The organism is Dorea phocaeensis, assembly GCF_900240315.1.
Classification (GTDB): domain Bacteria; phylum Bacillota; class Clostridia; order Lachnospirales; family Lachnospiraceae; genus Dorea_B; species Dorea_B phocaeensis.
Genome location: NZ_OEPZ01000003.1, coordinates 1 through 230,686, shown reverse-complemented (window position 1 = coordinate 230,686; position 230,686 = coordinate 1). Strand labels below are relative to the sequence as shown.

Sequence of the window (230,686 nt, the reverse complement as noted above, 5' to 3'; positions counted from 1 at the left end):
ATTGTTGCGTGAGTCGATTGAAAGTGTTTTGAATCAGACTTATCAGGATTTTGAATTTATTATTGTAGATGATTGTTCGACGGATCACAGTCAGGAAATCATCAAGGAATATGTGGAAAAATATCCGAGAATCAAGGCAATATTGCACGAAAAGAATATTGGCAGAGGTGGATTGGCAGAGGCTCTGGAGGACCTGGAAGGGGATTACGTGGCCATTCTCCATGGTGATGATAAATGGAATGAGAAGAAATTAGAAGCACAAGTAGCAGTGTTGGATTCCAGACCGGAGGTTGCTGCATGCTTTACTGGGGTTACCGTGATAGATGATGATGGAAACGCATATGTGGGGAATCATGCATATGCAAATGTCTTTTCTATGGAAAACAAAAGCAGGTATGAGTGGTTGAGATATTTCTTCGACCGAGGAAATTGTTTGTGTCATCCTAGTTTGCTGATCAGGAAAGAGGTTTATACGAAATATCAATTGTTTGCATCGGGACTTAACAGCCTGCCTGATTTGAGCCAATGGATTAAAGTATGTTTCCATGCAGAAATCTATATTGTTCCGGAAAAGTTAACCTACTTTAGAGTTCATCAAGATGAATCAAATGAAAGCGGGGAGACAGCTGGAAAGCAAAAGAGGCTGTTTTTGGAAGAATATTTCCTGTATAAGGAGTATTTAAAAATCAAGGATGTAGATACACTACTTAAGATCTTCCCGGAAGGGGCTCAATATGTCATAAATGGCCAGTGTACGATAGAATATGCATTGGCACAGCTTTTTATGAAGGGTTCTCGAGATGTTCATAAATTAATTGGTCTGGAACTTATATATGAGATGTTCCAAAGCAAAGAAAAGAAAGCGGAAATAGAAGAACTGTATGGATATGGCAGTAAAGCGTTTGATTTGGACAAGCGAAAGTTTGATATATTTGGACTGATACCGAGAGAAAAATTTTTGACGACAACATTATACTGGGATACAGGAAAAGGCTACAATGAAGAGGAAGCAATCAAAGAAAAAGTGTATGTTCCCAGTACAAGAATGGCACGGATCATTTATCAGACTGAAGGAATTGCAGTGGATATGGGAGGAAAAGAACTTAGGTTTGATCTTGACGAAGGTACCTATCGAAGATGTAAAGTGATATCGGCGAATTGGAGCGATGGATCGGAGGCCCAGATAGAACCAGTTAATGGTATTCGGCAAGATGGCATGGATGTTTTTTATACATTAGATCCACAGTATATGATAAAAATGCCAAGAGAACAGAAAGAATTAAAAATCGTGTTAAATGTGGAAGAAATCCCACTGCTTGAGGTAGAAGAACATTTTAAAAATCTTGAGAGTCAAAAGCAAGAAATGGAAAGATTATTAACAGAGTATCGCTCCTCTTTCATTATTCGAGCAGTTTATCGATTGTTAAACAAAAAAGGAAGAGAAAGAAATGATGATAAATAATAAGCAAGAGATAGAGAAGGAGAAATTTTTTGATTTTATAAAAAAGATCAATTATGATTTCCCGATTCCGGTAAGCGAAAAAGTAGACTTAAATGAATACTGTGAGAAGTTGTGGGAGAAAGCAGAACTAGTTGCAGAGGTTCAGGATGAAGAAATACGGGGGCTTGTCGCAGGATACATGAATGACTTGGAAAATGGCAGCGCATATATTTCTCTGGTAGGCGTTTCTAGGGATTTTAGAAATCAGGGACTGGGAAAGAAGTTAGTTCATCAGTTTGTTTTGCTCTGCAGAGAAAAGCAAATTCGCAGTGTGAATTTATATACGCATAAAACAAATCAGGCGGCCATTAAGATGTATGAAGGTTTGGGATTTGAAATTGACAGTGAAGGAAATCAAAATAGAATGGATGACATTCATTTTATAAAACAGTTATAACGAAAAGAGGAAATAAGTTATGAAAACGGTTTTAGTAACCGCGATTGGCTCATTTGCAGCAGATATCGTCATTAAAAAGATGCAGGAAGAAGAGTATACAGTTATTGGCTGTGATATTTACCAGAAGGAATGGCTGGCAGATGCCTATCATGTTGATTTTTTCTATCAGGCGCCATTGGTAAGTGAGGCAGAAGCGTATCAGAATTTCATTCTGAATCTGTGTCAGGAGCATCGCGTAGAATACATTTTTCCATTGACGGATATCGAAGTGGATTTTTATAACAAAAATCGGGAAGTGTTTGAAAAATCTGGAATAACGGTCTGCATTTCATCGACAGAAGCAATTGATATCTGCAGAAATAAAATGAGATTAAATCAGTACTTGCAGAAGAACAATATCTGCAGTGTGATACCTACCGTTATGCTGCAGGAGGCAAAAATCCAGGAACTAGACTATCCGGCTGTTGTAAAACCAACGAATGGAAGAAGCAGTCAGGGGTTGTTTTATATAGAGTCTGCAGAACAGATGGAGAACTTTGTGAGAAATCAGGATATATCGAATTACATTGTTCAGCCTAAGATCAGCGGTGGTATTATAACGGTGGACGTAGTAAGAAATCAGGAAACTCAAACGACGCAGTGTGTTGCAAGAAAAGAGCTGCTTCGGACATTGAATGGAGCGGGAACGACGGTATATGTTTTCCATGACAGCGTTTTAGAAAAACAGTGTCGGGAGCTTGCGGCAGTATTAGGTGTAAATGGATGTGTGAATTTTGAATTTATTGAGACAGACAGCGGGGAGCATTTCTTTATGGAATGTAATCCAAGATTTTCAGGTGGAGTAGAGTTCTCTTGTATTGCCGGATATGATTGTGTCCGTAATCATCTCAGATGTTTTACAGGAGAAGAGATTGAAGGAAAAGAAGATCTGAAAAATCAATATATTGCTCGGAAATATGAAGAATACGTAACGAAGATAGAATAAAACGAAATAAAACAGAAGGAAAAGAAGCAGGAAAGAAAGTAGGAATGAGAGATGGGGGAAATATTTGTTACACGGTCGTCCATGCCTCCGCTAGAGGAATACATCGATGAGATTAGAGAGTTATGGGAATCTCATTGGCTGACGAATATGGGAGCAAAACATAAGGAACTGGAAAAACAGCTGAGACAATATTTGGAAGTAGAAGGTGTTTCCCTGTTTTCCAATGGTCATATGGCATTGGAAATGGTGATTCAGGCGATGGGATTATCCGGGGAAGTGATTACAACACCGTTCACCTTTGCGTCTACCACACATGCAATTGTCCGAAATGGATTAACACCTGTTTTTTGCGATATTAATCCGGAGAATTTCACAATGGATGTGTCTAAAATGGAAGCGTTGATTACGGAAAAAACGTCCGCCATCGTACCGGTACATGTGTATGGACAAGTGTGTCAGGTGGAGGAGATAGAAGAAATTGCAAAACACCATGACTTGAAAGTTATCTACGACGCAGCCCATGCATTCGGAGTAACCTACAAAAACAGAGGGATTGGTTCTTTTGGGGATGCCTCAATGTTCAGTTTTCACGCAACGAAAGTGTATAATTCTATTGAAGGCGGCTGCGTATGTTTCCAAGATCAGGAGCTGGGACTTGATTTATATCGGCTTAAAAATTTCGGAATCCGAAATGAAGAGGTGGTTGACAGCGTCGGGGCAAACGCAAAAATGAATGAATTTCAGGCGGCAATGGGAATCTGTAATCTTCGGCATGTTGAGGAAGAAATCGAAAAGCGTAAGCGTATTGTTTCCTGCTATCGAGAATGTTTAAAAGATACCCGGGGAATTCGTTTTATGAAAGAACAGGAGAATGTAAAGTCAAATTATGCATATTTTCCGATATTGATCGAAGGGTCAGAATTTGGCATTTCAAGAGACTGTGTCTATGATTTATTGAAGGAGAAAGGGATTTATACGAGAAAATATTTTTATCCGCTAACCAATTCTTTTGCATGTTATAAAGATCAATATGATGTAAAAGAGACGCCGGTTGCATTGGATGTTTCTAAAAAAGTGCTGACGTTACCGTTATATGCAGATCTTACATTAGAGGATGTATACCGAATCTGTGATAATATAAAAGCATTGGGCGGCAAGTAAAAAGGAGAAAGCGTTATGTATGATTGGACAATAGATGGAATGTTAAGAGCTGGATTCAGCAAGAAAATGGCGGATTATCTGCACGGATTGTGGAAGCAGGAAAAGGAAAGCGGTCTGTGGGCGGAAGAAGATTTGGAATGGGCGCATGCAAGAGGATTTTTGGCAGAGAGCGCTGTAGCATATAACTTAAAAGAGGCAGAGCATATAGAAGATTATTTATCGGATTATGAATATTATCGGATTTGGCCCTTGAACAGCTGGGAGAGAATTTGGATCAATGATAAATTAACATTGAAGTATATGCTGGCAGGGACAAAATATGACAGATATATGCCAAAATATTTCTACTATAAGACAGAGGACAGGTTGATGCCGTTGATGGATTGTCCGGAAGACTGCAGACATTCTTCGGCAGATGCGGTGGCACTATTGGTGGAACGGGAAAAGAAGGTTGCATGTAAACCCTGCAATGGAGCTTTGTCAGTCGGCTTTTTTGAATTATCATACGAAAATGAAACATTTTATATCAACGGGGAAGTGTGTGGGAAAGAGGAGTTGAGAAACATCCCAATTACATATATACAGAATACTTTGTCCCATCCACGCAGTTAGGGGAGATCTTCCCTTTGATTCATACCATTCGTGTTTTGGCAATCAAAGATGGGGAGGAGAAATCCAAAATTGCAGGTGGATATTTAAGATTTGGCACCAAAGATTCTGGTCATGCCAACTATATGAACAGCAACTCGGCGACGGTATTTGCCTATGATGTGAAGATTGATACAGAAAGCGGCAGATTCAGTGAAGGAAAAGCAGTGTATATTGACAGAATAGAAGACATGCCATACCATCCAGATACAAACGTGCTGGTGGAAGGAACCATTGACCTGTGGGAGGAAGCAAGGGATATGGTGATCGGAATTACGGAATATCTGGGGCTTTGTGAGTATATGGGCTTTGATATTTGCTTTACCAATAAAGGGGTTAAAATTATGGAGATTAATTCACACAGCGGAATTAAACACTTGCAGATGCGAAAGCCTCTGTTGGAAGAAGAATGGTGCAGAACATATTTTGCGAAAAAGATAGAGGCGTTGGATCGTCTGACATCGGAAGAAATCACAAAAAGAAATCAGCTGATGCGTTAATGATATCCTTGATTAGGAAAAAGAGGAAAAATAAGGAATTCCTTGTTTGAAAAATAGAATTATGCTATAGTTAACTTGATTTAGGGTAAGCAACAAGAAAACAGTTAGTTTTAAGGGGCGTAGAATATGCAGAAATTCAAAAGAAAAGCAGTATCGATTGCACTTAGTCTGGCAATGTTATTCAGTATTCTGCCGGCAAGCGGAGCTTTGGCGGCTGATGAGAACCAGGTGCAGGAAAGTGTATCACAGACAGAGGCTGCTTCGGCAGAACAGCTGGAGGTACAGTCAGAGGCAGAAGGAGGAGAAGTACAGACACAGGAGATGTCCGTACCACAGTTACAGTATCTGTACATAGATACTCCATATCTGATGACACCAGATACACAAAAAATCATGGTGTCTTTCCAGGATGAAGTAGAACTGGAGTCTGTTTCCATGGTATATGAAAATGTGGAGACAGCAGAGCAGTATGAGGTTTGGGCTGGAGAGATTCAGGATGCTACAGCAGTATTTTCTATTGATTATCTGGAAAACAGCACGGCAGGTAGCTATCATTTGTTAAAAGTACGGACGGTAAGCGACGGCGTCACAAATGAAATCGATCTAGGAGAAGCTGGAATTGATTCACGATTTGGTGTAAATCAGGAATGTGATACACAGCCAGATGCGGTCGTAGAAGAAGAGAGTACGTCTTCGAGTGCAAGAACGGTCAATGAACCGGGAAATCCGGTGAACTTCCTTACTTATGATGAAGAAGGAGAATTAGTAGAGAGTGAGTCAGTGGAAGAAGCTGTCGAAGAAGCGAAGACGGATGTCCCGGCAGTGGCTTCAAGAGTGGCCGAGACGTCTGAAAAAGCAGGAAATCTGATTGTCGTAATTGATCCGGGACATGGAGGATATGATCCGGGTGCGGTCGGAGTGAATGGCGCGAAGGAAAAAGACTTGACATTGAAGATCGCAAAGTATTGCAAGGAAGAGTTGGAGAAGTATGGCGGCGTAACGGTATATATGACCAGAACAACAGATACAGGTCTTTCCCCGTCCAATAATTTGTCCGATGATTTGAAAAAGCGTGTAGAATACGCCAAAGGGAAAAAGGCGGACGTACTGGTAAGTATGCATTTGAATTCTACGGGGCTTGGAAAGGCTCATGGAGCGGAAGTTTATTATCCGAATGCCAATTATAATCCAGGAGTTGGAAACGAAGGAAAGAATCTGGCTTCTAAAATTCAAAAGGAACTGGTTGGTCTGGGTCTGACAGACCGTGGAATTAAGATTCGAAACAGTGGAACGAATACCCTTTATCCGGATGGATCCTTGCAGGATTACTATGCGTTGATCTGGCAGAGTAAGCGGGCTGGCTTTCCGGCGATCATTGTAGAGCATGCGTTTATCGATAATATAGATGATTATAATAAGTATCTAAGCTCCGATGCAAAGCTGAAGGCACTTGGAATTGCAGATGCCAAAGGAATTGCGCAAGCGTACGGACTTGGCAAGGGACAGTGGATTCAGAATGATAAGGGCTGGTGGTACCAGTACGCGGACGGAAGCTATGCGAAGAATACCTGGGAGGCAATCAACGGAGCTTGGTATCATTTTGATTCCAATGGGTATATGCAGACCGGATGGTTTACAGAAGGAACCGCGAAGTATTATCTGGATCCGGCAAGCGGAGTTATGTTAACAGGCTGGCAGCAGATCAATAATAAATGGTACTATTTTAACGGCAGTGGAATCATGTTGACTGGCTGGCAGTGGATTGGTACTACCTGTTATTATTTCGATGGTACGGGGGTAATGGCAGCAGATACCTGGATTGGAAATGATTATGTGAATTCCAATGGCGCATGGGTTCCGGGAATGATAAAACCTGGCTGGGTTCAGGATGAAGGTGGCTGGTGGTATCGCCACAAAGATGGGAGTTATACCAGATCTAATTGGGAAAAGATTGAAGGTCAGTGGTATTATTTTAATGCAGCGGGCTATATGGTAACGGGCTGGCAGAATATTGGTGGCAGCTGGTATTATATGGACACATCTGGAAAGATGTTGACAGGCTGGCAGACCATCGGCAGCAGCAAGTATTATCTCAATGGTAGTGGAGTTATGTTAACAGGCTGGCAGTGGATCAACAGTAAATGTTACTATTTTACCGCTTCTGGAGCAATGGCATCCAATACCTGGATTGGGAACGATTATGTGGATGCAAGCGGCGCATGGGTTCCGGGAAAGGTGAAAGAGGAAGCTAAATGGATTTTGGATGGACGCGGCTGGTGGTATCGTCACAGCGATGGAAGTTATACCAAGTCCAACTGGGAAGTAATTGGAGGCCAGTGGTACTACTTTGATGCAGCGGGCTATATGGTGACAGGCTGGCATTGGATAGGTGGAAAATGCTATTACTTTGCATCTTCCGGAGCAATGGCATCCAACACCTGGATCGGAAACGATTATGTGGATGCAAGTGGAGCATGGGTTCCGGGAAAGGTGAAAGAAGAAGCTAAATGGATTTTGGATAGACGCGGCTGGTGGTATCGTCACAGCGATGGAAGTTATACCAAGTCCAACTGGGAAGTAATTGGAGGCCAGCGGTACTACTTTGATGCAGCAGGCTATATGGTGACAGGCTGGCAGAATGTTGGCGGCAGCTGGTATTATATGGATGGCTCAGGGAAAATGGTGACGGGCTGGATCGCGCTTGGGGGTACGCATTACTATCTGAACACCTCCGGTGCAATGCACAAAGGCTGGTTAAAGGATGGTGGTACCTGGTACTACTTAAATCCAACAGCAAATAACTTTGGCGCGGAAGGCGCAATGACTAGAGGGTATCGCCAGATAGATGGAGTCTGGTATTATTTCAATAAAGAAGTTTCACCGGAAGGAGCAATGACTTATGAGGGAGTGACTCCGATTATGGGAGCAACAGCACTTGGAAATAAGACAACTGCAGTGAATAAGATGGTGAAAATGTACATGAATTCTAAGAGAACTTATCCAAGTGGAGCATTATCTAAAGGCGGAGCTTCTAATATTACACAGTTTTGTGAGATTCTGTACGATGAGGCAGTTGTGGAGAATGTGAAGCCGGAAGTTGTATTCGGACAGGCAATGAAAGAGACCGGATACCTTCAGTTTGGTGGAGATGTGAAGGTGGAACAGTTTAATTTTGCCGGCTTAGGTGCAACAGGCGGCGTACCGGGAGAGTCGTTTAAAGACGTTCGTACCGGCATCCGTGCACAGGTTCAGCATCTGAAAGCATATGCATCAAAAGACAGTCCGAAGAATGAAATAGTGGACACCAGATTTGCCTATGTGACGAGAAATTGTGCACCATATGTGGAATGGCTGGGAATCAAAGAAAATCCGGACGGAAAAGGGTGGGCAGCAGCTAGGAAATATGGTATGAGCCTTATGGAATCTTATATCAAGCCGATTTATGGAATGTAGAATTAGATAAAAAAGCTTCAATTTACGACGGAGTGGATGATATCCACTCCGTTTTTTGGTCTAGCCCGTATGCAGAAAATAATATTTTGATTTTAAGAGAGTAGTATTTCTTGCTCCTATGTGTTATCATTCTCTCATAGAATTCCTCTGTGGATATGGAGGAAGAATGAGTAGGAATAAACGATTACAAGACTTAACTATCAAGGACAACTTTATGTTCTGTGCAGTGATGAGCGAGGAAGAGAACTGTACCAGGTTTCTAGAGATGGTGCTGGGATTTCCAATTTCCAGGATTGATGTAAGTTATGAGAGGAACATGGTATACCACCCGGAGTATAAGGGGATTCGGCTGGATGTGTATGCCAAAGACCAGAATAACAAGCGTTATAACGTGGAGATGCAGGTTAAGAGGGATGTGGCGCTGGTAAAGCGCTCAAGATATTATCACAGTCAGATGGATATGGAGCTTCTTGCAGCGGGAACAGGCTATGAAGAGCTTCCGGATACTTTTGTTATCTTTTTGTGTGATTATGATCCCTTTGGCAGAGGATTGTATTGTTATACATGTGGTATGCAGTGTAAAGAAGATTCTTCTGTGGAATGTGATGACGGATGTCAGACCATATATCTAAGTACCAAGGGGAAAAATGCAGAAAAGCTTCCGGAAAGTCTTGTGAGATTCTTGAAATTTGTAGCGGCGGATGTTGAGCAGAGTGAATCAGATTTTGAAGATGAGTTTGTAGGACAATTACAGAAATCTATTCATAATGTGAAGGAAAGCCGTGAGATGGGAGAACGCTATATGATTTTCGAAGAAATGATGAGGGACGAACGAAAGGCTGGACGTGAAGAAGGACGCAAAGAAGGACGTGAAGAAGGTGCCTTGTTGGCCAGGAGAGCGTCTATTTTTGAACTTTTAGAAGAGATGGGAAGGATTTCAGAAGAGCTGGAAGTACGGATTCATGAACTGAGTGATGAAGAACAACTGAAAGTACTTCATAAGCTGGCGGCCAAGGCGGAGTCCATGGAAGATTTTGAAGAAGAAGCAAAGAAAGTGTTAGTGTAGTCTTCGACAGCTGTCAGCTGTCGGTAGCAAATCAATCGTCAGATACCGCGGTATTGCGGTATCTGATTCTACAATATCTTTTCAAAAGGTATTTCAATACCGAATCGGTAATTTATCAATTGTGTTTTGAACAGGGGAATTCTATATCAAAATAAAGGGGGATTCTATTTTGGAAGGAGAGTGTGTGGCAAAATTTGTAGCAAAATTGAAAAGCGGGGGTATCCAGTAGATGAGATTAGTCTAGCCTATATGCAGAAAATAATATTTTGATTTTAAGAGAGTAGTATTTCTTGCTTCTATGTGTTATCATTCTCTCATAGAATTCCTCTGTAGATATGGAGGAAGAATGAGTAGGAATAAACGATTACAAGACTTAACTATCAAGGACAACTTTATGTTCTGTGCAGTGATGAGCGAGGAAGAGAACTGTACCAGGTTTCTAGAGATGGTGCTGGGATTTCCAATTTCCAGGATTGATGTAAGTTATGAGAGGAACATGGTATACCACCCGGAGTATAAGGGGATTCGGCTGGATGTGTATGCCAAAGACCAGAATAACAAGCGTTATAACGTGGAGATGCAGGTTAAGAGGGATGTGGCGCTGGTAAAGCGCTCAAGATATTATCACAGTCAGATGGATATGGAGCTTCTTGCAGCGGGAACAGGCTATGAAGAGCTTCCGGATACTTTTGTTATCTTTTTGTGTGATTATGATCCCTTTGGCAGAGGATTGTATTGTTATACATGTGGTATGCAGTGTAAAGAAGATTCTTCTGTGGAATGTGATGACGGATGTCAGACCATATATCTAAGTACCAAGGGGAAAAATGCAGAAAAGCTTCCGGAAAGTCTTGTGAGATTCTTGAAATTTGTAGCGGCGGATGTTGAGCAGAGTGAATCAGATTTTGAAGATGAGTTTGTAGGACAATTACAGAAATCTATTCATAATGTGAAGGAAAGCCGTGAGATGGGAGAACGCTATATGATTTTCGAAGAAATGATGAGGGATGAACGAAAGGCTGGACGCGAAGAGGGACGTGCAGAAGGACGCAAAGAAGGACGTGAAGAAGGTGCCTTGTTGACCAGGAGAGCGTCTATTTTTGAACTTTTAGAAGAGATGGGAAGGATTTCAGAAGAGCTGGAAGTACGGATTCATGAACTGAGTGATGAAGAACAACTGAAAGTGCTTCATAAGCTGGCGGCCAAGGCGGAGTCCATGGAAGATTTTGAAGAAGAAGCAAAGAAAGTGTTAGCGTAGTTTTCGACAGCTGTCAGCTGTCGGTAGCAAATCAATCGTCAGATACCGCGGTATTGCGGTATCTGATTCTAATAGTATCTTTTCGAGAAGATACTTCAATACCGAATCGGTAATTTATCAATTGTGTTTCGAACAGAGGAATTCTATATCAAAATAAAGGGAGATTCTATTTTGGAAGGAAGTGTGTGGCAAAATTTGTAGTAAAGTGGCTTGACATCAAAAAGTCATAGCCTCCGTAGAAGCTATGACTGATCTGTTTCTTTTCCATCAATAAGATAATCGTAAGAGACGTTGAAAATCTCAGTGAAGGCTTTTAATTCCAGATCTGTAACGTATCGTTTGTTCGTTTCAATTCTGGTAATGACATTCTTATCCATATCATATCCCTTCAATTGCAGTTGGTAGGCTAGAAGTCGCTGGGACATATTATGCTGTTGTCGCAGTTCGATGAGTCGTTTGCTGATTAGATTTTTTTCTCCGGTTTTTGTTTTTGGCTTTGGCATAATTCTCCCCCTCTTGTAAATAGTGTGATCAGAATTGTCTCGTTTTTTGCACCTTTTGGATCATTTTAACTTGAGGAGGAAATATGATCGGTTGCAAAAATGAGACAAACAAGGAGGGGAAAAGAAGTGCTTCGGATTCATCTTTCATTGCCACCTAACGCAATTTATGTTAATATGGAACAAACAAAGAATCTTCTGATGAGAGTGTGAGCATACTAGAATCAGGAGAAGGAAATGTGAGGTGGAGTATATGAAAAAGAAGATATCAAAAGTTCTGATTCTGAGCCTGTGCGTACTTCTTCTCGCCGGATGTCAGAAGAATGCTGAGACGGACAAGGATACCGAAGAGGACAAGAAGACGGAATCTCTGGAGGTCGAAGATACAGAGAAGGAAGATACAGACGAAGAGGATCCGGTAGAAGATCAGAACGGGGACGAACAAGGATCCGCGGATTCATCGGGTGATGTGCAGGGTCCGAAGACAGTTACCGTATTTGCACCAAATGAAAATGCGGACGGTTTCGTAACGGTGAATCTGGAAGCTTCCGCTGTAACGGAAGGATGGGTGACAGAACAGCTGATTGCGAACGGAACACTTCCGGCAGATGTGCAGGCACTTTCCTGTAAGAAGACGGAAGTAGATGGAGTGACTTCTTTGGATCTGGATATGAATCAGGCATTTCAGAAGTTTCTGCAGTCCATGGGGACGGCGGGAGAGTATGTGGTGATGGGAAGTGTGACCAATACCTTTTTAAACGCTTATGACTGCGAGCAGGTAAAGATTACGGTAGAAGGTCAGACACTGGCAACCGGACACGCAGAGTATCCGGGGTATATGACGAAATTTGAGTAAAATGAAAAAATCAGGTTATTATTCTTCCGGTGAATTTGCCCGCATGGCCCACGTGACCTTGCGGACAATTCGCTATTATGACAAACAAAATATATTAAAACCCTCTTTTGTGACAGAAGCCGGTGCAAGATTTTATACAGATGAAGATTTTGCCAGACTTCAGCAGATTCTGCTTCTGAAATATCTTGGGTTTTCGTTGGATGATATTCGGGAAATGACGATCGCGGATTCTGATTATCATTTTATGGTGGATTCACTAAAGCTTCAGCTAAAACTGGTGCAGGATAAGATTGAGCAGATGCAGCTGGTAGAAAAGGCAATCCGTGATACGACGGAAGTGATTCAGGAGGAGCATACAGTGGACTGGAGCCGAATGCTGAACCTGATCCATCTGACGGGAATGGAAAAAAGTCTGAAAAATCAGTATCAGGATGCGTCGAATATTTCTGCCAGGATCAATCTTCACAGCCTGTATGCAAAGAATCAAAAAGGATGGTTTCCTTGGATTTTTGAACAACTTCCGTTTGGAGACAACAGTCGTATTCTGGAGGTTGGATGCGGGGATGGAGCTTTATGGAGAGAGAATGAGAAGGAGCTTCCTGGGAAGATAGAAGTCATTCTTTCGGATGTTTCGGCAGGAATGCTGCGGGACGCAAGGCGTACAATGGGAAGTAAGGACAAGCGGTTTTCTTATCAGAGCTTTGATTGTCATAAGATTCCATACCCAGATCAGAGTTTTGATTTGGTTATTGCAAATCACGTGTTGTTTTATTGTGAAGATATCGAAAAGGTATGCCAAGAGATTTATCGGGTATTGAAGCCCGGCGGTGTGTTTGTGTGCAGTACCTATGGCAGCAGACATATGAAAGAGGTCAGTGATCTGGTACAGGGATTTGACGAACGGATTGTACTATCGGCAGACAAGCTTTATGAACGGTTTGGAAAAGAAAATGGGGCAGATATTCTAGAAAAGTATTTTCAAAGTGTAGAATGGAGAGAATATGAAGACAGTTTGGTGGTACCTGATCCGGAACCGCTTATTTCTTATGTGCTTTCCTGCCATGGGAACCAGGCGCAGTATTTGGTAGAGCGGTACAATGAGTTTCGTGGATATGTGAGAAAAAAGACGGTTGGAGGGTTTCAAATTACGAAAGAAGCCGGCATTTTTCTTTGTGCAAAATAGACAAATTTAATAAATTTGTAACAAAATGTAAAAAAAGACTTGAAGGTGACCTAGCGTCACCTTTTATAATATGAATAACATAACCGAGAAACGATGAACAAACCTATCAATATGATAGACATGAAAGGGAGGTTCCAAATGAAAGGAATTATATTAGCAGGAGGATCTGGCACGCGTCTGTATCCATTGACAATGGTAACATCCAAACAGCTGTTGCCAATTTATGACAAACCGATGATTTATTATCCGATGTCTGTATTGATGAATGCAGGGATCCGCGATATTTTGATTATTTCGACTCCGCAGGATACACCAAGATTCCAGGAGCTCTTAGGAGACGGCCATCAGTTTGGCGTGCAGTTATCTTACGCTGTTCAGCCAAGTCCGGACGGACTGGCTCAGGCATTTATTATCGGAGAGGAATTCATTGGCGACGATACAGTGGCAATGGTTCTGGGCGATAATATTTTTGCAGGTCATGGATTGAAGAAGAGATTAAGAGCGGCAGTTGAAAATGCAGAATCAGGAAAAGGCGCTACTGTGTTTGGCTATTATGTGGATGATCCGGAACGATTTGGAATCGTGGAATTTGACCGTGAAGGAAAAGCAGTTTCTATTGAAGAGAAACCAGAGCGGCCAAAGAGTAATTACTGTGTAACCGGTCTTTACTTCTACGATAATAAGGTGGTAGAGTATGCGAAAGGGCTGAAACCAGGAAAGCGCGGCGAATTAGAGATTACAGATTTGAACCGTATTTACTTGGAAGATAACCAGCTGAATGTAGAACTTTTAGGACAAGGATTCACCTGGCTGGATACCGGAACCCATGAAAGTCTGGTAGATGCGACGAATTTTGTGAAGACGATGGAAACACATCAGCACCGTAAGATTGCATGCCTTGAGGAAATTGCTTACTTAAATGGTTGGATCAGCAAAGAGGAAGTGATGAAGGTATACGAAGTTCTGAAGAAAAATCAGTACGGACAGTATCTGAAAGATGTATTGGACGGCAAATATCAGGAAAACCTGTATTAAAAGGCCGATCAAAAGTATTAATAAATCAAAGATATTTACAAATCAAAGAGAGATGGAGAGAAAAAACATGATGACAATTATTGTAACCGGAGGAGCCGGATTTATTGGAAGTAACTTTGTATTTCATATGTTGAACAAATATCCAGATTATCGGATCGTATGTCTGGACTGCTTAACTTATGCAGGAAATCTGTCTACACTGGCACCGGTAATGGACAACCCGAATTTCCGTTTTGTAAAGGAAAGCATTACAGATCGTGAAGCAGTGTACAAATTGTTTGAGGAAGAAAAACCGGATATGGTGGTAAACTTTGCAGCAGAAAGCCACGTGGATCGTTCTATCGAGAATCCGGAAGTGTTCCTGGATACGAATATCAAGGGAACAGCCGTACTGATGGATGCCTGCAGAAAATATGGAATCAAACGTTACCATCAGGTGTCTACCGATGAAGTATACGGAGATCTGCCATTAGACAGACCAGATCTGTTCTTCACCGAGGAAACACCGATTCATACAAGCAGCCCTTACAGTTCTTCTAAAGCGGCAGCAGACCTTTTGGTACAGGCATATCACAGAACCTATGGACTGCCAGTAACCATCAGCAGATGTTCCAATAACTACGGACCATATCACTTCCCAGAGAAGCTGATTCCGCTGATGATTGCAAATGCACTGAATGATAAGCCGATGCCAGTATATGGAAAGGGTGAAAACGTTCGTGACTGGCTCTATGTGGAAGATCACTGTAAAGCAATTGATCTGATCATTCATAACGGCCGTGTGGGAGAAGTTTATAACATCGGCGGTCACAATGAGATGACCAACATTGATATTGTGAAGATCATCTGTAAAGAATTAGGAAAGCCGGAGAGCCTGATTACGTATGTGGCAGACCGTAAAGGTCACGATATGCGTTATGCAATTGATCCGACAAAGATTCACAATGAACTGGGATGGCTTCCGGAGACAAAGTTTGCAGATGGAATTAAAAAGACTATCAAATGGTATTTAGAGAACAAGGAGTGGTGGGAGACCATTATTTCCGGAGAATACCAGAATTATTATGAGAAAATGTATGCAAATCGCTAATCGTTAGACGTAAGGAGTGTAGATCGTATGAAAATATTAGTGACAGGTGTGGCTGGACAGCTTGGACACGATGTGATGAATGAGCTGGCAAAGCGCGGATATGAAGGAATTGGTTCTGATATTAAAGAAGAATACAGTGGAATTCAGGATGAAACGGCAGTTTGTACGATGCCTTACGTTCAGATGGATATTACGGACGAGGCTTCAGTACGAAGAGTGCTGACGGAGACAGCGCCGGATGTCGTGGTACACTGTGCGGCTTGGACGGCTGTGGATCTGGCAGAAGATGATGACAAGAAAGAACTGGTTCGTGCAATCAATGCGACAGGAACCAGATACATTGCAGAAGAATGCAAGAAACTTGATTGCAAATTGGTTTATATCAGTACGGATTACGTGTTTGACGGTCAGGGAAGCAAGCCATGGGACCCGGACTGCAAGGATTATAAGCCGTTGAATGTCTATGGAGAGACGAAGCTGGAAGGAGAACTGGCAGTGTCTGATCTTCTGGAAAAATATTTTATCGTTCGTATTGCATGGGTATTTGGAAAAAATGGTAAGAACTTTATCAAAACCATGCTGAACGTAGGAAAGACACACGATAAGCTGACCGTAGTAAACGATCAGATTGGAACACCAACCTATACGTACGATCTGGCAAGACTTCTGGTAGATATGCTGGAGACGGATAAGTATGGATATTACCATGCAACCAATGAAGGCGGATATATCAGCTGGTATGATTTTACGAAAGAAATTTTCCGTCAGGCAGTGGAGTTAGGCCATACGGAGTATTCAGAAGAACGGCTAAGCGTAGCGCCGGTAACGACGGCGGAGTACGGAATTTCTAAAGCGGCAAGACCATTTAACAGCCGTCTGGACAGAAGAAAGCTGGTGGAAAATGGATTTACACCACTTCCAACCTGGCAGGATGCTCTGAACCGTTATCTTAGAGAAATTGAATTTTAAATTAAGACAGAAGAAGGAGATAAGATGGGACAGATTAAAGTTGAGAAAAATGTAGGCGGCATTGAAGGACTGTGTGTGATTGAGCCGGCAGTACATGGTGATGCAAGAGGTTACTTTATGGAGACTTACAGCCAGAGAGATATGGAAGAGGCTGGCCTTACCATGAATTTTGTACAGGATAACCAGTCGTGCTCTACGAAAGGTGTATTAAGAGGACTTCATTTTCAGAAGGAATTTCCACAGGGGAAATTAGTCAGAGTCATCAAAGGATCTGTATTTGATGTTGCAGTAGATTTGAGAAGCGACAGCAACACCTATGGGAAATGGTTTGGAATTGAATTGACAGAAGAGAATAAGAAACAGTTCTACATTCCAGAAGGATTTGCACATGGATTTCTGGTATTGAGTGATGTGGCGGAATTTTGTTACAAATGTACGGACTTTTATCATCCAGGAGATGAAGGTGGACTTGCATGGAATGATCCGGAGATTGGAATTGAGTGGCCTCAGTTAGTTGGAGAATATAAGGGAAGCGCGTCAGCAGAAGGATATCATTTAGAAGATGGTGCGGCGCTTAACTTAAGCGACAAGGATCAGAAGTGGGCTGTTCTTAAGGATACGTTCCATTTCTAAAGAAATAAAAAGGGGGATTTTACACCTGCGATTTAAAAATCATGGATGTAAAATCTCCCTTGTTTTTCTTTATTTTTGAAAAAGCTTTCGGCTGAACCAGTCTCTTGCATATCCAAAGGTGTGAAGCAAAAGTTCGACCTCTATTACGATATAGTTTGTAAGGTGCTTAAACTGAAACGGAACTTTCTTCTGTGCTTTCATTGTGGCAAGCCCTTCTTTGACTCCGTCTTTATAATCCTTTCCCCAGCCTTTTTTGAGAAAGAATAAATATTTGACCACATAACCAAGAAACAGCGGCAGGAAGTTTAAGATCAGCTGCAGAAGCGGCATATTCTTATAATTCAGATAGACGCTGTTTCTGGCGGAAAGTTTTACCTTAAAAGAGTTGTATTTGGAACCGCTGGTTCCGCTTCCGACATGATAGACGAGCGCTGTCGGACAGTACATATTTTTGTAACCATAGATTTTGGCCCGGTATCCCACGTCGATATCTTCTAAATAAGCAAAATGATTTTCGTCGAAATATCCGATTTTTTCAAAGGCGGATCTGCGATAGATAGCAGCTCCGGCGCAAGCGGTGAAGATCTCATCCGATTCGTTATAATTGGAGATTGGACGCCCGGTTCCGCGGCAAACACCCCAGCCCATCAGCGTGTACAGATCACCGGCACTGTCAATCAGTTCCGGATGATACATTTGGATCATTTTGCTGCTGACAGAGAAAATGCACGGAGATTTTTCAATGGCTTTTACCATTTCTTCTACATAGTGAGGATCCACAGTGGTATCATTATTCAACAAAATGACGTAAGGTGTTGTACTGTGCTCTATCCCTACGTTTACCGCTTTGCTGAATCCATAATTCTGATCGAGGGCAATCACCTCAATGTCAGGGTATTCAGTTTTCATATATGCGACACTTCCATCAGAAGAAGCATTGTCTACAACGAGAATCTTAAAATCACGGAAAGTCTGTTCCTTTAGAGAAGCAAGACAGGGTTCCATGAAGTGTTTTCCATTATAATTTGGAATAATGATCGTAACTTTCATATAATTGACTCCATTTTTACTAGTAATTTCTGAATTATTATAACAAATTATGGGACTATATGCTATATAAACTTCTGATCTTCTGGTAAATGTTGCGAAAATATTAAGAAATGTTAAGAAAAACTACATGTAATGGGTTGTCGTTTCTGGTAAATTATTGTATTATAAAAGATAATGTAGTGATGGCGATGGCTTTTTTGCGCCTTGACTACAATATCTAGTGAAAAATGGGTGGGAAAATTGATTAAAGATAATCAAAAATTATTGAATAGACTTCATGTTGTAATCGATGCGGCTGTAATGATATTTTCGTATGTGGCTGCATGGTATCTTAGATTTAAAAGTGGGATTTTTGAATTGGATCCATGGTTTCTGTCACTTCAGGAGTATATGAAGATTCTGATCGTGATTGTGCCGATGTATCTGATTCTGTATTATATTTTTCAGATGTATACGCCGAAGCGCGTCCAGGGAAGACGGCTGGAAGCATGGCATATTATTCAGGCGAACGCGATCGGTGTTATGGCGTTTATTCTGTTGTTATATTTGATGAAACAGCCTGACTTTTCCAGAAAGATGATTTTTATTTTCTTCTGTACCAACGTGTTTACGGAAGTGACGGTTCGCAATATTATCCGTGAGGCGCTTCGGAATCTTCGGAAGAACGGATATAACCAGAAGCATATTCTGTTGATTGGCTATAGTCGTGCGGCAGAGCAGTATATCGACCGGATCAAAGCGAATCCGGAATGGGGGTACACGATCCGGGGGATTCTGGCAGATAATGTTCCGCGGGGAACAGAGTATAAGGGAGTGAAGGTGATTGGAAGAACAGAGAATCTTACGATTATCCTTCCGGAGAATTGTCTGGATGAGATTGCGATTACGCTGGGACTTTCGGAGTATCATAAGTTGGAGCATATTGTAAGTATGTGCGAAAAGTCCGGGGTACACACCAAGTTTATTCCGGATTACAACAATATTATTCCGACGAAGCCGTACACAGAAGATCTGCTTGGTCTTCCCGTTGTCAATATCCGTCACGTACCACTTAGCAATGCGTTAAATGCGTTTTCTAAGCGATGTATAGACATTTTTGGCGCCGTGGTGGCGTTGGTGCTGTTTTCACCGGTAATGGCAGTCGTGGCAATGATTATTAAGTTCACTTCACCAGGACCGCTGATTTTTAAACAGGAACGGATTGGATACCAGAATCGACCATTTTATATGTATAAATTCCGCTCTATGGTAGTGCAGGAAGAAGCAAAAGAAAAGAAGGGATGGACAACGAAGAACGATCCGCGGGTAACGCCGATTGGAAAGTTCATCCGAAAGACGAGTATTGATGAACTCCCACAGCTTATCAATGTGTTGAAGGGAGATATGAGTCTGGTAGGGCCGCGTCCAGAGCGTCCGCAGTTTGTGGAGAAGTTCCAGGAAGAGATTCCCCGTTATATGGTGAAGCATCAGGTGCGTCCGGGATTAACCGGATGGGCACAGGTGAATGGATATCGGGGAGATACTTCGATTCGAGGAAGAATTGACCATGATCTTTACTATATTGAGAACTGGACGCTGGGCCTTGACTTTAAAATCTTGTTTTTGACATTTTTTAAAGGATTTATTAATAAGAATGCATACTAGTCTTCGTTAGGAGAGAATGAATGAGCAAGAAGAAAAAGCAACGAATGAAAAGAAGAATGACGCCGGAAGAACGCAGAAAACTTCGCAGAAAGAGAAGAAGGAAAAGAATTGCGCTTCTGACGGTGGAGGTCATTATCCTGCTGGTGCTCTGCGCTACAGCTTATGGAATTTTTAAGCTGGATAAGCTGGATATTAATATCTTAGATAAGGACAAATTGGAGGCTTACCGGGATACCGGACCGTATACGAATATTGCACTCTTTGGACTGGATTCCAGAGAGGGTGAATTGGACGGCGGTGTGCAGAGTGACTGTATTATGATTGCCAGCATCAATAATGAGACGAATGATGTCAAGCTGGTGTCTGTATATCGAGATACTCTGCTGCAGCAGGCAGACGGAACCTATGAAAAGGCCAATTCGGCTTATAACCGGGGAGGTCCGGAAGAGGCGATCAGCCTTCTGAACCGAAATTTTGATCTGGATATCCAGAACTATGTCAGTGTCAATTTTAATGCATTGGTGGATGTGATTGATTCGCTGGGAGGAATTGAACTTGATATGACCCAGGAAGAGGCTTTTTACAGCAATGGATATGCTTTTGAAACCGCACAGGTGGTTGGTCAAGAGATGAAGCCGATCAAGGAAGAAGCCGGGACTCAGCTGTTGGACGGGGTTCATGCGGTGGGTTATGCCAGAATTCGATATACGGATGGAAATGATTTTAAACGAACCGAGCGTCAGAGAGTTGTTCTGCAGAAGGTGGCAGAAAAAGCGAAGAAAGCAAATCTTTTGACATTGAATGAAATTGTAGATAAGGTGTTCCCGCAGATTTCTACCAATCTGACTCTGAAAGATATGATGGGATTTGCAGCGAACATTATGGATTATAATATTGTACAGACGGGAGGATTCCCATATCAGGTAACGACGGATGAGAGTGTGAGAGAACACAACGGATCTTATGTCGTTCCGATCGGTCTTCGCTCCAATGTAGAACAGCTTCATCGGGAATTATTTGGAGAAGAGGCTTATGTTCCGTCGGAGAAGGTACAGCAAATCAATGATGAGATTATTTACCTGACGGATATTACAGAAGAGACAGAGGCTTTGAACACAACATTTGAAGGAGATGTGCATGATGAGGGAACGCAATAAAATTATAATGGAATATGGTACTTATATGCTGGCATACTTTGCCAGTTATATTGCTTCCCTTGCGGGACTGCATCTGTTGTCAGGAGCGCTTTTAATTATAGAAGCGCTCTATCTCTATGTACACTGGGTACGGGAAAGTGGAAGCGTGGTAGAGATGCGGGCGCTGTTTACACTGTCCTGGGTCGGCGGGCAGGGAATTGCCTGTTTAAAGCTTAGTGAACTGCAGACGGACTGGCATTATATTACCTGGCTTTGTTTTGGGCTTATTTATCTGGTGTTTGGAATCGGATATGAGTGGGGTCAGAAGTACGTCAAAGTTAGAGAATTTGAACTGGAAAAAAATGAGACACAAAAGAAGAGGCTGTTTCTTTGTATTATGGGGCTGGCAGTGGTGTCTATCCTGTGCTTTGCATTCGAGGCGGTAAAGGTGGGATTTATTCCGGTATTTTCCGATAAACCACATGCGTACTCCTATTTTCATGTATCGGGAGTTCATTACTTTACCATTAGCTGTATTCTGGTTCCAGCGATTACGGTGCTGTATCGGAAGGTCAGCGGACGGCTTGCAAAAGGAGAATTTTTTGCAATTGCATTTGCAAATGTGACGGCGCTTGCAATTCCTTTTTTATGCGTATCCAGATTCCAGCTTTTATTTGCGGTAGGATTTGCAGTGGTGACATATATTATGGTAAACAAAAGAATCCGCCTTCGTACCATGGTGATTCTGCTGGTGGCGATGATCCCGATCTATGTGATTCTGACTATATTTCGGAACCATGATGTGGCATATTTGAACAGCATCTTCGAGATGAAGTGGGATAAGATGCCAATCTTTATCACTCAGCCATATATTTACGTGGCAAATAATTTTGAGAATTTTAACTGTATGGTTGTGGGTCTGACGGAACACACCTGGGGAATCCGGATGCTGTTTCCGTTGTTTGCACTGACGGGATTAAAGTTTGTATTTCCACAGCTGATATCGTCTCCGCTGTTTTTGACGAAACCGGAGTTGACTACGCTGACCATGTTTTATGATGCGTACTATGATTTCGGAATCATAGGGGTCTGCTTGTTTGCAGCGCTCTTAGGTGGAGTTGCAAAAGTATTGGCAAGTATTGTGAAGAAGAGCCGCAATCCGATTGCATATTTGTTCTATGGGCAGATTGCTATTTATCTTGGACTTTCCTTCTTTACCACCTGGTTTAGTAATCCGACTACCTGGTTCTGGCTGATTCTGACAGGCATGATGTATCTGTTTGTGGGATACGATAAGAATAGAAAAGAAAAAAGTGAGGAAAAAGAAGATGGAAATTAATGTGGATGTTGTGATTCCCACTTATCGACCGGATGAGAAGTTTAATCAGTTGTTAAAGCGTCTGGGAAGGCAGACACGGCGAATTCGTCACATCCATGTGATTAATACAAAGTCGGATCATTTCCCGGAGGAAGTAGAACGGATGCCGGGAGTGATTGTGACACACATTGAACCGGAGGAGTTTGACCATGGAGCAACTCGTGATCTGGGGATGCGCCTTACGGATGCCCCGGTAGTCGTCTACATGACGCAGGATGCAGTTCCGGCAGATGAAGAGCTGATCGAGGAATTGGTTCGTCCGCTTTTACTGGATGAGAAAACAGGTGCAGCCTATGCAAGACAGCTTCCAAATAAGGACTGCGATGTAATTGAGCGTTATACCCGTGCCTTTAATTATCCGGACAGAAGCCGGATAAAAAGGAAAGAGGATTTGGAAGAACTCGGAATCAAAACTTTTTTCTGCTCGGATGTCTGCGCGGCATATCGAAGAGATATCTATGAGAAGATGGGGGGGTTCACCAAGAAAACGATTTTCAATGAGGACATGATTCTGGCGGGGCAGATGATTCTGGCGGGCTATCAGGTGGCGTATGCGGCAGAAGCGAGGGTGATTCATTCGCATACTTATTCCGGAAGGCAGCAGTTTCATCGTAACTTTGATTTGGCGGTATCTCAGACAGACCACCCGGAAGTGTTTGAAGGAATCCGTTCAGAGAGTGAGGGAATCCGGCTGGTGAAAAAGACGGCATCTTATCTGATGAAAATTCGGAAACCGTGGCTGATACCGGTACTGATATACAAAAGTGGTTGTAAGTATTTGGGGTATAAATTAGGGCAGAATTACAGAAAATTACCACTGTGGATAGTAAAGTTCTGTTCAATGAGCACGACATATTGGGGGGGATAGCCGAAAAATCTCTATTTTTAATTGAAGTTTGTCGGAAAATGGGGTAATATAGGGAGAGGTGTTACCAGAAGTACGGTGTGAAGAAAGGATATAAGATAATGGCAAAGAAAAGAAGGCACTATCGGCGGGGGCGCAGATCAAGGAGAAGAGGATTTGCTTCCTGGTCATTAGGAAGGAAGATTGGAGCCATTCTTGGAGGAACGGTTGCGCTGGTGGCGACAGCGGGCGCAGTGATTCTGGCAAGTAAATTATCAAAGATAGAGACAGTAAAGCTGGATCCCGAGGAGCTAAGTGTGTCGGAAGAGGCGAGAGAGCGCGGGACAGGTTATTTGAACGTCGCATTGTTTGGCGTGGATTCCAGGGAAGGCGATATGGAGGAAGATACCAGAAGCGATACCATTATGATCGCAAGTCTGAATCGGGAGACTTTGGAGGTTAAGATTTCCTCTGTTTACCGTGATACGATGCTGGAACAGAAAGACGGAACCTTGAATAAAGCGAATGCAGCCTATGCATTTGGCGGTCCGGAAGATGCGATTGCTATGCTGAACCGGAATCTGGATATGGATATCGAGCATTATGTGACGGTGAATTTTGATGCCCTGATCGATGTGATTGATGCGGTCGGCGGTGTAGAAATTGATGTACAGGAAGAAGAAATTTCCTATATCTGCGGATATGCAATGGAGATTATGGATGTAACCGGCAGAGTATCGCCTGGAGTGACAGAGCCGGGACTGCAGACGTTAAACGGTGTGCAGGCAACTGCTTATTCAAGAATTCGTTATACAGCAGGTGACGATTTTAAGCGTGCGGAGCGGCAAAGAGACGTGCTTACCAAGATTGTCGGGAAACTGCAGAATGCAAGCCTTTCTCAGATTAATAAGATCATTGACAAGGTATTTCCGGAAGTATCTACCAACTTTACATTGGCAGAGATTTTGGAGTATGCCAAGGATGCATTTGATTATCAATTAGGGGAAACCGTAGGATTCCCGTTTGATAAGTCCACAGATACGTTGTCTAATATCGGAAGCGTGGTAATACCGGTGACTTTGGAAGATAACGTAAAGAAGCTTCACGAATTCTTCTATGGGGATACAGAAGGATATACACCGTCCTCTACGGTGACGTCAATCAGCAGTAAGATTGTGTCGAAAGCCGGAGACAGGGAAGCGGATGTTGACGAGAAAACGCAGGGCGTTATGCAGCAGCCACAGGACAGCGAGAGAGGAACTGGCGGTACTGGAAATTCCGGCGGTGGCCAAACAGGAAACACAACGACGGGAAATAACGGCGGAAATACAGGTGGAACCACGGGCGGCACTGGTGGAAATACCGGAGGAACCGGCGGAGGACCAAGCGGCCCAGGAGGCAACACAGGAGGTTCAGGCGGTACTGGCGGTGATACAGGAGGCCCCGGCGGAAATACGGGCGGCACTGGTGGTGATACGGGAACCGGCGGCGGTACGGGCGGAACCGATGGAGGCAGCACGGGCGGCACTGGCAGTGGCACCGTTTAGTAAAAAAGACAGAGACAAGAAGAGTTTCGGAGTATAGAAAAAGAGGTAAGATACATGAAGAGAATGAAGAAAGTATTGGCAGCATTGGTCATGGCGTGTATGTTATGTCCGGCGCTTTCTATGGTGGCGTATGCCGCACCGGCAGAGCTTCGGTTTACAGATCCTTCCACTACGGTTGGAGCGGAAGTTGAAGTGACTGCAAAACTGTCGGCGCAGGCGAATGTACAGTCATTTGAAGCAACGTTGACCTATGATTCCAGTATGCTGAAGTTTCAGAGTGGAGATCAAGCAACTGGCGGAGATGGAACGATTACATTAACTGGAAACGGCAGTGGAAGTTCTATGGAGTTTGTATTGAAATTCCAGGCTTTGGCAGAAGGAACAACCAAGATTGAGGTTTCTAATGTGAAAGGTACGGATACTTCCCCGACTGCAATGCAGATTACCAAGGGAAGTTCAGCAGTTACTATTGGCCCTGGGGATCCGTCTTTGATTGCAGAGGAACCGGCAGAGGGCGAGACACCGGCAGCTTCAGGAGAAGGTCCGCAGGTGGAGGTAGACGGAGTTTCTTATACCATTTCAGGTGGTTTTTCCGATGCATTGATTCCGGAAGGATTTGTGAGAGGTGAGGTTACTTTTGAAGGAACGACCTGTGAAGTGATTACGCAGGAAGCCAGCGGAGAGTCTGCGATGTATCTTGCACCGGCAGCAGGCGGAGATGCGGATTTCTTCATGTATAATAGTGACAAGGGTACATTTGCACCATTTGAAGAGGTGGAGATTGCTCAAGGGCGTTACCTGATTATGCTGCGGGATGACGGCAGTGTGAAGGTGCCAAAAGAGTATCAGGAGACAACGCTGACGCTGAATGGAAAAGAATTTACTGCATGGCAGAATACAGAAAATGCAGATTACTATATGGTCTACGCATTGAATGCAGATGGTAAAAAAGCATTGTATCAGTATGATACGGTAGATAAAACCTATCAGAGATACAATAAGGCTGCAGCATCGGCAAAAACTGCGGAGGAAGACACATCATCTCCGAAGGGAATTTGGGGAAAGGTTCTTGGATTTGTTGAGGACTTTTTGGATATCGTAGTCATTCTGGCTGGAATCGTCCTTCTGGTACTGGTTATTGTTCTGATTGTGGTTGCAGTGAAGCTTCGTCATCGGAACTTGGAACTGGATGATCTGTATGATGAGTATGGAATTGATCTGGAAGAAGAGGAAACACAGGCTCCAAATCAGGGACGTGCAGACAAGAAAGCTGGCGGCGCAAAGGATAAACCGGCGGTTCGTACACCGGTGGAGACGACGAGCATTTCTTTGGACGGTGAAGATGACTTTGAAGCTTTCGACGACTATGATGAAGAGTTTGACGATTACGAAGATGATTTTGATGACTATAATGATTATGAGGCGGAAGGATATGATTATGACGATGAGCCGGAAGATCTGATTGATGATCTAGATGATTTGCTCAGCAGTCAGCCGAACAAGAAACGTGGTCATATGGAAGAGGATGATACCTTTAAGGTGGATTTCATCGATATCGATTAAGCGATAAGACATAGGGAGGGTGCAAAAGTGTACCCTTCTTTTTTTGTGAGTTTTTGCTTTGAAAAGGCAGCGCTTTTTAAAATCTTACTTTACAGATAGAATGAGATTTGCTACAATAAACCGCATAGTGCAAAAAAAATAGCTTTTTGTACAAATAAGAAACTCAAAAACAAGCAAAAGCAAGAAGGAGCAGACTTATGTGTGGAATTGTGGGATATATTGGAAATCAACAGGCGGCGCCGATCCTTTTGGATGGATTATCAAAATTGGAGTATCGAGGATATGATTCAGCAGGTATGGCGATATACAATGGTGAGACGATAGAGATGGTCAAATCAAGAGGACGACTGAAAGTGTTAAATGAGTTGACACATGCTGGTGAGACGCTTCCGGGAATGCTGGGAATCGGTCATACCAGATGGGCGACCCATGGATCACCTTCTGATATCAATGCACATCCTCATTTTAATAAAGCGAAGAATATTGCGGTTGTGCATAATGGAATCATTGAGAATTACTTGAAGTTAAAGAAGAAGCTGGAAAAGAAGGGCTATGAGTTCGTGTCTGAGACGGATACGGAAGTGATAGCTCACCTGTTGGATTATTATTACGATGGGAATCCATTGCAGGCAGTGACGAAGATTATGCATCGGATGGAAGGGTCTTATGCATTAGGAATTATCTTTCAGGATCATCCGGAGGAGCTTTATGCGGTACGAAAAGACAGTCCGCTGATCGTAGGGCATACGGACGGAGGAAGTATTCTGGCATCTGATGTTCCGGCTGTACTGAAATATACCAGGAATGTATACTTTATTGAGAATGAAGAAATTGTACGGATGACGGCTGACTCTATGGAATTCTTTACGGTAGATGAAGAACCGGTGGAAAAGGAGTCTACCTGGATTGAGTGGGATGTAAATGCAGCAGAGAAAGGCGGATATGAGCATTTCATGCTGAAAGAGATGTATGAACAGCCAAAAGCAATTGCGGATACATTTTCACCACGGATTAAGGATGGCAGGATTGTGATTGAAGAACTGGGAATGTCAGAAGAAGAGATTCGAGATATTCAGAAGATTATGATTGTAGCATGCGGATCTGCATCGCATGTAGGATATAGCGGCAAGTATATTCTGGAGGGACTGGCACGGATTCCGGTAGAAGTGGATATGGCATCGGAATTCCGGTACCGTAATCCGATTCTGGATGAGCATACGCTGGTGATTGTTGTCAGTCAGTCCGGAGAGACGGCGGATACCCTGGCGGCTTTAAGAGAGTCGAAAAAGAGAGGGGCAAGGGTGCTGGGAATTGTTAATGTTGTAGGAAGCTCAATCGCAAGAGAAGCGGATAATGTAATGTACACTTGGGCAGGACCGGAGATTGCCGTTGCAACGACGAAGGCCTATTCTGCGCAGCTGATTTCTATGTATCTTCTTGCTATGAAATTTGCGCAGGTAAAAGGACGATTGAGTGAGGAAGAGACAGCGTCTATGCTGGAGGACTTGAAAGCCCTTCCGGCACAGGTAGAAATGCTTTTAAATAACAAGGAAAATATTCAGAAATTTGCCAACCGATATCTGGCAGCGAAAGATGTGTTCTTTATTGGACGCGGTATTGACCATGCGATTTCTATGGAAGGCTCCCTGAAATTAAAGGAGATTTCTTATATTCATTCCGAAGCATATGCGGCAGGAGAATTAAAGCATGGTACGATTTCACTGGTGGAAGAAGGAACACTTGTGGCGGCAGTTCTGACGCAGAAGGAACTTTATAAGAAAATGATCAGCAATATGGAAGAGGTGCGGACCCGTGGGGCATTTGTGATGGCGGTGACCGGCGAAGGGAATACGGAAGTAGAACGTGCGGCAGATTATGTGATCTATATTCCGGAAACCAATCCTTACTTTGCCAACTCCCTGGCTATTATTCCGCTTCAGCTGTTTGCCTACTATATCGCTGTTGGACGCGGATGTGATGTGGATAAACCAAGGAATCTGGCAAAGTCTGTGACGGTAGAATAAAAGTTCTGTTATTCTTTGATCAGATCTTCAAGGGAGCGGAAAGAATATCCCATATCTTCCCATTTGCCAAGTAGTTCATCGAGAATTTCCGCATTGGTGTCAGACGTGTTGTGAAGCAGCACGACAGCACCTGGATGGACGCGGGGTAAGAGCTTGGCGAAGGCTTCCTCTTTCGTTGGCTGATTGTCTTCGTACCAGTCCACATAGGCAAGGCTCCAGAAGAAGGTGCGATAGCCAAGCTCCTTTGCCATTTGAAGATTCCCAGGACTATAGATTCCCTGGGGCGGACGGTAAAAGCGGGTCATCTCTTCCCCGGTGATTTCCTGATAGAGCTTTTCTACATCAGAGAGCTCTTTGGCAAATGCTTCTTTGGTGGAAATTTTTGACATATCCGGGTGATGGAAGGTATGGTTGCCAACGATATGACCGTCTTTTCGCATCTGTCGGATGAGATCGGGGCTGGTTTCCAGAAAGTTTCCGACGACGAAAAAGGTGGCTGGAGCGTGGTGCTTTTTTAACGCTTTGAGGATGGCAGGTGTATTGCCGTTTTCAAATCCACAGTCGAAAGTAAGGTAGAGGACCTTTTCTTTCGGATTCCCAATGTAATAGGCCCAGGAAGCAGAAAGCTCTTCGGGGGTGGCATTTGCCTGAGGAGACGCTCCTTCCTTAGGAAAGCTTAAGCCCCAGTTTTCGGAAGCAGGGGCAGTCCCAGAGCCGGAAAAGGCGGAAGAAGTAGTTTCTTCCGCCTTTTCTTTTGTATATTTGCCCGCATACTGCCCTGCAAGGAAACAGCAGGTGAACAAGAGAAGAACAGAACCAAGTTTACAGAAGAGTCGAAAGGATAGTTTTTCACGCAGCATAAGAACTCCTGAAAGGATGATTGCTTTATTCTATGTACAGTGCCTTGAAATTATGAGAATGAATCTTGAATTCGAAGAGAAGTGAGGGTATAATGGGAAAACGTAGATAAATGGAGGAGCATTTGAATGGAGATTAGTAAGATAGAAGAAAAAATTAGGATAGAAACGTTTGAAGAGATGGAAGAATTGACGCAGACGCTTAGGAAAATTCAGAAAGAATATCCGCAGGAAGAGTACGCACTGGAGCATTTGTATAAAAAGTATCAGACTTTTGTAAAGCCGGGAATGGAACAGAAAGAGAGATTTTCCATGTTGATCCGGGCAGCGGTGGAGCTGACGACGCAGGAGGCACCCAAATGGGAAATGATTGCAGCCAGGCTTCTGATGCTGGAATTTAATCGGGAGCTTGAAGAAAACAGGAAGAAGTGTCAGATTCACAGCTTTTATGAGAACCTTAAGTATCTGACAGAGCAGGGGCTTTATGGGGCGTATATTCTTGAAGCCTACAGCGAGGAAGAAGTGAAACGGTTGTCGGAATTTTTGGATGAGAGTCGGAATGATCTGTTTAACTATTCTGGACTCTCCCTTTTACTTGGAAGATATGTGATTCGTACCGGAAAAGGAGTGCCGATGGAATCACCCCAGGAAATGTTTTTGGGCATTGCCATGCATCTTGCTATGAAGGAGAAGGTTGAACGAGAACGGTGGGTTCGGCGTTTCTATGATATGTTAAGCGAACTGAAGGTGACGATGGCAACCCCGACTTTATCCAATGCAAGAAAACCTTACCATCAGCTTTCATCTTGTTTTATTGACACGGTGCCGGACAGCCTGGATGGGATTTACCGGAGTATCGATAATTTTGCCAAAGTAAGTAAATTTGGTGGCGGTATGGGAATGTATTTTGGAAAAGTGCGGGCAAGCGGCAGTGCGATTCGGGGATTTGAAGGCGCCGCAGGCGGTGTGATCAGGTGGATCAGACTGGCGAACGATACCGCAGTGGCAGTGGATCAGCTGGGGGTGCGCCAGGGAGCAGTTGCTGTTTACCTGGATGCCTGGCATCGGGATCTTCCGGAATTCTTGAATCTGCGTACCAATAATGGAGATGACCGTATGAAAGCTCACGATGTATTTCCGGCCGTCTGTTATCCTGATTACTTCTGGCAGCAGGCCAGGGATCATATTGAAGGGGACTGGTATCTGATGTGTCCACATGAGATCCTGACGGTAAAAGGATATGCATTAGAAGACTGCTTTGGAGAAGAATGGACGGAGAAATACTTAGACTGCGTGCAGGATAAACGGATTCAGAAGCGAGTGATTCCGATCAAGGATGTGATTCGTATGATTATTCGAAGCGCAGTGGAGACAGGAACCCCGTTTACATTTAATCGGGATCTAGTCAATCGAGCAAATCCAAATCGACATAAGGGAATGATTTACTGTAGCAATCTCTGTACAGAAATTGCACAGAACATGAGTGCCATTGATCAGGTGGAGCAGCGGATCGAAACGGTGGACGGCGAGACGGTTGTGGTAACGGTTACAAAGCCGGGAGAGTTCGTGGTCTGCAATCTTGCAAGTCTGTCTTTGGGAAGGCTTAATCTGGAAGATGATGCAGAAGTTCTAGAAGTGACGGAAAGTGTGGTGCGTGCGCTTGATAATGTCATTGATCTGAACTTTTTCCCGGTTCCATATGCGAAGATCAACAATGAAAAGTACCGGCCGGTGGGACTTGGAGTCAGCGGATATCATCATATGCTGGCCAAAAGGGGAATCGCTTGGGAAAGTGAAGAGCATCTTGCATTCGCAGAACGTGTTTTTTCGAAGATTCATTATGCTGCGGTAAAGGCAAGCTGCAAGATCGCGAAGGAAAAAGGATGCTATGCGTATTTCGAGGGAAGTACCTGGCAGACAGGGGATTATTTTAGAGAACGGGGGTTAACGGACGATGCATGGAGAAAGCTTCAGGAGGAAGTGGCAGAATATGGGCTTCGGAATGGCTATCTTATGGCAGTAGCGCCGACCAGCAGTACCAGTATTATTGCAGGAACGACCGCTGGACTGGATCCGGTGATGAACCGTTATTTCCTGGAGGAAAAAAAGAATGGCCTGATGCCGCGAGTGGCACCGGATCTGTCTATGGATACCTATTGGTATTATAAAAATGCGCATCATATTGATCAGACCTGGTCGGTGCGCGCCTGTGGAGTAAGACAGCGTCATATCGATCAGGCACAGAGTATGAATCTTTATATTACCAATGAGTACACGTTCCGTAAGGTGTTGAATCTTTATCTTCTCGCATGGGAAGAAGGTGTGAAGACGATTTATTATATCAGATCCAGAAGTCTGGAGGTTGAAGAATGTGAAGTGTGTTCATCCTAATGAACTTAGCAAACAGGAGGAAGAGAATGTCCAAGTTAACGAAGAAACCATTGTTTAATCCACTGGGAGATACAGAGGTACATAAGCGCCGGATGATCGGCGGAAATTCTACAAATTTGAATGATTTTAACCATATGAAATATGAATGGGTCAGCGATTGGTACCGGCAGGCGATGAATAATTTTTGGGTACCGGAAGAAATCAATCTGGGAGTGGATGTGAAGGATTACCGGAAACTTCCAAAAGCGGAACGAAGAGCCTACGATAAGATATTATCGTTTTTAATTTTCCTGGACAGTATCCAGACGGCGAATCTTCCGAATATCGGGGCATATGTGACAGCCAATGAAATTAATTTGTGCCTGTCTATTCAGGCGTTTCAGGAAGCGGTGCACAGTCAGAGCTACAGTTACATGTTAGATACGATTTGTGAGCCGCAGGAGCGTAACACGGTGTTGTACCAATGGAAGGAAGATGAACATCTGCTTGCCAGAAATGAATTTATCGGTAATCTTTATAATGAGTTTCAAGAGGAGCAAAGTGGGGAAGCGCTGGTGCGCACCCTGATTGCCAACTATATTCTGGAAGGCATTTATTTTTACAGCGGATTTATGTTTTTTTATAACCTGGGACGAAATCATCAGATGCCCGGCTCAGTGCAGGAGATTCGCTATATTAACCGGGATGAGAATACACATCTGTGGCTGTTTCGGAATATTCTGATGGAATTAAAAAAGGAGGAGCCGGAACTTTTCACAGAGGAAAAGGTGGAAGTTTATCGCTCTATGATCCGGGAGGGCTGCGAGCAGGAAATCCGATGGGGACATTATGTGATTGGAGATGAGATTAAGGGGCTGAATCAGGAGATGGTGACAGATTATATTCAGTACTTGGGAAATCTGCGCTGTATGGGACTTGGATTTGCTCCAATCTATGAAGGACATGAAAAAGAGCCGGACAGTATGGCATGGGTGAGTCAGTTTTCCAATGCCAATATGATTAAGACGGATTTCTTTGAGGCGAAAAGCACGGCTTATGCAAAGAGCAGTGCCCTGATAGATGACTTGTAATTTACAGGTGGATTGTGGTATGCTAGTAAGAAGCATACGAGGCTTTTTTTTCGATAGAGAAAAAGAGCCGGAAAAGAGGACAAGATGAGTGAGAGAGAAGTAACAAAGCAGGAATTTTTGAGACAGCTGATGATGTTAAAGGATGCGCCAGAGCTGTATGCGCTGATGTCTATGTATACCAAGATGCCGCAGGTATTCTGCGATCCGGAAACCTATGATGATGAAGTGCTGCTGTTTTTTTCCGAGGAGGATGCCAGACGGGAAGCAGAAAAACTTATGAAAGAGCATTATGCGGTTCAGATTGTAAAGATTGAAAAAGAGCATCGCCTGAACTTTTATACCAGTTTGTACCCAATTGGCGTAAACTGCCTTCTGGCAGGCCGTGGGACAGAACAGGAGTTTTCCGTACAGCTTAGTGATCTGATTAAGAGAACATCAAATCAGGAATTAGAAGAGGGAAAAGAACGGGTAGAAAATCCCCAGATGCACCTGACTGCGCTTTATCTTATGCAGGAGCTTCGTAGGAATCCATCTGCAGGCATGACAGATGAGATGAAGGAATGGAATGAAGAGATGATGGCCGCATTCCAAAAAGGAAGATTTTTGGTAGCTGTAGATCAGGAGAAGGGACTTGGCGCTGTAAAGAATAAGGAAGGGAAGTTATTCCTTCCGGTATTTACGGATATCGAAGAATTCCATAAATTCAACCGAGAAGGAAAGTTCCGCCCATTTGCAGTGGACAGCATTAAAATTCCGGAGATGCTGACGGATGAGATGAACGGTACGGCGGTGAATCCACTCGGTGTCAACGTGGTTTTGAATATTACGAAAAAGCGGGTACAGGATTCGGAAGCCTAAATAAAAGCAAAGGATAAAGGTCAAGATCATAAAAAGTATTGATCGGGAAATGAAAAGACCAGGAAGCAAAATAGCTGCCTGGTCTTTTCATAATCTCATTTCGTGTATTACTTTTAAATATCAAAATCAAACTTCAGTTTATAATATATAAAAGGTACATCTAAATTCCGATTAGTGCTGGGATTAAAGTTTTGTTACGTTGACTGCCTGAGGTCCCTTAGCGCCTTCAGTTACATCGTATTCTACTTCCTGCCCTTCTTCCAGAGACTTGAAGCCTTCCATGTTCAGACCAGAGTAGTGTACGAATACATCGTTGCCTGCTTCATCAGAGATGAAACCGTAGCCTTTTTGGTTGTTAAACCATTTTACTGTACCTTTCATTATGATACCTCCATAAAAATTAGATAATATAAGTGAGACAATCTATAAAATAAATTTATAGATTATACTTCGTCAGATTAGCACATGTTAATAAAAAAGTCAATGCATTCGACATTCTTTTTTCTATATTTCACAAAGATTTTATTAGTACATTTTTACGTATAATAAAGAAAAATATTTAAAAAACGGATTAGGAATTTGCGGACATATATTGAAAACATGGGGAATCGTAATATAATAAAAACACGAGGGGAAAAGTCGATGAAAGGATTCATCCATGATTGAAGGAGCAATGCAGCAAAACGAGCAGGAAAATAGAAACAGGAGGAAACAAAGATGGGAAATATTTATCACAGTGTAGAGGAATTGATTGGAAAGACACCACTTATGGAGGTGGAAGGAATTGAGAAGGAACTGGGACTTGCTGCCAGAATTTATGTGAAACTGGAATTATTCAATCCGGCGGGAAGTGTCAAAGACAGAGTGGCATTATCTATGATTCGGGACGCGGAAGAAAAAGGACTTCTGGCGCCGGGGGCAACGATTATTGAGCCGACCAGTGGAAATACCGGAATCGGGCTTGCTTCTATTGCGGCCGCCAGAGGATACCGGGCAATTTTTACCATGCCGGAGACTATGAGTATAGAAAGAAGAAAGCTGCTGCAAGGATATGGAGCAGAGATTGTTTTGACGGATGGCAAGGCAGGTATGGACGGCGCCATTCGGAAAGCGGAAGAACTGGCGCGTGAGATGGAAAATGCAATGGTGCTGGGTCAATTCGTAAATCCGGCTAATCCAAAGGCACATTACGAGACGACAGGACCGGAAATCTGGGAAGACCTAGAGGGAGCGGTGGATATCTTTGTGGCAGGAGCAGGAACGGGAGGAACCGTGACGGGAACGGGACGCTTCTTAAAAGAGAAGAATCCGAAGGTTCAGGTGGTGGCTGTGGAGCCGGAAGGTTCTCCGGTTCTCTCAGGCGGAGAGAAAGGGCCTCATGGACTTCAGGGAATCGGGGCAGGTTTTGTTCCGGAAATTTTAGATACACAAATCTATGATGAGGTCTTCAAGGTAAAAGAGGAAGAAGCATATGAGGCTGCCCGACTGCTGGCAAGAAAGCAGGGGGTACTGACAGGCATTACTTCAGGAGCAGCGCTTCATGCGGCAATCGCACTTGCAAAGCGTCCGGAAAATGCCGGAAAACACATTGTTGTTATCTTACCGGATACCGGAGAAAGGTACCTGTCAACTCCTCTGTTTGCGTAATCATTTTCCTTGACGAACGAATAGGGAGCGTGTAAAGTATAGTTGTTTAAATGACTTTAAATTTGGAGAAAAATAGAGTAAAGGATAAGTTTGTATGATTACATTAACAGGGAAAAAGGTGTCCGAAGGGATTGCCATTGGAAAGCTGAATTTTTATAAGCGGGATACCAAGGAAGTCCGCCGTATTTATGTAAAGGATGTAGAGAAGGAAGTTATGCGGTTTCAGAAGGCAAGACAAAAGGCTTTGCTGGAGCTTAAGATTCTCTACGACACTGCCGCAAAAGAGGTAGGAGATGCCAATGCGGCAATCTTTGAGATGCAGCAGATGATTCTGGAGGATACAGACTATATTGACCAGATTACCGGTATTATCGTGGAACATAAATTAAATGCCGAGTATGCGATGCAGAAGGCAACAGAAGAGTTCATTGCCACTGCAGCCGAGAAGGAAAAAAATTATGTGCAGGGGCGGGATGTGGACGTCAAAGACGTAGCAACCCGTGTGCTTCGGATTCTTTCCAGAACCTGGAAGGATAAGATGCTGACCGATGAACCCTTCATATTAGCAGCGGGAGAACTATATCCAAGTGAGGCGGTTCAGCTTGACAAGACGCAGGTGTTGGGATTTGTGACTCGTTACGGAACGATCAATTCCCATACAGCAATTCTGGCGCGTACGAAAGGCATTCCATCGGTGATCGGTCTTGGAGAGGCGTTAAAGAAAGATTACGATGGAAAGACAATTATTGTCGATGGATTTGAAGGAAAGGTTTATATTGAACCGGATTATACCACCATCAGTAAGATGAAGCAAAGACAGGAGATCGATCATACCCAGACGGTAAATCTGGAGCGTCTGAAGGGAAAAGAAAATATCACTCAGAGCGGACAGAAAATTGACGTCTGCGCCAATATCGGTACCAGAGAGGATATTGAAAATGTGATCCGAAGTGACGCCGGAGGAATCGGACTGTTCCGAAGTGAATTCCTGTATATGGAGAGCGGAACAAAGCCGCCTACAGAAGAACAGCAGTTCCAGGTGTTCCGATTGGCGGCAGAGGCCATGGGGGAGAAACGGGTTGTAATCCGAACAGCAGATTTAGGAGGAGACAAGCAGGTGAATTGCCTAGATCTTAATGGAGATCCCAATCCGGCTTTGGGATATCGGGGAATCCGTGTCATGCTGGAGAAGGATGAAATTTTCCGCACTCACTTGCGGGCGATTCTGCGGGCATCCATGTATGGCAATATTGCAGTGATGTTCCCGATGATTTCTTCGATTGAGGAACTGCGTCAGGCAAAGCGACAGCTGGAGAAAGCAAAAAAGGAATTAAAAGAGAAGAAGATCTCTTACAATGAAAATATTCAAGTTGGTGTGATGATTGAGACGCCGGCAGCGGTTATGATCAGTGGCGAACTGGCAAGAGAGGCAGATTTTTTCAGCATCGGAACGAATGATTTAAGCCAGTTTACTTTAGGAATGGATCGCTTAAATGAAAGACTGGAGGGACATTACGATGCCCATCATCCGGCACTTTTGAAGATGATCCGTATCATTACAAACAACGTACATTTGGAGGATAAGCGGATTAGTATCTGCGGAGATCTGGCGGCAGACCTGGAGATGACAGAGTACTTTATTTCTTTGGGTATTGACGAACTGTCTGTAGCGCCGGGACAGGTACTGGGACTTCGCAAGAAGATCCGAGAGATTCAGTAAAATTTCATAATATTTAACCATATTCATTGAGAATAAAAACCATCATGGAGTCGAAAGATAAGCATGATGGTTTTTTTATGCATTATGCATAAAAGATAGTGAAATATTTTGGAAGGTATTTTGACTGAAAGTAGTTGACTATGACTGAAAATGATTGTATTATGGATTTGAAGATGAATGATATTGAAAGAAAATGACTGAAAATAAAAAGAGAACAGGGAGAAAAAGGAGGGAGAATATGCTGGCGGAAGAGAGATTTCGGGAAATATTAAAAATTGTAAATGAAAAGAAGACCGTTACCGTTCAGGAACTGACTGCTTTGTTAGAGACTTCTGAATCCACGATCCGCCGAGATCTTACGACATTGCATCAAAGAGGTGCATTGATCAAGGTTCACGGCGGCGCTGCGGCAGCAGAGTCAGAAACAATGACAAGAGATGCAGATCTTTCTTTGAGAAGTACTCTGAATAAAGAAGAAAAGGCTGTGATTGGGAAATACGCAGCAGGTCTGATCCGGGAGGAAGATTTTATATATCTGGATGCAGGAAGCAGTGTGGATGTAATGATTGATTATATTACAGAGACGGGTGCGCTATATGTGACCAACGCTGTAAGCCATGCGCAGAAGCTGCTGAAGAAAGGAATGCGGGTCTTTTTGATCGGCGGAGAGCTGAAGGCGGTTACAGAAGCGATTGTCGGAGCTGAGGCGGTAGAAGGGCTGAAAAAATATCATTTTACAAAGGGCTTCTTTGGAACGAACGGAGCAGACGCAGTTTCCGGATATACAACGCCGGATATTACGGAAGCTCTTGTAAAAGAAAAGGCAATGCAGCAATGCAGGAAGTGCTATGTATTGGCAGATGCATCCAAGATCAGCCAGATATCATCGGTAACTTTTGCTGATTTCCAGTCAGCACAGCTGATCACTACAAAGCTTCAGGATGTTACTTATAGAAAATATGCAAATATAATGGAGGTCTAATCAATGATTTACACAGTTACGTTTAATCCGTCACTGGATTACATTGTCTCTGTGGCAGACTTTAAACTTGGCCTTACCAATCGCACAAGCTCGGAGCTTCTTCTTCCGGGAGGAAAAGGAATCAATGTTTCCATTGTGCTTAAGAATCTGGGCATTGATAACACAGCGCTTGGTTTTGTGGCAGGGTTTACCGGAGAAGAAGTCATAAAACGGTTGGAGAGCCTGGGCGTAAAGAGTGGCTTTCTTGAGATTCCGGAAGGGTTTACACGGATCAATGTGAAGCTAAAATCCATAGACGGAACAGAGATCAACGGTCAGGGACCGTCTATCAGTGAAGATAAGATGGCAAAACTTATGGAAAAACTGGAGGAACTGGGAGAAGGAGATGTGCTCTTCTTGTCTGGAAGTATTCCGGCTTCTATGCCCAGTGATACGTATCAGAGAATTATGGAGCATCTGAAGGATAAGGGAGTTTTGATATCGGTGGATGCCACACGGGATCTGCTTCTTAAGGTGCTTCCGTATCACCCATTTCTGATCAAGCCTAACAACCATGAATTAGGCGAGATCTTTGGTGTGGAATTAAAGACGAGAGAATCGGTTGTTCCATACGGGAAGAAGCTTCAGAAAATGGGTGCAGAGAATGTGCTGATCTCGATGGCAGGAGAAGGGGCAGTTCTGATTGCCGCAGATGGACAGATTTATGACGCACCGGCTCCAAAAGGAGTTTTAAAAAATGGAGTAGGCGCCGGAGATTCTATGGTCGCCGGGTTTATGGCAGGCTGGATGGAAAGAAAGGAATACCGGCATGCGTTCTGCATGGGTGTTGCAGCCGGAAGTGCAAGTGCATTTTCCGAGCAGCTGGCAGTAAAGGAAGAGATTGATCAAGTATATGAACAGGTAATAAAAATTGCAGGAGGGAAAGAAGCATGAGAATTACAGATTTATTGGATGAAAGAAGTATCTCACTGGATACAGCGCCTAAGAGCAAGCAGGAAGCCATTGATGCGGCAGTTGCTCTTATGGTAAAAAGTGGAAAGATTAAGGATGAGGAGGCTTATAAAAAACAAGTTTATGCAAGAGAGGAAGAAAGTACCACCGGAATTGGAGAAGGAATTGCGATTCCACATGGCAAATGTGACGCGGTAGAACGTCCGGGACTTGCCGCAATGGTGATCCGTGAGGGTGTAGATTTCGATTCCTTAGACGGAGCTTTGGTAACATTGTTGTTCTTGATCGCAGCACCAAATACAGAGGATAATGTACATCTGGATGTGCTAAGTAAGTTATCCATGATGTTGATGGATGAGACATTTACGGAAAATCTTCGAAAGGCAGAGTCACCGGAACAATTTCTTGCCATCATTGATCAGGCAGATGAAGAGAAGAAGAGTGTGGACGAACGACTGGCCGATGTGGAAGAGGCAAAAGAAGATCAGGTAAAAATTCTGGCGGTTACGTCCTGCCCGACCGGAATTGCGCATACGTATATGGCGGCAGAAGGAATTGAAAAAGCGGCGAAAGCCAAAAACTGCTTTATAAAAGTAGAGACAAGAGGTTCCGGCGGAGCAAAAAATGTACTGACAGAAGAAGAAATTAAAGCGGCGGACTGCATTATTGTTGCAGCGGATGCGCAGGTTCCTATGGATCGCTTTGATGGAAAAAAAGTGATCGAACGTCAGGTGTCTGACGGAATCAATAAGGCAGATGAATTAGTAGAGCTTGCCATTTCCGGTAATATTCCGGTATACAAAAGCAGCGCCGGCGGAGAGAAGAAACAGGCCGCAAAGAGCGGTGGCAGCGTAGGTCATAAGATTTATACACAGCTGATGAACGGTGTATCGCATATGCTTCCTTTCGTAGTAGGCGGCGGTATTTTGATCGCAATTGCCTTCCTTCTTGACGGTATGTTGGTGGATATCAATTCCTTATCTGTTGCAGAACGTGCAAATTTTGGTACAATCACACCAGTGGCTGCAATGTTCAAAAACATTGGCGGCGTAGCATTTGGTTTTATGCTTCCGGTACTTGCAGGCTTTATTGCAATGGCGATTGGTGACAGACCGGCGTTGGCAGTGGGCTTCGTCGGAGGTATGATGGCTGCAAGTGGAACCTCCGGTTTCTTAGGAGCCCTGGTAGCTGGTTTTGCAGCAGGATATGTAATTCTCGCACTTCGGAAAGTATGCGATAAGCTTCCGCAGGCAATTGAGAAAATCGCTCCGGTACTTATTTACCCGGTTGTCGGTATTCTGATCATGGGACTTGGCATGACCTTTATCGTAGAGCCGGTCATGGGAGGAATTAACACAGCGCTGAACAATGGTTTGACAAGTATGGGAGGTTCCAGTAAGCTGATCTTAGGACTGATCCTTGGCGGTATGATGGCAATTGATATGGGCGGCCCGTTCAACAAAGCTGCCTATGTATTTGGTACAGCAGCGATCGCATCTGGTAATTATGATATCATGGCAGCTGTTATGATCGGCGGTATGGTTCCGCCATGTGCCATTGCGCTGGCAACGCTTCTGTTTAAGAATAAGTTTACAAAAGAAGAAAGAGAGTCAGGACCGATGAACTTCATTATGGGACTTGCATTTATTACAGAAGGAGCAATCCCATATGCGGCGGCGGATCCGCTTCATGTACTTCCATCATGTATTATCGGTTCAGGACTTGCAGGAGCCCTGTCCATGGCATTCGGATGTACGCTGATGGCTCCGCACGGAGGAATCTTCGTCGTACCGGTGATGGGAAATGCAATGATGTATCTGCTTGCCCTTGTGATCGGAACAGTCGTTTCCACAGTTCTGTTAGGTGTTTTAAAGAAAAAAGTTGCAGAATAAATCAGTTGATAACAAGAAGAAAGATAAAATTAAGAAAGAAAATGGAGGAATCAATCATGAAAGAATTTCAGTATGTAATCACAGATCCAGAAGGAATCCACGCAAGACCGGCAGGTCTTCTTGTAAAGAAAGCCAATGAGTTCGCATCAAATGTTACGATTAAAAAGGGTGACAAGAGCGCAGATGCTAAGAGAATTTTTGCAGTTATGGGTCTGGGTGTAAAGAAGGCAGATGAGATTACCGTTTGTGTAGAAGGAGAAGATGAGGCAAAAGCTTCAGAGGCAATGGAGCAGTTCTTCAAAGGAAACCTGTAAGAAGGGAAGAGAGCAATGATTACATTATCAGGGAAAAGTGTATTTGGCGGAATCGCAATTGGAAAGATTTCATTCTATAAGAGAAATGAAATTACGATCAAGAGAAGTCATGTAGAAGATACAGAGGCAGAAATAAAGCGTTTTGAAAAAGCGAAAGAACAGGCGTCAGCAGAGCTTCAGCAATTACATGACAAGGCAATGGATGATGTGGGTGAGACAAATGCCATGATCTTCGAAATCCATCAGATGATGCTGGAGGATCTGGATTATGTGGAGTCTATTGTGAATATGATCACCACGCAAGAAGTCAATGCAGAGTATGCAGTGGGAACGACAGCAGATAATTTTGCTGCGATGTTCGCGGCGATGGATGATGCTTATATGCAGGGAAGAACTGCAGATGTGAAGGATGTGTCTGAACGCCTGATCAAAGTGTTATCTAACAGTGATCACGGAGCAATAGAGATGAAAGAGCCCGTGATCGTTGCAGCAGATGATCTGGTGCCAAGTGAAACGGTACAGCTTGATAAAGAAAAGGTTCTTGCCTTTGTTACGATGTATGGTTCTTCAAACTCTCACACTGCAATTCTTGCGCGGACGATGAACATCCCGGCTGTGATCGGCCTTGGTGAAGATCTGAAGCAGGAATATGACGGAAAGCTTGCAGTTGTAGATGGCATGGACGGAGTGATCTATATTGATCCGGATGCAAGAACGATGGAAGCTATGCAGAAAAAGCAAAGAGAAGATCTGGAGAAAAAGGAACTTCTAGAGCAGTTAAAGGGCAAAGAGAATGTGACAAAGAGTGGTCAGAAAGTGAATGTGTATGCCAATATCGGGAATTTGTCCGATGTAGGAGCTGTTCTGAAAAATGATGCTGGAGGAATCGGCCTGTTCCGGAGTGAATTCCTTTATCTGGAGAGTGAGTCCTTCCCAACAGAAGAGCAGCAGTTCAAGGTGTATAAGCAGGTGGCGGAGAATATGGCAGGGAAACGTGTGATCATCCGCACGCTGGATATCGGAGCCGATAAGCAGGCAGAATATTTTGGTTTGGACAAGGAAGAAAACCCGGCTCTTGGATATCGTGCAATCCGTATCTGCCTTACTAGGCCGGAGATATTTAAGACACAGCTTCGCGCGCTTTATCGTGCCTCTGCTTATGGGCAGATTGCTATTATGTTTCCAATGATCATTTCCGTGGATGAAGTGAAGAAGATCAAGGAAATGATTCAGGTGGTTCAGGAAGAACTGACAGAAGAGGGCGTAGATTTCCGTAAGGATGTGGAGATCGGCGTGATGATTGAGACACCGGCAGCTGTTATGGTGAGCCATGAGCTTGCGAAAGAGGTGGATTTCTTCAGTGTGGGAACCAATGATCTGACGCAGTACACGCTTGCCATTGACAGACAGAACCAGAAGCTGGAACCTTTTTACGACGCTCATCATCCGGCAGTACTGTCCATGATCCGCATAGCGGCAGAAAATGCACACCGGGAAGGAAAATGGATTGGTATCTGCGGAGAACTTGCAGCAGACCTGTCCCTTACCGGAACATTCCTTGAGATGGGAATCGATGAGCTGTCTGTAGCGCCGGGAATGATCCTGCCACTTAGAAAAACAGTTCGTGAATGCGAGTAATACAAAATAGTGATAAATACTCATAATGAGAAGTAATAGATGGAGCCATTTACTTTATGGCTCCATTTTGCTAGAATAGGAATATGTTATCTAAAAATGAGATACGTGAAGGAGGAAATCAAATGTTAGAGAAGTTTTTCAAACTTAAGGAAAACGGTACAGATACTAAGACAGAGATCCTTGCCGGAATCACAACTTTTATGACTATGGCCTATATTCTGGCTGTAAATCCGAGTATTTTATCGGCAGCTGGAATGGATCAGGGTGCTGTGTTCACTGCGACTGCACTGGCTGCACTATTGGGAACGTTGCTTATGGCGCTTTTTGCCAATTATCCGTTTGCGCTTGCGCCGGGAATGGGACTGAATGCGTACTTTGCTTACACCGTGGTTCTTGGTATGGGATATAGCTGGGAACTGGCGCTTACGGCAGTATTTGTAGAAGGTATTATTTTTATCGTATTATCTCTGACCAATGTGCGAGAGGCGATTTTCAACGCAATTCCGACGAATTTAAAGGCTGCAGTCAGCGTGGGAATTGGTCTGTTTATTGCATTTATCGGTCTGCAGAACGCGAAGATCGTAATTGGAGGGTCAACACTTCTCCAGATCTTTTCATTAAAAGAGTACAATACCGTAAATGGCGTATCAGCATCGTTTAATGATGTGGGAATTACAGTATTGCTTGCGATTATCGGTATCATCATTACCGGACTTTTGGTAATTAAGAATGTAAAAGGAAATATTTTGTGGGGAATTCTGATTACATGGGGACTGGGAATTGCCTGTCAGCTTACCGGAATTTACGTACCGAACCCGGAAGTGGGCTTTTTCTCATTGCTGCCGGATTTCAGCAATGGTCTTTCTATTCCAAGCCTTGCACCGGTATTTGGGAAATTGGATTTTTCCGGAATTCTTTCGCTTGATTTTGTAGTTATTGTATTTGCATTTTTATTTGTGGACATGTTCGATACGATCGGAACGCTGATCGGAGTATCTTCTAAAGCAAATATGCTGGATGAAAATGGCAAGCTTCCACGGATTAAAGGAGCATTGATGGCAGATGCAGTAGCAACAACGGCAGGAGCAGTTCTTGGAACCTCTACAACAACAACGTTCGTAGAGAGTGCATCCGGTGTTACAGAAGGGGGAAGAACGGGGCTTACTGCAGTAACGACTGCGGTTCTGTTTGGTCTTGCATTGTTCCTGTCTCCAATCTTCCTTGCGATTCCGTCTTTTGCGACGGCTCCGGCATTAGTAGTTGTTGGATTCTATATGTTGACAAATGTTGTAAATATTGATTTCAATGATGTTTCCGAAGCGCTGCCATGTTATATTTGTATTTTGGCAATGCCATTCTTCTATAGCATTTCTGAAGGTATTTCTATGGGAGTGATTGCTTATGTAGCAATGAATCTTCTGACTGGAAAGGCAAAGGAAAAGAAGATTAGTGTATTGATGTATATATTGGCGGTACTGTTTATTCTGAAGTATATTTTCCTGTAGGAAGAAAAGCAGTATTAAAAAAAGTAAAAGGATTAGAAACGGTATTCCAAAATGATGATATCATGGTTTGGAATGCCGTTTTTTCGTAATGAGGTACGCAATTTTCTGTCAAAGTCCAGATTGCCAGGGGAGTGGAAGAAATGCTATAATCAGCATAGATAGAAAATAGGGTTTTTCGTAAGGAGGAAAGACGATGGAAAGAGAGTATATGAACCTTCCTGTTGTGAGGGAGCTTGCGGAAAAGGAACAGGTAGGATGGAGAAATCCAAAGAAACTTTCCTGGGAGGAAAGTAAGGGAATCCTTCCGGTTACGGCAAGCGAGGTTGAGGATGCTAAGGCCAGACTTGCGAGGTTTGCACCGTTTATTCAGAAATGTTTTCCGGAGACGAAAGAAAGTGGAGGCGTGATTGAATCAGAGCTGGTACCGATTGAAAAGATGAAAGAACTTTTGAATCAGGAGTTTGGCGGAACAATCGAGGGAACGCTGCTTCTTAAGAAGGATAGTCATCTAGCAGTGGCAGGATCAGTAAAGGCGCGTGGAGGAATCTATGAGGTTCTGAAACACACGGAGGATCTTGCACTGGAGGCTGGATTGATTACGGTGGAAGATGATTATTCCAAGCTTGCATCGGACGAGTGCCGTAAATACTTCAGTCAGTATACGATTCAGGTGGGGTCAACGGGAAACTTAGGACTTAGTATCGGAATTGCCAGTGCGGCAGTGGGATACCGGGTGGTTGTACATATGTCTGCAGATGCAAGACAGTGGAAGAAGGATTTGCTTAGAAGTCACGGAGTCACTGTTATAGAGTATGAATCGGATTACAGTGAGGCGGTTAAGCAGGGGCGAAAAGAGTCAGATGCAGATCCGAAGAGTTATTTTGTAGATGATGAAAATTCTAAAAACCTATTTCTGGGATATGCGGTGGCAGCAGGGCGTCTGAAGGATCAGCTTACCGAGCAGGGAATCTGTATTGATGAAGAGCATCCATTGTTCGTGTATATTCCATGTGGCGTTGGTGGAGCGCCAGGCGGGGTTACGTATGGAGCGAAGGAGATTTGGGGAGACAATGTGCATGTATTTTTCGTGGAGCCTGTGGAAGCGCCGTGTATGATTTTGGGAATGGCAACCGGGCTGCATCACGAAATCAGTGTGCAGGAGATCGGCCTTACGGGACAGACGCATGCGGATGGCCTTGCAGTAGGACGCCCGTCAGGGTTTGTGGGGAAAGTGATGGATCCTATTCTTAGCGGAGAGTTTACGGTTCATGACAAATGGCTGTATGAATATATGCGGGCGTTGATAAAGAGTGAGAATATTTTTATCGAACCGAGTTCCTGCGCAGCATTTGAAGGGCCGCTGAAATTGAATCAGTATGAGGAGACTAGGGGGTATCTTCAGGAGCATGGGCTTCTTGAGAAGCTTCCAAATGCTGTGCATATCGCGTGGGCAACCGGTGGAAGACTGGTTCCGGAAGAGATTCGCAGAGAATACCAGAATACTTATCTTGAAGAGTAGGAAAAGGAGAAAAATTATGGCGTATTTTTATGAAGAACCATCTCGTACGTTTAGTGAATATTTATTGATTCCGGGATATTCCTCTGCAGAGTGTATTCCGTCCCGCGTGAGTTTAAAGACACCGCTTGTGAAGTATAGAAAAGGGGAGGAGCCGGCGCTTTCTATTAATATTCCGATGGTTTCTGCAATTATGCAGTCGGTATCAGATGATCGTCTCGCAGTGGCGCTTGCACAAGAAGGAGGTCTCTCCTTTATTTATGGCTCTCAGACGGTGGAGAATCAGACGGAAATGATTCGAAAAGTTAAACGTTACCGGGCGGGGTTTGTAGTCAGTGATTCCAATGTGTCGCCGGATATGACGCTGAAAGATGTGCTGGATATTACAGAGAAGACCGGACATTCCACAGTAGCCGTTACAGAGAATGGGCAGTCCGGCGGGAAGCTTCTTGGCATTGTCACGAACAAGGATTATCGTGTCAGCCGGATGAGTATGGATACAAAGGTGAAAGATTTCATGACAACGCTGGATCATCTGGTCTATGCGGATGAGTCTACGACTTTGAAAGAGGCCAATGACATTATCTGGGAGCACAAGATCAATTGTCTCCCACTGGTAAATAAGAATCAGGAACTGGTGTATCTGGTGTTCCGGAAGGACTACGATACGCATAAAAAGAATGAGAATGAATTGATTGATCAATCCAAACGTTATATGGTTGGTGCAGGGATCAATACCAGAGATTATAAGGAACGGGTTCCGGCTCTTTTGGAAGCTGGAGCAGATGCCCTTTGCATTGACAGCTCTGAAGGATTTTCTGAATGGCAGAAGCTGACGATCGACTATATCCGTGAAAATTACGGGGATCGTGTAAAGGTTGGCGCGGGAAATGTAGTGGATGCAGATGGATTCCGTTTCCTTGCAGAGGCAGGGGCGGATTTTGTTAAGGTAGGCATCGGCGGAGGCGCGATCTGTATTACCAGAGAGCAGAAAGGAATTGGCCGGGGACAGGCAACTGCCTTGATCGAAGTTGCGAAAGCAAGAGATGAATATTATAAAGAGACGGGAATTTATGTCCCGATTTGTTCCGATGGTGGAATTGTACACGATTATCATATTACGCTGGCGCTGGCTATGGGAGCAGATTTTGTGATGCTGGGACGGTATTTCGCAAGATTTGATGAAAGTCCGACTAAGCGAGTGAACGTAGGCGGCAGCTATATGAAAGAATACTGGGGAGAAGGAAGCGCAAGAGCCAGAAACTGGCAGCGCTATGATATGGGAGGAGATAAGAAGCTTTCTTTTGAAGAGGGTGTAGACTCCCTGGTTCCTTATGCGGGAAGCTTGAAAGATAATGTGAATCTGACATTAAGCAAGGTACGCGGAGCCATGTGTAACTGCGGTGCGCTGACGATCCCGGAATTGCAGGAAAAGGCGAAGATTACGTTAGTGTCGGCAACCAGTATTGTGGAAGGCGGCGCCCATGATGTTACGCTTAGAAATAAATAATCCGTAAAAATATTTCAGTATATACACCAGAAGAACAAAGACTGTTGCAGAACCATTTGGGGTTGCAGCAGTCTTGTTTTGCGGGGAAAAGAGAACAGGAAAGAAAAGCAGGAGAGATGAAATGAATACACAGGATTTTGTAACGAAGCCGGTGAGGGGAATCTTTTTTCGGTATTTGATTCCATCCATTTGTGGTACGATGGTAACGTCCATCTACGTATTGGCAGATACCATTATGATTGGAAAAGGGTTGGGAGCTACGGCTATGGCGGCACTCAATATTGCACTGCCGATTTATAATATTTTTTTTGGAATTGGTCTGTTGTTCGGAGTGGGCGGTTCGGTACTGATGTCAGTCTGCCGGGGAAGAGGGGACAAGAAGAAGGCAGATGCCTTCTTTACCCTGTCTTTCATTCTAAATATTGTGATATGGCTTCTTTCTCAGATTGTCTGTGTGGTATGGATGGAAGAGATTGCGTGGGCTTTGGGAGCGACAAAGGAAACGTTCCCCTATGTGATGGACTACATGCGCTGTATTATCTGGGGAATGGGGGCATATTATTTATCTTCCTATCTGCAGACGTTCGTGCGCAATGACGGTGCGCCCAAACTTGCGATGAATGCAGTTATTGCCGGCGGTGTGACCAATATTGTGCTGGATTATCTCTTTGTATTCCCGATGCAGATGGGGATGGCAGGAGCAGCGCTGGCAACGGTACTTGGGTCTACATTGACGGTTGTAATTCTGGTTCTTCATTTCTTCTCTCCAAAGAATCAGTTACGATTTCAAATCCATGGGATGTCCATTTCAGCCGTCCGGGAGATTCTGGTCAATGGAGCCGCCAGCTTTGTGATTGAGATTTCTTCCGGAATTACGATTTATATTTTTAATCTTCAGCTTTTGAAATACGTAGGTAATACGGCGGTAGCAGTATTTGGAATCATCTGCAATGTATCCATTGTAATTATGAGCTTGTGTAAAGGAGTCAATCAGGCGGCACAGCCGATTATCTCCACGAATTTTGGAGCGGGAAAAGGAGAGAGGATTCACCAGGTATTCTGGAGTGCAGTCTGGACATCGTTGGTCATTTGTGCAGTTCCGGTAGTGGTGGGAATCGCGTTCCCGGATCTTTATACTTATATTTTCTTAAATCCGGATCCGCAGATTCTGGCGTTGTCAGCATCGGCAATTCGTATCTATTTTGTCGGCTTTATAGCAATGGCCGTCAATATGGTATTTATCAGTTATTTTCAGGCGGTGGTAAAGCCGGTAGAGTCCCTGATTATCTGTATGCTCAGGGGATGCGTGCTTTTGATTGCGCTGGTTTATCTGCTTCCTTTGTTCCTTGGAGTTATCGGGATTTGGCTGGCATTTCCGGCAGCTGAAGTTCTGACGATGCTGATGGGAATTGGAATGTTCCGAAGGCAGAAGACGAGAAAAGCTATTTGACGCAGCCACAAGGTTATGCGTATAATAAGTACATTATAGACAGCAGAATTAGAAGCAAGATAAGGAAATGAAACATATGAATTTATTGACGATGGAGCATCTGACAAAGTCTTATACGGATCGGATTTTGCTGGATGATGTAGGATTTAGTATTAATGAAAATGAGAAAATCGGTGTCATTGGAGTCAATGGAATGGGGAAATCTACCCTTCTTAAGATTGCAGCGGGAATCGAAGATTATGATGATGGAAAGATCAGTATGGGAAGCCAGGTCAAGATCTGTTACTTGCCTCAGACCCCGGTGTTTGAAGAGGCGGAGACCATTCTTCAGGCAGCGGTAAAGGGCAATCAGGATGAGCTGAATCAGTGGACCATTGAAGCAGATGCAAAGGCAATGTTAAATCAGCTTGGATTTACTGATTTTGATGGCAAGGCATCCCTTTTATCGGGAGGACAGAAGAAACGTGTGGCTCTTGTGAATGCCCTTTTGACGCCGGCAGATATTCTCGTACTGGATGAGCCGACGAACCACTTGGACAATGCCATGTCAGAGTGGCTGGAGGAATATTTGATCCGATTTAAGGGAGCGGTTTTGATGGTGACACATGATCGTTACTTTTTGGATCGCGTAGTCAATCGGATTGTGGAAGTAGACCAGGGAAAACTTTATTCTTATCCGGGGAATTATTCGGAGTTCGTGCGGCTAAAGGAGGCGAGGCAGAATATGGAGCTTGCCACAGAGCGTAAGCGTAAGAGTTTGCTTCGAACAGAGCTTCAGTGGTTAAGCCGCGGCGCGCGTGCCAGAAGCACCAAGCAGAAGGCGCATATTGATCGAATCAAAGCGATGCAGGAGATGCAGGATATCCAGGCGGAAAAGAGAGTGATTATGGATTCTGTAGCATCCCGTATGGGAAATAAGACAATTGAACTTTCCCATTTATCGAAATCTTATGGGGACAAGAAGCTGATAGAGGATTACTCCTACTTATTTTTAAAAAATGACCGAATCGGGATCATTGGTCCAAATGGATGTGGAAAATCAACGCTTCTTAAGATGGTGAACGGACTTGTGACGCCGGATGCGGGGAACATAGAAATTGGACAGACGATTCGAATTGGCTATTTCTCTCAGGAAAATGAAGCGATGGATGACACGATGAAAGTGATTGATTATGTGAAAGAAGTGGGAGAATATATTACTACTTCCGATGGTCGGATCACAGCATCCCAGATGCTGGAGAACTTTCTGTTTGACGGAGCGCTTCAATGGTCAAGGATTGAGAAACTCTCTGGTGGCGAAAAGCGCCGGCTATATCTGATGCGGATTCTGATGAGCGCTCCAAACGTATTGATTTTAGATGAGCCGACGAACGATTTGGACATCCAGACGCTGACCATTTTGGAAGATTATCTGGATCGGTTTGATGGAATTATTATTATCGTATCCCATGACCGCTATTTTCTGGATCGAATGGTAACCCGGATCTTTTCCTTTGAAGGAGAAGGAAGAATCCGGCAGTATGAAGGCGGTTATTCAGATTATCTGATCCGAAAAGAGCTGGAAGGATTGGAGAGCTTAGAAGACAGGAAATTACCGGACAAAGGGAAGGATGAAGAGAAAAAATCCGATTCAAAGGCCACCTGGAAGCGCCGGGAGCAGAAGCTTAAATTTTCTTATAAAGAACAGCGCGAATACGAGACCATTGACGGAGAAATTGCAGATTTGGAAGAACAGGTGGAAAGGCTGGAGGAAGAAATTGCAGCCAATGCCACCAATTCAGCAAAGTTAAATGAACTTTTGACTCAAAAAGAAGAGGTGGAGCAAAAGTTGGAAGAAAAGATGGAGCGCTGGGTCTATCTAAATGATCTGGCGGAGCAGATTGGGAATCAGGAATAGGTGAAGTAAGGAGTAAAGCATGGCGATTAACAAATCCATGAGAAAGGTATTAAAAGCATTATCCTTTGATGGAATCGAGGTGGAGGCGTCCAGGCATCTGGCGAATTTAAAAGCCATTGATCCGATGAAAATTTTTCATCGAACCATTGATGGGAAGATTTATAATGAGGGGTATGAGGTGCCGGTTCGGGTTTATCTGCCCAGAGAGAAAGAGACGGATGGGCTTCCGGTCATGCTGTTCTTTCATGGAGGAGGATGGGTGACAGAGAGTATCGATAATTATGAACGAATCTGTGCCCGAATGGCAGTGGCAACCAATCATATTGTGGTTTCCGTGGGATATCGGCTGGCTCCGGAATATAAATTTCCGGTAGGGCTGGAAGATTGTTATGCGGTGGCGAAGGAACTGTACACAGGGAAGATCGCTGGAATTGATCCGGAACAGATTACGGTGATCGGTGACAGTGCCGGTGGAAATTTAGCGGCAGCTCTGTCCCTTTTGGCAAGGGATCGAGGGGAATTTCTCCCCAAGCGGCAGGTTCTGATTTATCCGGCTCTCTACGGGGATTACAGTGATGCATCTCCGTATCCATCGGTGCGGGAGAATGGCAGTGATTATCTACTAACAGCTGGCAAAATGAGGGATTATATTGAGTTGTATGCATCCAGTGAGAAGGATAAGAAGAATCCATATTTTGCACCGCTTTTGGCGGAAGATTATAAGAATCAGCCGAAAACTTTGATTCTAACGGCAGAATTTGATCCACTTAGGGATGAAGGGGAAGATTATGGACGGAAGCTTTCCGAGGCCGGAAATGAGGTGGAAATTCACCGAATTTCGGATGCTCTTCACGGATATTTTGCATTGGGAATTAAGTATTACCATGTAAAGGAAAGCTTTGAATTGATTAATGAATTTTTAAGGAGGAAATAGCAGTGTTTCAGCAAAAGCGGGCGTATTGGCGAAATCTTGATAATGCGGCAAAAATGTTTTCTGCGACCAGCAGTGCAAAAGATACCCGTGTGTTTCGGTTTTATTGTGAACTTAAGGAAGCAATTCAGCCGGAAGTGCTGCAGAAAGCATTGAATCAGACCATTGAGAAATATCCGGTGTTTTTGTCGGTGATGCGAAAAGGGCTCTTCTGGCATTATCTGGAAAAAAGTGAGCTTCGTCCGGTGGTGAGAGAGGAATACAAGGAACCTTGCAGCTGTCTCTATGTTCGAGATAAGAAGGCTTTATTATTTGAAGTGACGTATTATCGGAATCGGATTAACTTTGAAGTATTTCATGCGTTGACAGACGGAACCGGAGCTACGGAATTCATTCGGGAGCTGGTGAAAAATTATCTGTGTCTTTCCCATAAAGAGGACGGACTGGAGAATGTGGAACTGACGAACGCCCGGGTGACGGTACGAGACCAGGAAGACGACAGCTTCAGTAAATACTATAATCCGGATCTTCCCAAGCGTAAGAAGAAAAAAGTGCATGCTTATCAGATTCATAAGTTCCGCAAGGAGTATGAGGAACTTAAGGTGATGGAAAGCACGGCCTCTGTACAGGAACTTCTGGGAGTGTCAAGAAAATATGGGGTATCGATGTCTGTGCTTTTGACTGCAGCGCTGATCTATGCCATCCATGAGGAAATGACCCGGATGCAGGAGAAGAAGCCGGTTATTCTGATGGTGCCGGTTAACTTAAGGAAATTGTTTCCATCTGATTCCATGCTGAATTTCTTTGGTTATATTGAGCCGGGATATCAGTTTGGACGTTCGGGCAGAGAAGATACCTTTAAGGAAGTTCTAAAAGAAGTAAAAGGATATTTTGAAGAGAATCTTTCAAAAGAAAAAGTAGCTCAGCGAATGAATGAATTGATTGCTTTTGAAAAGAATAAGATTTTAAGATGGGCGCCATTAGAATTAAAAAATCCCTGTATCAAAGCGGGGGCGAAGATGGCAGAGCGGGAAGTAACGGCGGTATTTTCTAATATGAGTGCGGTGCGAATGCCAGAGGAATATGCACCTTATATTGAACGTTTTGGTGTCTATACCAGTACGCCGAGGACAGAACTTTGTGCCTGTTCTTACGGAGATACCATGTCTTTTGCATTTACGTCTAGGTATGACAGTTCGAATATACAGCGCAATTTTTATCAGATACTGGAAGGACTGGGTGTGAAAGTAGAGTTAAAGAAGCCTGATTTTCCGGAACAGGTGAAGCCGAACTATGAAGGGAAAAAGTTTTTTCGAGGATTTTCGTTTGGTTGTATTGCAGCTGCGGTACTTAGTGTTATGTGCAATGCAGTGCTGACGCCGAATCTTCACTGGGCTGTGTGGGCTGTGGCAGGAGCTTTATCCATGTGGCTTGCGTTGGCAGTGGGCTATTTTAAACGGCATAACCTGATGAAAAATGCCATGTGGCAGCTTTTGGTCGTGACGATTGGAGCTGTTGTATGGGATCTGTGTGTAGGCTGGCGAGGCTGGTCGGTGAACTTTGTATTGCCGGCAGTCTGCATTTTAATTCAGATTTCTATGATGGTGATCTCTAAGATACAATCGCATTCGCCGCGAGAATATATGATCTATTTTGTGATGGCAGCAGGGTACAGTGTGGTTCTTCCGCTTCTTCTTTTGGCGTGTCATGTGATTACTGTTTCCGCTCCGGCGGTTCTGTGTGCCGGACTTAGCTTTTTATTCCTGCTTGCTTTGATACTTTTTAAAGGGAAAGAATTTAAAGAGGAGATGTATAAGAAGTTTCATGTTTAGAAAAAAATATATCTTTTTTCTGCTTTTCTATCTTGCACTAATTCTTTTTGTGGCAACGGATGCCTGGCTTTATCAGATACCGGTTGCAAGAATTCAGAAGGTGAGAACGGAAGAAAGTGGTGTTAAGAGTGGTGCAAGAGGGGAAAAAGAACAGTATTACGAACAGACGATGGAGGCAAAACTCTTAAACGGCGACCAAAAAGGCGATAAGATTCTGCTGAAAAATGAATATTCTGCGTCACAGGTGATCAATCAAAAGTACCATAAATGGGATCAGGTGCTGGTCAGTCTGAATGGAGAAGGAAAAACGGCGACGATTAAAACGTTGAAAAGAGATGTGTATCTGGCAGCTTTGTTTGGCCTGATGGTGATTTTGCTTCTTCTGATTACGAAAAAGCAGGGCGTTCTGACGATTGCTACGCTTGTAGTCAATCTAGGGATTTATGGAGCAGGATTTACGTTGTATCTGCAAGGGAAGGATATCTTAAAGATCTGTAATCTGATGGCAATTCTGTTTATGGTAACGACATTGTTGTTCTTAAATGGTTTCAGCAGGAAAACATTTGCTGCTGTGCTGTCATCTTTCTGTGTGCTGGCGTTGATTATGGCGATTTTCTTTGCGGTGATGAACCGGGTGGCGGAGCCGGATTATTCAGCAATGGAATATCTGGGGACGATTGAGAATCCAGAAGATATCTTTGCTGCGGAAGTTATGCTGGCAGGGCTTGGAGCAATTATGGATGTGGCAGTTACGATTTCCGCAGCCTTAAGTGAGCTGTTGGAAAAGAAGCCGGATCTTACGTTTCGTAGTTTGTTTCGTTCCGGACGGGAGATTGGCTACGATATTATGGGAACGATGATCAGTGTATTGTTGTTTACTTTTGGAAGTAGTCTGATACCGTCTTTTTTGATTCGTATGAACAATGAAGTGTCATTTCTTACCATGGTGAGGCTTCATATCCCATTGGAGATTGTGGAATTTTTAATTGAAAGTATAGGGATTGTGGCGGCAATTCCCATTTCTATTCTGATATCATCGTGTCTGCTTAGACGGCGTGGAAGGAGGTCAGAAGCGATATGATCTGGTTTCTTGCATTGATTTTGTTCGTTTTGCTGATTACGGTGGGAGGAGAGCGCGGTGCATCAGCAGTATTGGCATTGTGTGGAAATATCGGTGTGCTTGCATTGACAGTTCTCTTGCTTGCGTCTGGAAAGCCTCCGCTTTTGATCATTCCGGTGGCGGCTGTTTTGATTAGTTATCTGACATTGATGAAGCAGAATGGAAGTAATTTAAAGACGAAAACAGCGTTTTTGACGGTAGCTGTTGTGATGGCTGTATTGTCAGTGGGAATCTGTGTGGGTGTTTGGAAAACAGGAAGTGCAGGGCTTAATGAGATTCAGGCGGTGCAGGAAGACGTACAGTTTTACTATACCACTGATTTGGTTATTTCCATGCAGCAGGTAGCTGTGGGGGTTGTTCTTCTAAGTGCGCTTGGTGCGGTGATGGACACGGCTCTTTCTGTGACGTCGGCAGTTTACGAAGTGGCAGTACACAGAAAAGACCTGGATAGAAGTGCCTATTTCCGGTCTGGAATTGAAGTGGGAAAGGAGATTATCGGAACGACGGTAAATACGCTTGTATTTGCCTATCTGGGCGAGTCTCTGATGTTGTTCGCCTATCTGGAGAAGAATGGGTATTCGCCGGAAATGATGCTGAATTCCAAGGTGTTGTTTCAGAATATTGCTGTGATGCTACTTGGAATTACTGCCTGTCTTTTGAGCGTTCCGGTGGCTGCTTATTTGGTAGCGTGGAAAGTGGGGCAAAAGGGAGAAGAAGATAAGTGATTGACAATAAAATAGATCAATGTTATAATTTCATCAATGTAATACGATAAAGGCTATGACGAAGACGGATTTAACCAGGATTTTTCAGAGAGCCGGGAGATGGTGGAACCCCGGTAAGTTCTTGTTATTGTATCCCATCCCTTCCGAGCCGAGATCCCCAAAGCATTGCAAGTAGGGGTTTCCGTGCAGGCTGCGTTAATGCATAGGGCTTGTTGGAGTCTGAAGAGGTATGGCAAAGAAGAAAACCGTACAATTTGAGTGGTACCGCGGGTATTGTATTTACAAGGCTCGTCTCAGAGTAATTTGAGACGGGTCTTTTTTATGTGGAGTGGAAAAATTTGTTTGACTCCACGGTCAGGAGTAGGGAATTCCTTACTTCATTCTATTTTACAGAAGAGGAGAAATGATTATGAAACTGGAAAAAAAGAAAATGCTGTTGGTAAGCTTTATGCTGTTTTCGCTGTTCTTTGGGGCAGGAAATTTGATTTTCCCGCCATTTTTGGGACAAAATGCAGGAAGTCACACCATTTCAGCTATCATTGGATTTTTGGCAACAGCGGTTGTTCTGCCGGTACTAGGAGTCATTGTAGTTGCCAGATTTGACGGACTGGATCGACTGGCCAACCATGTAGGCGTTAAGTTTTCCGCAGTGTTTACTGTGTTGATTTATTTGTCTATCGGTCCAGGACTTGGAATTCCAAGGGCTGCTTCCGTTCCGTTTGAAATGGCAGTAGCGCCGTATCTTCCGGAAGGGACGAATATGACGGTATGGATGGTAGCATATTCCCTGGTGTTCTTCCTGATTGCTTTGTGGCTTTGTTTTACTCCGGGAAAATTGGTAAAAAGAATTGGAACATTCTTGACACCAAGCCTTCTTATTTTACTGGTCTTTCTGTTTATTAGCTTTCTGATGAAGGGGCAGGTAGATGTTGCAGCTCCGCAGGAAGCCTACAAGGCGGCACCGTTTCTGCAAGGATTTTCTGAAGGATACCAGACGATGGATACGATTGCGGCGTTAAACTTTGGATTGGTGATTGCAACAACACTAAGTTCTTTTGGATTAAAAGAAAAGAAGAGAACCATGCACTATACGGTACTGGCTGGTGTGTTTGCGGGAAGTATTTTAGCTGTAGTATATATGATGCTGACTTATATGGGAATGTGTAGTTCCAATGTTTATCCAATTCAGGAAAATGGAGCGTGGACGCTTCGTTGTATTGTGTCTCAATTGTTTGGACAGCCGGGAGCAATCCTTTTGGCAGCCATTTTTACCTTGGCATGTTTAACCACTTGTGTGGGACTGATTAACTCTATTTCTCAGTTCTTTTCTACACAATTTGGTAAGTTTTCTTACCGTCAGTGGGTACTGATCATTGTTGCATTTTCTTTCCTGGTATGTAATTTGGGATTGAATGCAATTCTTAGCATCTCCATTCCGGTGCTGAATGCGATTTATCCAGTTTCGATTGTGTTAATTGTTCTGGGACTTTCACATCGGCTCTGGGAGAAGAATCGTTACGTGTATCCAATGGTAATTGCCGGTACAGGATGCGTCAGCGTGATTTATGCACTGGATGCTGCTGGATTACCGCTGGGTGTGCTGAGTGATCTTTGCCACAAGTTACCATTGTATTCTATGGGATTTTGCTGGGTTAGTGTAACAGTGGTGATGTTGGTCGTAAGTTTAATTGTAAATAAGGTTGTGAAACCAAAGGAAGCATAGGATAAAAGTGAATTTCTAAACATTACGATATAATAAGAGGAAGGATATCTATGAAAAATGATTCCAAAGAAACCGGATTACGCCTTTTAAAGAAGGGAAAACAAGGGATTTTCTGAATGATTTTCAGTCGATCAGGGCTGATTCTTGTATTGCTTGCCGTACAGGTTTTGTTTCTGTTTAGTATCTTTCATTGGTTTTAAGCTTTTCTGCCGCATATTTATGGTGGAGTTGTAATCTTTACTGTTTTTATGGTGTTATATTGGCTGAACAGTCCGATGAATCCTACGGTTAAAATCACATGGCTGGTAGTGATTATGCTGCTTCCAGTGTTTGGAGCTTTATTATTTCTTTATACACAGGAGAACGTTGGTCACCGTGTCTTGCAAAGAAATTATGCCAGATTAAATGAAGAAACAGAGAAATTCTTAAAGCAAGATCCAGAAACCGAAAAAAAGCTGAAGCAGCCTGATCCTGGGGCGGCGGCATTGACTCGTTATGTGCAAAGAAGTGGATGCTATCCGGTATATGAGAAGATTTCTGTTACTTATTTTCCGCTGGGAGAAGATAAGTTTAAAGAAATGTTGATCCAATTAGAAAAGGCAGAGCATTTTATCTTTTTGGAATACTTTATTGTAGACGAAGGGGAAATGTGGGGACAGATTCTGGAAATCTTGGCACGAAAGGCAAAAGAGGGAGTCGAGGTACGAATGCTTTATGACGGTACTTGTGAATTGTCTACCCTTCCTCACGATTACCCGAAGCGGATTAGGAAACTTGGTATTAAATGTAAAATGTTTGCTCCGATTAAGCCGTTTGTATCTACCCATTACAATTACCGGGATCATTGAAAAATTCTCGTGATTGATGGAAGAGTAGCCTTTAATGGAGGCGTGAACCTGGCAGACGAATATATCAATACTTATGAAAAGTATGGTCACTGGAAAGATACTGCTGTAATGCTGCAGGGCGAAGCGGTTCTTAGGTTTACGAGGATGTTTCTGCATATGTGGTCTTTGGATGAAAAGGAAATGGATTTCGATCGATTCTTGAATGTACCAATTACACCGCAAGCTGAAAATGGATTTGTGCTGCCTTACGGCGACTGTCCTCTTGACAGAGATAAGGTGGGGGAACAGGTCTATATCGATATGTTGAACCGGGCACAGAAGTATGTTCATATTATGACGTCTTATTTAATCCTGGACGGAGAGATGGAGAATGCATTAAAATATGCGGCAGAACGAGGTGTCGATGTGAAAATTATGCTTCCTGGAATTCCGGATAAGTATATTCCATTCGCACTTGCATTGACGCACTATCGATCCCTGATGGAATCGGGGGTAGAAATTTACGAATATACGCCAGGTTTTGTCCATGCAAAAGTTTTTGTATGTGATGGCAGGGAGGCTGTTGTAGGCACAATCAATCTGGATTACCGAAGCCTTTATCATCATTTTGAATGTGCTACTTATATGTGGGGAACAGATTGTATTCCTCAGATCGAAGAAGATTTTGAACTTACACAGGAAAAATGCCGGAAGGTTACTGTTGACATGATTCGAACAGAGCCGTTTAAGCGTCGAGTGCTTGGTTTTGTTGCCAAAACCGTTGCACCGCTGTTGTAACCGACATAGGAGACAGGGAGGTTAGACGATGCTGAAAGTGATTCTATTGATTCTGTATATTGCTACTATTTTGACGGTTATTTTTGTAGAACGAAAGAACCCGACAGAAGCAATGCTCTGGGTGCTTGTCATGGTGTGTCTTCCGTATGCAGGAATGCTGCTTTATCTGGTTTTTGGCAGTACGACTGCGATTAAGCTTACTTCTGTCTTGCGCCGCAAGAGGCTTTCCAAACGATTAGCTGTTGCAGAAGCGCCAAAGAATTTATTAGCCGTCCAGACGCTTTCCGAGGAAGATCTTCAGGTTATGCAGTTTAATGCGAATTATAATAACAGTCCGGTGACCTGCTACGATGATTATCAATTGTTCATTACGGGAGAAGCGCATTACCGTGCGCTGTTTCAGGACATTAAGGAAGCCAAAGAAAGTATTTATGTACTGTTTTATACGATTCACCATGATGTGATGGGAGAAGCACTGGTTAAAGCATTGACAAAGAAGGCAAAAGAAGGCGTTACAGTTCTGGTGATGTGTGACTTTATTGCCAATTTGTCTACACCGGGCAAAATGTTCAAGCCACTGATAAGCGCCGGGGGAAAAGTGATCCGGGTTAAGCCTTATCTGACCCATTACAGAAGCCACCGAAAGATCGTTGCTATCGATCACAAAATCGGGTATATCGGAGGCATGAATATGGGGAAACAGTATGCAAATCTTGCAGAAAAGAAAAATCCTTGGCGCGATACGCAAATTCGGTTGACAGGTGCCTGTGTCGCGACGTTGGATGCATATTTTATGACGGATTTCTTATGTGCGGTTCGACAGAGAGATTGGGAGTATATGGTCGAATATATGAAATCACTCAAACTTCCTCCTCAGCAAACGTCACAGAACCTGTGTCAGTTTGTTGTCAGCGGGGTGGATAATGACAAAGAAGCTGCCAAGATGAATTATCTAAGCATGATTCGCAGTGCCAAAAAGAAGATCCGAATCCAGTCGCCTTATTTTATACCAGATGCTTCAGTTCTTGATGCTCTTAAAACAGCGGCTGCATCCGGTGTGGAAATTGAGCTGATGATCCCGGGGATTAAAGCAAGCTTTTTCCTTGATCCTGTGACAACTTATTATGCAGGACAAATCATGGAATTTGGTGCAAAGATTTATAAATATCATGGATACATTCATGCTAAAACAATGACCATTGACGATGAGATATGCTGTATAGGATCGGTTAATATGGATATGCGGTCTCTGATGGTTGATGACGAAATCTGTGGTATCTTTTATGCCAATGATCTGGCGCAGGAATATATCAGAATTTTTGAGAAGGATATTTCAAACTGCGATCCTTATCTTTATGAGCAGTTCCTGAATCGAGGACAGAAAGAAAAGTTTGCAGAGTGTGTTTTCCTTCCGTTTGCCTCTTTGATGTGAGGACTAAGGAGGGCAGAGAACAAAAAAGTGTGCTTGGCACACTTTTTTTGTTGTTTTGGATTCTGGATAAAAAGGCAGGAACTATGTGCTGAAATAAAGGGGGAAAAGAGTTATAATATAAAGAATGAGAGATTTGGAGGGATTGTATGTATACATATGACGAGTTAAAGGAGTTTGCGGATCATTGTACAAGATGTGAACTATGCAAGACCAGAAATCATCCGGTTATGGGGAAGGGAAATTTAAGTTCTCCTGTCCTTTTTATTGCAGAAGCTCCGGGAAAGAACGAAGATCGAGATGGCATGGATAATGGAACAATAGGAGACAACATGAAAGCAATTAGAGTAGTAGCAGCGATTATTATTGACGGTGGCAAAGTGTTTGCAACTCAGCGTGGATATGGTGAATTCAAAGATGGTTGGGAATTTCCAGGTGGAAAAATTGATGCTGGAGAGACACCGGAAGAGGCACTTGTTAGAGAAATAAAAGAGGAACTGGATACAGAAGTTGAAGTGAAAGAATTGCTGGATACCGTAGAATATGATTATCCGAAGTTTCATTTATCAATGGATTGCTTTATTTGCAAGATTAAAGCAGGTGAGTTAGTGTTAAAAGAGCATGAAGCATCGAAGTGGTTGACGAAAGAGACATTAGATAGTGTAGAATGGTTGCCGGCGGATCAAGGATTGATTGAAAAAATTGAAAATTATTTAAGGGAAGGTTAAAATGTTTAGAATTACAGAAGGTGACTTTAAAAATCAAAAATATGGGGATGAAAGTTATCTATCCAATTGGCCAATGTTGTACATTTTGGAAAATGGAAAGCAAGCTTATATTGGTGAGTCGAATCATGTGAAAAATCGTATGTCTCAACATCATAGTTCGGTGGACAAACGAATTTTTGATAAAGTACATTTCATTTATTCTTCTAAATTTAATCAGTCAGTTACTTTTGATTATGAATCAAAATTGATTCAGTATATTGTGGCTGATGAATTATATGAAGTCCGTAATAAAAATGCGGGTATGGCTGATAAGGAATATTACGGAAAGAAAGAATATGATGAAAAATTTCAGGTTCTATGGCGTAGTTTACAGCGTGAAAAGATAGTGAAGCATTCTTTGGAAGAACTTGAAAATTCCGATTTATTCAAGTATTCGCCATTTAAAGAATTAAATAATGACCAAAGAGTGGCAGTAGAAGAAATTGTTGAGTCTTTAAAACAAGAAGAAAATCAAACGGTTGTTGTGAATGGGATGCCAGGTAGTGGTAAAACAATTGTAGCAATTTTTTTGTTAAAATATTTAAGAGATAGTGAAGAGTTTAAAAATAAAAAAATAGGTTTTGTAGTTCCACAAACGTCCCTGAGAAAAACATTAAAAGGAATTTTTAAAAGTATTTATGGATTAAAAGCATCAGATGTATTAGCTCCTTCTGACGTGACAAAACAGTATTATGATATTTTACTTGTGGATGAAGCGCATAGATTACATCAGTACAAAAATATTTCATATATGGGTGCATTTAAGGCTAGTTGTGAGCGAATTGGTTTGACAACTGATAGCGATGAGTTAGACTGGATACTTCATCAATGTAAGTGTCCTGTGCTTTTTTATGATGAGATGCAGGTTGTTGGTCCGTCCGGAATTGATGTCAAAAGATTTCGGAGTAAAATGAAAATAGAACAAACTAGACGATTGATGACTTATTATAATTTATTAACGCAGATGCGAGTAAAAGGTGGGAACGATTATATTTCCTATGTAAAAGAACTTCTGTCTGGAGAAGTTAAAGAAAAGAAAGAATTCAAGAATTATGATTTAATACTAATGACCGACTTCGCGAAGTTCAATGATTTAATGTATCAGAAAGAACAAGAAATTGGTTTGGTGAGAATGGCAGCAGGATACGCATGGGATTGGATTAGTAAAAAAGATAAAACTCTTTATGACATTGACATTCAGGGGATAAAGAAACAATGGAATCATTGTACAGAAGGATGGGTTCATTCAGAAAATGCAATTAATGAGGTTGGATGCATTCACTCTACACAGGGATATGATTTGAATTACGCTTTCATTATTATGGGGAATGAAATAGGATATGATCTGGATAAGAAGAAAATTGTGGTTTGTGCAGAAAATTACTATGATCAAAATGGGAAAAAGACGACAGGATATGAAGAACTTTTAGAGTATATACAGCATATTTATTATGTTCTTATGACGAGAGGTATTCGAGGAACATATTTATATGTATGTGATCAGAATTTAAGAGAGTATATTTCACAATATGTTGATACTGAATAATGAGAAAAGAGGTATATCTAAATGACACAAGAAACGATAAATGAAGTATTAAAGTTTCGAGACGATAGAAACTGGAAGCAGTTTCATAATCCAAAAGATTTGGCAATTTCTATCAGTTTAGAAGCTTCGGAGTTATTGGAAGTGTTCCAATGGAGTGCTGCAGATGTTGTTTGCGAAAATAAACTGGAGAAGATAAAAGAAGAACTGGCAGATGTTATAAATTATTGTATTTTGATGGCTGATACTTGTGGATTGGATTTGGATGAAATTGTTTCTGAAAAAGTAAAAAGAAACAATGAGAAATATCCGGTTGAGAAAGCCTTTGGAAGTAAAGAAAAGTATACAGAACTAAAGTGATAATATAAAAAACCTTGATTGTAAGACTGTGACGTCAGGAACCAAAGATAGAACAGCTGGCAAGTGATAATGTAAGAATAATGATAAAATCATTTTCATTAAACATGGTGGAATGTGCTCGGAAGTTATTTAAAACAGAATATTTATTAGTTAAGCAGAAATGTCTTGATTAGATGATGGAAACGTTGACTAATCAGGACATTTTTATTTTGTGTATTTTTAACAAGAAAATAAAAAATTAGTGGAAATCATACCGGTGATATATAATAAATTTCATAAGCAAGTATTATGAGGTGTTTTATATCTTATTTCACACGGGACTTCGAATTTCGGGATTTTGCGAACTTACTATTAAGGATATTGATTTAAAGAACTGTATCATTAACATCGACCATCAGCTTCAGCGAATCAGCAGCATGGAGTATCACATTGAATTTACGAAGACAAATGCCGGAACGATAAAGATTCCGATGACAGAGGATGTGTTTCGAATGTTTTAGGCGATTTTTGAAGACTGACCAACCGACCTTCTAGAGGTTATGGGGGATGGTTATGTTGGCTTCCCTTTTAGGGATAAGAGTGGGATGCCGGAAGTTGCAATGCATTGGGAACATCGATTTAAGCATACGGTGAATCGATACAATAGTATCTTTAAAGTGTAGATGCCAAAGGTTATGCCTCACGTCAGTAGACATACATATTGTGGAGATCAAGCGAAGGCAGATATGAATCCAAAGCCCCTGCAATATCTCACGGGTCATTCGGATATATCGCTAACCTTTCATGTGTACACTCACCTCAATTTTGATAATGCTGAAGAAGAACTGAAACGTATGGAAGAGTTCAGAAAGGCGCAGGCAGAGGCGGAAAAGAAAAATGATGCAAAAGCGGTATTACAGAAAATGTTTAAAGTTGTGTAGTATTGCTACGCAGCAGAGACGCTTTGGGTTTCCTGGGGCGTTTTTTATGGAAAAACAACGGATGTGACGATATAATGTATTGGAGTGAATTTAAAATGGAGATGAGATTATGACGGGCTCTGAATTACAGTGTAATAATATTTTGATTGATTATTTCTTTAAAGAATTTGTTTATCGAGATTTATATTTTTATAAGGGAAAGCAAAAACAGGAACTATGTGATGGTTTGGTGGAATTTCAAGATGCATATGTAGTTTTTCAAATCAAAGAAAAGAGGAAAAGTACAGCACAGGATTGGCTACAAAAGAAGGTATATAAAAAGGCGGTACACCAAATAAAAGAAACAATTGCAATGTTACAAGATGGAAATGTAATAGTTGTGAAGGAGGACACTATGAGCAGAGATGAACTATGCTCTATTGGAGTAACGTTTGTAGAAGATGAAAAATATACACTAAGTAGGTATGACGTGTCAGAGCAAGAACTGTTTTTTAAGGCATGGAATGAAACTTTTGAGGATACGCCACTTATAAATGATGAACAATTCAAGAAAAAATCGTGGACGGATATGTTATCAGATGCAAGCAAATTGCAACTTAAGATAATAGACAAATTGACGCAAGAATATGTAGGCGAAGTAGTTCTTATGAAATTTGATACAGAAATGCCAGAGATAGGAATACAATTACTTAAGAAATATCACAGTCAGGGAATTGGCACTCGAGTAGTGAATCTATTTGTTAATCGGTTGAAGTCTATTATGCAAGTGAAATTTTTCACAGTTAGAATTCGCTCAGATAATTATATCAGCCAAAGAATGTTTGAAAAGATGGGAGCAATTAAAGTCGGTGAAGAAGGTAAAGAATATGCAGAATTGATGCTTGAATTGATGCGGAATATGGGTAAAGAAAAGTTTGAAAAAGCAATTGAGAAAGAGTTTGAAAGTACACAAACATATACACTATGTTATAAACTACCAGTGGTATAAAATTCTATTAGCCTTGAAGCGAAAACGTGACGTAACTAATGGTTGCATAAATGCAAGAGTTAGTTGATAGAAATTAAATAGTCAATTTGATATGATTTACTAAAAACGAAAGAGGTGCATATATGATGTTGGCTGAGAATTTACAATTATTAAGAAAAGAGAATGGGTGGTCGCAAGAGGAACTTGCAGAAAAATGTCAAGTATCTCGCCAGGCTATTGCAAAATGGGAAAGTGGAGAAAGTGTACCGGTACTTGAAAAATTGATTTTTTAGCTGGGTTATATGAAGTATCTTTGGATGAATTGGTTGGAAGAATTGTAGTAGATAAGTATGCAAAAGTGAAACAGTACATAAAAGAATTTGCCGCAAAAGATATTCCGGTTGATGAGGATGATGACATATCTGCTATTGTTGTAAGGTATTTACTATTTGCTGAAAGAGAGGGATTGACAGCGGAACAACGAATGGTCGGGTTGGAAGAAATATTTTTATGTGATGCAGAGAAAGACAGAAGGGAAACACCTTAGTAGTAACCGTTCCCTTTTTACTATTATTTCTACTACTAACAGGTAGCCACAACTTGCAATAATATGCTATAATTTGCCTAGTTACCACTGATTAGGCAACAAAACACAAATCCCCGGAAACCTCGCAAAATACGGTATTTCCGGGCAAAAAGGAGCAAAAAATTACTATGATAAAAGTATTATTTATTTGCCACGGCAGGACTCTTGGAATACATGCAATTCGCAATATAATGGGGCAAAATGGGGCATTTCATGGATAGTAGGATAGATTGAGACTACCAAGTGACTACTTTTAAGTCACTTTAAACGGGTAAATGTAAAGTAATCGTTAATGGGGTTATATAGAAAGTTTGTTCCAAATTGTAATCGTTAACAGGGTTCTACTAAGTGACTACTACATTTAATAATTAAAAATGTAAATGTTGAGAATGGTACGCATCTTGCAGCAATTGTGGGGTGCTTTTTTTCAGTTTGGTAATGAAAGTCTGAAACAAGCGTGATATAATGTTATAAATAATCTTTTTTGTGTTAGATTTAACGGTGCAATGGAGAATATATATGGTCAAAAATAACATTGAAGTAGATGTAAAAATAAAATGTATAGAAAATGAAACTACGCAGGCACAACTTGCAGAGGATGTTGGGACAACAGGTCAGTATGTGAATCGCATCATCAAAAAGAATGTCGGGGTTGTAAATAAGACCTTCGTGCAGATGCTTGAGGTTCTTGGATATGATATTGAATTGACCTATGTGAAGAGAGTAACAGATGTAAAAACAGATAGATAATTAGGGGTGGAGGAAACAGTGTGACAGAACGAGAATATAAAAAATTACTGATTGATATGGTTTCGATTGGTGATTATAAAGATAAAGAGGAAATTGTTAATCTGCTTAAAATTTGCAATGTTACGTTTGAAAAGACAGTAGCGTTTGCATATAGTGGGATTTGGGACCAACGCAAAGAATACATTTACTTGAGTATTATTCCTGAGAAATTGGTTCAATTGAAGTCGCATTCGGAGTATGTCAAAAATGTATGCAACGAAATTTATCCTGTAAGTGATGAATATATGTTAGCTGATGTAATTTTTAAACCAGGAGCATTGTTGGATTATGAAGAGGTCAGTCAAGAAGTATTGTTTGAAAATATTCAGAAACAAATTATAGAGGAAATTAGAAATGCAAAATATATGATTTTGGTTGCGATGGCATGGTTTACGGATCCGGTTTTATACCAGGAACTCTTGAAGAAGAAAAGAGAGGGTGTGTTGATTGAAATTGTCCTTGATGATAATGAGAAAAATCGAAATGTTGAATTTGATTTGTCGGAAGAATTTAGTACATACTGGGTTTCCATCGAATCTCTTTATAAAAATATAATGCACGACAAGTTTTGCATTATCGATTTATATACAGTTGTTCACGGAACATTTAATTGGACGAAGGCAGCAAACTATAATAAAGAAACAATTAGCATTGACCGTAATAGAACAACGGCAGAAAGTTTTGCGGATGAATTCATGAAATTAAAAAAACAAGGATGTGTTTCCTTGTTTTAACCATGTGGAGTGCGTCTGTCTGCTGTCAAGAAAAAGAAAATACAAGGCATAAAATCCTTGAAATCAAGGGATTTTGAATATCATCAAAAAATGCTGATTTAGAAAAAAGCTGTTTTCCCTTGATTTTACAATAGTTTTATAGTTTCAATTTACATAGGGTGGAGTTCAAAAACTACTTTTTGAGGTGCTGAGTGAATAGAGCTACTGTCAGTTTCTGTGGAGATTTTGGATGCATTTTTATGCTAAAACAAGATAGGACACTCAAGATAAGGGCAAAGAAATACACGTGATGAGTATCCTATTATTGCAGAGGTGCAAAATGGAAGATAAATTAAAAGTAGAAATTATACCTGCAAAACCAAAACAGAGGGATAAAAAAGTAGCAGTTTATGCAAGGGTGAGTTCTAACAGTAGTGAACAGTTAAAAAGTTTGCAAGCATAGGTATAAGGATTAACACGTCTTGCAACGGTCAAGGCTGATTGGTTATTAGAAGATATTTATATGGATATCGCTACAAGTAAAACTTGTTGAGATGGCAGTATTGTTGACTAAAGTACATAAGAAAAAGTGTGAAAATGCTTAAAAATGAGTCTTTTCAGAAGAATAGTGGCAGGTAATTTTATGGGAATTATTTCTTTACACTACTCCTTAAAACGAAGGCAAATACAAGGTTGACCGTACAAAAATACTGAATGTAGGTTGGTTATACAAAAATATTGAATGGCGGTGATTAATAATGGCTTATGGAAAATCTATAGAATTATTTCTTGTAAATGGAACGGCGGATAGTCTGATTATAGCTGAGTTATCAAATTGGAATGGAAAAGCAATCAAGATTCCACGTATAGAGATTTCTTCTTGTGACCGTGATGATATCACCCAGGCAGGAGTATACTTTTTGTTTTGTAAAGAAGATGATGGATCTGATTCTGTATATATCGGTGAAGCTGAAAATGTAAAAGAAAGACTTGTACAGCATTTAAGAGATTATCAAGCTGAAAAAGAAAAGTATTACTGGAATACTGCAGTTGTATTTATAGGTAGAGACTTAAATAAAGCACTCATTAGATACTTAGAAAATCGATTTGTTGAAATAGCAAGAACTAGTAATAGATTTCTTGTTCTTACAAAGAATACATATCGAAATACGGTTATGAAGGAATCTCAGATAGCTGTTATGGAAGAGTTTGTTGATAATGTTAAGATTCTTATCAATGCACTTGGATATAAGGTTTTGGAACCTTTTGCACAGGCGGTTTCATCGAGTACAACAGGCGATGATGAAATGCTTTATGTTACATCAGGATCTGTGAATGCGACTGGAAAAGTAACTGCTGAAGGTTTTGTTGTATTTGCAGGTGCTACAATTAATGAAAAAACATCAGCTAAATCTTTAAGCTCAGGAATGAAAAAGTTAAGGCAAAAACTTATTAATTCAGATAAAGTAAAGAATTTAATTACAACAGAGGATATATTGTTTTCAAGTTCATCTGCAGCAGCAGATTTTATATTGGGTTATAGTGTAAGTGGGCCACGTACCTGGAAAACAAAAGCGGGAAGGTCTTTAAAAGAAATAGAAAGTAATGAAACTATATAATATAGAGACAGGTGTGTAGTGATTAGTTATGCACACCTATTTTTAGATTGTAAGTATTCCTTAAAAGGTATAGAATAATTTGTGATATTTTCTTGAAGTATATGGAGGTTAATAATGATTTTTTATACTACAACTGAAATGGCTAAAAAATGGAATGTGTCAAGAAGAAGAGTAACGACTTTGTGCATTGAAGGAAGAATCGAAGGCGCATTTCTAAAAGGAAATACATGGATTATCCCGGGTGATGCGAAAAAACCGGAAGATCCAAGACAGTTTCGTAATAACGAGCAGGATATATTTGATAATACAATAAAGAAAAAGAAACAGGTGAAACTATGAGATATTTAGGAAGTAAAGTTAAATTACTTTCAGCAATTGAAAACGTTATTGAAGAAAATAATATTACAGGAGATACTTTTGCTGATTTATTTGGCGGAACAGGATGCGTAGGAGATTATTTTAAAGATAGATACAAAATAATCTCTAATGATTTCTTGTTTTATTCGTATGTGATAAACAGAGCTAAATTGAGCAATGAGCAAATTCCATCATTTAAACAATTCAAGCAACGCTATAAAAGTGATATATTCGAGTGGCTTAATAGTCAAACTTATATACCGGATGATTCATATTTCTTTTATCATAATTATACTCCTGTTGGAGACAGAATGTTTTTTACGGAATCAAATGGTATCAAGATTGATGGGATTAGACAAAAAATTGAATGCCTGAAAGATAACAATATAATAACAGATGATGAATATTATTTTTTACTTGCATCAATGGTAGAAAGTATAACTAAAGTGTCTAATATTTCTGGAACATATGAGGCATTTTTTAAATTTTGGGATTCACGAGCTGAAAAAGAGTTTGAGATTATGCCACTTGAAATTAACGAAGTGAAACTTTATGCGGATAATGTTTTGTATAATGAAGATACTAATAAATTAGTTAGAAAAATAAGCGGTGATATAGCATATATAGACCCTCCATATACAGTCACTCAATATATATCTGCATACCATATGTTTGAGACTTTAGCAAAATACGATTACCCTGCTATTAAGGGCGTTGGAGGTAAAAGAGGTAGAGGAGATAAGAATTCTTTATACGCTCAAAGAACTAAAGCTAAAATGATATTTGAGGATTTGTTTAGACAGATACAATTCAAACATATACTAATTAGCTATAGCAATCAAGGTTTAGTCCCTGTCGAAGAATTGTGTGAGTTAGCTTCTCATTTTGCCAAAAATGGAGTTGTTAAAATTAATCATTTTGATTACAGAGAATACCAAAATCACCGTTCAAGTAACAAAAGAAATGGTAGTAATCTTAATGAAGTAATCATTTATTTTGAAAAAGATATGAGCATAAATAAATCACCATTAAATTATTCTGGAAGTAAAGATACTCTACTTCCGGCAATATTAAGGGAGCTTCCACCTAATATTGACACATTTGTTGATGCAATGGGTGGCGCATTTAATGTTGGGTCAAATGTTTCTGCTATTAAAAAGGTTGTTTACAATGAAATTAACCCATATATTTATGACCTCGTTGATTGGTTGTTAAAAACGGACAGTGAAGATGTAATTAGACAGGTTGAAAGCACTATAAATGAATATGGTTTAGAAAAAGGAGCGAGAGCTCAGTATGAACGACTTAGAGATGATTATAACGAATCACAAAATCCGCTAATGCTATATGTATTGCACATGTATTCTTTTCAAAATATGATCAGATTTAATGGAAAACATAAGTTTAATACACCAATAGGAGTAGCAGGATATAGCGATGATATAAAACAAAGGATTTTGAATTTTTCTGTAAAAGCGCCTGAAATCGAATTGATAAATTCAGACTATACACAGCTTAAATGGGACAATTATCCTGAAGGAACTGTTTTTTACTTTGATCCACCTTATTTTATCACTAGCGCAGCGTATAATGACGGGAGAAGAGGGATGAAAGGTTGGAGCATTAACGAAGAAGTTGAACTACTGAATGTACTTAAACACATTGATGAATTAGGTCACTTCTTTATTCTATCCAATGTGCTTGAACATAAAGGAAAAGAAAACACTTTGTTAAAAGAATGGATAGCAGAAAATAATTATAAAGTTGTAAATATCGGAACTAGTGGCTGGCGATATGCTAAGAATGAAGTTTTAATAATGAATTATTAGGAGGAAAAGATGGAACATAAATTGATCCTATGTCAAACAATAAAAGACACAATCGATAATGCAAATCCCAATGCACTGTCTGCATGGGCCACGAAGGGCTACTCATCACCAGCAGACTTGCTTATAAAAATCAAAGATAGGTTAAACTTATACAACAGTAAATTAAATATTAGTGATATTGAAGTTAGGAGCACTGTAGAAGTATATGGAAGCTCTTGTAATTATTTGGGCTTAATAGAATCAGTTGAGGATAAACCACAAATTAAAGCTTATGTTTTTTTTACACAGCCTGTTGTTGGTTCTAGATCTGCCTTTTTTGAACAACAATTTTTTCCAGTGATTTCATCAGTTATAGAAAATGGGATTTCTTCAAATGAATATCATTTAACGAATCGTCCAGTTTATATTGTAAATATAAATACAGATAACATGACTCCATCAATGGCCTTAAGTGTATATTCGGGTAAAGTTGTTGGATTTCATATTATTGATATGATGGATAATGATGTAAATTCAATATTGTTATCTGTGGGCTATGATACCAATAAACAGTCTATTACTGAATTTGATAAACTAATTACAAATATTAGCGTTTCAAGACCAAAAGCTAATAATTTTTTTGATTTAGATTGTGCTTCAAAGAGAATAACATATAAAGATCAGAAATTCCGAGATAAATCGGGAGCCTTAAAGACCACATTAACTAATGAACCATATTGGTTTATGTTAAGGTCTTTGGCAGCATTATACCTTGTTGATAAAGAAGGATATTCGTTTGATGTATCGAGTTTGACGGTATTAAGCTCAAATAAAAGTTTAGGTGCGTTTGTGAAATACGTTAAAAAAATTGGAGGTTAAATAAATGCAAACTATATATTATGGTGCTCCTGGAACAGGTAAGAGTTTTACAATAGATAATGACATAATTAAAGGGGTACACCACGATTATGTTTATAGAGTAACTTTTTATCCAGATTTTTCCTATAGTGATTTTATAGGTCAGCTTCTTCCAGTTGTAAAGAAATCATCCACTCCTGGCGGGACAAGTTCTATAACATACTCATTTGTAAAGGGGGTATTTACATTGGCTTTGGAAAAAGCTTATGAGGATACTACAAAAGATGTTTATCTTATCATAGAAGAAATGTCCAGAGGAGATTGCGCTGCAATATTTGGAGATATTTTTCAGTTGCTTGATAGAGAAAAAGTTGGTGTGAATAAAGGATATAGTAAATACTTTATTAATAATGAAATGATATCAAAGGATATTGTTGCACTTGCAGGAACACAAGTTAAGCTTCCGCCAAATTTTCATATTTTAGGAACGGTAAATACAAGTGATCAAAATGTTTTTGTGATGGATACAGCCTTTAAAAGAAGATTTGATTGGGAATACATAAGCACAGATGCAGTCAAGGATTCAACTGGAGCATTCATAAACAATCCTAATCTTAAGTATAATAATGGCAGTATTATGGTTTCTATATCGTGGGTAGATTTATATACTAAATTAAATAAGTTTATTTCAGAAGAGCAATATTTAAGTTTAGGCGAAGATAAGCAAATAGGACAATTTTTCATAGAATTTGATTTGAGTGCGACTGATTTAGAGCATAAGAAACAAGTAAAGAATAAATTGTTGCATTATTTATGGAATGATGTGCATAAAGCATCTTACAAAAGTGATATTTCACTGTTTGATAAGAAAATTGGATCTTTTTCTGAATTATACAAAGCTTTTGAAAATGATGAAGCTATTTTTAGTAGTGATTTTATTGCAATATTATGATGATAAGGAAATGAATGAGAAAGGAGGAGCCATATGAAGAAGAGATATTACTACGGCATTGATCGAAGTGTTGTTGACGAAAATGTAATATCTTTGTTCAAGTTATCTACAAAAGAGATTTCCTATTCGAAGAGAAAAAAAGCTGATGTTTATAACTTTGTAGGATTTATTTTTGATAATGATAAGGTTCTTGTGATTTTTCCTAAACATTATGCAGAACAATCATACATTGATATGCTTAATTCCAGCCATGAAGAGAGTTCAAAAGATATTCAATTGCTTTATAATGTAATAAAAAAATATGATGAAACGACAAAAACATCAGCAATAGCTCAAAAGTATATAGGTCCTGATGACTCTTATGATTCAGATTACCCTTTTGCTCCTTTTTATAGTATTTATGAATACTACAAGAGATATGGATTTTATAAAGAAGCTGAAAGTACAGTTGTAAAAGGTTCAAAAGGAAAAGTATCTTGGAAAGATACAATTAAAAAATCACAAAAAGTGGTCAGTGACGATAATTTGTTATTTTTACCTTTATATGTAAAAAAGAAAAACTATAGGAATGTGTTTATTACAGAATGTATGGCATTTGTCATAGATTATACGTTAGAAAGTTTTCAGAGTTTCTTTTCTATGAGAAAAACCGGTATGGTAAAGAATAAGTTTGACTATTTGAAAAACATTGATTATGTGATTTGTGAATTAAGAGATTCAAGTAATTTTGTATTCAAGGATATTCATAAAAAACTAATCAGAGATTTAATAGATTTTTTTGAGCAATATAAATATAAAAATGGAAAAGGCGGCTCAATCCATGTAAAAATAGATTATTTTGATTTGATTTGGCAGGAAATGGTTAATCAATACCTTAATCGACATTTTATAGGAGTTAATGCTGCCGGTGATGACTTGAATTTTGATATTACATTAACAAAATCTGCCGTACCTTTTTCGGTGATGGAATATAAAGATATTGATACTTCCCCACATTGTTTTTCAATCAAAATTGATCATATAGCATTAACCGGATCAGAATTATTCATTTTTGATTCGAAATATTATGACGAGGTATATCAGTTGAACTATAAACAGTTTTCTTATAATGAACTATTAAGATACAGATATCCATCGGTAAAAACCATAATTAATGCATTAATTTTACCTGGAAAAGGTGGAAGTAAGATACATTTTGAAATGGCAGCAAGTTATCAAGGGCCAAGAAAAGATGGAAGTAAAATAATCGAATATTATATTGAACCAAAGAAAATAATGCAGGATTATTTAAAATAACAACTGAACAACTGTAAAGGAAGCTGATGCATATCAGATGAATGTTTATTCATCTAGTATTAAGAATGTAGATTGAGTTATTTTACTGTACCCATATACTGCAAATGCTAGTATAGTAGGTAATTACAGTTTTATTAGTTTTGGTGGTACAAAAAGGAATCTTAATATTAGAAATATTGATTTGATAAAATTTTTGGATTGAAAGATATAATTAAAGGAATTTGATAAAATCTTCGATTAGTTAAGAACATGTTTTAGAAGAAAGGGGACATTGAATATGGCAGCAGGACGTTCGTTTGCTGACTATGTAAAGAGGAAATGTTACAGCGGCCTGTTCAGTGCCGCTGAAGATTATATCCGTGATAATGCGGATAATATGGATTTTAGAACCTCACGTGTACATCGAGTGGGTGTTGTAGAATTACAAGATGCTACAATAGAGAGGGTTTATGTCAGTGATCTTCCTGAAATGAAAGTAGCATTTGATGTAGGGCTGCAATTAGAAGTCTTAATTAAAGAGGACGATTATCACTATGATGAAACGGATGTTAATTATCCATGGCTTCGTATCTCCTGTGAAGGAGATCTCTCCAAAGCATTAGATGATTGGAGAATAACAAATGTAGAGCCTTTTGATAAGAAGAACGCCCCCTTTAATTCTTTGTCAGATGCATTAGTTCCGTATATTAAAAATGATGAATTAGAAAAAATTGCGGTATCATTCCTAGATGAGTTTTATCCAGAAGCACTTGAAATAACAGAAAGGGGAACTCCACCAGTTTGGGTTGATCCAGAATTATTAGCGAAAAGACTTCAACTTAAAATACTGTCACATAGAATTAGAGAAGATGCATCGATATTTGGTCAATTATATTTTGAAGATACTGCTGCTGAAATGTTTGATGATGATGTTGGAGAAAGCAAAACCATATATATTAAAGGTCAAACAATTGTAGTAGATCCAATGAATTTTCTTCTTCGCAATCTTGGTTCATATAATAATACTATTATTCATGAGTGTATTCATTGGGTGAAACATCGAAAAGTTTTTGAATTGGAAAAATTATTTAATGCTGATGCATCATGTATAAGTTGTGAAGTTATAGGTGGTGCTATGTCATCTGCAACTAAAAAGGTAACGGAAATGATGGAGTGGCAAGCTAATCAACTTACACCACGAATTCAAATGCCTTCGGGGCCGTTTAGAGCAAAAGCGAATGAATACATTGCTCAATTCATGAAAGAGACAAATGCAAGGCATGAAGTCGATGTTATGGAGATGGTTATTGCTTGCTTAGAAACAGCTTTCGGCGTTTCTAAGCAAGCAGCCAAAATAAGATTGGTAGAGTTAGGTTTTGAGAGTGCAATTGGTACATACACATTTCTGGATAATCATTATGTAAAACCTCATGCTTTTCGCAGAGGCAGTTTAAAGGTAAATCAAACATTTTCTATTTCTGCACAGGATGCTGCGATAGAACGATTTTGCAATCCAGAACTCAAAGAACGAACAAAGAACGGGGATTATCTTTTTATAGACAATCACTATGTTTATAATGCGCCTTTATATGTTAGTAGAGAAGATAACGGTCAACTAACCATGACAGAATATGCAAGAACACATATGGATGAATGTTGTCTTGTATTTGATATGAAGGTGACTAGTAGACACGGTTCAAATTATCATACTGTTTGTTTCTTAAATCGTGAAGAAAGTGATATTACATTTGAAATTAAATTTCATAATGGATATCAAAATGCTCCACAAGAACGTCAGATTGCTATGAGACAGAAACAATTGGAGGAAGAGATTGCTATTCGTAAGAAAATGACAGATGACCCAGAACAGTGCATGGAATTGTTACTCGATTGGAGAAAAACAAATTATACAGAATTAGGGTTGGAGATCGATAGAAATCCTAAAACTATAAGTCGAATTGCTAAGGGTGAAACATCAACAACAGTAGAGACAGCAGCGCTGATTTGTTTTGGTTTGCATTTGCCACCTGTAATTAGTGATAAATTACTATCTGTTTTGAATTGCAATCTTTCACCGATAAAGGTAGAACATCAGTGGATACATGAAGCACTTTCTTTAAAATATCCAGAACCAGTGTGGGCTATACAGAAATATTTAGCTGATTATGGTGTAAAAATATAAAAAAAACATAGAGAAAAATGGACATGTCATGTCCACTATTAAGGACTCATCTAAATTGGATGGGTCTTTTTTAATTAATTAAATTATATTGCAAATAAAAGCAAATAAATAAAATAAGTTGCATATATTGACAAAATATGCGAATGATGTATAATAATAGCATACAAATGCGAAAGAGGTGCTATTATGTCAAATGAAGTAATGGATAAGAAGATAAGTGATATTGATATAAAAGATGTTATAAAAGGGTTCCTTGTAACTGCAAGTATGGGTTTATGTAATAAAGAGGAAATAGAAGAAAAATATAAAATTGTGGAAGAGAAGGTAGATGATTTGAATTCAAGATTAGGTGATCTTGAAGATGCAGCACAAAGATGGGAAATGGTTTGTGAGTCCGCAGATTCCAAGGAGGCTTATGATCTTGCAGAAAATCATGGAACAGAAGAGGATGTTCAAGCAAGATATAAAGCCCTTGAGAAAGAACGAAATATATGGGCTGGCTATCTTACTAAATTAGATTCCCTTATGAGTGAATGTAAAAATTTTAATAAGAAATTATGTTTTTCAAATATTCGTGAGTTACTTCGACAGAAGCCAGATGTAAAAATTGGTCAGATTGAGAAAGAGGCAGGTATTCGTTTAGGGTATATGTCACGTCTTGAAAAAGATGGTAACACTTCTGAACCTAGTATAGAGTTTATTGTTACCGCAGCAAAACTATTAAAAGTTAGTATTGATACTCTTGTTACGGTTGATCTTACAGGTCTTACACCTACAGAGCAATATCTTGTTAATTTTTTTGATAAGTTAAAGTCAGACACACAAAAAGATAAACTTGATTGGAACAGGGAAACTGCATTTAATCTTAACAGAATGGAAGCAGATTATAATGGTTTTGTAGACCATCCTCTTTTTGAGGTGGAAACATTTTTTGAAGAATCTGAATGCGAATACCCAGATGAAGTTACACGAATTGTTTTTAATTCAAAGACTTTTGGTCCTCATACATACATTTGTGGTGATTGCTTCAATCTTAGAATGAAAAATGGAACAACACTTTACCTTATGGATATTGAAAAAAGTGTGCATAAAAGTGCTGATACTTCTGCATATGCTAAGGAAGCCTGGATGTATGTTCCACATAAAGGTTCTCAGTTGTTGGTTGCAACACAGGATGATACACCAGTAGCTCCACTTTTTGAAATATTGTTTGAAACGGTAAAAGACAGGATGGAGCATCCTAAGATTAATAATGATGTTATGTTTGCTATTGATTCATTCATGCAAGATGATTTATCGGATGATGTGGATGATGAAATACCGTTTTAAGAAGGGGGATAGTGTATGGTAAAGAAACCTATTCGCAATTTACATAGTACAAAACCGGTACCGCCGAGATTTTGTGATGTGATTATTGAGAATGACAAAATATTTCTTGAAAAGAAAATAGATAAAAATAAATATGAAAAAATACCTTGGGAAGATGTAGTCTTCCAGGTAGAAGCGGCTAAAGCCGTAAATCAGTAAAAGAAATTACCGCAAATTGCCCCGTAAAATCGAGGAGCTAACAGCCGGAGTTATCTATAAAATTCCTAAACAGGAATTAGTAGGTAACTCTGGCTGTTTTTTTATAGCATTTTTGACAGGACATGGCATGTCCGATTTCAAAAAAAATTATGTGCTAACTTTAAGGTATAAGAAATCAAAGGAGGTGAAAGAAATGGCTAAGAATACAAAGCAAACATCAAGCAGAGTTGCTTCTAAAGCGAGTAAAGTCCTTCGTGACGGTCGCTACAGTAAGACGTCAAAGTCAGTAGCAGGAAGTGCATTAGCACAAACAAAGCCAAGTAAACGCAAATAAGCGTGGCTGACTAAAGGACAGAGACAGATTAAATAATCAGCCTGTCCTTCCCCCAAAAGGGGAGAATAAATAGAAAATCAAATATCTCAAGCCTAATTACGTAATACGGTGCGAGGTACACATATGAGCCTTCTATTGAAATATCAATGGAAGGTACCTATGAAGTACCCTTATTTCGTCATGCGTAATTTTGCTGTCATCGAGTCGGTACTTCAAAAGTATCGGCTCATTTTTTTGGTGTCCTCGCAACGCTTACCAGGATTAGCGGAAAGCGAGGAACACAGATGATCATAAAGATGAGATACGAAACAGAATTTAAGGAATTTGAAATGGATGTAGATGCTGCAAGCAAGTGGGTCAACATTTCCATTGAAGAAGATGAAACGCAAGAACACTTTGAAAAAAGAATTCAGGAAGAGGTTGATGAACAGTACAACAAACCTGAATACAATATTTGGCATCGTGAAACAAGACATATTGATCCAACACCTAAAAGAAAAAGAATGGATGGCAGAAAAGGTTATATTTGTTGCGAAGAGAGTGATGACTCTTTTGATATCATGAACTATTTAGCTGTTACTTATCCAGAATATGAGTTAGATGAAGAGGAAGATGAAAGAGTAAAACGCTATGAAGATGTAATTGAAGTAATCCAGCAGAAGTTAAAATCTGACTTTGTGGAAATATTCATTGCTATTGCTTCTAAGAAATCTACACCAAAACAAATAGCATCAAAGTTAATCGATGCAGAGGGGCTTACTGATGATGAGTATGAAAAGCTTGTAATTAATGAAGCTAACAAGATTAGTAAGAAATACAATCGTGCATTACAAAAATTGAAAAAGATTTTGTAAAAACGTCCTTTTAATCACTCTCCCAAGGCTACCAAGTAGGGAGAGTGATTTTCTTTCCCCAATAAACAGAAGGAGGTAATTCGATATGGAATTACAGATTTTTAATAATGCACAGTTTGGTTCTGTGCGAACAGCAGTTGTTGATGGTGAAGTGATGTTTGTTGGAAAAGATGTGGCTGATTGTCTTGGTTATGCTAATTCAAGAAAAGCAATCGCGGATCATGTTGACGATGAGGATAAGGGCGTAACGAAATGTGACACCCTTGGAGGAGTACAGGATTTGACAGTGATCAACGAATCAGGTCTGTATAGTTTAGTGTTTGCAAGTAAATTACCTAAAGCTAAAGAGTTTAAACGCTGGGTAACATCAGAAGTTCTTCCTTCAATTCGTAAACATGGAGTATATGCGATTGATGAAGTGTTAGCTAATCCAGATATTCTTATTAACGCATTACAGGAATTGAAAAAGGAACGTGAAGAAAAGCTTGCTTTAAAGCATTTGTCATTAATTCAGAAACAGCAGATTTCAGAATTACAGCCAAAGGCAAGTTACTATGACTTAATTCTTCAGAACACAAACACAGTACCGATTACACAGATTGCTAAAGATTATGGGATGAGTGGTAGAGGATTCAATGCTTTACTTCATGAATTAGGAGTACAGTACAAGTTTAGAAAGACCTGGCTCCTTTATCAGCAGTATGCAGATTGTGGTTATACCCAATCAAGAACACATCAGATTGATGAGAACAGAAGTGTGATGCATACATACTGGACACAAAAAGGAAGAATCTTCATTTATGAACTTTTGAAGGACGAAGGGATTCTACCACTTATTGAACAGGAGGATTAATAGATATGGGTATTGATAAGAAAAATCATGAAGGGTATGCAGACCCGACTACATATGAGGAGCTTAGCAATATCCAATGTGAAGAAAAGGCAGCTGATAAAAAGGCTGCCTATCTTCCGTTGGTGTATGTTTGCAGTCCATATGCAGGTGATGTTGAAACCAATGTAATGAATGCAAAACGATATAGCAGATTTGCTATGGATCAAGGAACAATTCCTGTTACTCCTCATCTTTTATATCCTCAGTTTATGGATGATACCAATAAGGATGAAAGAGAAAAGGCAATGCACTTTAATTATGTCCTTCTTGGAAAATGTAAGGAAGTATGGGTCTTTGGTGGTGTGATTACTCATGGTATGGCACATGAAATATCTATAGCAAGAAAAAGACATATGGTAATCAGATGGTTCACTCAGGATATGAAGGAGGTCGGAGAATATGATTAATTTTACTGTTTATTCAGCAGACTGTGTCGGTAACAGCGGTAACTGTCTGTATCCAAATAAGAATGTAGTAACGGATAAAGAAACCTTTATCGCAGCAACAAAGATGGATCATGTAACAGCTAAGTATAAAGGAAACTATCGCAGTAAGGATAACTTTGAACTCTCAGATTGTATTCCTCTTGACTGTGATAATGACCATTCAGAAAACTCGGAAGAATGGCTTACACCTTTTGATATTGCACTTTCAATTCCAGGAGTCGTTTTCGCTGCATCTTACAGTAGACACCATAACCTTCCAAAGGGTGACAAATCGGCAAGACCAAGATTTCATGTGTTTTTCCCTATACCAACGATTACAGATGAAGAAGAGTATGCCGCCATGAAAAGAAAGATTGCAGATGTTTTTCCTTATTACGATGCTAACGCATTAGATTCTGCAAGATTTCTTTATGGCAATGATTCGGATGAAGTAGAGTTCTATGAAGGTGATAAAACCATTCTTGATTATTTGGAAGAGGATGATTTTGCAGATTTCGATGCAAGCCTTGAGCAAGTGCCGGAAGGTCAGCGTAACAGTACCATGAGTCACATTGCTGGAAAGATTATCAAGAGATACGGAAATACAGAGGAGGCTTATCAGCTTTTCCTTAAAAAATCAGAACTCTGTAATCCGCCACTTCCAGAAAAGGAACTCAATATGATATGGAGAAGTGCGTCAAAGTTCGGTAACAAGGTGTCGAACCAGGAGGGATACATTCCGCCTGAACAGTACAATTCCGACTGCAGATTAAAACCGAAAGATTTCTCGGATGTGGGACAGGCTACTGTTCTTGCAATGGAGTATAAGGATATTCTTCGCTATTCCCCATCTACTGATTACATGGTCTACAACGGCAGTTTCTGGGAGGAGTCAAAACCAAAGTCGCAGGGGTTTTCCCAGGACTTGACGGAAAGACAGCTGGCAGAGGCTGAAACCGAAATGAAGAAGGCTATGGATGAACTTGTGAAGAATGGAGGTATGGAGATTCTTGTATCGGTTGGTACAAAGAAGGCTGTGCAGATGTTTAACAAGCAGCAGGCTCATGCCTATGAGATGTATGAAGATGCTTCTGTTTACAAGAAATATGCCATTAAGCGAAGAGATACAAAGAATATTGCTGCTACATTGAAAGAAGCACGTCCAATGCTTGAAGTGGAACAGAGAAACCTTGATGCCGATGAGTTCATGCTAAATACACCGACTCTTACCTATGATTTAAGACAGGGCATCAAGTTTCCAATGGATCACAGACCAGAGCATTTCATTACGAAGCAGACAACTGTTGATCCTTCAAATGATGGAGCGGATATATGGGCAGATGCACTGGATACTTTCTTCTTAAAGGATACAGACCTTATTGATTATGTTCAGAGAATGGTTGGACTGTCTGCTATTGGTAAGGTATATGTGGAGGCACTTATTATCGCATATGGTGAAGGTCGCAATGGTAAGTCTACTTTTTGGAATGTTATCGCAAGAATCCTTGGTACTTATTCAGGAAATATCTCTGCAGATATGCTGACCGTTGGATGCAGAAGAAATGTCAAGCCGGAACTTGCCGAGGCAAAGGGTAAGCGAATGCTTATTGCAGCAGAACTTGAAGAAGGCATGAGATTAAATACTGCCAATGTAAAGCAGCTCTGTTCTACTGATGAAATTTATGCTGAAAAGAAATATAAGGATCCATTTTCTTATACTCCGACACATACACTTGTGCTTTATACAAATCATCTACCAAAGGTCGGTGCGATTGATAAAGGTACCTGGAGAAGACTTATCGTTATTCCGTTTGATGCCAAAATTGAAGGAAGTGCTGATATCAAAAACTATGCAGACTATCTGTTTGAAAAGGCAGGTGGAGCAATCCTTACATGGGTAATTGAAGGTGCGAAAAAGGTAATCGCAGACAACTACAAGATTGACCCTCCACAGAAGGTGCGTGATGCCATTGAGCATTATAAGGAAAGTAATGACTGGCTTTCCTACTTCTTAAGTGAACGCTGCGAACTTGACCCTACCTATGTGGCGAAGTCGAGTGAGGTATATAACGAGTATCGAATCTTCTGTACCCAGGTGGGTGAGTTTACAAGAAGCACAACAGATTTCTACACAGCCTTGGAAACGGTCGGCTTTGAAAGATATCGTGACCGTAAAGGCAGATACATTAAAGGCTTAAGACTCAAGACAGAATTTATGGAAGAGGACGAATGACAGTAGGTGTGACAGTTAATGACGGCTATTTACTATCCTTTTCTATAGGGTAAAAAAATTAAGTCTATATATAAAGTATAGGAAATGACAGTCTTACCCTGTCACACCATCAAATTTGATATTGATGGAGGTGGCACAAATGCGTGAAAAAGAAGTAGAGCAGAAACTTGTAAAAGCTGTAAAGCTTGCAGGAGGTTTCTGCATCAAGTTTACATCTCCCGGATTTGACGGAGTGCCGGACAGACTGGTTCTTCTTCCAAAAGGGAGAATAGCTTTTGTAGAACTCAAGGCTCCTGGCAAGAAACCAAGAGCCTTACAGAAAAGAAGAATAAAACAGTTATCAGCTTTAGGCTTTCCCTGCTATGTGGTTGATAACACGGATGTGATTGGGGGCGTCATAGATGAAATACAATCCTCATGATTATCAGGAATATGCAACAAACTTTGTGCTAGAACATCCTGTGGCGGCAATTTTCCTTGATTGTGGTATGGGAAAGAGCGTGATTACCTTAACGGCAATCAATGAACTCCTTTATGACAGATTTGAAGTAAGAAAGGTTCTTGTGATTGCACCCCTTCGAGTAGCAAGAGATACATGGCCTGCAGAGATTGAAAAGTGGGATCACTTAAAGGGTCTTACCTATTCGGTTGTTATAGGTACAGAGCCGGAGAGAAAAGAGGCATTAAGAAAAAGTGCTGGTATCTATCTAATAAACAGAGAGAATGTGGACTGGCTTATCAATAAGAGCAGCTTTCCGTTCGATTTCGATATGGTTGTTATTGATGAATTATCGTCTTTCAAGTCAGCATCGGCTAAACGATTCAAAAGCCTTCTTAAGGTAAGACCAAAGGTAAAAAGAATCGTGGGTCTTACAGGGACTCCAAGCAGTAATGGACTTATGGATTTGTGGGCAGAGTTTAGAATCCTTGACATGGGAGAAAGGCTCGGAAGATACATCACACATTATCGCAACAATTTCTTTGTGCCGGATAAACGAAATCAGCAGATGATATTTTCCTATAAACCAAGATCTGGTGCGGAAGATGCCATCTACAGACTGATATCGGATATTACGATTTCTATGAAGTCGGCAGATTTTCTTAAAATGCCTGAATGCATAATGAACGAAGTGGAAGTAAACCTTTCAGAAAAGGAATGGTCTGTATATGAGAAATTAAGACAGGAAATGGTGGTGTCTTTGGAAGATGAAGAAATAGATGCTGCAAATGCAGCTGCTCTTTCAGGCAAACTTCTGCAGATGGCCAATGGTGCTATCTATAACGAAGAAAAATCGGTATTCCATATCCACGACCGTAAGCTTGATGCACTTGAGGACTTGATTGAAGGGGCAAATGGCAAGCCTGTCCTTGTGGCTTACTGGTATAACCATGATTTGGAACGAATTAAGGAAAGATTCAAGGTTCGTGAAATTAAGAATTCGAAGGATATCAAGGATTGGAATAGTGGAGAGATACCGATTGCCGTAATCCATCCTGCAAGTGCCGGACATGGCTTAAATCTTCAAAGTGGTGGGTCAACCCTTATATGGTTTGGTCTTACATGGTCATTGGAACTTTATCAACAAACCAATGCAAGGTTATGGAGACAGGGGCAGAAATCCACGGTTGTCATACACCATATTATTTCAAAGGATACTATTGATGAAGATGTGATGAAGGCATTAAGGATCAAAGAGAAAACACAGACCAATCTTATTGATGCGGTTAAGGCAAGAATCGGAGGTGGTGCCTATGGCAGCTAAGGAATACTTGAAAAAGATAGCAAGAATGGAATCTTACATTCAAAGCAAGAAGGAACGATTGGCTGTTCTCAAGGAAATGAGTAGCGGTATTTCATCTCCAAAGTTTGATGATATGCCAAGGAATCCTAATAAAGGAAGGTCAAGACTTGAAGAAACGATTCTTAAGTATATTGACCTTGAAAACGAGATAAAAGAAGATGAGAAAAAGCTTGAATATGAGAAACTGTATCTCTTGGAGGCAATTGGTCGAATTGAAGAACCAGAATATCAGACCATACTGATAAGCCGATATTTCAAATACCAGTCATGGAATGATATAGCAAACAGTTTGTTCTACACCAAACGATGGCTTTACTCTCTTCATGGCCGTGCCTTGGAGAGACTTGATGAGGAATTAGGCTAAAAGAGTTCACTCGAATTCACCTGAGTTCACCTGTAATTCACTGCCCAAGTGTGATATAGTTATAATAGCAAAAATAGATTAAGTACAAGCCTTTGTAGGAAAACCTGCAAGGGCTTTTCTTATGTCCAAAAGGAGGTGGAAGTGTTGCCAAGATTACCAAAGAAACCCTGCAAGTATCCTGGCTGTCCAAACTTAACAGAGAAAACATATTGTGAAGAGCATGAAACGGAAATGAATCGTGCCTACGAGAAGTACGGTAGAGATAAAGCTGTACGCCGTAAGTACGGAAGAGCATGGAAAAGAATCCGTGATAAGTATGTGTCACAGCATCCGTTCTGTGAGAGGTGTTTTGAAAAAGGCATTGTTGTACCTGTTGATGAAGTACATCATATCAAACCACTGTCAGAAGGTGGAACGCATGATCAAGGAAACCTTATAGCACTTTGTAAATCATGTCATGCAAAGATTCATGCAGAGCGTGGAGATTATCAGGAAAGTAAGAAATATCATGTGTATAAATATTAAGGGTGACAAGCTATGACGGGTATTTACATACCTTTTCTATAGAGGTTAAAAATTAATTTCTATATATAAGTATAGGAAATGACAGTCTTACCTTGTCACACATTAAAAAAAGCACGATTTGATGAGAAAAAAAAGACCCAGGGGCGGTCAAAATCTCAACACGATAAAGGACCTGGGGAACGGCGTGGGGTCTCGTGTGTAAAAAATGCAAAATCAAAAGGGTAATAAAGGAGGTCTGAGAAACATGCCTACAAAATCTAATAATATCGGCGGGCGTGGTGGTGCTAGACCTGGTGCAGGTCGTAAGAAAACTGCAGCATCCGAAAAAGCGAAGAATGGAAATCCTGGAGGACGAAGAATTGAGGTCTTGGATATTCCAGAAGTAGAAGGTGTGGAAATGCCAAAGCCACATGACTTCTTGTCAGCAGAGCAGCGTGATGGAAGTGAACTTCAGGCACATGAAATATATACGGAAACATGGAACTGGCTACAAAAAATCGGATGTGCTGCTAAAGTATCTCCGCAGCTATTAGAGAGATACGCAATGTGCTCAGCTAGATGGATTCAGTGTGAAGAGATGACCAATAAACTAGGATTTCTTTCTAAGCATCCAACTACACAAAAACCAATACCATCACCGTTTATTAACATTGGTATTAACTATATGAACCAAGCTGTAAGGCTTTGGAATGAAATATTTCAAATTGTAAAAGAAAACTGCAGTACCGATTATTCGGATGCTGCTCCACAAAACGATTTGATGGAAAGACTATTAAGAGCAAGGGAAGGAAGATAATATGATTGAAAAAGTAAATCCAAAACACCCGGATAAAATCTGCGATAGAATTGCAGGTGCTATTGTGGATATGGCATATATGACAGAAGAAAATCCAAAAGTTGCTGTAGAAGTTTTGCTTGGTCATGGCAAATGTCATGCAATTATCGAAACAACAGCAGACTTAAATAAAAACAAGATTAATAGTGCAATCAAGAGAATTGCCGGAAATGTAAAGTGTGACATTGTGATCGTATCTCAAGATACCCATCTTTCAAATAACCAGAAAGATAAGATTCGTTGTGGAGATAATGGAATCTTTAAAGGAATGCCACTTACGGATGAACAGAAAGAGTTATCGAAGATTGCACGAGATATTTATAAAGATCATCCCTATGATGGAAAGTACATTTTAGACCAAGCAAGACTTATCATTTGCCAGAGCAATGTAAAAACTACACTTTTAAAAAGTACATATCCTAATGCAGAAGTAAATCCACTTGGTGATTGGACTGGTGGCACAGATGTAGATACTGGGGCAACAAATAGAAAGCTTGGTTCTGATATGGCTGACTCTGTAACAGGTGGTGGACTTCATGGTAAGGATTTATCAAAAGCAGATGTAAGTGTAAATATTTATGCATTTCTCAAAGCACAGGAAACTGGAAAGCCAGTAGAACTTAGCTGTGCAATTGGGGATGAAGAAGTTGATGATAAACCTTACAGCGAGATTGTACAAATAGCAAAAGAATATATAGACTCTATCGGTGGATTTGAGAAATTCGCTGAGTGGGGTCTTTTTTAATTGGAGGAGTTTATGGGAAAGACAACAACAGAGATGCAGTTAGTTCCTGTATCAAAATTGATACCCTATGTAAATAATGCAAGAACTCACTCTGCCGAGCAGATTTTAAAGCTGAGAGCTTCTCTTCGTGAGTTCGGTTTTATCAATCCAGTTATTATCGATAGAGAATTTAATGTTATTGCTGGTCACGGAAGAATCCTTGCTGCAAAAGAAGAAGGAATCTTAGAAGTTCCGTGTGTGTTTGTGGACTATCTTACAGAAGCTCAAAAGAAAGCATATATCCTAGCTGATAACCGAATGGCAATGGATGCTGGATGGGATGAGGAACTTCTTCGTATTGAGATAGAATCACTTCAAGGTGAGGACTTTGATATTGGACTTACTGGATTTGATGAAAGTGAGATTGAAGAATTATTTGGAACAGATGATACATCAGATGTAGAAGATGATGATTATGATTTATCTGATGCACTTGAAAAAGCTGCGTTTGTAAAGCGGGGAGACATCTGGACAGTAGGAAGGCATAGGCTGATGTGCGGAGATGCAACATCAGATGAAGATGTGTCTGCTTTAATGGACGGCAAGAAAGCAAATCTTGTGATTACGGATCCACCGTACAATGTGGCCTTTGAAAGTTCCGATGGACTCTCCATTAAAAATGACAAAATGGCAGGAGAAAAGTTCTATGAGTTTCTTCTTGGTGCGTTTAAGAATATGGCAGCACATCTTGAAAAAGGAGGTTCTTCTTATGTGTTCCATGCAGATACGGAAGGATTGAACTTTAGAAAAGCTTTCATAGATGCGGGATTTCATTTATCCGGATGCTGTATCTGGGTGAAAAACTCGTTAGTGCTTGGTCGTTCTGATTATCAGTGGCAGCATGAACCTGTTCTTTACGGATTTCTTCAAAATGGTAAACATTACTGGAGCAAAAGTGCCGGCAGAAGTCAGACAACCATCTGGAACTTTGATAAGCCTAAGAAAAACAAGCATCATCCGACATCAAAGCCATTAGACCTTTTAGCATATCCGATTGGAAACTCAAGTCAAGAAAATGCCATCGTGCTTGATACATTTGGTGGTAGCGGATCAACACTTATTACTTGTGAGAAAACAAATCGTATTTGCTACACTATGGAACTTGATGAAAGGTATGCTTCCGTTATTTTAAGACGATATGTTGAGGATACTGGGGATGAAGATGGTGTATTTGTGATAAGAGATGGAGAAAAGATTCCTTACTCTAAACTGGTGATTGAGGTGGATGATTCAAATGAATAAATTAACACTAGGAAGCTTATTTGATGGTAGTGGAGGTTTTCCTTTGGGAGGCTTGATTTCTGGTATTACCCCTTTGTGGGCATCAGAAATTGAGCCTTTTCCTATTCTAGTAACAAAGAAAAGATTACCACAAGTAAAGCACTATGGAGACATTTCTAAAATGAATGGAGGAGAGATTCCACCTGTAGACATCATTACTTTCGGAAGTCCATGTCAAGATATGAGCATTGCCGGAAAGAGAGATGGACTTAAGGGAAGTCGCTCCAGTTTGTTTTATGAAGCAATTAGAATTGTTAAAGAAATGAGGTGTAAGACAAATGGCAGATATCCAAGATTTATTGTCTGGGAAAATGTCCCAGGAGCATTCTCCAGTAACAAAGGAGAAGACTTCAGAGCAGTCCTTGAAGAAGTCTGTAAAATCAAAGATGATCATGTGTCAGTGCCTAAACCTTCAAAATGGCAGAGAGCAGGTAAAATCCTGGGAGATGATTACTCAGTTGCATGGAGACAGCTTGATGCTCAGTTTTGGGGAGTTCCCCAGAGAAGAAAACGTATCTACCTTGTCGCAGATTTTGCAGGTTGGTGTGCCGGAAAAATACTATTTGAGTCCGAAGGCGTGTCTGGGTATTCTAAGGAGAGCTTCAGAGCGTGGCAAGAAACTGCCAGAAGTTTTGGAAAGGGCATTGTTGATACAGTCTCAAGTGGCTTAGTATTTGAAAATCATGGACAGGATTCTCGTTACACAGGACCTCTTGATGTTGCACAGACGGTTCTTTCTACTTATGGAACGGGTGGCAATAATCAGCCGTTTGTAGTGGAAGAGGCAAAGTGCTTTGATGTGAGATTTACATCAGAAGGTACAAAGAACGCAAGGCAGAACTGCTATGAAACAGATACATCAAGAACCATTGATACTGGAGGAAATGCTCCTGATTCCAATCAAGGTGGAGTTGCTGTTGTATATGGCATTTGTTCCAAAGACAGTAATTCTATGAAATCAGCAAATCCTGATAGTGGATTTTATAAAGCAGATACAGCTAAATGCCTGGATGCAAATGGCGGAAATCCTGCTTGTAATCAAGGTGGCATGGCTGTGATTGAGGGAAATGGAACAAGACCATCACATAAAGGGGATGGATATAAAGAGGACGATGTGATGTATACCTTAAATGCTACAGAACAGCATGGCGTAGCTTATGGGATTGGAAGACCTGCTATGAATCAAGGATACAATGCAAAATTCAGCTTTCAGATTGAGAAGGAGATCGAACCTACAATTGTTGCAGCAGGACCGAGTGGTGTGGCTCATCCCGCGCTTAGTTCATCAAAGGCTTCATTTTTTACAACAGCAGAAGAGGAACTGGCAAATACGCTTGTTGCTACAGATTATAAGGATCCGCCGATTGTAAACGATGAATTAGAAACCGAGTATATTGTAAGAAGGTTGACGCCGACAGAATGTGCAAGACTTCAAGGTTTTCCTGATTGGTGGTGTGATGGATTGGAAACAGAAGAACCAACCGATAAAGAGATAGAATTTTGGAAAGAAGTCTTTGAAACACATAAAAAGGCTCTTGGAAAAACCACTAAGTCTAAGTCGAAGAATCAGATTCGAAAATGGCTTAAAAATCCCCATTCAGATTCTGCTGAATATAAGATGTGGGGAAATGGCGTAGCACTTCCTAATGTTGTGTTTGTTCTTTCCGGCATTGCATATTATGCTGCAAAAGAAAATGAGAAAAATGAAAAATAACACTTGATATATGTACCTTTTAGAGTGATGTATAGAGTACCAAAAGATAAGGAGGTACTTAAAATGAAAGTTGAATTTAACAAAAAAGGAGCAGAAAGGAAAGAACTCATTAAGGCAATTTCTGAAATTCTTAACACTAAACCTAAATATTTAGGAATGCCAACAGCTGCATACGATTTCGGCGGTTTGATTGTTGATAAAAACGGAGCATTGAATTTTGAAGAAAATGTATTCCCGAAGGATATTGAAAACCTTCTGCTGAAACTTCAAAGTAAAGGCTTTTATGCAGAAGACAATGATTTACCCAAAGAACCGGTAAAAGAGCCACAGAGGGAAGATTTGGGGCTAACAGTGGCAATTCCACTTGAGCAGGTGCAGGTAGAAAAGCTTTCAGCAATTATTAATTCAAAAGCAAATCTTATTAAAAAGGCTCTTGGAATTAGTGACCTACCAATCATTGTTGATTTAGAAAAGGTTTCATTTCCTTGGTTTAAAGAAAGTCCGGATGATACAAGAATTCAGACCTACACAAGATTTATTGCAGCACTTTGTAAGATGAGCATTACACAGAAAAGAGTTCAGGCAAAAGAAAAGGAAGTCGATAATGAAAAATATGCATTCCGCTGTTTTCTTTTAAGACTTGGATTCATTGGATCAGAGTTTAAAGAAGATAGAAAAATCCTTCTTAAAAACCTTGAAGGATCTTCTGCTTTTAGAGATGCCAAGAAGGGAGGCGATGAATCATGTTTTTACCAAGCAGAGATATTGTAGAAAAGATAAGAAAAGAATACCCAATTGGAACAAGGGTGCAGCTTGTAAGAATGGATGATTTTCAGTCACCTCCTATTGGTACGAAAGGCACAGTAAGAGGTGTCGATGATACAGCAAGCATTCTTGTTTCTTGGGATAATGGCAGCAGTTTAAATGTGGTCTATGGCATTGATAAATGCAGAAAAATAGATGAAAAATAATGTAGTTATTATCGAAAATTGACTTGCTATTATGTGCTTTTAGAGTGATATATAGTACTACCAAAAGGGAGATACACAAAATGGAGGTACAGAAAATGAACGAAAAAATAGCACATCAGATTGAAAAAATGAAAAAGCAGACAATAGGCGTTGAAGTAGAAATGAACTGCATTACAAGAAATCAAGCAGCAAAGATTGCAGCAGACTTCTTTGGAACAGGAGAATACAAAAACACAGCACCAAGACATGGCTACATGACATGGTCAGCTTGGGACAGTCAGGGAAGAGAATGGAAGTTTCAAAAGGATGTAAGTATTGCCGGAGACGATGCACATAAATGCGAATTAGTAACACCGATTCTTACCTACGAAGATATGGAAACCTTGCAGGAATTAATTAGAAGGCTTAGAAAAGCCGGAGCAAAAAGCGATGCATCAAGAGGATGCGGAGTACATATTCACATCGGAGCAAAAGGCCATACACCACAGACTATGAGAAACCTTGCAAATATTATGGCAAGCCACGAAGAACTTTTAGCAGACGCTTTGAATTTGGATAGAGGAAGAATTAGAAGATATTGCAGAATGGTGAATCCTAAATTTTTAGAACAGCTTAACAAGAAAAAGCCAAAGACCATGAGCAGATTCGCAGACATTTGGTACAGCGCACAGAATTGTGATTACGGAAGAGACCATCATTACAACGACAGCCGATATCATATGCTAAACTTCCACGCAACATTTACAAAAGGAACCATTGAATTTAGATTATTTCAGTTTGATGAACCTGCAAATGGAAAACTAAACGGACTTCATGCCGGACAGCTTAAAAGCTACATTCAGTTTTGCATGGCACTTAGCCAAATGGCAAAGGAAGTAAAAACGGCAAGTCCAAAACCACAGCAGACAGAAAATCCAAAGTACGCAATGAGGACATGGCTACTTAGACTCGGGTTCATTGGAGATGAATTTAAAACTGCAAGAGAAATCTTAACGAAAAGACTTGCAGGAGATACAGCATTTCGAACTGCAAGGAGATAGCCTTCTGTCACCTTAATAGAAACAGCTGACCACTTCGGTGGTCTTAAGGTGGTAGAAGGGTATTCCCTTCAGAAAGGATGGAAAACCAAATGAATAAAAAGTATTACATTGCCTACGGCAGCAACTTAAATCTACCTCAAATGAGAGTAAGATGCCCAAATGCAAGGATTATTGGAACATCATTTATTTATGATTATCAGCTTTTGTTTAAAGGAAGTAAGACGGGTTCTTACCTAACCATTGAACCAAAGGAAGGCGAGAAAGTTCCTGTAGTTGTTTGGGAAGTAACAAAAAGTGATGAAACATCGCTAGACTGCTATGAAGGATATCCTACATTTTATTACAAGAAAACCATGACACTTGATGTCAAAGGAATTAGAACAGGAAAAATCAGAAGAAAAGAAGCCTTCGTGTATATCATGCATGAAGAAAGAAAACTAGGAAGTCCAAGTAGCTATTATGTCAGAACCTGCCTTGATGGATACCAGACATTTGGATTTGATGAAAAGTACCTGTATGATGCACTAGCTATTAGTAGGAGGGATTCATATGAAGACTGAAGAAAGAAGAACAGCCATTTGCCCTAGATGCGGTAAAGCGTACAGAGGAAGACCTGCACTTTCTAGGACAGATAATAAGACATATATTTGCCCGGATTGTGGAACAAGAGAGGCACTTGAAAGTATCGGTGTTGATGAAAAGGAGCAGGAAGAAATACTTGCAACAATTCATAGCCATACAGAGCACCAGGATATATAATCTATATATTGAAAGCTTTATGAATATACACCGAGATGTCTATGAAGGAGGTAGATGTGTTGGATCTAAAGAAAGAAATCAGTAAAAATTTAAAAGCGTATATGAAATATCAAAATATAGATGTGGCAGAATTTGCAGAAAAATGCAATCTTGAAACGGAAAGAGTGCAGAGTATTTTGGATGAGGAAAGTATGCTGGAGCTAGAAGAACTTGCAGCTATATCACGAGCATATAATGTTTCAACTGAATATTTTTTAGGGCTGATAAAATACCCATTTCCAATTGCAAAATCAAAAGAGGAAGCTACGCTATATAAAAAGCTGTCCGAGCTAAGCAAAGATAAATTATTGGAATTTATCGATAGGATTCAAGAAAAAATATAATAAAGCAGTTTAAGGGACTCCGATGGGGTCCTTTTTTCGTGGAGGTAAGTCATTTGAGAAAACTAAAGAAATATACACCGACAAAGCTCATGGCAAAGTCCTCGCATTATGATAAGCAGATGGCAGATTTTGCAGTCAGCTTCATTGAAGAGCTATGCCATACAAAAGGAACATGGGCGGGTAAGAAATTTGAACTTATTGATTGGCAGGAGCAGATCATCAGAGATCTGTTTGGTGTCTTAAAGCCAAATGGATATAGACAGTTTAATACTGCATATATCGAAATTCCTAAGAAACAGGGAAAGAGTGAACTTGCAGCTGCCGTAGCACTTCTTCTTTTATGTGGAGATGGAGAAGAAAGAGCAGAAGTCTACGGATGTGCAGCAGATAGAAATCAGGCAAAAATCGTATTTGATGTTGCCGTTGATATGATTCGTTTCTGTCCGGCACTTATGAAACGAGTAAAGATACTGGAATCGCAGAAAAAGATTATATATAAACCGACAAATAGCTTTTATCAAGTATTATCCGCCGATGTAGCAAACAAACACGGCTTTAATACGCATGGGGTTATCTTTGATGAACTTCATACCCAGCCAAATAGAAAACTCTATGATGTTATGACACAAGGGTCTGGTGATGCACGTATGCAGCCACTGTATTTTCTTATTACAACGGCCGGTAATGATACAAACTCCATCTGCTATGAGATACACCAAAAAGCTTTGGATATTCAAGCAGGAAGAAAGATTGATCCTACCTTTTATTCTGTAATCTATGGTGCAGATGAATCGGAAGATTGGACAGACCCAAAAGTGTGGAAGAAAGCCAATCCATCGCTAGGAATCACTGTAGCCATAGAAAAAGTAAAAGCAGCATGTGAATCTGCAAAGCAAAATCCTGGAGAAGAAAACTCCTTCAGACAGCTTAGGCTAAATCAATGGGTAAAGCAGTCTGTCAGATGGATGCCGATGGAGAAATGGGATGCATGTAATTTTCCTATAAATGAAGATGACCTAGAAGGTCGTGTATGTTATGGGGGCCTTGACCTTTCCAGCACAACGGATATTACAGCTTTTGTTTTAGTCTTTCCACCAACGGATGAAGATGATAAATACATTGTTCTTCCGTATTTTTGGGTGCCGGAAGATACGCTTGATTTAAGAGTTAGACGTGATCATGTACCTTACGACCTATGGGAAAGAAAAGGATATCTTCAAACAACAGAAGGAAATGTGGTGCATTACGGATACATTGAAACTTTTATCGAAAGTCTTGGTGAGCGTTTTAATATCAGAGAAATCGCATTTGATAGATGGGGAGCAGTACAGATGGTTCAAAATCTAGAAGGTATGGGATTTACAGTAGTTCCATTTGGACAGGGATTTAAGGACATGAGTCCACCAACAAAGGAACTTATGAAGTTAGTTCTTGAAGAAAAAATTGCTCATGGTGGTCATCCTGTTCTTAGATGGAATATGGATAATATTTTCATACGAACTGACCCTGCAGGAAACATCAAAGCAGATAAGGAAAAATCAACAGAAAAAATTGACGGTGCCATTGCAACTATTATGGCACTTGATAGAGCCATTCGTTGTGGAAATGAAGTAACAGAATCAGTTTATGATTGTCGAGGCATTCTTTTTGTTTAAAAACAATTGACATCTTTCTGTTTAGGTTATATAATCAGAATATAAAAAGGTTATATAACCTAATATGAAAGGAGAGAGTTATGTCAAATCAAGTAGTAGTAACTCTAACGGACAAAGAGTTTGAAGAAGTAGAGAAATTAGCAAAAGAGAAAGGATTGTCTATTTCGCAGTACGTTAAAAGGTATCCAATTTCTGATGATGACTTTGATTACAGGTACGAATTTTTAAAGAAAGCAGCTGTAAAACAACCTAAAAATTGTCCTTTCACAGTAATGTCACTTTTTGACGATTGGGATGAGATCAGTAGAGGCGTAAAACTAAGTTTAGGTAGATGTTTTTATCATTTGGTTAAAGGAGGAAAGTTGCCTAAAGTTGAACCGGCAGGAAAGAATTCGTCGAGCGTGCAACTTTATGTAGTAAAGGAAGGTGATTCTGTTGAATAGTAGCGTAATGATAAATCTTATTAAAGAGGTTGAGTGTAATCAACACGGTATTACAAAATTATATCCATCAAGAGTTTATTATTTCCAAACAACTCATAAATACGATAACATAACTGTTGGTGTTACTTATGATAATTCATTCATAGAATGGAAAAATAAATTGGAAGAATGTATTGGTGGAACTATTTATATGCCTACAGCAAAAAAGATTTTGAACAATTGGTTTTGTTGGGCATTTGAGCAAAGAAGTGCGTTGTTAAGATTAAAAATACCCAATCAATTAAAAATAATATAAAGTATAAGAGCATCTATCAAAATGGTAGGTGCTTTTTATTTGAAAGTGAGGGAAAATTTATGGGAATTCTTAAAGGAATATTTCGAATGCGAGATGCACCTAAAAATAGAACAAGTGGAAGTTCCTACAGCTTTTTCATGGGAAATAGTACAAGCGGAAAGAGAGTAAATGAGCGTTCTTCCATGCAAATGACAGCTGTGTATAGCTGTGTTCGTATTTTATCTGAAGCTGTAGCAAGTCTTCCATTACATTTTTATGAATATGGAGAAAACGGAAGCAAGGTAAAGGCAATAGATCATCCGTTATATAGGCTGCTTCATGATGAGCCAAATCCTGAAATGACAAGCTTTGTCTTTCGAGAAACACTTATGACGCATCTACTCCTTTGGGGAAATGCCTATGCACAGGTGATTCGAAATGGAAAAGGCGAAGTAGTAGCGCTTTATCCACTTATGCCGGATAGGATGAAGGTAGATCGAGATGAACATGGAGCTTTGTACTATGAGTATCAAGTAAGCAAGGATGATGCACCAACTAATAAAGGTGCGTCAGTAAAACTTACTCCCGATGAAGTAATGCATATTCCAGGTTTAGGATTTGATGGTCTTGTAGGTTATTCACCTATTGCAATGGCCAAGAATGCGATAGGTCTAGCAATCGCAGCTGAGGAATACGGAAGTAAATTCTATGCAAATGGTGCTGCACCAAGTGGTGTATTAGAGCATCCTGGAACTCTAAAGGATCCGTCAAAGGTAAGAGATAGCTGGTCACAGACCTTTGGAGGAAGTGCAAACTCACATAAAGTAGCGGTTCTAGAAGAAGGAATGAAATACACACCGATTTCTATTTCTCCAAATGAAGCACAGTTTTTAGAAACAAGAAAATTTCAGATTGATGAGATCGCTCGAATTTTCAGAGTTCCGCCTCATATGGTAGGTGACCTTGAGAAGTCGAGCTTTTCTAATATTGAGCAGCAGTCCTTAGAGTTTGTGAAATATACACTTGATCCTTGGGTTTCAAGATGGGAGCAGAATATGATGCGTTCGCTTCTTTCTGAGGAGGAGAAAAAGAAATACTTTATTAAGTTTAATGTAGATGGACTACTACGAGGAGATTACCAAAGTCGTATGAATGGATATGCTACAGCAAGACAAAACGGCTGGATGTCTGCGAATGACATTAGGGAGCTTGAAAACCTAGATAGGATTCCAGCTGAACTTGGTGGAGATTTGTATCTCATCAATGGGAATATGACAAAGCTTGAAGATGCAGGAATCTTTGCAGCTAGCTCAAATACATCAAAGGGAGAGGAGGAAGATGATGAAGAACAAGAAGTTCTGGAACTGGAAGAATCACAAAACAGTAAATCAAGAAAACGAAGAAGTAACAGAACGAATTCTTGAGTTATACGGAACCATTGCTGAAGATAGTTGGTTTGATGATGATATCACGCCGCAGCTTTTTAAAGATGAATTAAATGCCGGAAGTGGCAATATCACTGTATGGATTAATTCACCGGGTGGTGACTGTATTGCAGCAGCGCAAATCTATAACATGCTTACAGAATATAAAGGAAGCGTGACAGTAAAGATTGATGGCATTGCAGCTTCTGCGGCATCGGTTATTGCAATGGCAGGAGATAGAATTTTAATGTCACCTGTGTCTATGATGATGATTCATAATCCGGCTACATTTGCATTTGGTGATCACATCGAAATGCAAAAGGTAATGGATATGCTTACGGAAGTGAAAGAATCTATTATCAATGCCTATGTGATAAAGACAGGTCTATCAAGGGCAAAATTATCACATTTGATGGATTCAGAAACATGGATGGACGCAAATAAAGCAGTGGAACTTGGATTTGCAGACGATGTGATTCAAAAAACAGAAAATATGGAAGATGAGAAAAGCACCGATAAGAAGGATATTCTTTCTGATTCGATGCTTTTTTCACGCAAGGCAGTAAATAATGCACTTTTTAATAAGCTGGAAAAGCATTATGAAAAGCCAAAGGTAACAGCGACAAAACAGGCAGAAATCAAGGAGCCTGTTAACAAAGGTACTCCTGCAAAAGAAATCATGGAGCGCCTTGAAGTCATAAAGAGATTAATTTAGGAGGATACGAATATGACGATGAAAGAATTGATTGAAAAAAGAGCAAAGTTATGGGATACGGCAAAAAGCTTTGTAGAAACACACCAGGATGAAAATGGAGTGCTTTCTAAGGAAGATACAGAAACCTATAACAAAATGGAAAAAGAAATTGAAGATTTGACGGATGTCATTGACCGTCAGCAGAGGGCAGAAAGAAGAGAGGCAGAACTTTCAAAACCAGTAAATTCTCCAATTGTTGTAAAACCATCAAGTGGTGATATGGAAGATGGAAAAGAAAAGACAGGTACTGCATCAAATGAGTATAAGAATGCGATGCTTTCTGCTATGCGTTCTAACTTCCGTAATGTAAGTAACATCCTGCAGGAAAAGGTAGATGCCGATGGTGGTTATTTAGTACCGGATGAATATGACAGCAGATTAATTGATGTGTTAGAAGAAGAAAATATCATGCGTTCTCTTGCCACAACTATTACAACTGCTGGTCAGCATAAAATTAATATCGCAGCTACAAAACCTGCGGCAGCATGGATTGAAGAAGGTGCTGCATTAACTTTTGGTGATGCAAAGTTCAGTCAGATTTACCTTGATGCATATAAGCTTCATGTTGCAATTAAAGTAACGGAAGAACTTTTATATGATAATGCATTCGGACTTGAAAACTACATCATCACACAGTTTGGTAAGGCACTTGCTAATGCAGAAGAAGATGCTTTTCTAAATGGTGATGGTAAAAGTAAACCTACAGGTATCTTTGCTGCAACTGGTGGCGGTGAAGTAGCAAACACACTAACGGCTGCAATTAAGTCTGATGATATGATCGACCTTGTATATGGATTGAAAAGACCATATCGTAAAAAGGCATCTTTCATCATGAATGACGCTACACTTGCAACTCTTAGAAAACTGAAAGACAACAATGGTGCATATATCTGGCAGCCTTCCTATAAAGAAGGAGAACCAGATAGAGTACTTGGTTATCCGGTACATACTTCTGCCTTTGCACCAAAGAATGCGATTGCTTTCGGTGACTACAGTTATTACAACATCGGGGACCGTGGTTCTCGTTCATTTGCAGATCTTCGTGAACTTTTTGCAGGAAATGGAATGGTTGGATTTGTTGCAAAGGAAAGAGTCGATGGAAAGCTGATTCTTCCAGAGGCTGTTAAGATTTTAAAACTTAAAGCAGAATAAGATTTAATTCAAGATGGTGGTGGGATATGAGTTTGTAGCCTGTCACCATTCGCATTTGAGGTGGTATGACAATGATTTTAAGTCTTGATGAAATGAAAGGATACCTTCGTGTTGACTTTAATGATGATGACCAGCTGATTGAGCATCTTATAGCAGCATCTGAAAATCTATGTGCTGATATTGCAAGACTTTCTGTGGCTGAACTTAGCATGATGCCGACATCAAAAATTGCTGTGATGTATGCCGTAGCGTACCTATATGAACATAGAGAAGATGCAGACCACCATCAGCTTTCTATTTCTCTTCGTTCCCTTTTAGAAGGTGTAAGAAGGAGCGTGTTCTGATGGAGGTTTCGCTATTAAATGTAAAAATTCAAATTCAGCAAAATGAAATTATAGTAGATGAGATTGGAAATCATAAAAACACATGGAAAGAATATTATTCCTGCTTTGCTACAGTAAGTGGTGAAGGTGGTTCTGAAAAGAGTGTAGCGGGTCTAATCGTGGAAGATTCCGATATTTCTTTTACGATTCGTTATTGCAAGGCATTAGAAAACCTCGATACAACAAAGCATAGAGTTTTATTTGGGGGAGAACCGTATAACATCGTAGCTATCGATCACATGAACTTTAAGAAAAAGTGCATCAAATTAAAATGTGAAAAGGTAAGGAATTAGATATGGCAAATGTAAAGATTGATAGACTTGCAGATGAAATTATAAAAGGTCTAAAAGAGTATGCAGATTTAGCAACGGATGATATGAAAAAATCCGTTCGTAAGGCAGGAAATGCTGTAAGAAAAGAAATCTCTCAATCCGCACCAAAAGATACCGGTGCCTATGCCAAAAGCTGGTCAGTTAAAAAGACAAAAGAAACGTCAAACTCACTGGAAGTAACAGTTCATTCCAGAAACAGGTATCAACTTGCTCACCTATTAGAATTTGGCCATGCAAAACGAGGTGGTGGCCGTGTGGCTGCAAGACCTCATATTGCAAAAGCGGAAGAAAATGCCATCGATACACTTGAACAAGAAATCTTAAAAGCTTTGGGAGGTATGTGATGTTAGAAGTTGTAAATATGATAAAGGAAATAGGACTTCCTTTTGCTTATAATCACTTTGCAGAAGGTGAAAGTCCTAATCCACCATTTATCTGTTACCTTACTCCAGGCAGTGATAACTTTGCTGCAGATGGAAAGGTGTATCACAAGATAAATATCGTTCATTTGGAACTGTATACCGATCGTAAGGACTTGTCGGTAGAACAGAAAGTAGAGGCAGCACTGGATAAGCATGGCATTTATTATGACAAGCTGGAAACTTGGATTGAAAGTGAAAAACTGTATGAAGTCCTATATTCATTTGAAATGGAGGTATAACAAAATGGCAAATAAAATTAAGTACAATCTTAAGAATGTACACGCTGCAAAACTGACGAAAGGCCCTGATGGTGCATATAAATATGAAGTACCAAAGGCCATTCCAGGAGCAGTAAGTATCAGCCTTGATGCAGAAGGTGACTCCAGTCCGTTTTATGCAGATGGGATTGTGTATTTTCGTTCAACATCTAATAACGGATATTCAGGCGATCTTGAAATTGCTTTAATTCCAGAATGGTTTAGAACAGATATTTTAAAAGAAGAACTTGATAAGAATGGCGTTCTTGTAGAAAATGCTGCAATTGCAGAAACAGAGAAATTTGCACTTTTATTTGAATTTGATGGAGATGCCAATGCAATCCGTCATGTTTTATATAACTGCAGTGCATCTCGTCCTTCTATTGAATCAGAAACAAAGGAAGATACGATTGAACCAGGAACAGAGAAACTTTCTCTTACTGCAGACCCTAGAGAAGATGGTCTTGTAAAAAGTAGAACTGGAGATACAACAACGGAAACTACTTATAAAGACTGGTATAAAAATGTTTATGTACCTACCCCTAAAGAAGTATTAGCATAAGGAGGAACACTCATGTTAAAGAAAGTAATCAATGTTGGTGGTAAAGAGGTAGCATTTCGCTCCTCTGCCACTGTACCTAGACTGTATCGAGCAAAGTTTAAGCGCGATATTTTTAAAGACTTAGCAAAGCTTGAAAGTTCCTATAAAGGAAATAAGGATGATGGTGATGATTTTGCTATTGACGATTTAGAAATTTTTGAAAACGTGGCATATATCATGGCTTATCATGCAGACCACAGCATTCCAGATAATATCGATGACTGGCTTGATCAGTTTGAGATGTTTTCGATTTATGAGGTGCTCCCAGAAATCCTTGCTCTTTGGGGAACAAATCTTATAACAGATATTGAGTCTAAAAAAAACTTAAACGAAGTAGCCGCGAAATGACAACGCCGCTTTTCCTTCTTCGATGTTTAGAAATCGGCCTTTCGATTAAAGACTTAGATTATCTTACCATCGGAATGGTGATGGATATTTGGACTGAAAAAGGGAATGATAGTGTTATTTATGATAATCTTGCAACACAGGAGGATTTTGATAAATTCTAATAATTATTGAATTTGAAAAGTTGTGATACTATAATGGATTTAACAATTTCTATTGAAAACATAAAAATTGTTCTCCAACCTTGAGATTTGATTAAATGCAGGGATAATCCGATAGGTAGTTTCTTTTGGATTCAGCTATGAAGGTGACACAGTGTCCGCTATCTCGTGCGTAATCATATACACGGAGTCAAGGAGAAAGGAGAAATGTTCATGGCTAAGAAAAAAAGTGTGTCTTCAAAGACGCATACACAGCAACAATTAAATGATTATGCAAATCAGCACAATCACAACAACAAAGCTTACAGAGCAAGAATGTTAAATGACAAGATGACAAAAAAAGTATCTCGTAAGCAGGATGCAAAACGTAAGATAAAGTCTCAAGCAGAGTTTGAGGCAGAACATGGTGTGATGTATCCACTTGATTGGATGTGCTATGGCAATCCATATGATTTTGACTAATCATTATCTATGAACGAAGAAAGCATCAATTGTTTTAGACGATTGGTGCTTTTCTTTTGCTCATTTTTGAGCGAAAGTCTTAAAAATAATAAGGAGGTATCAGCCAATGGCAAATCGAATTAAAGGTATAACCGTTGAAATTGGCGGAGATACCACGAAACTACAAACAGCTTTAAAAGGCGTTAATGGCCAAATTAAAAATACGCAATCCGCATTAAAGGATGTGGAGAGACTTTTAAAACTAGATCCGTCTAATACTACTTTGCTTGCCCAAAAGCAGCAACTATTAACACAGGCAATTGGGGAAACAAAAGAGAAGCTGGAAACATTAAAGCTTGCAGCACAACAGGCAAATGAACAGCTGCAAAATGGAGAAATTTCTAAAGAACAGTATGATGCCCTTCAAAGAGAAATTATAGAAACTGAAGAACAACTGAAAAAGCTGGAATCACAAGCATCAAAAGTAAATCAGGTACTAGGAAAAGCATCTGAGGTTGGTTCTAAGTTTGAAAATGTAGGAAATAAAATCACAGATGTAGGTAAAAAGACATCTGTGGCATCTGCAGCTGTAACAGCTATGGGTGGAGTGGCCGTAAAAACGGCAGCAGATTTTGAAAGCTCCATGAGCCAGGTTCAGGCTACAATGGGAATCACATCGGATTCTATGTCTGATTTAAATGGTAAATCTGTTAATACAATGGATGCATTATCTGACCTTGCTAAAGAGATGGGTGCGAAAACTGCCTTTTCTGCAAGTGAGTGTGCAGAGGCTTTAAATTACCTAGCACTTGCAGGATATAACACGCAGGAAATGGCAGATACACTTCCTACTGTTTTAAACCTAGCTGCTGCTGGTAACATTGATCTTGCATCGGCATCGGATATGGTTACAGATGCTATGTCTGCACTTGGAATGGAAACAGCCGATGCTGATAAAATGGTAGATCAGATGGCAAAGACTGCTTCTACCACAAATACATCGGTTGGCCAGCTTGGTGAAGGTATTTTAACTATTGGTGCAACTGCTAAAACAGTAAAAGGCGGAACTGCTGAGTTAAATACAGCACTTGGTATCTTAGCAAATAATGGTATCAAAGGGGCTGAAGGCGGTACGCATTTACGAAATGTCATTCTTTCTTTGCAGAGTCCTACGGATGTAGCTACAAAATCGCTAAAGGAACTCGGGGTATCTGTTTTTGACTCAGAAGGAAATATGCGAAGTCTTAATGATATACTGGGTGACTTAAATCAGAGCATGGATGGAATGACATCGGAAGAAAAGTCAAATATCATCAGTAAGATTTTTAATAAGACAGATTTATCTTCTGTAAATGCTCTGCTTGCCAATACTGGTGAAACTTGGGATGGACTTCAAAGTGCTATTGAAAGTAGCGGTGGTGCAGCACAAAAGATGGCAGATACACAGCTTGATAATCTAAATGGTCAGCTTACGATTTTAAAATCAGCGGTAGAAGGTTTTGCCATTTCTATAGGTGAAGCCCTTATGCCAATGATTAAAAATATTGTGGCTAAACTACAGTTTTTTGTAGACTGGCTAAATAATCTTGATGAAGGAACAAGACAGGTCATTGTCAAGGTAGGATTATTTGTAGTAGCTTTAGGGCCCATGCTTGTCATACTCGGAACCGTTATATCGAAAATAGGAATTGCTATTCAGGCCTTTTCAAAGCTTGGACTTAAAATATCAGCAGCTGTTGCAAAGGCTGGTGGTCTATCTGCAGTATTTTCTAAAATGGGTGCTGCTATTATGGGGATCAATCCAATTGTAATAGCTGTTGTTGCTGCAATTGGTGTACTTGTTGGTGCATTTACTCATCTTTGGAAAACGAATGAAGAGTTTAAGAATAATGTGATTGCTATTTGGAATCGAGTGAAAGCTGTATTTGATGGCTTTGCACAAGGAATTGTAGAAAGGTTAAATGCACTAGGTTTCAATTTCAGTAGTATTACAGAAGTAATAAAAACAGTGTGGAATGGATTTTGTAATTTCCTAGCACCTGTATTTGAAGGAGTATTTACACAAATTGTCAATGTTTTAGAAGGAGCGCTTGGTGCTATTACTGGATTTCTTGATATCTTTATCGGAATTTTTACAGGAAACTGGACACAAGTCTGGGAAGGTGTAAAAGGTATTTTCAGTTCTGTATGGGAATTTATGAAAAATACTTTTACAACATGTATTACCGCAATTCAGAATATCGCCAATGTGTTTCTTGGATGGTTTGGTACAAGCTGGACAGAAGTTTGGACTTCTATTAAAGATTTCTTTGTAAATATGTGGACCGGAATTTCTACATTCTTTACTGGTATTTGGGAAGGCATAAAAAATGTAGTAACGACAGTAGTGATGTTTATTGCATCCTTCTTTAGTACAGCCTTTGATCTTATTACTTTGCCATTTCAGTTTATCTGGGAGAACTGCAAAGAAATCATTACATCTGTATGGGATTCTATTAAGACTAAGGTTACAGAAGCAGTTAATGCTGTTAAGACAACGATTTCTACCGTATTTAGTGCTATTCAGAACATAGCCTCAGTAATATGGGAAGGAATCAAAACGGCAATTACAACACCGGTTAATATCGTCAAAAGTGTTGTAAGCAGCGTCTTTAATGCTGTGAAAAATACACTTTCTACAGTATTTAACAGTATCAAAAATACTTCTACATCCATATGGAATGGAATACGTCAAGCTATTGTAAGTCCAATAGAAAAAGCACGAGATACCATTAAAGGAATCGTGGATAAAATCAAAGGGTTCTTTTCAGGACTTGATATTTCGTTACCTCGTATTAAGCTGCCGCACTTTAGTATCAAAGGTAGCTTTTCTTTAGCACCACCATCTGTACCACACTTTTCAATTTCATGGTACAAGAAAGCAATGGATAAACCGATGTTATTGAATGGGGCTACTATATTTGGAAGAAGTGGCAGTACTTTCTTAGGTGGAGGAGAAGCAGGACCGGAAGTTATTATGGGTCTTGATACATTGCGAGATATGGCAAGTGGATCAAATTATGATCTGTTAAATGCGATGAGCCAGATGATACGGATGATGAATGAGTATTTTCCTCAGTTTGCTAGTACATCGGTTATGCTTGATTCAGGAGAATTAGTAGGAGCAATGGCACCACAGATGAATACGGCACTAGGAAAAATAGCAATGAAACAAAGGAAGGGGTGGTAGTATGTATCATAGTTTAATCATAGGTGGTAAAAATACCTACTCTGATTTTGGATTGATTCCCATGTCACGACCTGTCATTTCACCACCTGAACCAAAAGTATCTTATTTAGAAATACCAGGAAGAAATGGTATCCTTGATTTGACAGAAACACTAACGGGAAGCATCACATATGAAAACCGACAAGGTAGTTGGAAGTTTTTAGTGGATAAAAATCGTGAATGGTCAAAAGTGTATTCTGAACTTTTGAGTTTTTTACAGGGTCGTTTTCTAAGAGTTATCTTAGAAGATGATCCTCTTTATTACTACGAAGGAAGATTAAGCGTTAATGAATGGAACTCAGAAAAGAATTATTCCGTTATAACCATCAGCTATAATTTAGACCCATTTAAATATGAAGTTGCTGAAACAAAGAATGATGGTTATCAGATGATAACTAAAAACTTAGCAACAGAGCCATATGTATTTTCCGTGGATGCTCATACAAAGGTAATAGAGGCAGTTGTCATCTGTGGAAATGTTGTAAATGTTGATGTAGTTGCCACCATCGGTAATGTTAAGTATCCATGTAAAATGGGAACAAATATTTTACCGATATTTCATGTGGATGGGAAAAGTACTTTTAAAATTGAAGGAAATCTTGAAGTAGTGATTCAGTACAGAAAGGGGAGATTATAAATGTATCAAGTAAATCTGGATGATAACATTTTATATATTCCAGGAGACAAGAATTATATGATTGACTCCCCTGTACTGGATATTGCATTAGGAGAAAGTGGCAGTTTTACTTTTATTTGTCCTAAAACAAATCCTCTTTACAGCAACATACAAAACAGAAAAAGCATGATCAGCGTATGTCGTGATGGAGAGGAAATTTTCTATGGAGAAGTAAGAAATCAAGAAAAAGATTTTATGGGTAATAAAAAAGTAAGTTGTGTAGGCGTTTTGGCTTATCTTTCAGACAGCATTCAGCCTCAGAATGAATATCACGATATGACTCCATCACAGCTTTTAAGATCATGGATTGTTGAACACAATAAGATGGTAGAAAATCGTAAAGAGTTTACTGTAGGTCAGGTTACTGTGACAGATTCCAATGACTCGTTATATCGTTATACCAATTATGAAACAACCCTTGAGTGTATTCGCAGCAAACTGGTAGATAGGTTAGGTGGATACATAGTTCTTCGCCATGAAGAAGATAAGCTGTATATAGATTGGTTAAAGATGGAGGATATCGGTGTATTATCAACGCAGACGATTTCTTTTGGAGAAAATCTGCTTGATTATACGGAAGATTTATCCGCAGATGAAATAGCATCAGCGGTGATTCCTCTTGGTGCAGAAATGGAAACAAAGGAATCGGATGTTAATGCTTTAAAAAAGTATGTCGATATAACATCTGTCAATGATGGAAAAAACTATATTGTATCACAAGCGGCACATAGAAAGTTTGGATGGGTATGTTCTGTTCAGCATTGGAATGATGTCCATGTACCGAGTAATTTATTAAGAAAAGGTCAGGAGTGGCTTACAGATAGTCAATTTGAAAATATCACACTGCATTTGAAGGCTCTAGATTTATCTATTGTAGATGTTGATTATGAAAGTTTTAAACTTGGAGATAAAATTCGATGTACTGCATCACCGTACGGTATGGATAAGATATTTCCTGTACTAAAGCTTTCGATTCCACTTCTAAAGCCAGAAGAGGCAAGAATCGAATTAGGTAGTTCAAAAGCAAAAGGATATATTGAACAGACAAATCAAAGTTATTCAGGTCTAGTTGAGGAAGCAGAAACAAGTCGCAAGATTGTAAATGCAAAGATTAAAGATGCAGTCGATAATCTGACATCACAGATGCAGAACAATAAAGGTGGATACAAGTTATCAGAGTATGATGAGCAAGGTCGATGGCTGCGTGATCTTTACATGGACACAATGGATAAGAATACTGCTACAAAAGTTTTACAAGTAAACCTTCATGGTATCGGTGGAAGTCGTAACGGATACGCTGGTCCTTATAGTGTTGGCATGACACTTGATGGTCAAATTCTAGGTGAGAGAATTGTTGCTGGAAGTATAACGGGTGAAAAGTTATCTGTTTCCTATACTTCGCAGGTTGAAACCAAAATCGAAGATTCTAAAAATGCTGCTATAAATGCCGCCAATTCTTCTACAGATGAGAAACTGAAAAATTATTATACTACAAAGGAAATCAACACAAAATTTTCTACAACAGATAGAAAAATCGAAGCAAGTGTAGAAACGATTACGCAAAACTTACAGCAGAAGAACGGAAATTACTATGGTGGCTATACACCGAATAATTCCAATGCTCCAGCTAACTCATGGAATACAGATGCTTTGAAAAAGTTCCATGAGGGAGATTTTTTCTTTAATACATCAAATGGCTACGCTTATCGCTATGCATTGAAACAAGAACTGTATGAGGTAAAATTTTCTCCAGAAAGTAGAACAGAAAGCGAAAATTATGACTACGTTCAATTCTTTTATGAGATGGATGGGAAAATGTATGCATCCGAGCAGCTTGGCGGAACTTCCTTATCAAATATGTCGGTGTATATACCAACAAACGAGTTTTGGATCTATTGGAGAAGTGATCATTCAAATGAAAACTATTACGGATTTAAGATTGCAGGCATTAGACGTGTAAAAGATGTATATACTGAGTCTGTTAAAATTAAAAATCTTCCATCTGATGCAGGGGATGCGATGACGATAAATCCCAATGCATATCCAGAATCAGAGCATTTACCATACTTAGCAAACGATAGAAAGCTTTGGAAATTTAGTGGTAGTCAATTAAGTACAGCAGTCGATGCTTCCTGGGTCAGAGTGAAGGATGCAGACATTGATAAAAATAATGATGAGATACAGGCTGTGCTAAAAGATAAAAGTGGAAACTATAATGGTCCCTATGAGCCAACTAGCAATAAGGAGCCATGTACGAAATGGACATCAAATGCTGAAAGGTTAAGTCATGTTGGAGATATGTTTTATAACACTTTGACAGGTTATGCCTATCGATATACAGTCACTATGGAATCTTTAAGGGTAACATTTGCTGCTGAAAGTAGGACAGAAAGTGTAAATTATGACTATGTTCAAATCTTCTTTAAATTGAATGGAAGTATGTACGCACTTCCAAGAATAGGTGGTTCAGATATAAGCAATGCACAAATATATGTACCGGCAACGGAATTTTATGTGTACTGGAGATCGGACTCATCAAATTGCGATTACTACGGTTTTAAAATAAGTAATATTGAAAAAGTTACAGGATCCTATGAAATGAAGGGAGCACTGGCAAGTCTTCCGGCGGATGCGACCATAGAATCTATTTCTGGTACAACTTATCCAGAATCGGAGCATAGTCCGTATGGAAATAATGTGCGTAAACTTTGGAAATATACATCAAGTGAAACCCTTGGCTCTTATATGAATTCTCGCTGGATTCGTGTTCAGGACCAAGATATTAATATAGCAAAAACAAAAGCAGAAGAAGCAATTTCTAGAATTACGGTTGCAGAAGGCAATATCAGTACAATGGTAAAAAAAGGTGAGTTTGGAACCTATATGCAACAGAATTACAATAGCTTTCTGCTAGGTTTTAACTCAGCAAGTAAATATATCCAAATCAAAGCCGGTGAAATTGGACTATACAATGGAACCATTAATAATTCAGAAAAAAGAGCTGTTATTGATGAGCAAGGAATTCGATTTTATCGTGATGGATATTATGTTGGTTTAATTGGAACAAATAGGTATTCTGGAAATTCTGCTCATAAAGGACTGGTGTTTGACCTGGATGCACAAGGAAAATATATGGCTTTTGCAGAACTTCCAAATGCAAGCGCAGGTGCTTATACAACCATGCTTTGTTTTTCTCGAGCAAATAGTATCTACAAGGAATATGGCTTGCATCTAGGCTGTAATTTTTATTGTCATGGTCATAAGATTATTAATCCTCAATGGGAAGGCGGAAATGGGATTAATGCAACTATCAATTATGTTCAGATACTTTCTGTTGATTCAAGCGGAAACCCTACTAGGTGGGGTCCAAATGGCCGTATGGTATTTAAGAATGGCGTATTGATGGACTTAAACTATTATGCTTAAAGCGCAGGAGGAGCATATGAAAAAAGAAAGGCTATTAGAAATTCACGAGATAATGAATGAAGAAAATAAAGGATCCGTGCTAAAAGCAACTGATAATAGCAAGGAACTAAAAAACAAAAAAGATAAAGTTGTAGATCTTTTGGAGCAGGTAAACAAGAAGTTGGACCTGCTCCTTTCTATTGTGGGAGGTAATCAGTGATGGAAAAACCAAATATGAATTATGCTGTAGCATATCAGCGTTTTCGCTCAGAATTAAATGGACAGATTATTCAGCTGCAAAAAGAATATCCGATTCCAACTTATATGGTAGAAGGAATTCTTGCAGGTATCTTGGCGGATGTAAGGTCTGCTACCATAGGAGAATCTGTATTAGAAGAAAAGAACTATGGCGAAGAGTTAAAGAATTATTACGAGAATACCATCAATGAATTAAATGATGAGATCATTAAGACAAAGGCGGAAAAAGAGAAAAGTGATGATTAGGGCAGATGCTGAAGGCACCTGCTTTTTTCATATAGAGAAAGAAGGGAGGAATTCAATATGAAAGAATTTTGGAACACAATTCAGTTTATTTTTACAGGTATTGGAGGATGGCTAGGCTACTTTTTAGGTGGCTGGGATGGTCTTTTATATGCACTTGTAGCCTTTGTGGTAGTCGATTATGTGACTGGGGTGATGTGTGCCATCAATGATAAAACGCTATCTAGTGCAGTCGGCTTTAAAGGAATTTGTAGAAAAGTCCTTATTTTCATGCTTGTAGGAATCGCACAGATCCTTGATGTGAATGTGATTGGAACAGGAAGTGTTCTTCGAACAGCGGTCATTTTCTTTTATATCTCCAATGAAGGAGTATCACTTCTTGAAAATGCAACGCACTTAGGACTTCCGGTGCCGGAAAAAATAAAGGATGTCTTACAGCAGTTACATGAACGATCAGAAGAAAAGGAGGAAAAGTAACATGTCAAACAGTAAATTAGTATCTTATACAAAGCTTAGTCCAAACCATTCAGGACATAGAACCCATGCCATTGACCGCATCACGCCACATTGCGTAGTCGGTCAGTGCAGTGTAGAAACATTAGGTAATATTTTTGCTCCTGCATCAAGAGAAGCAAGCTCAAACTATGGGATTGGTGTGGATGGTAGAATCGCAATGTATGTAGAAGAAAAGAACCGTAGCTGGTGCTCTTCATCAAATGCCAACGATCAGAGAGCCGTTACGATTGAATGTGCAAGTGATACCTATGAGCCTTATGCTATGAACTCAAAGGTATATGACTCACTTGTAAATCTTTGTACAGATATCTGTAGAAGAAATGGAAAAAATAAACTTTTATGGCTTGGAGATAAGAATAGAACCCTTAACTATTCTCCAAAATCGAATGAAATGGTGCTTACTGTACATAGATGGTTTGCCAATAAAAGCTGCCCAGGAAACTGGCTTTATGCTCGTCTAGGTGATTTAGCAAATAAGGTCACAGCAAATTTACAGGGAGTTCCTGTTAAACCATCACCTTCTCCATCAAAATCCATTGATGCGATTGCAAGAGAAGTCATTCGTGGCGGCTGGGGGAACGGTGCTGATAGAAAAGCAAGACTAGAGTCAGCAGGATATAACTATAGTGCAGTTCAGGAAAGGGTTAATGAACTTTTGTATGGAAGTAATGCTCCATCACCTTCTCCTTCAAAGTCAGTTGATGCGATTGCAAGAGAAGTGATCCGTGGAGACTGGGGAAATGGCGCTGATAGAAAAACAAGATTAGAGTCAGCAGGATATAGCTATAGTGCAGTTCAGGAAAGGGTCAATGAAATTCTATATGGAAGTAATACTTCCGCACCATCAAAGTCCATTGATACGATTGCAAGAGAGGTCATTCGTGGTGATTGGGGGAATGGTCAGGATAGAAAGAATCGTCTTACTGCAGCGGGATATAGTTACCATGAGGTACAGAAAAGAGTCAATGAAATCTTAAAATAAGAAATAATCGAAACAGTGCTGTAAGCCTGCTTACATTCTTTGGAGTGTAGGCAGGCTTTATTTTTTTTATTTCAAAACGTCCTTTTGATGCTCTTTTCAAGGCTACTAGTTAGGAAGAGAGAAACAAGGAAAAAAGAAAAATAAAAAAGTTTTTCAAAAAACGTCCTTTTGAACCTCTTCCCAAGGCTACATGTTAGAGAGAAACAAATCTCTCGGAATTGGAGGTGTAACGATGAAACATAATCTTCACATTAGTGTTTCTGACAAGCCACAACGAAACGGTATGGTGTCCTGCAAGTGTATCACGCTTCGAGAACGATTTATGAGATTGCTGTTTGGTAAAAAACAGAAAATCACGATTCTTGTTCCGGGTGACATGATTGAGGAACTGGCCATTTCAAGAGTTACGGAAGGAGGTAGACCATGAATAAAGTAACGGAATTACTTGATGCAGTTGTCGGTGTCATTACAAATGTGCGTAATCTGGCAGACAGTCTTCAGGGGGTAGCAGATGTTCTTACAGAAATGAAATCTGTAGAAGGAATCAATGACCAGCCTGTGGCGCAGATTCCTGAAAAAGCTACTAAGCCTAAAAAGGAAAAAGCCAAGGTTTACACACTCGAAGATGTAAGAGGTGTTCTTGCTGAAAAGAGTCAGAACGGACTTACATCAGAAGTTAAGGGTTTGATTGCAAAGTTTGGAGGCAACAAGTTATCGGATATCGACCCTAGCAATTATGAAGCAATCATCAAAGAGGCGGAGGGACTTGGTAATGAGTAATCATGCATTTCTTTCTCCTTCCAGTTCTCACAGATGGCTCAACTGCACACCGAGTGCAAAGCTTGAATCAGAATATGAAAATAAAACAAGCCAGGCAGCAGAAGAAGGAACAGCAGCTCACGCACAATGTGAACACAAGTTAAAGAAGGCACTCCGCAGAAGAAGTAAAAGACCTATTTCATCTTATGACAGTGATGAAATGCAGGAACACACAGATGCATATGTGGATTTTGTCTTAGAACAACTTGATATTGCAAAACAAAATTGCAAAGATCCATTGGTGCTGATAGAGCAGCATGTAGATTTCTCTGAATATGTGCCAGAAGGATATGGAACAGCAGACTGTGTGATTGTTTCGGATGATAAGCTTCATATCATTGATTTCAAATATGGCATGGGAGTTTTGGTAGATGCTACAGATAATCCACAGATGAAATGTTATGCTCTCGGTGCCCTTGCAATCTATGACAGTTTATATGATATCGAAGAGGTATCAATGTCCATCTTTCAGCCCCGCAGAGAAAATGTAAATACATGGACAATTTCAGTAACGGAATTGAAAGGCTGGGCAGAAGAAGTCTTAAAACCAAGAGCACAAATGGCTATGAATGGAGAAGGCGAATATTGTCCTGGCGAATGGTGTACCTTTTGCAAAGCTGCAGTCAGATGCAGAGCAAGGGCAGAAGAAAAATTAAAACTGGCACAGAAAGAGTTCAAACTTCCACCACTTCTTACAGATTCAGAAGTTGAAGAAATTTTATCGGTTATTCCTGATCTTACAAAGTGGGCAAATGAGATTATGACCTATGCTACCGAATCAGCAGTAAACCACGGCAAGCAGTGGAAGGGATTTAAGGTTGTTGCAGGACGCTCTATCCGTAAATACAAGGATGAAGAGGAAGTAGCAAAAGCAGCAAAGGAAGCAGGTTATAAGGATATTTACCGTCAGAGCCTCATCACTCTTACAGAGATGCAGAAACTGATGGGTAAAGCAACATTTGAAAAGGTACTGGGTGACCTTATCTACAAACCACCCGGAAAGCCGACTCTTGTACCTAATTCGGATAAGAGAGAGGCAATGAATATATCAGACGCTAAAAACGAATTTAAAATGGAGGATTAACGATTATGGCGAATGTAAGTAAAACAAAGGTTATCACAGGCAAGAACACAAGACTTTCTTATTTCCATGGATGGGAGCCTACATCTATCAACGGCGGTCCTGAAAGATACAGTGTATCTGTTCTTATTCCAAAGGATGATAAGGAAACAGTACAGTCAATTGAGCGTGCAATTGATGCCGCTATTGAGGAAGGCATTGCAAAGTTTGGAGGCAAGAAGCCTAACAAGGCAGCAATCAAGCTTCCTCTTCGTGACGGAGATACAGAGCGTGAGGACGAGGCTTATGCCGGACACTGGTTCATCAATGCCAACAGTAAGACAGCACCACAGATTGTTGATAAGGCAGTAAAGCCTATCCTTGACCGTGATGAAGTGTACAGTGGTTGCTATGCGAGAGTGTCTCTTAACTTCTACGCATTCAATTCTAATGGTAATAAGGGTATTGCCTGTGGTCTTGGAAATATTCAGAAGATTAGAGATGGAGAGCCTCTTGGTGGTCGCAGTTCTGCAATGGATGACTTTAGTACAGAGGAAGATGACGATTTCTTATCTTAATCTGAACGAACCCCTTAATTTCTGGCAGGCGGTGGAGGAGTATTCTCTGCCGTCTGTTTTACTTTGGAAGGAAGTGAGAATGTGAAATCAATCAGTATAGATATTGAAACTTTTTCAAGTGTGAGTCTGCAAAAATCTGGAGTCTATCGCTATGCAGAAAGCGAGGACTTTGAGATTCTGCTTTTCGGATACTCTGTTGATGGTAGTGAGGTCAAGGTTGTGGATCTGGCAATGGGAGAAAAGATACCAGACGATATTATTGATGCCTTAACGGATGATGGAGTAATAAAGTGGGCGTTCAATGCACAGTTTGAGAGAGTCTGCTTATCCAGGTATCTTCGAGATAATGGTGTATCTATCGGGGGATATTGTATTGATCCTGTGTCATGGCATTGTACTCTTGTTTGGGCAGCAACTCTTGGACTTCCATTATCTCTTGAAGGAGTAGGTGCCGTTCTTGGACTTGAAAAGCAGAAACTATCGGAAGGAAAGAATCTCATCAAATACTTCTGTGTTCCCTGTTCTCCAACCAAGGTTAACGGTGGCAGAACAAGAAATATGCCATATCACGATTTGGAGAAGTGGATACAGTTTAAGGCATATAATCTTCGAGATGTTGAAACAGAAATGGGTATCCAGCAGAAGCTTTCAAGATTCCCTGTAAGCAAAAGCATCTGGGACGAGTATCATTTAGACCAGGAAATCAATGACCGTGGAATCGGTGTTGATATGGTTTTTGTTAAGAATGCGATAGCATTTGATGATAAGAGTAAGGTTTCCCTTACAGAACAGATGCAGGAACTTACTGGTCTTGAGAATCCGAATTCTGTACAGCAGATGAAGAACTGGCTTTCAGAGAATGGACTTGAAACAGATAGTCTTGGTAAGAAGGCGGTGGCAGAGATGATGAAAGATGCTCCTAAACATCTTGTTGATGTATTATCTCTTCGTCAGCAGCTTGCAAAAAGCAGTGTTAAGAAATATACGGCTATGGAAAATGCTGTGTGCGAAGATAGCAGAGTACGAGGAATGTTTCAGTTTTACGGTGCCAACAGAACGGGTAGGTTTGCCGGAAGACTGGTGCAGCTACAAAACCTCCCTCAGAACCATATGACAGACCTTGCCGAAGCTAGAGGGTTAGTTCGTACAGGCAACTTTGATGCTCTTGAACTATTATATGATGATATTCCGGATACCTTGTCACAGCTGATTCGTACAGCCTTTGTGCCACAGGGTGATAACAAATTCATCGTTGCGGACTTTTCTGCTATTGAAGCTCGAATTCTTGCATGGCTTGCTGGAGAAAGATGGAGAATCAAGGTGTTTGAAGAAGGAAAGGATATCTACTGCAGCAGTGCATCACAGATGTTTGGTGTGCCTGTAGAAAAGCATGGCATTAATGGACACTTAAGGCAGAAAGGTAAGATTGCTGAATTGGCCCTTGGCTATGGTGGCTCGGTCGGTGCATTAAAAGCTATGGGTGCTATCGAAATGGGTCTTACCGAAGAAGAGTTGCAACCACTTGTATATGCTTGGCGAAATTCTAATCCTGCAATCACAATGCTGTGGTGGGATATTGATAACTGTGTAAAGGAAACCGTCAAGAAAAGAATTACAACACAGACCCACGGTATCCGTTTTGAGTATGAGAGTGGATTCCTTTTTATTGTTCTTCCATCTGGCAGAAGGCTTGCATATGTAAAGCCTAAGATAGGGGTGAATCAGTTTGGTGGTGAGTCTGTTACCTATGAAGGTGTAGGCGGAACAAAGAAGTGGGAAAGGCTTGAAAGTTATGGTCCCAAGTTCTGTGAGAATATCACGCAGGCAATTGCAAGGGATGTACTTATGTATGCCATGCAGACTTTACGATGTTGTAATATCGTTGCTCATGTGCATGATGAAGTCATCATTGAGTGCAGAAAGGATATGTCCCTTGATGCCATATGTGAGCAGATGGGAAGGACACCACCTTGGGTAGAAGGACTTCTTCTTCGTGCAGATGGCTATGAATGTCAGTTTTATAAGAAAGATTAATGTAAAAACGTCCTTTTTTACCTCCTGCCAAGGCTACATGGTAGGAGGTGCTTTTTTATGACCAATGAAGAAAAAAGACAGATTGAGATTTATAGAAAAAACGGCTATGGGTATAAGCAGATTTCCAATTTGACGAAGTTATCTCTAAACACCATCAAATCTTTCTGTAGAAGAAATCACTTGATGGATGCCGATTTACAAGAACTTAAAGAGTCTAGTTTCTCTTGTGAGTGGTGTGGAAAGTCTGTCGAACAAAAAGAACACAGGAAACGAAAGAGGTTTTGCTCGGATACTTGTAGGAATAAATGGTGGAATAGTCATTTGGATCTGGTTAAGAGAAAGGCAAACTATAAAATTGTCTGTCCGAGTTGTAACAGCACCTTTACTGTGTACGGCAATGCAAATAGAAAGTTTTGCTGCCATGAATGCTACATAAAATATCGGTTTGGAGGGAAGAAGGATGAGTGAAATTTCGTATAGAGAACGCTACACGCTTTCAATTAAAGAGGCTGCATTATATTTTAATATTGGCATCAAGAAAATGAGAAGACTTGCGGAGGAAAATCTTGGAGCTTTTGCAGTAAAGAGTGGAAATCGATACTTGATTATTCGTACAAAATTCGAAGAATATCTTTGCAATAATTCTACGATATAGTTGCTTTTTATTTGCCAAAAATAGTTGCTATTTCAGGGGATTTACGGCAATATACGACTACCGAAAGAGAGGTGATGAGGATATGCATAAACCAACGCTTGAAGGGAAAGACTTTCTTACAGTGATTGAGACTGCAGAGTTTTTTGGCCTCAGCAGAAGAAAATTGTTTCGTTTGGTAGAGGAGAAGAACCTTCCATTTATGGCCATGTATGGAACACGAAAGCTTATTATAAAGGATGAGTTTATCAAGTATTTACAGAAACCAGGAGTGAAGGAGGGACTAGCAAATGGCAAGCCAAGGACAAAGAAGAGATTCTAAACATAGGATTTTACGAACTGGAGAATCTGTACGAGCGAATGGGAAATATCAGTATAAATACATGGTTGATGGAAAACCTAAGTTCTTATACAGTTGGAGACTTACGCCTGCTGACCCACAACCTGTAGGTAAGCAGCCATGCCTTTCTCTTAGAGAACTTGAAAAAATGGTAGGAAAGGATTTAGAGTCAAGACTTGATCCAACAGGGAAAACTTTAACGGTAAACGAACTTATTGCTCGATATCTTAAAACAAGAACAGGGGTAAAGCCTAATACACTTCAGAATTATAATTTTGTACAGAACATCATGAGTAAAGAAGAGTTTGGAAGTCGTAAGATAGCAGAAATTAAAACGTCTGATGCAAAGTTATTTCTTATTAAATTGCAACAAGATGGAAGAGGATCAAGCACAGTAAAGACTATAAGAGGAGTATTAAGACCTGCATTTCAAATGGCAGTAGATGATGATGTTTTAGTAAAGAATCCATTTGGATTTGAACTCGCAGGTGTTATTGTTAATACGGAGCATACAAGACAAGCGGTTACAAGGGCACAAATGAATAGTTTTCTTAAGTTTGTACGCTATGATAATGTCTACCATAAATACTATGATGTATTTTACCTTTTGTTTCATACAGGACTTAGAATATCGGAGTTCTGTGGACTTACCTTAAAAGATATTGATTTGGAAAATAGGATAATAAATATAGATCATCAGCTTCAGAGAACTTCCAAAATGGAGTATATTATCGAATCAACAAAGACAAATGCAGGAACAAGAAAGATTCCAATGACAGAAGATGTGTATCAAACATTTAAGCGAATATTGGAAAATAGACCAACGAATCTTCCAGAAATTATGGTGTGTGGATATGTTGGATTCCTTTTTAGAGATAAGAAAGGAATGCCAGAAGTAGCAATGCATTGGGAACATAGATTTAATCATGCAGTCAAAAGATATAATGACATTTTTAAAGTTCAAATTCCGAATATAACGCCTCATGGTCGAGTTATAATAAGGACAAGTTAGAAAACTCCAGTAAATACAAGGGGTTGCACTAATTTAGTCCTTATTTTTAACTCCCTGAAAAAGGGAAAAATAAGGCAGCGCTGTCATTCCAGAATATGAATTATTACAGATCCAGACTGGAAATGGATTTGTGTAAGACAAGAGTAAAAACAACAGAATTATTGTAATTATAGGACTGAATTAGCTCGCACGGAATATAGATTCCGGTTGTCTAATTCAGTCCTCTTTTTGATTGACGACGATGAAAGGTGATGAAAAATGGCTAGAATTATTTCTATTGTAAACCAAAAAGGGGGAACGGGAAAATCCGCATGTACAGCTAATTTAGCAGTAGGATTAGCACAAAAGAATATGAAAGTGTTGATTGTAGATGCCGATCCACAGTCTGATGTATCCGCAGGATTTGGATATCGTGATTGTGATGACAGTAATGAAACACTTACAGCTCTTATGGATGCAGTAATGAAAGATGAAGATATTCCTTCAGACTGTTATATCAGACATCAGGCAGAGGGAATAGACATTATCTGTTCTAACATTGGACTGGCAGGTACGGAAGTACAGTTGGTAAATGCAATGAGCAGGGAATATGTATTGAAACAGATTTTATATGGTATCAAGGATCAATATGATGCAGTCATTATTGACTGTATGCCATCATTGGGAATGATTACGATCAATGCGCTGGCTGCATCAGATGAAGTCCTCATTCCAGTTGAAGCGTCCTACCTGCCAATCAAAGGCTTGCAGCAGTTGTTAAAAACAATCGGTAAGGTTCGTAAGCAGATTAATCCGAAGTTGCAAGTCGGTGGGATTCTGTTCACGATGGTCGATGCGCATACAAATGATGCCAGAAATAATATGGAACTTCTCAGAAATGTATATGGAAGTCAAATTCATATCTTTGATAATTATATTCCATTTTCTGTAAGAATGAAGGAAGCAGTCAGAGAAGGACAGAGTATTTTCTCTTATGATCCGAAAGGCAAAGCTACAGAAGCTTATCGGAGAGTGACGGAGGAGGTGCTGAAAGATGCCATCTAAAAAAAGAGCAACTCCCATTTCCTTACAGCCACTTGATGCGTTGTTTGGAACAAACGAAGAAACAAACAATGGAATTTGCGAGATAGAAATAGGAAGCCTTCATCCATTTCCAAATCACCCGTTTCAAGTAAAAGATGATAAGAAAATGGAAGAATTATCAGAAAGCATTACACAATATGGCGTGTTGGTTCCTGGTATTGTGCGGTTGAGAGAGTCTGGTGGTTATGAGCTGGTAGCTGGTCATAGGCGAAAACGAGCATGTGAACTTGCAGGATTAGAGAAAATGCCGGTTATCATCAAAGATCTTACGGATGATGAAGCGACGGTGATCATGGTAGATTCCAACATTCAGCGAGAAGAGCTGCTGATCAGCGAAAAGGCATTCGCTTATAAAATGAAATACGAGGCGTTAAAGCGTCAGGGGAAACGATCTGATTTAACTTCTTGCCAACTTGGCAAGAAGTTGGCGGCGGAAGAAGTCAGTCAGAATACAGGAGATAGTTCCAGGCAGATTCTTCGATATATTCATCTGACAGAGTTGATAGCAGAGTTTTTAGAACTGGCAGACGAGAAGAAGCTTCCCTTTAATACAGCTGTTGAAGTTTCATATTTGAGAAGTGAAGAACAACAGATATTGCTTCAGTATATGAGTAATCACAATATGGTACCGTCCATGAAGCAGGCAAAGGAATTGAAGCAGATTTCAAAAGAGCAGATGTTGACGTATTCAGAGATTGATCAGATCTGTATGAATGAAAGTACTGAGAAAGTACAGGTACAGATTCCGGCGAAAAAGCTGAAACAGTATTTTCCTGAGTCATATTCTAAAGCTCAGATGGAAGAAGTGATATTTATGCTCCTGGCATCCTGGGCAGAAAAACAATAATATGATATGCGAAGTTGGACAGAAGGAATGAAAAGATGATGATAGAAGATGTAATTAAAAAATCAATATTGCCACTGGCATTTATGCTATTCTGGTTTTGGATGGTATCCACCATCATGAAAGTCAGTGGACAGACAGACTTGTTCTGGTGGATATTTCTTTCCGGACTTCCATTTGGAATACATAAAATGCGGCTGATCCTGATTCCAAAAGGAATGGATATAACAGCAACACTTGGGATGACTGCATTAAGTGTCATCATTGGAGCTTTGATTGGAAGTATCATGATTCCAGTGTATGTAATCCGTGCGGTATACGTTTTCTTACGATATATCATCGGAAAATAATTGAATATTTGATAAGAGGCAGGCTTGCGAAAATAAAATCGTAAGCTTGCCTCTTTTTTTGTGCCCAAAATCAGGCAATTCAGGGGAAATCCCTTTTGCAAATATATATACTTGGAGGATTTTTAAGATGAGAGAACGAATTGAAAGTAAGCATGTAACAAAAGAAATCAAAAGTCAGATGCCAGTGATTCCGGTGGAAATTGTTAAAGAAAGAGGCTGTACGTTCTGCCCGTATTATCTGGGAAATTATGAGAAACAGCCACGCTGTATGATGAAAACCTGTGCCTGGGATGATGAAAATGAACGTTTCCATCCAGTTCTTCGTGAACTGATCCCATTTTACAAAGAGAAGATGGAAAAAGCAGAAGAAAAGTTCCTGGCAATGAAAAAGATTTATACAACACTGTTAGGAATGTTTGCCGATGAAATGAAGCAAGAAGAGTTGGAAAAAGATGAATGTTACGGATGTGCCTATGGAAAATGTGGACCATGTATCGGTATCTGTTACAAATCAATGAAAGCATAGGAGGGGTAAGCCAATGAATACAACAGTTATTTCCGGGCGATTGGTAAGAAATCCCGGATACAACGAAGTGGAGAATGAAAAAGGACTTCATAAGATTGCCAAGTTTGTTCTGGCAGTCAGAAGAAATTATTCCGATGAAGTCAGTTTCATTCCGGTAAAAGCTTTTGCAAAGAAAGCAGAATTTGCCAGAGATTATCTGATACAGGGAACGAAGGTCATGGTGGAAGGCGAGATTGTCACGGGTAATTATGAAGATAAAGATACCAGGAAAAAGATTTATACCACCGAAGTGTATGCAAACAGGATTGAATTTGCAGGTGCAAAAATGGTTGACAGACCACCGTTTCCAGAAGATGCGGAAGGGTTCTTAGAGATACCGGAGGGCATGGAAGAAGAAATGCCGTTTAGATAGGAGGATAAAAGATGGTTTCAGTAGATCAGGCGTATATGGTAGGGCATATGAAAAATGCCGATGGAAGTATCAATAACAAAAATGTAGTGCTGTCAGCAGCATGTGAAGCGGCGGAACTGTTCCAGTGCATAATGTCAGTAAATCAGAAACTGGAGGACTGGCAGAGATTTAACCACACCTTGGAGATGCATCTTAGAAGTGTGGAATGTGAGAAAATCCATGATATCTGTCAGGCAGTATATGGAATGAAACATCCGTCCAATGAACTGGAAGGACTGTATCTGGCAAGAGAGGATGAACAGATATGCCTGCTGTATTATCAGGTATTTGTGGGTATGTTGGAAATCAATATTACTTCAGCCGAAGTGCTGTACAAACAGAAGGAGGAAACAATCAATGAGTAAGATGGAGTATATGCCGGTAGATTGTCTGCAGGTGCCAAAGATGCTGTTCCAGATGGATAAATACAAGAATCTGTCAAATACAGCAAAGATTTTATACAGCTTATTTCTGGATCGTTTAAAATTTGCGGTGCAGAATGGCTGGGTAGATGGTGAAGGGGATTTGTTTGTAATCTATCCGAAAAGTGAAATGAAAAAAGACTTGAATACGACCAGATATGGTGTAGATCAGGCAGTACAGGAACTGGTGGAGATTGGAAATCTGGTGCGCATTATTCCGAACAATGGAAAGGCGAACCACTTTTATATCAATGATATTTATGAAAATGAGATGGAGGAAGAATCAATGATGACATTAGACAGAATTATGGCAAATATGCCGATGGAAGAAAGAGAAATTATTATGGATAAGATGGTGAAAGCATCCAGAGATATTTTGGAAACTATTGCGGATATGGGATATCTGGATGAATATGAGACACCACTGACTCCTATGGAAGAGCGGGGCTATTACGATGAAGAAGGTAATCTTGATATTGATGCCATAGAAGCCGATGGCTATGAGTTTGGTATGGATCTGGCATTTGGCGTGTTATCTGTATTTGATGGAAATCCTGAACGTGTGCTAGAAATTCAGAAATATGTAAATGAACAGTATGAGTGCTGCTCTAATAAGAAGTTTATGAAAGTTCTGGAAACGATCGCACGAATGAATGGAAACGAGGAGGTTTATATCGAGGATATGTATGCCTGCAATAAAGAAGCAAGGAATTATTATCTGAGTGAGTTAATGATGTGCTTCAATTTTGTGTTTAATGAGATGTGTCATGGAACAGGCAGTGCAGCAGGGTGTGATTTTAATAATAAGGAAGAATAGGAAATAAGCTATGGCAGATTTTGAATATTTCAGAGCAGAAGAATCTGACCAGTTTTCTTTCTTTCGGATACCAAAAGCTCTGTTCACAGAAAAAGAGTTTGCAAGCCTGTCCACAGACGCAAAGCTTCTTTACGGAATTCTGCTTGATCGAATCAGTCTATCCAAGAAAAATGGCTGGATTGACAGTGATGGTTATGTCTATATCATTTACACGATTGCAGAATTGCAGGAGCTGTTGCGAATGTCGCATACAACAGTAACAAAGCTTCTTTATGAGCTTGACAGTGTGCATGGAATTGGATTGATCGAACGGTATCGGCAGGGGAATAATCGTCCTTCTGTCATATATGTGAAAAATTTTGTGAAACGGATCAGAGGAAAGCCAGTAAGATACTTTGCTTCTGGAACGCCAGAAACTGGAAATCCAGACTGCAAAGAATTGGAAATCCGGATTGCAAGAAACTGGAAGTCCGGAACGCAAAAAAATAGAAGTCCGGACTGCAAGAATCTGGATGGAAGTAATACTAAGATAAATAAGACTGAAAAGAATCATACTGATAAGAGTAAGGGCAATACTCCCGCTTGGGAAGAAAAATTCAGTCAGTATGGTAGATTTAAAAATGTTGTTCTGTCGGAAGCTGAACTGCAGGAGCTGATGACGCTATTTCCATGGGATTACCAGAAACGGATTGATCATCTTTCTGTTTATATGAAATCCAGTGGAAAAGAGTATCAGAACCATTTTGCAACAATCTGTCTTTGGGCAGAAAGGGATGGAACCAGGATAGGAATGGATAAATATGAATTTCAGGAAGGAGAAAGCCTGTGATGGAAAACAAAGTAACAGCAGATTATCTGGACGAAGAGGGATGTCTTCATTGTGGCACCTGTGGAAAAAGAAAACAGATGAAAGTCAGTCTGATGGGATTTGAGCATGTAGTGTCCTGTTTGTGCGAATGTGAGGTGAAAGCCAGACGGGAACTGGATGAAAAGATGCAGCGGGAAGAAGCACAGCGGCTGCTTTATCAGAGAAAATCCGTCGGACTTCGGGAAAGAAGATTTTGGGAATGGAAATTTGAAAATGACAATGGAAGCAATCAGAAGATACTAATTGCCAGGCAGTATGTAGAAAACTGGACAGATATGAAGAGAAAAAATGTAGGATTGCTTTTGATGGGACCAGTTGGAACTGGGAAAAGTTTCTTTGCAGGCTGTATTGCAAATGCACTTTTGGAACAGGGAGAACGTGTCATGATGACGAATTTTTCCAGAATTTTAAATGAAATGACCAGCTATCAGGCAGATAAGAACCAGATTATACAAAATCTTGTGGATTATCCGCTGCTGATTATTGATGACTTGGGAATAGAACGAAATTCCGAGTTTGCCCTGGAGCAGGTCTATAATGTGATAGACAGCCGTTATTGTAAAATGCTTCCGCTGATCGTAACAACGAATCTGGGACTGAATGAAATGAAATCGGCAGATTTAGATACTGCCCATCAGCGTATTTACAGCAGAATACTTGAAATGTGTGTTCCCATCTATTGTGGTGGAGAAGATAAGAGAAAAGAAGAAGGGACAGAAAAACTCGTACAGGTGCAGAACCTGATTACCGGTTAATCTGTTTTTTTCATTAAAGGGGGTGATTGCCATGATTACAGATATGGACAGCAGTTGAATCGCTGAAAGGAGGGAAAAGTCATGCAGGAAGAGGTAACTCAGAAAACGGTCACGTTCTGTATTCGGGCTACTAAGATTACGGCTGACCTGTTGAAAAAGGTTCTTGTTGCGTATCTGCGTCATCAGAAGCAGAAATCAGTAGAGAAGAAAGCACAGAAAAATCAGCCGAAACAGGGAAAGGTCACGGTAAAAGAGCTGGCAAAACAGAATGCCGGGATGGTCAATATCGAGATCACGGACAAAAATATCAAGTCCTTTGAACGGTATGCCAGAAAATACGGGATCAATTATGCTCTGAAAAAAGACAAGAGCAAAGATCCTCCGGTTTATCTGGTATTTTTCAAGGGACGTGATCAGGATGCCCTCAATGCTGCTTTCCGTGAGTTTTCCCAGAAACAGATTCAAAAAGCGAATAAGCCTTCCATTCATAAGCGTCTTGCAGCTTACCGGGCAATGATGCCAAAGAAGACGAAGGACAAAGTAAAGAACCGGCATCAGGAGCAGAGTCGATGAAAAAGATAAGCGGCAAAACTCTGATGCAGAAGTGGAAGAATAAAATCGGGGGTAAGCTGTCCGCCCTGGATAAAAAGAAACTGGTTCTTACAAATATCCCTTATGCTCTGGCTGCTTTCTATGCAGACCGGGCATTTTTTCTTTACCGGAACAGTCCGGGAGAAGATATGGGGAACAAACTTTTATATGCAATGGAACACGCAGACCGGATTTTTGCTGGTTTTGTGTTAAGCAATAATTGGAAAGATCTGCTAGCAGGTATTGTTGTTGCAGTCGTTCTGAAAGTGTTGGTTTGGCAGAAACAGGCAGACGCAAAGAAATTACGGAAAGGCATCGAGTATGGTTCAGCCAGATGGGGAACCGCAGAGGATATCAAGCCTTATATGTCGGAAGATCCATGGATGAACATTCCATTGACAGCAACAGAAGCACTGACCATGGAGAGCAGACCGAAGCAGCCAAAGTATGCAAGAAATAAAAATATAGTGGTCATCGGCGGCAGTGGTTCCGGTAAGACACGTTTTTTCGTAAAACCATCGGTTATGCAGATGAACTGTTCCATGGTCATTACAGATCCGAAAGGCACTTTGATTGAAGAGTGCGGGAAGATGTTAGCAAAGGGACCACCTAAGAAAGATAAGAATGGAAATATTATGAAAGATAAATCTGGAAAAGTGGTACATGAGCCATATGTGATTAAGGTTCTGAATACCATCAATTTTTCCAAGTCCCTTCATTACAATCCATTTGCTTATATACGGTCTGAAAAAGATATCCTGAAGCTGGTGACAACAATTATTGTAAATACCAAAGGCGAAGGGGAAAAAGCTTCCGAAGATTTTTGGGTGAAAGCAGAGAAGCTGTTGTACACAGCATTGATTGCTTTTATCTGGTATGAAGGGGATGAAGAGGAAAAGAATCTGAATACCCTTCTGGATCTTTTGAATGAAAGCGAAACCCGTGAAGAGGATGAAACTTACCAGAATCCAGTGGATATGATGTTCCAGGAACTGGAAGAAAGGGATCCGCAGCACTTTGCGGTCAGACAGTATAAAAAATACAAAATGGCGGCTGGCAAAACTGCCAAAAGTATTCTTATTTCCTGTGGTGCGAGGCTGGCACCATTTGATATCGCAGAACTTCGTGAGATCATGTCTTATGATGAAATGGAACTGGATAAGATTGGGGACAGGAAAACAGCCTTGTTTTTGATTATGTCCGATACAGATACAACCTTTAACTTTGTGATTGCCATGTTACAGTCACAGCTTTTCAATCTGCTTTGTGATAAGGCAGATGATGAATATGGAGGAAGACTTCCGGTGCATGTGCGTGTCATCGCTGATGAGTTTGCCAACATCGGGCAAATTCCTCAGTTTGACAAGCTGATTGCAACTATCCGAAGCAGGGAAATCTCTGCTTCTATTATTTTGCAGTCACAGAGTCAGCTAAAGGCAATGTATAAGGATAGTGCAGATACCATTCTGGGTAACTGTGATACTACACTATTTCTTGGTGGAAAAGAGAAAACTACCTTAAAGGAAATGAGTGAACTTCTGGGTAAGGAAACCATTGATCTGTATAACACTTCGGAAACGAGGAGCAATCAGAAGTCCTTTGGATTGAATTACCAGAAAACAGGCAAACAGCTGATGACAGAAGATGAGATTGCAGTCATGGATGGAGGAAAATGTATCCTGCAGATTCGTGGTGCCAGACCATTTTTCTCAGACAAATATGATATCACGAAACACAAAAATTATCGGTTTCTTGCAGATGAAAATGAGAAAAACCGATACAAAGTAGAAAAAGAGTTAAATCCGCAGTACACACCGAAACCCGAAGAAGAGGTGGAGGTAATTCAGGTGGAGCTGTCGGAGTAACCATGGGAATGAACGAAAAATAATGAGGAAAGGAATAACTGACATTAGGTGCGCCGGCTTTTTAGTCGGTGTTTTTTCATTCCCGTAAACACCTGAAAAAAGTCAGTTTTGGTGAATGTATATGGCATTTTTTAGCAGTGCAATTACAACTTTAAAAACTCTTGTAGTCGCAATCGGCGCAGGTCTTGGCGTGTGGGGTGTCGTAAACCTTCTGGAAGGATATGGAAATGACAATCGTGCGACACGTTCGTAAGTGAAAAGCTTGCGCACAAAGTCGAAGGGCAATTGTAGCCCGAAACTTTGGAGAACTGATATTCCGATGGGTGAAATGAGGGGGTAACGTCCCGAAGCGCCACCCTGATACTCCGAATGGCGGGGAGCATGCAACGGCTCTCTCCAAAAGTTTATAGAGCTCGGTGAAGTCGGCAGAGAGCAACCGTAAGACTGGTCTTCAGACCAGACACGAAAGCTGTCCAGAGGTGGATGGTGTTGCCTATATGCCGGGGGTCGGATATCCATGGTGAGAATGTATGAAAATACTGACGAAATTCCGAATGTACGAGTCTAAACGTTGATGCTGTCGAAAGGCGGTACACCTTTCATGGTGGTATCTGTGGGCGAGTAAAATTGGTTGTTATGAAAGTCCATGCATCGTTACAGGCGGTGCGGTTATGCATGACCAGATACAGGCTTAGAGGAAGAACCTAAAGATGTCCAATGATAGGAATATCGGAACGTGGAAAGCTGGGGATACGGAGGCGGTTGCAAGCCAATGATGTGGTGGATGGGAATACCTTCGCGAGAGGGCAATAACCATTCTTTATTCCAGTGAGAGTAGTGGCACAGTACCTGTGAAGCCGTGAATAAGTAAGCGGTGGAGGGATAGCCACAAGTCGAATTCAGCAAAGAAAATGAAAACACAACAAACACAGCTTCGAGTATGACAAAGAAAATCCAAACCGAAGGGAGAGGATGCCTGTGTTGACTTCGGGGCAGCAAGAAAGGAAAAGTAAACAGAGAAAAATCCGCAACTCAGAGTATTACGACATGGAAGGTACTTTTGACAGGCTGTATGCAGAAAGTAAGAAAGATAAAACCTTCAACCATCTGATGGAAATCATCGAGAGTGAAGAAAATATCAAGCTTGCATACAGAACGATAAAGAAGAATACAGGAAGTGATACTTCGGGAGTGGATAAAAGGACGATAGCCGACCTTGCAAAGTTAAGCGAGGAAGAATACGTCCGTCTCATACGGAAACAATTCAGTAATTATCATCCACGACCCGTAAGGCGAGTGGAGATACCAAAGCCCAATGGAAAGACCAGACCTCTGGGAATTCCAACTATCGTAGATCGGATCGTACAGCAATGTATTTTGCAGGTCATGGAGCCGATATGTGAAGCAAAATTCAGTGAGAACTCCAACGGGTTCCGCCCGAACCGTTCCGCTGAGACTGCTATTGCGCAATGCATGAGGCTGATACAGGTACAGCATCTGTACCATGTGGTTGACCTCGATATTAAAGGCTTCTTTGATAATATCAGCCATACAAAGCTGATTCGTCAGATATGGGCATTGGGAATCCGGGACAAAAAGCTGTTATGCATTATAAAAGAGATGCTGAAAGCACCTGTTGTTCTGCCAAATGGGGAGAAAACATATCCCACACGGGGTACCCCGCAAGGCGGTATTTTGTCGCCATTGCTGGCAAACATCGTATTGAATGAACTGGATTGGTGGATTGCTTCCCAGTGGGAGCAGATGCCAACAAAAACAAAATTCAAAACAAGGAGCAATGCGCAGGGAACAGAGATTAAGAGCCACGCCTACAGGGCTCTGCGCCGGAGCAGACTAAAAGAGATGCATGCAGTTCGGTACGCAGATGATTTTAAAATTTTCTGCGCAACACATGAGGATGCTGTAAGAGCATACAAGGCAACAGAGTTATGGCTAAAGGACAGGCTGGGGCTGGAAATCAGCCCTGACAAATCCAAAGTAGTTAATCTCAAAAGACAGTATTCTGATTTTCTCGGGTTCAAACTGAAAGTCCGTAAAAAGGGTAAGAAATATGTAGTTCGGTCTCATATGAGCGATAAAGCATACAAAAAGGCTCATGAAAAAGTCTCGGAAGAAGTAAAGAAACTGGCTCATTCGTCAGATGATAATGCTCAGTTCATGCAGCTTCAGAAATACAACTCTGTAGTTGCCGGACTTCATGAATACTATTGTATTTCTACAGAAGTATCTCATGACTTCAGCAGACTTGCCTTCAGTATCAACAAACAGCTCAGAAACAGACTGAAAGGTGACTTATCCAAAAAGGGACAACTCAGAAATGGGTTCATCAAAGAAAAATATGGAGCAAGCAGACAGATGAGGTTCCTTCATGGACGTCCGGTGGTTCCACTGGGATATGTCCAGTCAAAGAATGCCCAGCATAAAAGGAAATCCATCAATAAATATACGGTCAAAGGTCGGGAACAGATTCATAAGAATCTTGCAATCGACACAGCGACAATGTTATGGCTGATGAGAAATCCTGTAAAAGGCAGAACCATTGAATATGCGGATAACCGTATTTCTTTGTATGCGGCACAGTATGGTAAATGTGCAGTGACAGGAATTCCGATGGATTCTCACGATATTCACTGCCACCATAAAGTGCCGGTTAGCAATGGCGGTTCGGATGAATACGCAAATCTTATTCTTGTCAGCAAAGCGGTTCATATCCTTATCCATGCTTCTTCAGAACCTACGATTGAGAAGTATCTGAAATCCTTAAATCTTGACAATAAACAAATAGAAAAGCTTAACAAACTTCGTTCTATGGCAGAAATGCCACCTATTATTCTTTGAATTTAATGCTGTAACGAAGTGTGTAAGTTGTGTTTAAAAGCCCTGGACGGCTGAATTCGATGGAGCGCCGTGTGCGGTGAAAGTCGCATGCACGGTGTGGAGCGGGGGAAAATCCGGAGATAACTTCAAAGGATTACCTATCGCTATCCGGTGCTAAGAGCCAGGGCATCAAACAGCTGATGGCTGGTGCCGGAATCATGCTGCTGGGAACTACCCTGATTCCACAGCTGGCAACATTGTTCTCTTAAGAGGAGTGGTAGATGAACACCATCATTGAGAGAATTACGGAAGCGATAAAGGATATCCTGATCGGGCTTATCAAGTCAAGTTTGGATAACATGTTCACGTCTGTCAATGAGCAGGTGGGAACCATAGCCGGGCAGGTGGGACAGACACCGCAGGGATGGAATGCAGGGATTTTTAATCTGATTCAGAATATATCCCAGACGGTGATTGTCCCCATTGCGGGACTGATCATCACCTTTGTCCTGTGCTATGAATTGATCACGATGGTAACACAGAAAAACAATTTCCATGAATTTGAGACTTACAATATTTTCCTCTGGATTTTCAAAGCGTATGTAGCCATTTATCTGGTGACAAATACGTTCAATATCACGATGGCGGTCTTTGACGTTGGGCAGCATGTGGTCAACAATGCCGCCGGGGTGATATCAGGAAATACTGCGGTGGATGCAACAGAAGCAATTACACGGATTGTGGATGCCCTGGAGGATATGGAGTTAGGGGATTTGTTCCTGCTATCCATGGAAACGATGTTGATCAGTGTTACCATGCACATTCTGTCAATTATCATTACGGTAATCTTGTATGGCAGGATGATTGAGATTTACCTTTACACTTCCATAGCACCAATTCCGTTTGCCACCATGACCAATAAGGAATGGGGCAATATCGGAAACAACTATTTAAAAGGCTTGTTCGCACTGGCATTTCAGGGATTCTTCATGATGGTCTGTGTTGGAATTTATGCAGTTTTAGTAAATGCAATGACCATATCCAGTGACCTTCATGCAGCAATGTTTTCAGTAGCGGCTTATACCGTGATTCTTGCATTTTCATTATTCAAGACCGGAAGCCTTAGCAAATCGATATTCAATGCCCACTAACGGGCAGGAAAGGAGCGCATACCATGGCGTATGTACCAGTACCAAAAGACCTTACCAAGGTCAAAACAAAAGTAGCGTTAAATCTGACAAAACGGCAGTTGATTTTCTTTTCACTTGCCGCAGTTGTGGGAATTCCGTTTTATCTGGTCATGAGAAAACCAATCGGTTCCAGTATCGCAGCCATCCTGATGGTAACGATCATGCTTCCGTTTTTCTTCATGGCAATGTATGAAAAAGACGGTCTTCCCTTTGAAAAAGTGGTGGCAAATATCATTCGACAGAAGTTTATCTGTCCGGCAGTAAGACCATATAAGACAGAAAATTTTTATCAGGAGATTTCCACCCTTGTGAAAAAGGAGGGTGTGCCGGATGGCAAAAAAGACAAAGCAGGAGGCTCAGCAGGAGCGTCTGTCCCTGGCGGAAAAAAGAAACCGTCAGGAAAGAAGAAACAAAAAAAGCAGAAAAGAAAGAGAACAGGAAAAGCGTAGAAAGAAGCAGGAACGGGATCGCAGGAAACAGAAAAACATTCCTACAACTGCACAGCAGAGTATTCCGTATATTCGGATGCTGCAGGATGGTATCTGCCAGGTGACAAAGACCTTTTTCTCCAAGACGATTCAGTTTTATGACATCAACTATCAGCTTGCTTTAAATGAGGATAAGACCACGATATTTGAAAATTACTGTGATTTCTTAAATTACTTTGATTCTTCCATCAGTGTGCAGCTGTCCTTTATCAATCAGCAGGTGGATGTGGCAGAATTTGAAAAAAGTATTGATATTCCGGATCAGAACGATGACTTCAATGCCATTCGTGAAGAGTACCGTACTATGCTGAAAAATCAGCTTTCCAAAGGAAATAATGGTCTGGTGAAGACAAAGTATATTACTTTTGGAATCGAAGCAGAAAGCCTGAAGGTGGCAAGGCCAAGGCTTGAAAGAATCGAAACAGATATCTTAAATAACTTTAAGGTTCTGGGAGCACAGGCACATTCCCTGAATGGTCTGGAAAGGCTGGAGATTATGTATCATGTGTTCAACCAGGATCGGATTGAACCATTTAAGTTCCAGTATAAGATGCTTCCAGAAACAGGATTAAAGACCAAAGATTTTATTGCACCGACTTCCTTTAACTTTTCCAAGAATCAGACATTTTTGATGGGAAGAACGATGGGAAGTGTGAGTTATCTGCAGATTCTGGCACCAGAGCTTACAGACCGGATGCTTGCAGACTTCCTGGATGTGGATGACAGCATCAATGTCAACATTCATATCCAGTCCATTGACCAGAGTTCTGCGATCAAGATGATCAAGAGTAAGATTTCAGATCTGGATAAGATGAAGATTGAAGAGCAGAAGCGGGCAGTACGTTCCGGTTATGATATGGATGTGCTTCCGTCGGACCTTGTGACTTATGGAGAAGAGGCGAAGAACCTGTTGGAAGATCTGCAGTCCAGAAATGAGAGGATGTTCCTTGTAACGGTTCTGGTAATGAATACCGCAAAGAAGCGTCAGAAGTTGGATAACAATATTTTCCAGGTGCAGGGAATTGCACAGAAATATAACTGTTCCTTAAAACAGCTGGATTATCAGCAGGAAGCAGCACTGATGTCCTGTATTCCACTGGGAGTCAATCGGATTGAAATTCAGAGAGGGCTTACTACCTCGTCAACAGCAATCTTCGTGCCATTTACGACACAGGAACTGTTTCAGGAAGGGGAGGCTCTTTATTATGGACTGAATGCATTATCCAACAACATGATTATGGTTGATCGGAAACGTTTGAAGAACCCGAATGGACTGATTCTTGGTACACCAGGTTCCGGTAAGTCCTTCTCAGCAAAGAGAGAAATTACAAACTGCTTCCTGATCACAGAAGATGATATCATCGTCTGCGATCCAGAAGCCGAATATTCGGCACTTGTGCAGGCACTGCACGGGCAGGTGGTACGGGTTTCTCCGGTATCTGACCAGTATATCAATCCAATGGATCTGAACCTGAATTATTCCGAGGAAGACAATCCACTGTCACTGAAAGCAGATTTTATTCTGTCGTTGTGTGAGCTGATTGTTGGAGGAAAGAATGGACTGGAGCCGGTAGAAAAAACTATCATTGACCGTTGTGTGCGGTTGGTTTATCAGGAATATCTTGCTGATCCAGTGCCGGAGAAGATGCCAATCCTGGAGGATTTATATAACCTTCTGAGAAAACAGGAAGAGCCAGAAGCACAGCGACTGGCCACTTCGTTGGAAATCTATGTTACAGGTTCTTTGAATGTGTTTAACCATCAGACAAACGTGGATATCAATAACCGCATTGTTTGCTTTGATATCAAGGAACTTGGTAAGCAGTTGAAAAAAATTGGGATGCTCGTAATCCAGGATCAGGTCTGGAACAGGGTGACGATGAACCGTTCTGCCCATAAGTCCACCAGATATTATGTGGATGAGTTCCATCTTCTCTTAAAAGAGGAGCAGACAGCAGCTTATAGTGTGGAGATCTGGAAGAGATTCCGTAAATGGGGTGGTATTCCAACTGGTGAACTAGTTTGTTACTTGTTAGTCGCTTAAAGTGCAAACTATCGCCGTTCTGACTGAAACCGGCAAGTAAGTCAGAATTATCAATGCGGAAAAAATCGGGAAAGGGGTAGCGTCCTAATCCGAGTGGAAGGCTATTTATAATAAAATAGTCACACGCAACGCATAGAGCTTGAACCTGCATAAGCAGAATATAACAGCTCCAAGAGGCCGCATTGCCAGCCGGTACGATATAAATCGTGGTAAAAAGATATGCTATGCTGAGCGTGAAATGACACGCTGATGAAAATGGGCGAAAGCCCCAGAGAGGTGGATAAAAAGCCACCTGATAATAACAATCAGATAACACAAAATATCAAAGATCTACTGTCTTCCAGAGAGATTGAGAATATATTTGAAAATTCAGACTTCATTTATATGCTGAACCAGGCTTCCGGAGACAGGCAGATTCTGGCAAAGCAGCTGAATATCTCACCAACCCAGCTGTCCTATGTAACCAACAGTAATGAGGGGGAAGGACTTTTGTTCTATGGAAATGTCATTATCCCATTTGTAGACAGATTCCCGAAGAATTCCCTCTATAAAATCATGACAACTCGCTTAGAGGAGACTTCCGAAGCAGGTTAAATCAAAGGAGAAAACAATGTTACGAGCAATTTCATATGTATTAACTTTTAGTGGCGGTGCTGTTTTCGGCATCGCTTTTCTCTGCTTATTACAGGCAGGGAAAGGGTATCCGAAGAAGGAGGAGTAAGTAGTGGCAGAACAGAGAATGAAAGTCAGGGACAAGAAAGTCCAGAAGATGACCAAGGATGGTCTGGTGGAAGAAAACCTGACAGATAAATCTTCTGTTCGTGTCAGTAACCGTGCCAGTGATGTGCAGATGGGAAGAAAACAGGGGGAAAAAGAAGAAAACCTTGTGGATAAGTCTCCCCGCCAGTCTGAACGGAGTGGGAAAAATATTCGTCCCTCTGTGCAAAAATCCAGAGATGCACCGGAACTGATACGGACAGAGAAGCAAAGTGAGGATTTTGGACAGAGTAGTAAACAGCAAAATAGAAAAAGAATCCGTGCTGAAGTCGGAAAAGAATCCAGACTTGCAGAAAAATCCGAAGTCGGACAGTTAGGGAGACTGAAAGATAAACGTGCTGATCTATCAGAAAACAGGGGAGACAGCCGGAGAAATCAGACCGGTGGCAGCAAAAAGCCTAAACAAAAACAACGTTTGAAGTTTGCTTATGAGGAAACTGGTGCTTCTGTGAAAAATGACAAAGATATGGAGAAATTGAACCAGATGGATACGGATGGAGTCAATTTCCGCCATCAGAAACAGAAAGAAAAAGCCAAAAAGTTTTCTTATGAAGAAGCAAGAAAGAAAAAGGAAGCAAAGCAGCATTCCAAGAAAGCACAGGTCTATCAGGCAAATGAAGGAGAATCTCCTGGAAAGAAAAAATCCCGTTTGAAGTTTGGTGAAGGGGAATCTGTGAAAACAGAAAAAGCTTCTGTTGTCAAGAAAGCAGGAAGTGCAACTTCCGTAGCATTGCACCGTGAGATCAGCAAAAATGAAGACGATAATGCGGCGGTAGAAGGTGCCCATAAGTTGGAAGAAGGCGGCGAAGGTATTTACCGGCTGGAACAGAGAAGTGCCAGACGAAGGAAACAGAGGGCTTCCAGAAAGAGAAGCAGACTGGAGAGACAGGTAGAGAAACAGACACAGGCGGCAGCCCGTCAGGAGCAGAAGAAGCTGAAAAAGCAGATTCAGAAGCAACAGATCAAACGGGATTATGCCAAAGCGAAGCGAAGTGAACAGACAGTAGGAACAGCTGCAAAAGGTACGATTGATTATATCAAGAAGATTGGCGGCAAAGTGACCAACTTCTTTAAAGAAAACCGGAAGGTGTATATCAGTGTAGCAGTTCTGATCGGATTGATGTTTCTGATCATAACGAATGTCACGTCATGCTCTGCAGTGTTTTTACAAAATGTGATCACTTACACAGGAACCAGTTATCTGTCATCGGATCAGGCAATCCGGGAAGCGGAACTGTATTATACACAGCTGGAAGCTAATCTGCAGGAGCGGATCAACAACATGGAATCTGAAGAACCGGGACATGAGGAATACCGATATAACATCGGACCTATTGAGCATGATCCGTTTATCCTGATCAGTTATCTGTCAGCAAAGTATGAAGAGTTTACGTTTGAACAGGTCAAGCCGGAGCTGGATGCGTTGTTTGCAGAGCAATATCATCTGACTACAGAAGCGGTCAATGAGACTGTGACAGAGACAGCAACAGTAAGAGTTGGAGAATCTTTGGGACAGGTTGTAACAAGCGGATATTGTAATTGTCCAATCTGCTGTGGTATTTGGAGTGGAGGACCAACTGCCAGTGGAGCATATCCAACAGCCAATCACACCTTAGCGGTAGATGCTTCCAATCCGTTTGTTCCAATGGGAACAAAGGTGGTAATGAATGGTGTCGAATATACGGTAGAAGATACCGGAGCTTTCGCAAGATACGGGGTACAGTTTGACGTCTACTATGATAATCATGCGGCGGCATCTGCACATGGACATCAGACATGGGAATGTTATCTGGCAGATGATAATGGAAGTCAGGAAGTGGAAGTGACTAGGACAAGGGATGTAGATGTGCTGAATGTTACCTTAAATAGTGGAAACCTGATGTCAATCTGTCAGGACAGGCTGGGATTTTTCCAGAAAGAACTGTTCAGTGCCTACAACGATACAAAAGGCAACTTGCAGATGTTTGCAACACCGGTTGATTTTAACTGGTACTCCAGTGTGACCAGCTATTATGGATACAGGATTCATCCAATATCAGGAGCAAATCAGCTTCATAATGGTATGGATATCGGAGCACCGGAGGGAACAAAAGTGATGGCAGGACTGACCGGAACAGTTACAACTTCTGCTTATAACGACAGCTATGGAAATTACGTCATTATCAAAGACAGAAAAGGTTATGAACTGCGGTATGCACATTTAAGCAGCCGGAGTGTATCTGCAGGAGCATCCGTCACGAAAGGTGATGAGATAGGTCTTGTAGGAAATACTGGTAATTCCACAGGAAGCCATCTTCATATTGAACTTCTGAAAAATGGAGAGCGGTTAAACCCGATCTTTTATCTGGAAACTGGAGAAGGAGCAGGCTTTGGCGGCAATGAATATACCAGTGAAGCAGCACAGCGTTTGTTAAATGAAGCAGCGAGATATCTTGGAACACCATATGTATGGGGTGGATATTCCCCAAGTGGATTCGATTGTTCTGGATTTGTAAGCTACTGTCTGACAAACTCTGGTGTAAGGAATACAGGAAGACTAACAGCACAGGGACTGTACAACATTTGTACACCAGTATCCCAGTCGGAGGCACAGCCGGGAGATTTGATTTTCTTTACTGGAACTTACGACGCAGGGGAGCCGGTAACGCATATCGGAATCTATGTAGGCAATGATCAGATGATCCATTGTGGACATCCAGTGCAGTATACGTCCATCAATTCCCCATACTGGCAGAGCCATTTCTATGGATTTGGACGATGGTAAGAAAAAAGGGCGGCTGCATCAGCCGTCCGGAAAGGAGAAGCGATGAAAAGTCTTGAAAAAGCAACGGCAGATTATGAGAAAGCCAAGGAAAAAATGGAAGCATCCAAAGCCAGATATGAAGCAGATTTAAAGCGTTTCAAGGCTGCGGAGATTGCAAAAACAGAAGCGGAAAATCTGGAAATTGTAAAAATTATCCGTGCAATGGATATGAGTATTCCGGAATTGGAAGCTTTCAAAAAGAGAATGAAAAATGGACTGCCCGGCAGGGTAGAAATACAGAAGGAGGAAACAAAAGCCGATGATGAATCTGGAAAAAATGAAACAGAAGAAGAGAACAATTACTAAAAGCAGGGTAAAAAAGAGCCTGCTTGCAGCAACGACATTTCTTTGCCTGACAACACCTTTGCTCCAGACACAGACTGCTTATGCAGCTGAGAATACCACACCTGCAATCACGATTGAGAAACCGGATGGCTGGAAACAGGGAGAAACAACCATTGCTGTTACGGTAGATGCTAGCCATATGCCGGAAGGTTTCTCAATAGCAAAGATTGAAGCAAAAGCAGGAAAAGATGGAAGCTGGCAGGATGTAACCGGAAGCGGAAGTATCACGATCACTGGAAATCAGACAGTGTATGTGCGTGTGACAGATGGTGAGGGGAAGGTCTATGAGCAGAATCGCTCTATTAAGTGTTATGACACGGAAAAGCCGACACTCTCTGCTTCTCTGACAGATGGTGTGCTGACGATTCAGGGGAATGATACAGTATCCGGGATTACTGCGGTAACCGTCAATGGCACCACTTATACAGACTTGAAGGATGGAATGCTGAGAGTGCAACTGACACAGAAAGATTTTACAACAAAACAGATTGAAATCACGGCAACAGATGGTGCCGGAAATACTTCTGAGAAATATGTACTGCAGAATCCTTATTATGAATGGGCAAAGAAGCAGGCAGAAAAACAGAAATCTTCCAGTGACAGCAATGGTGCAATGGCAACTACGACCAGTGCAGATGCAATGGGGACTGAAAAAACAACGACTTCTCCGCTTCCGCAGGATGCACAGGCTTCTGAGCCGACAGATGCAAAAGGGACCGTGGATGATCGGACAGTAACAGGTATTGAGAAACAGCTTAATAAAGAAGGCGAGACGGCAGAATCCGTTACAAAAACAGCTACGGAAGGAACAAAAGAGTTTTATACCATTTCAACGAAGAGTGGTAAGATTTTCTATCTGATTATTGACAATTCAAAATCTCAGGATAATGTGTATTTCCTTACCGAAGTCAGTGAGAAAGATCTGATGAACTTCACACTTTCTGATTCAGTGACACTTCCGGAAGTGGATACGGTTTATGCAGAACCAGAGAAAAAAGCAGAGGAAGAAAAACCGGAAACGACAGAGTCAGCTGAGAAAGATAAGGTAGAGGATGATATTCAGATGCCGGAAGATAAAAGTCCATTCGGAACGTATCTTTTGATTGCACTGGTTGCAGTCGGAGCTGCGGCAGGAGGATATTATTTCAAAGTCTATAAACCAAAGCATGAATATGATGACGAAGATGAGATGGAAGAGGATGAAGATGAATCCGAAGATTCAGAGTCAGAAAAACGGGAAGTAGACGATGCAGATGAGCAGGAAGAAAGTGCAGAACCGGAAATCCTGAGAGATGAAGATTTTAATGATGATGTACTGGAAGATGAAGAAGAGGAGCAGGAGTAAATGAAATTAGTGATTGCAGAAAAGCCATCGGTTGCGATGGCACTGGCTTCCGTGCTTGGAGCCAGAACAAGAAAAGATGGCTACGTGGAGGGAAACGGTTATATCGTTTCCTGGTGCGTAGGACATCTGGTTGGATTATGCGATGCATCGGAATACGATGAAAAATATAAAAAATGGAGATATGAAGATCTGCCGATTGTGCCGGAATGCTGGAGACACAAGATTTTGGAGGGCACAAAGAAGCAGTTCGGAATCTTGAAAAAACTGATGAGAGATTCCAAAGTAGATGAAGTGATCTGTGCTACTGATGCAGGACGTGAAGGAGAGTTAATCTTTCGTTTGGTGTATGAGCAGGCAGGATGCAAAAAGCCGATGAAGCGGCTCTGGATCTCTTCTATGGAAGAACAGGCAATTAAAGATGGATTTGCGTCATTAAAAGACGGTTCGTGTTATGACAGTCTCTATCAGTCAGCACTTTGCAGGGCAAAGGCAGACTGGCTGGTGGGAATCAATGCGAGCCGTCTTTTTTCCGTTCTGTATAACCAGAATCTGAAAGTTGGAAGAGTACAGACACCAACACTTGCCATGATCGTGGATCGAAATCAGAAGATCAAGGAATTTACCAAAGAAAAATATTATATGGCTCATATCAAGTTTGACGATATGGATGCGGTCACAGAGCATTTTCAGAAAAAAGAAGATGCAGATAGAGTGGCTGCGGACTGTATGGAGCGTATGTGCGAAGTGGAGAAGGATGATGTGAAAGAGAAAACGGTTCGCCCTCCAAAACTCTATGATCTGACCACTCTGCAGAGGGAAGCAAACAGAATGTTTGGCTATACCGCTCAGCAGACATTGGATGCCGTGCAGGAGATGTATGAGCAGAAGCTTGTTACTTATCCGAGAACAGACAGCCAGTATCTGACAGATGAGATGGGAGAAAGCACAGAAACTCTGATTCAGATGTTGCTTGGGAAAATGCCCTACGCCGAAGGGCTGGAATATCAGCCGGACGTGAGTAAGGTATTAAATTCAAAGAAAGTATCTGATCACCATGCAATTATCCCGACCATGGAAGTAGCAAAGGCAGATATAGGTAAACTGAAAGAACGAAACTGCAAGATTTTGTATCTGATCAGTGCCAGGGTACTGACAGCAACCGCAGATCCTTATATTTATGAAAGCCATAAATGCCAGATTACCTGTAATTATCATACGTTTTATCTCACGGCAAAGAAAACAAAGCAGGAAGGATTCAAGTCGATCGAAAATAAATTGAAACAGTTCTTTGGCGTAAAGAGTGAAAAAGAAGAGCCGGAGCTGGATATCTGGGATGGCAAGCATTACGGTCCTTGTGATTCTTTTGTATCGGAGCATTTTACACAGCCACCGAAACAGTACACAGAAGATACCCTGCTTTCTGCGATGGAACGTGCAGGAAATGAAGAGCTGACCGAAGATACAGAAAAGAAAGGACTTGGCACACCGGCAACAAGGGCAGCAATCATTGAAAAACTGATTCAGTCTGGTTTTGTGAAAAGGGAAAAGAAAAATCTGGTGCCGACAGATGATGGCAATGTCCTGATTACGGTTCTGCCGGATGAGATTAAATCTCCGAAGATGACAGCAGAGTGGGAAATGGCATTGAATCACATTGCCCAGAATACAGAGACAGCAGATGAATTCCTAAATGGGATTACAGAGCTGATGCAGGAACTGGTTGCCAGATATCAGGGGATTTCAGAAGAAAAGAAAGAGCAGTTTCAGGGAAAAGCAAAAGGAGAAGTCATTGGCAAATGTCCCCGCTGTGGAGCAGATGTCAGGGAAGGAAAAGTAAATTTTTACTGTTCTGACCGGAACTGTGCTTTTGCCTTATGGAAGAATGATAAATTCCTTGCAAGCCAGGGAAAAAAGATGGATAAGGCGGCAGCAAAGAAGTTCCTGTCTAAAGGAAAAATCCATTATAAGGATCTGTTATCCAGAAAAACAGGGAGACAGTATGAAGCAACCGTGGAGATGGTTGATCCCGGCGAGGGAAATGTGCAGTTCAATCTGAGTTTCCCGCAACGATAAGCAGTGTATTGCAGGCAGTCTAAGGACTGTCTGTTTTAATACAAATATTATGAAAGAGAGGACCTTAGCATGAAGAAAAAAGGTAATTTTAGAAAAGTAGTATCTGGCTTGCTGGCAGGCATGACAATGCTAAGTACAGTGTTATCTCCGATGACAGCATATGCAGCGGAGATCCAGCCAGAGAAAAAACCGCCACTTTATGAGGACGTGAAAGACCTTCTGGATGAAGATGAGGTGGTGACTGCCAAAGATTATGAAATCGAAACAGGCAGTGTATTTGATGTGAAATCAGATTACACAGGACTGGAAATCAAGGATGATAACAAGGTCAAAGTCACATTCGAGGAAGCAAAGAACGACAAGGATGAGGATTTTACGACAGATCATGCGGACACTTACAAAGCGGTCTATTATGTGGAACCGGTAAATCAGGAGCATCCGAAGTACCAGATCAGCCGAAAACTGATTGTGCGTGAGAAAGCAACAGAAGCTCAGACAGAGGTGGCAGGGAGTGAAGCAGTGACCGAATCCGAAAAAGCTGTAAGTGAACAGCAGACAGAGGAAGCGGAGGATTCCGAAGCAGACTCGGAGGTTACCGATATTGACGCTGATGAATTTGATGATTTGGTAGAGCAGGCACAGAACCAGGATACCTATGATGAAGAATCAGGGTTAGAGCTTCATGATGTTTTGGAACAGGCAGGAGACGAAGGTGTGGATCTTGATTCTATGGAAGAAGGAGAGATTGCAACATTTGAAGCAGTTTCAGCTTATTCAGCAAGAAGTACACAGCAGGTAACAATTGAAAAAGGACCACTGTATAGATATGCAGATTATAATCTTGGAACCTACCTGACAGAGCCGTACTATATCAGCTACGGAAGCGTCAGAGCAATTGCGTATTGTGTACAGCCAGCAAAGCCAGGACCTGGATCTGGAAATTATACAATTACAAAGATTGGAGACAATCAGGCGTTAGCAAAAGTGTGCTATTACGGTACAGATGCCGCAGGAAGTGAAAGCTTTTTTGCAAATAAATACACGGATTTTTCAGAAGGAAAAAGATTCATCATTATTCATATGGCTGCATCATATGCCAACGGAAGTAGTGATGCCTTTTACGGAACAAATGCTACAGGAGAGGCTTTGGCAAAAGAACTCTATAATTATTGTGTGAATAAGCCGGAAATACCAGATGTAGCGATGTCATTTTCAAAGCCGAATGTAAAAGCTTATGTAGATGGAAATGTTCAGAGAACGGAGAACATTCAGTTCAACGCATCTTCCCAGCAGAAAATCACAATGGACTTACCAAAAGGAGTAAAGCTCCATAATGTATCTACTGGAACCGTAAGTGCGGCAGGTGCAAGCGTAACAATTGGAGGAGGAACCACGTTTTATCTTTCAGCGCCTCTGACACAGACAAAAGATGTAAGCGCTACTTTTTCTGCAAAAATGAAGGGAAGTATTACAAAAGATTATTCAGCATATAAACTGACTACGAATGCAAGTGTTCAGGATCTGGCATTTGTGTTTGGAGAAGGTGTCGCTGATGAAAAATATGTAAGCTTAAAGGTGTCCTGGATTGAACAGGCTACGATTGAAATCGTAAAGAAAGACGACACGGCGGATGTTAATCTTGCGGGTGCAGTATTCGGTATATACAGCGATGAGTCTTGCACAAAACTGATCACTCAGATGCCGGCAACAGATAAGAATGGAAAATCTTCTGTTACGATCATCAAGACACAGGATACTGTTTATCTGAAAGAGATCATAGCACCACAGGGATATGTGGTAAATGCAACGGCAACAAATGTAAAACTGGTAGCAAGTAAGACCTCAGCTGTAACCGTGGAAAATAAGGAACAGCTGGCAGAGCTTACCATTTACAAAGAAGGACAGGTGCTTACCGGAGCAGATGTCAGTGAGAATGGAACGGTATTCCAGTATGAAAACCGCAGACAGAAAAATGCAGTATATAACGTGTATGCCGGAGCAGATATCGTAACTGCTTATGGCACAAAAGTGTACAGCAAAGGGGACCTTGTAAAAGAAAATCTGACAACAGGTGAGAATGGTTCTGTTACACTGAAGAACCTGCATCTTGGATGCTATGTGGTGAAAGAAGCAAAAGCACCGGACAATTTCTATAACGGCAGCGAAGAAAAGCCAGTGACTCTGACCTATGCCGGACAGAATAAAGAAGTTGTATTTGCAGATGTGACTTTTAACAACGAGAGACAGAAAGCAGATGTTTCCGTAGTAAAACAGGATAAAGATACCAAGAAACCACTGAATGGCGGTATTTTTGCTCTATATGCATCCGATGATATTAGAAATGCAGACGGAACCGTTGTTGTGAAAAAAGGAACATTGATTGAGAAAGCAACTACTGGAGCAGATGGAACTGCAAAATTCACAGCAGATCTTCCGATTGGATATTCCTATTCTGTAAAAGAAGATCAGGCGCCGGAAGGCTATGTAAGAAATACAGAAGATGTGTATACGTTTAAGTTTTCTTATACCAATGATAAAGAAGCAACCGTATCATTTGCCCATACCTTCAGCAATGACCGTGTGACAGCAAAGATCAATTTATTCAAAGTTGATAAAGAGACAGGAAAAGCAGTACCACAGGGAGATGCCACACTGAAAGGTGCAGTTTATGGTCTGTATGCCCGTGAAGATATCGTGCATCCGGATGGAGCAACTGGAACTATTTATAAAGCAGGAGAACAGGTAGCTTCTCTTACAACCGATGACAAAGGACAGGCTTCTGTAAATGGCTTATATCTTGGCAAATATTATATCAAAGAGATCACACCGCCGACCGGATACCTGGCAGATACAGAAGAGCATGATCTTACGTGCAGTTATGAAGGAGATATGACAGCAGAAGTGAAAAGAGAGTGCACTTCCAGTGAGCAGGTCATCAAACAGCCATTTCAGATCATCAAAGCAGCCAACAATGGAAAGACCGATGCAGATCTGTTATCCGGAGCTGGATTTACAGTTTATCTGAAATCTTCCCTTACAAAGAAAGCAGATGGAAGCTATGATTTTGATTCTGCCAAACCAGTAGTGAGTGGAGAAAATGGAGCAACTGAGATTTTCACAGATGAAAAAGGGTATGCCTGCAGTATTCCATTACCATTTGGAAGCTATATCGTGCGTGAAACTACAACACCGCACAATTACAAGCCAGTCGATGATTTTGAAGTGAATATCACAGAACATCATCCAAACGAGCCACAGATCTGGCGAGTGCTTCTGGATGAAGAGTTTAAGGCAAAACTGAAAATCGTGAAAAAAGACGATGAAACAAAGAAATCTGTATTGATTGCCGGAACAGAATTTAAGGTATATGACCTGGACAACAAGAAGTATGTGGAGCAGGTAACAACTTACCCAGTGACAACTACTCACAAGTCCTATTTTACGGACAGCCAGGGATATCTGATCATGCCGAAGAATCTGAAGATCGGACATTACCGGATTGAGGAAGTCAACGCACCGGAAGGGTACACAATCAATAAGAACTATGTAGAGATTGCGGTGGATGCAAATACAGCATACCAGATGGATTCTGAGAGCGGAGATGCCATTATTACGGTAGACTACGAGAACCATCCGGTAAAAGGAAAGCTGACGATCTATAAAAAAGGTGAGATGCTGACCGGATTTAAAAAGGACTTTGTTTATGAAGAAAGATACCTGAAGGGTGCATCATTTCATGTCTATGCAGCTGAAAATATCTATACACCGGATTATCAGAAAGATGAAAACGGAAACAGACAGCTGATCTATGCAAAAGATGCACTGGTAACAACGGTAACGACCGGGGAAGACGGAAAAGCAGTTGCTGATAATCTGCCGCTTGGTTCTTACTATGTAGTAGAAAAGACTGCACCGGAAGGATTTGTCCTGAACCATGACAGATCGGATGTCGCATTTGTCTATGCAGATCAGGATACACCTGTAATCGAACAGGAAGTGACTGTTGGCGATGACCGCCAGAAAGTTGTAATCCAGGTAGAAAAACAGGATGCAGAAAATGGTGCAACCGTAGCAGGAGCTGTCTTTGGTATCTATAACAAAGCGGATATTAAGGCAGATGGAAAAGTGATCGTGAAAGCAGACACACTCTTACAGGAAATGACTTCTGATAACGATGGTCTTGCAACATGTACGCTGGATCTGCCACTTGGACAGTATTATGTGAAAGAGTTAAAAGCACCGGCGGGATTTGTATCCTCTGATGAAGTTCTGAATCTGGATGCTTCTTACCAGGGACAGGATGTGAAGACAGTAAAACTGAAAACAGTGAAAAAGAACCAGCCGACAACAGTAGAAATTACAAAATCTGATGTAACAACAGGTGTGGAACTGGATGGAGCAAAACTCACTGTTCTTGATAAAGAAGGAAATGTTGTGGATCAGTGGACTTCTGTAAAAGATCAGCCACATGTGATCAAACGACTGACAGTTGGAGAGGAATACACTCTTCGTGAGGAAATGGCACCGTATGGATATCTGAAAGCAACGGATGTGAAGTTCACGCTGGAAGATAGAGCCGAGATTCAGAAAGTAGAGATGAAAGATGAAGTTCCAACAGGACTTCTGATCATCAACAAAAATGGAGAATTTCTGGATAAGATAACACTTCTGGATCATGTAAAAGGTACCGTGGAGCATCTCTTTGAGTATGTAACCGGAAGCCTTTCAGATGTGACGTTCGATGTATTTGCTGCGGAAGATATCAAAGCGGCAGATGGTGTCAGTGAAGATTATTTCAAAGCAGATGAAAAAGTGGGAACCATTACCACAGATTCCAATGGTATTGCACAGATGGGAGATCTCCCGGCTGGAAAATACTATGTGAAGGAAGTGAAAACAGCCCATGGTTATGTGCTGGACAAAGAGCCGAGATATGTTGACCTTTCCTACCGTGATCAGGACACACCAGTCATCACTTATGATGAGAAATGGCAGAATGCCCGTCAGAAAGTAAAGGTTACGGTTCTGAAGAAAGAAAAAGATACAGACCGTGTTCTTGCAGGTGGTGTCTTCGGTCTTTATACCAGTGAAGATATCAAAAATGCAAAGGGCGAGGTACTTCTTGAGAAAGACAGTCTGATCGAGCAGCGGGTAACGGATGAAAAAGGACAGATTATTTTTACGGCAGATCTTCCGGTAGACGGAAAATACTATGTGAAAGAAATCTTTGCGCCGGACGGATTTGTTACAACAGAAGAAGTACAGGAATTTACCTTTGAATATGCCGGAGAAGACCAGGCAGAAGTAAGCTACGACTTTACTTTTGAAAATCAGCCAACCACAGTGGAGCTGTCCAAAACAGACCTGACAACAGGTAAAGAACTTCCAGGTGCACACCTGAAAGTAACGGATTCAGATGGCAATACAGTAGATGAATGGACTTCTACGGAAGAATCCCATGTGATCAAAGAACTGGTTGTTGGTAAGAAATACACCATGACAGAGACAAAACCGGCAGATGGATATGTCACTGCAGAAAGTATTACTTTCACAGTAGAGAATACAGCAGAGGTTCAGAAGCATGAGATGAAAGATGATGTGACAAAAGTAGAGATCAGTAAGACTGATATCACAGGAGAAACTGAGATTCCAGGTGCGAAACTGACGATTCTCGATAAGGATGATCAGGTAGTAGAGAGCTGGACTTCCACAGAGGAAGCACACTATATCGAAAAACTTCCAATCGGTAAATATACCTTACGTGAAGAGCAGGCACCGAAAGGATATATTCTGACATCGGATGTTAGTTTTGAAGTAAAGGATACTGGAGAGATCCAGAAAGTAGCTATGAAAGATGACACTGCCAAGGGAAAAGTGATTCTCAATAAGACAGATAAATCATCAGGAGAACCGCTGAAAGGGGTAGAATTTGAACTTCGTGACAGCAAAGGAAAAGTTCTGGAAACCTTAAAGACAGATGCTGCCGGTCATGCAGAAAGTAAGCTGTATGAGATTGCCACATTTAAGAACGGCAAATATGATACCGCTATCAAGTATTATCTGGTGGAAACAAAGACACTGGACGGATACACACTGGATCAGACCAAGCATGAAGTGACATTTGCCTATGCAGATGACAGTACACCGGTTGTAGAAGTTACCTTTAATCTGACAAATGAGAAACCGGAAGTTCCAGAAACACCGAAAACACTGGATACACCACAGTCCCATGAAGAGACAAAGGTATCAAATGCACCGAAAACAGGTGACAGCACGAATATTTGGCTGCCGATTCTTCTTCTGGTAATCTCCACAGGAGGTATGGCAGGACTTTATATCAGAAAAAAGAAAAACAGAAAATAGTAAAGTAATTAATTTGTAGTAAAGGGGGGCCCTGAATCAGGGCTCCCTTTTCAATACAACTAATGAAAGAAAGGAACAGAAAACTATGATGAAAACAATGGTAAAAAGACAGGAAGCAAAAAAGAACCAGGAGAAAACTTTAAAGAGAATGATGGCTTATCAGAAGAAAGCCGAGCAGATGGTCAGCAGAAAAAGAGTGAACCATCACATGATCAGAAAGGGGTAAAAGCGTATGATGAACAGAAAAGAATTTTATGAATATGTCAAAGACAATGTAAAGGAGTATCTGCCAGAGTCTTATAAGGACGCAGAAATTAAACTGCAGGAAGTAGAAAAAAACAACGGTTTGAAGCTGACAGGTATTACGATTCCAAACGGAGATCAGAGAATCGTACCGACAGTCTATCTGGATTCCCTCTACCAGGAATATATCCATGGAAAAGATGTAGACTCTTGTGTTAGCGATGTGGCTGATATGCGTATTGAGGCACAGGGAAAAGCAGAATTTTTTGATATGGGAGTTCCAGATATTCTGGATTATGAAAAGATGAAGGACAAATTACAGATGAGAATTTGTGATAAGGAATGGAATACCGATCTTCTTGCAGATAAAGTAGTCACAGAACACGGAGATTTTGCAGCTTATTATGCAGTAAATCTGGAGGAAAATGGAGAAGGGATCAGCAGTATTCCGGTAACTGTTTCTCTGATGAACGAGTGGGGAGTATCTGCCGAACAGATTCTAGCGGATGCGATGGTGGCAGACCGAAAACGTGGTGTCACACTTATGGATATGAATGAGATTATCAAATCTATGATTTTTGGTGAAGAACCAGAAAACCTGCTGAATGAAAAAATGGATATGGAAGCCATGGAAAACCCAATGTTCTGTCTGACAAACAAAGCTAAGATGAATGGAGCTTCCCTGTTACTGCAGGAAGATATTCGTAAACAGATTGGGGAATGCCTGGGAAGTGATTACTTTGTCATCCCATCTTCCATTCATGAAGTGCTGATTCTTCCTGATAACGGCATTTTTCAGGTTCCGGAATTAAATGCGATGGTACAGGAAGTCAATGAGACAAAGGTGGAGAGACAGGAGCAGCTTTCCGATAAAGTTCAGTTTTGTGATGGGAAAACGGCAGTTATGGAAAATGCTGAGCGTAGGGAAGCTCGTTTGGAGAAAGAAAAAGCAGCCGAAAAAGCGGAAGTAAAAGGTGGAATCCATGGAAGACTGGAGAAAGCTAAGGCAGAAATCAAGGCAAAAGAGGGAGACAAAGTGCCAAAGAATAAGTCAAAAGAGCTTGCCACAGCATTATAAAGAGTAACAACGATGATTTTAAGGGGACTGTGCTAAGCAGTCCCTGATTTTATGAAAAGGAGTAGCGCATGGCAAATAAATTATATGCAATGGAACAGCTGACGGAAGAGGTGGCAAAAGATGTAGCTGCCAGTCCGCAGGAATGGATGCGGTTCCTAAACACTGCATCCAGACTGTACAAATACACTTTTCCAGAACAGCTTTTAATTTATGCACAGCGACCGGAAGCAACTGCCGTAGCATCCATGGAAATCTGGAATCAGAAGATGTACCGCTGGATCAAAAAGGGATCCAAAGGGATTGCCTTGATTGACAATACTTCCGGACCGAAAACGAAACTTCGGTATGTATTTGATGTGCAGGACACTTATAAAGTGCGGAATCTTGGAAAGGATCCTCAGTTATGGAATCTTCCGGTGGAAGGAGAACAGCTGGTGGCAGATTATCTGCAGGAGCAGTTATCACTGGAAGATACAGAAGGAGGACTTGCTGAAAGTCTGCATCAGGCAGCGAAGGAGAGTATGCAAGAATGGCTTCCAGATGCATTGGAAGAACTGAGACTGGACGTAACAGGGACATTTCTGGAAGAACTGGACGAACAGAATCAGGAAGTCGAATTTCGGGAACTGATGACCAATAGTGTCTGGTATGTATTACTAAACCGGTGTGGACTGGATGCACAGGAATATCTGGATGCAGAGGATTTTCGGCATATTACGGACTTTAATCAGCTGATAGTATTAGGACATCTGGGAAGTGCAGTCAATGAGATCAGCAGACCAGTCCTGATGCAGATTGGACGATATGTGCTGAATAATCTGGAAAATGACCTGAAAACGGTTGCAAAAGAAAAAGAAGTAGTCTATAATGAATTTAACACGTTAATGCGTGAAAACAGTACAAATAAAACAGAAGATAGAGAAGAAAATAAGGAGGAAACAGACTATGAGAGAGATCACTTACAGCCAGAACGGAGAGTATCAGATTCCAGATATCAGCCTGGAAGAGACGAGAGGAACCATCGGGAAGTATGGAATGATGAGGAAAGAGTATCTGAGAAATCACAAGGTAGCAAGGTTCAACATTCTGACTCTGCAGAACCGTCTGGACAGTCATCTGATGGAGATCGACAGTCAGGCAAGACAGAGAGTAGACAACCTGATGAACGAACTTCTGGAGAAAGATCCGGCACCGGACAAGATGGCAGACACAATGGCGTGGACCAGACACATGAACCAGATCAAAGCACAGGCAGAGGAACTGGTGATTCAGGAGATTATTTACAGTTAAGCCTGTTCCCAACAGAAGAGGAACAGTTAGGCCACTTATAAATGATTTTCTACGCAAAATGGCAAAATTTCGGCATCAGGAAAATCAAGACGTAAGGCCGGAACAAGGATAAGGTTTTTTATCGATAAACCAGCAGCTATGATCTCTTTTCCAAGAGCCGTTATCAAATATTTATAGGATCCTGGGATTTTTTCAATCAGTCCATGGACTTTCAGACGTTTAAAGATCCTTGTCATGGCAGACGGAGTGATTTTCGGAAGATGCTGGCGGATCTGTTTTCCTTGTATCCCGAATGTCATGTATTCCCCTTTGCTGATGGCTTCCAGTACAGACAGATCACGGGAATCAAAAAAGTTGAATCCGCGATAGGTTCGTTCCTTTTCCCTCCGGGAATGACTGACTTCATCCAATTTCTTCCTGCCGCTGCTGTGATCATCAAAGGATGAGATAAATTCAAGATATCTGTAATTCGCAGATTTCAGGATTGTGAATAACTGATATAAACTGTAAATACTCTTTTTTAAAGGGGCTTTCCGAATATCGGATGTTCCATCCCTATGCTGAACTTCCCGCTCCACACGGAACGTACTGATATCATTGCAGGTGCTTTCAATTCGCAGTACACAGCCAAACTTGTCATACATTTTTATGGACACATCACCCATGTGGTGCTTGATCCTCGTTCCGAGGATGCGCTGATTATAGTTTGTGCCAATCTCTTTGGTACAGTTATAAGTGATTCGCTGTCCAAGGAAAGTGGCGATGTTGTCAGGCTTCACAGTATATATCGCAGTGTGGATGATTTCATCATAGATTGGTGCCAGGTATTCCGGCTTACGGAACATGATATCCGTGGCACATTCGATCTGCTGAACCGTCCAGGTATAACCCAGCCCGAGAGATTCCGGAACGGGACTGTAGCGTCTGGCAAAGACATCGAGAACTTTATGGAGCCCTTGCGGGTTGATACGGTCAGAAAGTTTCTGAGCAGTTTCAATATCGGAGATTTCAAGGAACGCGTTGTCCTGCATTCGGTAAGAAAGCTGTTTTTTGTCAAGCTTATAGGCGAGCAGGTTATGACCGTTCATGTAAAACTGAAGACGGAAAGGCGGCCATGTAGGGACACGAAGATAGCAAAGGCCAAGTTCCCTGTCGATAAAATAGAAATAGTAATGAAGACACTTGCTCTGGTCAAACTTCAGGAAGGTCTTCCCAGTTGTTTTATCATGCCAGGGCCTGTAGGTATTACAGCATTCCATAGCAGAAAAGATATGGATCAGACCTTCCGTTTTTCCGGTTTCGGCAATGATGTTCTGGATGCGGTCATCTTTTCGAAAAGCATGGAGTTTTCGGATGAACTCAATTTCCATTCCATTTTCGTGATCAATCTTTTCCGCATTCTGACGGACCTGTTCCGTAAGGGGCTGGGAGAAACTGGTGGGATAATCAAAAATACGGATACCGTTGAGTTTCATATAGGCAGTCATTGCTTCCGCATGGCTCCAGTTTGGGATATATCCCTGAATGATCATGCGGTCATAACAGGTAATGATGCCATGAATTTTATCAGCGTATTTATCAGTGAGTAACATATAAAAACCCCCTTTTTCTTTAGAATAACTATAAATGAGCAAGTTCGTGATTTTGCATAAAAGAAAGACACCTCGATTCCATGTGTTGTATAATGAAAGTGCCAAAACAAACATTTGCAACATTTACGAAAGAAGGTGTCTCTCGCAAATACTATACATCATTCCTCATTCATATACAACCAGTTTAAAAAATTAAACTTATGCAAATTTTATTCGAACCGAGTAATAAACCATCTTATGAGTATCCTAATCAGTATTTTCATTTCAGGATATCATGGAAAAACCACGGACTTTGCTAAAAACAGTTCCTGCCACAGAACTACGATTGCCCATTTCCTCAATTCCGGAAAATGGGATGATTCCTTACTTTCAGATACGTTAAAATGCTCTGTCATTGAGATTATTTATTCAGAAGCAGCACGCACCGGAAAGCCTGTTCTCTGTATTGTGGACGATACGATCGCTTCAAAGACAAAGCCTTCGTCACAGGCTTTACATCCGATTGAAGATGCGTATTTTCACCAATCCCATTTAAAGGGAAAACAGGATTACGGGCATCAGGCAGTTGCTGTTATGCTTTCCTGCAATGGCATTGTTCTGAACTATGCTTTTGTAATGTACAATAAGTCAATTTCCAAGATTGACATTGTACAAAGCATTGCAAAGGAGCTGCCTGTTCCACCGGTAATGTCCTATTTTCTTTGCGACTGCTGGTATGTTTCTGAAAAGATAATCAATACCTTTGCACAGAGAGGGTTCCATACCATCGGTGCTTTGAAAACAAACCGTTTGCTGTATCCATCGGGAATGAAAAAGAAACTTCGTGAACTGGCCGCCGAATTGTCTGTTACACATCGTGAATTTGACCTTGTGACAGTCAAAAAACGAAACTATTATGTGTACCGGTACGAGGGAAACCTCAACGGCATAGAAAATGCGGTAGTTCTTTTGAGTTATCCGGAAAAAGCATTTGGTAATCCCAAAGCATTGCGTGCTTTCATCAGTACAAACGCAGCCCTGTCTACACAGGAGATTCTTTCCTGGTATGTGTGTCGATGGCCGATTGAAGTATTTTTCCGCCAGTGTAAGGATAAACTGGCACTGGACAGCTATCAGATACGCTCTGCACAGGGAATCAAAAGGTACTGGCTGCTTATGTCACTGGCACATTTCATGTGTGCAGTGGGTACTGGTAGGTTCTGTTCGTTTGAAACTGGATATCACGAAATCTGTGATACCATTCAGCTGGAAAAGTATCGTTATCTTTTTCAATGCGCAAAGGAAAGCAATGATTTTGATTCATTTATGAAATTCGCAGTGTAGTTTTGTGCAATTTTTCAAATTTGCTCATTTATAGTAGAATAACACAAGGGGTAGAAAATAAAAATAACTTTTCCGGTTTATCCGGGTTAGGGGAAATAAGGAAAGCGGCAGCTGCATTAGAACAGCCAGCCGCTTTTCTTATTTCTGATGAAGTGGTAGACGATATTCTCCGAACAGGAAGCGGACAGAAAAATACGCTGTTTCACATTACTGCAAGATTGATTGAGGGTCTGGACAATGAAGAAATGCAAAGCTTCCTGAAAGATGAATATGGCACTGGAGGAAAAGGATTTACCATAGATGGGCAGAAAATCAGTATCTGGTATGACAATGATGGTATCCGTATCCGGCGAGGGGACTCTGCCAGAAGAAACTTTGACCGCATGGTTACGTGGGAAGAAGCAGCGAACAGAATTCGGGATATGTATGAGGATGGAAATTACGTGGATAATTTGATTTCCAATAATGCCATTGAACAGGAGCAGGAAGAAATGACCAATCTTCTTGCACTTCATTTTCGGGATACTTGCAGAAACTGGGAAAAGAAACAATCATATTCAGACTGGCAGGATGTAGTGAGTGGAGCATGGACAGATCAAGAGGAAGCAGATGCGATTGTCTATCGTTTTGAATGGCTGCAGAAATATATGGATGAGAATCCGGGAGATTATCACCGCTGGGAGATTCAGCATAATCCGGAATATTTCCAACGCTTTCAGGATCTTCAGAGGGAGCGTTCCTGGGTAGACCAGAAATTTACGGTCGAACGTCCGGCACTATCCTTTATCACACAGGATGAAATTGACGCAGTGTTAAGAAGAGGCGGCATTACTGCAGGAGGACGTAACCGAATCTATGAGTATTTCATGGAACATCATGATATGAAAGATGCAGCTGAGTTCCTGAAAAATGAGTATGGAACAGGTGGTTCCTCACCCGGAATACCAGGAGCAGATGCTTCCGATGCATCCCATGATGCAAAAGGATTAAAACTTGCAAAAGGGAAAATTGGCAGTCCAGAGGTAGAAGTTTTATTAAAGTGGAACAAGGTTGCAGAACGTGTTCGCCAGTTAATCCGCACAGATGATTATTTGTCACCGGAAGAAATGGAAAAGTACGAAGAACGACAGGAAGCACAAAGACTGGCAGATTTGGAAGAAGCACAGCAGATGTTAGGAGAACAGCTGGAGCAGGATACTTTGACAGCGGAAGATATAACTGATTTGCGACTAGTTGATTCAGAATATATGTCCGGTACCAGAACAAAAATCTATGATTTTGCTTGCAAAGTTAAGGGAGAAGAGAATCGACTTCAATACACATTAGAATATCATGATGATGGAGAAGGTTTCACGATTCATACGGAAAAAGATGATATTTGGGAGCGAATGTCAACACAAGAATTGGAACGTCTGGATGTAAAACTTGGACAAGAAGTACTTTATTATCATTATCACAACAAAACAGTAAATGCGGATACCTTAGATAAATTACGGGAAATCAAGGAAGAAATCATGGAGGAAGAGTCTTCCTATTTTACTGCTATTTCTAAACGTGTGTGGACAGATTATGATAAAAAAGAAAAAGAACTGTCGGGAGAAGTTGAGGTATCGGAAGAAAAAGAATCATTGGAAGAGATTAACGGAATAGCAGAACTGATTCCAGCAACGAACTTCCATATCACAGATGATGAACTTGGACAGGGAACACCGAAGGAGAAATTCCGAGCCAATATTATGGCTATTCAGCTGTTAAAAAAATGTGAGGATGAGAACCGCAATGCGACACCAGAGGAACAGGAAATCTTATCCAGGTACGTCGGCTGGGGAGGTCTTGCAGATGCATTTGATGAGACAAAATCTGCATGGGAGACAGAATATCTGGAATTAAAGACCGTCCTTACACCGGAAGAATATGCTGCAGCCAGAGCTTCCACATTAAATGCTCATTATACACAGCCGATTGTGATTGAAAGTATGTATCAGGTGTTGGAGAATCTGGGATTTACAAAGGGAAATATCCTGGAGCCATCTATGGGAGTCGGGAACTTCTTTGGAAAGCTTCCGGAGAATCTAAACCAGTCCAAACTCTATGGAGTGGAACTGGACAGCATCAGTGGTAGAATTGCTAAACTTCTCTATCCAGATGCCAATATCCAGATCAAAGGCTTTGAGAAGACGGATTATCCCAATGATTTCTTTGACGTGGCAATCGGAAATGTGCCATTCGGTGCATATAAGGTCAATGACCGTCAGTATGACCGCTACAATTTTATGATTCATGATTACTTTCTTGCCAAGACTATAGATCAGTTACGTCCAGGTGGTGTAGCTGCGTTGATCACAACAAAGGGAACTATGGATAAGGCATCACCGCAAGTCCGGAAATATTTGGCAGAGCGTGCAGACTTGCTGGGGGCAATCCGACTGCCGAACACAGCTTTTAAGGCAAATGCAGGAACAGAAGTCAGTGCTGATATTTTGTTTTTCCAGAAGCGTGAGAGTTTCACAAAAGAGATGCCAGACTGGGTGAATTTGGAGAGTGATGCAAAAGGGATTACCATTAACAAGTATTTTGTTCAGCATCCGGGAATGATTCTTGGTGAGATGAAAGAAGTGTCCGGTCCGTATGGTATGGAAACAACCTGTGCTCCAATGGAAGGAGCTGTTCTGGAATTACAGTTACAAGAAGCTGTAAAACACATCAAGGGAAGCATGGTAGCGGCAGTAGATATAGAGGCAGAACTGGATGAGATGCCAGAGAGTATTCCGGCAGATCCGAATGTCCGAAATTACAGCTATACGGTGGTAGATGATCAGGTATATTACCGTGTCAATTCTTTGATGAATCAGGTGAAAATGCCTGCAGCCACTGCAGAACGTGTAAAAGGCATGGTTGCAATCCGTGATACCGTTCGTGAACTGATCGCCATGCAGATGGAAGAATTTGTCACAGACGAAGAAATCCAGAAACAGCAGAAAAAACTGAATCAGGTGTATGATACCTACACAGCAAAGTATGGAGTTATTGGAAGTAATGCTAACAAACGTGCATTTTCTGATGACTCTTCTTATTGTCTGCTGTGTTCCCTGGAAGACTTGAATGAAGATGGAACATTGAAGCGGAAAGCGGACATGTTCACCAAACGAACCATTAAAAAGGCGGTCGCTGTGACAAGTGTGGAGACAGCCACAGAAGCACTTGCTCTGTCCCTAAATGAAAAGGCTCAAGTAGATCTCCCATATATGGCACAGTTGACCGGAAAGACCGAAGAGAAAATCACAGAAGAGCTGGTTGGAGTTATCTTCAAAAATCCACTGACAGACCAGTGGGAAAGCGGAGATGAATATCTCTCCGGAAATGTTAGGGATAAATTAAATATTGCAAGAACTTTTGCAGAGAATCATCCAGAATTCACACCGAATGTGCGTGCATTGGAGGCAGTTCAGCCAAGAGATCTGGAAGCGTCGGAGATTGAAGTGCGTATTGGAGCCACCTGGATTGAACCTTCGGATTATCAGGATTTTATGGTGGAACTGCTTCATACACCGAGGTATCTTGCACAGAAGGAAATACAGGTAAAATTCTCTGAGGTAAATGGTGAGTGGAGGATTACAGGAAAGAACGCCGACAGTCCAAGAAATGCGTTTGCCTATGCAACGTATGGAACGGAGAGAGCAAATGCCTACCGGATTCTGGAAGATACCTTGAATCTAAAAGATGTTAGAATCTATGATAAAGTTGTAAATGAAAATGGGGATGAAGTGCGAGTTTTGAATAAAAAAGAAACTATGTTGGCATCACAAAAGCAGGATGCCTTAAAGGCTGCATTCCAAGATTGGATTTTTAAGGATCAGCAGAGGAGAGAAAGACTGGTAAGCGTGTACAATGAACGTTTTAATAGTATCCGTCCCCGTGAATACGATGGAAGTCATCTGACTTTCCCAGGGATGAATCCGGAAATAGAACTTCGACCGCATCAGAAAAATGCAGTCGCACATCAGCTATATGGTGATAATGTGCTTCTTGCTCATGTGGTAGGTGCTGGGAAGACCTACGAAATGGTAGCGGCGGCAATGGAGAGCAAACGTCTGGGATTATCTCAGAAAAATCTTTTTGTAGTTCCGAACCATCTGACAGAGCAGTGGGGAGCTGAGTTCCTACAGCTATATCCAGGGGCGAACATTCTGGTAGCAACCAAAAAAGATTTTGAACCGGCAAACCGGAAAAAGTTCTGTGCCAGGATCGCTATGGGAAACTATGATGCCATTATTATCGGTCATTCTCAGTTTGAGCGTATTCCAATCTCTGATGAGAAACAAGAAGCCATGCTTCAGAGGCAGATTGATGATCTGGAAATGGCAATCCAGAGTGCAAGATATGAACAGGATGGTGGACGTTATACCGTCAAACAGATTGAAAAGACAAGAAAAACACTGCAGACAAGGCTGGAGAAACTGAATCAGAAAGAGAAAAAAGATCAGGTAGTTACTTTTGAAGAACTGGGAGTGGATCACTTGTATGTAGATGAAGCACACAGCTATAAAAATGCGTTTCTTTATACAAAAATGAGAAACGTAGCCGGGATTGCACAGAACGAAGCACAGAAATCCGCAGATATGTTCAATAAATGTCAGTATCTGGATGAGATTACCGGAGGAAAAGGCATTACCTTTGCTACGGGCACACCAATCAGCAATAGTATGACGGAATTATATGTTATGCAGCGGTATCTGCAGAACAGCAAATTACAAAATATGGGACTTGGACTGTTTGATTCCTGGGCCTCCACCTTTGGCGAGGTAGTCACGAGCATTGAGCTTGCACCGGAAGGAACAGGCTACCGTGCAAAATCAAGATTTGCAAGATTTTATAATATTCCGGAACTGATGAATATGTTTAAGGAGATTGCAGATATCAAGACTTCCGATCAGTTAAAACTTCCTGTGCCGGAAGCAGAATATGAAACAGTGGTGCTGAAACCAACGGAACAGCAGAAAGAAATCGTAGAAAGGCTGGGGGAACGTGCAGAAGTTGTCAGAAGCGGAGGGGTAGATGCCTCAGTTGATAATATGCTGAAAATCACCAATGATGGAAGAAAATTAGCATTGGATCAGCGTTTGGTGAACGAACTATTGCCAGATAATCCAGAAAGCAAAATAGCAGTCTGTGCAGAGAAAAGCTATGAGATCTGGAAAGACACAGCAGCACAGAAATCGGCACAGCTGATTTTTTGTGACTTGAGCACACCGAAAGGTGATGGCAGTTTCAATGTTTATGACGACTTGAAGCAGAAACTGATGGAAAAAGGTGTACCGGAAAAAGAGATTGCATTCATTCATGATGCAAATACAGAAGCAAAGAAGACGGAGTTGTTTGGAAAAGTGAAATCCGGGCAGGTTCGTTTTTTGATTGGTTCGACAGCAAAGATGGGTGCCGGGACCAACGTGCAGGATCGTCTGATTGCGTTGCACCATCTGGATATTGGCTGGAAACCATCTGACTTGGAACAGAGGGAAGGGCGTATTATCCGCCAGGGAAATCATAATAAAAAGGTTCATATCTTCCGATATGTAACAGAATCCACATTCGACAGCTACATGTGGCAGCTGATCGAGAACAAGCAGAAATTCATTTCCCAGATCATGACCAGCAAAGCACCGGTCAGAAGCTGCGAAGATGTGGACGAAGCGGCACTTTCCTATGCAGAGGTTAAAGCACTGGCAACTGGAAATCCGGCAGTAAAGGAGAAGATGGCACTGGACGTGGATGTGGCAAAGCTGAAACTTTTAAAAGCCAATCACATGAATAACCAGTATCGTTTGGAAGATGATATTGTAAGGAATTTTCCGCAACAGATTGCAAAACTGACAGAGATCATTGACAGCTACAAGGCAGACATCGCTCATTTTTCTGAGCATAAAATCACAGATCCAGAGCAGTTTTCTATGGAAATCAGTGGCAAAGTGTTCACAGAAAAGAAAGAGGCAGGTGCGGCACTTCTGGCGGTCTGCAAAGACATTAAGTCTGTAGATGCAGCTATGGACATTGGAAGCTATCAGGGATTTAACATGAGAATCCAATTCGACAGCTGGAGCAAAGAGTTTATCCTGTCTGTAAAGTATGAATCGGTAGCTAAAGTTCGGTTGGGAGCCGATGCTCTAGGAAATATCACTCGTATCAATAATCTTTTGGAAAGTTATCCGGAGAAACTGGCAGAAGCAGAACAACGGCTGGAAACGGTACAGGAGCAGATGGCAAATGCCAAAGAGGAAGTCGGGAAGCCATTTTCAAAAGAAGAGGAACTGAACCAAAAACTGGAGCGGCTATCAGAATTAAATGCACTTCTCAATATGGATGAACGGGAAGATACAGAAACAGAGCAAGCGGAATCAAAAGAGAAAGAAGAAAGACCGGCACGAGGTTCTATCCATGAGAAACTGCAGATTTATAAAGAAAAGAGTCAGCGGGAAAGTGAAACTGGAAAGGAAACTAGAAAACGGGACTTCGGTCTGGAATAAATAAACAGGAAAGATGGCATAATTTGGCAGAAAGAATGTTCTGCCGGTTATGCCATTTTTTAGAACACAGGAGGAGTTTATATGGCAAGAAACAGGATAACGGGTAGAGAAACACAGAAAATGCAGGAATATACGCAGGAACAGATCAGTCAGGCAGAGCGTAGAGGTATAGAAATTTCAACAGATGTAAAAGAACAGCTTTTTGAATATGCGAATCTGATCGGTGAGGAAGAGAAGGTTAGGACTCTGGTAAGAAATCTGGCAGATGTATTGAGCAAAGCAGATGAAGAAAGTGTAGAGGATTTACTGGATGATGCAAGAATGGATATTCAGGACTTACCAGATCCAACCATAGGCAAGCTGGAACTTCAGGATTATGGATATACAGCAGAGGATATGGTACCGCTTAGAAAGGAAGCAGCCTTAGATTATCACAGGATGGGTTCTAAGATTTATTGTCTGGGCAGCGATGGCGGTAAGGGAGAGTATGCAAGTAAAGAAATAATACAGGCACACGAAGGGCTGTTTGGCATGGAATTACAGATGTGGGAACGGATAAGGGATCAGGATCTGGATTATGCAGATGAAGATTTTGGAGCATTTCAGGAGCCTATGAGTGTCATTGAGCAGGAAGAAGCACTGAAATTATACGATGCCGGAGCAGATATTTATCTGATCACTAATTTTTCTTCACCGGTCTATGTCACGGAACGCATGGAAATTGAACGAGGACCAGAGTATTATCAGATGTCTAGGACAGAACTGGAGCGTTTTCGTAACCTGGAATGGGAAATGCAAAAATATCCACAGATTCAGTCTTTAAAAGAGGCAAACCTGCTGTTAGGAACAAGGCGAACCTTTGGTATTTATCAGATCAAGGATGATTCACCGGGCGAAAACTATGCATTTATGAATATGCGTTTTATTGAAAGTCATGGTATGCAGATAAAAAAAGAAGATTATAAGCTGGTCTATGTTGGCGAATTACTGGGAAATATGTCACTGGATGATATTTTTGAAAGGTTCAACATTGATAGACCGGAAGATTTCCGTGGGCATTCCCTGTCAGTCAGTGATATCGTAGTTCTGAATGACGGGGAAAAAGTAACCGCTCATTTTGTAGACAGTATCAGTTTTGAACAGCTGGATTCTTTCTTGAATCTGGAAGAACAGGTTCTTAGTGAACTGGCATATGAGGTAGGAGAACGGTATTTTGCTATTCAGAGGACAGAAGAAGGATACGATTATTCCTTTTACGATGAAGATTTCCGTCTGATGGATGGTGGCGTCTATGAAAATGATGAAAATTCTATTGAAGAAGCGGCAGAGGAACTTCTGGAAGACGAAGGCTGGACTGGAGAACGCATCCGTGGGGATTATGATCAGTTGATGGAAAAAGTGGAAGAAATGGATGAGGTTGTAATGGCAGAGATTCAGAAAAGCCAGGGCGAATATAAGCCTTTGGCGAAGGTGGAGGAACTGGAAGAGGCAAATTATAATATGATTGATAACGTCCTTAATAATATGTCACCGAAGAAAGAACCTTATCTGGAATATTTCGCCACAGAATGCGATGAGTTTCACGATATGGGAGCATATGAAAAAAGTACCGATGTTAATCAGATAGCTGCAGTCTATGAAAAATATAGGGAGAATCCAGAAACAGCTTATCTCGGATGCTCAATGGGAATTATCTATCGTGATCCGGAAGACAGTTACTACGATGAAGCCGAATTTGCAATCGTAAAAGGAAATACTGTATTTGGAAATCTGATGGATGATGTTCGGTTTTATGGAGAACTTGCACTGGTACGGGAAGGGATTGAGAAAATTCATGAAGCATTGCCGGACTATAAGTATATACCGATGCGGGATGTTCGAGAAGCAATGTATCCTGAGAAGATGACCACAGAACAGCTGGCAGAGGCATTGGATGAGATTGCAGAAGCATTTGATCCGTATGAGTATCGGGATAATGTGGAGATAGGAGAAAATACGGTACAGGAAGTAATGCTGGATTTGCGAAGCGGGAATATTCATTCCTATATTTCGTATCTGAAGGATATTGTAGATGAAGGATGTGACCAGTCTGTGCGTGCAGGTATATTGATTGAAAGGCTGAAAGCCTATGAACCGGAGCTTCCAAAAGATATGGAACCAATGGTGTATGTGAATTATTGTGAGAAAAGTGAGCTAGGGAAGCCAAGATGCCAGAAGTTATCTGATTTGGATTCAAGAACCGTAGAACAGGACAAAACCTGGTATGCTGATCGTGATCAAAACACAAACGAACCAAAAACGACAGCACAGATGTTTTTTACAGTATATTATGCTGAGAAAGGTGACAAGATGTTGCACCATTTTCAAGGTAAGATAGATATTGGTACCGGAAACGGCGGTATCATCAGTCAGTTAAAGATGCAGAATGAAATGAAACTGACAGATGAAAGCTGGATCAGCTATCAGCAAGGAAAAGGCAATGAAGAGTACCAGAAGTATATGGAAGATCTGACGGATATGCAGAATCATGTGTTGCCGTATTTGCAGAGCTTTTGCAGCCTGAAAGAAAAAGGTGTGCAGGAGAGACGAGAACAGCAGGTAGCAGAGAAAACTGAGAGCAGAGAAGCTGCGCCAAGAGCTGGCATTGAAGCAAATACAGCAGTTAAGGACGCAGGGAAAGCTGAAAGAAAGCCAGTAGCACAAAAGAGAGCAATGACAGAAAAAGAGAAAAAACCGTCAATCCATGAACGCTTGGAAATCAATAAGAGAATCATTCAGGAAAAACAGGGAAAAGATAAGCCGGAGAGAGGGGCTGATTTGGATGTAAGGACGGTGTAGTATGAGATAGAAAGGAGTCGGAGGTCACGGATAACAATGTGGCTTTCGGCTTTTTTTGTTTTGGTAAAAATGCTGAATTATCTACCACGAAAGTATACAAAGCTTACAAAGATGTATCTTTGTTCAAAAAGACTATATATGGGCGACCTTTTACGGGCAATTTATATAGAATAGAGAAAAGGTGGTAGAAATCATGGATATGAAAACAGCAGTTATATATCGTCTTGAAGAATTGATAAGGCAAAACGATATTACCGTGAATGAGGCGGCGATACGTTCTGGTGTTCCGCCATCAACGCTGAAGAATATTTTGTATGGGCAGAGTAAGAATGTAGGCGTAGTTACAATCAAGAAATTGTGTGATGGATTAGAAATCACAATACCAGAATTTTTTGGAGATTCCATCTTTGCAGAGTTGGAACCGGAGTTATAGAAGTAAGAGATAATCTCATGGCAAAATTCTGCGGGATGGTTTTTTTTATGAAATGAGGTTAGTTGCAACTAACAAAAGGAAGGATTATGTATAAGATAGCTATTTGCGATGATGATAAAAGATATAGAAAAACGATCAGGGAGATTGTAGAGCATGAAAATAGTTTGCATGAAAATGAAATCAGATTTTATGAATACGAATCTGGAAATGAACTTTTGAAACATACGGATATTCTCCACGAATTGGTCTTTATAGACATCCGTATGCCGGGGCTGGATGGAAACCAAACAGCATTAAAATTGAGAAATTATAACAAAGATGCAGTTTTAATCTTCTGTTCTAGTTATTTTGAGCCGACAGTGGACAGTATTAATTTTGGGCAGCCCTTCCGGTATATTATGAAGGACTTACACGATACCAGCTTACGCCGGGAAATTGCAGCTATTATGACTGAGGTAAAGAGACGCTTTCTGAATGACTATGCGGTAACGGTGACATCGGCGGGGAAGATAATACGCATACATGTGGAAAATATCTTATATGTTTCCAGAGCCAAAAGAGGATGTGTGATAACCATTGTGAAAGAGCAAGAAAAAGAGACAGTTCGGTGCAGAGAATCGTTTGGAGAATTATGTGAACAGTTAAAAGATCAGGGATTTGCACAGGCGCATTATAGTTACATTGTTAATTTGGGAAAAGTAGAAGGGTTAGAAAAAGGCGTACTACGGTTGAAATACGGAATAGAACTGAATGTTTCAAGAGCAAAGAAAGAAGAGTTTACCGAGGCGCTGTTTGAATATCTGAGGGAAAGGAATGGTTGATCTGATGGATTTACTAAGAGATGTTTTAGTTTGCAGCCTTCAGGTATGGATGCTGAATGATTTTGGGAAAAATATGTTTCCATATAGGGTAGGATCTTTATGGAAAAGAATTGGGGTGTATTTTGCTGCGGCACTTTGTATTTTTATTGCAAATCATATGGGAACGACGCTATTTAATATTACGATTATCCCTGTAAGTTATACGATTGCTGCCATTATTATTTTTCAAGGCAGTAAGTGGAAGAAAGTTATCATGGCCTGTTGTTATTATATGTTGGCAATCATACCAGAGTTTTTGTTTGCTGCGATTACTGAAGCCTATGGAGTAACTGGAACAGCAAACGAATTTCAGTCTGAGCTGGAAAAAACATTGGCTATTTTGCTGATGAAAACGATGACTTTTTTACTCGTGAAATGTATTAACCAGATAACAAGAAAGAAGAATTATCTGACGATTGAAAATAAATTGTTTACTGTGCTGTTAACTCTGCCGATAGCGACAATTATCATTTTTATGTGTATATACTATTCGCATATTTCTTTTACCGGTGTAAATCGTATCATGATTCCTATTGGAGCAGCATTGCTGTTAATGACGAATATTTGTATATTTGCAGTCTTTGATAAATTAATTGAAAGGTCTGAAGAAGTAAAAAAGATGGAATTGCTTTATCAGAAAAGTAAAGCTGAAAATATCAATCAGAAATATATCAATAAAGTAAACGAAGATAAAAGGGCTTTTTTGCATGATGTGAATAAATTTCTTTGTATTACAGCGAACTTGATAGAAAATGGAAAAAATCTTGAGTTGGATAACATGGTAAGACATTTGGGGATCCGGATACAGGAAATGAAAAATTATAGTTGCTGCGCTGATCCGGTTCTAAACAGTATTTTATGTGAAAGAAAATTTGTCGCCGAATCAAAAGGCATATTGTATAAAATCAAACTTGGAAATAATCTTAGAACAGATTTTATAGAAGACCTGGATTTGATTTCTATTGTGGGGAACCTTTTGGATAATGCAATCGAGGCTGCTGAAAAGACAGAGAAAGATAAGTATGTGATTTGTAATATGTATATGGGGAATGAAAATCATTTCCTGGTAATGGAATTTCGCAATAATTATATTGTGCCTTTAATAAAAGAGAAGGAGCGATATATAAGTACAAAAAGAGATTCCGGCAGTCATGGAATCGGGCTTCATACGGTAAAGAAGCTGGTGGAAAGATATGGAGGAATCATGAGGATTGTTGCAGGAGAACAGGAGTTTTCTGTTGAGATAATCTTTACAATTAAGTAAGACGATGCAAAAATCGCCCAAAAAATTACCGTTTTGGCCGAGGTAATTGTAGTAGAGGCGATTTTTTAGTAGAATTTTGAAAAAAGGAGGCAAAAATCATGAAGAAAATATTAGACAAAGTAAAAACAAAGGTATTAGAGGGCATCAATTTGCTTGCGCTCAAATTGACAGCACGTTCCGCAAATCTTGCATGTGACTGGTTATATTTTCAGGATGAAGAACCGGACGAAGTTAAGAAGATGAGAAAGTTTTAATGCGAAAAAGGATAATCGACTGGTTTTTCACTTTACAAAGCCAGCGGGGAATTCTTGGGGAAAAAGAGCGTAGGTTTTATACATATGCTTACGGTTTGCTTCTGAATAAGATAGCTATATATGCCATTATTGCTATAGTTGGTACGACAACAGGAAACTGGATAGAAATGTTTAGCTTTTTACTGCCGTTTACTGTTTTAAGGCAGTATGCAGGGGGAATTCATTTAGAAAAGCCTACGAGCTGTATTATTTTCTCTGGTTTCCTCGTTTTCGGATGTGGGCAATATTTAGCGGTAACATCAGACATTGGATTCTCTTTTTTCTTTCTTTGGCTTATTGCGGTTTTAGTTATATTCATGTTAGTACCAATAGATACTAAAGGTAAGAAACTAGACAAGATAGAGACAAGAATTTATGGAAAACGTGCAAGAATAATATTAGCGATTGAATTTATAATGGCTATATTTTTAGGGATATATGGATTCTCTTTGCTGGCAAAAGGAATTGCAACAGCGCATTTGGTTTTAGCTACTGGACTAATAATAGGAAGTGTAAAAAAATTTTGGATGTGAGTTAGAAATACCTAACCAACAAAGGAAAGAAAAGTAAAATGAGTAAAAAGATTAGGTAGTAAGGAAGATACAGAAAAGATGGGATTGATGATAAATAAGAACTTTAATGATAAATGGATTCAAAAATTTATAAATTTATTACAGGGTTTCTTTTATGCGCAATATTGTCCATTTGGACAGGAAGATGAAAGAAAGATAGAGCAAGAAATATGTAACTTACTAAAGGAGTATTTAGAATTGCTAAATATGGGAAGAAGTGAAGATGAAAGAAAACTAGTGGAGTTTAAAAATACACTTCCTGTTTTAAAACAGTTGGTTATATCGGATATGATAGCAGCATATGAAGGAGATCCGGCGGCAAAGAGCTATATGGAGATTATAATAGCTTATCCGGGGCCATTAGCAGTATTGGTTCAAAGAACAGCTCATTGCCTGTATGAATTAGATATTCCTATTTTGCCAAGAGTCATGACGGAATATGCACACTCAAGAACGGCAATTGATATTCACCCAGGAGCAATAATTGGTAAAGGTTTTTTTATAGATCATGGAACGGGTGTGGTAATTGGCGAAACAACAGTTATTGGAAAGAATGTAAAAATGTGTCAAGGAGTAACCTTGGGAGCGTTATCTACTAAGGATAGTCAGAAACTAAGATATATTAAGAGACATCCTACAGTAGAAGATGATGTAACTATTTATACGGGAGCTACTATTCTTGGCGGAGATACGGTAATAGGAAAAGGCAGTATTATTGGGGCTAATACATGGATTACACAGACAATACCTCAATATGCTCTTGTAAAACAATATATCTCGGATTTATAAATTGTGGAATATTTAAAACAGGATAATTTTATAAAATGTGGAGGATAATGTGTATTTTCCCGAAAATAAATTATGGAGAATAAAGTAATTAATGATAAGTATTAAACAATATTGTAACGAAAGATTATTCAAACTAAGTAGAATAAAATTACTTCCGAATGAAATTCATTTATGGAGTATTAATTGGAAAGAATTAGAAGATTATATACATAAATATAAAAATTTAATTTCTATACAGGAAGAACAACGAGTATATTCTTTTAAATTTTATGAAGATAGAATGCGATGTATGACAGGAAAAATTTTAACAAAATTACTATTAGCACATTATTTAGAAGTAGATTGTCTTGATATTCAAATATGCTATGAAAAAAATGGGAAACCATATCATATGCCAATAAAAGATAAAAGACTTATACAGTTTAATGTTTCGCATTCTGGAGAATTTGTTTTTATGGGATTTGCATATGAAAAAAGAATAGGAGTTGATATAGAAAAAATAAATTTATCATTTCAATACCAGTGTATAAGCGATAAGTTCCTTTCTAAAAAAGAGATAGAGGATATTAATAAAAGTAAGAATATAGAAAAGTTTTATAATCTATGGACAGCAAAGGAGGCTTATGTAAAAGCGATAGGAATAGGACTTTTTAAAGAGTTCAAATCTTTTTCTGTTAGTGAAGACATAATAAAAGAGAATAACAAAATAGAAGAAGGGTGGTTTTTGAAGAACATAAAATTAAACGAGGAATATGTAGCATGTGTCGTGCTTCAAAAATAAAACTATGAAAGGAAAAATAAAATTGAGAAAGAGAGATAATAATATGGAGATATTTCCTTATATTCAAAGAATGAAAAAAGAAAAGCCATATCAATTATTTTGTTTTCCTCATGCTGGAGGGAATAGCTTAACTTTTGCTAAATGGGTAGATCGTAGTAGTAAAATAGACATTATTCCCATAAGTCTTTCAGAAAGAGGTAAAGAAAATAATTATAATAACTTAGTAGGTATAATAGCTGAAAAAATAATAGCCATACTAGATGATAGACCATTTTTTTTCTGGGGACATAGCATGGGCGCTGCATTAGCGTTCTCTGTATCGTATTATATTGAAAAAAAATACAATTATTTTCCAGAAAAATTGATTGTTGCAGCAAGACAACCTCCTTTTGATCCGTGTGCAAAAAGCTTTAGAAGCAGTATGGGACTAAGTGCATTATTAGATGAACTAAAAAATGCAGGAGGAACTCCAAGAGAATTATTAGAAAGCGATATTTTTAGAGAATATATGTTACCGGAAATTATGAATGATTATGTTTTACATGAGGGTTTTAAGTATCATGGGGAAATGATAAATTCTTCTATAGTTGCTCATTGTGGTACAGAAGATATAGAGGCAAACGAAACAATTATGCTAGGATGGAAAGAAGTAACATTAAAAGAATTTAAGATAACTTCTTTTAGTGGAGGACATTTTTTTCCACATAGCTATACAAAATATTTGGAAGAATTAGAAAAGGAAATTATAAATTAGCTATTATAAAGGAGATAAGATGGATACGAATAAATTATTATATTGGTCGCCTGTTTTTCGATGGGAAATTGTGGACGGCTGCCTGAAAATTGAATTATTTAATTATGGTCAGCAGTTTTCTGGATTATTTCCAGAATTTTACTTTTATACACAGAAAGGGATTTTAGAAGAAGACTTAATTGAAAAAATGAGTTATAAAAATAATCCCTTAATTAAGAAATTTATAAGAGATTTAATTAAAAGACAGATTTTGATTTATAGCCCATTAGAGATACAACAACTGGTACATATACAGAATTATCTTTTTGATAATAAGTATGATGAAAAAATTAAATATGATGCGGAAACTCTGGAGAATTTTAAAGAAATACAGTTAACTAGAAATCCGGTCATGGAACAAAAAATAATGGATGAAATTAAGATACCCACAAACAATTTTTCTCATATGATTGAAAAGAGAAAAAGTGTTCGCGTTTTTGACAATGAAACACTGATGGATAAGGAAAAATTTTTCAAAATAATATCTATTTTAAGAGAAAGGGATGCTATTACGCATCGTTATTATTATGCAAGCGCAGGTGGATTATATCCTATTGATGTTTATGTCTATATTAAAGAGAACAGAATTAAAGAAATACCGGGTGGACTTTATTATTATTCACCTAAATTAAATTGTTTACAGAAAATAAAAAAAGAGAACGTTATAAACGAGGAATCTCAATATTTTATGAATAAGGATATTTTTTCACATTCAGCATTTAGTATATATTTTATTTACGATGCAGATGTTTCGATGCCTAAATATGGTGGAATGGCATATATTTATGCATGTATAGATACGGGGATAATGGTTTCGCTATTAACTTATATTGCTGAAGCAGAAGAAGTTGGAAGTTGCTCTATTGGAGAAATGGATTACAAGAAGATAAAGCCCCTTTTTCCATTAACTTCTAATATGTCGTTCCTTCATAGCATGGAATTTGGTATTAAAAAGTAATAAAGGAGAGAGGTACATTGTTATCAGAAATTCTAAAAAAGATTGTTGAGGAATCCACTAATGAAGGGATTAGATTTATAGAACATACAACGGAGGTTTTTGTAAGTTATAAGGAACTATATAATGACGCAATAGGATTAGGAGAGTGGCTAAAAGAGAAAGGGATGAAACCGGGGGAATCTTTGGTAATTTTGCTACAAAACCGCAAAAATTTCATTACAACTTTTTGGACTTGTTTGATATTTGGATATACAGCAATTCCGGTGGATTATATTTCAGCATGGAATAAATCATGGGGAATAAAAAATGTCGAAAATGTATTTCAAAATATAACTAACAATAAAGTAATTACTGACAAAAAACAATATGAAATTATATCTCAAAATAAATATATAAAAAGCAGCGATATATTTATTTTTCCAGAAATAGAAAATATTAAAAGAGATTGGAAGAAAAATTGGTTTAAAGTAATTGATACAGAATATCCAGCGGTAATTTTATTTACATCAGGCAGTGTATTTTTGCCCAAGGGAGTGGTTTTAACAACAGAGAATCTTCTCAATGGAATTGAACAAGTAATACAAAAAATTCACTACAATAAGTCAGATGTAATAATTAATTGGATGCCTTTAACTCACGTGGCAGGCTTACTTCTTCTACATTTAATACCTCTATGTAGTGGGGCAAACGAAGTTGTTGTATCAACAGAGGATTTTTTGAGAAATCCAAGGGGATTTTTCGATTATGTTAAGAAATATAAAGGAACCGTAACTATGTTTCCGAATTTTGCTGTTGAAATGTTAGTAAACTATGGAAAGAAAAATGATATATCAAGTATTGATATTAGTAGTTTGAGATGTGTTTTTAATGGTGCAGAACCTATAAATTGTACGAATATGTATAAATTTATTGAGTTGTATAAAAAATGCGGATTCAGGAAAAATGCGATGGTTGCTGTATATGGGATGACGGAAACAACAACAGCAGTAACAATACATGATCCTGCTAAATGTGAAGATAGATTTCTTAGAATTGATAAGAAAAAATATTTTTCAGAAAATATATTAATAGAATGTAATAGTGCAGAAAAAAAGGAATATTTCGATATAGCATATGTAGGAAAGCCGGTACATGGGGTAAGTATTAAAATATGTGATGAAAACGGAAATGAGGTTAAACAAGGGGAAATTGGAAATATTTTTGTGAGCGGAAGTAATGTTGCTAAACAGATTCTTAGTAATAAGCAATATTGTCCATTAATAGGGCAGAATAATTATTTGGAAACAGGAGATATGGGAACTATGATAAACGGACAACTCATAGTTACAGGAAGAAAAAAGGACATTATGTTTTTTAATGGACTTAATTATTATCCGGAAGATATTGAAAAGCTGTGTAAAGAAAAATTAAAAGAAATTTGCGTAGACTATATAGCATGTGCGATACAAAATAAAGAGCTTATGAAAGATGAATTAGTAATATTTGTAGAAAATAATTTATTTGAGAGTGAACTTATAGAAAAACGAATTAAAGATACAATAAGTACAACAATTCATCAACCGGTTAAATATGTAATTCCAGTTAAAAAACTTAGTAGAAATAGAATTGGGAAAAAGCAACGAAAAGAAATGAAAGAACGATATGAAAAAGGTGAATTTGAAGATTACATTAAGAAAATAGAAGCTAGGAATTTTTAACCATTAGAGCAATTTAGCATCAAAGAATTAATTTTGAAAATTGATCAAAAGAAACAGAAGGAGGCTATTAAAAGATGACTAGAGAAATGGATAAAGAAACAATTACAAAAACCCTATTAGGATTTTGGAAAGAAGTACTTGGACAGGAAGTTTCAGCAGAGGATGAGTTTTTTAATATTGGTGGAAGTTCTTTAACAATGTTTCAATTACTAGGTAAAATTTCGGAGGTTTTTTCATTAGAGATAGAACCAGAGGAATTTATTGAAATGGCTTCAGTAAGAAATATAGCTTCATATATTGCACAAATATTAAATAAGAAAGAAAATGAAAAGCTAAAGGATAAAGGTAAAATAATTCCCCCATCCGTTGTTCAGGAAGCTTATTATATTGGGCGAAATCAAGAATATGATTTAGGCGGAATTTCAACACATGCATATTATGAAATAGTCACAGAATATACGATCAATGAATTAGAAAACGGAATAAATGAATTAATAAAAAAGCAACCAGTTTTAAGAACTTTAGTGTTGGAAAATGGAGAACATATGCTTTTAGAGCAGACGCCTCGATATATTATTGAAAGTGATGATTGTAAGAATTGTTCAGCGGAGATTATAGAAAATAAAATAATCACAATCCGTAATACATTATCACAGTGTGTACTAGAAGCAAATAAATGGCCGTTGTTTAAGATTGTAGCTTTAACAGGAATACAGGAAAATAAAACATATCTTTTTGTCCATTTAGATTTGTTAATTATGGATGGTGCAAGTATTGGCATTTTTATGTCTCAATGGAATGATTATGCAAAAGGAAAAGGAAAATTAGAAAATATTTTTGATATAGAGGATTATTATTTGAAGCAGAAAGGAATGCGGGACTCAAAAAAATATAAAGTTGACAAGAAATATTGGCTTTCTAAATTAGATGATTTCCCAGCAGCACCAAATCTAAAATTAAGGCAAAATGTTAGGGATGTAAAAGCGAAAAACTTTAAAAGAATTCAGGAAATTATAGATAGAAAGACATATAACGAAATCTGTGAAATAACAGCTAAGAATAATGTTAGTCCTTCTATTGCTTTTATTACGGCGTACGCCTATATCTTGGGATTTTGGAGTAATCAAAAAAATTTATCTATCAATCTTACAACAATGGATCGCCCGACGGGGATAGATGCTAAAAATGCTATTGGTGAATTTACTAAAATTGTATTACTGGATTCCTCTGTTGATGCTACAAAATCATTTTGGGAAAATGCAAAGATGATTCAAAGACGGTTATTAGGAGGATTAGGGCACCGTAGTTATGATGGAATAGAGTTTATTAGAGATTTGATGAGGGAAAGTGATACTCCGTCAGGCAGTATTATGCCAGTTGTATTTACAAGTATGTTATATGGGGATAAAAATTTAACAGTAGATGCATTGGGAGAGATAAAATATTCAATAAGTCAAACATCTCAGGTATATTTAGACGCTCAGATTTCGGAAACGAAAAATGGAATAGTACTTAACTGGGACTATATGGCTGAACTGTTTGATTCGGAAATGATTAAGAAGATGTTTAGACAATATATAGCATTGGTAAAAAGTATCATGGATGAAAATTTACAGTATCCGGAGATATCAAAAAATGATAAGAAAACTATCAATACTTATAATCAGACTCAGACTGATATACCAGAAACTACGATTCAGGATATGTTTAAATTAATAGCTAAAGCATATTCAGATAAGTATATTGTCGTAGACTCTACGGGAAGAACAACATGTGCTGAGCTAGATGAAAAGTCCACTCAAATAGCAAATTATCTTTTGAAAAGAAATATTTCAAAAGGTAGTATTGTAGCGGTAATTGGAACACGCAGTAGAAAAACTATTATTAATATTTTAGGGATTTTAAAAGCGGGCGCTGCCTATGTGGCAATAGATCCAGAATATCCGGAAGAACGGAAAAAATACATACTGTCTCACAGCGAAAGTGTGATGTGTTTAGATGCAGATTTTTATGAACGTGAAGAAATTTGTGAATATTCATCTGAACCACCAGCCATTGGATATACTCCTTACGATCTGGTTTATATCATTTATACATCAGGCAGCACCGGAACCCCAAAAGGTGTTTCAATTACTCAAGGGGCAGTTATGAATACTGTACTTGATATAAACCAGAAGTTTCATGTCACAGCAGAGGACAAGATTATAGGCCTGTCATCTATGTGTTTTGACCTTTCGGTGTATGATATTTTTGGCTGCCTTTCAACAGGTGCAACCTTGGTAGAGGTTCCGGATATCCATGATGTCTATAACCTGGCAAAAGTTATCAAAGAGGAAGGGATCACTATATGGAATTCTGTTCCTGCGATCATGGAGATGATGCTGGATAATACAGTACAGGAGGAAACAGATTTCTGGTCAATGGAGGAAAGCAGCCAGGTTAACGTTAGCCTGGAGGAGAGCAGTCTTCGTTTGGTGCTTCTCAGTGGAGACTGGATTCCTGTAAACCTGCCGGATAGAATTAGAAAAGAATATGAAAATGCTGAAGTAGTCAGCCTTGGAGGAGCTACGGAAGCGTCGATTTGGTCTATTTATTATCCGATAGGAGAAGTGAATCCAGAATGGACAAGCATCCCGTATGGCATGCCGTTAGCTAACCAGACGTATTATGTGCTGAATTATAGGCTGGAGGATTGCCCGATAGGAGTAACGGGAGAACTATATATTGGCGGAAAAGGATTGGCACAGGGATACTACCGAGACCCGGAAAAGACAGCAGAAGCATTTATCGAACATCCGGCATATGGACGGATATATAGAACAGGCGATTATGGTGTAATGACAGAGAAAGGATACATCATTTTCCAGGGAAGAAAAGATTACCAGGTAAAGATCAGCGGTCATAGAATCGAATTAGGAGAAATAGAAAGCCGTCTGTTACAGCATAAGTCAGTTAGAAAGTGTGCTGTGGTAGATTGGGAAGACGAAAACAAGAAGAAATATTTATGCGCCTATGTAGTATCGGACACCGAAATTGATACCGAGGAATTAAGTTCTTTTCTGGGAGAAACTCTGCCTGAGTATATGGTGCCGAAGTTCTTTGAACGGATTGAAGAAGTTCCTTTAAATCTAAATGGAAAAGTTCTAAGGAAAGAGCTAAAAAAGCCCAAACAGACAATCAAGACGCAAGAGAAAGTTTTTCCACATACACAAACAGAAAAAAGATTGGCAATTATATGGGAAGAAATTCTTGGAATACAGAAAATAGGGATTAAAGATCAATTTTTAAGAATAGGTGGAGATTCTATAAAGATGGTCGCTGTTCTAGGAAAAATTACTGAAGAATTTCACGTTAAAATATCGTTTAGAGAATTTATAACTGCTAATACAATAGAAAAAATGGCATCACTAATAGAAGGAAAAAAAGGAATTTTAAAGGAGACTATTTATAAGCATAAAGAACATAATGTGGATACTGAATATGATGAGTTTCCTTTAACAGATGTCCAAATGGCTTATTTAATAGGGAGAAACGAGGGAATTGCTTTAGGTGGTATTTCTACACACGGATATTATGAGATATTGACACACTTGAATATAAGAAAATTAGAAGAAAGCCTTAATAAAGTTATTGAAATCCAGCCAATGTTACGGGCAATTATTAGTAAAAGCGGTACACAAAAAATATTGAAAGAGGTGCCCAGATATAGAATCTCTGAAAATGATATTAGAGGGTATACGGATGAAGAACAGGAGAATGTTATTAAAACAGAAAGACAAAGAATGTCCCATTATGTATTTGATACAGAAAAATGGCCTCTATTTGAGTTTAAAGCATTTCGAACTGATGAGGAGGAATATTATCTTTTTGTAGGGATTGATTTGTTAATAGCAGATGGAGGAAGTGTTAGAATATTTATTAGACAACTGTTAGACTTTTACTACGATAGGTTTGACAAGAATAGACAGAATGCTTTTACATTTAAAGACTATGTAGAGGCATTAAATGATTTTAGTGAAAGCAGTACATATAAGGAAGATAAAGATTATTGGATGGAACAAATATCTCTGATTCCACCGGCGCCAATGCTTCCATTACAAAAAGATCCAAGTGTAATTAGAAAACCTCAGTTTGCAAGAATTGAGAAAGTGATACCAAAATCAGAATGGAATGTTCTTCAAAAGGAAGCAAAAAAGAAAGGCATAACAACATCTACACTTTTATGTACCGCATATGCTTTAGTTTTAGGATACTGGAGCAATCAACCTGAATTGACTATTAATGTTACAGTTTTTACCAGGTATCCATTTAATGAAGGTGTTACAGACATAGTTGGAGATTTTACTTCAGTAATTTTATTACGGGTTAATTTGCTTGGTAGAAGTGATTTTTGGAAATTAGCCAGTGAGATTCAAAATCAATTAATGGATGCTCTGGAGCATAGGCATTATGATGGAATGAATGTGATTCGTAAAATTGCAGAACAAGCAGAAATGAAAGAACAGGCAGTTATGCCAGTTGTCTTTACGAGTCTTCTCTTTTCTATGGAGGAAGGTGATATAGTAACCATAGAAGATTTGGGTGAAGTTAAAATGGGAGTTAGTCAAACCTCTCAGGTATACTTGGACTATCAAGTGATGGAAACTAAAGAAGGATTGTTGATTACATGGGACTACATTAAGGAATTGTTTACGCCAAATATGATAAGTACTATGTTTAAACAGTACATTAATATTGTCGAAAGTTTATCAAAGAATGTAATTTCCATGCCTCATTTAGATTCAAAAGAACAGGAAGTATTTACAGCCTATAATGATACGAAGCTGGATATGCCAATATTGCCGATACAGACAACATTTAAAAAAATAGCAGAAAAATATCCTGAAAAGATTCTTATTGCAGATAATACTGGGGGTGTAACTTGCCATCAAGTGGATAAGCAATCTTCACAAATTGCAAACTATTTATTGAACCAGAAAATAAAGAGAGGGGATGTTATTGCTGTTTTAGGGAATAGAAGAAAAGAAACCATTATTAATATCCTTGGAATTTTAAAAGCGGGTGCTGCCTATGTGGCGATAGATCCGGAATATCCGGAAGAACGGAAAAAATACATACTGTCTCACAGCGAAAGTGTGATGTGTTTAGATGCAGATTTTTATGAACGTGAAGAAATTTGTGAATATTCATCTGAACCGCCAGCCATTGGATATACTCCTTACGATCTGGCTTATATCATTTATACATCAGGCAGCACCGGAACCCCAAAAGGTGTTTCAATTACTCAAGGGGCAGTTATGAATACTGTACTTGATATAAACCAGAAGTTTCATGTCACAGCAGAGGACAAGATTATAGGCCTGTCATCTATGTGTTTTGACCTTTCGGTGTATGATATTTTTGGCTGCCTTTCAACAGGTGCAACCTTGGTAGAGGTTCCGGATATCCATGATGTCTATAACCTGGCAAAAGTTATCAAAGAGGAAGGGATCACTATATGGAATTCTGTTCCTGCGATTATGGAGATGATGCTGGATAATACAGTACAGGAGGAAACAGATTTCTGGTCAATGGAGGAAAGCAGCCAGGTTAACGTTAGCCTGGAGGAGAGCAGTCTTCGTTTGGTGCTTCTCAGTGGAGACTGGATTCCTGTAAACCTGCCGGATAGAATTAGAAAAGAATATGAAAATGCTGAAGTAGTCAGCCTTGGAGGAGCTACGGAAGCGTCGATTTGGTCTATTTATTATCCGATAGGAGAAGTGAATCCAGAATGGACAAGCATCCCGTATGGCATGCCGTTAGCTAACCAGACGTATTATGTGCTGAATTATAGGCTGGAGGATTGCCCGATAGGAGTAACGGGAGAACTATATATTGGCGGAAAAGGATTGGCACAGGGATACTACCGGGACCCGGAAAAGACAGCAGAAGCATTTATCGAACATCCGGCATATGGACGGATATATAGAACAGGTGATTATGGTGTAATGACAGAGAAAGGATACATCATTTTTCAGGGAAGAAAAGATTACCAGGTAAAGATCAGCGGTCATAGAATCGAATTGGGAGAAATAGAAAGCCGTCTGTTACAGCATAAGTCAGTTAGAAAGTGCGCTGTGGTAGACTGGGAAGACGAAAACAAGAAGAAATATTTATGCGCCTATGTAGTATCGGACACCGAAATTGATACCGAGGAATTAAGTTCTTTTCTGGGAGAAACTCTGCCTGAGTATATGGTGCCGAAGTTCTTTGAACGGATTGAAGAAATTCCTTTAAATCTAAATGGAAAGGTAGAAAAAAAGAAATTAGTTAAACATAATTTTAATAACAACGAATCTCGAAAGATTATTTATCCTCGAACAAAAACCGAAAGAGAGCTTGTCAATATTTGGAAAGAGATTTTAAATCTTGATGAGGTTAGTATAAAGGATAGTTTTTTAGGAAATGGTGGAGATTCTATAAAAATGGTTAGGGCTATGAGCTGTATTTCTGAGCGACTAAAAGTGGGGATTTCCTATAAAGAGTTTTTATACGCTAATACACCTGAAAAGCTGGCAAAACTTATTGAGAATGGAAAAAGCAAGAAGCAGAAGTATGAATATCCGAAATATTCTCATACTACGGGAGATGAATATGAGGAGTTCCCTTTAACAGATGTTCAGATGGCGTATCTATTAGGAAGAAATGATGAATTTGATTTGGGAGGTATTTCAACACATGGCTATTATGAAGTATTGACTAAATTAGATATAAAAAAATTGGAAAAAAGTCTTAATAGGACAATTAAAGAACAATCGATGTTTAGGACGGTTTTCTCAAAAAGTGGTATGCAAAGAGTCTTAAAATATGTTCCAGAGTACTCAATCACAGTGGAAGATTTAAGCTTATGCAGTAAAAAAGAACAGCAGGAAAAGATTCTAATGGAACGCTCCAGAATGTCCCATTATGTATTTGATGTAGAAAAATGGCCTTTATTTGAGTTTAAAGCATTTAAAATTAACTCTCAGGAATATTACTTATTCATTGGGATTGATTTGTTGATTGCGGATGGAAGTAGCATGCGGATTCTTGTCAGAGAGTTGAAAAGAGAGTATGACTACGAAGCGACATCAAGTATGCAGCAGAAATTTGATTATAAAGATTATGTGCATGCATTAGAAGAATTTAAGAATAGTGATATATATATGGAGGATAAAGGCTATTGGACAGATAGAATTGATTTACTGGCACCAGCCCCAGAGTTGCCTTTGAAAAAAGAATTGTCTGAAGTAAAAAATCCACACTTCAAAAGGCAGCAAGAAATTATTAATAATAATATATGGGAGAATATTAAGAAAGAAGCAAGAAACAGAGAAATTACCACCTCTGCTTTGCTGTGTAGCGTATATGCTGCAGTATTGGGATATTGGAGTAACCAAAAAGATTTAACAATTAATGTAACTGTATTTACAAGATATCCATTTAATCCTAATGTAAATAATATTATAGGTGACTTTACTTCTGTAATACTGCTTGATGTTAAACTCGGAGAAATGTCTAATTTATGGGATCTTGCACAACGGGTACAGAAGCAAATGATGGACGCTTTGGAGCATAGACACTATGATGGTATAAATGTAATTCGAGAACTGGCAAAACGAAAGAATATGCAACAGCAGGCTATTATGCCGGTAGTATTCACAAGTTTATTGTTCTCTATAGATTCAGAGGATAATGCGACAATCAATGATCTCGGAGAAATAAAGATGGGGGTTAGCCAGACATCGCAAGTATATTTGGATTATCAAGTTATGGAAACGAAGGAGGGCTTATCTATAACATGGGACTATATAGAAGAACTTTTTGATGAAGAAGTAATCGGCACCATGTTTTTGCAGTATATAAACGCATTAAAAAATTTAGATAAGCCGTACAGTGAGCTGTTACGACCTGCGAAAGACGATGAAGCTATTATACAAAAATATAACGACACACAATGCGATATTGAGGAGACAACAATACAGAGAGAATTTAAAAAAGTAGCTTCAAAATATCCAGAACATGTAATTGTATCAGATATAGAAGGTGAAATGACATGTGTAGAATTAGATAAAAAGTCAAATCAGATAGCACATTATTTAATAAGTAGTGGTGTAAAATCAGGTGATATTATTGGTGTTATGGGCAAAAGAAAAAAAGAAACTATTATGAACATAGTTGGTATTCTAAAGGCTGGGGCAGCTTATGTAGCTATAGACCCTACTTATCCTAAAGAACGCCAAGAGTATATTTTGTCAAATAGTGGAAGCGCGTATTTATTAGAGCCTGAATTTTATGAAACTTATAATATTAATCAGTATTCTGATACAGCATTAGATATTACATATCATCCGGAGGACATTGCTTATTTGATTTATACATCGGGAAGTACAGGTGTTCCTAAAGGAGTTGTAATTACGCAGAGTGCTGTAATGAATACAGTGCTAGACATTAATCAAAAATTTAGCATTGATAACACAGACAAGATAATTGGTTTATCATCAATGTGCTTTGATCTTTCGGTATATGATATATTCGGAAGTTTATCAACGGGAGCAAAGTTAGTTGAAATTGAAGATATCCATGATATTTCATATTTGGAAAGAATAGTGGAGAAAGAAGGAATCACAGTTTGGAATTCTGTCCCAGCCATTATGGAAATGTTCCTTAATGGCATTGGAAATGAGAGGCTGTTTCCAACGATAAATACGGTTCTTTTAAGTGGTGATTGGATTCCAGTAAATATGCCAAATGCTATAAAAAAGGTATGTGAAAATGCCAGAGTGGTTAGTCTTGGCGGAGCAACGGAAGGATCAATTTGGTCTATCTACTACCCAGTGGATTACGTGGATCCAGAATGGAAAAGTATTCCATATGGTAAACCATTGGCAAACCAGACTTATTATGTTCTGAACTATGAAGGTAGGGAGTGCCCGGTAGGAGTATCGGGAGAATTATATATTGGAGGAAAGGGGGTAGCACAAGGATATTTTAAAGATCAGGAGAAAACGAATAAAGCATTTATTGTACATCCGAAATATGGAAGAATTTATAGAACGGGTGATTATGGTGTTTTATTAAAAAGTGGAATTATCATTTTTCAAGGAAGAAAAGATTCTCAGATTAAAATTAGAGGGCACAGAATTGAAATAGGTGAAATTGAAAATCAATTACTTAAACACCCGAAAGTTAAAAATTGTGTAGTAGTTGATTGGGAGGATGATCTCGGAAAGAAATATTTATGTGGGTACTTTGTATCTGAAAACAATATAGATTCTAAAGAATTGCAAGATATGCTTCGGAGTAAATTGCCGGATTATATGATTCCAAAATGCTTTGAACAAATTGGAGGAATTCCCCTTACGGCTAATGAAAAGGTAGACAGGAATAAACTGCCAAAACCTGAATTTAAAACCAAGCAAATAGGAAAATGCATAGATCCTAGAACTGTAAAAGAAAAAGAAGTACTTAAAATATGGAAAGAAGTTCTTAATTTATCTGATATTGGTATATATGATGACTTTTATGAGATGGGCGGGGATTCTCTTTCTGCAATGAAAGTATTTTCAAAACTAACACAGAAATATCAAATAAGTATAAAAGAATTGTACTTATATAGGAATATTGCTTCTCTGAGTAAAATGTTACGAAAAAAAGAACCTCAGATATATTTCGATTTTTTAAAAAATCAGTTTAAGGAAATGGAGCATGTTTTACAATATCCAACTACAGAGTATCTTGAGTCTTATCGAAATTATTTAGAAAAAATTGATAAAGACTATAATGAGATTGAACTTGAAACCGAGGAAGAATATAGAACGATGCTTTTTATTGGAGCGACAGGATTTTTAGGCTCTCATATCTTATATGAGTTTTTATCAAATACAGATGTGGAGATTTATGCAATAATACGTGGACAAAGTAAAGAAAGTGCAGGTAAACGTTTAAGAGAGACTTTGGAGTTCTTCGATAAGTATAATCCTGCATGGGAACAAAGAATACATGTTGTAGTTGGTGATGCATCTATCCCAAAATTCGGATTGGAGGAAGAAACATATGAAATTTTACGTTCAAAAGTAGATTGCATTTTTAACTGTGCAGCAATTGTATCACATTTGGGACTATACGAAGTAATGTATAAAAGTAATGTATTAACCTGTAGTAATATCCTAAAATTTGCGGAGAAAAAGAAAAATATAAAGATTTTTCATATCTCAACCAAGCATGTAGGATTTGGTTCTGTGCCAGATAAAAAGGAGGTGCTGTTTTCAGAGAGCGAATTCAATGTTGGACAGGTAATTGATAATAATTATGCAAAAACAAAGTATGAGGCTGAAACTTTAATGCGTGCAGCGAGAGATGAAGGCTACAATATTAATATTTTTAGAATGGGAAATATTTCTTGTGAGTTGAAAGGAGGAAAATTCCAAAAAAATATAGAACAGAATGCATTTTACATTTTAACGAGAAGCTTTTTACGCTTAGGAATTCTTCCGTTATCTGAACAAAAAACGGTTGATTTGACATATGTGGACAGTGCAGCTAGAGCTATTTATTTACTGGCAACTAGAAAAAACCTAAATAATGAAACTTATCATATTGAGAACACGGAACTTTTATCATTTACACATATGGGAAAAATGATACAAAAATATGGGGAAAATGTTGTTTTACGACCTTATGAAGATATGTGGGATTATTTTTTACCGATATATGAAGAAGGAACGGATAACTCAAAAATGCAAGAGATAAATAATCTTATTGCATATATTGATTTTCTACCGTGGCATATGCCAACCATGTTTAGATTTGTAAAGGATAAGACTAAAATTCTTCTCGAAAAAATGGGTTTTGCATGGAAAGAACCTGATCAGGAAATCATAGATAATCTTTTAGATTATGGAAAACAGGTAGGTTTTTTTGACTAATGGTTATGGGGAAGTGAAGCAGTTCATTTCCCCATCCAGTAGATATTAGATATTGCACTAATTTTAATAATGATGAATAAAAAAGGAGACCAACTATGAAGCATTTAACATTTGATGTGGGTACAAATTTTGACAAAAACTTGATAAATGTGATTGCAGAGAATAATAAAAATAATCAATTTTCCTCAGTATTTGGAAAACTAAAGACAGATTTTTTGGGTGGCGGACGTTCTTCAGCCTTTTTGCCCGATATTACTATGGAGGAATTAAGAGATTATATTGAACTGTGCCATAAAAATAAGTTGGAATTTAACTATTTGATTAATGCGATGTGCATGGAAAATAAGGAACTTGAGGCTGATAGCCATTTCAAGATAATTGAGTTATTAAAAGAATTGGATAAAATAGGTGTTGATGCTATCACAATAACATCGCCCTATTTATGCGAACTGATAAAAACACAATTTCCACGTTTCAAAGTTACAGTTGGTTTATATGCGTATGCATTCGATTTGAACCATATTAAAAGATGGATTGAATTAGGTGCAGATGAGATAACCCTAGCACATCATGTAAATCGAGATTTTAAATTATTAAAAAAAATGTTGTTATATACAAAAGGGAAAAATGTGACGTTACGTTTGATTGCGAATAATTTATGCTTACATATGTGTCCATACAGTATTATGCATGGGACAGTGCAGGGACATTTTAGTTGTTCAGATAGTTGCTCTCGGGGAGATATTGACTACTGTTTGATGAAATGTTTGAGTACTAAAATTGAAGATATGTCAAATTTGATAAGTTCAGATTGGATAAGACCGGAAGATTTATGCTATTACGAGAAATTATGTGAGGAAACCGATAATTTTAATTTGTCGATAAAATTGGTAGAGCGAACTAAATCAACAAAATTTCTAACAAGAGTTGTCGAAGCATATGCGAGGAGACAATATAAGGGGAATCTTTTGGATATATTGTTATGGCCAAAGTCGGATGATATGGTCGTAAAGACAGAGCCTACTGCTGAGGAAATGAAAACTATGGCAGAGCTATATAATATTTCTCAAATGTTTAATTATAGTAAGATATTTGATCTTCCAAATATTTATATTGATAATACTAAATTAGATGGATTCCTTAAAAAATTTGTAGATGATTATGCATGTAATCATAAAATATGTGTCTCAAAACAAAATATAGATGTAACAGATAGCAATTATTGTTCCTATTGTAGTTCTTGGGTACAGCGTGCAATTATTTATAACGGTGAACAGGTAGAAAAATGGATAGACAATTGTAGAGAATTTGAAAAAGCACTTGATAGAAGTGAAGTATTTAGAAGTGTATTATAAAAGTTGCAGAAAAATTAAATAAGCGATTAGAAAACTTAGTGGAAGTATAAAACAGCCATCATTCTTTTAGATGGCTGTTTTTATAAGAGAAATAAATTTATTTTATATTATGATTAGTTCGGTATTCCTTTGGCCCCATACCATAGGCATTTTTAAATAGCTTTGCAAAATGGCCTGAATTGTGATAGCCAACCTTTGCGGCAATCGTAGCAATCCCATAATCAGAGTTTTTCAACAGGAATAGCGCCTGATTCAGTCGCATTTCTTTTAGATACTCATAGGGAGTAGTGCCGTAATACTTCCGAAAAGCAAGCTGATACCGGGCAGGGCTCATTCCTGCGATTTGCGCAAGTTCTTCCCCGGACGGATAAGCAGACAAATCCTTTTTCATATAGGTAACTGTTTTTTTCAGATCACGGATGTCCTTATAATCTAACTTGACAGAAATATGATTTTCCTTTTGCTCCATGCCCTTAATGACAAGAGAGAGTAATTCCAGAACTTTGCTTTCCAGATATAAGTGCAGCGTTTGTCCTACCGCCTGACAATCCCTGATCTGCTGAAAGACAAAGTTAAGCTCCGGCAGATTTGGATTTTTCAAAAGGTATTCCTTTGCCACTTTTGATTGTTCATAATCTTTTCCATAATGCACCCGGAAATAAGTATCAAAATACTTTCTTGTCAAAATGATTTTTGTAAATCTTACCGGCTTTCCTTTTTCGCAATAGACATAGGTGGTCTTTTGGGTGTTCACATAGCAGTAAATCCCTTTACCGACGGGCTGTGTTTTCCGTCTCCCGATTTTGAAAGAACTGCTGTCTGTTTCAAACTGGCTGATTTCCATATATTCTTCAGAAATAGTTGCGATTTTTTCAAAGGTTTCCTTTGGCGTGTAGTCTGCAATCAGAATCATAAGCAGGTCATTCTCAAAGCGTATCAACTGAAATGAGCCGCTTCCGTAGTCGGAAAGCATACGATAGTAGAGTGAATCCTCTCCTGATAATTCCTGTACTTTTGCAAAGTTCATATTTTCTGGAAGCTGTAACAAGTAGTCTGCAATCGAAAGAGCCATTTTTTCATTCCTCCTTTAGAGCTTCAATAAAAAAGTCACAATCCAATTTTTATTAGTCACGATTTTATAAAAAAATAAATTAAAAAACTCCATAAAGCACCGAAAATACAGTACTTTGAGTTGCTTTTAAAAATTAAATTCCCAAATAGTATAGCTGTTGATTTTTTTATTCTAACCTGTAAAATGAATTGTGTCAAGGTTAGTAATTTCTAACCTCAAAAAAAGAGAAAGGAGGTTCGTTTCTTATGGAACAAAAACGAACCGGATTATCCTATGTTTTTACCCTTGCGAGAGGGGAACGTGGAAAGCTGGGCGTGGGAATGTTGTTGGCTGTTCTTTGCTCGGCCTTATCGCTGATTCCTTATCTGGTGGTGTATCAGATATTGCTTCTGATTATCCAAAATGAAGTGACGTTTGGCGCTATGGCTATGTGGGCCTGCATTGGAATTGCGGCAGCCATCGGGCAAGCCATCCTCATGTCTTTTGCGGGTATCTGCTCCCATGTGGCGGCGTTCAATACCATGCACAAAATCAAAGTAAAGGTGCTGGAACATATATCCAGATTCAACCTGGGCTTTTTTCAGGAACGCTCTCCCGGACAGATCAAGACAACGCTTTTTGACGATGTGGACAGAGTAGAACAATTTTTAGCGCACAGTACATTGGAACTGGCACAGGCGATTGTCGTTCCGCTTATGATGTTTATTTTCATGCTGCGCCTGCACTGGGTTATGGCCCTTGTTATGCTGATTCCTATGATTTTGGGAATTGCTGTTCCGATGATGATGGTTAAGAATTACCCGGATATGTCGGCGGAACTTGCAGAAGATACGGAAAAACTCAATGCTTCTGCCAATGAATTTATCACGGCCATGCCAGTCATCAAAATGTACCACTTGACAGCGGAAAAATTCGAGCAGTATCGGAACGCGCTTCACCTTTATACGACCTGTTGGAAAAAGATGTGCGTGTCCTCCTGCAATCCTCTGTCGATTGCCCTTGTAGTATTAGATTCCGCCATCCTCTTTACGCTGCCCTTTGGCGGCTGGCTATACTCAAAAGGCTCTCTGTCAGTAGCTTCTTACCTGTTGTTTATTTTGCTTACCATGTGCTTTTTCACTTCGTTCCTAAATCTGGTTACGATTGTTATGCAGTCGATGGAGCTTGGCAGTGGTTTGGACAGTATCAAAAAGATTATGGATATGGACGAAATGAAAAGCGGAAGCAAGACCCTGAAAAAAGACGGCTGCTATGGAATTGATTTTGAGGATGTAACTTTCAATTATACCAGCGGAGGAAAAGACGCGCTCACTTCTGTAAACCTGCACTTGGAGCCGGGAACGGTCAACGCCTTTGTCGGCCCGTCCGGGGCTGGAAAGACAACGGCGGTTCAGCTTCTTGGGCGCTATTGGGACACCACAGGCGGAACCATCAAAGTAGGTGGAGTACCAATTACTGACCTAAAAACGGAAAATCTGATGGATTTGACGGCTTTCGTCTTTCAGGATGTTTTTCTTCTGGAAGATACATTACTGGAAAATATCCGTATGGGAACCAATGCCAGCGAAGAAGAAGTACGGCAAGCAGCAAGGTCAGCACAGATTGACGATTTCATTATGGGCCTGCCGAAAGGCTATCAGACGCGGATTGGCGACGAGGGTGTAAAACTCTCTGGCGGCCAGCAGCAGCGGATTTCGATTGCAAGAGCAATTTTGAAAGATGCTCCTATCGTCATTTTCGACGAGGCGACTTCCTACTCTGACATTGAGAATGAACATAAAATCCAGCTTGCCCTGCAAAATCTTCTGAAAGGAAAAACCACAATTATGATCGCCCACCGGCTCCATACTATCCGGGACGCAGATAAAATTGTTGTTTTTCAGGACGGTACTGTGGCCGAGCAGGGAACCCATCAGGAGTTGGTAAAAAAAGGCGGCGTATATGGCCGGATGTGGGAAATTTATACACAGGCCACTATCGGAAAGGAGGCGGTTTAAATGCTGCGTACCATTAGGAAGCTGCTTGGAGAAAAAAGCAACCAGATTAAGTTTCCGATTGCCTTAATGGGCGCGGACGCTGTTCTTAGTATCGTTTTATATGTTGTTCTCTATATGACAGTCATTCAGCTTTTAGGCAACACGCTTACGGCAGGTAAAATTGTTATCTACACGGCGATTTGCTTTATCAGTGTGATTGCCCGGTTGGTAATCTATCGGAGCGCCTATTATCTGTGCTTCGCAAGAGGCGCAGAAATGTGCGGGGAAATGCGGCTTGACCTTGCCAATCATTATCGCTCATTAAGTCTTGGCTATTTCAACCAGAACAGCAGCGGCTATCTTCTTGGAACACTGACAAAGGATTTAACCAATTTTGAACTTGTGATTACACATACACTCCCGTCCATTGTAAAGACCGTAGTAACGGCGGCTCTGGTGCTGATCGGAACATTCTTTATTAACTGGAAACTGGCACTTGCCGAATGTGTTGTGCTTCTAATTGCCATGCCGGTTCTCTCTTGGGGCAACCGTCTTGTGGAAAAATACGGGACACAGAAAAGGAATCTCACCGCAAAAATGATTTCGATTGTCTTAGAGTATGTCAAAGGAATGAAAGTTTTTAAATCCCATAACATGACAAGCTCCCACTTTTCCAGAATGACAGATACGCTGGACGCAATTCGCAAGACAAATGTAAAAGCAGAGGTAAAAATGGCGGCTCCCACCAGTATGTATTCGATTGTAGCCAATTTCCTGCTTCCTCTTGTTCTGTTGGTTGGCAGCTATCTGTTTCTTGGAGGTACGATTGCCCCCAATCAGCTTGTAGCTTTTATGTTGATGAGCCTTGCGCTGTCTGCTCTGCTGATTGCTTTTGAACACTCTTATAATCTGTTGAAAGACCTGAACTTGGCGGTACACAATCTGGAACAGGCGTATGACACGAAGCCGCTTTCTTACAAGGAAGAAGATGTAAAGCTGTCGCATTTTGATATTGCCTTTGAACACGTCGATTTTTCCTATAATAAGCAGGCTGATGTTTTGACGGATATTAGCTTTTTTGCAAAGGAAAATAGCGTTACCGCCCTGATCGGACCGTCTGGCTCCGGGAAATCCACAGTTGCAAATCTGATTGCCCGGTTTTGGGATGTGTCAAAAGGAACTATCCGCATTGGCGGCAAGGATATAAAAGATTTAAACCCGGACGGGCTTCTGCACTATATCAGCGAGGTGTTTCAGGAAAATACGCTTCTGTCGGACACGATTTATAATAATATCAAGGCTGGCCGGGAGAACGCAACAGAGGAAGAAATCATAGAGGCAGCAAAGGCGGCACGTTGCCATGAATTTATCGAAAAGTTGCCGGAGGGGTATCAGACCCGGCTTTCCGAGGGTGGCAATACGCTTTCTGGCGGCGAAAAACAAAGAATTGCTATCGCAAGGGCCATTCTGAAAAATGCGCCTATTCTGCTTTTGGATGAATCGACGGCTTCACTTGACGCGGATAACGAGGCAAAAATCAATCAGGCGTTAGACCGCTTGATGAAAGGAAAAACGGTATTTGTAATCGCCCACCGGCTGAATACCATTCAAAATGCAGACCAGATTATTTTGTTAAATCAGGGACGCATTGAAGAAATGGGAACCCATACGGAACTGCTTGCGAAAAAAGGCCATTACTATGAAATGGTTCAGGAGCAGGAAAAAGCAAAGAAATGGATTGTAAATGGGGCATAAAGAAAGGCCGGTAAAGGAGGGGATACCGATGGGACTGCTTGACCTATTACTGGTTGCTGTTGGGTTATCAATGGACGCTTTCGCTGTTTCGGTCTGTAAAGGCTTGAATACCAAAAAGCAGGAGTATATTTTGGCGGATTCCAGGCGCTTATGCCTACACTCGGATATATCTGAGGCGGAACAATTCGCCAGTATATTGAAGCGGTTTCTAAATATGTCGCATTGTTTCTTCTGTGCATAATCGGTATCAACATGATTCGTGAAAATCTAAAAGGTGAATGTAAAGGAACAAGCAGAGAATTAGGCTTTACCGTTATGATTCCGGCTGTGATTGCTACAAGCATTGACGCTTTCGCAGTCGGCATAACGCTGACGGCCTTAAATGTAAAAATTCTTCCCTCGGCCGCACTGATAGGAACCACGACATTCTTAATTGCGTTTGTCGGCGTATGGATTGGACATTTTTTCGGAGATCGGTTAGGAAACCGGGCCGGAATATTAGGCGGTGTAATTTTAGTTTTAATCAGGGTACGGATTTTTATTATGGGCTGACAAAAAAGATTGGAGGAATTGGAACGAATGAAAAAATTAAATGAATTGGATGATGGCTCCTGCGGAACGATTGTCGCAATCACCGGGGATAGCCATTTTCAAAGCCGGATAACTTCTATCGGGCTTACTATAGGAAGCAGGATTGAAGTTATACAGAATCCTAAAAAGCAGCCGGTTCTTCTGTATAACAGAGATACAATGGTTGCGCTGAATAAAAATGAAGCAGAAAAAATCATGGTGGAGGTGAGGTAATAATGGCTGAAAAAACGATTGCCCTGCTGGGGCAGCCTAATTCTGGAAAATCAACTCTTTTTAACGGATTGACCGGTTCCCGTCAACACGTTGGAAATTGGCCCGGAAAAACTGTGGAGCGTAAAGATGGCTTCTTTTCCCATAATGGCATAACCTACAAAATCGTGGATTTGCCGGGTACATATAGCCTTTCTGCTAACTCCGATGAAGAAGTAGTAACGAGAAACTATATTTCCAGTGGAGAGGCCGACCTTGTATGTATTCTGGCCGACGCTTCACAGTTAAACAGAAGTCTATTTATGCTGGCTGATTATGCTGGAATCCATGTTCCTGTCGTATTGCTTTTAAATATGATGGATATAGCCGAGGGACAGGGAAAGAAAATCAATGTAGCGGGTTTGCAAAAATCCTTGGGGGTTCCTGTTGTTCCTATGGTTGCGGCAGACAAAAAGCAATACCAGCCGTTCTTTAACCTGTTGGAAAATCTTGAAAAAAGAGCCTCTTTTCTAAATGCTGCAAAGTTGGAGCAGCTTTGCCGGAAAAATATTGGCGATGAATATTCTGCAATTTTAGAATTGCTACCAAAGCAGGGAATTGAAATATACTCTGCCTCATGGCTGGCTGAAAAGCTGTTGGAACAAGATAAGCTCGCACTCTCTTTTGTTCAAGGGAAAACAGAACCGGGGATATTTGAAAAAATAAAGAGTTTAATCAGTTGTGTAAAAGATGGAAATTTGCGGACGGCAGATTGCAAATTTAAGTGGATTGACACACTGATTCAAGAAAATGTGACAAGCAGCAAAAAGAAAACCAGCCGTAGCCGGTTTGATAAAGCAGCCACTAGCAAACGGTGGGGAAAGCCTATTGCCATTGGTATGATTGTGCTGGGGCTGATCTGCTCTATGCTGATTGGTATGCCCCTTATGGAACTGGTAGGGGCGCTGATCTCCGGCATTTCAACGCCGCTGGCAAATTGGCTCCTTAGTGTTGGAGTTGCCTCTGTCATTGTATCGCTCTTGTGTAATGCTGTATTAACGGCTGTTACGTTTGCCTTGCAAATGGCTTGCTATGTATTTGGAATCAGCCTTGTTTTCGGATTTATGGAGGACATCGGGTATATGGCCCGTATCTCCTATGTGTTTGATAATACCATGACGAAACTTGGTTTGCAGGGGAAAGCGATTATGCCCTTTCTTGTTAGCTTCGGCTGCAATATAGGTGGTGTCACCGGCACAAGAGTTATTGATTCTTGGGGACAGCGTATTTTAACGATTGCCCTTTCTTGGGTAGTTCCCTGTGCTTCTACCTGGGGTGTAGTTGGTCTTATCAGCGGTACATTCTTTGGAGGAAAAGCCGTTTTTGTAATATTGTCCTTGTTTGCTGTGGCCTTTTTGCACATTTACATTACCTACAAAATTTTTGGACGTTCTTTAAACAAGGAAAATGACCGTACCGGCTTGATTATGGAATTACCACCATATCATAAGCCGCACTGGAAAACCCTGTTAGGCTCTGTATTCAACAAAATGGGAAGCGTTCTCAAACGGGCGCTTAGTATCATCATTTGCATTTCCGTAATATTCTGGCTTCTTTCTTATACGCCGGACGGAAATGTGACGAACAGCATTATTTATCGCATTGGAACTTTTATTGAGCCGGTAACAATGTTCTTTGGTTTGCCGTGGCAGTTGTTTATGGCCTTTGTTGCTTCTGCAATGGGAAAAGAATCAGCTCTCGGTGTTATGGCCTCCCTGTTCAATACGGCTGGTATTTGGGGAGCGATTGAGGGAACAAGCGCGGTAGATACAGCGGCGCTTAGTACAAACCTGCTGTCTACAATATCTCAGCCGGAAGCTCTGGCTTTCCTGTTTGCGTTTTTCTTCAATATGCCTTGTCTAATGGCATTGGCAGCGACCGCACAGGAAACTCATTCTATGAAATGGACAGTAAGGATTGCCCTCTACTATATCCTTTCTGCATTGATTTTGGCAACAATCGCATACCATGTTGGCTGTGTCATTTTCTAAAGGAGAGGAGATATTGTGCTGATTCAATTATTAGATTATCTGCAAAGCGGAAAAACATACAGTATTCAGGAATTGGCTGATCTTTTGCATAAAGATATGGACAGTGTGCGGGTAGAGCTTGAATATCTGGAAAATCAAGGCTATATACACAAAGTAACCAGTCAATCAAACTGTACTCAAAATTGCAAAGGGTGTCACGGCTGCGATCAGCCTGCGATAACTGTTGACACTTGGGAAGTGGTAAAGAGAGGATAAAGAGGAAGAATTGAACTTTATGCGCCAGGTGAGGGTTATCTTGAAACAATTTTAATCCCTCAAAAGATAAAGGGAATGATTTGCTTTATAGATGCGGTTCGGTATATAGAAGTATCTAAGCCGAGTGTATGTATAGCAATCAATGTTCTGAAAGAAGGAGGGAGTCTTACAAAAGATATAATCTTCATCTGGCGGAGGTCTTCCGTATTGAATACTGTATCAGTGACGAATCTTTCCTTAAACTAAAGAAATATCAAGAAAAATATTAAAACAGCAACGGAGATGATGCTGAGACAACTGGTAAAAGTAACAGATGCTTATCCTTTGACAGAGACAGATATTGCTTTGATTACAACTGCTTCTTCCCTTCATGATATTGGTAAGATTCGTATTCCGGAAGAAATATTGAATAAACCAGGCAGACTTCCCGATGAAGAATTTAAGATTATGAAAACCCATAGTGAGCTTGGCGCGGCTATAATTAAGGACATGGATTTTCCGCAAGATCATCCACTGGTACATACCGCATGGGAAATCTGCAGGTGGCATCATGAAAGATGGGATGGAAAGGGCTATCCGGATGGATTGAAAGGTGAAGAAATACCAATCTCCGCACAGGTGGTATCGATTGTTAATGTTTATGATGCACTTACAAGTGAAAGATGCTATAAGAAAGCTTTTGATCATGATACAGCGATTCAAATGATCCTGGACGGACAATGTGGACAATTTAATCCCATCCTTCTTAAGTGTCTGAAAGAACTGAGTATTCAGCTTTCAAAAATGCTTAATAAAGAGATGGACGATAATAAATATTCTCATGAAATACAGAGACTTTCGAATGAAATACTCAATGATAAATCCCTGCCGAATCAAAACTATTCACAGAGTGTTGTCAAGGTCATGCAGGAAAAGATAGATTTCTTCAAATCAAACAGTGGATTGAATTCGATTGATTACAATACGATTTCAGGTCAGTTAACTATACTAAACGGAAAACAGAAGATATTATGTCAGAGAAAGAATCCGGAATTTGATCTGTTTAAAGAATTTGGAGTAATTGAAGAAGATGTTCAATATATTCGTGTTTTGTTGCGTCAGACATCTGTGAAAAATAAAGAAATTTCTGTGCAGATAAAAGCAACAGTGGAAAATGACAGTCAGATGTACAAACTGAAATTACATACGCTGTGGTCGCCTATGAAGAAAGATGTATGAATAGGAATTATCGGTTTTTTTGAAATGGCAAAATAAGTATGAAGATTATAAATATAGAGTGTATGGAATCAATCAAATTCATATGCTCTTTTTCTTTTTTGATTGAAATAAGTATGCGTGGACTACTTTTGGGTGCGAGTGTGATAGGGTAGCGCAAGAATAGATTAGATGGAAAGGAAGAGGCACCGTTAAGTAGGTACCTCTTCTTTTTAAAGAGCTAGCTCTTTTCCTGATACGGGAACTTGCATCTCTGGAGCATTAAGCAGTGATGTGAAATTCTGCCGAATGATATCAAGTGTCTTTTGCTTTTTCTGCAGCTCCTGTTTTTCTCGGACGGTAGCAGCCTGTTCAGATTCAAGATTTTCAATCTGCTTCTGGATTTTATTAGAGCTTGGGATTTTGGTAACGCCGAGATCCTGAAGCTCTTTTTTTAGTGAATCGTGTAGCTGGTATTCTGCCTGATGCTTGGTACGGTAAGCTTTTGGATTTTTAGCAGATTTGCAATCTTCAATCACTTTTCGGCAGAGCCGATAAGAATCACAGTGCTTTTGAATGACTTTCTGTGTGCTCAGCTCACTGTTGATTTGTGCTATTTTTTGGTCGGCAACTTTCACAGAAACTTCAATGTCAGATACATGCTGCTTGAAATCCTCATAATTCAACAGGTTATTTTCGGAAAGATAGTTAAAGGTGCGGGCTGCCTCTTTCAGATTATTGAGCTTTGCCCATCGTTCAAATCCTTCTCGATTGCCGGTCGTAACATAAGTGGAAATATTGATATACAGGCGAGCTTCTCTGGACAGATGCTTCGGAGTTTTCACTTTGTTACGATTTTTAGCCAGGCGAATGCGAACATTTTCTTCTGAATAATAGCTTCCGAGAGATTTCATATAAGTGAAGTTTTTCTGTTCAGGCGCACGGAAGGATAGGTGCTTTCCTTGGCGGATTTCGTATCCGGCTAACTGCATTTTTTGTAGAAATTCCTCATAGTTGATGGAAGTCCAGATTGCTTTATCAACTGCAACACGTAGCTTGGCTTTCCAACTGGTGCCACGATGGTATTCCATGTTCTCTTTATAGCTTTTACCTTTTTCTCCGGTTGGCATACTGGTGGCAAGTCCATTTTCATGGCAGATACGATTACTGATCCGGCAGATTTTATGGTAGCTCCGCTTATTGGAAATATATTTGTGATGATCAACAAAACTTGCTGCATTAAAGATGATGTGGTTATGAATGTGGTTTTTGTCAACATGGGTACTAATCACGTATTCATATTTTCCTTTCAGTACTTCGTCTGCAAATTGTTGCCCTAAGCGATGGGCAGTTTCGGCATCAACTTCTCCAGGTTTAAATGACTGGATCAGATGAAATGCCAGGTTATCACCTTTGTCCATTCCATTCTTTTTTGCCATTTCTCTTGTCATAGAAAATTCAAGATCTGCAGTTTCCGGGGAACAGCCAAAACTGGAAACTAACAGTTTTTCATCAGTCTTATCAGGATTCGTAATATAGTCCAGAGCTTTCTTGTCTGTTACTTTAATGGGGAAGATCTTAAGATACGCCATAATTCTTTCACCATCTCTTTCAATTCTTGCATTTCTTCCGGATATAGATCTCCGGTGCTGTTTACTTTTTTCGCAATCTGATTAATATTCACACCAATCTTATGCATTTCCTCATACTGTTTCTTCAGTGGAGTAGTATCGGTGTTGACGATGTAACCGTCGATTGCCATTTTACGAAGATAAGCTCCCATGTTTTTGGTCTTTGATTCAATCATCTTTCTGCGGATAAGCTTCCGTTCTTCTTCTGTGACATAGAAATGGATTTCTTTGCTTCTCTTTCTTTCAGCCATTGGCGTGTTCTCCTTTCTGAGAAGGTAGTAGTATCGTTGCTTTCAGCTTTTTTCAATTTAGGGCAGGGTTCCCTAAATTGGGATTTCCAGGAAGTGTATCCTCACTTCCTGTCCTTGCTGTTTTACCCCTCTATTAGCTAAAGTCAGAAGAATAAGAGAAATGCAAAAGAATTTGGCAGGTAGTATGGCATACAAAAATGTGGTATGATTAGGGGCAGGATATCAGAAGAATCAGGAGTTGAATAGATTGTGAAGAAAGAAGAAATTTTTGAATATGTGCAGAAACAGTATGGCACGATTCCGGAATATTTATGGAGTAAACTACCGGACAGTGCAGTACTTCGACATAAGAATGGGAAATGGTATGCAGTGATCATGACGGTTGAAAAATCGAAACTGGGATTAGAGGGAAATGATCTGGTTGACATCATGGATGTAAAGTGCGATCCAGAAATGACCAGCATGATTATTCAGACTTATGGATTTTTACCTGGATACCATATGAACAAGCGGCACTGGATTACGATTTTACTGGATGGTTCGGTCAGTGAAGCAAAGATACTGGACTTTTTGGATATGAGTTATGACCTGATTGATGGAGCAGGCAGAAAAGAAGAAAATGTAAGTGGTTTACAGTGATTTTTGAGCAAAAGGGAAACCGGGGATTTTACTCCTCGGTTTTTCGGCTGTTATGCTTCAGTCTTCAACTTGAAAAATATCTTCTACAGGCACTTTCAGGTAATGGGCCAGCCGGATTGCAATCTCAAGAGAGGGATTACGTTCTCCACGTTCGATGCGGCCTATAGTCTGGCTGCAGGAACCTATGGCTTCAGCCAAATCTGCTTGAATGAGATTCCGTTCTTCACGAATATCTTTTAATGTATTATTGATTGCCATTCAATCACTTCCTTTGCTTATTGTTATCAGCAGGATCATGAACCTGCTGTTGAAATCTAATGAAATCCCGGAATTTCTGCACCTTTGCATTTCCCGATTACTTTTCCAAAAATTTTAAAAGAGTCAGATTCCAAAACCTGGATAGGACGATATTTTTGATTTAAAGAGATCAGATAAACACCATCTGGCTCATCGTGTAATTCCTTGATGTAAGTATTGCCGTTGAGATAGAAGATTCCAATTTCACCATTAGCAAGAGAATCTTTTTTCTGAATCCATGCAACATCATCTGTATGATAAAGTGGCTCCATACTATCACCGGAGATCCGTACACCAAAGTCAGTCTGCTCAGGAGCAAGATGTCCTACGTCATAGGTTTCTTTTACAGAATCTTCCAGGTAATTTCCAGTACCAGCAGAAACTGGTTCCCAGGTAATTTCTACAGGATGATGGAATGGGATAATCTTTGCAGATAGTGGAGAAAACTTTTTAGAAGCTTTTAAAATATCAGCAAATTCAATCAATTTATTTCTGCCTTCTTCATTCAATCCACTCATAATGTTATATGGATTTTCTCCAAAGAAGGATTCATATATATCTTCGATATCAAGTAACTGGCAAAGTGTCAGGAAAACATGTAAAGCTGGTTCTCGTGCATTGGTCTCCCATTTGGAGATTGCTTTTGTAGTGACCTGAATACCTTCCTGAGAAAGCAGGTCTACCAGATCTGATTGAGAGTATCCTTTCTTTTTTCTATTTTCTGCTAATATTTCCCCGAAATCACGCATTTGTTCGCCTCATTTCTATTTGAATTTTCTATATGCATTATACCGTATGTTAAAAATAAAATCAACAATAATCTCCAAAATGGAGAAAATACAACCAAGATGTCACTTGACTATCTCCGGAATGTCGATATATACTAAACATACAGAAATTGATAAGACATCATGTTGAAGGAAACAGCTGGGAGGTGAAAAGTTTGAGTGAGCGTGTGATCCTGCATAGTGATATGAACTGTTTTTATGCCAGTGTAGAAATGCTGCATCATCCGGAATTTGCCGGAATGCCTCTGGCAGTCGGTGGCAATCCGGAAGCCAGACATGGAATTGTATTGACAGCAAATTATATTGCAAAGCAAAAAGGTGTAAAGACCGGAATGGCATTATGGCAGGCGAAACAGGTTTGCCCGGAAATTATTTTTGTACCACCAAGGATGGATTTGTATTTGCGATTTTCACAAATGGCAAGAGAAATCTATTCAGAGTATACAGACAAAATTGAGCCATATGGAATTGATGAAGCCTGGCTGGATGTATCAGACAGTGGAAATCTGAAAGGAAGCGGAATGACGATTGCGAGAGAAATCAGCCATCGAATTAAATACGAACTTGGAGTAACTGTGAGTATTGGAATTTCCTGGAATAAGATTTATGCGAAACTTGGTTCGGATTATAAAAAGCCGGATGCAATCACAGAGTTTAATCGAGAAAATTATAAAGACAGGATATGGCAGCTTCCAGCGTCAGATTTGCTTTATGTCGGAAGACAGACAAATAAGAAATTGCAAAAACTTGGAATCCGGACAATCGGGCAACTTGCGGAATCAGACGAAAAGTTGTTAGAGAGTCATTTTGGAAAAATAGGAAATGTATTATGGGCTTTCGCAAATGGCTGGGATGAAGATCCGGTTTGCAAGGAAGGATATGAAGCACCAGTAAAGTCGATAGGTAATAGCACTACAACACCGAGAGATCTGGAAAATGATCTGGATGTCTGGATCATTCAAATAGCATTGGCAGAAAGTGTAGCTGCACGATTGCGGAAACATGGATTTAAATGCAAAACAGTAGAAATTACAGTCCGAGATAATGGATTGTATAGTTTTTCCAGACAGATACATTTACGACAGCCAACGAATATTACAAACGAGATTGTAACTGCAGCATTTCAGCTATTTAAAGATAATTATAAATGGGAACATCCCATTAGAAGCCTGGGAATTCGAGCTGCGGATCTTGTGTTAGATAATATTCCCGTGCAGTTGGATTTATTTGGAAATCAGGAGAAAAAGGAAAAGTTAGAGAAGCTGGATCGTACTGTAGATGAGATCAGACGACGGTTTGGTTATTTCAGTATACAGCGAGCGGCAATGTATCAGGATAAAGTCTTATCCCACTTAGACGCTGGTACGCACACGATCCATCCACACAGTTATTTTCATGGGTAATTGGAGGGATAGATTTGAAAAAAGCATTAACCAGAAAACAGAAAGAAAGTTATCAGTGTATTTTGGATTATACGAAGGAGCATGGATATCCGCCGACAGTACGGGAATTTGGAAAATTGATCGGGGTGAAATCAACATCATCAGCATTTTCCAGAATCAAGCAGTTGGAGTTAAATGGATATATCCGCAGAATCCCGGCATCGCCAAGAGCAATTGAGATTTTATAGTGAGGTGTCGGCATGAACAAAGTATATGTAGATGTAGTAGCAGAGTTTCGGAAAGACGGACAGCTGGTTCCTATATTTTTTACATGGGAGGATGGAAGAAAGTATAGCATTGACAGAATTTTGAAAATCGAGCGATGCGCCAGCAGAAAGGCAGGCGGTGTAGGAATGATGTACACCTGTATGATACAGGGGCAGGAAAGCCACTTGTTTTACGAAGTGGATAAATGGTTTATGGAGAGAAAAACAGCATAAGGAGAGATTGGTATAGACGATATTATTTGGATTATTAACCGGCAGGGATAGTCACTTTCCCTTTATATTCCTGCAGGTTTTACATAAGAAGATGGATTCCGGTCAGCAAAGGCAGCTCCCACAATGCCTTTTGGATATCCGCTTCTGCAAGTTGTAGTAAGTAATTGCTTCCCATCAAAATCATGGGGAAAGCGAACTGGTCTGAAAGACCGCCAGTTAGTGTGATGATGATAAGGAGATTTTGAAACTGATGACAGACAGAGATTATGCAATTAAATCAATGAAAGAAATTACCTTCCAGATGGCAAGTCATGCACAGGATTATCTGGAAGTTACAATCGAAAGACATTATACTGACATTAAAGAATTGATGACAAGCTATCAGAAATTGATTTTGGAAAATCAGATTGTGTTAGAAGAACTGGATATGGAATGCCAGGAGAAAATCAATGAAGATATGGCATATGTATTGAGTTATCTGAGCATTTATAACAACCAGCTGAATGTGCCAAAGATGCACCGGGAGATGAATAATCTGATGATTATTTATGGATTGTCGGACATGATCTATCGGGGAATGACTTTGGTGAAGTTCTATGCACCGAATGGTGTGATGCTCAGTGAAATCCTTCATTCCTGTTTTTGCAGTCATTATAATAAGACAGATGTGGAAGTACAACAGGAGTTGGGAATAGGCAGGACTTCTTTTTATAAAATGAAGAAGCAGGCACTTGGGTATTTAGGATTTTATTTTTATGAGATCGTGGTACCGCAGGCAAAGGATAAAAGATTTAAACCGTCACTGGGCGTTGAGGAAGAGTAGGTGAATAATATGAGATACGAAGATTCGATGAAAGGTGTAGCTGCTCAGATAATCAAAGAACAGCAGCGAGTCAGTAAAATTAAAAACAATCCAGAAGAGTTCCATTGGCATGACGAATATGCAACGTTGAATTTCTTTCGGTTTATCTGCAAAAATATCGGTAACTTGGGAAATGGAGAAATTGAGAAAATGGTCACACGCTTGAAAAGCATAGATCAGAAAGCAGTGGAAAACCATGTGAATGGTGCTGTTTGGGCATTTGATTATGATAAGATGTTCTGTGTATTGATGGAAAATGAAATTTGCCGAAAGGTGTGTGAAAAGAATAAATATAATAGTTGGATGAAACTGATTGGAAATTATTGTTTTCAAGTGGTGTAGGATAAAATAGTGGCTTGTGAAAAGCTGATTTTGATGTTAAGATGAAATTGGGATAGGAGACATTTAGGAACCTATCCTGACATAGCAAAGAATGGAGGCGAGAATGGACGTGGCGAAAGAAGAAATCGTGAAAACAGAAGAATTGGAAACACGTTACGAAAGATACAAGGGTATCTTAAAAGACCTTACCATCATGAGCGATGTGTTTATGCGGAATGTATTCAAGAAACGGGAATGTACAGAATATGTTCTGCAGGTAATTATGAATAAAAAGGATCTGAAAGTGATTGATCAAGTTCTGCAGAAAGACTATAAGAATTTGCAGGGGCGTTCAGCTATTCTGGACTGTGTTGCCAGAGATTCTGAAGGCAAGCAGATGGATGTAGAAATCCAACAGGACAACGAAGGGGCATCTCCCAAAAGAGCAAGGTATCATAGTGGTCTGATGGATATGAACACATTAAATCCAGGACAGGATTTTGATGACCTTCCGGAAAGCTACGTGATTTTTATCACCAGAGACGATGCACTTGGATACGGACTTCCGATTTATCATATAGACAGGAAAATCGAAGAAGTCAGTGAGAATTTTAAGGATGAAGCTCATATTATCTATGTAAATTCTAAGAAACAAGAGGATACAGAATTAGGCAGACTGATGCATGATCTTCACTGTAAGAATGCAGAAGATATGCACAGTAAGATACTTGCTGACAGAGTATACGAATTGAAGGAAACACAGAAAGGGGTGGAATTCATGTGCCGTGAGATGGAACAGATTTATAGTGAAGGTATTGAAAGTGGTGAGCTGAAAAAAGCAAAAGCCTCAGCATTATCCATGGCTGCGGATGGAATGAAAGTTGATAAAATAGCCCACTATCTTAATGTGAGTGTTCAAATGGTGCAGAAATGGATTGATGAGAGCATGAGTGTTGCACATTAACAAATGATAAATTTTAATGGAGCTACCAGAGGATACTAATTCTTCTGGTGGCTTTTTTGTGTGTTGCATGTATAAAAAATGAAAATTAGTTCTATAGAACTACAACTTGATTTGCGGATTCTGTATCTTTCAATTATCCATCAGTATACTAATTTTAGACCGAATTATCGTTCTGAAGGAGGTGCTATGATGGATTTAAAAGCGGTTGGTCAGCGAATTAAAGCAGCAAGAGAAGCAAAAAATCTTACACAGGAAGAACTGGCGGCGCTGGTAAATTTAAGTACAACACATGTCAGTGTGATAGAAAGAGGACTGAAAGTAACAAAGTTGGATACCTTTGTAGCAATTGCCAATGCACTTGATGTATCGGCTGATGCGCTACTGATAGATGTTGTGACACATTCTGTCACAGGTGTTACTAATGAATTATCTGATATGATAGAAAAATTGCCAAAGGACGAGCAGAAAAGAATTTTAAATGCGGTCAGAGCTTTGGTAGACTAATGAAATAGGCATTGAAATCGAAGGGCATTAAGCTCTTCTTTTTTTTATTCTTTTTTATGGATTCGTTTGTGAAAAAATCTTTTTTCATAGTGATAATCATGATATAGTAGTTCTAAAGAACTATAAATAATTCTTTGAAACTGGAGGGCGGGTAAATGAGAGAAAAAAATATTTATGAGAAGATTGCAGAAAAGTACAATACGACACCAGAAGAAGTACGCAGAGAAATGCAGATAGCCATAGATACAGGATTTGATAATCCTGATCCGGCCGTGCAGGAAGAATGGAAGAAAATGACACTTAAAGGAGAAAGACCTACACCGGAAGAAGTAATCAATTACGCAGTAAAAAAAACTAAAAGGAAAATAAAAATATGAAGAAAAAGATAATTGCAGTGATCTCAGGGGCAGTCATCTTGATAATTGCTGCAGGAAGTATTTATGGGAAACCCGAATCAAGTCATAAGGAAGGTGAACCGGATGTGGTAGGAACATTTTCCGTAAATCGGGATGAAAATCTAACCGTAATCGCTAACCGGGAAAATATTGAGGATAGAGAAGCGTTTGCAAGAGAGCTTTTGCAGATGTACAAGGATGATTCTTTTCATTCGACAAAATTCTCCACAGACAGGGGATATGCGACGAGTCTTGATATGAACATCTATTTATGGAAAGAGGATATTGAAGATGGGGAATCGGTAATGACAGCCGAATACAGAACTGTAGAATATGGAAAGGACTATGATGTTGTCAATCATCCTGATAAATTTCAACTATATATAGATGGAAAAGAAGTAGAAGAATAATACAGTGAACTTTTTATACTGAAATATGTACGATTTCAATAATGACATGAACTTATGGGAATATATTGCGGATACTTTGTGAACTTTATCCTGATACAATGATTATGCTGATGAAAGAAGGCATAGATAACTGAATACAAGAAAGAGACGAAAGCCTCAGTAGTTAAGAAAAAACTACTGGGGCTTTTTTTCGTGCCTGAATTTCTCAGCCAATAACTGCGGGCATATCCCGGCAGGATAAAGGCGGAGCAGGCATGATCCTAAACAGAGGTCCGCCTTCTGGATTTGAAACGAGCAACAAGATTTCAAATTCAGGAGAAACGGATATGTATATTGAACACCCATATTTTTACGAAGGAAAGTATTACGCAAATATTGATGGAGAAATGATCGAGATTACAAAAGAAGTTGCGTATGCGATGAACAATTTTTACAGAAGCAGCAAGGCAAAAAAAGTTGAGATTAAGAACGAGCTGGGGGAAGTCGTGGATAAGATGCTGAGAGAAGTACCTTACAGCGGTCAGTCTATTGATGGAGAAGGTTTCATGATTGAGGATTTTCCAGATCTGAACTGTGATGTGGAGCACTGTGTACTGACAAAAATGGAACAGCAGGATATTCACAAAGTAATCAATCAGCTGAACTCAGAGGAACGCATGATTATTTATGGCATTTTCTTTGAAAACAAGACACAGACACAGATGGCGGAAATTATGGGGATTTCCAGACAGATGCTGTCATACAAGCTGAAATCCATTCTTAATAAAATGCGTGAAATGTATATGAATAAATTTTTTTAAAAAATTTTTCAAAATCTTTTGCATCTGCCAAAGTCATTTGACTTTAGTAATTAGAGGAAGTTAAATGACTTCCTAAAATGAACCATGATAACTGAATATCCAATAATAACTGACGTGACATTTCATGCAGAGAGCACGAGGAAGATGACGCTATAGGATTATAAGACAAAACCAAGATTTTTAGTTCAGTCCGTAATGCTGCGAAAAAGCACTGACCGAAGCCAGCTGGCAGGCTGGTGATGCGATGATATGTATGAGATGCGATACACTTGCAGATCCTGAGAAGTCTGTAACTGGTAAACCTATGAACTGCTGGAGCCTGGAAACGAGAGTTTCCGGGTTGTGGTCCGGAGTATGCATCCGGGCAGGTTATTATTCCCTTCCTGCATATGCGGGAGTAACGATTCGGGGTATCGAGGATAAATAGAATCGAGCGAGCACTGTTTAATAATCAAATTGGCTATAGAGGTTATGCGGCAGAGCTTTCCTTATGGGAAAGAAACTCTGCCGTATTCCTGTGGAGCCAATATAGCGCTATGGATGCTTTACAAATAAAAATAATAGATTGGAGAGAGGACAAATGACAATCCGCAGAGGAGATATTTTATGGGCAGATCTCGGTATGTTTCCTACAACATCTGTTCAGGGTGGTGTAAGACCGGTGATCGTAGTGAGCAATAATAAAGCCAATACATACAGTTCAGTCATAACGGTAGTTCCGCTGACATCAAGAATATATAAGAAACGGTATTTGCCAACACATGTATTTATCAGCAAATATGATATGACAGGAATCCGAAAAGGAAGCCTGGCACTGGCTGAACAGGTTATGAGCATTTCTACGAAATGTATTATTGAGAAATGCGGAAGAGTGAACAAGTGGAGCCTGGATCGGGTACTGAAAGCAGTACGGATTCAGATGGGAATGGAGGGAGAAGGGCATGACAGCAGAGGAATATAGAAATTATCTGGATCAGGATTTCAGTGATGTGGATATCAATGAAATGACTGATCTACGGATGATAAAAACAGACAGAAATAAATCGCTTCAGGAACGGAGAGATATTTTTCTGAATAAAGTAGGAAATCCTTATCTGGTCCGGATCGGTAATATGAAAGTAAAAGTCAGATTTGCAAATAACGGTATATCTATGGAGCAGGCATTTGAGAATATGCTTCTGAGTGTCTGAAAAAGTACTGGTAAAATTGAGGGGACTGTGTTAGAATGTCGGTAAGGACAAATTATGCAGCCCCCTTTTATTACATGGATTTTCTGACGTAATAAAAGGAGGTAAGATATGTATCAGAATATCAACAAAATCTATCATGCCGCCATCTATGTCAGATTATCTAAAGAAGATGGCGATATTTCCAGTTCAGCAAAACTGGAAAGTAACAGCATTTCTAACCAGAAAGCTTTGATTCTGGATTTCCTGAAAGACAAAAAAGATATTGAAGTTGTTTCAGTCCGAGTTGATGATGGCTACTCAGGCTCTAATTTTGAGCGCCCTGCATTCCAGGCAATGCTGGAAGATATCCGGCATGGGATTGTAGACTGCGTAGTGGTAAAAGATTTATCACGATTTGGAAGGGAATATATTGATTCCGGGAAGTATATCGAGAGATTATTCCCGGCTCTTGGTGTGCGTTTTATTGCCATCAATGATAATTATGACAGTCTTAAGGGAAAGAATCAGGCAGACGAAATCATTATCCCATTTAAAAATTTAATCAACGATGCTTATTGTCGTGATATTTCTATTAAGATCAGGAGTAATCTTGAGATTAAGAGGAAAAAAGGCGAGTGCGTGACTCCGTTTGTAGCATTTGGATACAGGAAGACAAAGACAGATAAGCATAAATTAGAGATTGATCCATCGGCGGGCGGTGTAGTACAGGATATTTTTAAGATGAAGCTGCAGGGAATGAGTCAGGATGCGATCGCTAATCGTTTAAATGAACTGGGTATTCTTTCCCCATTTGAGTATAAAATAAGCAGCGGCAGTCGTTATGAAACAGGTTTCCGGCAGAAAGAACAGGCACTTTGGAGTTCCGTTACGGTCCGCAGGATACTGGAAAACGAGGTTTATATCGGAAACCTTGTACAGGGAAAAAGGACAACTCCAAACCATAAAGTGAAGCAGACTTATGTGAAACCGGAAGATGACTGGATCCGGATTGAGAAAAATCATGAACCTCTGGTGAGTGACCGTGATTTTGAAATTGTTCAGAGGCTTCTTGGCATGGATACACGTACTTCACCTGACCAAAAGCAGGTATATCTGTTATCCGGAATTGCTGTATGTGCGGATTGTGGAGCACCTATGACAAGAAAGGTTTCTACTGTGGCAGGAAAAAAATATGCTTATTATCTATGTTCCACAAATAAAGAAACAAAACGCTGTTCCAGTCATAGAATACCGGAAAAGGATCTGGAAGATGCCGTATTAGTGATGTTGAAACAGCATATCCAGAATATCCTGCACCTGAAAAGAGTCCTGGAATTTATCGGTACTGTGCCATTTCAGGAGATCAATATGAAAAAGCTGCAGGACAGGCTGGAGAAGAAAAAGCAGGAGAAAGAACGCTGTAAGGAGTTACGGATGATGCTCTATTCGGATATGAAAGAGGGCATTGTATCAAAAGAAGACTATGTAGAGCTTCATGCAGCATATGGAAAGCGGCTTAGAAATGCGGAAGAGAGTATCCGTGCGATCCAGAAAGAAATGGATAACGAGCTGGAAAAAGCAGACAAAGCCAATACCTGGCTGGATTATTTTGTGAAATATCAGGATATTGAAGAACTGTCCCGCACTGTGGTGGTAGAACTGATCAGGCAAATCAGAGTATATGATAAAAAGAATATAGAGATCACTTTTGATTTTGATGATTGTTATCAGACATTGCTGAATCAATTACCTGCTATGGGAGTTGATATGGTAATAGATGATGATAACAATCTGCAGGTCAATGTAAAGGAGGTTGTATAAAATGGCACGAAAGAGCAGGAAAAACATTCCGGAAGTAGTCAGCAGTGCAACCGTCCAGACAGAGGTGAGCAGACCGTTCCGGGCAGGATTGTATGCCAGAATTTCAATGGAAACAGAAGAAACCTTAGAAAGAGGAACGATAGAAACCCAGGTGGAACTGATGAAAAACTTTGTGGCAGATACGGAAGACATCGCAGTTGCAGAAATATATAAGGATTCTGATTATTCTGGTACAAATTTCGACCGTCCTGGTTTTACGCAGATGATGGAAGATATCAAGCATGGAAAAATTAACTGTGTGATTGTAAAGGATCTATCCAGACTTGGAAGGAATTATGTAGAGACAAGTAATTATATTGAGCGTGTATTTCCGTTTTTTCATGTGCGGTTTCTTGCTGTGACGGATGACTTTGATTCTTTCCGTGAGGGAGTGGATCTGACAGTTCCCTTAAAAAATATCATCAATGAGTTTTATTCCAAAGACCTTGCAAAAAAGAGCAGCAGTGCCAAAAAAGCCCTGTGGAAAGAAGGAAAATTTACTGGTGCATGGGAACCTTATGGATACAGGAAATCAGAACAGGACAGACACCAGCTGGTAGTTGACGAGGAGGCTGCCGGACATTTACGAGAAATTTTTACTATGTATATGGATGGATGCAGCTACAGCGATATTGCAAAAAGACTGAATACAGATGGTATCCTTTCCCCGACTTTGCAGAGGGAATATTATAAAACAGGCGAAAAGCCTTCACCGGAATCCAAACCTTGGAATAATTATGAAGTGAAACGTGTACTTCAGGATGTCCATTGTACCGGAGATTCTGTATATGGAAAATATCAGCAGAGTGTTTTTCAAGGAAACAAGCAGAGAAATCTACCGGAGAGTGAGTGGCTCTATGCTGAGAATACCCACGAAGGAATTATTGATAAAGAACTGTTCCGGCAGGTACAGGAAAAAATCCGGGAATTTACGGAAGCATACAAAAAGAAGCATCAGCTGAATAATGGAGCCATTCGGAATCATAATTTCTATACCGGCAAGATCAGGTGTGGGGGTTGTGGGAACCGCATGGTGTTGTCCAGAGAAAAAACAGGGACATTTTATTATATCTGTGGTGCAGATGCGAACCATAAATCCGGAGGAAATCAGTGTAAGGGGCACAGAGTCAAAAAAGAATACGTGGATGAAGACGTCCTTCGCCTGATCCAGTCACATATGAAAGCCGTATTGGATACAGAGAAACTGATCCGTGAAATGAATTCTGCTTCCAGAAACCAGACACAGTATTTGCTTCTGGATAAGGAAGTGGGGAAACTTCGGCGGGAGTTGAGCAGGATCAGCAAGCGTAAATCTGATTTATATGAGGATTATTCGGAACGTCTGATTACAGAAGAAGAATACATGCAGTTTTCCCGTATCTATTCCAATGAAATAGAAAACATCAAGAACCGCCTGGATGTAGTATTGGCGGCACAGGTACGGTATTCCAAGGATTATCATATCGAGGAAGGATGGGGAAAAGTGATACATACTTATATGTCAAAGCGTAAGCTGACAAAAGAAATGGCAGATGCCTTTGTGGATTCAATTATTATCCATGGTAAGTATGATTATGAGATCAAGCTGGTATATGACGATCAGTTTGCAGATTTACAGAAATTAAAGAAAGAGAAGGAGGCGCAGTCAAGATGACAGATCATAGAAAAACAGCTGTTTACATCCGTTTATCCGCAGAAGATGACAATGTAGATGGCAGAGCTAAAAAAGAGAGCGACAGTGTAACTTCTCAGAGAATTCTGTTAAAATCATTTGTGATTGATCAGCTGGGTGTAGATGAGGCAGATATCCTGGAATATGTGGATGATGGTGTCAGCGGTACTCATTTTAAACGGCAGGGATTTCAACAGCTGCAGGATGACATGAAAAGTGGAGAAATCGGCTGTGTAGTTGTAAAAGACTTTTCCAGATTCGGAAGAGACTATCTGGAAGTTGGATTTTATATTGAATATATTTTTCCACTTCTGCAGATTCGATTTATTTCGATTAATGACAGCTATGACAGTGCAGCAAGCAGCGGAATGACTGGTGGAATGAATGTGGCATTGCAGAATCTGGTATACAATATGTATAGCCTGGATTTGTCCAAGAAAATTTCATCAGCAATGCAGACGAGAACAAAAAATGGTACACGTCTTCCGGTAAATGCCAGATATGGCTATAAAAAAGGAAAAGATGGAAGGCTGGAAGTTGATCCGGAGGCTGCAAAAGTCGTGAAAATGATTTTTCAGATGGCAGCGGAGGGAACAAGTTTTGCAGATATTACAAGGGAATTGAACAGACAGGCGATTGCTACTTGTGATGAGCAGAAATTATCAAGAGGGGATCAGGTGCAGTTCCAGAGGTTTGACACGATCAAAAAGAAACACTGGAGCCCTACGACAGTATCGGCAATCGTCCGGGATGAGATTTATATTGGAACCAGAATCTGGGGCAAAACACGTTGCAGTATGCATACGGGCCATAAAGCAGTTCTGAATGATGAAACAGAATGGGTTCGCCTGGAAAATCATCATACGGCAATTATAGACAGGGAATTGTTTGAAAAAGCAAATGAAATGCATCCGAAAAAGAAGAGAAGTGTTGCAGAATCACGCACCAATTTTACTCTGGAAAGACGTAAAAAACAGCCGGCCTTGCTGATATGTGCCAACTGTGGGCATTCTCTGTTAAAAGAAACAGAGCATCTGCTGAAATGTTCAGATGCCAGAACCAATGGTGATCCTGTGTGCCGAAGTCTGGTGATTCGTAGGGAACCGATGGAGGAGAATATCCTTGGGCTTGTCCGTCAGTATGCAGCGTCAATGTTGAAAAAAGGAAAGAAAGTATCTTCCAAAAGACAATGTGAATACAAAGAGATCAATACTACAGAATTGCAAAAACAGAGCCGACAGTTGACCTCGGAAAAGATGAAACTCTATGATGATTACAAAGATGGTCGTATAGATCGTGATTCGTATAAGCAGAGAGCTGAAAAGATAAGTGTACAGCTGGATGAAATAAAACGAAAGATAGAAGATGCGAAGAATAGTAAAAAGCTTCTTGAACAAAATGAACTTTCTGATAAAATAAAACTAAAAGATTTCTTGGGAATTCAGAAGTTCGATACAGAGAAGCTGCGTGAGGTTATCAAGGTGATCCGTGTTCATAGTCAGGATGAAATTGAAATCGAATGGAATTTTGACGATATTTTTTCAGAACAGAGATAACTTGAGCAGGACAAGAATGACTTATCAAAAGATAATAAAGGTGCTGGGACTACCTGATGGAAGCGTCAGATAGTCTTCGGCAGAAAAAAATAAAATTTTTTTTGTCCTATACTTGACACATCCACATGTATGTAGACATACATATTGTAGCAATCAAGCAAAAGCAGGGATGAATCCAAAGACACTACAATATTTGATGGGACATTCAGAAATAGGGGTAACAATGAATACCTATACGCATCTTGGTCTTGATGATGCCAAAGATGAAATGATACGACTTGAGGAACTAGAGCAGGCAAGAAAGGAAATAGATAAGGCTGAAGGGTCAAAGCCGATGAAACAGAATATGTTTAAAGTAGTTTAAGATTAGAAATAGACGCTCAAGGGAGACCTTGGGCGTTATTTTTATGCTTGGGAATTGTGAGATGTGATGAAAAATAGTATAATTGAATTAAAGTGGATGGTTTATTATTATATTGAAGAAGATTTAAAACATTTGAAATGTATTTTGGTAATTACAGGTTTTTCAAGAAAGTTTGAAGTATATTTTGTAAAAGTGATAACTTTTGGAATAAATGAAAGTAGGTGTTTCTTTGAATTTAATGGAGAAACTAGAATCGTTGATTACGATGCACCAAGAAGGCCCTTATTGGGACTTCAAGAGAGAATGGTACGGTGATAATAAAGATGGAGATATGCTCATTGACATAATCTGCATGGCAAATAATCTTGTAGACAGAGATGCATATATCATTATAGGAATTGATGAGGAAAATGATTATTCTATACAGGATGTTACGCAGGATAAAAATCGTAGGAATACACAAATGCTTACAGACTTTATTAGAGGTAAGAAATTTGCGGGGGATTTTCGACCAGTTGTAACCGTAGAACAGATACAATTGAATGAAGGAGTGATAGATGTTATTATTATTCATAATAGTACAAATACTCCTTATTTCTTGAAAGAGAAATATAAAGGAGTATTTGCTAATAACATTTATGTAAGACTTCAAGATAGCAATACACCATCTGATAAATCAGCAGATTTTCATCACATTGAGTATCTTTGGAAAAAGAGGTTTGGAATGTTGCTTTCACCAATTGAAAAAGTGAAATTGTATCTTGAACATCCTGAACATTGGGAAAATAGTCCATCAAGCGAAGATAAAAAATATTATAAGTATGCTCCGGAATTTACGATTGACCATACATACGAACCCAATGATGGCAGGGATGGTTATGAGTATTATCTGTTTGCACAAACTGATCCAAGTCCTCATTGGAGTGAAATAAGAATTTGCTATCATCAGACAGTTCTTGCAGAACTTGGGGGAGTAATCCTTGATGGAGGCAGATATTTTACAACAACACCGGATAGGCAGGGCATCTCTCTTACAGGGTATCATAAATGGGATATACCTTATCGTTATATGATAAAAGGTAATTTAAATCATTTAGTTCATGAATTTTATTATGTAGATGATGGTGATGAAGCAAGGCATGCTCATAATGAATATGAAGGATGTATCCTAATTTTTAATGATGAGATTGAACATCAAGAGTTCAGAATTTATGTGAAAGATAACTGGGATAGAAAAGAAGAATTTGCTAATGAAATTTGGATTCCTTATATGAAGGAACTGCCAGGTTACAATATGAACTCATTTCGTGAAGAATATAAAACTATGCAAATTCTTAGAAGAATGTTGGAAGAATTTAGAGAAAATAAAAAATGAGAATTGCTGAGTTAATTCTTAATTATATATGCAGCATTGACATCGTATACTAACATAACTGTCAGTCAAGTTTGCACCCCCCTACATACAAGTTATCGTTATAAGGTGCAAAAACAGAAGTAGTCTGCACCCCCCCTAACTGACTACCAAGTGACTACTTTTAAAAGTTACAACTTGCCACATTTTGCCGTGTTTTGCAATTTTCACTACACTATTGTGGCATATATGAAATTAAAAAATAACTCGAAAAACCTTGCAAAATAGGGCATTTCGGGGCAATTTAAGGAGAAAATATATAATGATTAAAGTACTATTTGTTTGCCACGACACTCTTTGAAGAACTCCTTAAAAAGTCAGTAAAATCAATACTTGGAAGGTATTTGTGTGGAAGAAATAACCCGAAAATAACCCATAGATTTTTGTGTGAGTGTTACAAGATAAATAATTATAATTTAGGGATGTGACATGATGAGAATGAAAGCTGTAAGAATTCTAATAGTGGAATCTTACAGCTTTTTTTATAAATAAATTTGAAAGTAAAATCTTTACAATTTGGTATAGCGTGTTTTAAATGTAAAAAAGCAGATAGTTCTTTACATATAGATGTAACAAAAGAGGCGTTTTTGTGAAGGTTGTTTATGAGGTGAGGTAAGAGTCTTTAGTGGGGGTAAAATCTTTACATGTAATATCCTGTGTTCAAAAGGTAGGATTTAAGCGAAAAAAGCATCGTGACCATGAGGAAATATAAAAGTAAAAAGTATTCTATGATAAAGTATAAAGGCTTAGAGGAGAATGTCTCTTCTAAGTTTTTTTAATAAGAAAGCAGTTTGGGCGTTTACTTTTGAAGTTATAATAAGTGTAGTAAAACTTACACCAGATGGAACAGGATACCGTACTAAGAGGAGATTTGTTAAAGAGAAACTATTGATGGATAGAATGTCGGATATTCAGTTACGATTTTTCAATATAGGGTGAGAAAGTTTTTTTGATGAAGTGTAATAATATGTGGTTATATGCTTTGTAGAAAAATCCGTAGGAATTAAAATTTTTTGTTTTGTGGAAAGATTATAATTATGATATACTGAAAGAAAATGATAAATTAGAATTTTAAAAAGGAGTGTGATGACCATGATTTTTGATTTTGAGCCTTGGCAATTAGATATTGATATTGACTTAACTAAACAATTATATAGAAGTTGTAAAGGAGACTTTGTATGGGTAGAAAAGAAATAACAACAAAAGAAGATTTAATGAAAGTAATAGAATTATTCGAAAATACTGGAATTACATACTGGTTGGATGGCGGATGGGGTGTAGATATTTTAGCTGGTAAACAAACAAGAATTCATAGAGATATAGATATAAATTTTGATGCTCAACATACGGAAAAATTGTTAAATGTGCTTTTGAATCTGGGCTATAAAATTGATACAGACTGGAAACCGGTTAGAATAGAGTTATATAGTGATGAACTTGGTTACTTAGACATTCACCCGTTCGTTTTAAATGAGGACGGAACTTCAAAACAAGCTGATTTAGAGGGTGGATGGTATGAGTTTGAAAAAGATTACTTTGGTAGTGTTTTTTTTGAAGGCAAAACAATTCCTTGTATATCTTTAAAAGGCCAAAAAGTTTTCCATTCAGGTTATGAATTAAGAGATAAAGATAAGCATGATATTTCAATTCTTGAAAGTTTATCAAAATAACATCGCTGTAATTTCTAAGATAAATTTCAGTTTGTATAACCAATAGGTTGACCAGAATTTAATATTCACAGTTTCACCCAGCAGGAAATCTTTTAGGTTTCCTGCTTTTCTTTTACCCAAAACCGAAAGGAGGACAGAATACCATGCCAACCAAAGCTGAACTTTATGCACAGATGGCGGACAAGGTGGCAACGCAGCTCACGGGGAGCTGGCAGGAATGGGCAGGGTTTCTCACCACTGCTTCCCGACTTTACAAATACCCGTTCCATGAACAGCTGATGATCTACGCCCAGCGACCGGACGCCACCGCCTGTGCAGAGTACGATTTGTGGAATGAAAAGATGGGCCGGTATGTAAGGCGATGTGCATTTACAATACCGGTAGCCGCACCGGACTGATCAACAGCCTGCGTGAGATACGCGGCGAGCTATCACCGGAGGAAACGGAACTGAGGGAGCTGACCGACAGCGCCCTTACGAAGCTCTGTGCGCTGACCGATGAGGACTTTGCCCAGCTGGAGCTGTACCCGGATTTTGACCAGTAAATTTATCGTGCCGGGATGACATAGTGAGAGAAACTGTTCGATGGGAAGGCGGTTTCTCTCAATTCTTTACAAAATCCCACTATACTTGGAGGGATGAATGAACTATAATGTAAGCAACAAATCTGAATTTGGGAGATGCCTATGAAGAAGTTTTTGAATGATATAAGGAGTGCGGAAAATCCTATATCTGGTAATAGAAAAATTATAAATATCATAGCTATATTGTTCCTTGGAATAGCTTTGGGGACTTTTTCAAAATTTTTGGATTTTCGTCAAGCTGAACTGCCAAGTGTGCTTATGGCAATTGATGGAGCATTAGATGTTCATAATTTCCTTGGGCGTTTTGCAATTTGGGTATTGATTGCACTGTGTATTTCTATTTATAGTAATTCTGCAATAAGAGCAAGTGTTAATGTTTTTGCGTTTTTTGCTGGCATGGTTGCAAGTTACTATTTGTATTCAAACTATGTCGCAGGCTTTTTCCCAAGAAGCTACGCTATGATTTGGGTTGGCTTTACCATGATTTCTCCGTTCTTGGCATTTGTCTGTTGGTATGCGAAAGGAAAAAGCAGACCTGCATTTATGCTATCAGTATTGATTTTAGCAGTATTGTTTAACATGACTTTCGTATATGGATGGGGATATTTCGAAGCACGCTCTGTTTTAGAATTGATAGTCTTTATTATCGGACTTACTGTTTTGAGGAGGGACACATTGAAAAGTTCTGTGCTGATGGGAACAATTAGTATAGTTCTTGCATTTTTACTTGATATGGTCATTCCATTTCATTTTGGATAAACAACTTACAGCTTGTCGAACTGAAAAACACTGTAATAACATGTGTAAAACAAAATGTAAAACACCCCATTGAGTAGGTAGGACTAAATACTCCTATGATTTCGATTTTGAAGTCATAGGGGTATTTTTTTGTGCAGAAAAATAAAAAATTTCCTTTTCCACCCTGTATTTTCCCCTCTGAGCCTTTCGTTATATGAGAGCAAAAAAATAAAATTCCTTTTTTATTTGTAAAAAGCCCTCTCTACGTTCTGATATATGAGGAACAAATTACATTTGCCTTAAAAGAATCGGGCCTGATTCAAGAACAAAGAAAAAATGAAAAGAGAAAGGAGAAACTACATGAACAAAACAATCTTAATGGGAAGACTGACAAAAGATCCGGAGGTGAAATATCTTCAGGATGAAAACAGTATTGCAATGGCACGATACACGCTGGCAGTAGACAGAAGATATCGAAAGGATGGAAAGGCAGAAACAGATTTTATTTCTTGTGTCACCTTTGGGAAGAATGCTGAGTTTGCAGAAAAATATCTGCAAAAAGGGTTGAAGATTTTAGTAAGCGGACGGATCCAGACAGGAAGCTATGTGAATCAGGAGGGGAATAAAGTTTATGCCACCAACGTGATTGTAGAAGAACATTATTTCGCAGAAGGGAAGAAACTGTCAGGATCAGAAAAGAAAGAAGATACCGATCCAGATGGATTTATGAATCTTCCAGATGGAGAAGAACTTCCGTTTGAGTAAGAATAACTCGGATGCTGAAAGCAGAAGAGCGCACTTATATACCTTACAAGGTATGTGCGTCCTACGGGAGTAGCATCTTTCTGAAGGGGAATTCCGAAAGTGTTTGCGGATGATCCATCCGAAGAAGGGTTCCCCTTCCGGCAGAAATGCCTATCCCGTAACAGAGAAAATGGAAGAGTTGAAAGAGGAGGAAAAGAACGATATGGCGAAGAAGAAAACATTTGAGGAATATACTCAGGAAGCACTTTATGAGATTGAAAAAACAGAAGCTGCATTGAAACAGGCAAAGCTTGAGAAGGAGCAGGCAGAGCACAGGATCCAGAGATCCTTGAATTATCTGGATACACAGAAAAAGAAAAAGCGAAAGGCACGAACCCATCTGTTGATCCAGAAGGGAGCAGCCATAGAAGCAATCTGTAAAGATACCAAATATCTGACAGAGGCAGAATTTTTTCAGCTGATGGATGAACTTCTTCATGATCCTGCTTGTAAGTTTTGTGATGTTGTTCATGAAATGGTTCGTGGACGGGTGGAAGCGGCAGAAGTAAAAGAACGAGAATTAGCAGAAGAGGAAGCACTATTAAAGGCGATGCAACGAGGTGAACTGCCACAGGGAGATGAGTAAGATGGGATGTTATCACTTTCATCTGAATCAATTATCCAGAGGAAAAGGACAGTCTGCCATTGCCAGTGCTGCTTATCGAGCCGGTGCAAAACTGGAATGTACTTATTATGGAGAAGTAAGTGATTATACGAGAAAAGGCGGTGTGGTATTAGCGGAGATCCATCTTCCTAAACAGGCTCCGGAGAGACTCAAAGACAGGGAGACCCTTTGGAATGAGGTGGAATGGATTGAAGGAAATAAGAAAGCACAGCTGGCACACAGCTTTGATATTGCCTTGATGAATGAGTTTTCTATGGAAGAAAATATTGAGCTTGCAAGAAGATTTGTAGAAGAACAGTTAGTCGCAAGAGGGATGATCGCAGATCTAGCGATCCATGATCTGAAGAAGGCAAAGGATAAAATACCCAATCCCCATATGCACATCATGGTTCCCATCCGCCCTTTACAGGAAGATGGTACCTGGGGACAAAAACAAAAAAAGGTTCCAGTATTAACACCGGATGGACAGCCGGTTTTGAATCGGAAAGGACAACCGGTATTTCGGGCGGTACATACAACGGATTGGAGCAGGAAAGAAACCTTGGAAGAATTGAGAAGTGCCTGGGCGAAGATGTGTAACGAACTGTATGAAGAAAAAGGACTTACAGAAAGAGTCGATGCCAGATCTTATGAGGAACGGGGGATTGATAAGATCCCGATGGTGCATGAAGGACCGAATGTACAGGCAATGGAAGCAAGAGGGATTTCAACCGCACTGGGAAGTTTAAACCGACTCATCCGAGCCTTAAATGATATGAAAGAACGGGCAAAGAATCTTCTTCAATGGTCTTTATTTCGAGAAAGCCAACTGATGGAACGGATGGTGTTCTTACATCAGCCAACCTTAGCGGATTATCTGAGAAACTATTGTGATAAGAGAAATGCAGTTGCAGAATCCTACGCTTGTGGAACACAAAAGGCGAAGAATACAAATCTGAAACAATTTGCAGAGACGATCCGCTTTCTGGAAGAGCAGGATGTGAGAACCCCAGAACAGCTGACAGAGAAAATCCAGGAATTAGATACTCAGCTAAAAGAGGTAAGTCAGCGGTTGAATCAACAACTGTCTGCTCTGAGAAGTGTTAACACCAACCTTTATGCAATGAAAGAGTATTTTGAAACAAGACCTGTTTATCTAGAATTAAAGAACAAATATTTTGGCAGGGAAAAATTCAAAGAGGAACATAAGAAGGAACTTAGCGGATATTATCGTTCGGAAAGAATCTTAAAAGAAAATCTAGACCCAAGTGGGAAGATTCCGGAAGGACAATGGAAACGAGAAGCCGCTCGTTTATCAGAAGAGATAGCTACTTTACGAAAAGAAGATAAACGGATCCATGCCATGTTACGAAAGTATGAGGGAATCAAAAATCATGTGGAGGCTTTGATGGCAGAGGAAGGAGAAGGTGTCTCTCTTCCAGAAACAAACAAGCGGGAGCAATCCACAGAAACAAAAGAAGCAGTGAGAACCATGAAACGAAAGAAGAAACATCATGGAATGGAGTTATAGGAGGAATTTTAGAAGATGGAAGAATATACAAGAGAACAGATTCAAAGAGCAGATGATACTGATTTATATGTTTTTCTTTCTGGGAGAGGAGAACAGTTCAAACGATGTGGGAAGGAATACCGATGGTTGCGACATGACAGTGTGATGATCAACAAGAACGAATGGTATCGTTTTAGTCAGAATAAAGGTGGTCATGCCATCGATTTTATGAAAGAATTCTACGGTCTTTCTTTTGCAGAGGCAGTTAAAGAATTATTAGGAGAAGAGGGAGCTGGAGAAACCAACAGAAGAACGGCAAAGGAAGATGTAGGCAGACAGAAGGTCTGCCCCATCCCCTTGCCTGGATTGGAATTGCCAGAAAGAAATGAAAGCTGTGAGATTGCAAGGAAGTATCTCATTGAGCAGAGGAAACTATCGGAATGGCTGATAGATCAGATGATTGCAAAGGGGGATATTTATGAAAGTAAAAACTATCACAATGTGGTGTTCGTTGGAAGAGACAAAGAACAGAATCCCAGATATGCAGCTATGCGGGGAACCGATGAGAACCGATATCGTGGGGAAGCAAAAGGTTCAGAAAAAGCCTATGGATTTGGCCATATAGGAACGGATGAAAAACTGTTTGTGTTTGAAGCCCCCATTGATCTTTTGTCTTATATCACTGCAGTTCCAGAAGAATGGGAAAAGCATAGTTATATTTCCCTGGGAGGATTGAGTGAAAAAGCAATGAAACGGATGTATACAGAATATCCTCATATCCATTCCATCTACTTGTGTCTGGATAATGATGAGCCTGGAAATGAGAGATGCAGGCAGTTTGTTTCTCTTATTCCGGAGGAACTGAGTGTGTACCGATTAGAACCGGTGAAGAAAGACTGGAATGAATGTCTGGTAGCAGAAATTCCGGTAGAAAATATGGCAAAGCAGATGTGTTGGAGAGATGCCAGGGAAAAACCAGTTCCGGTCATGAAGATGTCAGAGGTTGAGGAAACAGTGGTCCAGTGGCTATGGTATCCGTTCATTCCCTTTGGAAAGGTTACTTTGATCCAGGGAAATCCGGGAAAAGGAAAAACATGGCTTGCAATGGCGATTGCTGCATACTGTACCAACGGAAAGGAACTTCCCAATGCACTTCCCATAGAACCCTTTAATGTGTTGTATCAAACAGCAGAGGATGGGATAGCAGATACCATTAAGCCTAGATTAGCAAAATGTGGTGCAGATATGACAAGGGTTCGCTTCATCAATGAAGATGAAAAACAGCTTTCTATGACGGACGATCGGATTGAAAAAGCTATCCGCCAGAATAATGTACGACTCATGATCATGGATCCCATACAGGCTTATCTGGGAGCCAATGTGGATATGAACCGGGCAAATGAGATCCGTCCCTTATTTCGACATCTCAGTACGATTGCAGAGAGAACTGGATGTGCCATTGTTCTCATTGGACATTTGAATAAGTCATCGGGAAGTCAGAGTGATTACCGTTCCCTGGGATCCATTGATATCGCAGCGGCAGTACGAAGCATCTTATTTGTAGAAAAGGTGGAAAAAGAGAAGGAACAGGATATCCGAGTGGTATATCAGCAAAAGGATTCTCTTGCTAAAAAAGAAAATCCAGTAGCGTTTTCTTTAGGAGAAGAAGGCTTAAAATGGTTAGGAGAATACGATATATCCATTGAAGATCTGCTGATGGGGAAAGCAGGAACGAAAAAGGAAACGAAACTGGAAAAGGCACAGAAGTTGATCCTGGAGTTATTAACCAAACGAAAAGTGATGTGTTTAGAAGAATTAGAGGCAGAACTACTAGCCTATGGGATTTCTTCCAGAACAGGACGAGATGCAAGAAAGCAGCTGGAAAACAGATTGAGCTACGACTGGTGTCAGGGAAGAAAAACAGTTGCGTTAATCACAGAATAAAAGATGACATTGGCAAAAAACTACTTTGGCATTGGCAGTCTTTATAGATACCTTTGCCAGCCGCCAATGTCAAAAACAAAGATACTAGAAGGAGGCATACAAATGACAAGTTATGAAATACCTTATTGGAAGAAGTATACATTATCCATTGAAGAGGCAGCATCCTATTTTCGTATTGGAGAAGGAAAGCTTCGTAAGTTAGTCAGTGACAATCCAAATGCAGAGTATTTGCTTTGGAATGGGAATCGTGTACAGATAAAACGAACAAGATTTGAAAAATTTATTGATACACTCAGTGCGATATAAAATGAAATTTAAAAGAAGGAGGTGTTCGAATTAGGGGTTACATGATATACTAACAATATCATGTTGCGTCCCCTTGGAGGTAGGATATGATTTCAAAGAGACGTGATGATAAAGGCAGAGTTCTCCAGCAAGGAGAATGGCAGGAACCAAGTGGACGTTACCGCTATAAATATACAGATTCACTTGGTAAGCGTAAAATATTATATAGTTGGAGATTGACAGAAGCAGATAAGATGCCGGAAGGTAAACGGGCAGATCTTTCTCTCAGGGAAAAAGAAAGAAAAGTTCAGTCCTTACAGATGCAAGGGATTACAGGAAGTAACATTACAGTGCTTGAACTTGTGGAACGATATCTTTCCCTGAAAACAGGAGTAAAGCATAATACTTTAGCGAATTACAAATTTGTGGTGAATGTATTGAAAAAGGAAGAATTCGCTTATAAGAAAGTGGATGATGTGAAACTTTCTGACGCAAAGATTTTTCTGATAAAACTACAAAGAGATGGTAGAGGATATAGTTCCATTCATTCCATCAGAGGTGTTTTAAGACCTGCTTTTCAAATGGCTGTGGATGATGACTTGATTCTAAAAAATCCATTTGGATTTGAATTAGGTACAGTACTTGTTAATGACAGTCAGAAAAGACACGCTGTTTCTCCGGAAGATGAAGCAAAATTTCTCGAGTTTGTAAAGAATGATCCACATTATAATCAGTATTATGATGCATTTTATATCTTATTCAAGACAGGTCTTAGAATATCTGAATTTTGTGGGCTTACTGTAAAAGACTTGGACTTTAAAGAAGATATTATCAATGTGAATCATCAGTTGCAAAGAACTCGAGAAATGAAGTATATCATCGTATCTACAAAGACAACAAGTGGTACTCGGTTACTTCCAATGGAAGCGGATGTAAAAGAGGCATTTCTTCGAATCTTGAAGAATAGAAGGAAACCAAAACGTGAGCCGATGGTGGATGGATATGGAGGATTTCTGTTTCTGGACAAGAATGGAAGGCCAATGGTTGCACTTCATTGGGAAAAGTACATGCAGCATGCAAGAGAAAAATATAATCGTGAGAATTTGTTGCAATTGCCGCCAGTTACTCCACATATATGCAGGCATACTTATTGTACAAATATGGCCAATTCAGGGATGAACCCAAAGACACTGCAATATCTGATGGGGCATTCAGATGTATCTGTAACACTTAATATTTATACGCATACCGGCTATGATGATGCAAAGAAAGAACTTGCCAGATTAAAAGAAGCAAGGGATGAACTCGAAAAGAAAAAGTTTATAACCCAAAAACATGCACAAACAACTCATGTAAGCCTTATCTCATAAGGAATTTGGGACTTTAAAAATAACCCATTTGTACCACAAATGCCCGAAAAAACATGAGAAAATACAAGAATTTATAAGAAAAAGAACCTTTCAAGTAAAAAATGCACAAAGGCTGAAAAGCCAGTATTTATAAGGCTTTGAGAGGATATGAGGAGATAAAATGGAGAAAATAAAGGTACTATTTATTTGCCACGGCAATATCTGCCGTTCCACCATGGCTCAATTCGTTTTTCAGCACATGGTGAATACACGCGGCCTTGCCGCACAATTTCACATCGACTCTGCTGCTACCAGCCGTGAGGAAATCGGCAATGATCCGCATTATGGAACTGTCAACAAGATGCGTGAGGTTGGGATTCCGGTCTTGCCGCACCGTGCGCGTCAAATGACAAAAAAGGATTATCAGGAATATGATTATCTCATCGGTATGGATGAGTGGAATATCCGCAATATGAATCGGATCACCGGTGGAGATCCGGATGGAAAGATTCATATGCTTTTGGAGTTTTCCAAGCATCCAAGGGCTATTGCGGATCCCTGGTATACAGGCAACTTTGACGCCACCTATGCGGATGTTACAGAAGGGTGTGAAGCGCTTCTAGAATTACTTACATCGGGAACCGTTCTTTCTAAGTCTTGAAGCTTCTGACAGTGTCTTGTTATCGAGCACTTTTCATTCATAAAAATTCGCCCTTCTCTTCACAAACAGGATGTGCAGGAAGGGCGAATTTTTAAATAGTGTAGGCGATTATTTCTTTGCCTTTTCGGCAAATTTCGTTGTTACCAGTTCCTCATAAGGTGCTCGCTTAGTCAGTTCACCAGAAGTTTCCAAGATATCCTGTAAGAGATCAAAACTGTCTTTTTCAAATACAAGGTTCTCCTTCCAAGTATCCTGATCATAGTAGCGGGTGACAATGGTGGTAATGGTATCGAGATCGGTCTCCTTAAATTGTGGAGCAATTATTTTTGCAATTTCTGCTGGTGTATGGGATTGTACATAGTCTATACCTTTTTGAAGTGCATTAGTAAAACCTTGAATGACTTCAGGATTATCATCGATGTAACTTTGTTTCGCAGAAAATGCAGTGTAAGGAACATAACCGCTGTCTGTACCAAGAGAAGCAACGACATAGCCTTTGCCCTCTTTTTCTAAATTTGTGGCGCCTGGTTCGAATTCAACCGTAAAGTCACCCTGACCTTCTGAGAACGCAGCAGCGGTAGAACCGAAATCAATATTCTGATTGATCGTTACATCGGAGGCAGGATTGATATCGTTTTCTTTTAAGATGTATTCAAACACCATTTCCGGCATGCCACCTTTTCTTCCACCAAGTACAGTCTTTCCTTTTAATGCATTCCAGGTAAAGCCGGGCATTTCTTCGCGGGCAACCAGGAAGTTTCCGGCACGCTGAGTAAGCTGTGCAAAGTTGACGACATAATCATTTGCACCTTCATTATAAGTGTAAATGGATGCTTCTGATCCCATAAAGCCGATATCGGCGCTTCCGGAGAGTACGGCGGTCATAGTTTTATCAGCCCCAAACGGAGTTAACCTTTTAGTACAAAACACATCATAGAAAGTCTACATTTTTCACTGTAGAATCTTCGTTTAAATGGATCTCTTCAATGGTAGATCGCCAGAAGGCTCTACGATTTTCCGGCGTTAGTTGTTCATAAATTTTCTTGAAATCGGAGCGCAGGAGTTCTTCCAGGTAAGTGAAGTCTTTTTCGACTTCCGGAAGGGCAGTGGAAATCTCTTTCAATTCTTTTTCTATTCTGTCGTATTCAGCTGCATAATATTCCCATGTGATACGGTCCTTCTGGAAGAGTAGGTTTAATCGATCCAGTTCTTTGTTTAGTTTTTCTGGTGTTCGTGTATCACGCAATTTCTTTTTCTGTTCCCGTATTTTCTTGTAACGGATCTGATATTTTTTGTATTCATTTTCTAAATTTTCCAATAAATATTCTTCAATTAGATTTTGACTTACTCGATGCCGGTTTGAACATAGATGATCAATAATAGCACGGTTACAGCGGTAATAACAGTATGATCGCTTTTCTTTTGTCTTGCGATTTATAATAGAAGAGCATCCGGTACCGACAAGCTTTTGACCGCAGACGGGGCATCGCATCAGGCTTGTAAATAAGTAGATCCTTCCTGAGGGAGTAGATTTGACATTTTTACAGGACAGAGACTGTAGTTTATTCCATTCTTCCTCGGTCACATACGCGGGGCAGTATGGAAAACCGCGGTACGTTCCTTTGTAAAATTCGCTGGATACCATTGTTCGCAACATGGAATATGAGAAATCAGGATAGTAGTGTTTCTGCATATACTTTACCGTTGCAGATTTATTTTGGTGGGAGAGCAGATATTTAAAAAAAGCTTCGGTGGCTTCTTCCGTTTCCGGATCTTTGATCATTCGCTTCACACCATCCACAATGCCGGACTTATAGCCGAATCCCATATTGGCATCACCGAAGATCAATTTTCCTTGCCGGACTGATGCGTCGTTTACAAAACGGATTCTTTCGGAAGTGGTATCAACTTCGTTTTGGCCAATAGAAAGAACAACGTTAAGCTGCAGACGACCATCCCTGGTCTCCATATTTATTCCTGGTTCAGAAGCGGACATCCACGATACTCCGTGTGCATCTAGAATATCTTGCACTTTATAAAAGTCTGAGAGATTGCGGAACCAGCGATCCAGACGCCAGAAGAGGATGATGTCGATCTTTCCAGCTTTCACATCTTCAAGAAGGGCGTGGATGGCTTTTCGTTTTTTCAATTCCTTGCGGGCGGTTTTTCCTTCATCCGCATAAACGCCTACGATAACCATATTGTGTTCTTTGGCATAATGCTCCAGGTAATCTCTTTGCGCTTCTAGAGATTTTCCGTGCATGCACTGCTCAGAGGTAGACACACGTATGTAAAGAGCGCACCGTTTTATTTTTCCAAGCATAATTGTTCACCTTCCTTTTTATACGGTATGTAAAAATGGGTACAAAAATAACAGCCAGCGAACTTTCGTTCTCTTGCAAGGCTGCTCCGAAGATGATACAATATATTTGTTCAGAATAAGTGTACATCTTCGGGTGTATATTAGCCGTCTCTGTGTTAGTAGCACAGGGGCGGTTTTTTTAAACTTTATATAATGTGCTTTTGTTATTATTGAAAGATTTTTCTATTTTTTTTACGCTAAGTGTTTTACCTATCAGACCTAGCTCGAACAAATACATTGTGTGTTCGACCCAATATATTGCCCGAACTTTTCCAATATTCCCATCTTGCATATAATGTATAGTTCCAAAAAAATCAGTTAGCGGGTTAATAGTGTGGTGTGTATTAGTTGCATAATGTAATATTAATGGGTATTTTGAAATTTTTCCTGTTTTAGTATATGGTGCACATTCGAAGTAAGTGTAGTATTGAGTTATAAGATGAAGCGTATCAAATTTCGTGTCGAATTTTAGTTTTTGTGGGTCGACATATAGGTTATCTGTTATTTGAATCATCTGACATGCTTCCTGAATGCATGAGTTAATCATCTGTATATCAGTTATTACTTGGTTTTGGTTTTCAGGAGTAATTGTCATTATACTCATGTTGTTATCATAAATTGGTGTGCTCATTTTATAATTTGAAAAATGTAGCTGTTCCATGTCGGACAAAGAAATAGTTTTGAGCTTTAATTGTTCTTCTAATTTTTTCTTTTCTTGACACAATCTTGCGTTTTTTTCGGCATTCGACTCTTTTTTTAGACCCGCCCGTTCTATTTCAGAGATTTTAGGATAACAAGATTCTTTTAAACTTTCAGGAATTTGTGAGTAGTATCTGTTTACATGTTCTCTTAAGATTGTATCAATCCCCCAGTCTTCCTCATTTATATTAAAATGTGTTTCGCAAACAGGGATATTTGTAACACTGCTAGGCGAATCTATATCATACATCTGCCCTTTTATAAAATAAAATCTAGGGAGCGGTGAATATTGAGATATTTTTTCGCTGTATATATTATGTTTGTATGTTTGTTCACTTATGTCTGTTTTTGGTTTGAAAATTTTATTAAAAAATCCCACAACATTTCCTCCTTTTGCTTAAAATAATTACTGAAAGCTTTTTAGTCTCAATTCTATCAAACTTTTTTCATATCCCCAAAGACGTGATAGCTGAGATGTTGTATATTCAAGATGTTCCTTTATATCTTCATCACTTACAAGCAGATTCATAGCGAATAGATTTGCTTCGTTTTCATATTTGTTTTTGACAAAGTGTGTTCTAGTGTCCATGAATATTGCATTGCTTTTCTTATGTAAGAATACATGACCGAGTTCATGGGCGATAACAAATAGAATCATATGGTCCGGAAGTCTATCATCAACATAGATAATATGATTTCTCTGAAAGTAGTGATAAAAGCCGCGAACACCTTCCAACGGATATCGTACTAAAATCATATCCATTTTCTCAATAATTTCGAGTGGATTTCTTGTGCCGTATTTTCGGACAATTTGATTCACTCGTTTTTTAATATCCATAAGTATCAATCCTTTTTATATTTTTTAGGTGTGTACTTTTCTTTGTTTTTCTGCTTAGCCATTTCCATTCCAATTTTCATTGCAGACAATATGGAATCAATCGCTTCTGGTGTAGCTGGGTCTCCGTCAAACATGAGACCATCTTGCTGAAGTAAGCTTTCCATATCATTCAACATTTCGGTTATTTCCTTAGTATCTCTTTTTGTTAAGACTGGTTTTTCTTCGATGCCATCATTTCCATAAAAATAGGATAAAGGAACTTCAAAATAGTCACATATTTTTTCTATTTTATCTTTTTTAGGTTCACTCTTGCCATTTTTCCAGTCTGAAAGAGTAGCTGTGGATATACCGGTTTCTTTGTGAACCCTATATGGGGTCACATTATTTTGTTTTAAAAGTGTTTCAAATTTTTCATACATGTTACGCCTCCAAAATAAAACGGAAAAATTTCATAAATCAGTATTGACCATGAAAGAAAACCGTGATATATTAGAGATACGAAAGAAAACCGTGATATAAAACGGATTTCGTATCTCGGAAATATGTTTTAATCTAGCTGGTAACTTGACTGTATCATATTTCCGATATATTTTCAATATTTTATCACGGAAAGGTGGTGTAAAAGTGTACAAAAAATTTAATGAATTATTATCAAAAACAAACAAAACAATTTATAGGGTTGCGAAAGATACTGGAATTGCAACGGCTACTTTATACGATTGGAGAGATGGGATAACCACTCCCAAATTGGACAAGCTCAAAATCCTAGCTGACTACTTCGGCGTATCTATCGAATACTTCTTAGAGTAACTTAACAGACAAGCTGTCCGATAAAAAGGACGCAACAAGTACAACCCATAGAACATACGTTAAAGAGGGGTGGTGTTAGTGGAATCAAACATGGAAAAAGTAATACAAACGCTGATCTCTTTGCTGGAAGAACAGGAAGGAGCAGTGATCGAATACGAAATAGAGAAGACCGCCTGAGGCGGTAGAGAGGAGGGACAAGCCATGCAAGGATGTAGGACGTGCTGGAGAAGGTACCGGTGCAATGACAAGGATCGCGGAAGAGGCATGGCGTGTAAGGATTATGAAACAAGAGAGGATCAGATCAAAAAGACGCCGGCTAAGAGCCTTCAGGCGGAAACTGCAAATAAGGATCCGAAGAAAGATATGCGACTGGCTCGAAAACGCGGGACCGCAGCAGCTGAAGCGAAAGTTGATCACAGACGTGAAGGAGATCGCGGCGGGAGTTGCGTTCGGTTTTGTGTTCGGCAGCATAATCGTAGGAGCGATATTGATCTACTGCCGGATGGCAGGACCATTTTAGAAGGAGGTGAGGAAGATGAGTCAGAAAGAATTTTTGCTAGAAGCTAAAAAATATTTTGAGGAACAGATTAGACTTTCGGAATGTAGATGTGAAGAAAATAGAAAAAGGCTTGAAGTTGTGAATCGCATGCTATTGGATGGAGGGATAGTCTGCGAAGAAACTATCCCGCGTAATTAATCAATGTTGGTCAATATTTTAGTAATAGATTCCAAAGCATGCAATTGAGCTTGATAAAGTTGATCAAATGCATATAAAAGATCATCTGGACAGTATTGGGAATACTGAGAGGCTTCTTTTTTGTATGTATCTATGACTTCATTAAGAGAAGATTGCAAATAGTGATTTTTCATGGACATACCCCTTTCTTGATACTTGGCATGGCAGTGCCTGTATCTAAAAGTATAGGTGATATGAATTGTAAATTCAAGGAGGTGAGGAAGATGGATAGAGAAAGATGGATCAAGGCAGGACTGGAGATTGGAGAACACTTGAAGGAGATCCGGCGGATTGTTAATCAGAGTGGGGTTGATCATTTAAGCATGTTTTTACATCAAGGTGGACCGGCTGAGGTGTTACATATAGACGATGATGAAAAGTTGTGGAAAGTGACAGTAGACTCGGATGGAGCGATTGGTCTGGAAGAAGATGGTTTCCGCTTTTACACAAAAATATAGAGCGCTTACATATGCCCGGCAAGGCGTAAGCACTCTGAAAAATACTCAATTATATTCTAGATCAGAACGGAGGAATAATCAATGGAAAAATCGAACACTTTTGCAGTTTTGACAGAAGCTGTTGAAAGATATGTGAATACAGAAGAGTACCCGAAGGTAGAAGTGATCTGCGCTATTTTGGGTATCGAGATCAAAAAGGAGCGTGAGAGCAATGGAAAGCATACCAGGGTATGACGACTGGAAGACAAGCCCGCCGGAGTCAAAGCCGGCAGCGTATTGTACGATATGCGGCGGTGAGATGTATGAGGGAGATACCTTGTATACGGTCGATGGAGGGATATGCGAGACATGCCGGGACGATCACTATGGAGATTTCGTAATCGGAAGAGAGGTATTGTAGATGGAATTTAGATTATTAGAAGCAGATGACATAGAGTGCAGAATCTCTACCTGCAGTCAGTACGGAGTGTCACTTTTGCTGTATAAGAACGCAAGAGTCGATATGAATCTATTAGATTCAACGGCCGGAGAATTTAACTGGCAGAGAGAGCACAAGGAGTTGAAAGGGAACATTTATTGCGGAGTTTCCATATATGACAAAGAGAAGGATGCCTGGGTGACAAAATGGGACTGTGGTAAGGAGTCCTACACAGATTCGGAAAAAGGGGAGGCGTCCGATAGCTTCAAGAGGGCATGTTTCAACTGGGGGATCGGAAGAGAACTTTATACTGCACCACAGATGTACGTGCTTTCTAAAGATTTGAAGACGCTAAAAGAAATAAACGGAAAATGGACATGCAAAGACTTTTTTGAAGTAGAAGAAGTTGAGTATAACGATAGGCGCATTTGCTATGTAAAGGTCTTGAATACGAAAACTGGAAAGTATATCGAGTTTGGGACACCGGCGAAAGACGAGAAGAAAAAACAAGATGTATCGAAGATGTGTATTGACGCCAAAAAGGTTAAGGCGCTGGAAAATAGATGCAAAGAAGACGGCGTGGACGTTGCGACAATTCTTAGGCTCTATAAAGTCAATGCGCTGGACGAGCTTACAGAGTTAAAACACGCGAATATCAATGCGCATTGGGAAGAAATTCGAGGGATGAAATGAAGTTCACGGGAAGGCTGAAAGAACCGATTATCGACTATGTTACTGGTCGCTTGTACGTAGTATTTGAGCCATTCGAGGACTTCCGGCAGGCGTATGAGGAGTTGAAAGGCTGTGAAAAATTAAGCTTTGAAATCAAGAAATACAGGCGCAAGAGAAGCCTCGATGCAAACGCTTATTACTGGGTCCTGTGCACGAAGCTTGCGAAGGCTATGGAAGTGTCGAATCAAGAGGCGCATAACCAGATGCTTCGGCGGTACGGTCAGCCAGAGATCTTCGGAGGGAAGGCTGCATACACCACGATACCTGATACAGAGTCGGCAGAAAAGAAGGTGAATAACGCAATGGATTATCACCTTCAGCCGACTTCGCAGGTCCGTGAGGGCTTGGACGGTGTAATGTATAGAACCTATAAGCTTTTGCGAGGGTCTCACACGTATAACAGTGAGGAGATGGCGAGACTGATTACCGGACTGATAAGCGAGTGTAAAGATGCCGGTATCTCGGATGCAGAGATCGCAACGCCGGACGAGAAGCGGATATTAAAAGAAAAGTATGGTGTAGAGCTATGAAAAGGTTATGGAGCATCTTTACGAACGACATGGACTGCTGTATGTACACCGGACGGTACGGTGTAGAACGACATCATGTATTTAGTCATACGCCGAGGGAGCGGAAACTGTGTGAGAAATATGGCTTTATCGCTCCACTGATACCGGAACTGCATCCGAACGGCGTGCACGCCGGAAAAGACGCACGCGTCATAGACAAGGATTTAAGGCGAAGATGCAAAGAATATTATATAGCATACTACGGGACTGAAGAGGAGTTTCGGGAAGAATTTTATTATGTTAGTTGAGCCGGAAGGCTGACTATATGTAACTTTCATGTTGCACGTATCGTATCACATGGCAACTGTTAACCAGGATTCCCCCGGTGGTCTGCCGGGGAGAAAGGAGAAACAGTGAATATTATTGATTATATACCAGTTGGAAGAAACAATGCTGTATCCAGAACAGAACTTTCCATAGCAACTGGGCTTGAAGATAGAATTATAAGAGACATGATCCATAAGGCTAGAGGAGAAGTGGCGATTCTTAACATGCAGGATGGTAGAGGGTATTTCCTACCGGACAAAAATGATCCGGTCGAAGTAGCTCTCTTATATGCTTACGAGAAACAAGAGACTGCGAGGAAAGACAGTATTGAATGGTCGCTGAATGGCGTAAGGAGGGCAATCAGAGATGTACAAGTTAATGATCAAAGGACGCCTTGATAATTACAACGACTATATCACCGCCTGCCGTACACACCCCATGAAAGGCGCCAAGCTGAAAGGGAAGAACGAAGAAAAGGTAAAGGCAGCAATCTATGAGCAACTCGGGAGATTGCGCATACAGAATCCGGTTTACATCAAATACCGTTGGTATGAAAGGGATAGGAGAAGAGACTTAGACAATGTCTCATCCTTTGGGCGTAAGGTTATACAGGACGCATTGGTCGCAACAAAAGTGCTACAAAATGACGGGTGGAAGAACATTACAGGTTTTCAGGATTCATTCTTTGTAGATGCCGAAAATCCACGAATCGAGATAGAAATCGAGGTGGTAGAATGAGCAACTACATTAAAGTGAGCCGGAAGCTATTAGATTGGGGCTGGTACAGAGACGAACACACAAAGAGTCTATTCCTACACTGCCTGCTGAAAGCGAATTGGAAAGACGGAGAGTTCCGGGGGATTGTTATTAAGAGAGGTCAGTTCGCTACCTCGATACCCAAACTTCAAGTTGAATTGGAATTAACTTCGAATGAGGTGAGAACGGCAATTAAGCATTTAAAGAGCACAGGCGAGATCACAGTCAGATCATATAGCAAATTCTCCGTATTTACGGTGGTTAAGTATAATTCGTATCAATGTGAATCACAGGCAGAAGCACAGGCAGACAACAGTCACGGCACAGACAACGCACAACCTATTAACAGTCTATTAACAACAATAGAAGAAGGAAAGAAGAACAAGAAGGAAAGAAGGGAAAATATAAATAATAGTGTGCGGTTTGAACCGCCCTCTCTCGAAGCGGTGCAGGACTATTGCGAAAGCAGAACCAATCGAGTGGACGCACAAGCCTTTGTTGATTTCTATTCTTCGAAAGGATGGATGATCGGGAAAAACAAAATGAAAGACTGGAAAGCAGCTGTCCGAACTTGGGAGCGTAAGAGTCAGACAAGGCAGGAAGAGACCGCCAAACTTGACCGGATAAGCGAGGTGGACAACTGGTGACAAGAGAAGAGTTTAAAAATATCGTGAAAGCTATGCGCGGAGCGTATACGGGATGCCCGGTAACTACACAGCAGATTTTTGATGAGTGGTACATGATGCTTGCTGATATGGATTATAAAACAGTGTCAAAAAACCTGATGAAACATATACGAACGAGCAAATATGCGCCGACCATCGCAGAATTGAGACAGGAGCAAGTAGCAGGATTCTGTAATTTCACAAGTCGCAACTACGATATGCGGAAACTTGAACTTGCAATGCTTGGCATACAGCCAGCAAGACTAATCGAGGAGGTCAAAGAAAAATAATGTCAAAGGCAAAGGATATGGTGAAAATAGACTCCAGGTTGCTAGAGAGCATCCTGAGGGAGAGAGAAATTACAAAGAGTGAGCTCAGTAGAAAAATCGGAAAAAACGACACGTATATATCAAAAACATTACGAGAAGGAGCTATGATCCCGGAAGTATCAGAAAGTCTCATATGTTTGGTTCTCGGATTTGATCCTGGGTATTTCGTCTTAAAAGACGTGGAAGAGCGGAGCGAAACAGAACAGACTCCGGCAGACTTGGCAGCATTGCAAGATGATATTTCTTGGCTAAAGGCGCAGAAAGAGGCGGACTCGAAAAAATTAGTGATGCTCATTAACGGGCTACATGATGCAGGGACAGTACTGGAAAAGATCTTACAGAAAGTCGGTGCGAACACGCTGCAACTGGAAAAAATGAAAGATGATTTCCGAGCGGTCGTGAAAGATCTAGAGCTGACCGGGTATGACAAAGCGGTGAAATATCTGAAAGAAACTCTCGCGAACGGAAGAGTGCTGGAAACAGACATTACGAAAAAAGCAGAGCTTGAAGGGCTTAAGCTGAACGATCTCTACAGGGCGAAAAGAGATCTGCATGTAGATACGGCGTCAACTGGATACGGGAAGAACCAAAAAACTTGGTGGTTTATATCTTAGGAGTTTAGTGAGGTGAAATGAATGTACGGTTTTATATCAGGAACAACAGATACAGACGATATGAGATATTGTCCAAAGTGCGGAGAAGAGATCAGAGAGTGGAAAGGAGACGGAACCGCAGTGTGTGTGGAGTGCGGCTATCACTTCGGAGTAGTAGGGTGTGAAGATTAGAGTGAAATGGTAGGTGCTTAAAATGCTTACAGTAGGCGAATGGATTGATAAAGTACATGAAATAACAGATGAGCTTGAACGAAATGCAGAAAAGGAACTTGAAAACTCAGTAAAAAAGGCTCAGGCATATAAAGAAGGATACGTGCAGGCGTGTGAAGATTTTAATAAAAGGATGCGAAGAGCAATCAGTAATGAGCAAGGATAAACTGAGATTTAAGTTCGTTGAAAAATTTAAGATGCAATTTGAGTTCCTGCGAGATATTTGGGTTCGCGGGTACTCTGGAAGGTGGAGGAGATGAAACTATTAGATAAGTTTGAAAAATATTTTATAAACGTCTGTATTATAAGTGGAATAATTGTTTTTATAGGAATAATTTTTTTGGGATTTGGAAACGAAAATGCATTTTATAAAATGATTGTTTTGTCAATGAGAAGTTTTTTAATCTTACTATCTTTATCTGTAATAAGAATTTTATTAGAGGCGTTATTTAAGAGAATGAAGGAGTGAACATAAATGGATGAATGTAGAGATACATTTGTTAAGCGGGAAGGTGACACAGGTGTGTATGTAGCCGATTTGTTTATTTCAGATGAGCCGAGCTGAGAACATCAAAATGAAGCGTGGAACAGGAGAGTGGAAGAATGATTTTATTTTGTCCTGACTTAGTCGGAAAAGAAGAAGTAAAAGCAGTGATGATTGGTCATGGAGATTTTATAAGACCAGTATTAAATCCGTGCATAAAAGAAAAATGCGTAGCTTACAGAGATGGATTTTGCAGAAAGTACCATCAGAATGTGGAGGTAGAAGAAAATGAAAAATTATGATCCAAATATTTATAAAGGAGTACATACAGTAAAAATAACATTGCAGAAGTGGGAGTACAAAGGACACATTATCCGGCGTGTATGCGGAAACTGCAAAGGGAGAATTGTTTTAGATTTCGATTTTGAATGCGAAGATAATTTTCCTGATAACGATTGTCAACTGGAATACCATGAAGATCGAGATTATTTTTCTTGCGTTTTGAAGGACAAAAACGGCAATACATTAGAGTGTAGCGGAGACGCAGAAGATATGAACGATATGATAGTTGGTATTGAAATTATTGATTTTTGTGAGGAGTAAATGATGAATAGAGAAATCCTTTTTAAAGCAAAGCGGTTAGATAATGGTAAATGGGTGGAAGGGTATTATTGCAAGTTAGATGAAACAACATATTGTATTTCAGAAGATTATGAAAGATATCCTGTACCAACACATCATTATATTTTACACGAAGCTATGACGGATTGGGGATTGCCGAACAGGTTTTTGCAATTTGAAATCAATCCAGACACCCTCTGCCAGTTCACAGGACTTACCGACAAGAACGGTAAGAAGATTTGGGAGAATGATATTTGTGATAGAAAAGAGAAATATCCTGAAATCGTGGCATACAACAAAGGGGACTGGCAGTTGGACTACAGTTATGCGTTTGGAGAAGAAATGCATTCTAATGCCTGCAATCTTGGTTTTTATGCATGTGAAAGGAACTGTGTTGAAGTAATCGGCAACATTTTTGATAATGCAGAGTTGTTGGAGGTGTAATATGCAAGGAATCATCAAACTAAATCAGATCCCGGAAACATGCAAGGACTGTCCGTTTCATTCTTACGCTTTCGGGTGCAGGGTAAAAATGAAACCATTTGAAGGGTATAAAGCCACTCGACCGGACTGGTGCCCGATTATCAAAACAAACGAAGGAAGTGACGGAGATGTATAAAGCACGAAGGGACCGGCATCAGCAGAAGCTGGATCAGGTGCAGCATCACGAAGAACTGGAAGAGTGTGCGGTACCGGACAAGGCACGGGAACGCTTCCGGAGACCGCCGTATCAGCTT

222 protein-coding genes and 7 pseudogenes (1 of these 229 cut by a window edge) are annotated in these 230,686 nt (G+C 40.0%); 213 read left to right on the top strand and 16 right to left on the bottom strand.

Features of this window, described 5'->3' with window-relative positions:
* From C0979_RS08155 to C0979_RS08115, 9 genes are all read left to right on the top strand, one after another.
* A protein-coding gene (locus C0979_RS08155) for a glycosyltransferase family 2 protein (RefSeq protein WP_101695492.1) crosses the window boundary here: on the top strand, window positions 1-1,462 show its 3' portion. It extends 44 nt beyond the left edge of the window; only the last 1,462 of its 1,506 coding nucleotides appear in the window; its start codon lies beyond the left edge, outside the window; it ends in the stop codon at window positions 1,460-1,462.
* Window positions 1,449-1,898, top strand: coding sequence for a GNAT family N-acetyltransferase (locus C0979_RS08150; protein ID WP_101695491.1), 450 nt, complete (start codon window positions 1,449-1,451; stop codon window positions 1,896-1,898). Before C0979_RS08155 ends, C0979_RS08150 begins: the two co-directional genes overlap by 14 nt.
* Window positions 1,899-1,917: 19 nt before the next feature.
* The gene (locus C0979_RS08145) at window positions 1,918-2,883 is read left to right on the top strand and encodes an ATP-grasp domain-containing protein (protein ID WP_101695490.1); all 966 of its coding nucleotides are present in this window, start codon (window positions 1,918-1,920) and stop codon (window positions 2,881-2,883) included.
* 51 nt (window positions 2,884-2,934) lie between these two features.
* Window positions 2,935-4,044, top strand: coding sequence for a DegT/DnrJ/EryC1/StrS family aminotransferase (locus C0979_RS08140; RefSeq protein ID WP_101695489.1), 1,110 nt, complete (start codon window positions 2,935-2,937; stop codon window positions 4,042-4,044).
* Between the two features lie 15 nt (window positions 4,045-4,059).
* Window positions 4,060-4,656: a hypothetical protein gene (locus C0979_RS08135; protein ID WP_101695488.1), complete on the top strand. Its 597-nt coding sequence runs from the start codon at window positions 4,060-4,062 to the stop codon at window positions 4,654-4,656.
* 14 nt (window positions 4,657-4,670) lie between these two features.
* Complete coding sequence (locus tag C0979_RS08130) at window positions 4,671-5,192, top strand: sugar-transfer associated ATP-grasp domain-containing protein (protein ID WP_242962673.1); 522 nt, start codon at window positions 4,671-4,673, stop codon at window positions 5,190-5,192.
* A 126-nt stretch (window positions 5,193-5,318) separates the two neighbouring features.
* The gene (locus C0979_RS08125) at window positions 5,319-8,645 is read left to right on the top strand and encodes an N-acetylmuramoyl-L-alanine amidase (protein ID WP_101695486.1); all 3,327 of its coding nucleotides are present in this window, start codon (window positions 5,319-5,321) and stop codon (window positions 8,643-8,645) included.
* Window positions 8,646-8,811: 166 nt separating this feature from the next.
* Complete coding sequence (locus tag C0979_RS08120; protein WP_101695485.1) at window positions 8,812-9,711, top strand: Rpn family recombination-promoting nuclease/putative transposase; 900 nt, start codon at window positions 8,812-8,814, stop codon at window positions 9,709-9,711.
* Window positions 9,712-10,057: 346 nt separating this feature from the next.
* Window positions 10,058-10,969: an Rpn family recombination-promoting nuclease/putative transposase gene (locus C0979_RS08115; RefSeq protein ID WP_101695484.1), complete on the top strand. Its 912-nt coding sequence runs from the start codon at window positions 10,058-10,060 to the stop codon at window positions 10,967-10,969.
* Between the two features lie 242 nt (window positions 10,970-11,211).
* Here C0979_RS08115 and C0979_RS08110 read toward each other — a convergent pair whose 3' ends face one another.
* On the bottom strand, window positions 11,212-11,472 hold the full coding sequence (locus C0979_RS08110; protein ID WP_101695483.1) for a helix-turn-helix domain-containing protein: 261 nt from the start codon (window positions 11,470-11,472) through the stop codon (window positions 11,212-11,214).
* Between the two features lie 250 nt (window positions 11,473-11,722).
* Between C0979_RS08110 and C0979_RS08105 the strand changes: the two genes are divergently transcribed.
* The 6 genes from C0979_RS08105 to rfbC all read left to right on the top strand — a co-directional run bounded on the left by C0979_RS08105 (window position 11,723) and on the right by rfbC (window position 17,235).
* Window positions 11,723-12,325 (top strand): GerMN domain-containing protein, encoded by a 603-nt coding sequence (locus tag C0979_RS08105; RefSeq protein WP_101695482.1) that lies wholly within the window; start codon window positions 11,723-11,725, stop codon window positions 12,323-12,325.
* 1 nt (window position 12,326) lies between these two features.
* Complete coding sequence (locus C0979_RS08100; RefSeq protein ID WP_101695481.1) at window positions 12,327-13,508, top strand: MerR family transcriptional regulator; 1,182 nt, start codon at window positions 12,327-12,329, stop codon at window positions 13,506-13,508.
* Window positions 13,509-13,646: 138 nt separating this feature from the next.
* Window positions 13,647-14,543 carry a glucose-1-phosphate thymidylyltransferase RfbA gene (gene rfbA, locus C0979_RS08095; protein ID WP_101695480.1) on the top strand — a complete coding sequence of 299 codons (897 nt, stop codon included), beginning with the start codon at window positions 13,647-13,649 and terminating at the stop codon, window positions 14,541-14,543.
* Between the two features lie 70 nt (window positions 14,544-14,613).
* Window positions 14,614-15,633 carry a dTDP-glucose 4,6-dehydratase gene (gene rfbB, locus C0979_RS08090; protein ID WP_101695677.1) on the top strand — a complete coding sequence of 340 codons (1,020 nt, stop codon included), beginning with the start codon at window positions 14,614-14,616 and terminating at the stop codon, window positions 15,631-15,633.
* A gap of 27 nt (window positions 15,634-15,660) precedes the next feature.
* The gene (gene rfbD / locus C0979_RS08085; RefSeq protein ID WP_101695479.1) at window positions 15,661-16,602 is read left to right on the top strand and encodes a dTDP-4-dehydrorhamnose reductase; all 942 of its coding nucleotides are present in this window, start codon (window positions 15,661-15,663) and stop codon (window positions 16,600-16,602) included.
* 24 nt (window positions 16,603-16,626) lie between these two features.
* A complete protein-coding gene (rfbC, locus tag C0979_RS08080; RefSeq protein WP_101695478.1) occupies window positions 16,627-17,235 on the top strand; it encodes a dTDP-4-dehydrorhamnose 3,5-epimerase in 609 nt (202 codons plus the stop codon).
* A gap of 69 nt (window positions 17,236-17,304) precedes the next feature.
* Here the strand turns inward: rfbC and C0979_RS08075 are convergent, their stop codons facing one another.
* Window positions 17,305-18,285: a glycosyltransferase family 2 protein gene (locus C0979_RS08075; RefSeq protein ID WP_101695477.1), complete on the bottom strand. Its 981-nt coding sequence runs from the start codon at window positions 18,283-18,285 to the stop codon at window positions 17,305-17,307.
* 240 nt (window positions 18,286-18,525) lie between these two features.
* On the opposite strand from C0979_RS08075, the gene C0979_RS08070 reads away from it, so the two are divergent.
* The 7 genes from C0979_RS08070 (at window position 18,526) to glmS (ending at window position 28,421) form a co-directional block, all read left to right on the top strand.
* Window positions 18,526-19,929, top strand: coding sequence for an undecaprenyl-phosphate glucose phosphotransferase (locus tag C0979_RS08070; RefSeq protein WP_101695676.1), 1,404 nt, complete (start codon window positions 18,526-18,528; stop codon window positions 19,927-19,929).
* A 20-nt stretch (window positions 19,930-19,949) separates the two neighbouring features.
* Window positions 19,950-21,086, top strand: a complete 1,137-nt coding sequence (locus C0979_RS08065; protein ID WP_101695476.1) for an LCP family protein — start codon at window positions 19,950-19,952, stop codon at window positions 21,084-21,086.
* On the top strand, window positions 21,070-22,404 hold the full coding sequence (locus tag C0979_RS08060) for an O-antigen polymerase (protein WP_101695475.1): 1,335 nt from the start codon (window positions 21,070-21,072) through the stop codon (window positions 22,402-22,404). The genes C0979_RS08065 and C0979_RS08060 overlap by 17 nt, the downstream gene beginning before the upstream one ends.
* The gene (locus tag C0979_RS08055; protein WP_101695474.1) at window positions 22,394-23,311 is read left to right on the top strand and encodes a glycosyltransferase family 2 protein; all 918 of its coding nucleotides are present in this window, start codon (window positions 22,394-22,396) and stop codon (window positions 23,309-23,311) included. The genes C0979_RS08060 and C0979_RS08055 overlap by 11 nt, the downstream gene beginning before the upstream one ends.
* A 98-nt stretch (window positions 23,312-23,409) precedes the next feature.
* The gene (locus C0979_RS08050; RefSeq protein WP_101695473.1) at window positions 23,410-24,834 is read left to right on the top strand and encodes an LCP family protein; all 1,425 of its coding nucleotides are present in this window, start codon (window positions 23,410-23,412) and stop codon (window positions 24,832-24,834) included.
* Between the two features lie 54 nt (window positions 24,835-24,888).
* Window positions 24,889-26,397 (top strand): cohesin domain-containing protein, encoded by a 1,509-nt coding sequence (locus tag C0979_RS08045; RefSeq protein ID WP_101695472.1) that lies wholly within the window; start codon window positions 24,889-24,891, stop codon window positions 26,395-26,397.
* 197 nt (window positions 26,398-26,594) lie between these two features.
* Complete coding sequence (gene glmS / locus C0979_RS08040; RefSeq protein WP_101695471.1) at window positions 26,595-28,421, top strand: glutamine--fructose-6-phosphate transaminase (isomerizing); 1,827 nt, start codon at window positions 26,595-26,597, stop codon at window positions 28,419-28,421.
* A gap of 8 nt (window positions 28,422-28,429) precedes the next feature.
* Here the strand turns inward: glmS and C0979_RS08035 are convergent, their stop codons facing one another.
* Window positions 28,430-29,281, bottom strand: a complete 852-nt coding sequence (locus C0979_RS08035) for a polysaccharide deacetylase family protein (protein WP_101695470.1) — start codon at window positions 29,279-29,281, stop codon at window positions 28,430-28,432.
* A gap of 126 nt (window positions 29,282-29,407) precedes the next feature.
* Between C0979_RS08035 and C0979_RS08030 the strand changes: the two genes are divergently transcribed.
* The 3 genes from C0979_RS08030 to C0979_RS08020 all read left to right on the top strand — a co-directional run bounded on the left by C0979_RS08030 (window position 29,408) and on the right by C0979_RS08020 (window position 33,597).
* The gene (locus C0979_RS08030) at window positions 29,408-31,669 is read left to right on the top strand and encodes a ribonucleoside-diphosphate reductase subunit alpha (RefSeq protein WP_101695469.1); all 2,262 of its coding nucleotides are present in this window, start codon (window positions 29,408-29,410) and stop codon (window positions 31,667-31,669) included.
* 26 nt (window positions 31,670-31,695) lie between these two features.
* Window positions 31,696-32,739, top strand: a complete 1,044-nt coding sequence (locus tag C0979_RS08025) for a ribonucleotide-diphosphate reductase subunit beta (RefSeq protein WP_101695468.1) — start codon at window positions 31,696-31,698, stop codon at window positions 32,737-32,739.
* Window positions 32,740-32,823: 84 nt separating this feature from the next.
* A complete protein-coding gene (locus C0979_RS08020; protein WP_101695467.1) occupies window positions 32,824-33,597 on the top strand; it encodes an SseB family protein in 774 nt (257 codons plus the stop codon).
* Window positions 33,598-33,780: 183 nt separating this feature from the next.
* Here C0979_RS08020 and C0979_RS08015 read toward each other — a convergent pair whose 3' ends face one another.
* Complete coding sequence (locus C0979_RS08015; protein WP_101695466.1) at window positions 33,781-33,978, bottom strand: cold shock domain-containing protein; 198 nt, start codon at window positions 33,976-33,978, stop codon at window positions 33,781-33,783.
* Between the two features lie 336 nt (window positions 33,979-34,314).
* Here C0979_RS08015 and cysK point away from each other — a divergent pair, with 336 nt between their 5' ends.
* The 115 genes and pseudogenes from cysK (at window position 34,315) to C0979_RS12455 (ending at window position 148,400) form a co-directional block, all read left to right on the top strand.
* Window positions 34,315-35,244 (top strand): cysteine synthase A, encoded by a 930-nt coding sequence (gene cysK / locus C0979_RS08010; protein ID WP_101695465.1) that lies wholly within the window; start codon window positions 34,315-34,317, stop codon window positions 35,242-35,244.
* Window positions 35,245-35,338: 94 nt separating this feature from the next.
* The gene (gene ptsP, locus C0979_RS08005) at window positions 35,339-36,964 is read left to right on the top strand and encodes a phosphoenolpyruvate--protein phosphotransferase (RefSeq protein WP_101695464.1); all 1,626 of its coding nucleotides are present in this window, start codon (window positions 35,339-35,341) and stop codon (window positions 36,962-36,964) included.
* 238 nt (window positions 36,965-37,202) lie between these two features.
* The gene (locus C0979_RS08000; protein WP_101695463.1) at window positions 37,203-37,946 is read left to right on the top strand and encodes a DeoR/GlpR family DNA-binding transcription regulator; all 744 of its coding nucleotides are present in this window, start codon (window positions 37,203-37,205) and stop codon (window positions 37,944-37,946) included.
* Between the two features lie 3 nt (window positions 37,947-37,949).
* The gene (gene pfkB, locus C0979_RS07995) at window positions 37,950-38,879 is read left to right on the top strand and encodes a 1-phosphofructokinase (protein ID WP_101695462.1); all 930 of its coding nucleotides are present in this window, start codon (window positions 37,950-37,952) and stop codon (window positions 38,877-38,879) included.
* Window positions 38,876-40,789 carry a PTS fructose transporter subunit IIABC gene (locus tag C0979_RS07990; RefSeq protein ID WP_101695461.1) on the top strand — a complete coding sequence of 638 codons (1,914 nt, stop codon included), beginning with the start codon at window positions 38,876-38,878 and terminating at the stop codon, window positions 40,787-40,789. Before pfkB ends, C0979_RS07990 begins: the two co-directional genes overlap by 4 nt.
* 56 nt (window positions 40,790-40,845) lie before the next feature.
* Complete coding sequence (locus C0979_RS07985) at window positions 40,846-41,103, top strand: HPr family phosphocarrier protein (RefSeq protein WP_101695460.1); 258 nt, start codon at window positions 40,846-40,848, stop codon at window positions 41,101-41,103.
* Window positions 41,104-41,118: 15 nt separating this feature from the next.
* Window positions 41,119-42,741 carry a phosphoenolpyruvate--protein phosphotransferase gene (gene ptsP, locus C0979_RS07980; protein ID WP_101695459.1) on the top strand — a complete coding sequence of 541 codons (1,623 nt, stop codon included), beginning with the start codon at window positions 41,119-41,121 and terminating at the stop codon, window positions 42,739-42,741.
* 122 nt (window positions 42,742-42,863) lie between these two features.
* Window positions 42,864-44,246, top strand: a complete 1,383-nt coding sequence (locus C0979_RS07975; RefSeq protein ID WP_101695458.1) for an NCS2 family permease — start codon at window positions 42,864-42,866, stop codon at window positions 44,244-44,246.
* Window positions 44,247-44,454: 208 nt separating this feature from the next.
* Window positions 44,455-45,765, top strand: a complete 1,311-nt coding sequence (gene dsdA, locus C0979_RS07970) for a D-serine ammonia-lyase (RefSeq protein WP_408608331.1) — start codon at window positions 44,455-44,457, stop codon at window positions 45,763-45,765.
* 16 nt (window positions 45,766-45,781) lie between these two features.
* Window positions 45,782-47,272, top strand: a complete 1,491-nt coding sequence (locus tag C0979_RS07965; RefSeq protein ID WP_101695456.1) for an IMP dehydrogenase — start codon at window positions 45,782-45,784, stop codon at window positions 47,270-47,272.
* A gap of 121 nt (window positions 47,273-47,393) precedes the next feature.
* A complete protein-coding gene (locus tag C0979_RS07960; protein WP_101695455.1) occupies window positions 47,394-48,722 on the top strand; it encodes an MATE family efflux transporter in 1,329 nt (442 codons plus the stop codon).
* 76 nt (window positions 48,723-48,798) lie between these two features.
* Complete coding sequence (locus tag C0979_RS07955) at window positions 48,799-50,619, top strand: ABC-F family ATP-binding cassette domain-containing protein (RefSeq protein WP_101695454.1); 1,821 nt, start codon at window positions 48,799-48,801, stop codon at window positions 50,617-50,619.
* Window positions 50,620-50,638: 19 nt separating this feature from the next.
* Window positions 50,639-51,553 carry an alpha/beta hydrolase gene (locus C0979_RS07950; RefSeq protein ID WP_101695453.1) on the top strand — a complete coding sequence of 305 codons (915 nt, stop codon included), beginning with the start codon at window positions 50,639-50,641 and terminating at the stop codon, window positions 51,551-51,553.
* 2 nt (window positions 51,554-51,555) lie between these two features.
* Window positions 51,556-53,382 carry a DUF6320 domain-containing protein gene (locus tag C0979_RS07945; RefSeq protein WP_101695452.1) on the top strand — a complete coding sequence of 609 codons (1,827 nt, stop codon included), beginning with the start codon at window positions 51,556-51,558 and terminating at the stop codon, window positions 53,380-53,382.
* Window positions 53,375-54,463: a YibE/F family protein gene (locus C0979_RS07940; RefSeq protein ID WP_202031226.1), complete on the top strand. Its 1,089-nt coding sequence runs from the start codon at window positions 53,375-53,377 to the stop codon at window positions 54,461-54,463. Before C0979_RS07945 ends, C0979_RS07940 begins: the two co-directional genes overlap by 8 nt.
* Window positions 54,460-55,227 carry a YibE/F family protein gene (locus C0979_RS07935; RefSeq protein ID WP_101695450.1) on the top strand — a complete coding sequence of 256 codons (768 nt, stop codon included), beginning with the start codon at window positions 54,460-54,462 and terminating at the stop codon, window positions 55,225-55,227. Before C0979_RS07940 ends, C0979_RS07935 begins: the two co-directional genes overlap by 4 nt.
* A 409-nt stretch (window positions 55,228-55,636) precedes the next feature.
* Window positions 55,637-56,950 (top strand): branched-chain amino acid transport system II carrier protein, encoded by a 1,314-nt coding sequence (brnQ, locus tag C0979_RS07930; RefSeq protein WP_101695449.1) that lies wholly within the window; start codon window positions 55,637-55,639, stop codon window positions 56,948-56,950.
* Window positions 56,951-57,225: 275 nt separating this feature from the next.
* Window positions 57,226-57,798 carry a PLDc N-terminal domain-containing protein gene (locus tag C0979_RS12250; RefSeq protein ID WP_408608328.1) on the top strand — a complete coding sequence of 191 codons (573 nt, stop codon included), beginning with the start codon at window positions 57,226-57,228 and terminating at the stop codon, window positions 57,796-57,798.
* Window positions 57,799-57,807: 9 nt separating this feature from the next.
* Window positions 57,808-58,575 carry a phospholipase D-like domain-containing protein gene (locus C0979_RS12245; RefSeq protein WP_306346034.1) on the top strand — a complete coding sequence of 256 codons (768 nt, stop codon included), beginning with the start codon at window positions 57,808-57,810 and terminating at the stop codon, window positions 58,573-58,575.
* 28 nt (window positions 58,576-58,603) lie between these two features.
* Complete coding sequence (gene cls, locus C0979_RS07920; RefSeq protein WP_101695448.1) at window positions 58,604-60,007, top strand: cardiolipin synthase; 1,404 nt, start codon at window positions 58,604-58,606, stop codon at window positions 60,005-60,007.
* 329 nt (window positions 60,008-60,336) lie between these two features.
* Window positions 60,337-60,732 (top strand): 8-oxo-dGTP diphosphatase MutT, encoded by a 396-nt coding sequence (gene mutT / locus C0979_RS07915; protein WP_101695675.1) that lies wholly within the window; start codon window positions 60,337-60,339, stop codon window positions 60,730-60,732.
* A 1-nt stretch (window position 60,733) separates the two neighbouring features.
* The gene (locus C0979_RS07910) at window positions 60,734-62,317 is read left to right on the top strand and encodes a DNA/RNA helicase domain-containing protein (protein ID WP_101695447.1); all 1,584 of its coding nucleotides are present in this window, start codon (window positions 60,734-60,736) and stop codon (window positions 62,315-62,317) included.
* 21 nt (window positions 62,318-62,338) lie between these two features.
* Window positions 62,339-62,674 (top strand): nucleotide pyrophosphohydrolase, encoded by a 336-nt coding sequence (locus C0979_RS07905; RefSeq protein WP_101695446.1) that lies wholly within the window; start codon window positions 62,339-62,341, stop codon window positions 62,672-62,674.
* 293 nt (window positions 62,675-62,967) lie between these two features.
* Window positions 62,968-63,174, top strand: coding sequence for a tyrosine-type recombinase/integrase (locus tag C0979_RS12315; RefSeq protein WP_330403473.1), 207 nt, complete (start codon window positions 62,968-62,970; stop codon window positions 63,172-63,174).
* 162 nt (window positions 63,175-63,336) lie between these two features.
* Entirely contained in the window at window positions 63,337-63,594 is a 258-nt protein-coding gene (locus tag C0979_RS12310) for a tyrosine-type recombinase/integrase (protein ID WP_330403472.1), read from the top strand.
* Between the two features lie 109 nt (window positions 63,595-63,703).
* Window positions 63,704-64,582: a GNAT family N-acetyltransferase gene (locus tag C0979_RS07895; RefSeq protein ID WP_101695445.1), complete on the top strand. Its 879-nt coding sequence runs from the start codon at window positions 63,704-63,706 to the stop codon at window positions 64,580-64,582.
* 122 nt (window positions 64,583-64,704) lie between these two features.
* Window positions 64,705-64,854, top strand: coding sequence for a helix-turn-helix transcriptional regulator (locus C0979_RS07890; RefSeq protein ID WP_101695444.1), 150 nt, complete (start codon window positions 64,705-64,707; stop codon window positions 64,852-64,854).
* Between the two features lie 20 nt (window positions 64,855-64,874).
* Entirely contained in the window at window positions 64,875-65,108 is a 234-nt protein-coding gene (locus C0979_RS07885) for a hypothetical protein (RefSeq protein WP_101695443.1), read from the top strand.
* A 558-nt stretch (window positions 65,109-65,666) separates the two neighbouring features.
* Window positions 65,667-65,897 carry a helix-turn-helix domain-containing protein gene (locus tag C0979_RS07880; protein ID WP_101695442.1) on the top strand — a complete coding sequence of 77 codons (231 nt, stop codon included), beginning with the start codon at window positions 65,667-65,669 and terminating at the stop codon, window positions 65,895-65,897.
* 20 nt (window positions 65,898-65,917) lie between these two features.
* The gene (locus C0979_RS07875) at window positions 65,918-66,670 is read left to right on the top strand and encodes a phospholipase D-like domain-containing protein (protein WP_101695441.1); all 753 of its coding nucleotides are present in this window, start codon (window positions 65,918-65,920) and stop codon (window positions 66,668-66,670) included.
* 319 nt (window positions 66,671-66,989) lie between these two features.
* The gene (locus C0979_RS12210; RefSeq protein ID WP_278336533.1) at window positions 66,990-67,112 is read left to right on the top strand and encodes a hypothetical protein; all 123 of its coding nucleotides are present in this window, start codon (window positions 66,990-66,992) and stop codon (window positions 67,110-67,112) included.
* Window positions 67,113-67,407: 295 nt separating this feature from the next.
* Window positions 67,408-68,268, top strand: coding sequence for a GIY-YIG nuclease family protein (locus tag C0979_RS07870; RefSeq protein ID WP_101695440.1), 861 nt, complete (start codon window positions 67,408-67,410; stop codon window positions 68,266-68,268).
* A 114-nt stretch (window positions 68,269-68,382) separates the two neighbouring features.
* Entirely contained in the window at window positions 68,383-68,607 is a 225-nt protein-coding gene (locus C0979_RS07865) for a helix-turn-helix domain-containing protein (RefSeq protein ID WP_101695439.1), read from the top strand.
* A complete protein-coding gene (locus tag C0979_RS07860; RefSeq protein WP_101695438.1) occupies window positions 68,604-70,454 on the top strand; it encodes a Dam family site-specific DNA-(adenine-N6)-methyltransferase in 1,851 nt (616 codons plus the stop codon). The genes C0979_RS07865 and C0979_RS07860 overlap by 4 nt, the downstream gene beginning before the upstream one ends.
* A 9-nt stretch (window positions 70,455-70,463) precedes the next feature.
* Window positions 70,464-71,312, top strand: a complete 849-nt coding sequence (locus tag C0979_RS07855; RefSeq protein WP_101695437.1) for a hypothetical protein — start codon at window positions 70,464-70,466, stop codon at window positions 71,310-71,312.
* A gap of 4 nt (window positions 71,313-71,316) precedes the next feature.
* Window positions 71,317-72,243: an AAA family ATPase gene (locus C0979_RS07850; RefSeq protein ID WP_101695436.1), complete on the top strand. Its 927-nt coding sequence runs from the start codon at window positions 71,317-71,319 to the stop codon at window positions 72,241-72,243.
* Window positions 72,244-72,276: 33 nt separating this feature from the next.
* Complete coding sequence (locus tag C0979_RS07845; protein ID WP_101695435.1) at window positions 72,277-73,539, top strand: LlaJI family restriction endonuclease; 1,263 nt, start codon at window positions 72,277-72,279, stop codon at window positions 73,537-73,539.
* Between the two features lie 277 nt (window positions 73,540-73,816).
* A complete protein-coding gene (locus tag C0979_RS12130) occupies window positions 73,817-75,700 on the top strand; it encodes an ImmA/IrrE family metallo-endopeptidase (RefSeq protein WP_242962672.1) in 1,884 nt (627 codons plus the stop codon).
* A 186-nt stretch (window positions 75,701-75,886) separates the two neighbouring features.
* A complete protein-coding gene (locus tag C0979_RS07835) occupies window positions 75,887-77,029 on the top strand; it encodes a helix-turn-helix domain-containing protein (RefSeq protein ID WP_101695434.1) in 1,143 nt (380 codons plus the stop codon).
* A 15-nt stretch (window positions 77,030-77,044) separates the two neighbouring features.
* Window positions 77,045-77,227, top strand: a complete 183-nt coding sequence (locus C0979_RS07830; protein WP_101695433.1) for a hypothetical protein — start codon at window positions 77,045-77,047, stop codon at window positions 77,225-77,227.
* Between the two features lie 193 nt (window positions 77,228-77,420).
* The gene (locus C0979_RS12010; RefSeq protein ID WP_200816251.1) at window positions 77,421-77,561 is read left to right on the top strand and encodes a hypothetical protein; all 141 of its coding nucleotides are present in this window, start codon (window positions 77,421-77,423) and stop codon (window positions 77,559-77,561) included.
* 284 nt (window positions 77,562-77,845) lie between these two features.
* On the top strand, window positions 77,846-78,415 hold the full coding sequence (locus C0979_RS07820; RefSeq protein WP_101695431.1) for a hypothetical protein: 570 nt from the start codon (window positions 77,846-77,848) through the stop codon (window positions 78,413-78,415).
* 85 nt (window positions 78,416-78,500) lie between these two features.
* On the top strand, window positions 78,501-79,268 hold the full coding sequence (locus C0979_RS07815) for a phage antirepressor (RefSeq protein ID WP_101695430.1): 768 nt from the start codon (window positions 78,501-78,503) through the stop codon (window positions 79,266-79,268).
* Between the two features lie 5 nt (window positions 79,269-79,273).
* The gene (locus C0979_RS07810) at window positions 79,274-79,714 is read left to right on the top strand and encodes a DUF7768 domain-containing protein (protein WP_101695429.1); all 441 of its coding nucleotides are present in this window, start codon (window positions 79,274-79,276) and stop codon (window positions 79,712-79,714) included.
* The gene (locus tag C0979_RS07805; protein ID WP_101695428.1) at window positions 79,707-81,965 is read left to right on the top strand and encodes a phage/plasmid primase, P4 family; all 2,259 of its coding nucleotides are present in this window, start codon (window positions 79,707-79,709) and stop codon (window positions 81,963-81,965) included. The genes C0979_RS07810 and C0979_RS07805 overlap by 8 nt, the downstream gene beginning before the upstream one ends.
* A 139-nt stretch (window positions 81,966-82,104) precedes the next feature.
* Window positions 82,105-82,386, top strand: coding sequence for a VRR-NUC domain-containing protein (locus C0979_RS07800; RefSeq protein WP_101695427.1), 282 nt, complete (start codon window positions 82,105-82,107; stop codon window positions 82,384-82,386).
* Entirely contained in the window at window positions 82,367-83,728 is a 1,362-nt protein-coding gene (locus C0979_RS07795; RefSeq protein WP_101695426.1) for an SNF2-related protein, read from the top strand. Before C0979_RS07800 ends, C0979_RS07795 begins: the two co-directional genes overlap by 20 nt.
* On the top strand, window positions 83,718-84,131 hold the full coding sequence (locus tag C0979_RS07790; RefSeq protein ID WP_101695425.1) for a hypothetical protein: 414 nt from the start codon (window positions 83,718-83,720) through the stop codon (window positions 84,129-84,131). The genes C0979_RS07795 and C0979_RS07790 overlap by 11 nt, the downstream gene beginning before the upstream one ends.
* Window positions 84,132-84,275: 144 nt before the next feature.
* A complete protein-coding gene (locus C0979_RS07785; protein WP_101695424.1) occupies window positions 84,276-84,656 on the top strand; it encodes an HNH endonuclease in 381 nt (126 codons plus the stop codon).
* Between the two features lie 244 nt (window positions 84,657-84,900).
* Window positions 84,901-85,452, top strand: a complete 552-nt coding sequence (locus tag C0979_RS07780; protein ID WP_101695423.1) for a terminase — start codon at window positions 84,901-84,903, stop codon at window positions 85,450-85,452.
* A 1-nt stretch (window position 85,453) separates the two neighbouring features.
* A complete protein-coding gene (locus C0979_RS07775) occupies window positions 85,454-86,236 on the top strand; it encodes an S-adenosylmethionine synthetase N-terminal domain-containing protein (RefSeq protein WP_101695422.1) in 783 nt (260 codons plus the stop codon).
* Between the two features lie 12 nt (window positions 86,237-86,248).
* Complete coding sequence (locus C0979_RS07770) at window positions 86,249-87,517, top strand: site-specific DNA-methyltransferase (protein ID WP_101695421.1); 1,269 nt, start codon at window positions 86,249-86,251, stop codon at window positions 87,515-87,517.
* Window positions 87,510-89,270, top strand: a complete 1,761-nt coding sequence (locus C0979_RS07765; protein WP_200816250.1) for a DNA cytosine methyltransferase — start codon at window positions 87,510-87,512, stop codon at window positions 89,268-89,270. Before C0979_RS07770 ends, C0979_RS07765 begins: the two co-directional genes overlap by 8 nt.
* 63 nt (window positions 89,271-89,333) lie before the next feature.
* Complete coding sequence (locus C0979_RS07760; RefSeq protein WP_101695420.1) at window positions 89,334-90,041, top strand: virulence protein; 708 nt, start codon at window positions 89,334-89,336, stop codon at window positions 90,039-90,041.
* The gene (locus C0979_RS07755; protein WP_101695419.1) at window positions 90,014-90,241 is read left to right on the top strand and encodes a DUF4314 domain-containing protein; all 228 of its coding nucleotides are present in this window, start codon (window positions 90,014-90,016) and stop codon (window positions 90,239-90,241) included. The genes C0979_RS07760 and C0979_RS07755 overlap by 28 nt, the downstream gene beginning before the upstream one ends.
* 95 nt (window positions 90,242-90,336) lie before the next feature.
* Complete coding sequence (locus C0979_RS07750; protein ID WP_101695672.1) at window positions 90,337-91,281, top strand: amidoligase family protein; 945 nt, start codon at window positions 90,337-90,339, stop codon at window positions 91,279-91,281.
* Between the two features lie 89 nt (window positions 91,282-91,370).
* The gene (locus tag C0979_RS07745) at window positions 91,371-91,841 is read left to right on the top strand and encodes a gamma-glutamylcyclotransferase family protein (protein ID WP_101695418.1); all 471 of its coding nucleotides are present in this window, start codon (window positions 91,371-91,373) and stop codon (window positions 91,839-91,841) included.
* Window positions 91,831-92,040, top strand: coding sequence for a hypothetical protein (locus C0979_RS07740; protein WP_101695417.1), 210 nt, complete (start codon window positions 91,831-91,833; stop codon window positions 92,038-92,040). The genes C0979_RS07745 and C0979_RS07740 overlap by 11 nt, the downstream gene beginning before the upstream one ends.
* A gap of 56 nt (window positions 92,041-92,096) precedes the next feature.
* Window positions 92,097-92,423, top strand: coding sequence for a helix-turn-helix domain-containing protein (locus tag C0979_RS07735; RefSeq protein WP_145995108.1), 327 nt, complete (start codon window positions 92,097-92,099; stop codon window positions 92,421-92,423).
* An 89-nt stretch (window positions 92,424-92,512) separates the two neighbouring features.
* Window positions 92,513-94,078: a terminase large subunit gene (locus C0979_RS07730; protein WP_101695671.1), complete on the top strand. Its 1,566-nt coding sequence runs from the start codon at window positions 92,513-92,515 to the stop codon at window positions 94,076-94,078.
* An 80-nt stretch (window positions 94,079-94,158) separates the two neighbouring features.
* Window positions 94,159-94,521 carry a DUF1413 domain-containing protein gene (locus C0979_RS07725; RefSeq protein ID WP_101695415.1) on the top strand — a complete coding sequence of 121 codons (363 nt, stop codon included), beginning with the start codon at window positions 94,159-94,161 and terminating at the stop codon, window positions 94,519-94,521.
* On the top strand, window positions 94,514-94,816 hold the full coding sequence (locus C0979_RS07720) for a hypothetical protein (protein WP_101695414.1): 303 nt from the start codon (window positions 94,514-94,516) through the stop codon (window positions 94,814-94,816). The genes C0979_RS07725 and C0979_RS07720 overlap by 8 nt, the downstream gene beginning before the upstream one ends.
* A gap of 59 nt (window positions 94,817-94,875) precedes the next feature.
* Window positions 94,876-96,219 carry a phage portal protein gene (locus C0979_RS07715; RefSeq protein ID WP_101695413.1) on the top strand — a complete coding sequence of 448 codons (1,344 nt, stop codon included), beginning with the start codon at window positions 94,876-94,878 and terminating at the stop codon, window positions 96,217-96,219.
* The gene (locus C0979_RS07710; RefSeq protein ID WP_101695412.1) at window positions 96,137-96,934 is read left to right on the top strand and encodes a head maturation protease, ClpP-related; all 798 of its coding nucleotides are present in this window, start codon (window positions 96,137-96,139) and stop codon (window positions 96,932-96,934) included. The genes C0979_RS07715 and C0979_RS07710 overlap by 83 nt, the downstream gene beginning before the upstream one ends.
* 12 nt (window positions 96,935-96,946) lie before the next feature.
* A complete protein-coding gene (locus tag C0979_RS07705; RefSeq protein ID WP_101695411.1) occupies window positions 96,947-98,125 on the top strand; it encodes a phage major capsid protein in 1,179 nt (392 codons plus the stop codon).
* A gap of 71 nt (window positions 98,126-98,196) precedes the next feature.
* Window positions 98,197-98,469 (top strand): head-tail connector protein, encoded by a 273-nt coding sequence (locus C0979_RS07700; protein ID WP_101695410.1) that lies wholly within the window; start codon window positions 98,197-98,199, stop codon window positions 98,467-98,469.
* Window positions 98,469-98,801 (top strand): phage head closure protein, encoded by a 333-nt coding sequence (locus C0979_RS07695; RefSeq protein WP_101695409.1) that lies wholly within the window; start codon window positions 98,469-98,471, stop codon window positions 98,799-98,801. Before C0979_RS07700 ends, C0979_RS07695 begins: the two co-directional genes overlap by 1 nt.
* 2 nt (window positions 98,802-98,803) lie before the next feature.
* Entirely contained in the window at window positions 98,804-99,184 is a 381-nt protein-coding gene (locus C0979_RS07690) for an HK97 gp10 family phage protein (protein ID WP_101695408.1), read from the top strand.
* Window positions 99,184-99,501, top strand: coding sequence for a hypothetical protein (locus C0979_RS07685; RefSeq protein ID WP_101695407.1), 318 nt, complete (start codon window positions 99,184-99,186; stop codon window positions 99,499-99,501). The genes C0979_RS07690 and C0979_RS07685 overlap by 1 nt, the downstream gene beginning before the upstream one ends.
* A 4-nt stretch (window positions 99,502-99,505) precedes the next feature.
* Entirely contained in the window at window positions 99,506-100,081 is a 576-nt protein-coding gene (locus C0979_RS07680) for a major tail protein (protein WP_101695406.1), read from the top strand.
* A 12-nt stretch (window positions 100,082-100,093) separates the two neighbouring features.
* Complete coding sequence (locus C0979_RS07675; protein ID WP_101695405.1) at window positions 100,094-100,468, top strand: hypothetical protein; 375 nt, start codon at window positions 100,094-100,096, stop codon at window positions 100,466-100,468.
* Window positions 100,469-100,839: 371 nt separating this feature from the next.
* Window positions 100,840-101,088: a hypothetical protein gene (locus tag C0979_RS07670; RefSeq protein WP_101695670.1), complete on the top strand. Its 249-nt coding sequence runs from the start codon at window positions 100,840-100,842 to the stop codon at window positions 101,086-101,088.
* A gap of 106 nt (window positions 101,089-101,194) precedes the next feature.
* A complete protein-coding gene (locus C0979_RS07665; protein WP_101695404.1) occupies window positions 101,195-104,296 on the top strand; it encodes a phage tail tape measure protein in 3,102 nt (1,033 codons plus the stop codon).
* Window position 104,297: 1 nt separating this feature from the next.
* Window positions 104,298-104,972: a hypothetical protein gene (locus tag C0979_RS07660; RefSeq protein ID WP_101695403.1), complete on the top strand. Its 675-nt coding sequence runs from the start codon at window positions 104,298-104,300 to the stop codon at window positions 104,970-104,972.
* Complete coding sequence (locus C0979_RS07655) at window positions 104,973-108,437, top strand: phage tail protein (protein ID WP_101695402.1); 3,465 nt, start codon at window positions 104,973-104,975, stop codon at window positions 108,435-108,437. It abuts the gene before it with no gap.
* A gap of 16 nt (window positions 108,438-108,453) precedes the next feature.
* Window positions 108,454-108,636: a hypothetical protein gene (locus tag C0979_RS07650; protein ID WP_101695401.1), complete on the top strand. Its 183-nt coding sequence runs from the start codon at window positions 108,454-108,456 to the stop codon at window positions 108,634-108,636.
* Complete coding sequence (locus C0979_RS07645) at window positions 108,636-108,920, top strand: toxin (protein WP_101695400.1); 285 nt, start codon at window positions 108,636-108,638, stop codon at window positions 108,918-108,920. Before C0979_RS07650 ends, C0979_RS07645 begins: the two co-directional genes overlap by 1 nt.
* Before the next feature lie 57 nt (window positions 108,921-108,977).
* Entirely contained in the window at window positions 108,978-109,394 is a 417-nt protein-coding gene (locus C0979_RS07640) for a phage holin family protein (protein ID WP_101695399.1), read from the top strand.
* Between the two features lies 1 nt (window position 109,395).
* Window positions 109,396-110,415, top strand: coding sequence for an N-acetylmuramoyl-L-alanine amidase (locus tag C0979_RS07635; protein WP_101695398.1), 1,020 nt, complete (start codon window positions 109,396-109,398; stop codon window positions 110,413-110,415).
* A 232-nt stretch (window positions 110,416-110,647) separates the two neighbouring features.
* Window positions 110,648-110,842, top strand: coding sequence for a hypothetical protein (locus C0979_RS07630; protein ID WP_101695397.1), 195 nt, complete (start codon window positions 110,648-110,650; stop codon window positions 110,840-110,842).
* Window positions 110,839-111,195, top strand: a complete 357-nt coding sequence (locus C0979_RS07625; RefSeq protein WP_101695396.1) for an rRNA biogenesis protein rrp5 — start codon at window positions 110,839-110,841, stop codon at window positions 111,193-111,195. Before C0979_RS07630 ends, C0979_RS07625 begins: the two co-directional genes overlap by 4 nt.
* The gene (locus C0979_RS07620; RefSeq protein ID WP_101695395.1) at window positions 111,188-112,318 is read left to right on the top strand and encodes a DUF2800 domain-containing protein; all 1,131 of its coding nucleotides are present in this window, start codon (window positions 111,188-111,190) and stop codon (window positions 112,316-112,318) included. The genes C0979_RS07625 and C0979_RS07620 overlap by 8 nt, the downstream gene beginning before the upstream one ends.
* Before the next feature lie 5 nt (window positions 112,319-112,323).
* Window positions 112,324-112,872: a DUF2815 family protein gene (locus tag C0979_RS07615; protein ID WP_101695394.1), complete on the top strand. Its 549-nt coding sequence runs from the start codon at window positions 112,324-112,326 to the stop codon at window positions 112,870-112,872.
* An 81-nt stretch (window positions 112,873-112,953) separates the two neighbouring features.
* Entirely contained in the window at window positions 112,954-114,906 is a 1,953-nt protein-coding gene (locus C0979_RS07610) for a DNA polymerase (RefSeq protein WP_101695669.1), read from the top strand.
* Between the two features lie 57 nt (window positions 114,907-114,963).
* A complete protein-coding gene (locus tag C0979_RS07605; RefSeq protein ID WP_101695393.1) occupies window positions 114,964-115,374 on the top strand; it encodes an RNA polymerase subunit sigma-70 in 411 nt (136 codons plus the stop codon).
* A complete protein-coding gene (locus tag C0979_RS07600) occupies window positions 115,367-115,561 on the top strand; it encodes an excisionase (RefSeq protein ID WP_101695392.1) in 195 nt (64 codons plus the stop codon). Before C0979_RS07605 ends, C0979_RS07600 begins: the two co-directional genes overlap by 8 nt.
* Before the next feature lie 82 nt (window positions 115,562-115,643).
* A complete protein-coding gene (locus C0979_RS07595; protein ID WP_101695391.1) occupies window positions 115,644-115,880 on the top strand; it encodes a helix-turn-helix domain-containing protein in 237 nt (78 codons plus the stop codon).
* Window positions 115,849-116,883: pseudogene (locus C0979_RS07590) on the top strand (integrase DNA-binding domain-containing protein); the annotation flags it as partial. The gene C0979_RS07595 and the pseudogene C0979_RS07590, both read left to right, overlap by 32 nt.
* A 285-nt stretch (window positions 116,884-117,168) precedes the next feature.
* Window positions 117,169-117,954: a ParA family protein gene (locus C0979_RS07585; RefSeq protein ID WP_054337283.1), complete on the top strand. Its 786-nt coding sequence runs from the start codon at window positions 117,169-117,171 to the stop codon at window positions 117,952-117,954.
* Window positions 117,944-118,840 (top strand): ParB/RepB/Spo0J family partition protein, encoded by an 897-nt coding sequence (locus tag C0979_RS07580; RefSeq protein ID WP_101695389.1) that lies wholly within the window; start codon window positions 117,944-117,946, stop codon window positions 118,838-118,840. Before C0979_RS07585 ends, C0979_RS07580 begins: the two co-directional genes overlap by 11 nt.
* Window positions 118,841-118,875: 35 nt before the next feature.
* Window positions 118,876-119,187: a DUF6050 family protein gene (locus tag C0979_RS07575; RefSeq protein ID WP_054337282.1), complete on the top strand. Its 312-nt coding sequence runs from the start codon at window positions 118,876-118,878 to the stop codon at window positions 119,185-119,187.
* Window positions 119,188-119,314: 127 nt separating this feature from the next.
* On the top strand, window positions 119,315-119,713 hold the full coding sequence (locus tag C0979_RS07570; RefSeq protein WP_044921493.1) for a hypothetical protein: 399 nt from the start codon (window positions 119,315-119,317) through the stop codon (window positions 119,711-119,713).
* A 13-nt stretch (window positions 119,714-119,726) separates the two neighbouring features.
* Entirely contained in the window at window positions 119,727-120,125 is a 399-nt protein-coding gene (locus C0979_RS07565) for a single-stranded DNA-binding protein (RefSeq protein WP_054337281.1), read from the top strand.
* 11 nt (window positions 120,126-120,136) lie between these two features.
* Window positions 120,137-120,529 carry a hypothetical protein gene (locus C0979_RS07560; RefSeq protein ID WP_101695388.1) on the top strand — a complete coding sequence of 131 codons (393 nt, stop codon included), beginning with the start codon at window positions 120,137-120,139 and terminating at the stop codon, window positions 120,527-120,529.
* Complete coding sequence (locus C0979_RS07555) at window positions 120,522-121,403, top strand: replication initiator protein A (protein ID WP_054337280.1); 882 nt, start codon at window positions 120,522-120,524, stop codon at window positions 121,401-121,403. The genes C0979_RS07560 and C0979_RS07555 overlap by 8 nt, the downstream gene beginning before the upstream one ends.
* A gap of 10 nt (window positions 121,404-121,413) precedes the next feature.
* Entirely contained in the window at window positions 121,414-122,232 is an 819-nt protein-coding gene (locus C0979_RS07550) for a replication initiator protein A (protein WP_101695387.1), read from the top strand.
* Window positions 122,232-123,026: an ATP-binding protein gene (locus C0979_RS07545; RefSeq protein ID WP_101695386.1), complete on the top strand. Its 795-nt coding sequence runs from the start codon at window positions 122,232-122,234 to the stop codon at window positions 123,024-123,026. The genes C0979_RS07550 and C0979_RS07545 overlap by 1 nt, the downstream gene beginning before the upstream one ends.
* Window positions 123,027-123,107: 81 nt before the next feature.
* Window positions 123,108-123,599, top strand: coding sequence for a PcfB family protein (locus C0979_RS07540; protein WP_008371518.1), 492 nt, complete (start codon window positions 123,108-123,110; stop codon window positions 123,597-123,599).
* Window positions 123,600-123,622: 23 nt separating this feature from the next.
* A complete protein-coding gene (locus C0979_RS07535) occupies window positions 123,623-125,482 on the top strand; it encodes a VirD4-like conjugal transfer protein, CD1115 family (protein WP_330379096.1) in 1,860 nt (619 codons plus the stop codon).
* Between the two features lie 121 nt (window positions 125,483-125,603).
* Window positions 125,604-125,735, top strand: coding sequence for a Maff2 family mobile element protein (locus C0979_RS07530; protein ID WP_026650183.1), 132 nt, complete (start codon window positions 125,604-125,606; stop codon window positions 125,733-125,735).
* A gap of 719 nt (window positions 125,736-126,454) precedes the next feature.
* Window positions 126,455-128,341, top strand: coding sequence for a group II intron reverse transcriptase/maturase (gene ltrA / locus C0979_RS07525; RefSeq protein WP_101695384.1), 1,887 nt, complete (start codon window positions 126,455-126,457; stop codon window positions 128,339-128,341).
* A 149-nt stretch (window positions 128,342-128,490) separates the two neighbouring features.
* Window positions 128,491-128,589, top strand: a pseudogene (locus tag C0979_RS07520) (Maff2 family mobile element protein); the annotation flags it as partial.
* Between the two features lie 12 nt (window positions 128,590-128,601).
* Entirely contained in the window at window positions 128,602-129,471 is an 870-nt protein-coding gene (locus C0979_RS07515) for a VirB6/TrbL-like conjugal transfer protein, CD1112 family (RefSeq protein ID WP_055039902.1), read from the top strand.
* 23 nt (window positions 129,472-129,494) lie between these two features.
* The gene (locus C0979_RS07510) at window positions 129,495-129,959 is read left to right on the top strand and encodes a PrgI family protein (protein WP_005344185.1); all 465 of its coding nucleotides are present in this window, start codon (window positions 129,495-129,497) and stop codon (window positions 129,957-129,959) included.
* Window positions 129,841-132,012: pseudogene (locus C0979_RS07505) on the top strand (VirB4-like conjugal transfer ATPase, CD1110 family); the annotation flags it as partial. The gene C0979_RS07510 and the pseudogene C0979_RS07505, both read left to right, overlap by 119 nt.
* A 339-nt stretch (window positions 132,013-132,351) precedes the next feature.
* Window positions 132,352-132,636 (top strand): annotated as a pseudogene (locus tag C0979_RS07500) (hypothetical protein); the annotation flags it as partial.
* A 16-nt stretch (window positions 132,637-132,652) separates the two neighbouring features.
* Window positions 132,653-132,763: a hypothetical protein gene (locus C0979_RS07495; protein WP_008688066.1), complete on the top strand. Its 111-nt coding sequence runs from the start codon at window positions 132,653-132,655 to the stop codon at window positions 132,761-132,763.
* An 18-nt stretch (window positions 132,764-132,781) separates the two neighbouring features.
* Window positions 132,782-135,583, top strand: a complete 2,802-nt coding sequence (locus C0979_RS07490) for a CD1108 family mobile element protein (protein WP_101695667.1) — start codon at window positions 132,782-132,784, stop codon at window positions 135,581-135,583.
* A 42-nt stretch (window positions 135,584-135,625) separates the two neighbouring features.
* A complete protein-coding gene (locus C0979_RS07485) occupies window positions 135,626-135,928 on the top strand; it encodes a DUF4315 family protein (protein ID WP_101695382.1) in 303 nt (100 codons plus the stop codon).
* Window positions 135,882-137,312: a CD1107 family mobile element protein gene (locus tag C0979_RS07480; RefSeq protein WP_330403470.1), complete on the top strand. Its 1,431-nt coding sequence runs from the start codon at window positions 135,882-135,884 to the stop codon at window positions 137,310-137,312. Before C0979_RS07485 ends, C0979_RS07480 begins: the two co-directional genes overlap by 47 nt.
* The gene (locus C0979_RS07475; protein ID WP_101695381.1) at window positions 137,313-139,385 is read left to right on the top strand and encodes a DNA topoisomerase 3; all 2,073 of its coding nucleotides are present in this window, start codon (window positions 137,313-137,315) and stop codon (window positions 139,383-139,385) included.
* A gap of 69 nt (window positions 139,386-139,454) precedes the next feature.
* Complete coding sequence (locus C0979_RS07470) at window positions 139,455-145,748, top strand: SpaA isopeptide-forming pilin-related protein (protein WP_101695380.1); 6,294 nt, start codon at window positions 139,455-139,457, stop codon at window positions 145,746-145,748.
* A gap of 85 nt (window positions 145,749-145,833) precedes the next feature.
* Window positions 145,834-145,974, top strand: coding sequence for a hypothetical protein (locus C0979_RS12005; protein ID WP_170962603.1), 141 nt, complete (start codon window positions 145,834-145,836; stop codon window positions 145,972-145,974).
* A gap of 6 nt (window positions 145,975-145,980) precedes the next feature.
* Window positions 145,981-147,069 carry a DUF5688 family protein gene (locus C0979_RS07465; RefSeq protein WP_055156947.1) on the top strand — a complete coding sequence of 363 codons (1,089 nt, stop codon included), beginning with the start codon at window positions 145,981-145,983 and terminating at the stop codon, window positions 147,067-147,069.
* Window positions 147,070-147,137: 68 nt separating this feature from the next.
* On the top strand, window positions 147,138-148,400 hold the full coding sequence (locus C0979_RS12455) for a hypothetical protein (protein WP_242962671.1): 1,263 nt from the start codon (window positions 147,138-147,140) through the stop codon (window positions 148,398-148,400).
* Here C0979_RS12455 and C0979_RS07455 read toward each other — a convergent pair.
* Window positions 148,395-149,951 (bottom strand): MarR family transcriptional regulator, encoded by a 1,557-nt coding sequence (locus C0979_RS07455; RefSeq protein ID WP_023923792.1) that lies wholly within the window; start codon window positions 149,949-149,951, stop codon window positions 148,395-148,397. The two genes, C0979_RS12455 and C0979_RS07455, sit on opposite strands and share 6 nt — an antisense overlap.
* Before the next feature lie 135 nt (window positions 149,952-150,086).
* Between C0979_RS07455 and C0979_RS07450 the strand changes: the two genes are divergently transcribed.
* From C0979_RS07450 to C0979_RS07380, 15 genes are all read left to right on the top strand, one after another.
* On the top strand, window positions 150,087-151,274 hold the full coding sequence (locus tag C0979_RS07450; protein ID WP_430393955.1) for an IS701 family transposase: 1,188 nt from the start codon (window positions 150,087-150,089) through the stop codon (window positions 151,272-151,274).
* 20 nt (window positions 151,275-151,294) lie between these two features.
* Window positions 151,295-157,795, top strand: coding sequence for a helicase-like domain-containing protein (locus C0979_RS07445; RefSeq protein WP_242962670.1), 6,501 nt, complete (start codon window positions 151,295-151,297; stop codon window positions 157,793-157,795).
* Between the two features lie 81 nt (window positions 157,796-157,876).
* A complete protein-coding gene (locus C0979_RS07440; protein ID WP_101695377.1) occupies window positions 157,877-160,633 on the top strand; it encodes a YodL domain-containing protein in 2,757 nt (918 codons plus the stop codon).
* A 193-nt stretch (window positions 160,634-160,826) separates the two neighbouring features.
* Window positions 160,827-161,066 (top strand): helix-turn-helix domain-containing protein, encoded by a 240-nt coding sequence (locus C0979_RS07435; RefSeq protein ID WP_027089854.1) that lies wholly within the window; start codon window positions 160,827-160,829, stop codon window positions 161,064-161,066.
* Window positions 161,067-161,152: 86 nt separating this feature from the next.
* Window positions 161,153-161,887: a LytR/AlgR family response regulator transcription factor gene (locus C0979_RS07430; protein ID WP_027089853.1), complete on the top strand. Its 735-nt coding sequence runs from the start codon at window positions 161,153-161,155 to the stop codon at window positions 161,885-161,887.
* A 4-nt stretch (window positions 161,888-161,891) separates the two neighbouring features.
* Window positions 161,892-163,190, top strand: coding sequence for a sensor histidine kinase (locus tag C0979_RS07425; protein ID WP_034864529.1), 1,299 nt, complete (start codon window positions 161,892-161,894; stop codon window positions 163,188-163,190).
* 98 nt (window positions 163,191-163,288) lie between these two features.
* Window positions 163,289-163,444, top strand: coding sequence for a cyclic lactone autoinducer peptide (locus C0979_RS07420; protein ID WP_034864522.1), 156 nt, complete (start codon window positions 163,289-163,291; stop codon window positions 163,442-163,444).
* Complete coding sequence (locus C0979_RS07415; protein ID WP_027089851.1) at window positions 163,444-164,016, top strand: accessory gene regulator B family protein; 573 nt, start codon at window positions 163,444-163,446, stop codon at window positions 164,014-164,016. Before C0979_RS07420 ends, C0979_RS07415 begins: the two co-directional genes overlap by 1 nt.
* Window positions 164,017-164,094: 78 nt before the next feature.
* Window positions 164,095-164,844 (top strand): serine O-acetyltransferase EpsC, encoded by a 750-nt coding sequence (gene epsC / locus C0979_RS07410; RefSeq protein ID WP_051592795.1) that lies wholly within the window; start codon window positions 164,095-164,097, stop codon window positions 164,842-164,844.
* Between the two features lie 91 nt (window positions 164,845-164,935).
* Window positions 164,936-165,625, top strand: coding sequence for a 4'-phosphopantetheinyl transferase family protein (locus C0979_RS07405; RefSeq protein ID WP_027089850.1), 690 nt, complete (start codon window positions 164,936-164,938; stop codon window positions 165,623-165,625).
* A 22-nt stretch (window positions 165,626-165,647) separates the two neighbouring features.
* Window positions 165,648-166,379: a thioesterase II family protein gene (locus C0979_RS07400; RefSeq protein WP_159459867.1), complete on the top strand. Its 732-nt coding sequence runs from the start codon at window positions 165,648-165,650 to the stop codon at window positions 166,377-166,379.
* Window positions 166,380-166,398: 19 nt separating this feature from the next.
* Window positions 166,399-167,376: a SagB/ThcOx family dehydrogenase gene (locus tag C0979_RS07395; protein ID WP_027089848.1), complete on the top strand. Its 978-nt coding sequence runs from the start codon at window positions 166,399-166,401 to the stop codon at window positions 167,374-167,376.
* A 17-nt stretch (window positions 167,377-167,393) separates the two neighbouring features.
* Window positions 167,394-169,073, top strand: coding sequence for an AMP-binding protein (locus C0979_RS07390; protein WP_027089847.1), 1,680 nt, complete (start codon window positions 167,394-167,396; stop codon window positions 169,071-169,073).
* A 74-nt stretch (window positions 169,074-169,147) separates the two neighbouring features.
* Complete coding sequence (locus tag C0979_RS07385; protein ID WP_101695376.1) at window positions 169,148-180,019, top strand: non-ribosomal peptide synthetase; 10,872 nt, start codon at window positions 169,148-169,150, stop codon at window positions 180,017-180,019.
* Window positions 180,020-180,114: 95 nt separating this feature from the next.
* Window positions 180,115-181,374, top strand: coding sequence for a U32 family peptidase (locus tag C0979_RS07380; RefSeq protein WP_027090204.1), 1,260 nt, complete (start codon window positions 180,115-180,117; stop codon window positions 181,372-181,374).
* Between the two features lie 97 nt (window positions 181,375-181,471).
* Here the strand turns inward: C0979_RS07380 and C0979_RS07375 are convergent, their stop codons facing one another.
* Window positions 181,472-182,446, bottom strand: coding sequence for an AraC family transcriptional regulator (locus tag C0979_RS07375; protein WP_027090205.1), 975 nt, complete (start codon window positions 182,444-182,446; stop codon window positions 181,472-181,474).
* A 245-nt stretch (window positions 182,447-182,691) separates the two neighbouring features.
* On the opposite strand from C0979_RS07375, the gene C0979_RS07370 reads away from it, so the two are divergent.
* The 7 genes and pseudogenes from C0979_RS07370 to C0979_RS07335 form a co-directional block, all read left to right on the top strand.
* A complete protein-coding gene (locus tag C0979_RS07370) occupies window positions 182,692-184,443 on the top strand; it encodes an ABC transporter ATP-binding protein (protein WP_101695375.1) in 1,752 nt (583 codons plus the stop codon).
* The gene (locus C0979_RS07365) at window positions 184,444-186,177 is read left to right on the top strand and encodes an ABC transporter ATP-binding protein (protein ID WP_027090207.1); all 1,734 of its coding nucleotides are present in this window, start codon (window positions 184,444-184,446) and stop codon (window positions 186,175-186,177) included.
* A 222-nt stretch (window positions 186,178-186,399) separates the two neighbouring features.
* Window positions 186,400-186,729, top strand: a complete 330-nt coding sequence (locus C0979_RS12120; protein WP_240474551.1) for a manganese efflux pump — start codon at window positions 186,400-186,402, stop codon at window positions 186,727-186,729.
* Between the two features lie 27 nt (window positions 186,730-186,756).
* On the top strand, window positions 186,757-186,981 hold the full coding sequence (locus C0979_RS07355; protein WP_027090208.1) for a FeoA family protein: 225 nt from the start codon (window positions 186,757-186,759) through the stop codon (window positions 186,979-186,981).
* A gap of 2 nt (window positions 186,982-186,983) precedes the next feature.
* Window positions 186,984-189,008 (top strand): ferrous iron transport protein B, encoded by a 2,025-nt coding sequence (gene feoB, locus C0979_RS07350; RefSeq protein ID WP_027090209.1) that lies wholly within the window; start codon window positions 186,984-186,986, stop codon window positions 189,006-189,008.
* Between the two features lie 15 nt (window positions 189,009-189,023).
* Window positions 189,024-189,263, top strand: coding sequence for a FeoC-like transcriptional regulator (locus tag C0979_RS07345; RefSeq protein ID WP_051592819.1), 240 nt, complete (start codon window positions 189,024-189,026; stop codon window positions 189,261-189,263).
* 261 nt (window positions 189,264-189,524) lie between these two features.
* Window positions 189,525-190,481 (top strand): annotated as a pseudogene (locus tag C0979_RS07335) (HD-GYP domain-containing protein); the annotation flags it as partial.
* A 209-nt stretch (window positions 190,482-190,690) separates the two neighbouring features.
* On the opposite strand, the gene C0979_RS07330 reads toward C0979_RS07335, so the two are convergent.
* Window positions 190,691-192,049 (bottom strand): relaxase/mobilization nuclease domain-containing protein, encoded by a 1,359-nt coding sequence (locus C0979_RS07330; RefSeq protein ID WP_027090210.1) that lies wholly within the window; start codon window positions 192,047-192,049, stop codon window positions 190,691-190,693.
* Window positions 192,016-192,339: a MobC family plasmid mobilization relaxosome protein gene (locus tag C0979_RS07325; RefSeq protein ID WP_027090211.1), complete on the bottom strand. Its 324-nt coding sequence runs from the start codon at window positions 192,337-192,339 to the stop codon at window positions 192,016-192,018. Before C0979_RS07325 ends, C0979_RS07330 begins: the two co-directional genes overlap by 34 nt.
* Before the next feature lie 249 nt (window positions 192,340-192,588).
* Between C0979_RS07325 and C0979_RS07320 the strand changes: the two genes are divergently transcribed.
* Entirely contained in the window at window positions 192,589-192,978 is a 390-nt protein-coding gene (locus C0979_RS07320) for an MmcQ/YjbR family DNA-binding protein (protein WP_027090212.1), read from the top strand.
* 57 nt (window positions 192,979-193,035) lie between these two features.
* Here C0979_RS07320 and C0979_RS07315 read toward each other — a convergent pair whose 3' ends face one another.
* Both C0979_RS07315 and C0979_RS07310 read right to left on the bottom strand, forming a co-directional pair.
* Complete coding sequence (locus C0979_RS07315) at window positions 193,036-193,236, bottom strand: helix-turn-helix transcriptional regulator (protein ID WP_005344265.1); 201 nt, start codon at window positions 193,234-193,236, stop codon at window positions 193,036-193,038.
* Between the two features lie 56 nt (window positions 193,237-193,292).
* Window positions 193,293-194,024, bottom strand: coding sequence for a helix-turn-helix domain-containing protein (locus tag C0979_RS07310; protein WP_024720754.1), 732 nt, complete (start codon window positions 194,022-194,024; stop codon window positions 193,293-193,295).
* A gap of 194 nt (window positions 194,025-194,218) precedes the next feature.
* Between C0979_RS07310 and dinB the strand changes: the two genes are divergently transcribed.
* The 30 genes and pseudogenes from dinB (at window position 194,219) to C0979_RS07160 (ending at window position 218,381) form a co-directional block, all read left to right on the top strand.
* On the top strand, window positions 194,219-195,466 hold the full coding sequence (gene dinB, locus C0979_RS07305; RefSeq protein WP_027090213.1) for a DNA polymerase IV: 1,248 nt from the start codon (window positions 194,219-194,221) through the stop codon (window positions 195,464-195,466).
* A 14-nt stretch (window positions 195,467-195,480) separates the two neighbouring features.
* Window positions 195,481-195,693 carry a LexA family protein gene (locus tag C0979_RS07300; protein ID WP_005344268.1) on the top strand — a complete coding sequence of 71 codons (213 nt, stop codon included), beginning with the start codon at window positions 195,481-195,483 and terminating at the stop codon, window positions 195,691-195,693.
* Between the two features lie 12 nt (window positions 195,694-195,705).
* A complete protein-coding gene (locus C0979_RS07295; RefSeq protein ID WP_005344271.1) occupies window positions 195,706-195,945 on the top strand; it encodes a hypothetical protein in 240 nt (79 codons plus the stop codon).
* Between the two features lie 250 nt (window positions 195,946-196,195).
* Entirely contained in the window at window positions 196,196-196,768 is a 573-nt protein-coding gene (locus C0979_RS07290; protein WP_005344273.1) for an ArpU family phage packaging/lysis transcriptional regulator, read from the top strand.
* A 9-nt stretch (window positions 196,769-196,777) separates the two neighbouring features.
* Window positions 196,778-197,149: a hypothetical protein gene (locus C0979_RS07285; protein WP_044921552.1), complete on the top strand. Its 372-nt coding sequence runs from the start codon at window positions 196,778-196,780 to the stop codon at window positions 197,147-197,149.
* A 103-nt stretch (window positions 197,150-197,252) separates the two neighbouring features.
* Window positions 197,253-198,092 carry a PD-(D/E)XK nuclease family transposase gene (locus C0979_RS07280; RefSeq protein ID WP_044921519.1) on the top strand — a complete coding sequence of 280 codons (840 nt, stop codon included), beginning with the start codon at window positions 197,253-197,255 and terminating at the stop codon, window positions 198,090-198,092.
* Between the two features lie 186 nt (window positions 198,093-198,278).
* Entirely contained in the window at window positions 198,279-198,596 is a 318-nt protein-coding gene (locus C0979_RS07275; RefSeq protein WP_226896994.1) for a type II toxin-antitoxin system RelB family anti-toxin, read from the top strand.
* A 155-nt stretch (window positions 198,597-198,751) separates the two neighbouring features.
* The gene (locus C0979_RS07270; RefSeq protein ID WP_005344281.1) at window positions 198,752-198,973 is read left to right on the top strand and encodes a sporulation initiation factor Spo0A C-terminal domain-containing protein; all 222 of its coding nucleotides are present in this window, start codon (window positions 198,752-198,754) and stop codon (window positions 198,971-198,973) included.
* A complete protein-coding gene (locus C0979_RS07265) occupies window positions 198,970-199,401 on the top strand; it encodes a hypothetical protein (RefSeq protein ID WP_101695373.1) in 432 nt (143 codons plus the stop codon). Before C0979_RS07270 ends, C0979_RS07265 begins: the two co-directional genes overlap by 4 nt.
* A gap of 326 nt (window positions 199,402-199,727) precedes the next feature.
* Window positions 199,728-200,201, top strand: a complete 474-nt coding sequence (locus tag C0979_RS07260; RefSeq protein ID WP_173884580.1) for a sigma factor-like helix-turn-helix DNA-binding protein — start codon at window positions 199,728-199,730, stop codon at window positions 200,199-200,201.
* Between the two features lie 244 nt (window positions 200,202-200,445).
* Entirely contained in the window at window positions 200,446-200,628 is a 183-nt protein-coding gene (locus C0979_RS07255) for a hypothetical protein (protein ID WP_005344284.1), read from the top strand.
* 153 nt (window positions 200,629-200,781) lie between these two features.
* Window positions 200,782-201,162, top strand: coding sequence for a type II toxin-antitoxin system PemK/MazF family toxin (locus tag C0979_RS07250; RefSeq protein ID WP_012744261.1), 381 nt, complete (start codon window positions 200,782-200,784; stop codon window positions 201,160-201,162).
* Window positions 201,143-201,391, top strand: coding sequence for a DUF6870 family protein (locus C0979_RS07245; RefSeq protein WP_012744260.1), 249 nt, complete (start codon window positions 201,143-201,145; stop codon window positions 201,389-201,391). The genes C0979_RS07250 and C0979_RS07245 overlap by 20 nt, the downstream gene beginning before the upstream one ends.
* A gap of 108 nt (window positions 201,392-201,499) precedes the next feature.
* Window positions 201,500-203,191 (top strand): recombinase family protein, encoded by a 1,692-nt coding sequence (locus tag C0979_RS07240; protein ID WP_023922627.1) that lies wholly within the window; start codon window positions 201,500-201,502, stop codon window positions 203,189-203,191.
* A gap of 1 nt (window position 203,192) precedes the next feature.
* A complete protein-coding gene (locus C0979_RS07235) occupies window positions 203,193-204,884 on the top strand; it encodes a recombinase family protein (RefSeq protein ID WP_012744258.1) in 1,692 nt (563 codons plus the stop codon).
* Window positions 204,881-206,458, top strand: a complete 1,578-nt coding sequence (locus tag C0979_RS07230) for a recombinase family protein (protein WP_012744257.1) — start codon at window positions 204,881-204,883, stop codon at window positions 206,456-206,458. Before C0979_RS07235 ends, C0979_RS07230 begins: the two co-directional genes overlap by 4 nt.
* A 112-nt stretch (window positions 206,459-206,570) precedes the next feature.
* A complete protein-coding gene (locus C0979_RS07225) occupies window positions 206,571-206,822 on the top strand; it encodes a tyrosine-type recombinase/integrase (protein ID WP_306346033.1) in 252 nt (83 codons plus the stop codon).
* A gap of 63 nt (window positions 206,823-206,885) precedes the next feature.
* Complete coding sequence (locus C0979_RS12000) at window positions 206,886-207,137, top strand: hypothetical protein (RefSeq protein ID WP_200816256.1); 252 nt, start codon at window positions 206,886-206,888, stop codon at window positions 207,135-207,137.
* Window positions 207,088-208,197: an AlbA family DNA-binding domain-containing protein gene (locus C0979_RS07220; protein ID WP_242962678.1), complete on the top strand. Its 1,110-nt coding sequence runs from the start codon at window positions 207,088-207,090 to the stop codon at window positions 208,195-208,197. The genes C0979_RS12000 and C0979_RS07220 overlap by 50 nt, the downstream gene beginning before the upstream one ends.
* Before the next feature lie 1,214 nt (window positions 208,198-209,411).
* Window positions 209,412-209,903, top strand: a complete 492-nt coding sequence (locus tag C0979_RS07210) for a nucleotidyltransferase domain-containing protein (RefSeq protein ID WP_009263190.1) — start codon at window positions 209,412-209,414, stop codon at window positions 209,901-209,903.
* A 143-nt stretch (window positions 209,904-210,046) separates the two neighbouring features.
* A pseudogene (locus tag C0979_RS11995) lies at window positions 210,047-210,265 on the top strand (hypothetical protein); the annotation flags it as partial.
* Complete coding sequence (locus C0979_RS07200) at window positions 210,265-210,447, top strand: transposon-transfer assisting family protein (protein WP_101695369.1); 183 nt, start codon at window positions 210,265-210,267, stop codon at window positions 210,445-210,447. The pseudogene C0979_RS11995 and the gene C0979_RS07200, both read left to right, overlap by 1 nt.
* A 141-nt stretch (window positions 210,448-210,588) precedes the next feature.
* Window positions 210,589-211,245, top strand: coding sequence for a hypothetical protein (locus tag C0979_RS07195; protein ID WP_101695368.1), 657 nt, complete (start codon window positions 210,589-210,591; stop codon window positions 211,243-211,245).
* A gap of 339 nt (window positions 211,246-211,584) precedes the next feature.
* Window positions 211,585-211,989 carry a single-stranded DNA-binding protein gene (locus C0979_RS07190; protein ID WP_101695367.1) on the top strand — a complete coding sequence of 135 codons (405 nt, stop codon included), beginning with the start codon at window positions 211,585-211,587 and terminating at the stop codon, window positions 211,987-211,989.
* 202 nt (window positions 211,990-212,191) lie between these two features.
* Entirely contained in the window at window positions 212,192-212,614 is a 423-nt protein-coding gene (locus C0979_RS07185; protein WP_101695665.1) for a DUF3847 domain-containing protein, read from the top strand.
* 1 nt (window position 212,615) lies between these two features.
* Window positions 212,616-214,163, top strand: coding sequence for a MobQ family relaxase (mobQ, locus tag C0979_RS07180; RefSeq protein WP_101695366.1), 1,548 nt, complete (start codon window positions 212,616-212,618; stop codon window positions 214,161-214,163).
* A 15-nt stretch (window positions 214,164-214,178) separates the two neighbouring features.
* The gene (locus C0979_RS07175) at window positions 214,179-216,086 is read left to right on the top strand and encodes an AAA family ATPase (protein ID WP_101695365.1); all 1,908 of its coding nucleotides are present in this window, start codon (window positions 214,179-214,181) and stop codon (window positions 216,084-216,086) included.
* Between the two features lie 102 nt (window positions 216,087-216,188).
* Window positions 216,189-216,392: an excisionase gene (locus C0979_RS07170; RefSeq protein ID WP_101695364.1), complete on the top strand. Its 204-nt coding sequence runs from the start codon at window positions 216,189-216,191 to the stop codon at window positions 216,390-216,392.
* An 86-nt stretch (window positions 216,393-216,478) separates the two neighbouring features.
* The gene (locus tag C0979_RS07165; RefSeq protein WP_101695363.1) at window positions 216,479-217,741 is read left to right on the top strand and encodes a site-specific integrase; all 1,263 of its coding nucleotides are present in this window, start codon (window positions 216,479-216,481) and stop codon (window positions 217,739-217,741) included.
* Window positions 217,742-217,901: 160 nt separating this feature from the next.
* Window positions 217,902-218,381, top strand: coding sequence for a low molecular weight protein-tyrosine-phosphatase (locus C0979_RS07160; RefSeq protein WP_101695362.1), 480 nt, complete (start codon window positions 217,902-217,904; stop codon window positions 218,379-218,381).
* Between the two features lie 108 nt (window positions 218,382-218,489).
* Here C0979_RS07160 and C0979_RS07155 read toward each other — a convergent pair.
* From C0979_RS07155 to C0979_RS07135, 5 genes and pseudogenes are all read right to left on the bottom strand, one after another.
* Window positions 218,490-219,293 (bottom strand): annotated as a pseudogene (locus C0979_RS07155) (ABC transporter substrate-binding protein); the annotation flags it as partial.
* A 19-nt stretch (window positions 219,294-219,312) separates the two neighbouring features.
* On the bottom strand, window positions 219,313-220,704 hold the full coding sequence (locus C0979_RS07150; protein ID WP_101695361.1) for a recombinase family protein: 1,392 nt from the start codon (window positions 220,702-220,704) through the stop codon (window positions 219,313-219,315).
* 178 nt (window positions 220,705-220,882) lie between these two features.
* Window positions 220,883-221,821, bottom strand: a complete 939-nt coding sequence (locus C0979_RS07145; protein ID WP_101695360.1) for a hypothetical protein — start codon at window positions 221,819-221,821, stop codon at window positions 220,883-220,885.
* Between the two features lie 27 nt (window positions 221,822-221,848).
* The gene (locus C0979_RS07140; protein WP_101695359.1) at window positions 221,849-222,280 is read right to left on the bottom strand and encodes an ImmA/IrrE family metallo-endopeptidase; all 432 of its coding nucleotides are present in this window, start codon (window positions 222,278-222,280) and stop codon (window positions 221,849-221,851) included.
* 5 nt (window positions 222,281-222,285) lie between these two features.
* Window positions 222,286-222,699: a helix-turn-helix domain-containing protein gene (locus tag C0979_RS07135; RefSeq protein WP_071143681.1), complete on the bottom strand. Its 414-nt coding sequence runs from the start codon at window positions 222,697-222,699 to the stop codon at window positions 222,286-222,288.
* Between the two features lie 205 nt (window positions 222,700-222,904).
* On the opposite strand from C0979_RS07135, the gene C0979_RS07130 reads away from it, so the two are divergent.
* The 3 genes from C0979_RS07130 to C0979_RS11880 all read left to right on the top strand — a co-directional run bounded on the left by C0979_RS07130 (window position 222,905) and on the right by C0979_RS11880 (window position 223,787).
* On the top strand, window positions 222,905-223,090 hold the full coding sequence (locus tag C0979_RS07130) for a helix-turn-helix domain-containing protein (RefSeq protein ID WP_101695358.1): 186 nt from the start codon (window positions 222,905-222,907) through the stop codon (window positions 223,088-223,090).
* A 201-nt stretch (window positions 223,091-223,291) separates the two neighbouring features.
* Window positions 223,292-223,657, top strand: a complete 366-nt coding sequence (locus C0979_RS07125) for a hypothetical protein (protein WP_101695357.1) — start codon at window positions 223,292-223,294, stop codon at window positions 223,655-223,657.
* On the top strand, window positions 223,626-223,787 hold the full coding sequence (locus C0979_RS11880; protein WP_159459866.1) for a hypothetical protein: 162 nt from the start codon (window positions 223,626-223,628) through the stop codon (window positions 223,785-223,787). The genes C0979_RS07125 and C0979_RS11880 overlap by 32 nt, the downstream gene beginning before the upstream one ends.
* Here C0979_RS11880 and C0979_RS11875 read toward each other — a convergent pair.
* Complete coding sequence (locus C0979_RS11875) at window positions 223,784-223,960, bottom strand: hypothetical protein (protein ID WP_159459865.1); 177 nt, start codon at window positions 223,958-223,960, stop codon at window positions 223,784-223,786. The genes C0979_RS11880 and C0979_RS11875 overlap by 4 nt on opposite strands.
* A 90-nt stretch (window positions 223,961-224,050) precedes the next feature.
* Here C0979_RS11875 and C0979_RS07120 point away from each other — a divergent pair, with 90 nt between their 5' ends.
* The 17 genes from C0979_RS07120 to C0979_RS11860 all read left to right on the top strand — a co-directional run bounded on the left by C0979_RS07120 (window position 224,051) and on the right by C0979_RS11860 (window position 230,568).
* Window positions 224,051-224,284: a hypothetical protein gene (locus tag C0979_RS07120; protein WP_101695356.1), complete on the top strand. Its 234-nt coding sequence runs from the start codon at window positions 224,051-224,053 to the stop codon at window positions 224,282-224,284.
* An 81-nt stretch (window positions 224,285-224,365) separates the two neighbouring features.
* A complete protein-coding gene (locus C0979_RS11870; RefSeq protein WP_159459864.1) occupies window positions 224,366-224,518 on the top strand; it encodes a hypothetical protein in 153 nt (50 codons plus the stop codon).
* On the top strand, window positions 224,496-224,684 hold the full coding sequence (locus tag C0979_RS07115; RefSeq protein WP_101695355.1) for a hypothetical protein: 189 nt from the start codon (window positions 224,496-224,498) through the stop codon (window positions 224,682-224,684). Before C0979_RS11870 ends, C0979_RS07115 begins: the two co-directional genes overlap by 23 nt.
* Complete coding sequence (locus tag C0979_RS07110; RefSeq protein WP_145995106.1) at window positions 224,685-225,395, top strand: Rad52/Rad22 family DNA repair protein; 711 nt, start codon at window positions 224,685-224,687, stop codon at window positions 225,393-225,395.
* Window positions 225,392-225,964, top strand: coding sequence for a hypothetical protein (locus tag C0979_RS07105; protein ID WP_101695354.1), 573 nt, complete (start codon window positions 225,392-225,394; stop codon window positions 225,962-225,964). The genes C0979_RS07110 and C0979_RS07105 overlap by 4 nt, the downstream gene beginning before the upstream one ends.
* Entirely contained in the window at window positions 225,961-226,251 is a 291-nt protein-coding gene (locus C0979_RS07100) for a phosphoenolpyruvate carboxykinase (protein WP_101695353.1), read from the top strand. The genes C0979_RS07105 and C0979_RS07100 overlap by 4 nt, the downstream gene beginning before the upstream one ends.
* A gap of 105 nt (window positions 226,252-226,356) precedes the next feature.
* The gene (locus C0979_RS07095) at window positions 226,357-226,668 is read left to right on the top strand and encodes a hypothetical protein (protein ID WP_101695352.1); all 312 of its coding nucleotides are present in this window, start codon (window positions 226,357-226,359) and stop codon (window positions 226,666-226,668) included.
* Window positions 226,637-227,008, top strand: a complete 372-nt coding sequence (locus C0979_RS07090; RefSeq protein ID WP_101695351.1) for a RusA family crossover junction endodeoxyribonuclease — start codon at window positions 226,637-226,639, stop codon at window positions 227,006-227,008. The genes C0979_RS07095 and C0979_RS07090 overlap by 32 nt, the downstream gene beginning before the upstream one ends.
* Complete coding sequence (locus C0979_RS07085) at window positions 227,005-227,673, top strand: hypothetical protein (protein WP_101695350.1); 669 nt, start codon at window positions 227,005-227,007, stop codon at window positions 227,671-227,673. Before C0979_RS07090 ends, C0979_RS07085 begins: the two co-directional genes overlap by 4 nt.
* Window positions 227,670-227,981: a replicative helicase loader/inhibitor gene (locus C0979_RS07080; protein ID WP_101695349.1), complete on the top strand. Its 312-nt coding sequence runs from the start codon at window positions 227,670-227,672 to the stop codon at window positions 227,979-227,981. The genes C0979_RS07085 and C0979_RS07080 overlap by 4 nt, the downstream gene beginning before the upstream one ends.
* The gene (locus C0979_RS07075) at window positions 227,981-228,634 is read left to right on the top strand and encodes a hypothetical protein (protein WP_101695348.1); all 654 of its coding nucleotides are present in this window, start codon (window positions 227,981-227,983) and stop codon (window positions 228,632-228,634) included. The genes C0979_RS07080 and C0979_RS07075 overlap by 1 nt, the downstream gene beginning before the upstream one ends.
* A 21-nt stretch (window positions 228,635-228,655) precedes the next feature.
* The gene (locus tag C0979_RS11865) at window positions 228,656-228,805 is read left to right on the top strand and encodes a hypothetical protein (protein ID WP_159459863.1); all 150 of its coding nucleotides are present in this window, start codon (window positions 228,656-228,658) and stop codon (window positions 228,803-228,805) included.
* 22 nt (window positions 228,806-228,827) lie between these two features.
* Entirely contained in the window at window positions 228,828-229,010 is a 183-nt protein-coding gene (locus C0979_RS07070; RefSeq protein WP_101695347.1) for a hypothetical protein, read from the top strand.
* A gap of 437 nt (window positions 229,011-229,447) precedes the next feature.
* Window positions 229,448-229,630: a hypothetical protein gene (locus C0979_RS07060; protein WP_101695345.1), complete on the top strand. Its 183-nt coding sequence runs from the start codon at window positions 229,448-229,450 to the stop codon at window positions 229,628-229,630.
* Window positions 229,617-229,931, top strand: coding sequence for a DUF5406 family protein (locus C0979_RS07055; RefSeq protein WP_101695344.1), 315 nt, complete (start codon window positions 229,617-229,619; stop codon window positions 229,929-229,931). Before C0979_RS07060 ends, C0979_RS07055 begins: the two co-directional genes overlap by 14 nt.
* Before the next feature lie 3 nt (window positions 229,932-229,934).
* On the top strand, window positions 229,935-230,393 hold the full coding sequence (locus C0979_RS07050; RefSeq protein WP_242962669.1) for a YopX family phage-derived protein: 459 nt from the start codon (window positions 229,935-229,937) through the stop codon (window positions 230,391-230,393).
* A 1-nt stretch (window position 230,394) separates the two neighbouring features.
* The gene (locus C0979_RS11860; protein WP_159459862.1) at window positions 230,395-230,568 is read left to right on the top strand and encodes a hypothetical protein; all 174 of its coding nucleotides are present in this window, start codon (window positions 230,395-230,397) and stop codon (window positions 230,566-230,568) included.
* Window positions 230,569-230,686 lie beyond the last annotated feature (118 nt).

Coding starts and splice junctions, on each gene's coding strand:
- C0979_RS08150 (WP_101695491.1), top strand. CDS start 1,449: ATGATGATAAATAATAAGCAAGAGATAGAGAAGGAGAAATTTTTTGAT.
- C0979_RS08145 (WP_101695490.1), top strand. CDS start 1,918: ATGAAAACGGTTTTAGTAACCGCGATTGGCTCATTTGCAGCAGATATC.
- C0979_RS08140 (WP_101695489.1), top strand. CDS start 2,935: ATGGGGGAAATATTTGTTACACGGTCGTCCATGCCTCCGCTAGAGGAA.
- C0979_RS08135 (WP_101695488.1), top strand. CDS start 4,060: ATGTATGATTGGACAATAGATGGAATGTTAAGAGCTGGATTCAGCAAG.
- C0979_RS08125 (WP_101695486.1), top strand. CDS start 5,319: ATGCAGAAATTCAAAAGAAAAGCAGTATCGATTGCACTTAGTCTGGCA.
- C0979_RS08120 (WP_101695485.1), top strand. CDS start 8,812: ATGAGTAGGAATAAACGATTACAAGACTTAACTATCAAGGACAACTTT.
- C0979_RS08115 (WP_101695484.1), top strand. CDS start 10,058: ATGAGTAGGAATAAACGATTACAAGACTTAACTATCAAGGACAACTTT.
- C0979_RS08110 (WP_101695483.1), bottom strand. CDS start 11,472: ATGCCAAAGCCAAAAACAAAAACCGGAGAAAAAAATCTAATCAGCAAA.
- C0979_RS08105 (WP_101695482.1), top strand. CDS start 11,723: ATGAAAAAGAAGATATCAAAAGTTCTGATTCTGAGCCTGTGCGTACTT.
- C0979_RS08100 (WP_101695481.1), top strand. CDS start 12,327: ATGAAAAAATCAGGTTATTATTCTTCCGGTGAATTTGCCCGCATGGCC.
- rfbA (WP_101695480.1), top strand. CDS start 13,647: ATGAAAGGAATTATATTAGCAGGAGGATCTGGCACGCGTCTGTATCCA.
- rfbB (WP_101695677.1), top strand. CDS start 14,614: ATGACAATTATTGTAACCGGAGGAGCCGGATTTATTGGAAGTAACTTT.
- rfbD (WP_101695479.1), top strand. CDS start 15,661: ATGAAAATATTAGTGACAGGTGTGGCTGGACAGCTTGGACACGATGTG.
- rfbC (WP_101695478.1), top strand. CDS start 16,627: ATGGGACAGATTAAAGTTGAGAAAAATGTAGGCGGCATTGAAGGACTG.
- C0979_RS08075 (WP_101695477.1), bottom strand. CDS start 18,285: ATGAAAGTTACGATCATTATTCCAAATTATAATGGAAAACACTTCATG.
- C0979_RS08065 (WP_101695476.1), top strand. CDS start 19,950: ATGAGCAAGAAGAAAAAGCAACGAATGAAAAGAAGAATGACGCCGGAA.
- C0979_RS08060 (WP_101695475.1), top strand. CDS start 21,070: ATGAGGGAACGCAATAAAATTATAATGGAATATGGTACTTATATGCTG.
- C0979_RS08055 (WP_101695474.1), top strand. CDS start 22,394: ATGGAAATTAATGTGGATGTTGTGATTCCCACTTATCGACCGGATGAG.
- C0979_RS08050 (WP_101695473.1), top strand. CDS start 23,410: ATGGCAAAGAAAAGAAGGCACTATCGGCGGGGGCGCAGATCAAGGAGA.
- C0979_RS08045 (WP_101695472.1), top strand. CDS start 24,889: ATGAAGAGAATGAAGAAAGTATTGGCAGCATTGGTCATGGCGTGTATG.
- glmS (WP_101695471.1), top strand. CDS start 26,595: ATGTGTGGAATTGTGGGATATATTGGAAATCAACAGGCGGCGCCGATC.
- C0979_RS08035 (WP_101695470.1), bottom strand. CDS start 29,281: ATGCTGCGTGAAAAACTATCCTTTCGACTCTTCTGTAAACTTGGTTCT.
- C0979_RS08030 (WP_101695469.1), top strand. CDS start 29,408: ATGGAGATTAGTAAGATAGAAGAAAAAATTAGGATAGAAACGTTTGAA.
- C0979_RS08025 (WP_101695468.1), top strand. CDS start 31,696: ATGTCCAAGTTAACGAAGAAACCATTGTTTAATCCACTGGGAGATACA.
- C0979_RS08020 (WP_101695467.1), top strand. CDS start 32,824: ATGAGTGAGAGAGAAGTAACAAAGCAGGAATTTTTGAGACAGCTGATG.
- C0979_RS08015 (WP_101695466.1), bottom strand. CDS start 33,978: ATGAAAGGTACAGTAAAATGGTTTAACAACCAAAAAGGCTACGGTTTC.
- cysK (WP_101695465.1), top strand. CDS start 34,315: ATGGGAAATATTTATCACAGTGTAGAGGAATTGATTGGAAAGACACCA.
- ptsP (WP_101695464.1), top strand. CDS start 35,339: ATGATTACATTAACAGGGAAAAAGGTGTCCGAAGGGATTGCCATTGGA.
- C0979_RS08000 (WP_101695463.1), top strand. CDS start 37,203: ATGCTGGCGGAAGAGAGATTTCGGGAAATATTAAAAATTGTAAATGAA.
- pfkB (WP_101695462.1), top strand. CDS start 37,950: ATGATTTACACAGTTACGTTTAATCCGTCACTGGATTACATTGTCTCT.
- C0979_RS07990 (WP_101695461.1), top strand. CDS start 38,876: ATGAGAATTACAGATTTATTGGATGAAAGAAGTATCTCACTGGATACA.
- C0979_RS07985 (WP_101695460.1), top strand. CDS start 40,846: ATGAAAGAATTTCAGTATGTAATCACAGATCCAGAAGGAATCCACGCA.
- ptsP (WP_101695459.1), top strand. CDS start 41,119: ATGATTACATTATCAGGGAAAAGTGTATTTGGCGGAATCGCAATTGGA.
- C0979_RS07975 (WP_101695458.1), top strand. CDS start 42,864: ATGTTAGAGAAGTTTTTCAAACTTAAGGAAAACGGTACAGATACTAAG.
- dsdA (WP_408608331.1), top strand. CDS start 44,455: ATGAACCTTCCTGTTGTGAGGGAGCTTGCGGAAAAGGAACAGGTAGGA.
- C0979_RS07965 (WP_101695456.1), top strand. CDS start 45,782: ATGGCGTATTTTTATGAAGAACCATCTCGTACGTTTAGTGAATATTTA.
- C0979_RS07960 (WP_101695455.1), top strand. CDS start 47,394: ATGAATACACAGGATTTTGTAACGAAGCCGGTGAGGGGAATCTTTTTT.
- C0979_RS07955 (WP_101695454.1), top strand. CDS start 48,799: ATGAATTTATTGACGATGGAGCATCTGACAAAGTCTTATACGGATCGG.
- C0979_RS07950 (WP_101695453.1), top strand. CDS start 50,639: ATGGCGATTAACAAATCCATGAGAAAGGTATTAAAAGCATTATCCTTT.
- C0979_RS07940 (WP_202031226.1), top strand. CDS start 53,375: ATGTTTAGAAAAAAATATATCTTTTTTCTGCTTTTCTATCTTGCACTA.
- C0979_RS07935 (WP_101695450.1), top strand. CDS start 54,460: ATGATCTGGTTTCTTGCATTGATTTTGTTCGTTTTGCTGATTACGGTG.
- brnQ (WP_101695449.1), top strand. CDS start 55,637: ATGAAACTGGAAAAAAAGAAAATGCTGTTGGTAAGCTTTATGCTGTTT.
- C0979_RS12250 (WP_408608328.1), top strand. CDS start 57,226: ATGAATCCTACGGTTAAAATCACATGGCTGGTAGTGATTATGCTGCTT.
- cls (WP_101695448.1), top strand. CDS start 58,604: ATGCTGAAAGTGATTCTATTGATTCTGTATATTGCTACTATTTTGACG.
- mutT (WP_101695675.1), top strand. CDS start 60,337: ATGAAAGCAATTAGAGTAGTAGCAGCGATTATTATTGACGGTGGCAAA.
- C0979_RS07910 (WP_101695447.1), top strand. CDS start 60,734: ATGTTTAGAATTACAGAAGGTGACTTTAAAAATCAAAAATATGGGGAT.
- C0979_RS07905 (WP_101695446.1), top strand. CDS start 62,339: ATGACACAAGAAACGATAAATGAAGTATTAAAGTTTCGAGACGATAGA.
- C0979_RS12310 (WP_330403472.1), top strand. CDS start 63,337: ATGCCAAAGGTTATGCCTCACGTCAGTAGACATACATATTGTGGAGAT.
- C0979_RS07895 (WP_101695445.1), top strand. CDS start 63,704: ATGACGGGCTCTGAATTACAGTGTAATAATATTTTGATTGATTATTTC.
- C0979_RS07890 (WP_101695444.1), top strand. CDS start 64,705: ATGATGTTGGCTGAGAATTTACAATTATTAAGAAAAGAGAATGGGTGG.
- C0979_RS07880 (WP_101695442.1), top strand. CDS start 65,667: ATGGTCAAAAATAACATTGAAGTAGATGTAAAAATAAAATGTATAGAA.
- C0979_RS12210 (WP_278336533.1), top strand. CDS start 66,990: ATGGAAGATAAATTAAAAGTAGAAATTATACCTGCAAAACCAAAACAG.
- C0979_RS07870 (WP_101695440.1), top strand. CDS start 67,408: ATGGCTTATGGAAAATCTATAGAATTATTTCTTGTAAATGGAACGGCG.
- C0979_RS07865 (WP_101695439.1), top strand. CDS start 68,383: ATGATTTTTTATACTACAACTGAAATGGCTAAAAAATGGAATGTGTCA.
- C0979_RS07860 (WP_101695438.1), top strand. CDS start 68,604: ATGAGATATTTAGGAAGTAAAGTTAAATTACTTTCAGCAATTGAAAAC.
- C0979_RS07855 (WP_101695437.1), top strand. CDS start 70,464: ATGGAACATAAATTGATCCTATGTCAAACAATAAAAGACACAATCGAT.
- C0979_RS07850 (WP_101695436.1), top strand. CDS start 71,317: ATGCAAACTATATATTATGGTGCTCCTGGAACAGGTAAGAGTTTTACA.
- C0979_RS07845 (WP_101695435.1), top strand. CDS start 72,277: ATGAAGAAGAGATATTACTACGGCATTGATCGAAGTGTTGTTGACGAA.
- C0979_RS12130 (WP_242962672.1), top strand. CDS start 73,817: ATGGCAGCAGGACGTTCGTTTGCTGACTATGTAAAGAGGAAATGTTAC.
- C0979_RS07835 (WP_101695434.1), top strand. CDS start 75,887: ATGTCAAATGAAGTAATGGATAAGAAGATAAGTGATATTGATATAAAA.
- C0979_RS07830 (WP_101695433.1), top strand. CDS start 77,045: ATGGTAAAGAAACCTATTCGCAATTTACATAGTACAAAACCGGTACCG.
- C0979_RS12010 (WP_200816251.1), top strand. CDS start 77,421: ATGGCTAAGAATACAAAGCAAACATCAAGCAGAGTTGCTTCTAAAGCG.
- C0979_RS07820 (WP_101695431.1), top strand. CDS start 77,846: ATGATCATAAAGATGAGATACGAAACAGAATTTAAGGAATTTGAAATG.
- C0979_RS07815 (WP_101695430.1), top strand. CDS start 78,501: ATGGAATTACAGATTTTTAATAATGCACAGTTTGGTTCTGTGCGAACA.
- C0979_RS07810 (WP_101695429.1), top strand. CDS start 79,274: ATGGGTATTGATAAGAAAAATCATGAAGGGTATGCAGACCCGACTACA.
- C0979_RS07805 (WP_101695428.1), top strand. CDS start 79,707: ATGATTAATTTTACTGTTTATTCAGCAGACTGTGTCGGTAACAGCGGT.
- C0979_RS07800 (WP_101695427.1), top strand. CDS start 82,105: ATGCGTGAAAAAGAAGTAGAGCAGAAACTTGTAAAAGCTGTAAAGCTT.
- C0979_RS07795 (WP_101695426.1), top strand. CDS start 82,367: ATGAAATACAATCCTCATGATTATCAGGAATATGCAACAAACTTTGTG.
- C0979_RS07790 (WP_101695425.1), top strand. CDS start 83,718: ATGGCAGCTAAGGAATACTTGAAAAAGATAGCAAGAATGGAATCTTAC.
- C0979_RS07780 (WP_101695423.1), top strand. CDS start 84,901: ATGCCTACAAAATCTAATAATATCGGCGGGCGTGGTGGTGCTAGACCT.
- C0979_RS07775 (WP_101695422.1), top strand. CDS start 85,454: ATGATTGAAAAAGTAAATCCAAAACACCCGGATAAAATCTGCGATAGA.
- C0979_RS07770 (WP_101695421.1), top strand. CDS start 86,249: ATGGGAAAGACAACAACAGAGATGCAGTTAGTTCCTGTATCAAAATTG.
- C0979_RS07765 (WP_200816250.1), top strand. CDS start 87,510: ATGAATAAATTAACACTAGGAAGCTTATTTGATGGTAGTGGAGGTTTT.
- C0979_RS07760 (WP_101695420.1), top strand. CDS start 89,334: ATGAAAGTTGAATTTAACAAAAAAGGAGCAGAAAGGAAAGAACTCATT.
- C0979_RS07755 (WP_101695419.1), top strand. CDS start 90,014: ATGTTTTTACCAAGCAGAGATATTGTAGAAAAGATAAGAAAAGAATAC.
- C0979_RS07750 (WP_101695672.1), top strand. CDS start 90,337: ATGAACGAAAAAATAGCACATCAGATTGAAAAAATGAAAAAGCAGACA.
- C0979_RS07745 (WP_101695418.1), top strand. CDS start 91,371: ATGAATAAAAAGTATTACATTGCCTACGGCAGCAACTTAAATCTACCT.
- C0979_RS07740 (WP_101695417.1), top strand. CDS start 91,831: ATGAAGACTGAAGAAAGAAGAACAGCCATTTGCCCTAGATGCGGTAAA.
- C0979_RS07730 (WP_101695671.1), top strand. CDS start 92,513: ATGGCAAAGTCCTCGCATTATGATAAGCAGATGGCAGATTTTGCAGTC.
- C0979_RS07725 (WP_101695415.1), top strand. CDS start 94,159: ATGTCAAATCAAGTAGTAGTAACTCTAACGGACAAAGAGTTTGAAGAA.
- C0979_RS07715 (WP_101695413.1), top strand. CDS start 94,876: ATGGGAATTCTTAAAGGAATATTTCGAATGCGAGATGCACCTAAAAAT.
- C0979_RS07710 (WP_101695412.1), top strand. CDS start 96,137: ATGAAGAACAAGAAGTTCTGGAACTGGAAGAATCACAAAACAGTAAAT.
- C0979_RS07705 (WP_101695411.1), top strand. CDS start 96,947: ATGACGATGAAAGAATTGATTGAAAAAAGAGCAAAGTTATGGGATACG.
- C0979_RS07700 (WP_101695410.1), top strand. CDS start 98,197: ATGATTTTAAGTCTTGATGAAATGAAAGGATACCTTCGTGTTGACTTT.
- C0979_RS07695 (WP_101695409.1), top strand. CDS start 98,469: ATGGAGGTTTCGCTATTAAATGTAAAAATTCAAATTCAGCAAAATGAA.
- C0979_RS07690 (WP_101695408.1), top strand. CDS start 98,804: ATGGCAAATGTAAAGATTGATAGACTTGCAGATGAAATTATAAAAGGT.
- C0979_RS07685 (WP_101695407.1), top strand. CDS start 99,184: ATGTTAGAAGTTGTAAATATGATAAAGGAAATAGGACTTCCTTTTGCT.
- C0979_RS07680 (WP_101695406.1), top strand. CDS start 99,506: ATGGCAAATAAAATTAAGTACAATCTTAAGAATGTACACGCTGCAAAA.
- C0979_RS07675 (WP_101695405.1), top strand. CDS start 100,094: ATGTTAAAGAAAGTAATCAATGTTGGTGGTAAAGAGGTAGCATTTCGC.
- C0979_RS07670 (WP_101695670.1), top strand. CDS start 100,840: ATGGCTAAGAAAAAAAGTGTGTCTTCAAAGACGCATACACAGCAACAA.
- C0979_RS07665 (WP_101695404.1), top strand. CDS start 101,195: ATGGCAAATCGAATTAAAGGTATAACCGTTGAAATTGGCGGAGATACC.
- C0979_RS07660 (WP_101695403.1), top strand. CDS start 104,298: ATGTATCATAGTTTAATCATAGGTGGTAAAAATACCTACTCTGATTTT.
- C0979_RS07655 (WP_101695402.1), top strand. CDS start 104,973: ATGTATCAAGTAAATCTGGATGATAACATTTTATATATTCCAGGAGAC.
- C0979_RS07650 (WP_101695401.1), top strand. CDS start 108,454: ATGAAAAAAGAAAGGCTATTAGAAATTCACGAGATAATGAATGAAGAA.
- C0979_RS07645 (WP_101695400.1), top strand. CDS start 108,636: ATGGAAAAACCAAATATGAATTATGCTGTAGCATATCAGCGTTTTCGC.
- C0979_RS07640 (WP_101695399.1), top strand. CDS start 108,978: ATGAAAGAATTTTGGAACACAATTCAGTTTATTTTTACAGGTATTGGA.
- C0979_RS07635 (WP_101695398.1), top strand. CDS start 109,396: ATGTCAAACAGTAAATTAGTATCTTATACAAAGCTTAGTCCAAACCAT.
- C0979_RS07630 (WP_101695397.1), top strand. CDS start 110,648: ATGAAACATAATCTTCACATTAGTGTTTCTGACAAGCCACAACGAAAC.
- C0979_RS07625 (WP_101695396.1), top strand. CDS start 110,839: ATGAATAAAGTAACGGAATTACTTGATGCAGTTGTCGGTGTCATTACA.
- C0979_RS07620 (WP_101695395.1), top strand. CDS start 111,188: ATGAGTAATCATGCATTTCTTTCTCCTTCCAGTTCTCACAGATGGCTC.
- C0979_RS07615 (WP_101695394.1), top strand. CDS start 112,324: ATGGCGAATGTAAGTAAAACAAAGGTTATCACAGGCAAGAACACAAGA.
- C0979_RS07605 (WP_101695393.1), top strand. CDS start 114,964: ATGACCAATGAAGAAAAAAGACAGATTGAGATTTATAGAAAAAACGGC.
- C0979_RS07600 (WP_101695392.1), top strand. CDS start 115,367: ATGAGTGAAATTTCGTATAGAGAACGCTACACGCTTTCAATTAAAGAG.
- C0979_RS07595 (WP_101695391.1), top strand. CDS start 115,644: ATGCATAAACCAACGCTTGAAGGGAAAGACTTTCTTACAGTGATTGAG.
- C0979_RS07585 (WP_054337283.1), top strand. CDS start 117,169: ATGGCTAGAATTATTTCTATTGTAAACCAAAAAGGGGGAACGGGAAAA.
- C0979_RS07580 (WP_101695389.1), top strand. CDS start 117,944: ATGCCATCTAAAAAAAGAGCAACTCCCATTTCCTTACAGCCACTTGAT.
- C0979_RS07575 (WP_054337282.1), top strand. CDS start 118,876: ATGATGATAGAAGATGTAATTAAAAAATCAATATTGCCACTGGCATTT.
- C0979_RS07570 (WP_044921493.1), top strand. CDS start 119,315: ATGAGAGAACGAATTGAAAGTAAGCATGTAACAAAAGAAATCAAAAGT.
- C0979_RS07565 (WP_054337281.1), top strand. CDS start 119,727: ATGAATACAACAGTTATTTCCGGGCGATTGGTAAGAAATCCCGGATAC.
- C0979_RS07560 (WP_101695388.1), top strand. CDS start 120,137: ATGGTTTCAGTAGATCAGGCGTATATGGTAGGGCATATGAAAAATGCC.
- C0979_RS07555 (WP_054337280.1), top strand. CDS start 120,522: ATGAGTAAGATGGAGTATATGCCGGTAGATTGTCTGCAGGTGCCAAAG.
- C0979_RS07550 (WP_101695387.1), top strand. CDS start 121,414: ATGGCAGATTTTGAATATTTCAGAGCAGAAGAATCTGACCAGTTTTCT.
- C0979_RS07545 (WP_101695386.1), top strand. CDS start 122,232: ATGGAAAACAAAGTAACAGCAGATTATCTGGACGAAGAGGGATGTCTT.
- C0979_RS07540 (WP_008371518.1), top strand. CDS start 123,108: ATGCAGGAAGAGGTAACTCAGAAAACGGTCACGTTCTGTATTCGGGCT.
- C0979_RS07535 (WP_330379096.1), top strand. CDS start 123,623: ATGCAGAAGTGGAAGAATAAAATCGGGGGTAAGCTGTCCGCCCTGGAT.
- C0979_RS07530 (WP_026650183.1), top strand. CDS start 125,604: ATGGCATTTTTTAGCAGTGCAATTACAACTTTAAAAACTCTTGTAGTC.
- ltrA (WP_101695384.1), top strand. CDS start 126,455: ATGCCTGTGTTGACTTCGGGGCAGCAAGAAAGGAAAAGTAAACAGAGA.
- C0979_RS07515 (WP_055039902.1), top strand. CDS start 128,602: ATGAACACCATCATTGAGAGAATTACGGAAGCGATAAAGGATATCCTG.
- C0979_RS07510 (WP_005344185.1), top strand. CDS start 129,495: ATGGCGTATGTACCAGTACCAAAAGACCTTACCAAGGTCAAAACAAAA.
- C0979_RS07495 (WP_008688066.1), top strand. CDS start 132,653: ATGTTACGAGCAATTTCATATGTATTAACTTTTAGTGGCGGTGCTGTT.
- C0979_RS07490 (WP_101695667.1), top strand. CDS start 132,782: ATGAAAGTCAGGGACAAGAAAGTCCAGAAGATGACCAAGGATGGTCTG.
- C0979_RS07485 (WP_101695382.1), top strand. CDS start 135,626: ATGAAAAGTCTTGAAAAAGCAACGGCAGATTATGAGAAAGCCAAGGAA.
- C0979_RS07480 (WP_330403470.1), top strand. CDS start 135,882: ATGATGAATCTGGAAAAAATGAAACAGAAGAAGAGAACAATTACTAAA.
- C0979_RS07475 (WP_101695381.1), top strand. CDS start 137,313: ATGAAATTAGTGATTGCAGAAAAGCCATCGGTTGCGATGGCACTGGCT.
- C0979_RS07470 (WP_101695380.1), top strand. CDS start 139,455: ATGAAGAAAAAAGGTAATTTTAGAAAAGTAGTATCTGGCTTGCTGGCA.
- C0979_RS12005 (WP_170962603.1), top strand. CDS start 145,834: ATGATGAAAACAATGGTAAAAAGACAGGAAGCAAAAAAGAACCAGGAG.
- C0979_RS07465 (WP_055156947.1), top strand. CDS start 145,981: ATGATGAACAGAAAAGAATTTTATGAATATGTCAAAGACAATGTAAAG.
- C0979_RS12455 (WP_242962671.1), top strand. CDS start 147,138: ATGGCAAATAAATTATATGCAATGGAACAGCTGACGGAAGAGGTGGCA.
- C0979_RS07455 (WP_023923792.1), bottom strand. CDS start 149,951: ATGTTACTCACTGATAAATACGCTGATAAAATTCATGGCATCATTACC.
- C0979_RS07440 (WP_101695377.1), top strand. CDS start 157,877: ATGGCAAGAAACAGGATAACGGGTAGAGAAACACAGAAAATGCAGGAA.
- C0979_RS07435 (WP_027089854.1), top strand. CDS start 160,827: ATGGATATGAAAACAGCAGTTATATATCGTCTTGAAGAATTGATAAGG.
- C0979_RS07430 (WP_027089853.1), top strand. CDS start 161,153: ATGTATAAGATAGCTATTTGCGATGATGATAAAAGATATAGAAAAACG.
- C0979_RS07425 (WP_034864529.1), top strand. CDS start 161,892: ATGGATTTACTAAGAGATGTTTTAGTTTGCAGCCTTCAGGTATGGATG.
- C0979_RS07420 (WP_034864522.1), top strand. CDS start 163,289: ATGAAGAAAATATTAGACAAAGTAAAAACAAAGGTATTAGAGGGCATC.
- C0979_RS07415 (WP_027089851.1), top strand. CDS start 163,444: ATGCGAAAAAGGATAATCGACTGGTTTTTCACTTTACAAAGCCAGCGG.
- epsC (WP_051592795.1), top strand. CDS start 164,095: ATGGGATTGATGATAAATAAGAACTTTAATGATAAATGGATTCAAAAA.
- C0979_RS07405 (WP_027089850.1), top strand. CDS start 164,936: ATGATAAGTATTAAACAATATTGTAACGAAAGATTATTCAAACTAAGT.
- C0979_RS07395 (WP_027089848.1), top strand. CDS start 166,399: ATGGATACGAATAAATTATTATATTGGTCGCCTGTTTTTCGATGGGAA.
- C0979_RS07385 (WP_101695376.1), top strand. CDS start 169,148: ATGACTAGAGAAATGGATAAAGAAACAATTACAAAAACCCTATTAGGA.
- C0979_RS07380 (WP_027090204.1), top strand. CDS start 180,115: ATGAAGCATTTAACATTTGATGTGGGTACAAATTTTGACAAAAACTTG.
- C0979_RS07375 (WP_027090205.1), bottom strand. CDS start 182,446: ATGGCTCTTTCGATTGCAGACTACTTGTTACAGCTTCCAGAAAATATG.
- C0979_RS07370 (WP_101695375.1), top strand. CDS start 182,692: ATGGAACAAAAACGAACCGGATTATCCTATGTTTTTACCCTTGCGAGA.
- C0979_RS07365 (WP_027090207.1), top strand. CDS start 184,444: ATGCTGCGTACCATTAGGAAGCTGCTTGGAGAAAAAAGCAACCAGATT.
- C0979_RS07355 (WP_027090208.1), top strand. CDS start 186,757: ATGAAAAAATTAAATGAATTGGATGATGGCTCCTGCGGAACGATTGTC.
- feoB (WP_027090209.1), top strand. CDS start 186,984: ATGGCTGAAAAAACGATTGCCCTGCTGGGGCAGCCTAATTCTGGAAAA.
- C0979_RS07330 (WP_027090210.1), bottom strand. CDS start 192,049: ATGGCGTATCTTAAGATCTTCCCCATTAAAGTAACAGACAAGAAAGCT.
- C0979_RS07325 (WP_027090211.1), bottom strand. CDS start 192,339: ATGGCTGAAAGAAAGAGAAGCAAAGAAATCCATTTCTATGTCACAGAA.
- C0979_RS07315 (WP_005344265.1), bottom strand. CDS start 193,236: ATGGCAATCAATAATACATTAAAAGATATTCGTGAAGAACGGAATCTC.
- C0979_RS07310 (WP_024720754.1), bottom strand. CDS start 194,024: ATGCGTGATTTCGGGGAAATATTAGCAGAAAATAGAAAAAAGAAAGGA.
- C0979_RS07295 (WP_005344271.1), top strand. CDS start 195,706: ATGAACAAAGTATATGTAGATGTAGTAGCAGAGTTTCGGAAAGACGGA.
- C0979_RS07290 (WP_005344273.1), top strand. CDS start 196,196: ATGACAGACAGAGATTATGCAATTAAATCAATGAAAGAAATTACCTTC.
- C0979_RS07285 (WP_044921552.1), top strand. CDS start 196,778: ATGAGATACGAAGATTCGATGAAAGGTGTAGCTGCTCAGATAATCAAA.
- C0979_RS07280 (WP_044921519.1), top strand. CDS start 197,253: ATGGACGTGGCGAAAGAAGAAATCGTGAAAACAGAAGAATTGGAAACA.
- C0979_RS07275 (WP_226896994.1), top strand. CDS start 198,279: ATGATGGATTTAAAAGCGGTTGGTCAGCGAATTAAAGCAGCAAGAGAA.
- C0979_RS07270 (WP_005344281.1), top strand. CDS start 198,752: ATGAGAGAAAAAAATATTTATGAGAAGATTGCAGAAAAGTACAATACG.
- C0979_RS07265 (WP_101695373.1), top strand. CDS start 198,970: ATGAAGAAAAAGATAATTGCAGTGATCTCAGGGGCAGTCATCTTGATA.
- C0979_RS07260 (WP_173884580.1), top strand. CDS start 199,728: ATGTATATTGAACACCCATATTTTTACGAAGGAAAGTATTACGCAAAT.
- C0979_RS07255 (WP_005344284.1), top strand. CDS start 200,446: ATGATATGTATGAGATGCGATACACTTGCAGATCCTGAGAAGTCTGTA.
- C0979_RS07250 (WP_012744261.1), top strand. CDS start 200,782: ATGACAATCCGCAGAGGAGATATTTTATGGGCAGATCTCGGTATGTTT.
- C0979_RS07245 (WP_012744260.1), top strand. CDS start 201,143: ATGACAGCAGAGGAATATAGAAATTATCTGGATCAGGATTTCAGTGAT.
- C0979_RS07240 (WP_023922627.1), top strand. CDS start 201,500: ATGTATCAGAATATCAACAAAATCTATCATGCCGCCATCTATGTCAGA.
- C0979_RS07235 (WP_012744258.1), top strand. CDS start 203,193: ATGGCACGAAAGAGCAGGAAAAACATTCCGGAAGTAGTCAGCAGTGCA.
- C0979_RS07230 (WP_012744257.1), top strand. CDS start 204,881: ATGACAGATCATAGAAAAACAGCTGTTTACATCCGTTTATCCGCAGAA.
- C0979_RS07220 (WP_242962678.1), top strand. CDS start 207,088: ATGCACCAAGAAGGCCCTTATTGGGACTTCAAGAGAGAATGGTACGGT.
- C0979_RS07210 (WP_009263190.1), top strand. CDS start 209,412: ATGGGTAGAAAAGAAATAACAACAAAAGAAGATTTAATGAAAGTAATA.
- C0979_RS07200 (WP_101695369.1), top strand. CDS start 210,265: ATGTGCATTTACAATACCGGTAGCCGCACCGGACTGATCAACAGCCTG.
- C0979_RS07195 (WP_101695368.1), top strand. CDS start 210,589: ATGAAGAAGTTTTTGAATGATATAAGGAGTGCGGAAAATCCTATATCT.
- C0979_RS07190 (WP_101695367.1), top strand. CDS start 211,585: ATGAACAAAACAATCTTAATGGGAAGACTGACAAAAGATCCGGAGGTG.
- C0979_RS07185 (WP_101695665.1), top strand. CDS start 212,192: ATGGCGAAGAAGAAAACATTTGAGGAATATACTCAGGAAGCACTTTAT.
- mobQ (WP_101695366.1), top strand. CDS start 212,616: ATGGGATGTTATCACTTTCATCTGAATCAATTATCCAGAGGAAAAGGA.
- C0979_RS07175 (WP_101695365.1), top strand. CDS start 214,179: ATGGAAGAATATACAAGAGAACAGATTCAAAGAGCAGATGATACTGAT.
- C0979_RS07170 (WP_101695364.1), top strand. CDS start 216,189: ATGACAAGTTATGAAATACCTTATTGGAAGAAGTATACATTATCCATT.
- C0979_RS07165 (WP_101695363.1), top strand. CDS start 216,479: ATGATTTCAAAGAGACGTGATGATAAAGGCAGAGTTCTCCAGCAAGGA.
- C0979_RS07160 (WP_101695362.1), top strand. CDS start 217,902: ATGGAGAAAATAAAGGTACTATTTATTTGCCACGGCAATATCTGCCGT.
- C0979_RS07150 (WP_101695361.1), bottom strand. CDS start 220,704: ATGCTTGGAAAAATAAAACGGTGCGCTCTTTACATACGTGTGTCTACC.
- C0979_RS07140 (WP_101695359.1), bottom strand. CDS start 222,280: ATGGATATTAAAAAACGAGTGAATCAAATTGTCCGAAAATACGGCACA.
- C0979_RS07135 (WP_071143681.1), bottom strand. CDS start 222,699: ATGTATGAAAAATTTGAAACACTTTTAAAACAAAATAATGTGACCCCA.
- C0979_RS07125 (WP_101695357.1), top strand. CDS start 223,292: ATGCAAGGATGTAGGACGTGCTGGAGAAGGTACCGGTGCAATGACAAG.
- C0979_RS11880 (WP_159459866.1), top strand. CDS start 223,626: ATGAGTCAGAAAGAATTTTTGCTAGAAGCTAAAAAATATTTTGAGGAA.
- C0979_RS11875 (WP_159459865.1), bottom strand. CDS start 223,960: ATGAAAAATCACTATTTGCAATCTTCTCTTAATGAAGTCATAGATACA.
- C0979_RS07120 (WP_101695356.1), top strand. CDS start 224,051: ATGGATAGAGAAAGATGGATCAAGGCAGGACTGGAGATTGGAGAACAC.
- C0979_RS11870 (WP_159459864.1), top strand. CDS start 224,366: ATGGAAAAATCGAACACTTTTGCAGTTTTGACAGAAGCTGTTGAAAGA.
- C0979_RS07115 (WP_101695355.1), top strand. CDS start 224,496: ATGGAAAGCATACCAGGGTATGACGACTGGAAGACAAGCCCGCCGGAG.
- C0979_RS07110 (WP_145995106.1), top strand. CDS start 224,685: ATGGAATTTAGATTATTAGAAGCAGATGACATAGAGTGCAGAATCTCT.
- C0979_RS07105 (WP_101695354.1), top strand. CDS start 225,392: ATGAAGTTCACGGGAAGGCTGAAAGAACCGATTATCGACTATGTTACT.
- C0979_RS07100 (WP_101695353.1), top strand. CDS start 225,961: ATGAAAAGGTTATGGAGCATCTTTACGAACGACATGGACTGCTGTATG.
- C0979_RS07090 (WP_101695351.1), top strand. CDS start 226,637: ATGTACAAGTTAATGATCAAAGGACGCCTTGATAATTACAACGACTAT.
- C0979_RS07085 (WP_101695350.1), top strand. CDS start 227,005: ATGAGCAACTACATTAAAGTGAGCCGGAAGCTATTAGATTGGGGCTGG.
- C0979_RS07075 (WP_101695348.1), top strand. CDS start 227,981: ATGTCAAAGGCAAAGGATATGGTGAAAATAGACTCCAGGTTGCTAGAG.
- C0979_RS11865 (WP_159459863.1), top strand. CDS start 228,656: ATGTACGGTTTTATATCAGGAACAACAGATACAGACGATATGAGATAT.
- C0979_RS07070 (WP_101695347.1), top strand. CDS start 228,828: ATGCTTACAGTAGGCGAATGGATTGATAAAGTACATGAAATAACAGAT.
- C0979_RS07060 (WP_101695345.1), top strand. CDS start 229,448: ATGATTTTATTTTGTCCTGACTTAGTCGGAAAAGAAGAAGTAAAAGCA.
- C0979_RS07055 (WP_101695344.1), top strand. CDS start 229,617: ATGAAAAATTATGATCCAAATATTTATAAAGGAGTACATACAGTAAAA.
- C0979_RS07050 (WP_242962669.1), top strand. CDS start 229,935: ATGAATAGAGAAATCCTTTTTAAAGCAAAGCGGTTAGATAATGGTAAA.
- C0979_RS11860 (WP_159459862.1), top strand. CDS start 230,395: ATGCAAGGAATCATCAAACTAAATCAGATCCCGGAAACATGCAAGGAC.